A 230,686-nucleotide genomic window follows, 5' to 3' on the forward strand; every position below is an offset into this window, starting at 1 on the left:
CGGCCTTGTTCTTGGCGAACGCGCGCTCGTCGATGACCGCGCCCAGGAAGTGGCTCAGGTCGGTGGGATCGCCCATCGACAGGCCGTCGACGGTGGCCAGGAAGTCGTCCTTGAAGCCGCTCTCCCAGATCGAGCGCGGGATGTAGGCGCGCGAGGCGGCGGAGCACTTCTGGCCCTGGTACTCGAACGCGCCGCGCACCAGCGCGGTCCGCAGCACGTCGTGGTCGGCGCTGGGGTGCGCGACCACGAAGTCCTTGCCGCCGGTCTCGCCGACGATCCGCGGGTAGGTGCGGTAGCCGGCGATGTTCTCGCCCACCGTGCGCCACAGGTGCTGGAAGGTGGCGGTGGAGCCGGTGAAGTGGATGCCCGCGAGCGCGGGGTGCTCGAGCGCGACCTCGGAGACCGCGATCCCGTCGCCGGTGACCAGGTTGATCACGCCGGCCGGAAGTCCGGCCTCTTCGAGCAGGCGCATCAGCAGTACGGCCGAGAAGGTCTGGGTGGGCGAGGGCTTCCAGACCACCACGTTGCCCATCAGCGCCGGCGCGGTGGGCAGGTTGCCCGCGATGGCGGTGAAGTTGAACGGGGTGATCGCGTAGACGAAGCCTTCCAGCGGACGGTGGTCCGTCCGGTTCCACACGCCCGGGCTGCTGATCGGCTGCTCGGCCAGCACCCGGCGGGCGAAGTGCACGTTGAAGCGCCAGAAGTCGATCAGCTCGCACGAGGAGTCGATCTCGGCCTGCTGCGCGTTCTTGCCCTGGCCCAGCATGGTCGCGGCGGCGATCGTCTCGCGCCACGGCCCGGCGAGCAGGTCGGCGGCCTTGAGGAAGATCGCCGCGCGGTCGTCGAAGGACAGGTCGCCCCAGGCGGGCGCGGCGGCCAGGGCCGCGTCGATCGCATCTCGCGCGTCCTGGGTGCCGGCGTGCGCGAAGGTACCCAGACGGGCGCCGTGGTTGTGCGGCTGGACCACGTGGCCGCGCTCGCCGGAGCCCATCCGGCGCTCGCCGCCGATGGTCATCGGGAGGTCGATCGGGGCCGCGGCCAGTTCCTTGAGCTTCGCTTCGAGGCGGGCCCGCGCGGGCGTGCCGGGGGCGTAGTCGTGTACCGGCTCGTTGACCGGGGCGGGGACCTGGGTCACAGCGTCCAAAACGGCGCTCCTGTTCGATGATCCGGATGTCCGGTGATCCGGACGTCCGGCGGTGCGGCGGTCCGGATGCGCGGCAGTCCGGCGGTCGGGGGGTTCGGCGGGACAGACGTTCGGCGGTACGGGCGTTCGGCGGGCGACGTGTTCGGCGGACGAGGTACGCGCTGCCGAATGCCTGATCCACGACGAAATCGGGCACGGCTCCCGCATTCAAAGGTAGGCCGGGCACGGTCTCCGGTGTTTATCCGATCAGCTAAACTCGAAACTCTGCGCTTGGCTCATCGGCCAACATCCACGAAGGGTTCGAACGTGCCCGAAAGCGGTGTCCCGCTCCGCGAACTGCTGGCCGCTCTCGGCGGCCCGGTCGGCGACGGCCCGGTCCGGGTGGCCGCGGCCGTCGGCGGCCTGGAGGGCCTGGTCCGGCACGTGTCGATCCTCGACCCCGAGGAGGAGCCGCACGCGATGCCGGGCGACCTGCTCCTCGCGGTGGGCCTGCGTGGTCGGGCGGCGGCGGGCACGGTCCGGGCGGCGGGCGCGGCCGGCGCGGTGGCGGTCGCGGTCAAGGGCGAACACGCGGCGCTGCGCGAAGTGGCCGACGCGGCGGGCGTGGTGCTGCTCTCGGTGCGCCCGGAGGCCCGCTGGGAGCAGGTCGCCGCACTCGCCCACGCCGCGTTGGACGAGCAGCCGGACGCCGAGCCCCCGGACGGCGGCGATCTGTTCTCGCTCGCCCAGACCACCGCGATGCTCACCGGCGGCGGGGTGAGCATCGAGGACAGCGCCAACCGGGTGCTCGCCTACTCGCGCGCGACCGGACCGGACGAGGCGGACGAGCTGCGCCGGTTGTCCATCCTGGGCTGGCAGGGGCCGGAGGAGTACATGGCCCGGCTGCGCGACTGGGGCGTCTTCCACCGGCTGCGCACCACGACCGAGGTGGTCGCCGTCGAGGAGCGCCCGGACCTGGGCATCCGCCGCCGGCTCGCGGTCGGCGTGCACGCGGGTGGGCGCTGGCTGGGCACGATCTGGGTGCAGGAGGGCCGGCAGCCGCTCGCCGCGCGGGCCGAGGAGGTGCTGCTCGGCGCGGCACGGGTGGCCACGCTGCACCTGGTCCGGCGGCGTACCCGGCTGCCCGCCGAGGCCGGCGTGACCCGGGAGAGCGTCGCGGGCCTGCTCACCGGCGCGGTCGCGGCCCGGACCGCCGCCGCGCAGTTGGGCCTGGACCCGGTGCGGCCGGTGCTGGTCCTCGGCTTCGCGGTACGAGCGAGCACGCCGGACGAGTCGTCCCAGGAACTGGCTCGGACCGAGCTGGCCAACCTGGTGTCGGTGTACGCGGCGGCCCGACACAGCCACGCGCAGGTCGCGCCGCTGGGCCCGCGGCTGTACGTACTGCTGTCCGCGCCGCCGGCCGAATCGGTGGCGCTGGGTTGGGCGCACGAGATCGCCGAGGCCGCGCACGGCCACCTGGACCTGGCGGTGCGCGGCGCGGTGGGCGATCCGGCGCCGAGCCTGGCCCGCACGGTGGCGGCCCGGGAATCGGCCGACCGGGTCCTGGACGCGATGGCGGCCGGCGAAGTGTCGGCCGAGGTGGCGGCGCTGTCCCAGGTGCGCCCGGAGGTGCTGTACGGCGAGGTCTCCGCGCTGCTGACCGACCAACGGCACATCCGCGACCCGCGGTTGATCGCGCTGCGGGCGCACGACGCCGAGCACGACACCGAGTACGCGGACTCGGTGCTGGCCTGGCTGGACGCGCTGGGCGACATGCGCGCCGCGGCGACGGGACTGCACATCCACCCCAACACCCTGCGCTACCGAATCCGCCGGGCCGGCGAACTCACCGGCCTGGACTGGACCGACCCCAAGACCCGCCTGCTCGCCGCGTTGTTGCTGCGGCTGCCGGAGTGAGGGTGGGTCGGTGGACGTGCGGTCGGCCGCGGCCGGCCCCGCGGCGGAAGGCTCAGACCCTGATGCCCAGTTCGGCCAGCAGGTCCAGGCTCACGTACTCGCCCCCGGTCCGCGACGCCGGGCCGTCGCACAGTTCGAGGGTGGCGGAGACCATCTGGTCCATGGTCTCGATCTGATCGGGCCGCAACTGTCCGCCGACCAATTCCTCCGCGCCCTCACTGAGCACCGCGGCTCGCGGCTCGATGGTGTTCACCCGGATCCCGGTCCCGTACAGCTCCGCGGCCAGCGCGTTGGTGATCCGGTTCAACGCGGCCTTGGACGCCCCGTACACCGCGGTCTTGGTGCCCAGCACACCCAATTCGAACGGCGGTCCGGCCCACGGTCGCGCGGTGCCGCTGGTCACGTTCACGATCCAGCCCTCGCCGCGACCGGCCATCGCGGGCACCACGGCCTGACACAACTCCATCGGGGCGAGCACGTTCACCTCGAAGTGCAGTCGGGCGCGCCGCTGCGGATACACCCGCAACGACGCGTAGGAGGCCATCGCCGCGTTGTTGACCAGGATGTCGATCGGCCCGCCGAGCCCCTCCTCGGCGGCGGGTACGATCCGGGCCCGCTGCGCCTCGTCGGACAGGTCGGCCACCACCACCGCGCTGCGCCGACCGTGCCGGGCGATCAGCGTCTCGGTCCGCTCCAACGACCCGGCCAGGTTCCCCTGCCGCAATGTCCGTGCGGTCACCGCCACATCGGCTCCCTCGGCCGCGAGCCGCACCGCCAACGCCGCCCCGATTCCCCTGCTGGCCCCGGTGATCAATGCCCTACGTCCCTCGAACCGCTTGGCCACGGCGTCCCTCCCTGGTTCCGGACAATTGCCTGCCGACACCATCCTCACAATAGTGGACTAGGTCAACCATTGGGGCCGGGAATCCCACCACCCGGGATCCGCGTTCCGGGGGCTACGCCCGATCGCATCCCGAGCCAACAGGAAAGTTTCTTTCCTGATTCGCCTGCCCGCATCGGCGCGTACTCGGCACGGCCGCGGTACGGGCCGGGGCGACGCCTCCGACGTCACACAGGGAGCCGGCCGTCCGTGGACGCGGCGCGGTCCGCTCCTATGCTCCGACGCATGAGCGAATCCCCGGTGTTGTACATCGTCGCGGGCGCGGCGCCGCCCGTCCTCGACATCGCCACGCTCCTCGCCGAGGTGCGCGAGCGTGGCTGGGACCCCTGCCTGATCCTCACGCCGACGGCGGCGGGTTGGCTGGCGCCCGAGCTCGACACCGTCACCGCCGCAGCCGGCCGCCGCCCCCGCACCCGCGACCGCCTACCGGGCGAGGAACGACCCTTCCCGGCGCCCGACGCCCTCCTCGCGTGCCCGCTGACCTTCAACTCGCTCAACAAATGGGCGTTGGGCATCTGCGACAACGTCGCCCTGGGCACCCTCGCGGAGTGGTTGAGCACGCGCCTCCCTGCCGTCGCCGTCCCGTGGTTCAACGACACCCTCGCCGCACACCCGGCCTACGCCGGCAGCATCGAAACGTTGTCCTCGCACGGTGTCGCGATCCACCTGGACCCGACCGGTCGCCCGCACAGCGGCGACGCCCCCGTGGACTGGGCCGCAATCGCCGACCGACTGCCGCGGGACTCGAACTGAGCCCACCGCCGGCCGCCGAGCGAAGACCACGAGGAACGGAAGCAACCTCCCCGCCCGCTCGGGCGCAAGCGCCGGACCGGTCGGATGCCGCTCGTCCGGCGCTTGCCGAGCGGAGCTAGCGAGGCAGCCCCAACTCGCGTGCGATCAGCATGCGCTGGACCTCGCTTGTGCCCTCGCCGATTTCCAGGATCTTGGCGTCGCGCCAGAAGCGGGCCACCGGGTATTCGTTCATGAAGCCGTAGCCGCCGTGGATCTGGGTGGCGTCGCGGGCGTTGTCCACGGCGCTTTCCGAGCTGTACAGCTTGGCCAGGGCGGCTTCCTTCTTGAACCGCTCGCCGTGTACCAGCAGCGACGCCGCGTGCCGCCAGGCCAACCGGGAGTTGTGCGCGCGCATTTCCATGTCGGCGAGCTTGAAGGCGATCGCCTGGTTGGCGCCGATCGGCCGACCGAATGCCTCGCGTTCACCGGAGTAGCGCACCGATTCGTCCACACAACCCTGGGCCAGTCCGGTGGCCAGCGCCGCGATGGCCACCCGGCCCTCGTCCAGGATGGACAGGAACTGGGCGTAGCCCCGACCACGTTCGCCGAGCAGGTTCTCCGCCGGGACGCGCACGTCGGTGAAGGACAGCTCGCGGGTGTCCGAGCAGTTCCAGCCGACCTTGGAGTACGGCGACGCGACGGTGAAGCCCTTGGTGCCGGCGGGCACGATGATCGTGCTGATCTCCTTGCCGCCGTCGCCCTTGGTGCCGGTGACCGCGGTGACCGTGACGAAGCCGGTGATGTCGGTGCCGGAGTTGGTGATGAAGCACTTGCCGCCGTTGATCACCCACTCCCCCGTCGCCTCGTCCAGGCGCGCGGTGGTGCGCGTGGCGCCCGCGTCCGAGCCGCCGCCGGGCTCGGTCAGACCGAAGGCGCCGAGCATTTCACCGCTGGTCAGTTTGGGCAGCCAGGTTTCCTTCTGCTCCTTGGTGCCGAACCGGTGGATCGGCATCGCGCCCAGCGAGACGGCCGCCTCCAGGGTGATCGCGACCGAGGAGTCGACCCGGGCCAATTCCTCGAGCACCAGGCCGAGCGCGAGGTAGTCGCCGCCCATGCCGCCGTACTCCTCCGGGAACGGCAGCCCGAACAGGCCCATCCGCCCCATCTCGCGCACGATCGCGTACGGGAATTCGTGCTTCTCGTACAGCTCGCCGATCGCGGGCGCGATCACGTCCTTGGCGAACTCGGCCACGGTGCGCCGTAGTTGCTCGTACTCGTCGTCGAGGCGGTGGTCCAACATGGGGCAGGCTCCCGGATTCGGTGGCGGGGCGGGTCGGCGCGCTCGTGGCGGCACCGGTCCGTGGGGGGGGTGTGTCGGTCGGCTGCGGATGGGCAGCCGTCAGGAGTTCGGGGCGGTCGGTACCAGGCCACGAGCGTCCACTCGCTTGCCGGCCAGCGCCTGGACCGCGCGTGAGGGGCTGGGGCGGCCGAGCAGTTCGGCCATCCACACACTCGTGGCGACCAGCGCGCCCAGGTCGACGCCGGTCTCGATGCCCAGGCCGTGCAGCATCCAGACCAGGTCCTCGGTGGCCAGGTTGCCGGTCGCGCTGTCCGCGTACGGGCAACCGCCCAGGCCGCCGGCCGAGGCGTCCACGGTGGTCACACCGAAGCGCAGCGCCGCGAGCGTGTTGGCCAGAGCCTGGCCGTAGCTGTCGTGGAAGTGCACCGCGATCTTCTCCGCCGGGACGCCGGCCTCGGCGAAGGCGGTCAGCAGCGCGGTGACGTGTCCGGGGGTGGCGACGCCGATCGTGTCGCCCAGGCTGAGCTGCGAACAGCCCATCTCGACCAGGGCCTTGCCCACCCGGACCACCTGGTCGAGCGGTACCGGGCCCTCCCACGGGTCGCCCCAGCACATGGACAGGTAGCCGCGGGTGTCGATGCCGGCGGCACCGGCCCGCTCGACCACCGGGCGGAACATGTCCAGCGATTCGGCCACCGTGCGGTTGAGGTTGCGCCGGGCGAACGTCTCGGTGGCGCTGCCGAACACCGCGATCCGGCTCGCGCCCAGTTCCAACGCACGATCGAAGCCGCGCTCGTTGGGTACCAGGACGGGCAGCCGGCGGTCCGCCGCAGCGATCTCGGCGTCCGCCCGTACGGCCGCGAACACCTCTGCGGCGTCCGCGAGTTGGGGCACCCACTTGGGCGGTACGAAACTGGTCACCTCGATCGTGCCCAGACCCGCGCGGGCCAGCCGGCGGATGAACTCGACCTTGGCTTGCGTGGGCACCACACCCGACTCGTTCTGCAGTCCGTCGCGGGCGCCCACCTCGTGGATGAACACCCGCTCCGGCAGTCCGGGTTCACGGTGGGTGTCCGGCAGTTGTCGCGTCATCAGGCCCTCGCCTCCCGGTCGAGCGATCCACCGAGCGGCGCGTCGGGTGACTCGACGAGCTTTCCGTCGAGCGGCGCGTCGGGAGACCCGTCGAGCGGCCGGTCCGCTGCCGCAGCGGCCGACCCGTCCGCCACCGACCCGTCCGCCGATGCGACCGGCGGCTCCTGCGGCGTCACCACCGCCAGCGTCTGATCCATCGCCACCGACGCACCGGCCGGCGCGCCGATCTCGGTGACCACGCCGTCGAAGGGCGCGGTCAGCGCGTGTTCCATCTTCATCGCCTCCACCACGACCACCGTCTGGCCACGGGTGACCCGATCGCCGACGGCGGCCTTGACCACGGTCACCGTGCCCGGCATCGGCGAGGTCAGCGCGCCACTGGCCGCCGCGCCGCCGGCCGCCTCGGCCCGGACGGTGTCCACCTCGCCGACCCGCCAGGTGTCCGGGCCGTACGCGAGCCAGCGCACCCCGGACGTCTCGGCCACATAGTCGAAGCGCTTGGTCAAGCCGTCGTGCTCGACCGCGAGCCCACCGGGCACGACCTGCACCGACGCCGACACCGGCGGGCCGCCGTCCACGGAGACCTCCCCGTCGCGCACCCGCACCTCGATCGGCTCGCCCGGCCCGATCCGCAACACGTGCGTGTCCCAGGCCGGCCCGCCGACCCGCCACCCGGTCTGCGCCGAGAACGGATCCACCCAGCCGGTGCCGGTGTTGCGCTCGGCGCGCGCCGCGAGCGCCGCGGCGACGGCGACCTCCGGCGGCGCCGGGTGCCCGGTCAACTCGTCCGTCCTGGCCTCGACCAACCCGGTGTCCAGGTCGCCCGCGAGCACCGCCGGGTCGCCCAACAGGCGGTACAGGAAGCCGAGGTTGGTGGTCACGCCCAGCACCCGGGTCTGCGCGAGGGCCGCGCGCAGTCGGGTGATCGCCGTCGCGCGATCCTCGCCGTACGCGATCACCTTCGCCAGCATCGGGTCGTAGGAGCTGCCGATCTCACCGCCCTCGCGCAGCCCGGAGTCCACCCGGACGCCCTCCATGTCCGGCTCACACACCGTCAACACCCGGCCACCGGTGGGCAGGAAGCCGCGGTCGGGATCCTCGGCGTAGATCCGGGCCTCGACCGCGTGGCCGTGCATGGACACGTCGGACTTGCCGATCGCGGCGCCGGCGGCGATCCGCAGTTGGCTCTCCACCAGGTCCACCCGGGTGACCAGTTCGGTCACCGGGTGCTCGACCTGAAGGCGGGTGTTCATCTCCATGAAGTAGAACGAGCCGGGATCCTCGGCCGGCACGATGAACTCGATGGTGCCCGCGCCCACGTAGCCGCAGGCCCGCGCGGCGCGCACGGCGGCGGCGCCCATCTCGGCCCGGGTGTCCGCGTCCAGCAGGGCGGACGGGGCCTCCTCGATGATCTTCTGGTGTCGGCGCTGCAGGCTGCACTCGCGTTCACCCAGGTGTACGACCGTGCCGTGGGTGTCCGCGAGCACCTGGATCTCGATGTGCCGGGGCCGGTCGATCCAGCGCTCGATCAGCAACGTGTCGTCGCCGAACGCACCCTTGGCCTGCCGGCGGGCCGCCGCGATCTCGTCCGCGAGCAGCGCGCCGTCGTGCACCAGACGCATGCCCTTGCCACCGCCGCCCGCGGACGGCTTGATCAGCACCGGGAAGCCGATCTCGCGGGCGATGTCCGCGAGTTCGCCGTCGCTCATGCCGGCCGCGCCGCCGCCCGGAACCACCGGTACGCCGAAGGCCGCGACCGTCTCCTTGGCCCGGATCTTGTCGCCCATCAGCTCGATGACGCCCGCCGGCGGTCCGACGAAGACCAGCCCGGCCCGCGCCACGGCGGCGGCGAACGCGGCGTTCTCGGAAAGGAATCCGTATCCCGGGTGAATCGCCCGAGCACCGGATCGCACCGCCGCGGCGACCACCGCGTCGACGTCCAGATAGCTGGGCACCGCGACGGCCACGTCCGCCTCGCGCACGTGCCGCGCGTCGGCGTCGCCCGGCCCGTACACGGTGATCGCACGCACACCGAGCCGGCGCAGCGTGCGGATCACCCGGACCGCGATCTCGCCTCGGTTGGCGACCAGTACAGCCTCGAACACGTCGTGACCCCTCACATCCGGAACAGACCGAATTGCGGCTGCGCCAGCGGCGCGTTTCCGCACGCCGTCAGCGCGAGCCCCAGCACGGTGCGGGTGTCGAGCGGGTCGATGATCCCGTCGTCCCACAGCCGCGCGGTCGCGTAGTAGGCGTTGCCCTGCCGCTCGTACTGGTCGCGGATCGGCTGCTTGAACTCTTCCTCGCCGGTCCAGTTCCCGCCGCTCGCCTCGATCTGGTCGCGCTTGACCGTGGCGAGCACGGTCGCGGCCTGCTCGCCGCCCATCACCGAGATCTTGGCGGTGGGCCACATCCACAAAAAGCGCGGACTGTACGCGCGGCCACACATCGAGTAGTTGCCCGCGCCGTGCGAGCCGCCGATCACCACGGTCAGCTTGGGCACGCGCGTGGTGGCCACGGCGGTGACCATCTTGGCGCCGTGCTTGGCGATGCCGCCGTGCTCGTAGTCCTTGCCGACCATGAAGCCGGTGATGTTCTGCAGGAACACCAGCGGCACTCCGCGCTGGTCGCACAGCTCGATGAAGTGCGCGCCCTTGACCGCGGATTCGGCGAACAGGATGCCGTTGTTGGCGACGATGCCCACCGGGTGGCCGTGGATCCGGGCGAAGCCGGTGACCAGGGTGGTGCCGTACTCGCCCTTGAACTCGTGGAAGCGCGAGCCGTCCACGATCCGGGCGATCACCTCGCGCACGTCGTAGGGCGTGCGCGCGTCCGGCGGCACCACGCCGTAGAGCCCGGCCGGATCGACCGCCGGCGGCTCGATCCCGCGCACGTCCCAGGGCAGTGGAGGGCGGGCGCCGAGCGTGCCGACGATGTCGCGGACGATCCGCAGCGCGTCCTTGTCGTCGGCCGCGAGGTGGTCCACCACGCCGGAGATCCGGGCGTGCACGTCACCGCCGCCCAGCTCCTCGGCGCTGACCACCTCGCCGGTCGCGGCCTTCACCAGCGGCGGGCCGCCGAGGAAGATCGTGCCCTGGTTGCGCACGATCACCGTCTCGTCACTCATCGCCGGCACGTACGCGCCGCCGGCGGTGCACGAGCCGAGCACCGCGGAGATCTGCGGGATGCCCTTGGCGCTCATCTGCGCCTGATTGAAGAAGATCCGGCCGAAGTGGTCCCGATCCGGGAAGACCTCGTCCTGCATCGGCAGGAACGCGCCGCCGGAGTCGACCAGGTACAGGCACGGAAGCCGGTTCTCCAGTGCGATCTCCTGCGCCCGCAGGTGCTTCTTGACCGTCATCGGGTAGTACGTGCCGCCCTTGACGGTCGCGTCGTTGGCCGCGATCACGCATTCGCGGCCGGCCACCCGGCCGACGCCCGCGATGATCCCGGCGGCCGGCGCGTCGCCGCCGTACATCCCGTCGGCGGCCAGCGGCGCGACCTCCAGGAACGGCGTACCCGGGTCGAGCAACGCCTCCACCCGATCGCGCGGCAGCAGTTTGCCGCGCGCGGTGTGCCGCTCCCGGGCCCGTTCGCCGCCGCCCAGGGCGGTCGCCGCCAGCCGGTCGCGCAGCTCGCCGACCGCGCGTTCGTGTGCTTCCGCGTTGGCCCGGTACGTCTTCGCCCCCGGGTCGGCGGCTGTGCCGAGCACGCTCTCCATGACACCGCCTCAAGTTAACCTTCGTTCACCTGCCCCCGAGGTTAACCACGGTTAATCCGAGTGTCTAGCATGGACACATGACCGTGAGCCGTCGAGAGCAGATTCTGCAGGTGGCAGCCCGGCTGTTCGCCGAGCGCGGCTACCAGAGCGTGGGCATGGACGACATCGGCGCGGCGGTGGGCATCAGCGGCCCCGCGCTCTACAAGCATTTCCGGGGCAAGGAGGCGATGCTGACCGAGTTGCTGGTCGACATCAGCGAGAAACTCCTGGCCCGGGGCCTGGAGCGGGCGGCGATCGAGGAACCGGCGCAGGCGTTGGCGGCGCTGATCGAGGGCCAGGTCGAGTTCGCGCTGCGCCATCCGGACCTGATCACGCTGCACGACCACGCGCTCAACCAGGTGCCCACGGCCGAGCGACACCGGATCCGCCGGGTGCAGCGCGCCTACGTGGAGATCTGGGTCGAGGTCGCCCTCAAGGCCCACCCGGGCCGACTCGACGACCGCGAGGCACGCGCGGCGGTGCATGCCGCCTTCGGCCTGATCAACTCGACTCCGCACACCCTGCGCACCCCGCAGCGCATCCTGGCGCCGATGCTGCGCCGGATGGCCCTGGGCGCGCTCTCGGCGGCGGCAGCGCGATAGCCGCGGGCCGCCTGGGCGCGGACCCGGGCGGACGCGGCGGAGCCTAGCCGGCTTCGTACGGGATGTTCACCGCGTCGGTGCGGCCGGACCAGGACAGGTCCAGGTGCCAGCAACCGGGCGCGGGCAGGTCGATGTCGGATGGGCCGGGGCCGTTCACCACCTCTCGGATGACGACGTCGCCGCCGCCGACCAGGGTCGCCTCGATCCGCAACACCCGACTCGGCCGGTCGGCGCCCGCCGGCCCGGGGCGGGCCGCCCACAGGATCCTGCTCGGTCGACCGGGCCGGGCCGGGGCCGAGTACGGATAGCCGAGCAGAATCGCGACCATCTCGCCGCGCGCGCCGAACACGTGCGGAGCGGACGCTCCCGGGGCAAGGCCCGCGCGCGCCCACTCGGGTAACTCCCCGCGGGCGACCACGGACGCGCACGGCCCGGCGCCGGCCGCCGGCGACGCGGAGACCACCGCCCGATACCCGGCCGGCCCGCTGCACGCCACCAGGACCGAGGCACTCAAGGCGATGAGCGGACCGACCCGGCGGCGTTGCGATGACATGACGCTCCCAACGGCCCGCGCGGCCGGCCCGTGCCGGCCGCGACGACGCCTCGTGGTGGACCCGGGACCCCGAGGAATCCGATGGGTAATCGACCGACTCCGTTCGGTGACTCGTACGAGAGTTCCCTTCCCGGGCGCGATCCGTCAACCCCGTCCCACGCTCGGAGACCACGGAGTTCGGGCACGACTCCCTCGCGCGCCGGGCCCGCTCCCGGGACGGGTCGTGCGGGTCCGTCCCGGGGCGGTCGCGACCGACTCCGGTCGCGCGCGGGTCATCGGGCGGGTCGACCCGACGCCCGGATGGTGATGTTGAGCCGACCGGTGGTCAGGCCGGTGGCCGAATCCCCGGTACCCGGACGGATTTTGGGCACTCCGTGGTAGGCGAGCCGGGACGGGCCGCCGAATACCACCAGATCGCCGCCGCGCAGTTCCACGTCCGTCCACGGACGGGTGCGGGTCTCGGTGTTGCCGAAACGGAACACGCATGCGTCACCGATGCTCAGCGACACCACCGGGGCCGGCGAGTCCTCGTCCGCGTCCCGATGCAGGCCCATTTTCGCGTCCGCGTCGTAGAAGTTGACCAGGCCGATGTCGTACGGGTCGGTCGGGATCGACCCGTACACGTCGGCCACCGCCCGCCGGGCCAACCCGCCCAGCAGCGGCGGAAACGGCTTCACCCGCTCACCGGTGGGCAGTTGCTCGGTGTAGCGGTACGGCTCCCAGTGCAGTCCCAGACTCACGCTGCGCACGCTCATCACGCCGCCCGAGGGCATCACCACGCGTCGCATGCCGGCCGGTGGCGCGGCCCACGTCCGGGCCGCCACCACCAGTTCCCGCTGCTCGTCGAGCGAGAGCCAGTCCGGTACGTGCCAGGCCCCGGGCGCGAGTTCGGCCCGCTCCCGGGGCAGCGGAAACAGTTCGCCACTCACACTCGGCACCGAATCACACGCGGCGAGTCGCCGGGGGGCACGACGCACCGCCCGTCGGCCGACGGCCGACTCGCCGCACGCCGCCCACGAGTGGCCGCACATCGTCCACCGCTCACCCGGTGACCCATTTCGGCGCGCGCTTCTCCCGGAAGGCCGCCATGCCCTCGGTCGCGTCCGCGGAGGCGAACAGCTCGGCGGAGCGCTGCGCGAGGGCTCGGCCGTCCCGGTCGAAGCCGGCCCGTACCGCGCCGGTGGTGAGCTTCTTCGACTCGATCAGCCCCTGCCGCGAGCACAGTCGGAACGAGGCGACCAGCGCCGCGACCGCGTCGTCCGCGCCGCCGGCGCCGTCGACCGCCCGGGTCAGCAGCCCGATCCGCTCGGCCTCCACACCGTCGAACACGTCCCCGGTGAGGAAGTACCGCGACACCGAGCGCGGGTCCATCCGCGGCGCCGTGGTCAACGAGATGACCGCCGGGCTGAGCCCGAGGCGCGCCTCGGTGAAGGCGAAAGTGGCCTGCGCGGGCGCGATCGCCAGGTCGGCGGCACCGACCAGACCGATGCCGCCCGCCCGCGCGTTGCCGCGCAGGTGTGCGACCACGGGCACCGGCACCTCCACCACCAGGCGCAGCAGCGCGAGCAGTTGCTCCGCACCCTGTGCCATACCGCCCGCGGCCGCCTCGCGCAGGTCCATGCCCGAACAGAAGGTCGGTCCGGTGTGGGTGAGCACCACCGCGCGTACCCGCTCGTCCACACCGGCCTCGGCCAAGTGGTGACGCAGTCGGGCAACCAGGCGTGCGGAGAGCGCGTTGCGGTTGGCGGGTGAATCCAGCGTGATGGTCGCGATGCCGTCGTCCAGGCTCAGGTGCACCGGGTCGTCGGTCGGGGTCGGGTGTCCCGGCTCGGCGTTCGGGTTGATGCGTACCGGCTCGGCGTCCACGGTTCTCCTCCGGGTTCGGGGCGGTCGGCGCGACGACCGGGGGTGGCCCGTGCCGCGCGGGCCCGGCACCGTGACCGGCAGTGGTTGCCCGTCGCGATACTGGTGCCGTGGCCCTGGGGCCTGTCTCGGATCCCGCGCCGAGTACCACGACGCCCGGCACCGGACGCCGCGGAGCCCGACGCGGGACCGAAGACACGCCCTAGATCCTCACATGAGCGGGTCACCTGCGATCGAACCGCGTCGCTTTCATGTTCCTTTCATGTCGAGCGCGCACATTGAGACGACACGCTTTTGTGCCGAATCCACACGGAGGGTGTCCGCGTGCGACCGTGGGGCCACCCGCAGTAACGGTCCCCCGAGTCCGCCGAATGAAGGAGTCGCCATGACGCCCGCCGCCGACACCGGAACGCCGCCGCACATCCTCGTCGTCGACGACGAACCCGCCGTACGCGAGGCGCTCGAAACCAGCCTGCGCTTCGAGGGCTACCGGGTCACCCTCGCCGACGAGGGCGTGGCCGCGCTCACCGCGATCGCCGGGGGCGAGCCGGATCTGGTCCTGTTGGACGTGCTGATGCCGCGGATGGACGGCCTCACCGCGTGCCGGCGACTACGCGCCCGCGGCGACACGCTTCCGGTGCTGATGCTCACCGCCCGGGACGCGGTCGGCGACCGGGTGACCGGGCTCGACGCGGGCGCGGACGACTATCTCGTGAAGCCGTTCGAACTGGACGAACTGCTGGCCCGGGTGCGGGCACTGCTGCGACGCAGCGCGATGTCCGGCGCCGGCGAGGCGGCGGACGACGCGCTCACGTTCGCCGACCTGCGGATGGACACCGCCTCGCGCGAGGTCACCCGGGCCGGCCGGGCGATCGACTTGACCCGAACGGAGTACACCCTGTTGGAGCTGTTGCTCACCCACCCGCGCCAGGTGCTGACCCGGGAACAGATCCTGCGCAACGTCTGGGGGTTCGACTTCGAACCCGCGTCCAACTCGCTCGACGTCTACGTGATGTACCTGCGCCGCAAGACCGAGGCGGGCGGGCTGCCCCGACTGGTACACACCGTGCGCGGCGTCGGCTACGTACTGCGTGCGGTGGAGACGCCGGCCTGATGCATCGTCACCTGCCGCTGCGCGCCCGCCTGGCGCTGCTCACCGCGCTCGCCGTCGCACTCGCCGTCGCGGCGGCCGCGGTGACGTGCTGGGTATTGACGCGCAACCAGCTGCGCGAGCAGATGGACCGGACCCTGGCCACCACCGGGACGCCGTTCCTGAACCCGCGCGGCGGGCCCAGCGCGACCATCGCCGACATCTGCGGCCGACCCGCACCGCCGTTCCAGCGCGGCCTGTTGACCTACCAGGTGATCAGGGCCGACGGGTGGTCGTGCACGCAGTTGGGCACCACGACCGACCCGGTCTCCCCGGTGCCGGTGAGCACGGCGGACAAGGTGATCGCGGCGGCGAACGCGGTGGACGACACGAAGGTGGTCTTCCACGACGCGACGACCAAGGACGGCAGGCACGTCCGGGTGATGACGCAACACGTGAGCCGGGACACGGCGGTGTCGGTTTCCCGACCGCTCGGCGAGATCGAGAGTTCGCTGGACAGCCTCGCCCTGTGGCTGGCGGTGGTCAGCGCGATCGGCATCGTGGGCGCCGCGACGCTGGGCCTGTTGGTGGCGCGGGCCGCGCTCCGGCCGGTCGATCGGCTCACCGAGGCAGCCGAGCACGTGGCCCGTACCGAGGATCTGGACACCGTGATCCCGATCGCGGGCAAGGACGAGATCGCGCGCCTGGGCCGCTCGTTCAACGCGATGACCGCCTCGCTCCAGGCGTCCCGGCTGCGCCAGCAACGGTTGATCGCCGACGCGGGACACGAACTGCGCACACCGCTGACGTCGTTGCGCACCAATACCGACCTGTTGTTGCGCAGCGAGCAGACCGGGCGGCCGATCCCGCCTGCCGACAAGGAGCGCCTGCTGCGCAACGTCAAGGCGCAGCTGGTCGAACTCTCCGACCTGGTGGGCGACCTGCTCTTGCTTGCGCGCCCGGAGCAGGCGCCCAGCACCCCGCCGAGCACGAGCGCCGGGCTGCACACCGCGATCGAACGCGCGGTGCGGCGCGCCGAGTTGCGTGCGCCGGACGCGCGGATCCAGGTGGAGCTCGAACCCTGGTACGTGCGTGGCGAACCCGCGGCGTTGGAGCGGGCGGTGGTCAACCTGCTGGACAACGCACTCAAGTTCGGCGGTTCCGGCGCCGAGGCGACAGTCCGGGTGCGGCTCCACGACGGCGAACTCACCGTGCGCGACCACGGGCCCGGCATCGCCGCCGACGACGTCCCGTACGTCTTCGAACGCTTCTGGCGCGCGCCCGCCGCCCGCGGCCTCCCCGGCTCCGGCCTCGGCCTGGCCATCGTGGCCCGCACGGTCGCCGACGCGGGCGGCACGGTGGCCCTGGAACCGGCCGCCGACGGGCCCGGCACGATCGCCAGGATCCGGCTGCCGGGAACGACGGGGTAGGCGCGCATCGGCCGCAGGCCGCGCCCGGCCACGGTCGGCGGGCAACCGGGGCAGGCCGGGCGCACCACGCCGACCGCCGTCGCCGAGCGCTCCGGCCCACCGCGTGCCGCCGCTAACGAACCACCCGGATGCGGGCGGTCGCGGTCGCCACGGCGACGAGCGTGCCGTCGGGTCGGACGAGTTCCCCGGCCAGGAAACACACCTCCCTGCCCCGCTGCACGACCCGCCCCCGCCCCAGCAGCCGGCCAGGACGCGCGGGCCGCAGGAACTGCACATGCAGATCCAGCGTCGGCGCGAACCGGTCCGCCGGCAACGTGGCCACCAGCGCCGGCCCCAGGGTGTCGTCGAGCATCGCGGCCAGGAACCCGCCCTGAATCACCCCGACGGGATTGACGAACCGCTCGTCGGCCGCGAACGCCACCTCGATGGTGCCCCGCTCCGGATCGACGTCGATCAGCTCCCACCCGAGCAACAACGCGGCAGGCGGCGGCGCGATCCGCCCCTCCACCACATCCCAGAACGGCCCCTGCCTGCGCTGCCCGTCGGTGTCCATGTCCGAAGTGAACGCCACGCCGCCGACACCCCCGGCCCGGAATCGGTCGTGATCGGCGACAGGTACGCCTCAGAGGCTGCGGGCGGTGATGTCCCCGTAGGCGGTGGTCGCGTGGATGTTCAGGCCGGCGGCGGCGCCCTCGGTGTTCGCGAGCGCGTTGTGGATCCGGCCGTAGGTGGTGCCGGCGTCCAGGGAGGCGGAGACCCCGCGGGCGGCGCCGACCGAGACCTCGCCGGCCTCGGTGCGCAGCACGACCGTGCCGCGCACGGCCTCGGCGATGTGGATGTCGCCCTTTTGCACACTGATTTCCGCGGGGCCGCCCAGACGGTCGACCGAGACGTCGCCGGCGAGAACGGTGAGGCGGGCGCTCGCGACCTCGTCGATCTTGACCGAGCCCTGCGCGCCCTCGAAGGTGACGTCGCCGAACCGTCCGACGCCCCGAAACTCGGCGGCGGCCGCCTTCGCTTCGATGCGGGAGCCGGCGGGCAGTTGCACGGTCACCTCGACGGATCCGAAGCCGCCGAGGATCCGGCTCTGCGCCGGTGGGGCCGCGATCCGCAGGACGCCGTCGCCGTATTCGACCGTGGTCTGCTCCGCCGCCTTCACGTCGCGGCCCTTCGAGGCGTCCGCGGGCAGGACCTCGACCGTGGTGTCGGCCCGGTCGGCGGCGATGAACAGGACGCGTCCCGCGGGGACGTCGAGGACGGCCGAAACCGGGGTGGGGGTGTCGAACTTCTGCATCGTGCGCTCCTTTGACGACCTGCCGTTTACAACGACGCAAACGCTACGTTGCGTTTATGGATCTGGCAACGCACATGTTGCACACACCATACATACACGCAGGTCAATGCCTGGATATCGTTGCTATGGCTCTGGCTTTAATGCAACGATCTCGCCGAACTCATTCATAGCAATGGACCGGAGGTTCGGGCGCGTTGAAGGCACCACGGACCACGCGGGAGACCGCGATCCCGGGCGGCGGACGCACCCGACGGAAACGTCGGCGGATCACGGGTCACAGCCGGAGGCGCCCGCTCGCCGGGCCGCGCCGGCGGGCGGGCACACCCTCGGCGGAGCGCGCGTCACTCCTGTGCGAAGGCCGCCAAGTGCTCCAGCAGCAGGGCGGTCAAGGCTTCCGCGCCGTTCTCCGGAACCCAGTGGTCGACGCCGGCGAGTACCTCGAAGCGGTACGGGCCGGTGACCGAGGCACCGGTTGCCTCGGCGGCGGCGCGACCGAAGGCCGCGTCCCGGTCGCTCCAGACGTACAGGGTCGGGACGTCGATGTCGCCGATGTCGCGCAACACCTTCGGGTCGATCGCCCGGTACCAGTTCAACGCCCCGGTGAGCGCGCCCGGTTCGCGCAGAACTCCGAGGTAGCGTTCGGTGACCTCGGCCGGCAGCGTGGCGAACGCCGAGCGCAGGTAGGCCGCGTCGTCCGCCAAGAGCTGCTCCTCGGCCACCCCGCGGGTGCGGAACAGCCGGATGTACGAGGACTGTTCGCGCTGGCCGGTGGCGTCGTCACGAACCGCCGAGGTGAGCGCGACCGGGTGCGGCGTGGACACCACGGTCAGTGTGCGCAACCGCTCCGGGCGCAGGCCCGCGAGCTGCCATGCGAGCGCGCCACCCCAGTCGTGTCCGACCAGGTCCACTCGGGTCAGGCCGAGGGCATCCAGTACGGCGATCACATCGCCCACCAACTCGTCACGCCCGTACGCCGATTCCTGGGGCGGCCGGGCACCCGGCGAGTAGCCGCGCTGGTCGAACGCGATCGCCCGGTAGCCGGCCCGGGCCAGGCCCAGGAGTTGCGCCGTCCAGGACGCGGACATCTGCGGAAACCCGTGCAGGAACAACACCGGGCGGCCGGCCGTCGGACCGGCCACTCGGGCGTTGAAGACCCATCCGCCGGCCGCGATCTCGAGGGCCTCCACGAACGGTTGCGCGGAGTCCGCGCCCACTGACCTACCCGCCGAGGTGTTCATCCGACCTCCGGATCGCTGTGTCCCGCTGTGCCGGTCTTGCGATCGGCGGCACAGGCGTCTCGAAACGCGAGATTCGCATCCCACGACCGTCTCGCGCCAGCCCCCACTCGGCCACATGCCGGCGGCACCCCGGTTTCCGGCCGCCACGACGATTCTCATCCCACCTTAAGAAACACCTCAGACGGCTCCCAGGCCCTCTCGACAACGTCACGGCATGAGCCTGACGACACCGATTCGCACGCGGATCGTGGACGTGGTGGTGCCCGTGTACAACGAGGCGCACGTCCTGGCCGCGAGCGTGCGCCGCCTGCACGCCTATCTGCTCGGCGGATTCCCGTACGCCTTCCGCATCGTCATCGCGGACAACGCCAGCACCGACGCGACTTGGCAGGTGGCCCGCGAGCTTGCGCGCGAACTGCCGCACGTACGCGCGGTGCACCTGGACCGCAAGGGTCGCGGCCGGGCGCTGCGCAAGGTGTGGACCGAGTCCGACGCGGACGTGGTCGCATACATGGACGTCGACCTGTCCACCGACCTGGACGCCTTCCTGCCACTGGTCGCGCCGCTGGTCAGCGGCCACAGCGATCTCGCCATCGGCACCCGGCTGGCCCGTTCGTCGGCGGTGGTCCGCGGGCCGCGCCGCGAGGTTGTGTCGCGGTCCTACAACCTGCTGCTGCGTGGGTTCTTCGCGGCGCACTTCTCGGACGCGCAATGCGGCTTCAAAGCCGCCCGCACGGTGGTCGCCCAGGCGCTGCTGCCGCACGTCCACGACGAGGAGTGGTTCTTCGACACCGAACTGCTGTTGCTCGCCGAGCGCAACGGGCTGCGCATCCACGAGGTCCCGGTGGACTGGGTCGACGATCCGGACAGCCGGGTCGACGTGCTGCACACCGCGTTGGATGATCTGCGCGGGATGGCGCGGGTGGCCCGACGGATCGCGGCGGGCACGTTCCGGGTCTCGGTCCCGCCTCGGGTGCGCGAGGCGCGGTTGCCGCCGGCGATGCGGGCGCAACTCCCGCGCTTCGCGTTGATCGGGCTGGTGAGCACGCTGGCCCACCTGCTGCTGTACGTCCTGCTGCGCGGCGACATGGGCGCGTTGGCGGCGAACGCGCTGGCCCTGACGATGACCACGATCGCGAACACCGCGGCCAACCGACGGTTCACCTTCGGGGTACGCGGGCGCGCCGGGGTGTGGCGCCATCAGGCCCAGGGCGGCCTGGCCTTCGTCGTCGGCCTCGCGTTGAGCAGCGCGACGCTGGCCGGCCTGCACGCCGTCGTCGCGCATCCCTCGCGCGCGGTCGAACTGGGCGCGCTGGTCGGCGCGGGGACGGTGGCCACGATCGTGCGGTTCCTGCTGCTGCGGGTGTGGGTCTTTCGCGCGGCGGGAGCCGCGCACTCGGGGTATTCGACCAGTCGGCGTGATCCGGCCGCTCGGAACAATTCGGCGAAACCCGCGGATCCGGGTGGTCGGCCGGATTCCGCGATCGCGACAGGCCCGGGTGATCGGATCGCTTCGGTGACTTCGATCACGTCCGACGCAGCGAGGAGATCGGCCGCTTCGGCGATGCCGGTCGCCTCCATCGACGTGCCCCATTCAACCGACTCGGCCGGTTCTTCCGGTCCGGCAGGTGAGGACGTATGACCGCCGTAGTGGCTCCACTGCCCATGCCGATTCCCGAGAGCGGCGCCGGGATCGAAAAACCCTGGTTCGCCCGCCTGGTTCGCGGCCGTGAGGCGGACGCGCCCTGGGTGCGGCCCGCGTTGCTCGTGCTGCTGGTCGGGACCGCCCTGTTGTACATCTGGGGCCTGGGCGCCTCGGGGTGGGCCAACTCGTTCTACTCGGCCGCCGTTCAGGCCGGGACGGAGAGTTGGAAGGCGTTCTTCTTCGGGTCCTCGGACGCGGGCAACTCGATCACTGTCGACAAGACCCCGGCGTCGTTGTGGGTGATGGGCCTGTCGGCCCGCGTTTTCGGCGTCAACGCGTGGAGCATCCTGGTCCCGCAGGCCCTGGAGGGCGTCGCCACGGTCGGTGTGCTCTACCTGGCCGTGCGGCGCCGATTCCCGGCCTGGGCCGCGCTGTCGGCCGGCGCGATACTGGCCCTGACCCCGGTCGCGGCGCTGATGTTCCGGTTCAACAATCCGGACGCGCTGCTGGTACTGCTGCTCACCGTCGCCGCGTACGCGGTACTGCGGGCCCAGGAGAGCGCGAGCACCCGGTGGTTGGTGCTGGCCGGTGCGTGCGTGGGCTTCGGGTTCCTGGCCAAGATGCTCCAGGCGTTCCTGATCGTGCCCGCCTTCGCGCTGGTGTACCTGGTGTGCGCGCCGGTCGGCTTCTGGCGGCGGGTGCGGCAACTGCTCTGGTCCGGGCTGGCCTTGCTGATCGCCGGCGGCTGGTGGATCGCGATCGTCGAATTGTGGCCGGAATCCTCCCGCCCCTACATCGGCGGCTCGCAGCACAACTCGATCCTCGAACTGACGCTGGGTTACAACGGACTCGGCCGGCTGAACGGCAACGAGACCGGCAGCGTGGGCGGCGGGGGCGGCGGCCCGCGCGGTGGTGGCGGCAACTGGGGCGCCACCGGGTGGGATCGGCTCTTCAACGCCGAGATGGGCGGCCAGATCTCCTGGTTGTTGCCCGCCGCGCTGATCCTGCTCGCGGTGGGCCTGTGGCTGACCCGACGCGCGCCGCGGACCGATCCCGCCCGGGCGGCGATCGTGCTGTGGGGCGGCTGGCTGCTCACCACGGGGCTGGTCTTCAGTTACATGGCGGGCATCTTCCACGCTTACTACAACGTCGCGTTGGCGCCGGCGATCGCCGCGGTGGTGGCAATGGGTGCCGCGCTGCTGTGGGAACGGCGCCGGGTACCACGTGCGGCGGCGGTCGCGGCACTGACGATCGCGGCCGGCGCGTGGTGGTCGTACCACCTGCTCGACCGGACGCCGGACTGGCATCCGTGGCTGCGCCACGTCGTACTCGTCGGCGGAATCGTGGGCGCCCTGGCCGTGTTCGGCGCCGCCTTCGTCGCGCTGCGCGGGCTCGCGCCGGTGGCTGCCGCGGTCTCGGCGGCCGCGCTGCTGGCCGGGCCGGCCGCGTACACGTGGGACACCGTCGCCACCGCGAAGGGCGGCTCGATCCCGAGCGCGGGGCCGGCGGGCATGGGCTTCGGGCGTGGCGGGCCGGGCGGACCCGGGGGCTTCGCGGGCGGGCCGCGCGGGTTCCAGGGAGTTCCGCCGGGACAGATTCCGGGCGGCCGACCGGGCCAGGGGACGCAGGGGTTCCCCGGGACTCCGGGGCAGAACGGGCAGGCTCCCGACGGCACCGGCAACCCACCCGGGCGGCGGACCGCCCCGGGCAACGGCGCGGTGCCGCCGGGGACGACGCCACGCCAGGGTGGCGGCGGGGCGGGCGGAATGGGCGGACTGCTCAACGGCAGTACGCCCGGCAAGGAGGTGGTCGCCGCGCTGAAGCAGGACAGCGACTCCTATACCTGGGTGGCCGCCTCGGTCGGCTCCAACAGCGCTTCGGGCTACCAACTCGCCACCGGAAAACCGGTCATGCCGATCGGCGGCTTCAACGGCAGCGACCCCTCGCCGACCCTGGCCGAGTTCCAAAAGTTGGTCAGGGATGGTCGCATCCACTACTTCATCGGCGGCGGGACCGGCGGCGGCATGGGCGGCGGCGGAATGCGCAGCATGGGCGGCAGCAACGCGTCGCAGGCCATCGCGACCTGGGTCGAGCGGACGTTCACCACGAGCACGGTGGGCGGGGTGACCCTGTACGACCTGACCAAACCGACGGGGAATGTTTCCGACGAATCGTCACCAACCGTCTGACGGGCTGTCAATCCACCTACGGCGTGCGGCAAACGGCGGGCCGATTTGATCCGTAGGATCCTCCCCCGTGACGATCAAGATGCGAAAGGTCGGGGCCGGCTTGATCGGCCTGCTGACGACCTTGGCTGTCGTGGGCGGTTCCGCACCGTCCGCGATGGCCGACGAGACGAATCCGACCGGGCCACCGCCGAAAGTCGAGCTGGTCCTCGACGTGAGCGGTTCGATGAAGGCCAACGACGCCGGCGGAATGACCCGCATGGACGCCGCGAAGAAGGCCTTCAACGAGGTCGTGGACAGCGTTCCGGAACCGGCCGACTTCGGCGTCCGGGTGCTGGGTGCCACCTACCCGGGCAACGACAAGGCCAAGGGTTGCGTGGACACCCAGCAACTGGCCCCGGTCGGCAGGCCCAACAAGGTCGTGATCAAGAACGAGATCGCCAAGTTGGCGCCGACCGGCTGGACTCCGATCGCACTGTCGTTGCGCGAGGCCGCCAAGGACCTCGGCACGGGAGCCGGGAGCCGCCGGATCGTGCTGATCACCGACGGCGAGGAGACCTGTGCGCCGCCCGACCCGTGCGACGTGGCACGCGAGTTGGCCGCGTCCGGGCTCAACCTGATCGTGGACACGCTGGGCCTGGTCCCGGACGAGAACACCCGTCGTCAGCTCTCCTGCATCGCCGAGGCCACCGGCGGCACGTACACCTCGGTGCTGAACGCGGACGAGCTGTCGCAGAAGGTCCAGCAGATCGTCAAGCGCGCGGTGCGCGAGGCGGACGAGACACCCGCGGCCGTCAAGGGCAGCCCGAACGGCTGCCAGGACGCCCCGTTGCTCGCGCCCGGCGTGTACAGCGACCGCGAGGAGTTCGGCCAGCACCTCTGGTACAAGGTCCCGCTCAAGCCGAACCAGGAGCTGCGGGCCACCGCGACGGTCGGCTCGGACCGCAAGGTGGCGCGCGATTACGACGTGACGGTCACCGCGTTCAGCGAGGACGGCCGCGAACTGGTCGGCAACGCGGGCGCCGGCAACGGCCGTACCGACGTGCAGTCCGCCGGTCTGCGCTACCCGTACAAGACCGACAGCGACCACGCGAAGACCAGGACGATCTGTCTGGTCGTCACCAACGCGTTCGCCGCGCAGCCGAACGTGGCCACCAAGCCGGGTCTGCCGCTGGAGTTGACGGTGGACCTGGTCAAGGCCACCGACAGCAAGGCCGCGAACGTGCACGGGCTGGGTCGGGGTTGGGTGTTCCTGGGGGTACTCGCCGGATTCGGCCTGATTGCCGGTCTGTTGGCCGGCTGGCTGCGCCGCGCGTTCAAGGCTCTCGGAAAGGCGATGTCATGACGAACGCGATCGGTGGAATCAAGCGGGCGTTGGCGGCGGTCGCCGCGGCGTTCGTGGGCGTGACGCTGTTCGCGGCGCCGGCGATGGCCGAGCAGGACGCGGCGCCGGGCACCTCGTTCCTGGGCGCGGGCACGCTCGAGTTGGGCAAGGAGGCGCGCTGGTCGGCGTCCCAGGGCGAGTATCTGTACTGGCAGTTCCCGGCCAAGGCGGGCAAGGAGATCCACGCCAAGGTGGATCTGGAGCTGGCCTCCGGCAACGCGCGCACCGGCCCGGTGACCTACCGGATCGAGATCTACGACGGCCTGCGCCGGCGTCAGCCGTGCGTCGAGGGCAAGCAGGTCGCCACGGCGCAGAAGAGCGACACCAGGATCGGCCTGACCTGCACGCCGCGCACCGTTCGCGACTGGGCCGAGCCGTGGTCCACCGACCCGCTGCCCGGGATGTACTTCGTCCGGATCGCCGCGATAAACGTGCCCGACCTGGACGCGGGCGCCGCGACCAAGGTCACCGTACGGGTGGACACCAAGGACGGCGACGACCAGGTGCCGACCTCGGACCGCAAACTGGCCGACCCGCTGGTGCCGATCACCAAGGCCGGCTCGGTGCTCAAGAGCGGGCAGACCGCGGACACCCGGTCGGTGGCCTGGGACCAGGAAGAGGACCACTGGTACCAGTGGGACTGGATGGACGGGCCGAACGCACGGTGGTTCTGGACCGCGATGGCGACCTTCGTCGCGGTGGTGTTCGGCATCCTGGGCTACCAGATCACCCGTAAGAAGCGGCACTGGTTCAGCTGACGCCGATCGGCCGACGCTCGTCGTCGGCGTGGCGAACCGCCCCGGCGCACTCCGCGCCGGGGCGGTTCGCCATGATCCTCGTGTCGCCTTGACCCGATCCGAGGAAGCACGGAGCCTGCCATGATCATCGAACACGCGGACATCACCGTCACGCAGGGCCGCGAGGCCGAATTCGAGGCCGCGTTCCTGCGCGGCCGCGAGGTCGTCGCCAAGTCCGCCGGCTTCCGCTGGGCGCGCCTGATCCGTCAGATCGAGTCGCCCACGTCGTACCTGCTGCTGATCGGCTGGGAGACCCTGGAGGCCCACACGGTCGGCTTCCGCGAATCCGACCTGTTCCCCCAGTGGCGAGCCATCGTCGGCGAGTTCTTCGCGGTCCCCCCGACGATCGTCCACTACGAAGGCGATCTGACCCCCACCGACGAGACCTGAGCGCGAGCCCGCCGACGCCCCGGCCCCGCGCGGAACCGGGGCGTCGGCGTATCCGCACCCGGCGAGCGGCGGCAACGCACGCCGCCGGCGACCACGCACGGCTCACCCGCGCCCGGCGCCGCCGCTCACCACCTCGCGATGCGGGCCTCACTCCTCCCACAGTCCCGCCACGGTCAGGCCCGGGTCGATGTCGGCCAGGGCCCGAGTGGGGTCCAGGGTGGGGAGCACGCGGTGGGTCGCCGCTGCGTGGGCGTAGACCAAAAGCAGGTCCTCGGCGGTCCAGCGGACCGAGGGCCAGACGGCGTCGCGGCCCGGGCACAGTCGGGTCAGGCGGGTGTGGAACTCGTCGAGTTCGGCCGGATTCGTGAAGGTCCGGGCCGCCTCGATCGCGTCGTGGTCGGTGCGCAGCAGCGCGTACGCGGGCACCACGGGCACGCGCATGACCGCGTCCGGGTCGGTGTCCGCCATGCCCATGCCGCGCGCGACCCGGTACAGGGCCGATGCCATCAGCAGCGCGACGAGCAGTCCGCTGTCCTCCCGCACACCGCCGGACGGGAAGAACCTCGCGTCCCAGAAGTGCTGTTCGGTGTTCAGGTGCTCGCGCACGAGCATGCAGCCGACTCCCACGCAGCTCTGCGGCAGGGTTCCGGCAGCCATACGGCTACGTTACGGCTCCGGTGGCGCGCCGTGGCGCGGTTCCGTTCATTTACGACATCGGCTCACTTCACCCCAGTTGGATGGACCGCTTGGAGAGTCCGAACCAGAAGCCGTCGATGACCTGGTTCAGCCGGTCCAAATCCTCGTGACCCGCGCCGAGCGAGACGAACAGCGGCGCCAGGTGCTCGGTCCGGGGGTGCGCCAGGCGCGCGGCGGGCGCCTTGTGGGTGAAGTCGAGCAGCGTGTCCACGTCACCGCCGCGGAACGCCTCGTCGCCCCAGTGGTCGAACTCGCGCGACCACCCCGGCACCGGCGCATCCGCCCGGGGGTCGAGTCCGCGCAGGTTGTGGGTGAAGAACCCGCTGCCCACGATCAGCACGCCCTCGTCGCGCAGCGGCGCGAGCCGTTGGCCGACCTGGTAGAGCCGGACCGGGTCGAGCGTGGGCAGCGACATCTGCAGCACCGGCACGTCGGCGTCCGGATACATCTCGACCAGCGGTACGTACGCGCCGTGGTCCAGGCCGCGCTCCGGCGCGTCGCGCACGTCCGGCCCGAGCAGCGCCCGGACCCGCGCCGCCAGCTCGGGAGCACCGGGTGCCGGATAGGTGACCCGGTAGTAGTGCTCGGGAAAGCCGCCGAAGTCGTACACCAGCGGGATCGTGCGGGTCGCGCCGAGTGCGATCGGGGCGTCCTCCCAGTGCGCGGACACCATCAGGATCGCGGTGGGCCCGGGCAGGTCGGCGGACCACGCGGCCAGCTGGCCGGTCCACAACGCGTCGTCCGCGAGCGGCGGCGCGCCGTGGCCGAGGTAGACGACGGGCATGCGCTGCGCGCCGGGCGAGGGCGAGGTGGTGTCCATGGACCCAGGATAGCAAGTAGTTCTACGTTCAACAATTGACATGACAGGATGATTCGAGGGGCGGCACGGCACGAGGACCAGGACCCGTGAGCGCCACGACACGAGGACTCGGCGCGTGACGCGACAGGAGGATTCGGCGCCGGGATCGCCATCGGGAGTAATCCACTGGCCTGCGCCCCGGGGGTGCCACTTATCCTGGACCGCGTAATGGGAACGCCAGTAGCCACATCTCAGCTCGCCGACCTCCAGGCGCGCCTGCCCCACCTGATGCTTCGGGATCAGGACCGTCTGCGCCGTCGCCTCGACCGGACCCGCAAGAACCGCAAGGGCCCGCAGCAGGTCGCCGAGACCGAGAGCCTGATCGCCGCGTTCGACGCCGCCGAGACGCGGGTCGCGAACCGGCGCGCCGCCGTGCCCACGATCGGCTATCCCGAGGCGCTGCCGGTCGCTCAAAAGAAGGACGACATCCTGGCCGCGATCCGCGACCACCAGGTCGTCATCGTCGCGGGCGAGACCGGCTCCGGGAAGACCACTCAGATCCCCAAGATCTGCCTCGAACTCGGTCGCGGTGTCCAGGGCCTGATCGGGCACACCCAGCCGCGTCGGATCGCCGCGCGCACGGTCGGTGACCGGATCGCCGAGGAGTTGGGCGGACAACTCGGTGACGTGGTCGGCTACAAGGTTCGCTTCAACGACCAGTCCAGTGACAACACGCTGGTCAAGTTGATGACCGACGGCATCCTGCTCGCCGAGGTGCAACACGATCGGCTGTTGCGGCAGTACGACACGCTGATCATCGACGAGGCGCACGAGCGCAGCCTCAACATCGACTTCCTGCTCGGCTACCTCAAGCAGTTGCTGCCGCGTCGCCCCGACCTCAAGGTGATCATCACCTCGGCCACGATCGACCCGGAGCGCTTCTCGCAACACTTCGACGACGCGCCGATCATCGAGGTGTCCGGCCGTACCTATCCGGTCGAGGTGCGTTATCGCCCACTCGTCGCGGAGGTCGACGAGGACGAGGACGACGACGGGGCGGGAGCCAAGCGCCGACCCGACGATCGTGACCAGGTGCAGGCGATCAGCGACGCGGTGGACGAACTGCTCGGCGAGGCGTCCGGCGACATCCTGGTCTTCCTCAGCGGCGAGCGGGAGATCCGGGACACCGCCGAGGCACTGAACAAACGTCGGTTGCGCAACACCGAGGTACTGCCGCTGTACGCGCGCCTGTCCTCCGCGGAGCAGCACCGGGTCTTCCAGCAGCACACCGGACGACGGATCGTGCTCGCGACCAACGTCGCGGAGACGTCGCTGACCGTGCCGGGCATCAAGTACGTGATCGACCCGGGCACCGCGCGCATTTCCCGGTACAGCCTGCGCACGAAGGTGCAGCGGCTGCCGATCGAGGCCGTTTCGCAGGCATCCGCCAATCAGCGCAAGGGCCGCAGCGGGCGCACCTCGGACGGCATCTGCATCCGGCTGTACTCCCAGGAGGACTTCGAGTCGCGGCCCGAGTTCACCGACCCGGAGATCCTGCGCACCAACCTGGCCTCGGTCATCCTGCAGATGACCGCGCTGGGCCTGGGCGACATCGCCGCGTTCCCGTTCGTGGAGCCGCCGGATCGGCGCAACATCAAGGACGGCGTACAGCTCCTGGAGGAACTGGGCGCACTGGACCCGGACGAGCCGGACGTACGCAAGCGCCTGACCCCGATCGGCCGCAAGCTGTCCCAGCTCCCGGTGGACCCGCGACTGGCCCGGATGATCCTGGAGGCGGACCGCAACGGCGTGGTCCGCGAGGTGCTGATCATCGCGTCCGCGCTGTCCATCCAGGACCCGCGCGAGCGACCCGTCGAACACCAGCAGCACGCCGACCAGTTGCACGCGCGGTTCGCGGACAAGGAGTCCGACTTCCTCGCGTACCTCAACCTGTGGAACTACATCAAGGAGCAGCGCGACGAGCTGTCCTCCAGCCGGTTCCGCAAGTTGTGCAAGAGCGAGTTCCTGCACTACCTGCGCATACGCGAATGGCAGGACCTGCACAGCCAGTTGCGCTCGGCCGCCAAGTCGCTCGGGATCGAGGCGACCGGCGAGCCGCAGGAGCCGAACACGCAGCACATCCACACCGCGATCCTGTCCGGTCTGCTCTCGCACATCGGCCTGATGGACCCGGCCAAGCGCGAGTACGGCGGCGCGCGCGGCACCAGGTTCTCGGTCTTCCCCGGCTCGGCGCTGTTCAAGAAACCGCCGCGGTGGGTGATGGCGGCCGAACTCGTCGAGACGTCCCGCCTGTGGGCGCGGATCGCCGGGCGGATCGAGCCCGAGTGGATCGAGCCGCTGGCCGGGCACCTGATCAAGCGCACCTACAGCGAGCCGCACTGGGAACAGAAGATGGCCGCGGTGATGGCCTACGAGAAGGTCACGCTGTACGGGGTGCCGATCGTGGCCGCGCGCAAGGTCGGCTACGGCAAGGTCGATCCGGAGCTGTCCCGCGAACTGTTCATCCGGCACGCGCTGGTGGAGGGCGACTGGCGTACGCACCACAAGTTCTTCGCGGCCAACCGGCGACTGCTCGCCGACGTCGAGGAGCTCGAACACCGGGCCCGACGCCGGGACATCATGGTCGACGACGAGACCCTGTTCGACTTCTACGACGAGCGCATCCCCGCCGACGTGGTCTCCGGACGGCATTTCGACGCGTGGTGGAAGAAGGCCCATCGGAGCGAACCGGACCTGCTGAGCTTCGAGAAGTCCATGCTGATCAACGCCAAGGCCGGCGGGATCACCGAGGAGGACTACCCGAACACGTGGGTCGAGGAGGGTCTGGAGCTCAAGCTGACCTACCAGTTCGAGCCCGGCTCGAATGCGGACGGGGTCACCGCGCACATCCCGGTCGCGGTGCTCAACCAGCTCACCGGCGACGGCTTCGACTGGCAGATCCCGGGCCTGCGCGAGGAGTTGGTGACCTCGTACATCCGCGCGCTGCCCAAGGGCATCCGCCGCGGCTTCGTGCCGGCGCCGGACTACGCGCGGTCGATCCTGGCCCGGATCCCGGCCCGCCGAGGGTCGTTGGTGGACGTGCTGGAGCGCGAGCTGAGCCGGATGGCGGGCATGCCGGTCAAGCGCGAGACGTGGGATCTGGCGAAGGTGCCCGAACACCTGCGGATGACGTTCCGGGTGCTCGACGACGACCGGCGCACGCTGGCCGAGGGCAAGGACCTGGCGGCGCTCAAACTCACGTTGCGCGACCGGATGCGGGCCGCGGTGTCCGAGGCGGCGAGCACGCTGGACATCGAGCGCACGGGCGTGACCTCCTGGACCATCGGCGAACTGCCGCGCGTGGTCGAGCAGCGGCGCGGGCCGCTGGTGGTCAAGGCGTATCCGGCGCTGGTCGACGAGGGCGCGTCGGCGGCGGTCCGGCTGTTCGACAGCGAGCCGGAGCAGTCGCGCGCGATGCGGCTCGGGACGCGGCGCCTGGTGCTGCTGAACGTGCAGTCGCCGGTCAAGCAGATCCAGGGGCGGCTGCCCAACATGGCCAAGCTGACGCTGAGTCACAACCCGCACGGGGGCATCGACGCGCTCTTCGAGGACATCCTCGCGTGCGCGGCGGACATGCTGATCCAGGACGCGGGCGGTCCGGTGTGGGACGAGGCGGGCTTCGTCCGGCTGCGCGATCGGGTCAAGGCGGGACTGCCTCGGCTGACCGAGGACACGGTGGTCAAGGTCGAGCGCATCCTGGGCGCGTCGCACAACGTCGCCGGGCGGCTGAAGACGACCCGGAGCCCGGCCCTGGCGCCCGCGCTGGCCGACCTGAAGGCGCAGTACACGGCGCTGGTGCACAAGGGCTTCGTGGCCGAGGCGGGTTGGCGGCGGTTGCCGGACGTGCACCGCTATCTCCAGGCGATGGAGCGCCGCTTGCAGCGCCTGGAGGCGGACCCGGTGCGGGACCGCGAGCGCATGCTGAAGGTCCACCAGATCCAGGCTGCGTACCGGGATTTGATGGACCGTCAGGCCAAGGGTGCGCCGACTCCGGCCGAGGTGGCGGCGGTGCGGTGGCAGATCGAGGAGCTGCGGGTGAGCTACTTCGCCCAGTCCCTGGGCACGCCGCAGCCGGTGTCGGACAAGCGGATCTTGAAGACGATCGAGGAATTGGGGTCGTAGACGGGTCGGTTCGGATCCGGGTCGGGACCCGACTCGGATCCCGGCCTCCGGTTTGCAATCCGGGTCAGACCAGGTCGTTCTTGAACAGGTCGTGGTCGGTCAGCAGCTTCTCCAGGCGCGCCTGGTCGACCCGGCTGACCACGGCCTCGCTTTCCTGGCGGTCCCGGACGACCTTGGCGACGGTGATGCTGGACGTCACGACGTACAGCACGCCGAGACCGAGGAAGGCCCGGATCCAGCGGTCCACCGGGAGGTAGACGATGCCGACCAGAACCGCGCTCACGGACACGCCGAAGGACAGCGCGGCCTGGACGAAGAAGCCATGGGTGTTGTTGGTGCGCAGCGGCGATGTCATGGCAACAGTGTTGGGCCGGACGGGTGTTGCGCACATGAGTACGTGTACTCAAGAAGACCGCCTATCGGCGGACGCGCAAAGGCCGTAGGTCGCGAATCGTTCTCGATCAGGCCGCGCGATCGGGCTTCGCCGCCGACCGGGTCTGCCGCTCCGGGTCGAAAGATGCCGCGCGAGCCGCCGGGTGGGCGGCTCGCGCGGCAGGGGGTGGGCGGCGTGGGGTCAGGCGGCCACGGCGTGCTTGGCGTTGGCCGGCTCCAGGGCCAGTTCCAGCACCTCGCGCACGTCGGCCACCGCGTGCACGGTGAGCCGGCTCAGGATCTCCTCGGGCACGTCGTCCAGGTCGGCCTCGTTGCGCTTGGGGATCAGCACCGTGGTGACGCCGGCCCGCTCCGCGGCGAGCAGCTTCTGCTTGACGCCGCCGATCGGGAGTACCCGACCGGTGAGCGAGACCTCACCGGTCATCGCCACGTCCGAGCGGACCGGCCGCCCGGTCAGCAGCGACACCAGCGCGGTCGTCATCGTGACACCGGCGCTCGGGCCGTCCTTGGGGACCGCTCCGGCCGGGACGTGGATGTGCACGCCGCGGTCCTTGAGGTCGCCCACCGGCACCTCCAGCTCCGCCCCGCGCGAGCGCAGGTAGGACAGCGCGATCTGCGCCGACTCCTTCATCACGTCGCCGAGTTGACCGGTCAGGGTCAGTCCCGTACCGCCCGTCTCCGCGTCCGCCAGCGACGCCTCGATGTAGAGCACGTCGCCGCCCGCGCCGGTGACCGCGAGTCCGGTGGCGACTCCCGGCACCGCCGTGCGCTGCTCGGCCTTGCTCAGCAGCGACTCCGGGGTGTGCCGGGGCCGGCCGAGGTAGTCGCGCAGGTCGCCGGCGTCCACCGCGATCGGCAGCGGGTGCGCCTCGGCGTCCAGTGCCTGCCTGGCCGCGACCTTGCGCAGCACACGGGCGATCGAACGCTCCAGGGTGCGCACGCCCGCCTCGCGGGTGTACTCGCCCGCCAGCAGCCGCAGCGCCTCCTCGGTGAAGGACACCTCGGTGTCGTCCAGACCCGCCTTGTCCAACTGACGCTTGATCAGGTGGTCCCGGGCGATGACGACCTTCTCGTCCTCGGTGTAGCCGTCCAGGCGAACCAGTTCCATCCGGTCCAGCAGCGGCTCGGGAATGGTCTCGAGCACGTTGGCCGTGGCCAGGAACACCACGTCGGACAGGTCGAGTTCGACCTCCAGGTAGTGGTCGCGGAAGGTGTGGTTCTGCGCCGGGTCGAGCACCTCGAGCAGGGCGGCGGTCGGGTCGCCCCGGTAGTCCGAGCCGACCTTGTCGATCTCGTCGAGCAGGACGACGGGGTTCATGCTGCCCGCCTCCTTGATCGCCCGGACGATCCGGCCGGGCAGCGCGCCGACGTAGGTGCGCCGGTGACCGCGGATCTCGGCCTCGTCACGCACGCCGCCGAGCGCGACCCGGACGAACGAGCGACCCATCGCGCGGGCCACCGACTCGCCGAGCGAGGTCTTGCCGACGCCGGGCGGGCCGACCAGGGCCAGCACCGCGCCGGAGCGGCGACCGCCGACCACACCCAGCCCGCGCTCCTCACGGCGCTTGCGAACCGCCAGGTACTCGACGATGCGCTCCTTGACGTCCACCAGGCCGGAGTGGTCCGCGTCCAGGATCGCGCGCGCCTCGGCGATGTCGTACGCGTCCTCGCTGCGCTCGTTCCACGGCATTTCCAGGACGGTGTCCAGCCAGGTACGGATCCACCCGCCCTCGGGCGACGCGTCGGAGGCGTGCTCCAGCTTGTCGACCTCCTTGAGCGCGGCGGCCAGCACCTTCTCCGGCAGGTTCGCCGCCTCGACCCGGGCGCGGTAGTCCTCCTCCTCGCTGTCCGGGGTGCCGTTGAGCTCGTTGAGCTCCTTGCGCACCGCGGCCAGCTGCTGCTTGAGCAGGAACTCGCGCTGTTGCTTGTCCATCCCCTCCTGGACGTCCTTGCGGATCGTCTCGGCGACGTCCAACTCGGCGAGGTGGTCCCGGGTCCAGCCGACGACCTTGGTCAGCCGCTCCCGGACGTCGACGGTCTGGAGCACGTCGATCTTCTGCTGGAGCGTCAGGTACGGGGCGTAGCCGGAGTTGTCCGCCAGGTCACTGGGGTCCTCCAGGGCCTGGACGTGGTCGACCACCTGCCACGCGCCGCGCTTGCCCAGCACGGTGGTGACCAGGGCCTTGTACTCGCGGGCCAGTTCGTGGGTCTGCTCGTCCGCCTCGACGTCCGCCACGCGGGTCGCCTCGACCCACAGCGCCGCGCCGGGGCCGGTGGTACCGCTGCCGATCCGCACCCGGCCCTCGCCGCGCACCACCACGACCGACTCACCCCCGGGCAGCCGCCCGACCTGCTCGATCACGCCGAGCGTACCCACCGCCGGGTACTGCCCGTCGTCGCGCGGAACAAGCAGCACCCGCGCCTTGCTCTCACTACGGATGCCGGGTCCACCGGACCGCCCCGCGGCGGCCCGCGCGGCATCCACGGCGGCACGGGTCTCCGCGTCATCGAGTTCGAGCGGGACCACCATGCCGGGGAGGACGACCACGTCGTCCAGCGGAAGAACCGGCAGGGTCAGGGTCCCGATGGTCTCGCTCATGTAATGCCCCTCAGGTAGCCACGGTCGAAAAAGTTGCGCTGCACTGACTCAAGAAACAAGAGCCCCTCTTTGTTCCCCCACCCTCCCGATCCCTGTTCGCCCTGGGCGAAGTCGCTCCGCAGCCCCGACCGACCGGCATGCGCACGGATCGACGTGACCATGTGTCATCGACTTTCGACCGCAAGTGACCTTTCGCGGCTTGCGGGGCGAACGCGCGGAGGCTTAATCCGCTTTTCATCTGGGAGGCGGGCCGAGTCTCTCGACTAGGCCACGGGTCACTACGCGGCCCTGGCCGTCTTTCTCCAGTCAGCGGCCGGCGCCGGCGACGCCGTACTCATCCGGCTGTCCCGACTCGTCCCATCCGGCCGCGCGCCCCCGGTGTGGCCTGGGGATTGGGCGCAGTGGGTGAATTCGGCGCGTGGGACTTACGTCGTGGCCGGGTGGGACGGAAGAATCGTTCGACTTGATACGAGGGGGCGAATCCTGTCAGTGAGCGACGTCTTTCCCGAACGTGACCTGCATGCGGGCCCGATCACACTCCGGCCGTTCACCGCCGACGATGTCGAAGACACCCGAACCGCCTGCGCGGACGAGGTGATCCAACGATGGATACCGCTGCCCCGCCCGTACACCCTTGAGACGTCCGTCGATTGGTGTACGAAAACGGCGCACACCCTGCGCGAGTCCGGCGACGGCATCCACTTCGCGATCTCCGACCCGGCCGACGGGCGGCTGCTCGGCGCCGTCGGGCTCAAGCGGACCGACTGGCAGGAACTGGTCAGCGAGGTGGGCTATTGGATCGCCCCCTGGGCGCGCGGACGCGGAATCGCCGCTCGGGCCACCCATGCGCTCGGCCGCTGGCTGCTGACCGAGCAGGGCTTCGAACGCCTCGAACTCAAGGCCGCCGTCGGGAACATCCCCTCGCGCAAGACGGCGATCAAGGCCGGCCTCCACCGAGAGGGCATCCTGCGCAACGCCGGCCGCCTGCACACCGGCCGGGTCGACGTCGTGCTGTACTCGCTGACCCCATCCGACCTGTAGGGCCGGCCGCCACGGTGGCCGCCGATCGGTTTTGACCCCGCTGCGCCCGCGGGGCCGATCGGCGGCCATGGCGATGGTCGGCAACTCGGCGACGGTGCGGGCCTGTTGTCGTGGAGGCGGTCGTACGAGCCGCCGCCCTGCGGAGGTCGGCGGCCCGCGCATGGGGCTTCTCGCACGTCGCCTGCGCCGGGCGGGGTGACGCGTACGAGGCGAGGCCCGAAGCGGGCCGGGGCGAGGGTGTGGCGGAAGGGTTGACGGCGGGATACCGCCAGACCCGATGGGGTGCCGGTGGTTGTACTGGGACACCCCGCTGTCGGGGTCTCACCCACATCGCCGAAAGGGACGTCATGTCCGTCACCACCGGATCCGACGAGCACACGACCGGTCGGACCGACCCGTCTGCACAGGAGCAGGAGCAGGCAGAGGAATCCCGGCAGTATTGGCCGGCCGTCGTGTGTCTGTCGCTGGGGATCTTCGCGATCGTGACCACCGAGATCCTGCCGATCGGGTTGTTGACGCCGATCGGGAGCGACTTCGGTGTCTCGGACGGAACGGCGGGGTGGCTGATGACCGTGCCGGGCTTCCTGGCGGCGATCTGTGCGCCGTTGGTGACCGTGTCCACCGGGCGGCTGGATCGACGGACCATGTCGGTCGCGCTGGTCGTGCTCCTGGCGGTGGCGAACTTCCTTGCGGCGGCGTCCCCGGCGTTCTGGGTGGTGCTGGTGGCGCGGTCGCTGGTCGGGGTCACCATCGGCGGATTCTGGTCGATCGGGGCGGGGTTGGCGCCTCGGTTGGTGCGTGCGAAGGCGGTGGGTACGGCGACCGCCGTGGTCTTCGCGGCCGTGCCGGCCGGTTCGGTGTTGGGCTTGCCGGCCGGTACCCAACTGGGCGAACACATCGGCTGGCGCGCCTCGTTCGCGGTCATGGGCGTGCTCGCGCTGGGCGTGTCCGTCGCGCTGTTCGTACTGCTGCCGCCGCTGCCGGCGCTCCAGGTGACCCGTGCCGCGGTGTTGCGTGAGCTGCTGCGCGGCGCCGACGTGCGGATCGGGCTCGCCGCGACCTGTCTGATCGTGATCGCGCACTTCGGCGCCTACACGTACGTGACCCCCTTCCTGGAGCAGATCACCCACGTCGACCGAGGGCTGATCGGCGCCTACCTGCTGACCTTCGGCGTGGCCGGCATCGTCGGCAACTTCGTCGCGGGCGCGACCATGGCGCGCGGCCTGCGCGCGACGTTCCTCACATGTGCGGTGTTGATCGCCGCGGCCACGCTGCTGTTCCCCCTTCTGGGTCGGTGGGATGCGGGGGCGATCGGCCTGCTCGTGGTGTGGGGTCTGGCCTACGGGGCCGTGCCCGCATGCTCCCAGACCTGGTTCGTCCGCTCCGCCCCGCAGGCTCAGGAGGCGGCCATGGTCGTCTTCACGTCGTCCTTCCAACTCACCCTCGCCACCGGCGCGCTCCTGGGCGGAGCCGTCGTGGACGCCACGTCGTCGTCGACGGTCATGCTGTGCGCCGGCGCGGTCGCCCTCACCATGGTCATCACCCTCACCGCTCTCGGCGGCCCCACCGAAGCGGCTCGGCACGCTCGCTGATCCACCCGACAACCGAAGCGCTCGCGCGAAGACGGGCACCCGGGGCGGACGGGCTCGATCCGGGTGGGGCGACGACTGGGCTTGACCTCAAGTCGACTTCAACTTCTAACGTCTTCACCAGGCACTCGAAGGAAGCACTTCCGGGGCCGCACCGCACAGTTCGCGCTTCTCTTCCTGGGGGAATCCATGAGCACCGCCACGCACACGAGCATCGACGCGAACACCGACACGAACACCGGCGCCTTCCGGCTGGCCGTCATCGTCGGCAGCACCCGCGAAGGGCGCTTCGCCCCCGTCGTGTCCAACTGGTTCGCCGCCGCGGCCGAGCGGCACGGGGACTTCGAGGTGGACATCATCGACCTGGCGCACGACCGGCTGCCCGATGTGTGGGCTCCGATGGGCAGCGAACCCGCCGCCGTGGTCGCCGCGGTGGGCGCTCGGCTGGCCGCCGCGGACGCGTTCGTGGTGGTCACGCCCGAGTACAACCACAGCTTCCCGGCCGGGCTGAAGAACATGATCGACCTGTTCCGCGGCGAGTGGCAGGGCAAGCCGGTCGGCTTCGTGTCCTACGGCGGTATCTCCGGTGGCCTGCGCGCGGTCGAGCAACTGCGCCTGGTCTTCGCCGAGCAGCACATGGTCACCACCCGGGACGGGCTCGCCTTCCCGATGGCCTGGGAGAAATTCGATGCCGAGGGGCAGCCGGTCGACGTCGCGGGCACCGAGGCCGCCGCCAAGGTGATGCTCGATCAGCTCGCCTGGTGGAGCGAGGCCACCCGGTCGACGCGCGTGCGCCGGCCGTACGGCGTCTGAACGCCGGCTTCCGAAGCAGCCGCAGCCATTCCCCCGCCGAACGCCAGGAGCCCGTGATGGCATCGATTGCCGCCTCGGCCGCGAGCACTCCCGCGGCCACCGCCCCCGCCCCTTCCCGCGGCGTCGCGATGATCGCCGTCGTGGTCGTCCTCGGCTCGGTGATGTCCGTACTCGACGTCACCGTCGTCAACGTCGCGCTCAACCACCTCGCGCAGGACTTCGACGCACCGCTGGCCACCATCCAATGGGTCGCGACGGGCTACACGTTGGCCCTGGCCACCGTCATCCCGGTGGCCGCGTGGGCAATGGGCCGGTTCGGCACCAAGCGCCTGTACATGTTCTCGATCGGCACCTTCGCGGCCGGCTCCGTTGCGGCCGGGCTTGCCTGGTCGGCCGAGTCGCTGATCGTCTTCCGGGTCCTACAGGGGCTCGGCGGCGGGCTGATCATGCCGGTCGGGATGACCATCCTGGCCCGCGCGTCCGATCCGAGCCGGATGGGCCGCACGATGGCCGTCCTGGGCATTCCGATCCTGATCGGCCCGCTGGTCGGCCCGATCCTGGGCGGGTGGCTGGTGGACGACGTCTCGTGGCGCTGGATCTTCTTCATCAACGTGCCGATCGGCGCCGTCGCACTGGCCCTGGCCGCCAGGGTCTTCCCGCGCGATGCCCCGCAGCCGGCCGAGCCGCTGGACGTGCCCGGGCTGCTGATGCTCTCCCCCGGTCTGGCGCTGCTGATCTACGGCCTGGCCACCGGCGGGGAGAAGGGCGACTTCGGCTCCCCCGGGGCGGTGGTCCCGGCCGCACTGGGCGCGCTGTTGGTGATCGGCTTCGTGGTCCGGGCGTTGCGGGTCGAGCACGCGCTGATCGACCTGCGGTTGTTCCGCAGCCGCCCGTTCGTGGCCGCCGCGGGCACCACGGTGCTGTTCGTCTGCGCGTACTTCGGCTCGATGATGTTGGCCCCGTTGTACTACCAACTGGTACGCGGCGAGAGCGCCACCGCCTCCGGCATGTTGGGCGCGCCGCAGGCCCTGTTCACCGCGGTGTCCATGCAGATCGCGAGCCGGCTCAGCGACCGGATCGCGCCGGGACGGATCGTGCGGGTCGGGATCGTGGTCGCCGTCTCCGGCTTCCTCGCCTTCACCACGCAGGTCGCCGCAGACACGCCGTACTGGGTGCTGATGTCCTGCATGTCGGTGACGGGCATCGGGGTCGGCATGACGCTGATGCCGACCACCGCCTCGGCGCTGCGCACCATGTCGCACGAGCAGGTCGCGGTCGCCGGAACCGCCTTGACCATCATCCAGCAGGTCGCGGCTGCGATCGGCGGGGCGCTGATGTCGGTGCTGTTGGCCGGTGCGATGCGGGACGGCCTGCCGGCCGGGCAGGGGGCGGGTGGGCTCGGTGAGCTGCACACGATGTCGCCGGCGGCGGTGGGGGAGATCGGGCCTCGGTTGGCTGATGCGTTCCAGGGGACGTACTGGTGGGCGGTGGGCTTCATGGCCCTGGCGTTCCTGCCGGCGCTGTTGATGAGCCGAACTCGTGCGGGTGTCGAGGCGAGGTAGACCCGCGATCTCGGGGGCTGTCGGCGCGAGATCGGCCACTGCCGGAGCGGGCGTCCTCGAACGCCGGACGGGCTGCTTGTCCTCACGCGCCGGACGGGCCGAGTGTCCTCGAACGCCGGACGGGCTGTTCATCGCCCGCCCGGTGTTCGGCGTTGAAAGGCGTGCGGCGTCGAAGGGGTGTTCGTTCGTCGATCAGGGCGACCGCTCGGCCCGGACGTCGCCGTTCGCGATCTATCGCTCGTCGTCCCCGGGCTTGGTCATCGTGTCCGGGCCCTTGAAGGTGCCTTCCCTGGTGGGTTCTTGTTGCGCCTTCCACTCGGTCGTGGAGGTCGTGTCGTGGGGGGCTTCATCCGGGACCTCGGCCTCGCGGACCATGCCGACGATGCGACGGCCCGTCAGGCCCAGGCTGACCAGGCTGAGTCCGTCGAAGAGCAGGGCCAGCGAGATGAACGTGCCGATCGCGTAGCGGCTGTTGCTGGGCCACTCGGCCAGCACCAACAGGCCCAGGACCAAGTCGATCACGCCGACCACGATCGTCCAGATCATCTTGGCGGACATGCTCGCGACGCCGCCCACGACGCGGAACATGCCCGCGCCGAGCAGCAACAGGGCCACGAACAGGGTGAGTGCCTCGGCCGCCACCTCGGGCCGGCGCAGCAGCACCACACCCGCCGCGATGTTGAGCGCGGAGACCGCGACCACGAGCCAGAAGGCGTTCTCCTTGCGCGCCTGGACGGCCTGTACGAGGCCGACCACGCCGCCGATCAGCAACAGCCAGCCGAACAGCACCATCGTGGTCAGCGTGGCGACGCCCGTGTAGACCAGGCCGACGACCCCGCCGAGCGCCAGGACCGTGCCGAGCACGACCAGCAATCCGAAACCGAATCCCCTACCGCTGCGCCGATGCCGCCCCGCGCCGGATTCGGCGGTCGGTCCCGTGACGCCCTTCGTGCTGTCCATGGGTGCCGCTCCTCGGATCTGCCCACGCCCGCAGAATCGCGTGCGTGGTACGCCTTCCCCTTGGAAAGCGACATATCCGCATGATCAGCTATCCGCCTCGTCGGCCGTGCGCGCGCCCGATCGGCCATCCGCACGATCGACGGCCGGCACCCGAGGAGCGCACCGATCCCGCGCCCCGGTCAGCGTCGCGTCCCCGGCGGCAACGACGGTGGCAGCGCGGACCGCACCGGGGACAGTGCCAGAGCCGGCGCCGACCGCGTCGAAGGCATCGGGGGCGGCACCGGCACACCCCGCACCACCGGGCCCGGACGATCCGTCAGGCCCAGGAAGTGCCGGCGCAGCCGATACTTCTCCACCCGCCCGTTCGGCGTGCGAGGCATCCGCGCGACGATCCGCACGTGCGCCGGCCGCATGTACGCGGGCAGCGACTGCGCGCACCACGCGCGTAGTTCGTCGGGGTCGAGCGGGTGGCCCGGCTCGGGCTCGGCGTACAGGACCACCTCGTCCTCGTCCTCCCGGTCGGCGGGCACCCCGAAGACCGCGCCGACCGCGATGTCGGGATGCTGGTTGACCAGGTCCTCGATGTGGTAGGCCGACACGTTCTCGCCGCGGATCCGGATCCGGTCCACGACCCGATCGACGAAGTGCAGCAGCCCGTCCTCTTCGTCGAACACCGCCGCGTCGCCGGTGTGGAACCACAGGTTGCGGGTGGCTTCCGCGGTGCTCACCGGGTCGTCCACGTACTCCTGCGCCAACAGCCCCGGCAGGTGCGGTCGGATCGCCAGGTGCCCGACCACGCCGCGCGGCACCGGCCGGTCGTGCTCGTCCAGGATCGCCACCCGGGCGAACGGCAACGGCGCGCCCAGACAGCCCTTGCGCACGATCCGGGCCCCGTCGAGCACCGGCACGCCCAATCGGGCACACGCCTTCGCGACCGCCGCCGGCGCCAGACCGCGGCGCAGCGCCGGCGGTGTGGCCTCGCTCGGGTCCAGGCCGACCAGGACGGCCGCGATCGGCAGGCCGGTCTCGACCTGCCCGTAGCCGGCGACCACGGTGTCGATCCCGTACCGGCGCGCGAACGCGCGATGGGTCGGCGGCAGCGGTTGCATGAGCACCGTGCTCAGCGGGTTCTCGCGCTCGCCTCGCGACTCGGGCGCGCCGGAGAGCCAGCCCACCATCGTCTCGGTGAGCACCGCGCCGGTGGCTCCCGCCGACACCACGCGGCGCCAGAAGTCGACCGGGTGGAACCGGTCCCACAACGACACCCCGGCGCCCGCCCAGGCGGCTCGGACCACCCCCGCGAACGCGCCCTGGACCGAGTGCAGCGGCAGGTCCACGTGCACCACGTCGTCGGGCGTGGTGAGCCGGCGCAGCAGCAGCGTGTACGAGGCCAGCCAACGGTGCGGCAACACGGCGGCCTTGGGCCGGCCGGTCACCCCGGCGGTGTGCACGATCATCCCGACGTCGCCCGGATCGATCGCCACGGCCGGCGGCACCGCGCGGGCAAGGAAGTTGGCGTAGGCGATCTCCGGGTAGCCGTGCGGCGGCCGGGGCCCGACCGCGTCGTGCACAGTCAGCCGCGGCAGCCGGTTCAGGTACGGCCGGACCGCCTCCAACGCGTGCACCAGCGCGCGTTCGGTGACCACGAGTACCGGTTGGCCGGCCTCGAGTTGTTCGACCAGCACATCGCCGATCGCGTCCGGGTCCACCGGGCAGTACACCGCGCCGGCCTTCCAGATGCCGAACATCCACAGCGCCGCGGCATACGCGCTGCGGCAGTGCACCGCGACCCGGTCGCCGCGCCGGATGCCCGCCCGGGCCAGGTTGCCGGCGATCGTGTCGGTGGCCCGCTTGGCCTCGGCGTAACTCAGGTCCAAGCCGTGCTCGCCGTAGTGGATGAAGACCCGCATCGGGGTTCGCACCGACCAGGTGTCCAGTGCTTCGGTGACCGACTCCCCGTCCGCGGCGAGTTCGGCGGCGAGACCCGCCTCGAGTTCTTCGGCGGTCATGGCTGTACAGCACCCCCTGCGACGCGCGGAAACCCGGAAGGTCCCGGCTTGGAGTCCGTGCGTGTACTCGCTCACACGGGAGATGAACATATCGCCTGGGGGCACCGGTTGGGGGCCCGGGCACGGGCTTCCTACCGGTGAGTTCAGCACTTAGCATCCAGGTGGCCCGGTTGTCGACAGTTGGTCGAGGTCGATGAACAGGGCGTCACGACGGAGGACGGAGGCACCTCTTGTGCGAGAGCGGGGCGACGTGAGCGATACCGACAGCGGGCCCACCGGCGAGCCGACCGACCGACCCACCCGCGAGCCGGTCCGCGACCTTGCCGACGGGTCGGGTGCGGAGGCGATCGACGCGGCGGAGATCCGGCGCCGGGTGGCGGAACTGGTCGCGGCGCACGATCCGACCACGATGTCCTCGGTCGAGTTCCTGGGGCACCGGTTCGACGCGGGCCTGGCCTGGGTGCACTTCCCGGTCGGGTGCGGCGGTCTGGGCGCCTCGCGGGCGTTGCAGCAGGTGATCGAGAGCGCGTTGATCGCGGCCGGCGCGAAGGCGGCCGGTGGGTACCGCAATCCGATCGGCCTGGGGATGGGCGCGCCCACCATCGCCGCGCACGGCAGTGCACAACTGCGGGCCGAGTTGTTGCGCCCGCTGTGGACCGGCGAGGAGATCTGGTGTCAGCTCTTCAGCGAGCCCGGCGCGGGGTCGGACCTGGCGGGCCTGGCCACCCGCGCGGTACGCGAGGGTGACGGCGACTGGATCGTCAACGGCCAGAAGGTGTGGACCTCGCTCGCACACAAGGCGCGCTGGGCGATGCTGCTCGCCCGCACCGACCCGGACCTGCCCAAGCACCAGGGGCTGACCTACTTCTTCCTGGACATGACCTCACCCGGCGTCGAGGTGCGGCCGCTGCGCCAGGCCACCGGGCAGGCGGAGTTCAACGAGGTGTTCCTGACCGACGTGCGGATCCCGGACACGCACCGCGTGGGCGAGGTGGGCCAGGGCTGGGCGGTGTCGAACACGACGCTGATGAACGAGCGGGTCGCCATCGGCGGCGCGGCGACCGCACGCGAGGCGGACGCGATCGGCGCGGTGGCGCGGATGTGGCGCGACCGGCCGGAGCTGCGCACCCCCGGGCTGCACGACCGGCTGCTGCGGGCCTGGGTGGAGTGCGAGGTGGCCCGGTTGGGCAACGAGCGCATCCGCCAGCAGCTCGCCGCCGGTACGCCGGGCCCGGAGGGGTCGGCGGCCAAGATCGCCTATGCCCGGCTCAACCAGGACGTCACCCGGTTGTGGCTGGAGCTGGCCGGCGAGGAGGGGCTCGGCTACGACGAATGGGCGATGCGCCGCAGCGAGTTGGGGCAGGCCGCGCTCGGCGCGCGGGTGCCGGGTTACTACTACCTGCGGGCCAAGGGCAATTCGATCGAGGGCGGCACGTCCGAGGTGCTGCGCAACGTGATCGCGGACCGGGTGCTGGATTTGCCGCGCGAGCCGCGTACCGACACCAAGGTGCCGTGGAAGGAGATGCCCCGGTGAGCGAACCCGGTATCCCCTCGCTGCTGTACGGCGAGGTCGAGGAGGACCTGCGCGCGACGCTGCGCGAGCTGCTGCGGGATCGGTGCGCGTGGCACGAGGTGCTGGCGCGAATCGACACCGAGGAGGCGTACGACGAGGGTCTGTGGAAGGCGGTCGCGGCCGAGCTGGGCCTGGCCGGGCTGTTGATCCCGGAGGAGTTCGGTGGGGCCGGGGCCGGGCCGCGGGAGGTCGCGGTGGCGCTGGAGGAGTTGGGCCGCGCGGTGGCGCCGGTGCCGTTCCTGGCCAGCGCGGTGCTGGCCACGTCGGCGCTGCTGGCCTGCCCGGCGGGCGAGGCGCGCGACGCGGCGCTGCGCGCACTCGCGGACGGCACCCGGACCGCGACCCTGGCGGTGACCGCGAGCACGTGGCCGGGGGCGAGCTTCCCGCTGTCGGTGACGGGTGCCCGGGACGCGGACGACCTGGTGCTGACCGGCGCGGTGACCGGGGTATTGGCCGCGGATCGGGCCGAGTTGCTGGTGGTTCCGGTGGTCGTGGCCGGCGAGCCGCAGCTGGCCCTGGTGGCGGGCGACGCGGCGAATCTGTCCCGGCGCGCGGTGACCTCGTTGGACGCGACCCGCCCGGTGGGCGAGTTGACGCTGGATCAGGTCCGCGGCCGGGTGCTGGCCGGGCCGGAGCACGCGGAGGCCGCCCTGGGGCACGCGCTGCGCCAGGGTGCGGCGCTGTCGGCCTCGGAGCAGCTGGGCGTGGCCGAGCAGGCGTTGGCGGAGGCGGTGGCGTACCTGAAGGTCCGGCACCAGTTCGGCCGGCCGATCGGGTCCTTCCAGGCGCTGCGGCATCGCGCGGCCGACCTGTGGTCGGACATCGCCGCGGCCCGGGCGGCGGCACGCTACGCGGCGGCGTGTCTGGCCGAGGACTCGGCGGACGCGCCGGTGGCCACCGCGCTGGCGAAGGCGTACTGCGGCGACGTGGCGGTGCGCGCGGCGGAGGAGTGTGTGCAGATGCACGGCGGGATCGGCTTCACGTGGGAGCACCCGGCGCACCTGTACCTCAAGCGGGCGATGGCGTCGGCGCTGCTGCTGGGCACCTCGGATCGGCACCGGGCCACGCTGGGCACGCTGGTGGACCTGCCGCCGGCGATCTGAGCGACCCCGACACGGGTGTGGCCGGCCTCCGCACGGAGGCCGGCCACACTCACGTCACTCGCGCACGCGACCGGAAACGGCTTTCCGAGCACGGCACTAGCTGCGCAACATCAAAATGATCATCACCACCGCGACCGCCATGAGCACGGCCCACACCGCCGTGACGAGACGAAGGCGCTTTCCGTCCCGGACGACGGGGTTGTCGGTCGGACCGGGGTCCGCCGGTCGCGGGTTGTCGCTCATGTCGTCGCTGCCCTCCACGGGTGCTGCACGCGGCGTCCGTCCCGTTCAGGATGACACCGCGCGCGGCCCGTTGAGGAGTCCTCGTTCCGGAATGTGTCTCAGTGCCCCGCCGGGGTGGTGGGCAACACCGCCGTGGCGTCCGTGCCCGGCCCCGCGACCGCCGGGGCGGCCTGCGGTGTCTGCTGGGCGGCGATCAGCCGGGCCAGCCAGAACCGCATGAACGTGGACAGCGAGTAGCGGATGAAGAGGGCGAACCCGAGCAGCGAGACCGGGATCGCCGACAGACCCAACGTGATCGCGTCGTTCTGGGTCAGGATCAGCGTCGTGCCGTGCGACATGAAGTAGGCGCCGATGCCCATGACGATCCCGACCAGCATCAGCCCCACGCCCAGCCACATCAGCTGGGTGTCGAGCATGCTCTTGGGCGCACGCAGTTTCAGGGCACCGACGTCGGCGGTGAACTGCCGGGTCCGATCCTGAGTGGCCGCCGGGATCGCCGCATGGCGCGGGGCGAACGACGGTGGTGGCCCGGCCGTCGGCACCCCCTGCGGAACCGTCGGCGGCTCGCCGGCGGGCCTCGCGGGTGCGGGCTGCCCGTCGGCGTTCACGCTGTTCATACTCATCAAGTGGTCACCTCGTGGGTCGCCGTGAGGTTGGTACGTACCCAACGGCCATGTCCGATCAGCCGCCCAGGTACGCGCTGTGCAGGTCGCCGGCGATCTCGTCCGGAGTGCCGACCTGAAGGATCCGGCCACCGCTCATGACCGCGGCGAGGTCGGCGACGGCCAGGGCCGTGCGCGCGAACTGCTCGACCAGGAGCACGGTGACACCGGTCTCGGCGATCTTGCCGACCACGTCGTACAGCTGGTCGACGACGAGGGGCGCGAGGCCCATCGACAGCTCGTCGAGCAGGATGATGGCCGGGTTGGTGGCGATCGCCCGGGCGACGGCCAGCATCTGCTGTTCGCCGCCCGACATCGTGCCCGCGGCCTGGGTCCGGCGTTCCTTGAGGCGGGGGAAGATCGGGAAGACCTTCTCCTCGATCTCCTTGCGGGAGACTCCTCGGTAGGTGGCCATCCACAGGTTTTCGGACACGGTGAGATTGGGGAAGACCCCTCGGCCTTCCGGGATGCTGCACAGGCCGATCCGGGCCAGGTCCACGGGCGCGGCCCCGGTGACGCACCGCCCGGCGAGGAAGATGTCCCCGCCGGTGGGCTCGTGCAGCCCGGTGATCACCTTGAGCATCGTGGTCTTGCCGGCTCCGTTGGGGCCCAGGACCGCCATGACCTTGCCGGTGGGCACCGCGAGGTCCACCTTGTGCAGCACCTCGACCTGCTCGTACGCGGCGCTGATGCCGCGCAGTTCGAGCAGCGGCGGGGCGCCGGCCGGCCCGGCCGGTCGCGCGTCGGCCACATTCAGCGTCATACGGTCTCCTGCAGGACTTCGTCGGCCTCCGCGGCGTCGGCGGTACCGAGGTACGCCGCCTGCACGGCGGCGTTGGTGCGGATCTCGTCGCACGTACCGTTGGCGATTTTTTTGCCGAAGTCAAGCACGTGCAGTTCGTCGCAGGTACTCATCACCAGATCCATGTCGTGCTCGACCAGCAGCACCGCGACCCCGTCGGCGGCGATCTCGCGCAACAACTGGCCGAAGCCGCGCGTCTCCTCATCGTCCTGGCCGGAGGCGGGCTCGTCCAGGAGCAGGATTTTGGGTCGGGACGCCAGCGATCGCGCCAGCTCGACCACGCGGCCCTGCCCGGTGGGCAGTTGGTCGGCGCGCACGTGCGCGATCGAGGTCAGGTTGAGTCGGTGCAACAGGCGCGCGGAGGTGTCCTGCGCCGTTTCCCTGGTACCGCGGTGCAGCCGTCGGTACTGCGCGGCGGCGACCTGGATGTTCTCCCGGACCGTCAACGAGCCGAACAGCTCCAGGCGTTGGAAGGTGCGGGCCATGCCCAGGCGGGCCCGACGGTAGGGCGCGAGTTTGCTGACGTCGCGTCCGTCCATCCGGACCCGGCCCGAGGACGGCGGCTGGAGGCCGGTGATCACGTTGAAGATCGTGGTCTTGCCCGCGCCGTTGGGCCCGATCAGGCCGGTGACCTTGCCCTCGTGGGCCCAGATGTTGACGTTGTTCAGGGCGGTGTGGCCGCCGAAGCGGACCGTGACGCCCTCGACCTCAAGCCCCATGACGCGCTCCAGGCAGGGTGGGTGACGGTGTTTCGGCCATCGCGACCGTCGGCAGCGAGGGCATCGCGATCAGCTTGTCCAGGCCCTCGATGTCGGCGGGCTTGAACCGGTGTCCGTTCAGGCCCAGTCCTTCGGGCTGCTCGGACAGGCCCGGCGGCAGCTCCTGTTCGGTCCGCGGCGCCTTGAGCATCAGCTCGCCCTTGACCGCGGCCGGGATGCCGATCACCGCGAGCAGGATGCCGATGACGAAGGCCCAGTTGCCGATCACGTCGGTGAACCGCAGGACGACCAGCACCAGTTGGGCCGCCGCACTGCCCGCCAGGATGAACGGCCGCTGCAGGGCGGGCTCCCATTCCGGACGGATCTTGGCGGCGATGAACCCGTTCGGGTTCTTGCCCAGCGCGATGCCGTTGAGGCCGATCAGGATCGTGGTGAGCTGGGCGTAGTCGGGGAAGAGGTTGGTGATCAGCGGCGTACCCAGGAAGATGCCGGCGAACAGTGCGGCGCCCGGCGAGGTCAGGCCGGCGATCACCATCAGCATCAGCACCGAGAGTCCGGCGGTGAAGTCGAAGTTGACCGGCGACAGGGTGCCCAGCGCGCCGCCCAGGATGCCGCCGCCGACGCCCGCCATCGCGGCGGAGAGGCCGAAGACGGTGAGCGTGGTCAGCTTGTGGTTCATCCCGATCGTCGCGCACGCCGCCGGGCTGTCCTTCATGGCCAGCAGCCTGCGGCCGAACTCGCCGCGCCGGATCCACACCACCACGAGCGAGGACAGCGCGAAGAAGACCGCGCCGAAGATGAAGTAGGCCCGGTCGGAGGAGATGTCGATGCCCGGCCAGTCGAACCGCTCGAAGTTGAGCGTGCCGCTGTTGAACAGGTCGATCCTGGTGTCGCCCCAGGTGAACGCGGGCAGTTGGAAGATCCAGCGGTCCAGCATGACCGCGAAGGCGGCGGTGGCCAGGGCCAGGTAGATCCCGGACAGACGCAGCGCCGGCAGCGCGACCAGCACGCCGATGCCCGCGCAGATCAGCGCGGCCCACAGCAGGCCCAGCGGGTTGCCGCCGGAGCCCAGGTGCGACACGCAGATCGCGCCGATGCCCGCGAAGCCCAACTGGGCCAGCGACATCTTCCCGGCGTAGCCCACCAGCGGGATCACCGACAGGGCGATGATCGCGAAGCCCCACATCTTGGTGCTGGCGAACAGGTCGGCGGCGCCCAGGGTGTTGGCCGCGACCACCGCGCCCGCGATCACCAGGGCGGCGAAGACGAGCGAGCCGGTCCAGGTCGGGCGGTGGGCGATCTCCCGGGTGCGGGAGGAGGCGTGGCCGCGCAGCCGGGACGTGGGCAGCAGCATGATCGCCAGGAACAGCACCAGCACCGGCATCGAGTCGGTGAGGCCGGACAGGTAGGGGCCCGCGGTGGGGAACCTGGTCTCGGTGAGGTAGCCCTTGCCGTACTCGGTGACCAAACCGATGATCATCGCGCCGACGAAGGTCCACGGCAGGCTCTTGAGCCGGCCGATCACCGCCGCGGCGTAGGCGTTGACGATCAGCAGGGTCAGCGGCAGTGCGGCGAAGGAGAGCTTGGGCGCGATCAGGATGCCCGCGACGGCGGCCAGCATGGTGCCGGTCGCCCAGGCCAGCATGCCGGGCACCTCGGGACGCGAGCCGTTGAGCACCGCGAGGTTGCGGTCGTCGACGGTGGCGCGCATGGCCACACCGGCGCGGGTGGAGCGCAACAGCACCCACAGGCCGATCGCGACGATCAGCGCCACGGCCAGGGTGATCAGGTCGTGGTAGGACACCCGCGTGCCGGCCATGTCCACGGACTCGCCGGGGAAGAAGTTGACCACGTTGCGCGGAGTCTGCGGATCCCAGACCCACATCACCGTGGCGAGCAGGCTCAGCAGCACCGCGACGGTCACCATCAGGCGCGTCGTCTCCGACGTGCCCTCCAGGCGTCGCATGATGGCGAAGTGCAGGAACACCCCGAATGCCGGGGCCAGGATGCCGAGCACCACGATGATGGACAGCCAGACCGGCCAGCCCCAGTCGAAGTGCAGTTGCCAGTACGTGAACGCGGCGAGCGCGCCGGTGACGCCGTGGGCGAAGTTGAAGATGCCCGTGGTGGTGTAGGTCAGGGTCAGGCCGCCGGCGGTGATGGCATAGATGCCGCCGGTGACCAGGCCGCTGATGGTGAGGATGATGAACTCGTGCACGCGCCCTCCGTTCGGGCCGGGCCGTGTCGCGGGGCGATCGGTCTCGGAGACTGGTGCGGCACGGCTCCTGACAGGTCGTCAGGGCCGCTGGAGCCGTCCCCCCGCCCGGTGCGGGGCGGGAGGACGACGGGTGTCGCCTGGTCGGGCCGAGCGGGTCGGCGGCCGACGGATTCGGCGGTGATGCGGTGCAGCTCGGCGCTGCGGTTCACTGCTTCGGTGTCACAAGGTGGTGCGGTGGTGCGGTGGTGCGGTGTCGCTCCGGTGTGCGAGCGGCTCAGCTGCCCTCCTCCGGCGGCAGGGCCGGCGGCGGCTCGCCTCCGTCGGCGGGCGGCGGGGTGCTCGACTCGGGCGCGCCGGCCGGTGGCGGTGTGTCGGCGGGCGGATTGGCCGGCGGCGCCGAGGTCTGCGCGCTGGGCGCACCGGGCGCGACGGCGACCACGTTGCCCGGGTCGCAGTTGAAGAACTCGGCCTTGTTCGGCTTGGTCAGCGCCGCGTCGTACTCGAAGCCCTTGGCGGTCGCCTTGACCATGGTGAAGCAGTCCGAGGCGCGCACGTCCTTGGTCTCCACGATCGGTCCGGGGGCGAACAGGCCGCCCGCGTCCCAGTTGGCGCGCTTGCCCTTGGCCAGCACGCACTCCGTGGTGACCTCCGTACCGCACTCCTTGACCGCGCTCGCCCACAGCAGCCAGGAGTTGATCCCGGACATGTGGAAGAACTCGAGGTCCTTGTTCGGTTCCGCGAGGTGCAGGATCTCCAGCGCCTTCTGCACGGCGGGGTTCTTGTCGCCGAGCGACTGCGGCACGAACGTCGGGTAGATGTAGGTGTCGGGGATCTTCGAGTTCTTGGCGGCGGCGAGCGTGTAGCGGTTGTACGCCGACGCGTCGCTGACGATGACCTTGGGGTGCCAGTTCATCGCGTCCATCTCGCGGAACATCGACGCCGAGTCCACCGCGAGCCACGTGGTGATCAGCATCTCGACGCCGGCGGTCTTCATCTTCTCCAGCGTCGTGCGCCCGGGCGGCGGCATGACCGGGACGTCTTCCTTGTAGACGACCGTGCCGCCGGCCGCCTCGACGCCGGCCTTGTAGCGGATCATCGAGGGCCGCAGCGAGGCCATGTTCTGGCCCAGCAGGCCGACCTTGGCCTTGACCTCGGGGTGCGCGGCGAAGACCGCCTTGTACGCGCCCACGACCGTGGTGGAGACCGGCAGGCCGACCGCGAGGTCCTGGAGGTCGGCCTTGGCCGATTCCTCGCCGACCACGTAGGCCGGGAAGGCGCCGAGCTTGCACCCGGTGCGGGCCTTGACCCCGTCGTTGTCGAACGGGTTGCCGCCACCGACGACCATGAAGTCGCTCTGGCAGGCCGCCGTCATGACCGTGCCGACGTTGCTGAGCGCGGCGTCGCGCTGGGTCAGCTTGATCGTGCGGCCGTTGATCCCACCGAGGCCGTTGCACCACTTGGTGAAGCCGTCGGCCATCTCGAAGAACTCTTTGCCCAGACCCGGTTGCGCGGGAGCGCCGGGGTCGCCGGTCACGCTGACCGTGATCTGCTTCTCCGTGACGCCGCGATCGGCCTTCTTGGTGAGCGGTTTGCCGTCGCCCTTGCCGCAGACGTCCTTGAGTGTGCCGAAGTCACCGGCCGCACCGGTGGGCACCTTGTCGTTCTTGACCGGGTTGGTTCCGGAAGGGTTCCCGACCTGCGGACCCTTGGCCACCGCGTCGTCACCCGAGCGACTACAGCCGACCGCCAACAGGAGCGGCACGACCAGCAAGCCGGCCGCCGCTCGGCGGCGCGTCCCACGCCGCCCGGCGGAAGTTGATGCCATCAGCCCTCCCGACACTTCGTTTCCGCGGGCCGGGCCGATGTGCCCGGTGCGCTCTCACGTACTTCTCCTGCGCTGTGCTCGCGTCGTTCTCGTCTTGTGCTCGCCCTGCCCCGGGCTCCGCCTGCGAGGCGTCCCTGCGACTGGATCTGACATGCCATCAGTCAATGGGCCATGAAGCAATGGCCGGGACCTTAACGGGGTGTTCCACAGGGTGCAAGAGTCACCGAACCGGCGAAAACCGCTGGCCGGCAGGCCGAGAACAGTCCCTTGCGCGCCGGGGCGCGTGACTACACACGTGTCACTGTTCGGCCTCTCGGGATCGCAATTCCTCGGCTTCGTGATGGCACTGTTATGAGGTGCCGGCGATCCGTCTCGCGTGGTCCGCGAAGTGCCCGCGAAGCCAAAAGCCGACACAGTGACAACCGTTCTCCATAAAGCGACAAGGAGTCAGTGAACCGATGTACACGATCGATTCGACCACCGACGCACACGAGATCGAACGCGTCCCGGCGGCGGACGGCGAACTCGTCCTGCGGCGTGCGGGCGAGCACTACGAGATCATCAGCAACGGCTGCTTCCTGATGGACACGCGCGCGGGCGCCTCGGAGCGGCTCTTGGTGCGCACCGCGCTCGACGCGCTCGGCGACACCCCGAATCCGCGGATCCTGGTCGGCGGTCTGGGCGTCGGCTTCACCCTGCGCGAGGCACTGACCGACGCCCGGGTCGCCCAGGTGACCGTGATCGAACGCGAACCCGCCGTCGTGCGGTGGGGTGCGGGGCCGCTCGCGCCGTTCTCCGGACACGCCTTGACCGACCCGCGCGTGAGGGTGGTCACATCCGACCTGGTGGCCTGGGTGCGCTCCCGGGTCGCCGAGCCGACTGCGGGGCCGGGCGTCGGACCCGTCGCCGAGCAGTCGCACGAGCGCTTCCACGCGTTGTGCCTGGACATCGACAACGGGCCGGACTGGACGGTGACCGACGGCAACGCCTCGCTCTACGACGACGCGGGACTTGCCGCGCTGCGGGCCCGTTTGTTGCCGGGTGGCGTGCTGACCGTGTGGAGCGCGACCGCGAGTCCGGAGTTCGCCGACCGGCTGCGGCGGCGGTTCGCGCACGTGAGCGTGCATCGAGTGCCGGTCCCGCGGGGGGAACCGGACGTGGTGTTCGTCGCAAGCGAGCGCTAGCGGGTCTGCGGCGGCGAGGCGGTCCGGATCGTATGGGGAGAGCCTGCCGGCCGGCGGTGTGGCGGCGGCGCGTCGTGCGCGAGAGCCGGCCGGCCGGCGCCGCGCGCCGGCGCGCGCGTCGTGCGGGAGATGTAACTGACGCGACGTCAGAGAAACTTGCGTGTGTCATCCAACTGCTGCCAGCATGCGATCAACGGTTGGTGAAAGGGTGGACATGCACGACTACGAGGCGGATTCGCCCGCTCTGCACAATCCGGGCGAACTGCGCGACCGCAGCGAGCTCCGGGATGTGGTGCAGATCTACGCCCACGGCGCGGACCGCCGCAAGCCCGACCTCGTCGCCTCGATGTTCACGCCCGAGGGCCGCCTGGTGGTCCACCGCGACCCCGGATCCACCGAACCGCCCGCGGTGCGCGCCGGCCGCGCCGAGATCGCCAAGGCGCTGACGAGCCTGGACCGTTACCTGGCCACCACCCATCTGATCGCCAATCAGCTCGTCGCCTTCGAACCGGGCGGCGATCGTGCGAACGCCGAGACGTACTGCACGGCGCACCACATCTACGAATCGTGCGGGGTGCGCCGCGACCGGGTGATGTCGATCCGCTACCTCGACACGTTCGTGCGCACCGGCGAGGGCTGGCGCATCGAGACCCGCACCCTGCACTGTGACTGGGTCGAGGACCGGCCGCTGACGGCATGAGCACCGGCACGAAGGGGGCCGCGCGCACACCGACCAAGCGCCACGGCCCGACGATGATCCTGGTCGCCCTGTCCTTCGCCGCGACCACGATGGCGGTCATGCAGACCGTGGTCTCGCCGATCCTGCCGCAACTGCAGAACCGTCTCGGCGTCTCCAGTTCGGCCATCGCGTGGGTGCTCACCGGCAACCTGCTCGCCTCGGCGGTGGCCACCCCGCTGCTCGGCCGGCTCGGCGACCTGCGCGGACGCAAACGATTCCTGCTGTACGCCCTGGCGGCCGTCGCACTGGGCTCGGTCCTGGCCGCGTGCACCACCTCCTACGTGATGCTGATCACCGGCCGGGTGCTCCAAGGCATGGGCGGCGGCGTGGTCCCGCTCGCGCTCAGTGTGGTCCGCGACGAATTCCCCAAGGAGCGCTCGGCGGGCAGCATCGCCACCATCGGCGCCACGATCAGCGTCGGCGCCACCTTCGGCTCGGTGATGACGGGACTGATCGCCGACCGCTGGGACTACCACCTGCTGTTCTGGCTCTCCGCGCTGGTCGCACTGCTTTCCATGCTGATGGTGTGGCGCGTGGTGCCGGATACCGCCGAGCGGCGTTCGGGCCATGTGGACCTGGTCGGCGCGCTGACCCTGTCCGGCTGGCTGGCCGCGCTGCTCGCCGCGGTGAGCATGGGCAGCCGCTCCGGGTGGGGCGCGCCGCTGGTGCTCGGCGGGCTGATCACCGCCGCGGTGATGTTCGCCGCCTGGATCGGCTGGGCGCTGCACCACCCCGAACCCCTGGTGGACCTGCGCGTGATGGCCCGCCGGCCGGTGCTGCTGGCCAACCTGTCCGGGCTGTTCACCGGCATGGCGATGTACGGCTCCTCACTGCTGTTCCCGCCCTTCATCCAGGCACCGTCGGCGCTCGGGTACGGGTTCGGCAAATCCGTGCTGATCGCCGGCCTGATCATGCTGCCGGGCACGATCGGCAACCTGGCGGCGGCACCGGTCGCGGCCCGGATGACCAACCGGTACGGCCCCAAGCCCGCACTGGTGCTCGGACCGCTGCTCAGCGGCACGGCCTTCGCGCTGTTGCTGCCGCTGCACGGGCACTGGTGGGCGTTCTCGATGGTCGGCGTGTTGTTCGGCTTCGGCCTGGGACTCGCGTTCTCCGCGATGCCCGCGCTGATCAACGACCACGTGCCGGCCGACATGACCGGCGTGGCCAACGGAATGAACGCGGTGTTGCGCACGGTGGGCGGGGCGACCGGTACGGCCGTGCTGGGCGCGATCCTGAGCGCGTCCCTGGTCGACACGGGCACCGCACGGGCCGCGGGCGTCGCGCAGGCGCCGGAGCTGATGGGCTACCTGATCTGCTTCGGCATGCTGGGCATCGGCTGCCTGCTCGCGGCGCTGCTCGCGTGGTCGATCCCGAGCGCGCGCCGAACGGCGCAACCTGTGCGGGTGGCGGCCGAACCCGACCGTGTGCAGGCGACCCGATAGGGAAGACTGCCCGGATGATCGGGAACGAACGAGACACCGCCCTGGCCGAGGCGATCGCGCTGCGCGAGGCGGGCCGGCCCGAGGAGGCACGGGAGCGGCTGGTGCCGCTGGTCGAGCGGTACCCGGGCGACGCGCAGATCGCCTATCAGGCGGCATGGGCACACGACGTGCTCGGCTTGGAGCGGGAGGCCGTGCCGTTCTACGAATGGGCCCTGATCGGGGACGGCCTGACCGCCGAGGATCGACTGGGCGCGTTCCTGGGCCTGGGCAGCACGTACCGTGCGTTCGGCGCACACGACAAGGCGGTGGCGATCCTGCGCCGCGGCCTCGGCGAATTCCCGGACGACGCGGGCCTGACCACGTTCCTGGCGATGGCCCTGTACAACGCCGGTGACGCCAAGACCGCAGTGGAATCCCTCCTCCGGGTCATCGCCCGAACCAGCACCGACCCCCGGGTGACCCCCTACCGCAAAGCCATCGAACTCTACGCAACGGACCTGGATGCGCAGGCATAGTGGCCCGAGTCGGGGGCGGCCCTCCGGGGGCCTCTCACGGCCCGCCCGAGCAGCCCGCTCGACCAACCCGTCCGTACAACCCCCCGGCCCAACCGAAACCCCCAAGCCCAATTGGGCGCCCACAGTCCGACCGGGCGCTCACAGCCCTTCCGAACGCCCTCGGCCCGTCCGGCGTTCGAGGACACCCCAAGCCCGCCCCACCACCCGCACGGCCGCGATCCCAACCCACCCAACCCACCCGGTGTTTGAGGACGAACGGACCAAGCCACCCAGCCCATCCGGCGTTTGAGGACGAATGGACCGGGCGACACTCGGCGAGTCCGCAGGACCCTGCGCCCCCTCAGGCAGCCTGGAGACAAGGTCGAGGCGTCAACCGGGGGAAAGCGCCCGCAACGTCGCCGCCCCAGCCGGATCCCCCGCGGTAGCCGCAGGCACAAGCACGACCTCGTCCACCCCCACTCCCCGATACGCCGCGATTCGCTCCCGGCCGTGCGCCACCGCCCCCACGACCCCCACCACCACCGCAACCGCCGAAGCCGGAATCGCGGCCGGCAACTCCCGTGGACGCGGCCGCGTGCGCGCATAGGCGACCAGCTCCGCAAAACCCGCGCGGGCGAACATCTCCGCGTACCCGGGCGCGGCCAGATACCCCACCAACCCGCACCGCAGTTGCTCCGTCCCCTCCGTCACGCCGGCCTCCGCACCCGTCTCCGCACCCACCGCCGCACACACCCACACGGCGACCCGAGGCCGAGGCCGCCGGGCCTCCTTCGCGGCCCGCTCAAGCACACCGATCAACTCCCCGCCGTCTCGACCGACACCGGGTTCAGCACCAGCCGATCCGCGTACCGCGCCGCCGTCCGGATCGCCGCAGGTCCGAACGCGGCGACGGTCAGACCCGATCCGCCCGGCGCCGGCAACCGCAGCCGGTAACCGCGCGAGCGGACCATCGACCCATGCCCATCCGACCGCGCGCCATCCAGCAACTCCCGTGTCTGTCGGGCGGATTCCGCAAACGCCACACCCGCCCTGGCCCGCGAGCGCCCGTGCCACTCCTCGACCACCACCGTCGAGGACGTCCCCAGCGCGACCGTCACCCGCCGCCCGGTCAGCGCCCGGACCGAGGCCGCGCCCATCGCGATGGTCGCCGGATCGCGTACGGTCACCGCCAACGGCCCCACCGTCAACGGGATCCGCTCGGTGCCCCCGGCCACCGCGGTGGCCGGCGCGAACACGTCGTAGGTCGCCATCTCGCCGAGCCACAGTTCGTCGTAGCCGAGTTCGTCGGCCAGCCGGGCCGTCGCGAGCGCCTCCCGCGCCGGCCGGTCCTGCCACAGGCCGAGCGAGACCGACAGGCCCGATCCGGTGGATTCCTCGTCCTCGCTCACGTCGCCCTCTCCAACATCACATCCGACCCCGACCCCGCCGCTCCACTCACCGCCGCCGTCCCGAACCGCCCGCCCGATCCCACGAGTTCCCCCGCACACGCACCGGCCGGGATCGCACCGGTGGCGCCGAACGCGTGTCCCATCGCGATCGTGCCGCCGTTCACGATTGAACCGGTCGTCCCCTTCGGCTGCGGCGCGTGCGGGGCGATCGGGGTGAGCGCGCGGGACACCGCCGCGGTGCGCGATCCCGCGGTACCGGCCGCGGCCACCAACCCGAGGCGGCGCTACCACCGCTCGGCCGCCGCGACCGGCGAGCACTCCCCGATCGCCGCCGGCGGCCGTACTGGCCGATCGCACCTGCACCGCGATCCTGGCCGCCGCGTTCCTGGGCGTGCACCGCTTCGGCGACTTCCAACGGCTGATCCACGACACCGCCCCGCACACCCTGAACACCCGCCTGGGCCTGCTCACCGACGAGGGCATCCTGACCCGGGTCCCGCTCCGGGAAGGCGCCCGCCGTACCGGCTACCGACTGACCCCCAAGGGACACGACTTCTTCCCGACCTTCGCCTTCTTGATCGCCTGGTCCGAACAACGCTTCACCGCCGACGGCCTCGCCGGCGTCCGCATCTCCCACGTCACCTGCGGCAACCCCCTGGCCCCGCGCTGAACCTGCAACGCCTGCAACGCCGAACTCACCGCCGAATCGGTCGATATCGGCTACCTATGCTGAACGCACACATAACTTGACGCCGGGTGGAGACCGCACGGTACGAACTCACCCGGCAGGACCGGCATCGCGCCACCGGGCGCTGGATCTGCCGGTCTGTGCAACGGCCGTCCATCACGACCTCGTCGTGCTGCACGTCGACAACGACTTCGCGACAGTGGCGGCCGTGTGCAAGGAGCCGCATCAGCGCGACATCAGGACGGCCGGAGCAGATTGCTCGCAAGCCCTCCGACACTCCGCCCGGCCCGGTTGTCGGGTGAGGTGGTTGAGGGACTCCCCTTGATTGGCGGCGATTCGGTTGCCGAGGCGAATCGAGGGCGGTCATGGTTCAGCGGTGCCGTCGAGCGGATGACACGGCACGAAAGGGGCATCGTCATGACCTGTCGCATCGGGTCGATCGGCGGACGCGCACCGTCCGGGGTGATCGTGGCCGTGTCGGCCGTCCTCCTCCTGGTCGGAGGCTGCAACGGGGACGGCAAGAACACCGCGCACGTCTCCACCACACCCACAAGTACGACTTCCGCGTCCGATTCGGTGTTCGCACCGCGCACCTCGACGGCGACGACACCCGTCTCGACCAGGACCCGGGCCACCGAATCGCCGTCGGCCACGAGCCGGGCGACCCGGACCGCCGAGTCCTCCGCGACCCCCGAGAGCACCAAGACCGCGTACGACAAGGGCGAATGCCTCAGCGGCCGGATCAACACGGGCGGCAGCCAGGAGCAGTTGCTCTCGGTCCGGTGCTCCGACCCCAAGGCCAACTTCAAGGTCCTGCGCGTGTTCCCGTACATGACGGCCGGCCGGCCGTGCGACAACGTGAGCGGCGCGGACTACACGTACTCCAGCTACTGGACGCGCAACGGAATCCCGACCTACGGAAGCACGTACTGCCTCTCCGAAATCGGCTGAGCGGCGGGCGCGGTTCGCACCCGGGGGGGCGGGGCCGTCGGGTGGGCGGGGCCCGGTCGGCCCCGGCCGGGCGAAGTCGGTCGGCCCGATCCGCCCGCGCGGCAGGTGCCGTCGAACGGCGGCCCGCATCGGCCCACCGCACGCCCGAGAGTACGCGCCGACCGGCTCGCGAACGCCGACCAAAGTCGATGGTGGCGTCGACTCCCGGTCACTGCCGGATCCGGGGGAGCACTGCCTAGGCTGCGGATGTGTTCAAGATCCGCGCCCACCCGGACGATCCGGCCTCGGAGCCGGCCACCCCCACGCGCCGGGCAACCCACCCGACCCGGACCCGCCGCGAATGGGCCGCCGACCTCGGCTACGCGCTGGCCGCCTTCGTGCTCGGCTCGATGATCCTCGCGACCGCGCTCCAGGAAGACGACAAGGCGCCGAACGTGTGGGTCGAGGCGGTTCTCGGCGGCATCATGTTCGCGGCCATGCTGCTGTTCCGCCGCAGTCGACCAACCGCGCTCGCCGTGGCCTGGGCAGTCGTCGGATTCTTCTCGGCCGCCGTCACCGGCTCGGGCCCGGTCGCCCTGCTCAACCTGGCGATCCACCGGCCGTGGCGGATCAGCGTGTCCGTCGCCGGGTGCCAAATCGCGGTGATCGCGGGCACGTTCTGGGTCGGCGCCGACTCCCCGCGCACCTACTGGGAGTCCGTCCTGGCGATGTTCCTGCTGATCACCACCTCCGTGGTCACCGGCATGCTCATCCGATCCCAGCGGCAGCTCACCGCATCGTGGCGCGAACGCGCCCGGCAGGCCGAGGAGGGCCAGCGGCTGCGTGTGGAAGAGGCCCGACACCTCGAACGCGAGCGGCTCGCCCGGGAGATGCACGACGTGCTCGCACACCGGATCTCACTGCTCGCGATCCACGCGGGCGCACTGGAATACCGCGCCGGCGCGTCACCCGAGGAGGCACGCGCCGCCGAGATCATCCGCCAGTGCGCGTTCGAGGCGTTGGAAGACCTGCGCGAGGTCATCGGCGTATTGCGTGCGCACCCCGACGAGACCGAGGGCGAGGAGCCCGAGCGCCCGCAACCGGTGCTCAGCGACCTGCCCGCGCTGGTCGAGGAGTCCCGACAGGCCGGCGCGACCGTGCACCTCGACCTGGCCGAGCTCCCGTCGGTGTCCGGGCGCACCGGCCGGCACGCCTACCGGATCGTCCAGGAGGGTTTGACCAACGCCCGCAAACACGCCCCCGGTGCACACGTGCGCGTGCTGGTCGCACCGGCCCCCGAGGACGGCCTGGCCATCGAAGTGGTGAACCGGCTGCCGGGTGGCCAAACGAGCGGCATCCCCGGTGCCGGCGCCGGACTGATCGGGCTGCGCGAGCGAGTGGCGCTGATCGGCGGCCGGCTGGAGCACGGGCACACCGGCGACGGTGACTTCCGACTCCGGGTCTGGCTACCGTTGGCCAAATGACTACCACCGACGGCTGTGTCCGGGTCCTTGTCGTCGACGACGACGCGCTCGTGCGCGCCGGACTCTCGATGATGCTTTCCGGTCTGCCCGACGTGCGCGTGGTGGCGGAGGTGGCCGACGGCGCCGACGTGCTCGGCGCGGTCGACGCACATCTACCCGACGTGGTGCTGATGGACATCCGGATGCCCCGGATGGACGGACTGGCCGCCACCGCCGCGCTGCGGGCCAGGCCCGAGGCGCCGGAGGTGATCGTGATGACCACCTTCGACACCGACGACCACATCCTCAAGGCGATGCGCGCGGGCGCGAGCGGGTTCCTGCTCAAGCACACCCCGCCGCCGGACATCATCGAGGCGATCCGCCGCGTCGCCGGTGGTGAACCGATGCTCTCCCCCGACGTGATGCGCCGCATGATGTCCTACGTGGCCGCGGCCGGCGTGGACCCGCGCCGAGCTCGCGCCCGGGCGGCACTCGACCGTCTCAGCGAAGGCGAACGCGCCGTGGCCGCACTCGTCGGCAAGGGCCGTACCAACGCCGAGATCGGCAAGGAACTGTCGATCAGCATCGCGACCGTCAAGGCGTACGTATCCCGCCTGTTGGCCAAGCTCGATCTCAACAACCGCGTGCAGATCGCCCTCCTCGTGCACGACGCCTCCGACGGCTGAGCTGCCGGCGCCGGCGACGCGGCTCGGGACCGGCCGCGACTGCGGTCCCGGCCCCGCACCAGGCCGACTTTCGCGGGTCGGCACGCACCCGCATCGGCCCGGGAATCCGGGTCACGTCGATCCGCGCTCCGCCGCGCCCTACTCCCGGTCCCGCTCGCGCAGTCCTTGGTCGCGGTGGGTGTAGACCAACGCCTCGGATCGTGGCCCCTCGGCCGCTGTGGATCACCACCCGGCGCGGCCACGCTGAAGACATGATCACAGTCGAGCACCTGACCAAGCGCTATGGGGAACACGTCGCCGTCGACGACGTCTCGTTTCGTTGCGAACCCGGCACGGTGACCGGATTCCTGGGACCCAACGGAGCGGGCAAGTCCACCACGATGCGGATGATCTGCGGCCTCACCCCACCCACCCGAGGCGGCGCGAGCATCCTGGGTGTGCCGTATCGGCGACTGGCCAACCCCGGTCGACACGTCGGCGTCCTGCTCGACGCGGCCGCCCAGCACGCGGGCCGCAGTGGGCGCGAGACGCTGTCGCTGTGTGCCCGCCTGCTGGATGTGGATCGGGCCCGCGTCGAGGAACTGCTCACCCTCGTCGGCCTGTCCGGCCCGGCGGCCCGGCGGCGCGTGGGCGGCTATTCGTTCGGGATGCGCCAGCGCCTGGGCGTCGCACAGGCGCTGCTCGGCGACCCTGCCGTGCTCATTCTGGACGAACCCACCAGCGGCCTGGACCCCGAAGGGGTCTATCAAATGCGCACGCTCCTGCGGGGCTTCGCCGACCGGGGCGGCACCGTTCTGCTCTCGTCGCACCAGTTGCGCGAGATAGAGGCGGTGGCCGACCGGATCGTGATGATCGCCAAGGGCCGAGTCGTCGCCGACGGCGCGAAGGACGATCTGCTCACCACGCGCCACGGCACCCGGGTGGCCGGCCCCGACCCGGTCGCGCTGCGCACCGCACTGATCGCGGCCGGCCTGACGCACCGCCCGGCCGAGGCGGCCGGGGCATTCCTGGTCGACGCACCGCCGGAGGCGGTCGGGCGCGCCGCCGCACACGCGGGGGTGGCCCTGTCGGAGCTGCGACCGCCCGAGCACGAAGGACTCGAAGAGATGTTCCTGAGCCTGATCGGTTCCGTCCCCCAGGAGATCGCGTCATGACGGTCGCCGCGCCCACCCTCGGTCGGCTGACCGAGGTCGAACTGCGCAAGATGACCGACACCCGCGCCGGTCGATGGCTGTTGGGCGTGGTCGCTCTCGCCGCCGTGGCCCTGGTGATCGTGACCCTGACCGCCGCGCCACTCGAGGACCGCACCTGGCGGCACTTTCTCAACTCCTCCCAGGCCGGCGTCGCCGTGCTGTTCCCGGTGATCGGGATCCTGGCGGTGACCGCCGAATGGTCCCAGCGCACGGCCCTGACCACGTTCACGCTGGTGCCGGACCGCCGCCGGGTGCTCGGCGCGAAGCTGGCGGCAGGAGGTGTGCTGAGTGCGATCGGACTCGTGATGGGCCTGGTGTGCGCGAGCCTCGGCCGGCTCACCGCCACGATCACCCATCGGGGCGCGGGCGCCTGGTCCATACCGCTCTCGGTGATCGCGTCGATGCTCCTTGCCGCGGTCCTGAGCATCACCATCGGTATGGCGTTCGGGATGGCGTTGTTGAACGCACCGCCGGCGATCGTGGCCTACTTCATGATTCCGAGCCTGCTGGCGATCCTTGCCAACCTCGTCTCCGCCATGGAGACCACCAATCGTTGGATCAATCCGGGTACGACCCTCGACCCCCTCTACGACACCGGCGTCACCGGTGTCGAATGGGCCAGGCTCGGCACCGCGATGGCCATCTGGCTACTGGGTCCGCTGCTGGCCGGCACGATGCGCGTCATCCGCACGGAGGTGCACTGATTGCCCCGGCAGGTGTGCCGGGTCGGCCCGGCACACCTGCTCGACCATGCTCGACACGACCGGGTGCTCGGAGTCGGCATGTCCGGGTGGACCGGGTGTTGGGCATTTCTCGTCGGGCCCGTTATCCGAACCTCCCGGTCCGGTGTCGGCCGAGCGGCCGGCTATCCGACGACGCCCCGCCTGCGCCACACATCGGCCGCCGGCCCGCTAACCGGCTCCGGGGAACAGCGACACGAACGCGTCCGAAGCCGCCGTCATGCCCTGACCGAACGGCGCGTCCAGGTCCCAGATCAGGAACAGCAGGAACGCGATCAGCGCGCTGAACAGCCCGGCCACGATCAACTCCGGTGCGGATCTGCGGATCTGCAGCGTGAAGATCATGCCCACGGTGACCACGGCGCCGACGATCAGGCCGAACCACACCAGTCCCGGCATCGACGAGCCGGCCTGGCCCCCACGCGCCTGACGCGCGTCGTCCGCGATCGCGATCTGGTCCAGGATCGGCTGGTACATCTGGGATTCCTGGTCGCCCTGCGGCACGTAGTCGGTGGCACCGTGTCGCACCGCGTCGAACAACTGCGTGCCGCGGTCGGACAGTTCGCCGTGGTCGGCCATATAGCCCCACTCCTTCTTGACCACGTACCGCACGTAGGCGTCGATGTCCGCCCGGATCCGGTCGCGCACCGGCGGCGGATAGACCCGGACCCGCTCGCTGACCTCGTGCAGCGCCTGCGCCTCGTGCCGCACCTCGTCCTCGGCCGCGCCCCGCCCCTCCCACACGCCCGCGATCGCCAGACCGAGCACGATCGCGTAGACCACGCCGATCATCATCGTCATGTATTCGAGTACGTCCGGGGTTGCCGACGGATCGTCGTCGTCCGGCAACCGGCGCGACTTGAGCACGACGACCGACAGGACGACCGCGCACACCGCGGCCATCGCAAGCGCCAGTACAACCCAATGGGACATGGGTGACCTCCGGATCGAGGATTGCGATGGAGCCGAGCTTGTAAACGGACTCGAAGGACCGGAGTCCTCAGCGCCCGAATGGAGACCGGACAGCGGCCCGCATCCGACGACTCGGTCGGGAGGAACCGGACTGAACGCGGCGGGAGTTCGGGTTGCCGGCCCTCAGCGCGACCCGCCGCCCGAACCGCGTGCGCCCGCTCGCCCACGCGGCTTGAGCGCGGCCCCGGCCAGGATCGCCGGCGCGGTGATCAGCAGCGTCGTCGTGACGATCGACGTCCCACGCACCGGCGGTGCCACCGCGGGCGGGCGAGCCACCGGACGCCGGACCGCGATCGGTTGCAGCGGCGGCGGAGTCACGATCGGCGGGCTGGTCGGCGGCGGTGTACTCGGCGGCTTCGGGGTCGGCCTCGCCGGCGGCGTCGACGCGGGCACCACGACCGCGATCGGTGTGGACCGGACCACGGGCGGCGTGGGTTTCGGTGTGGGCTTCGGCGGCGGTGAGGGTGGTGGCGTCGGCTTGGGTTTGGTCGGTGTCGGCGACGGCTTGGGCGTGGGCCGACACGAGCCGTCCCGCACCAGTCGGAAATCGACCTTCAACCCGATCCCGCCGGTCGGCGGACCGGTGGCCGGAATCACGTCCACCCGGACGCTCGCTCCGGGCGAACTGCCGATCGAAACGCACACATCCACACTCGTGCCCGGCGCGTGGCTGCCGCCGGCACCCGACCCCGCCCACGCCACACCGGCCGGAGCAGCCAACAAGGCGCCCACCCCGACCACGCACCCCCACCGGCGCGCCCGACCCCATGCGCTCATGAGAACGATCATCCGGCAGAATTGATGCCTTTAGCCCAAATCCCTGCCGGATTCACTCGAAGGGGTAGAGTCGCCGTCAAATACGCACATCCACAACGGAATTGCCCAACACCTGCTAACAACTTGGTGCGCGATTGCCCGGAGCAACGCGTTCGGGCGGAGTGGCACTACCGGGCGTGCCGGGTAAGGCCGAACAGAGCACCGGTGGGATCGCGCAAGACCACGTCTCCGTGGGAGCCCGGCGAACTTCGGTCGCACCGAGCTGTCGGGCCTGCTTGGCGTCGGCATCGGGTCTGTCGCCGGCGAAACCGACCAGCCAGAGTGATCGCTGCGCGGTTGGTTCGCCTGGCGGCGGGCTGGCGGCGGCGACGGAGTTGTCCGGCGCTGCGTCGAGCACGCCAACGCTGAACACAAGCAGTGGCGAACCCTCCAGCGCCACCTCGGACGCCGCGAGTACTTCGACGAGACCTACGCGGCAGTCGCCGCCCTGGTCTCCGACCGCGCCGCCGAGAGGTGAGCACCAATCAGACAACCCACCAGGCCAACACGCCCCGACCTCATTCGTACACAAGGCGGTAAGGAGGCGCGAGGCGCCTCCCAAGCATCGGCACCCGGCCACGCGGCCCGTAGCCCATGCATCGTCGGCGTGCCGGTCAATGTGTGCGCGTCCCCGCCAACCACGTCCCCTCGACCACGATCCGCCGCAGCTCCATCGCATCCACCACCCGCGGATCCGCGCTCAGCCAGACCAGATCGGCCGCGCTGCCCACCTCCAGCACCCGCCGATCGTCCGCGAACGCCTGATACGCGACGCCGCCCGTGTACGCGTCCAGGGCCTGATCCACCGTCAACCGCTCGTGCGGCATCCATCCGTCGACCGGCACGCCCTCGAACGTGCGTCGGGTAACCGCGACCTGGATGCCCTCCAACGGCTGATGCGAACTCACCGGCCAGTCGCTCCCGAACGACACCGGAGCACCCGAGTCGACCAGCGTGCGCATCGGATACTGCCGATCGGCCCGCTCGGCCCCGACGCGCGGGATGGACAACTCGGTCTGCAGCGGGTCGAGTTGGGCCCACAACGGCTCGAAGTTGGCGATCACTCCGAGCCGCGCGAAGCGGTCCAGGTCGGCCGGGTCGACGAGTTGCACGTGTGCGATCACGGGCCGCCGATCCCGCGCGGGGTTGGTCGAGACGGCGGCCTCGATGGCGTCCAGTGCGGTCCGTACACCCGCGTCGCCGATCGCGTGGATGTGCACCCGAAACCCGTCCGCGTCGAACGCGGCGACCGCCTCGGCGAGCGCGGCGGGCGGCCAGACCGGCATCCCGCAGCTGTGCGGGGCGTCGCAGTACGGCGCCAACATCGCCGCCGTCCCACCCTCGATCACGCCGTCCGCGAAGAACTTCACCGTCCGCGCGGACAACAACGGCCCACCCTCGGCGGCCACTCGCGCCCGCGCCGTGACGAACTCGGCACGCTGATCGCGCCACCGGTCCGGATCGGCGCGAAACGCGAGATCGGCCCGGAACAACAACGCCCCGCGCCGGGCCGCCTCGACATAGGCCGGCACCATCTCCGGTTCCACCCAGGCGTCCTGAACCCACGTCAGCCCCGCGCTCGCGTACGCCGAACCGGCCACCCGCAACGCGTCGACCAGTTCGTCCACCGGCCGCCCAGGCACCCGATCGAGCACCAGATCACACGCGTGCCACTCGCGCAGCGTGCCCAGCGCCGAGCCGTCGGGCCGACGTACGATCCAACCGAGCCGAGGCTGCGGCGTCTCGGCGGTGACCCCGGCCCGGCGCAGCGCCTCGGTATTGCACCACACCGTGTGGTAGTCGTACGCCCGCAGCACCACCGGCCGATCGGCCACCGCCCCGTCCAGCCAACGCGCGTCGAACTCGCCGTCCGGAACCAGCGTCGGGTCGTAACTGGCGCCGACGATCCACTCCTCGTCCGGGTGTTCGGCCGCCCATCGGCCGACCTCGGCGACGATCTCCGCGACCGTGGTCAGCCCCTTGACCTGCGGCCCGAAGTGTTCGAGACCGCCGAATAGGGGATGGGCGTGTCCGTCGCCGAACGCCGGCAGCAGCAGGCCGCCGCCCAGTTCGACGACCTCGTCCGCGTCGAGCCCGAGTGCGGCCGTCCCGAGCGCGAGGACCCGGCCGTCCCGGACGGCCAGCGTGTGGGTGTCGCCCGCGCCGGTGCGGATGACGCCCCGGAACAGGGTGGTGGTCATGGCGCTCACTCCGTAGATCAAGGTGGTTCGACGAGGATGCCGGTTCCGTCGGTCCACGGGAAGGTGACCGGGCCGGGATCGCAAGCCGCGGCGCAGTCGTTCGGCGACCCTGGGTGAACCCGGCCCCCCGGCGGGGACGGACAAATTAGGCCAGCCTAGCCTTCTCCAGTGAATGTCCTCCCGACGCGAGGTCGCCCGAGCCGGCGCCGAGTCCTCTACCTGGTCTCGGCCCTGTTCGTGCTCGCCGCCGCGTGTCTGCTCAGCCTCGCCGTGGGCAGCCGAGCCATCGCACCCAGCGTCGTCCTGGACGCGCTCGTGCACGGCGGCGACTCCACCGACGCGATCGTGGTCGACTCGATGCGTCTGCCGCGCACTGCCGTCGCGCTGCTGGTCGGCGCGTCGCTCGGCATCGCCGGCGCCTGTATGCAGGGCCTGACCCGCAATCCGATCGCCGAGCCCGGCATCCTGGGCATCAGCAACGGCGCCGCCACCGGCGTGGTGACCGCGATCGCGGTGTTCGGCGTGAGCAGCCTGACCGGATACGTGTGGTTCGGCTTCGCCGGCGCGCTGTGCACGGGCGTGCTGGTGTACGCGGTCGCGGCGCGCGGGCGCGGCGGCGCCACACCGGTCAAGCTCGCGCTGTCCGGGCAGGCCCTGGCGGCCACGCTCGGTGCGGTGATCACCCTGGTGCTGACCACCGATCAGGGCACGCTGGACCAGTACCGGTTCTGGCTGGTCGGCTCGCTGTCCGGTCGCACCGACGAAGTGGCCTGGCAGATGGTGCCGTTCGTCGTCGTGGGCACGGCCTTGGTGGTCTCCGTCGCACGCGGCCTGGACGCACTCGCGCTGGGTGACGACGTGGCCAAGGGCCTGGGCCACAAGGTGAACCGGATCCGGGTGATCGGCGGCCTGGGGGCGACCGTGCTGACCGGCGTCGCGGTCGCCGCGACCGGTCCGATCTCCTTCGTCGGCCTGGCCGTCCCGCACGCCGCGCGCGCCCTGGTGGGCACCGATCACCGCTGGGTGCTGGCCATGTCGGCACTGCTCGCGCCGATCCTGCTGTTGGTCGCCGACGTCCTGGGCCGGATCATCTTCCCGCCCGCCGAGGTCGAGGTGGGCGCGATGACCGCGCTGATCGGGGTGCCGATCCTGGTGCTGCTGGTGCGCCGCAAGCCGGTGGTGTCCGGATGAGCCACCGCCCGTACGGTCATGTCCTGATCCGCCGCCCGCGCTTCTCGTTCCTCGTGCACCGCCGCTCCGCGGTGGTCGCGAGCGTGCTGGCCGTCCTGCTCGCGGCCGTCTTCCTGCTCGGCCTGTGCGTGGGCGTACGGTTCATCCCGCCCGGAGACGTGCTCAGGGTGCTGTTCGGCGCCGACGAGAGCATCGTGGTCGAGACGCTGCGGCTGCCGCGCACAACCGTCGGACTGCTGGTCGGGTTGGCCTTCGGCATCGCCGGCGCGCTGATCCAGACCGTCGCCCGCAACCCGCTGGCCAGCCCGGACGTGATCGGCGTCTCGCACGGCGCCGCGGCGGCCGTGGTGTTCGGCCTGGTCTTCGGCTTCGGCGGACCCACCGCCACGCCGCTCACCGCGATCGCGGGCGGCAGCGTCGCGGCCTTCCTGGTGTACGTGCTGGCCTGGCGCCGCGGCCTGAACGCGCAGCGGTTCGTGCTGATCGGCGTCGGCATCTCGGTGGCCCTGGCCGCGGTCACCAACCTGCTCCTGACCAAGGCCGACATCACCCTCGCCCAGCAGGCCAAGGTGTGGATGTCGGGCAGCCTGAACGGACGCGGCTGGTCCCAGGGCGAGCCGCTGACCTGGGTGCTGCTCGCGCTCGTCCCGGCCATCGTGTGGGCGGCGCGGGCGGCCCGCTCGGCCGGCTTCGACGACGACACCGCGATCGCCCTCGGGGTGCGGCTCGGCCGGATCCGGCTCGGCCTGGTCGTGGTCGGCGTGCTGCTCGCGTCGGTGGCGACGGGGGCCGCCGGGCCGGTGGACTTCGTCGCCCTGGTGGCGCCGCAGGTGGCCCGCCGGCTGGCCCGAACCCCGCAGGTGCCGCTGGTGTGTTCGGCCCTGCTCGGCGCGCTGATCGTGGTGTCGGCGGACATCGGCGCACGCATGCTGATCTCGAACGCCGAGCTGCCGGTGGGCGTGCTCACCGCGGCCGTCGGCGGCCCGTACCTGCTGTGGATGTTGACCCGTTCCCGTGCCGGAGGCGCCTCGTGACCACCCATCGGCTCGCCGCTCGCGACCTGACGCTCGGCTACGAGGACCGGATCGTGGTGCGCGATCTGGATCTGGAGGTGCCCGCCGGCCGGGTCACCGTCGTGGTCGGCCCGAACGCGTGCGGCAAGTCCACCCTGTTGCGCTCGCTGGGTCGGTTGCTCAAGCCGGTCTCCGGCAGCGTCTTGCTCGACGGCGCGGCGCTGCGCGATCTGCCCACGCGCGAGATCGCCCGGCGGATCGGCGTGCTGCCGCAAAGCCCGGTACCGCCCGAGGGGATCACCGTCGCCGACCTGGTGGCGCGCGGCCGGCAGCCGTACCAGCGCTGGTGGCAACAGTGGTCCGACGAGGACGAGGACGTGGTCGCCGACGCGATGCGGCGCACCGACGTGGTCGAACTCGCCGACCGCTACGTGGACGAGCTTTCCGGCGGCCAGCGGCAGCGGGTGTGGATCGCGATGGCGCTCGCGCAGGGCACCGGCATCCTGCTCCTGGACGAGCCGACCACCTTCCTGGACATCGCGCACCAGGTCGAGGTACTCGACCTGGTGCGCGAGCTGAACGTCACCCGCGAACGCACCGTGGTCGCCGTGCTGCACGACCTCAACCAGGCGTGCCGCTACGCAGACCACCTGATCGCGATGCGCGACGGTTCGATCGTCGCGCAGGGCGCTCCCGCCGAGATCGTCACAGCCGACCTGGTACGCGACGTCTTCGGACTGGCGTGTGTGGTCATCCCGTGTCCGGTCACCGGTGCGCCGATGGTCGTTCCGGGACAACCCCGCGAGGCCGGGTAGGCATCGGCCTCGTCGGGTCGGCTCTCGGCCCGGAAGGTGACCTTTCGAAGCGGGCCTGACCGGCGCGTTCGGCGGCGGGCTGAAGCGCCTTGCCCGCCGGCGCGGCCCGGTCCGAGCCCGCGGGCACGCACATCACCTTCCGCCGGCCGGCGCCGGTCGATACGCCCGGGGAGGTTTCGCGGGCCTGCCCATGCGACAAACATCCAGAATGCCCTTGCGCCCACCGGGTCGGGTTCGGCCACGCGTGAGGGCGGTTCCGACCGCGACGGACGGGGGCGCACGTGTCGGAGGTCGACGACGGGCGCGCCGGGGGGCCGGCCGGCCCCCCGGACGCGAGCCACAACGAACTCGGCGGCACGGTATACGGCCCGAGTGTGCAGGCCGGGACCGTGCACGGCGGCATTCACTTCTCGGTGCGGCGCCCGGACACCGCGGTCGTGCCCTGGCAACTGCCGCCCGCACCGCCGATGGTCGATCGGCGCCGCGAACTGGCCGAACTGCAAAGCCTGCTGCGCACGGATGGCGGCCCGATCGTGCTGCTCAGCGGCATGCCCGGAGTGGGTAAGACGACGCTCGCCCTCGCGTGGCTGCGCGACTTGGGCGAGCAGTTCCCCGACGGCCGGTTGTACGCCGATCTGCGCGGGCACGGCGGCGACGCACCCGCCCTGTGGACCGAGATCATCGGCGGCTTCCTGCGTGGACTCGGCGTGCCGGCGGGCGAGGTGCCGCGGGATCCGGCGGAACAGTTGGGCCTGTACCGGTCGTTGACCGCGCAGCGCCGGTTGGGCGTACTGCTGGACGACGCGACCACCGCGGCGCAGGTCAGACCGCTGTTGCCGGCCGGCTCCAATGTGACGGTGGTGACCAGCCGCAGCAGGCTGTCCGGGCTGCTGGTCAACGGGGGCGTGCCGATCCACCTCGAACCGCTCGATCGGCAGGCCGCGGTGGATCTCCTCGCGGCCACGATGAACGACCATCGGGTCCGCGAGGAGCCGTTGCAGGCAGGTGAGTTGGTCGATCTGTGCGCCCGCCTTCCGCTTGCCGTCCAGGTGGCCGCGGCGCGGCTGGCCGCACGGCCCAACCGGGCGATCACCACGATGGTGCGGGCGCTGGCCGACGAGCGGGGTCGGTTGGACGCACTCGCGTTGGAGGGCGACCACACCGTTCGGGCCGCGCTGGATGTCTCCTATCGCGATCTGCCCGACGCCGCGGCCGCGCTCTATCGCGGCCTCAGTGTGCATCCGGGGCCCGACTTCGGGCCGGTCGCCGCCGCCGCCGTGCTCGGCACCGGCGAGGGCGGCGACCTTGATGCCGCGCAACTCGTCCTGGACGCCCTCGTCGATCGCAACCTGCTCACCGAGGCCGCCGACGGACGCTACCGGTTCCACGATCTGATCCGGCTGCACGCGGTGGCCAAGATGTGCGATCGCCCGGCCCTCGAGCGCGCCGACGCGCTGCGCGCGACACTCGACCACTACCTCGCCACCGCAACCGGCGCCGAGGTCCTGCTCGAACCCCAGCACGCCTCGCTGTCCCGCGACTATGCCCACGCCGAGGTGCCGCGGGTGTACTTCGCCGACCAGAGCGCCGCATTGGCCTGGCTGGAGCAGCATCGGGTCACCCTGCTGGCCGCGATCCACAGCGCCGCGGCGGCCCACCTGCCGGAAATGACGTGGCAGTTGACCGACGCGCTGTGGCCGCTGTTCCTGCGCGGGAAGTACTTCGACGAGGCCCGCACGGCGCACGAGATGGGCCTGCGCGCGGCGCGCGAGTGCGCCGATCCGGCGGCCGAGTCGCGGATGTCGACCTCGGGCGGACTGAGCGAGCTGAGCGCCGGCAACCATGACGCCGCGCTGCGGATGTTCACCGAGGCGAGCCGGGTGTGTGTGGAATCCGGGGACGCGGTCGGGGCCGCTCGCACGCGTAACTACACCGGCTTGGCGCTGCTTCGCCTGGGTCGACTGGACGAGGCGGGCGAGGCGTTCCGCGAGGCCGAGGCCCGGTGTCTGGCGTTGGGCGACGACCGCCCGGCCGCACTGGCCCGGTTCAATCGGGCGGACGTCGCGTTGCGCTCGGGACTGCCGGACCGGGCCGTCGAGTACGCACAGGCGGCCCGAGTCGAACTGGTCCGGGTGGGCGACGAGTACAACGCCGCTCGCGCTCAGGCCCTGATCGGCCGCGCGCTGTCGGCGTCGGCCCGGCACGACGAGGCGGACGCACAACTGACCGCCGCCCTGGAGGTGCTTCGCAGACACCGGGCGCACACCGAGGCGGCCCACGCGCTGTCCGCACTCGCCGAATCGGCCGAGCGGCGCCGGCGCCCCGACCGGGCGCGGGAGCTGTACGCCCAGGCCCTGGAGTCGTACGGCGAGGTCCGCACCCCGGCGGCCGAGGTCGCCCGCGCGCGGCTGCGCGAGCTCGGTCCGCCGGGGTGATCCGCGACTCAGCGCGGGGCGACCTCCCATACCGTCAACGCGTGCAGGATCGAGGCGTAGACCGGCCATAGTGCGGCGGTGTTCGTGCGGCGCGCCATACCCGGCGCCGAGGAGCCGAGCCGAACCAGGGCCAGGTCCGGCCCGCAGGCAATCACCGTGACCAGCGCACCGGGATGCGCCGAGGCCAACTCGCGGTCGCGATCGACCAGCCGCTCCCAGGACGGCACACCCTCCTCGGCGGAGATCACCACGTCCGCCAAGGCAACCCCGCCGCCCGGAAGTTCGGTCCGGGTGTGCTCGTCCACGGCGACCCGACCGTCGTTCGAACGGATCAGCACGGTGACCGAGAGCACCTCACGCCGGGTCGACCCCGCCACCTGTCGGCGTCCGGCTTCCTTTGCGTCTCCCGCCTGCCCCGGGCATCCCGCGGACCCCGTCATCGCGGCGGTCCCGGCAGGTCGGCGACGCGGGCGAAGGGTCGACTCGAAGGCGCCTTCAGCTTGAGGTGGCGGTACATCAGGCCGCGCGTGTTCCGCGCGAAGGCGCCCGGCTGGGAGGTGATCCGGGCGGCCACCCGGGCGTAGTCCGCGCGGCGGAAGTCCTCCGGGATCCGGGACACTTGCGCGAGCATCGACCGGCGATGCCCGATCCGCGGCGCGAATTCCGCCAACTCGCCCAGAGGCGAAGCCGGATCGATGTCCGCCTCCGGGTAGGTCGCCAGCGCCACCGGCGCCCCGGTGGCTGTTCCGTACAGGCTCAGCGAGCCGTGATCGCCGACCACGCAGTCCGCGGAGACCAGCACGCCCCGCCAGTCGTCCTCCGGCGGAATCAGCGTCAGGCCCTCGCGCAACGACTCGGCGAGCCAGGAACGCACCTGCCAGGCACCGTGCCCGCTCCACACGTTCGGATGCATCAGCGCCGTCACCCGATAGGCGTCGCGCGGCAGATCCTTGGTCATCCGATGCAGCAGTTCGGGAGTGCGGCCGAGCAGCGAGTTGCCACCCCAGGTCGAGGTGACCACGATGTGCCGCTGCCGGGCCCCGATCCGCAGCGCGTCGCGATAGCGCGCCCGATCCGGACGACTCGCCTCCAGACAGTCGTAGTTGGGATCGCCGACGACCGCGGCCGCGGCCACCGCCTCCGGGCAGGTGGCACCGAGCCGGATCAACTCCTCGGTGTGCGCGAGCAGGATGCCGGTCGGCACCAACTGCCCGTCCCGGATCAGCCATTGCGCGGACAGTCCGTACGTCCCGCGGGCGGCGACCGCACGCCCACCGCGCGGGGCGGAGACCAGCTTGTTGTGCCCCGCGCCGTGGGCCATCACCACCACCGGCGCGTCGAGTTCGTGCAATCCTCCGTGCCCGGCGGCCAACGCGAGGTCGAACCGCATGTCCACCGCGCGCTGCCACGGCAACGTGGTGGCCCCGAGCCGGTCCAGGAATTCCGCGACGCCCGAGGAGAAGACCGTGGGCGCCATGGTGAAGAACACCTCCACCCGCAAATCCCCTTCCAGGAGCCGAACGGCTTCGATCAGGCGCTGACCCGACGTGACGTTGTGCACCACGACGAGCACCCCTCGCACCGCTGATCGGGTCGTCCACCGTGCCGCGTCCGGTCGGACGGGTACGGGTCTCCTATCGCCTGCCATGATCGTCATCCATGCCTCCATGAGCGTCGTCACCACCGGACGGGCCCCGTTCCCCCGCGGCCGGGCGGTCTGTTCAGTCGATTCGGTCGATCCCGTCGATACGGCGAATCACCGTCGACAACAGGGACATCCCCGACTCACCGGATGAATTCCTTGCAGGTCGCCTGCAATGGACCTGCAATGGGTTCGCACAGGCACGGCAACCGGAATGAGTCGTCACGCATAGGCGATTTCCGGTCGGATTGCGGGCGTCACTTCTGGTGGCGCTGTGGCAGGACGTGCCACAGTGGTTGGACGACACCTCGGCACCGGGCGCGTCGGCCAGGAGACCTGGGGTGGGGGGATGACGCGGTGCTATCGATCCATGTGTTGGGCCCGATGGAGCTGTGGGTGGACGGCGCACAGCACTCCTTGGGATCGGTCAAGGAGCGGTGTGTGCTGGCCGTCCTGTTGGGCGCCGAGGGCGCCGCGGTCTCCACGGACTCGATGATCAGTCGGGTATGGGACGACGAGCCGCCGATCACCTCGGTCGAGACCCTGCGCAGCTACGTCTCACGATTACGCAACCGACTGCGCGTCGCGGGCGACGGCGTGCGGTTGTCCTCGGATTCGCGGACCTATCGGCTGCTGGTGGACGCCGACGCGGTCGACTTCCGCCGCTTTCGCCGGTTACACGAACAGGCCGGCGCCACCGCGGATCCGGAGTCTGCCGCCGACCTGCTGCGCACGGCCGAACAGCTGTGGCGCGGGCAGCCGTTCGCCGGCCTGCCGGGCCTGTGGGTGGAGTCCATGCGGGACAAGCTCAAGGAGCAGCGCAGACAGATCCGCGAGCGGCGCATCCACCTCGAACTCGGACTCGGCCGTCATGCCGAAGTGGTCGGCGAGTTACGGGACCTGGCGGCGCGGCACCCCGTGGCCGAACCGGTGGTGGCCGATTTGATGCTCGCTTTGTATCGGTGCGGGCGCTACAGCGAGGCACTGGAGACCTATCGGCGCACCCGGGCTCGGCTGAGCACCGAGTTGGGCGCGGATCCGGGGCCGGATCTGGAGCGGCTGCACACCCGATTACTGCACCGGGACCCGGCGTTGTCGGCACCCGCCCGGTCGCGTGAGGAACCACGGATCCGGGCGCTGCCGCCGGCACCGCCCGCGACGGCGCCCGACACGTTGCTGCGCGACACCCGGCACTTCATCGGGCGTACCGTCGAACTGGCCCGCCTGCTGCGCGAGGACGACATCGGCACCGCGCTGCCGATCACGGTGATCTCGGGTCTGGCCGGGGTGGGCAAGACCTGCCTGGCGATCCACGCCTCGCACCTGATGCGGGCGAGCTATCCCGACGGCCGCTTGTATCTGAACCTGCACGCACACGACCCGCACGAGTCGCCGATCGAACCGACCGAGGCGCTCGGGTCGCTGTTGATCTCGATGGGCATGCCCGCGCAGCACCTGGCGCGCACCCCGGACCTGCGGGCGGCGCAGTGGCGGCGGGAAATGGCCGATCGACGGGCGTTGATCGTGCTCGACGACGTCCGGGACGCCGCGCAGGTACGGCTGCTGCTCCCGGGCAGCCCCAGTTGCCGGGTCCTGGTGACCAGCCGGCGCCGACTCACCGACCTCGAAGGCGCGGGCTCGCTGTCCCTGGACGTGCCCGACACCGCGGACGCGGCGGCACTGTTCACCCGGATCGCGGAGGAGTCGCGCCGGCTGGACGACGCGGACCGTGCGATGGTCGACGAAATCGTGAACCGGTGCGGAAATCACCCTCTCGCGGTGCAACTCACTGCGAATCGGTTCCGCCATCGTGCCTGGCGAGTACGCGATCTGGCCGCCCGCCTGGCCGAGGCGACCCGACGCCTGGACGTGATCGACGCGCCGCCCGGTATCTCGATGGCGTTCGACCTGTCCTACGCGGAGTTGGGACCGGTCGCGCGGTCGGTGTTCCGCCGACTGGCCCTGCATCCCGGGCCGGCCCCGTCCTGGCCGGCGGCGGTGGCGGTGTGTGGCCTGGGGGCGGACGAAACCCGGCGCGGCATGGACGAGTTGGTGGAGGCCCACCTCGTCGACGAGCCCGCCCACGATCGCTACCGTTTCCACGATCTGGTGCACGACTTCGCGATCCACACGGCGCACCGCGAGGAGTCGGATCGCGAACGCGCCGACGCGGTGGGGCGCGTGCTCGACCTGTACCTCGACTTGGCGGAGCGGGCGGACCGGCTCGCCTATCCGCACGGGCGCCGCTCGGGCCTGATACCGGTGCCCGCCCAGCGGGCGGAGGCGCCATTCGCCACGGCCGAGGAGGCGGAGGAGTGGCTCGGCCGCGAACGGTCGAACCTGGTGGCCGCCACACGATTGGCCGGCGCCGATTCGATTGGGCATATTCGGTTCCTGCCCGAGGTGTTGACCCGGTCGCTGTTGAAATGGGGCTCGTGGGAGATCGCCCGCGACCTGTTCACCGCCTCGCTGGCGGCGTGGCGCCGGGTCGGTACCCGCGAGCCCAGGGCGGAGACGCATCTGCTGATCGAGCGCGCGTCGATCCAGTGGCGGCTGGGCGCGCACGAAGCCGCCTTCGCGGACGCGGCCGAGGCTCTCGCGCTGGCCGAGGACGCGAAGGATCCGCGCGGCCGGGCCGAGGCGCTCGCCGAACTCGGCGCCACGCACGTGCGCGCGGGCCGCTTCACGGCCGCGCTGCATCACCTGGATCGTGCGCTCGCGGTGCACCGCGAGATCGACAATCCACACGGTCGGGCCGGCGTTCTGCTGCATCTCGCGGTGGCGCTCGGTCACCTGCGGAGATACCAGCAGGCCACCAGCCGGTTGTTCACCGCGCGCGATATCTACGAATCGCTGGGCGAGCGGCGCGAACTGGCGAAAATCCTCAACAATATCGGCGAGCTGTATTTCATGCAGAACGACTTCGACAACGCGGAGCGGTACTACCTGGAATCGCTCGAAGTGGCCCGGCGCAGCAACAGCCGCGCCGAATTCGCGATACTCACGAATAATCTCGGCCAGGTTCTACTGGCGCGCGGGGATCCGGTGGGCGCCCTGGAGCGCTACGCACAGGCGCTGGACATCTACCGAGAAATCAGCGATCTGCGCTGCGAGGCCGACACGCGGATCAACGTCGGCCTGGCCCGTCTGGCGATGGGCACACCGGGCGAGGCGCTCACGCACTTCGCCCAGGGGCGGGCGATCGCCGAGCGCATCGGCGACGTCCTGCACCGGCAACGGGCCGCCGCCGGCTTCGCCCGGGCCCACTTCGACCTGGACGATCCGGCCGGCGCTCGGGCCGAGTACCGCACGAGCGCCGAACTCGCCCGCGAGATGGGCACCGAGTTGGAGGAAGCCCACGCGCTCGCCGGCCTGGCCCGGACGACCGAGACCCTCGACGGCGCACTCGCCGCCCGCCCGTTCTGGTCGTCGGCACTGGCCCTATACGAACGACTGGGCGCCGCCGAGGCCGATGAGGCGCGAAACGCGCTCGGCGACCCCGACGACCCCGCACGGTGACTTACACGAGGCCGGGGAAGAACCAAGGACCCACGGCCGCCCAGAAGTCACCAACACCCATCATGAAGGTGGCCGGGATGGCTTCCGGGCGGCCGAAGAGCTCAACCAACTGCTGTCCGAACATGGGAGTGCCTTTCGCAAATGCTTGCAGAATCCGCAAGAACTTTCGAATACGGCAGCACGCTATACCCGGAAGGTGATCTCCCGCATCCCGTCCGGCACCCTCGGTGAACAGCAGCTTCGACACGTGTAGCACGCACCTGTCAGCGCGCCCGATTCATCCGATTGACTCGACTTCCCGGCGCGGCACGCGGCAGGCGCAGGCGCACCATCTCCACCCTTTCGGCCTTTTCCGGAATACCGGCGGAAGGGGTTGGTTCGGCCGATTCGGCCAATTCGGCCAATACCTCGGGCGCTCCGCTCATCCCCCGCATGCCGGGGAAGGCGTTGACGTCGATGATCGACGGGACGCCGTCCACCTCCAGGATGTCCACCCCGTAGACGTCCAGACCGAAGGCGACGCCGACCCTGCGCGCGAGGGCGGACCAGCCGGTGGGGAGATCCTCCGGCGCGATCGGCTTGGTTTCCGCGGGGCCGTCGAGCGCGGTGCGGCGCAGGCCGGCGAAGACGTGACCGTCGACCACCCACAGCTTGTGGTCCCAGCCGCCGTTGTCGACGAACTCCTGGGCCACGATCGGCTCGTCCGGCCAGTCCCGGGCCATCGTGCGCAGTGCGTCGAGATCGTCGACCCGGGCGACCAGGTCGTGCCGGCGGCTGTGTCGGCTCTTGACCATCAGCGGGAACACCGGGTCGGTCGCGAGCAACCGGGCGGGCGAGGCGAAGGCCGTGGTGGCCGGGAACGGCAGCCGGGCCGCCCAGGCGAGTTCGGCCATGCGTACCCGGTCCTGGCAGGCCCGGGTGGCCGCCGCCGAATTGAGCACCCGGGCGCCGTGTCGCTCGGCCCGCTCGGCGAAGGCCAGCGCCTTGGCCGTGCGCGCCTTGAGCAGGTAGACGTCGGCGTCGATCGGGTGTCGGTCGGTGACGGTGTCGGGATCGAGCGCGACCACCTCGTGACGGAGCGTCAACAAGGCGCGCGCGTCGGCCAGGAGCGGGTGGTCGGGACGATCGGTGACGAGGCAGATCCGCACGTGTGCACGCGCCCCGTCAGCCGGCGTACGCGGGCGACGCGGCGTCGACGATCGCACCCGTACCGGCGTGGGCGGGCGCGGCGGCCTCAGCCCTGGAGCGCAGCGACGTGCGAGCGGCGGCGGTCTGGATCGTGGCCACGTTCTTGGCCACGGCCGCACCGACTCCCCCGGCGGCCGCGAGGTCGAGCACCGCGCGGGCCACCCGGGCCACGCCGTCGGGCACACAGCGAAAACTCGGGAAGTCGTTGATGTCCACCACCATCGGTCCGTCCGGCCCCTCGATGATGTCCACGCCGAACAGGTCGAGCCCGAATGCCTCGCCGATCCGGTGCATCAGCGCGGCCGTTCCGCTCGGCAGCGGCACCCGGCTCTCCCGGACCGAGTACTCGGGATGCAGCGGCGAGCGCCTCACGGTCGCGTGCAATTCGCCCGAGACGCTGTATACCTTCAGGTCACGGCCCGCATTCGGGACATATACCTGGGCCAACAGCGGCCCCTCGTTCACGAGTTCCGCGCCCAATCGGGCCAGTTCCTCGGGTGTGGACACCAGATGCACGGCCCGCCCGGAGCTGCCGTCGGCCGGCTTGACCACGAGCGGATAGGCGTCGGCGGGAATCGAGGAGAGCAACTCCGGCACCGCGGCGAAGTAGGTGACCGGCATCGGCAGCCCGTGGGCGCGCGCGATCACCGCGGCAACCGCCTTGTCCCGGACCGATCGAATCGCCCGCGCGTCGTTGATCGTGGTGAGTCCGAGCGCCGCCGCGGCCTCCAGCATGCTCAGCCCCGGACCGCCGGAGACCGTCTTGAGCACCCACGCATCGTGCGAACCGGCCCGGATCAGGTCGGACAGCTCGATCAACGAGCTGCCGGGCCGCACGATGTCGACGTGGTGCCCCCAGGCGTCGAGTTGCCGGACCACGTCGAGCGGCATGCCATCGTGGCGGTAATGCTCCTCTACGAGGAACGCAAGGGCCATTTTCATCCGATATCCCCCCGGGACGGCCGCCGTTCCCCCATCCGGCAGAACATTGACGGCACAGCATGCCACGCGTGCCGTGGACGACCGGCACACACCCCACCAAACTCCACGGGTGACCACCATCATGGGCCATTTGGGGGGTGATTCGTCATCAGGTCAAGAGTAGAGAGGAATCGGGTGCTCCGCTCGGGCGCCCGGCATAGAGCAGGTCAAGGCATACGCGGGCCCCGGGCGAGCCGAGGCCGGGGTGAGCCGGCCCGGGTGGGGCGGACCGGTCGAGGCGCGGACGGGACCGGATCGGGGCGGGCAGGCGGCGGGAAGCGCGTTGCGGGCAGGGCTGCGGCGGTGCGTGGCGGGTCCGACGTTGGGCGGTGGCCGGGCACACCGCGTGGGGTGGCCGGGTCGGGGCGTGGGGGACGGTGGGGCGCCTCGCGTGCGGCGGACGGATCACGCCGTGCGCGGGTCCGGGAACAGGCCCGGAATCGGTTCGGCGCAGCCGCCGGAGACGCCGGTGATCCCGTCCAGGAGCCAGGTGATCGCGTCGGTGGGCGCACGGTCGCCCGGCGCCCCGACGTCGAACACCTCGGCGGCGTCGATCGCCGCGAGCGAGGCGCCGAGGGTGCCGATGTGCGCGCCCGCCGCGACCACCGCGGCCAGTTCGGGCAGTACCTGCACCTCCTCCACTCGCAGATGCGCGTCGACCGTCTCCGCCACCGACTCGACCGCGGCGGCCACCATCCACGCACGCTCCGAGTCCCCCGCCAGGCTGCCGATCATCGCGGTGACCACGGTCAGGTCGTGGTCGATCCGGTGGTGATCGGCCTCCAGTCGGTTGAGCAGCAACCGCAGTTCCGGCCGGGCCACCCGCAGCACCGGCCACAGGCACGCGTCCTCGTATTCGTGATGGGCCATCAGGATCCGGGCCAGCAGCCGCCACTGGGCCGACACATCGGCAACGGCCGGCCCCCCGTCGGCCTGCACGGCACGAATCCGCCCCGACATCGGCGCGAGGTCGCGGCGCAGCGCGGTGTGCACGAGCCGGATCCCGGTGAAGCGCAGGAGCGGGGAGAGGGCGGCGTTGGGCACGGCGGGCATGGGGCGGTTCCTTTTGCGGACGGTGCCGGCGCGAGCGTCCGGCCGGCACGTGAGGTGCGGCCGAGGCCGCGTGGACGCGCCAGTGTTACGCGCGTCGATCAACGTCCGATGCCCATTCGATCAACGTCGGCTCGCACGGGGTGGGAGGCGCGGGAAGCGCGGAGGGCACACGAGGTACGGGGGTAGTCGCCAAAACGAGGTCGTGTGCCCACGCGGCGAGGCTCGCGCATCCGGGCATCAAGGCGGCAGCATGCGAACCGCCGACCGCAGCGCACGGCCCGGCGGTCCACGCCATGTCTCCATCGACGTCAATAGGGCAGCGGGCGCCCGGACGGTGTGCGCAAATCCGCCGGCGGCTGCGGCCGCGGGGAAACGGGGCGTTTGACGATCCTGATCCGCGTCATGGCCACGTCCTCCTGGTCGTCCCGGTGTCCGGCGCAGTGGCCGTGGTGCGCGCGACGCGCACTATCTGCTCCTTCGATACCCATCCGGAGCGCTCGAACCCTCACCCGAAGACGAACAACCCCTACTTTCCCCTTCTCACACCCCCGATTTACCCCACCTATCACCCGAATCGACCCCGGACGACGAGAAATCGAACGCATCGGCGACCCCGGAAGGCACCGAAACCTCGTCCCGGCATTTTCCGACAGCACCAACTCGGTTACGGACGACCGCACTTCCCATGTGCCGCCCCTCCGTCGTCCACCGGCTCCGGGGCTTCGCCGGCATCACCACCTCCCCAGCGCGGCGGCGACCCGGGCAAAGGGGTACCGCCGCCGGCAGACTCGACGCCGGTGTCGGTCGACGCAGTCGTGGAGGCAACGATGAACGAGGTACAGGCCCGCTGGGCCATCCAACGTTGGCAGGACACCGTCGGCGACCACGTGGACGTCCGCCTGATCCCGGCCGTGGCCGACCCCTCCGCTCCCGACGGCGAGTGGCGCATCCACCTCCCGGGCGACCCCGCGACCCGTACGGACGTCACGGAAGAGGTCCTCAGGGCGATCACGCCCGACTGAGGGCCGGGCGCGGCCGGAGGCCGGGACAGCCGGAGCCGGGCCCCGGGAGGCGAGGACATGGCGCACGCAGGGTCGGCCCGTACCAAGTCGACGATCGGCCGTTCCTGCCGGCGACCGCGGTCGAGCACGCCGGCCGAGGCACCTGGCCGGGTCATCGACCACGGCGCGGTCCGTCGGGACAACTCCCGTGACCTGGGCCCGAGTTCATATGCATCAGCCCGCCGATCCGATCGAGCGAGTCCCGCTCGGCCGAGCCGACCCCGCCCTCCGTCGCGGCGATCGGCGTTGCCCGGGTGAGCAGCGGTTCCCGTCCGTACGGCTGGAGTTGCCCGCCGAGCGACACCGGCCCGGGAGGCAACTCGAAGCCGGCACCCGCGAGATCCGCAGCCGCCCGCGCCACCGAGTGGTCCGTCACCCCGGCCTCGACAGCCGCGGCGGCGGCCACCGTGCGCGCCGCCGTGGACGGCTAACCGAAACCCGCGGCACGCTCACCGCGAGCGCCCGCATCCCCTGTCCCGACAGCTCGGAGATCCGCGCACTCGTCGCACCTGCGACACCATGCCGCCGCGGTCAGTCCTGCGTCCCGAAAGCCCGCATACCCTTGGCCCGGGCGACTTCCGACGCTGTGTCGGAGCCGAGGATGTCGAGGACTTCGCGGGCGCGGTGTGGCGCGTTCGAAGAAGCCAGTACCGCACCGCCGAATGTCGAGCTGATCGCGGTCTCGCCGGGCAGCGGGCCGATGACGACCACGCCTGGCAGGTCCATCAGTTCGCTGTGCTGTTGAAGCGCCAGGTCGGCTTCACCGGACGCGAGGAGGCTGCCGACGGGTACTCCCGGCGGGGCTTGGACAAGCCGGCCCCGGAGCGTGTCGGCGAGCTGTAGCCGGGTGATCAGTTCGATCAGGGCCGTACCGCTGGGGCCGGTGGAGTAGGCGATGCGCCCGGCGGCCAGGAGGGCGGCTCGCAGATCGGACTCCGAGCCGAAGGCCGGAACCGGTGACCCGGCCGGCACCGCGGCGACGACTTGGGACGTCCAAAGCGGGCGGACCGTGCCGCCGAGGAGATGTCCTTCGCTCGCCAGCTCGGCCAGTGCGTCGTCGGCGAGCACGAGCACGTCGGCCTCGGTGCCTTCGCGTACCCGGCGCGCGATCTCGACCCCTCCGGCGGAATCGAAGCGCACCGGCATCCCGTGCACGACTCGGATGTCCTCGGCCAGCTCGGCCAGAATCAGCCGCGTCGCCATCGAGGACAGCCCACGGATCCGTCCGTCCACATCGCCTCCTTGCGTCGGCCCGATGGTAGGGCGCGCATCAGGGCCGCTCAACGCCGGTCTGCGAGACTGACGAGGTGAGCACACCCCGGAGCACCGCGGCTGGAAAGGTCCTCAGAGTCCTCTCGGTATTCGACCGCGAGCACCAGGCCCACACGCTGTCGGAGATCGCTCAGCGCGCGGGCCTGCCGTTGAGCACCACGCACCGGGTGGTCGCGGAACTGGCGGGGTGGGGTGCGATCGAGCGCGGGGAGAACGGGTCGTGGCATGTCGGGCTGCGGTTGTGGGAGATCGCCTCGGGTTGCCCCCGCACCCAGATCCTGCGCGATGTGGCGCTGCCGTTCATGCAGGACCTCTACGAGGCGACGCACGAGAACATCCAGCTCGCGGTGCGCGAAGGCACCGAGCTGGTCTTCGTCGAGCGGATCGCCGGGCATCGCTCGGTGGAACTGCTGACGACGGTCGGGACGCGGTTTCCCATCGGCTCAACCGGGATGGGCCGCGTGCTGTTGGCGCACGCGACCCGGGACATCCAGGAGGCGGTCCTCGAATCGCCGCTCCAGGCGTGGACCCCGCACACGGTCACCGATCCGGACATGCTGCGGGCACAGTTGGAGCGCATCCGCCGCGAGCAGGTCTTCGTCAGCGACCGGCAGCTCTCGGAAACCACGGTCGCGGTGGCCGCGCCGGTGCGAGTCGGCCGGACCGGGCCGGTGAGCGCCGCGTTGGGGATCATCGTCGCCGCACGTGGTGCAGGCCGTGCGCGCGGGCTGCGCGAGCCGGTCCTGCGGGCCGCCTTCGGTATCTCGGCGGAGCTCGGCAGACGGGCCCGCACGACTGGCTGACCGGACTTCCGCCTGACGGAAACACTGCTGACCGAGGACGGTCCCGCCTGCCAGCGTTCGGGGTGCTTGCAACGTTCGCAGTCCCCGGGAGATGCCATGGCCGATGCCACCGTCGACACCGTCACGACGGTTCCAGTAGCCATCGTCGGGGCCGGTCCGGCCGGTTTGATGCTGGCGCACCGTCTCGGGCGGGCGGGGGTCGAGACGATCGCGCTCGACACACGCACCCGGCACGAGATCGAGACCACGCAGCGGGCCGGCATCCTCGAAGCCGATGTCGCCCGGGACCTGGTCGAGACCGGCGTATCCGACCGAATCCTGCGCGACGGCCATGAGCACGAGGGCGTCGAACTCCGGTTCGGCGGCCGGGCGCACCGCATCGACTTCAAGGACCTGGTGGGCGAGTCGGTGTGGCTCTACCCGCAGACCGACGTGTTCGTCGACCTGGCCGATGCGCGGGAGCGCGACGGGGGCACGGTCCATTTCGGCATCAAGGACACCGAGGTCCTCGACATCACCACGGGCAGCCCCCGGGTCCGCTACACCGCGCCCGACGGGACCCGCCACGAGATCCGGGCGCGGTACGTGGTCGGCGCTGACGGGTCACGCAGCATGTGCCGCGGCCTGGTGCCCGAGGACCGGCGGGTGCGCTTCACCAAGGAGTATCCGTTCGCCTGGTTCGGCATCCTCACCGAGGCGCCGATGAGCGCGCCCGAACTGATCTACGCCCACTCCGAGCACGGCTTCGCGTTGATCAGCCGGCGCAGCGAGACCGTGCAGCGGATGTACTTCCAGTGCGACCCGGACGAGTCCGTCGACGCGTGGCCGGACGACCGCGTCTGGGAGACGTTCCAGGCCCGGGTGGCCGGCGAGGACGGCTTCCGACTCCGGGAGGGGCCGATCATCGAGAAGACCGTGCTGAAGTTCCGCTCGTTCGTGCAGGAGCCGATGCGCTGGGGCTCGATGGCCCTCGCCGGCGATGCCGCGCACACCGTGCCGCCGACCGGTGCCCGCGGACTCAACCTCGCGCTGCACGACGTGAAGGTGCTGGCCGAGGTCCTGGCGCGGGCTCTCGGCAGCGACGGCGACGCCGCGTTGGACGACTACCAGCCGCGCGCCCTGCGGCGGGTGTGGCGGGCCCAGAACTTCTCGTACTGGATCACCCAACTGCTCCACACCGCGCCGGGCAGCGAGCCGTTCGACCTGCAGCGCCAACTCGGGGAGCTCGACAACGTGGTGGGCACGCGGGCCGGCCGCACCTACCTCGCCGAGCAGTACACCGGCTGGCCGACCCGCGCCCGAGCCTGACGCCCGCCGACCACCAGGAGACAACGCATGATCATCGACTGCCACGGGCACTTCACCACCGCGCCGCCGCAGCTGGCCGAATGGCGGGAGCGGCAGGTGGCGGCGGTCGGCGACCCGCGCAACGCGCCCGACCCCGACGACTTGGTCATCACCGACGACGACCTGCGCCAGGCGGTCGAGACCAACCAGCTGCGGCTCATGGACGAGCGCGGCAGCGACCTGACGATCTTCTCGCCGCGGGCCAGCTTCATGGCGCACCACATCGGCGACTTCGAGGTGTCCTCGGTCTGGGCGCGGATCTGCAACGACCTGGTCCACCGCGTGAGCACCCTGTACCCCGACCGGTTCGCGACGGGCGTGATGCTGCCGCAGTCGCCGGGCGTCGATCCCGCGACGTGCCTGCCCGAGCTGCGCCGGGCGGTCGAGGAACTCGGCGCGGTGACGGTCAACATCAACCCCGACCCGTCCGGCGGCAAGTGGACCGCTCCGCCGCTGACCGACCGCGGCTGGTATCCGCTCTACGAGGCGATGGCCGAGTACGACATCCCCGCGATGATCCACGTGAGCACGTCGTGCAACCCGGCGTTCCACACCACCGGCGCCCACTACCTCAACGCCGACACCACGGCGTTCATGCAGCTGATCCAGGGCGACCTGTTCGCGGACTTCCCCACGCTGCGGTTCGTGATCCCGCACGGCGGCGGCGCGGTGCCCTACCACTGGGGCCGGTTTCGCGGCCTGGCGATGGCACTGGGCAGGCCGGACCCCGAGACGCTGCTGGACAACGTCTTCTTCGACACCTGCGTCTACCACCAGCCGGGCATCGACCTGCTCACCAGGGTGATCCCCGGCCGGTCGGTGCTCTTCGCCAGCGAAATGATCGGCGCTGTCCGCGACATCGACCCGGACACCGGCCACCACTTCGACGACACGAAGCGGTACGTCGAGGCCACCCCCAACCTCACCGACGAGGAGCGGTCCGCCGTCTACTCCGGCAACGCCCTGCGCGTCTACCCCCGCCTCGCCGCCCGCCTCGCCGCGGCCGGCCGCTGATCCCAGGAGAAGAACACATGCAGCACACCGAGATCGGCGTCGTGCACACGGCGATCACCCGCGCCGACCCCGAGGCCGTCGCCGCGCTGTCGGCGTTCGGCGTGGCGACGATCCACGAGGCCATGGGCCGGGTGGGGTTGATGCGCCCCTACCTGCGCGGGGTCTACCCGAAGGCCCGCCTGTGCGGAACCGCGGTGACCGTGCTGCTGCAGCCCGGCGACAACTGGATGCTGCACGTCGCCGCCGAGCAGATCCGCGAGGGCGACGTCGTGGTGGCGGCGTGCACGACCGAGAGCGAGGACGGCTTCTTCGGTGAGCTGCTCGCCACCTCGTTCCGCGCCCGGGGAGCCGCGGGCCTGGTCATCGACGGCGGTGTGCGTGACGTGGCCGACCTGGAGGACATGGACTTCCCGGTCTTCTCGCGCGCGGTCAACGCCAAGGGCACCGTCAAGGCCACGCTCGGTTCGGTCAACGTGCCGGTGGTCTGCGCCAACGCGCTGGTCCGGCCCGGCGACGTCGTCGTGGCGGACATCGACGGTGTCGTCGTGGTGCCGCGCGAGCGCGCCGCCGAGGTCGCGCAGGCGTCGGCCAGGCGCGAGGCCAACGAGGAGGACAAGCGCGCGCGGTTCCGCGCGGGCGAACTCGGCCTGGACATGTACGACATGCGCGGCCCGCTGGCCGAGCTCGGCCTGCGCTACGAGGACTGACCATGACGAAGACCTTCGAGAAGACCCCCGGCTGGCTGGACTGGTACGCCGGTCCCGGTCGGCCGCGGTACCGGCTGCCCGAGGGCGCCGTCGACGCGCACTGCCACGTCTTCGGCCCGGGAGCGGAGTTCCCGTACGCTCCCGAACGCAAGTACACCCCCTGCGACGCCTCCAAGAAGCAGCTCTTCGCGCTGCGCGACCATCTGGGCTTCACCCGCAACGTCGTGGTCCAGGCCACCTGCCACGGCCTCGACAACAGCGCGATGGTCGACGCGTTGCGGGCGTCGGGGGGCCTGGCCCGGGGCGTCGCGACGGTGCGGCCCGGGGTCTCGGATGCGGAGCTGCGGGAGCTGCACGGGGCCGGCGTCCGCGGCGTGCGGTTCAACTTCGTCAAGCGGCTGGTCGACGCGGCACCGCGGCAGGACCTGTGGGACGTCGTCGAGCGGATCCAGCCGTACGGCTGGCACGTCGTCATCTATTTCGAGGCGGCGGACCTGGCCGACCTGCGCGACTTCTTCCTCGAGATCCCGGTGCCGCTGGTCATCGACCACATGGGCCGGCCCGACGTCACCAAGGACCCGCACGGCCCGGAGTTCGAGGCGTTCTTGGACTTCATCCGGGCGAGGCCCGACATCTGGTGCAAGGTCACCTGCCCGGAGCGGCTGTCGGTGAGCGGGCCCCCGGCCCTCGACGGGGAGCAAAACGCCTACCGCGACGTCGTCCCGTTCGCCCGGCGCGTGGTGGAGGAGTTCCCCGACCGGGTGTTGTGGGGCACCGACTGGCCGCACCCGAACCTCACCGGCCACATGCCCGACGACGGCCTGCTGGTCGACTTCATCCCGCATGTCGCGGCGACGCCGGAGCTCCGGCACAAGCTCCTCGTCGCCAATCCGATGCGCCTGTATTGGCCGGACGCCGAGTGACCCGAACGGACGACAGGAACCCGACGATGTCGCTGGACAAGACCTACAAGCTGGTCCCGGGGACCACCATCTTCGACGCGGAGCAGTCCGCCAAGGGCTATCACCTCAACCAGTTCTGCATGTCGCTGATGAAGTCGGAGAACCGCGCTCGATTCCTCGCCGACGAGCGCGGTTACCTCGACGAGTGGCCGCTGCGGGAGGAGCAGAAGCAGGCGCTGCTCGGCCGCGACCTCAACGCCGCGATACGCGAGGGCGGGAACATCTACTTCCTCGCCAAGTGGGGCGCGGCGCTGGGGCTGTCGTTCCAGCAGATGGCCGGCTCGATGACCGGCATGACCGAGGAGCAATACCGCGACATGATGGTCGGCGGCGGGCGCTCGGTCGAGGGCAATCGGCTCGACCACGCCGTCCTCGAAGCCGCGCACGCCGATCCGGCATCGCCGACCGAACACGCGAGGATCACCAGCGCGGTCTTCACCTCACACGTGCCGGCGATCGGCGCGGCGTGGGACCATCTCAAGACCGACGAGCCCTACTGGCAACCGGTCTTCGAGGGCTACGAGTTCGCCAAGCAGTGGGAGCGGGAGAACGTCCCCGACGTGGTCTTCCTGGTCTACAACGACCACGCCACCGCGTTCGACGCGTCGATCATCCCGACCTTCGTGCTCGGCACCGGTGCGGCCTACCCCACCGCCGACGAGGGCTACGGGCCCCGGCCGGTTCCGGGCATCGAAGGCGACCCCGACCTGGCCGCACACATCGCGCATTCGCTCATCACGGACGACTTCGACCTCACCCTCGTCAACGAGATGGTCGTCGACCACGGCCTGACCGTCCCGCTGTCGCTGATGTTCGGGAACGTCGAGAAGTGGCCGTGCAAGGTGATCCCCTTCCACGTCAACGTCGTGCAGTACCCGGTGCCTTCGGGCGCCCGGTGCTTCCGGCTCGGCCAGTCGCTGCGCAAGGCGATCGAGTCCTACGACAAGCCGTTGAACGTCCAGGTCTGGGGTACCGGTGGCATGAGCCACCAGCTCCAGGGCTCCCGCGCCGGCCTGATCAACCGCGAGTGGGACAACGCCTTTCTCGACCGGCTGATCGAGAACCCGGCCGCCCTGGCGCAGGTGCCGCACCTGGAGTACGTCCAGGAGGCGGGCTCGGAAGGCATCGAGCTGATCATGTGGCTGATCGCCCGCGGGGCGATGAGCGACGTCGACGGCTCAGGAGAGGTCGAGGTCAAGCACCGCTTCTACCATGTGCCGGCGTCCAACACCGCCGTCGGCCACCTCATCCTCGAGAACCACAGCCTCGAGAACCACAGCCTTGAGAACCACAGCCTCGAGAACCACCCGCGGGCCGAGGCGCCTGCGGCGAAGGAGTGACATGACCGACGACCAAACCGTCCGGATCGCCCTGGTCGGGGGCGGCGCCTTCGGTGCCAAGCACGCGGCCGCCCTCAAGCGGATCAAGGGCGTCGAGGTGGCCGCCGTCGCGAGCAGCAGCCTCGCAAGCGCCCGAACGTTCGCCGCGGAGCAGGGCGTGGGCCGCGGCGTCGCCGGCCTGGACGAGGTGCTGGCGATGGACGACGTCGACGCCGTCATCCTCGCCACCCCCACGCAGATGCACGCCGAGCAGACGATCGCCTGCCTGGAGGCGGGCAAGCACGTCCAGGTCGAGATCCCGTTGGCCGACTCGCTCGCCGACGCCGAGGCGTGCCTGGCGGCGCAGGAGCGCACCGGACTCGTCGCCATGGTCGGGCACACGCGGCGCTTCAACCCCAGCCACCAGTGGGTGCGGCAGCGGATCCGGGCCGGCGAGTACAACATCCAGCAGATGGACGTGCAGACCTACTTCTTCCGCCGCGAGAACCTCAACGCGCTGGGCCGGCCGCGGTCCTGGACCGACCACCTGCTGTGGCACCACGCCGCGCACACCGTCGACCTGTTCGCGTACCAAACCGGGTCGCCGATCGTGCGGGCCAACGCCATCCAGGGGCCGATCCACCCCGAGCTCGGCATCGCGATGGACATGTCGATCCAGCTGCGCGCGCAAAGCGGCGCGATCTGCACCCTGTCGCTGTCCTTCAACAACGACGGTCCGCTCGGCACGTTCTTCCGCTACATCGGCGACACCGGCACCTACCTCGCGCGGTACGACGACCTGGTCGACGGCAAGGACGAGCCGATCGACGTGAGCGCGGTCGACGTGTCGATGGACGGCATCGAGCTACAGGACCGCGAGTTCGTCGCCGCGATCCGCGAGGGCCGCGAGCCGAACTCGTCCATCGCCCAGGTCATGCCCTGCTACCGAACCCTGGCCGCCCTCGAAGAGCAGCTTGCCGCTGCCTCGAAGTCGTGACCGCAACACCCGCCGCGGGCCTCGGCCGCGCACCCCGCCGGATCGGTCCGTTCGAGGTCCCGGCGATCGGCCTGGGCTGCATGAACGTCAGCCACGCCTATGGCGTCCCCCCGACCCCGGCGAACGCCGAGCGCCTGCTGCGCACGGCGGTGGAGCGGGAGGGCGTCACGCTCTTCGACACGGCCGCCCTCTACGGCTTCGGCACCAACGAGGAGTTGGTCGGTCGGGCACTCGCCGGCCACCGGGACCGGATCGTACTGGCAAGCAAGTGCGGCATGACCGGTGTCGACGGCCGGCGCGTCATCGACGGCCGCCCTCGGACCATCCGGCGCACCGCCGACGAAGCGCTGACCCGGCTCAAGACCGACGTCATCGACCTGTACTACCTGCACCGCCTCGACCCGGGGGTTCCGATCGAGGACAGTGTCGGGGCGATGGCCGAGCTCGTCGAGTCCGGGAAGGTGCGCACGATCGGGCTGTCCGAGGTCTCGGCCGCGACGCTGCGCCGGGCGCACCGCGTACACCCGATCGCGGCGCTGCAGAACGAGTACAGCCTGTGGTCCCGCAACCCCGAGCAGGGGACGCTCGCCGCAACGGCGGAGCTCGGCGTCGCCCTCGTGGCCTTCAGTCCGCTGGCCCGCGGCTTCCTCACCAACGACGCGCCGGACCCCGCGACGCTGGTGGAGCAGGACATCCGGCGGAACATGCCGCGCTTCCACGAGGCGAACTATCCCGCGAACCTGCGTCTGCGCACTCGGCTCGAAAAGATCGCCCGTGACGCCGGCTGCACGCAGGCCCAACTCGCGCTTGCGTGGGTGCTGTCGCGTGGCGAGCACGTAATCGCCATCCCGGGCACTCGGTCCGTCGACCACCTGCACGAGAACATGTCGGTCCTCGACCTCGACCTGCCCGGCCAGGCCCTGCGTGCGGCAGGAGAGGTACTGAACGCCGCGACCGTACACGGCGCCCGCTACAACGAGGCCACCCTGCGGGAGATCGACACCGAACGATGCGGCAGCGCGGGCTGACTCGCGATCCGTCTTCGTCGCTCTGCGTCGAGCCCTCGTCGGCGACCGACTCATGCCGGTCCCGGGTGCCGGGTGCGGTCATCACCGCCGCGTGGCAGGCGTGGCCGTAGGCACCGACGCCGGCTCGTGCGCAGCCCGGCCGGGCACGCGGAGCCGGTGTCGGCGGCGCGCTCGTGGCCGACGGCGACGAAATCACAAACGGTGATGGCCGAAACTCGACCATCACCGTCTGCGGGTGTACCGCTTGTGTCCGAGGGGAGTTGACCCATACCCCCAACCACTCCACCTGAACGGATCCTTTGACGTCAGAACAGGCCGGGCACCACCCCGTCCGGCGTGCCGACGAGGGCGATCCGGTCGAGGAAGGCGTTGTTCGTCTCGCAACTGGTCTCGGGAAGCAGGACGCAGGCGTGGCAGGCCGCGAGGTTGAGGCTGTCGGCGCCGCTCGCCGCTGTCTCGGAGCAGAGGGGGTCGTTGGAGCACCACGAGGCGCGGAGCAGCGCGGACTCCAGCGAGGAGGCGAGGCGCTCAGGTTCACCCTGGGCGACGATGCCACCGAGACTTCCTGCGGAGTCGCTGGTCGCCGTATAGATGAGGAAGCCGGCCATCTCGTCGCCGATGTACAGGCGCTCGCGCAGGGACGCGGTCGGGTAGCCGCCGTCGAGGCTCCACTCGTTGATGAGCAGGTGCGCGAGCGTGTGCACCGCCAGGTGGCGGGGGGAGACCGGGGACGGCGGGACGGGCCGGTCGGAGTTGGCGTAGCGCTCCCGGAGTAGCGCCTCGTGGTTGAGTCGAACGCGCTCCGCGCGCTCCTGCGGCTGGGGTCGCCGCTCCCAGGCGGCGAGACGTTCCGGGTCGAGGCGGACGAAGACGCCCTCCCCGCTGACCTCGATGGCGGGCAGCCAGTCCGGCTTCCGGAGGGCGAGCGCGGCCCGGCGGGAACTGCTCGCGGGATCGCCGACGGCCGGCTCCTCGACCCGGGTGAAGGAGTGCAACGCGCGGATCTCACGGACCCGCTTGACCAGCATGACCTGTCCGATGCCGTCCGGCGTCCGGTCACCGCCGGGCCGCTCGCAGACGAAGTCCTGGAGCTCGTCCCGCCGGCCCTCCGGACGCTCACGTTGGAGGGTCCGGTACTCCTCCCGGTAGAGGAGATCGCGCGGCGACAGCGTGGCGTGCTCCTCGGTCGGCTGCTCCGCCTCCGCTTCACGGACCCGCAGTACGGCGGCGACCGCGTCGTCGACGGTCAGCCCCCGGTTCTTCTCCTCGAACTTCACCATCCTCAGGTAGGTGCGGATGTCGGCCTCGGCCCCGTCCTGGATGTTGCTCCAGTGGGGGCCGAGGGCCTTGAGCACGCCGTCGCTCCACGGTGGGATGGACAGGGCGGAGTGGACCACCGGGTACCACACGGTGAAGGAACCGCGCTGGAGGGTGCGTGGCGGCTCGCCGCACTGCTGGACGGGGGCGTCCTTGAGCCAGGGGCGACGTCCGGTGCACCGGATGCCGAGGTCGCGGAGCGCCTGGCTGCGGAAGGCTCCCTCCATGGACACCTCCTTGGTGCCGCAGGTACAGCCGATGACGACACCGCGGAGGGAGGCCGTGGAGCCTTCGGCGCGCAGGCGCAGCTTGCCGCCGCACCGGCCCCCCGAGCCGGCCTCGCCCGGCTCGTAGGAGGAGGAACGGTGGACCCACTTCCAGTACGGGAAGTCGTCGAGGTGGCCGTTGACGCAGGCCATCACGAATCGGGACGGGACGAGGTCCCGTTCACAGGCGCCGCAGACCGCCTTGTCCTTCGGCGCGTTGAATTTCGCGTAGTACTGCAGCTCCCGGCACTCCGGGCACGAGTACAACTGCGGGAACCGGACGGCCCGCACCCCGTCACGGGCGTCCTCCGGGTCGCCGGCGGGCGGCAGTTTGAACTCGTGGACACCCGTCACCCTGGTGAGGCGGGGCTCCCAGAGGCTCCGGGTCCGGCTGACGTCCCAGGTGTCGAGCCCGGCGATCACGAAGGACTCGTTGTCGACCGCGATCAGGGAGCCGACGCCGTAGGTGGTGACGGCCTGGGCGCGGCGGATCTCGCCGAGCTTGCGCAGGCGTGTGATCGGCGCGCCGAGTCGGACGGTTCCTCGCTTGCGAGGGGACGGCGGGGTCATCGCTTCTCCAGGAAGAAGCTCGAGGAGGCGTCCACGTCGCGCAGGCTCCACAGCGTGGGCCAGCCCGTGCGACCCTCCGGGAGGTCGTTGTCGAAGGTACTGAGGAGAGCGGTCCTGCCACTCCTGGCGTGGGCCTCGTAGAGCAGGTTCGGATCGACGGCTGCGGCCTCGCGCCACCAGTCGACGAACTCGTCGAAGGCGGCGGCGGTGGCCTCGTGTTCCTGGGGCGCAACGCTCCCGACCCGCTCCAGCAGCGCGGCGCGAACGGCGCCGTTGACCTCGTCGACGTAGTCCTCGATCCGGGCCGCCGCCGCATTGTCGCGCGCACCCGGGACCATCAACCGCGCCAGGGCCACGATCACGGCGTGCAGGCCGCGGTCGCGGGCACGCGCCGAGAAGGGCGTGACGCTGGTGGACTCGACCTCTCGGTAGAGGGCGGAGTGGAAGTGCTGGAAGCTCTCGTAGTGCGAACGGTCCCGGGAACGAGTCGAGTTGAGCATGACTGCAACCAGGCCCGGATGGCGTCGGCCGACCCGGCTGGTCGCCTGGATGTACTCGGCGGTGGTCTGCGGCTGGCCCATGACCGCCATCAGGCCGAGGCGGTCGACGTCGACTCCGACGGAGATCATGTTCGTGGCGAGCAGGACGTCGGTGGTGTCCGGGGACGGGAACCTGCGCTCGATGTCCTTGAGGCGCCTGGGGATGTCGCTCGCGCTGGCCCTGCTGCTCAGCTCCGTCACCGCCTCGGGGTGGCGGGGCTTTTCGATGCCGTCGCGGGCGGCGAGTTGCTCCATCCGATCCTGCACGTCATCGAAGACCTGGAGTTCGGCGGCGGACAACAGCCGCAGGCTGTTGAAGTAGCCGACGAGGGTCCAGTAGGCGTCCTTGACCTCGTCGTCGGCGTCGCCGAGCTGGACCTGGTGCAGCAGGGCGGCGTAGGTACGGATCAGCAGGGTGGACTGGCTGGTGCTGGAGGTCAACAAGCCGATGTACCGGCGGGTGGCCTTGTCCTCGCGGGAGGCCTCGACCGCGAACCAGGAGTCACGGGAGTCGAGTCCGGCCGGCGGGAACTGGCAGACCTCGCGGTTGAAGAGGTGCAGGCCCTGCTCGTCGGCGCGCCGGATGGTCGCCGTGGACGCGATCACCTTGGGCCGATTCGCCAGGATGTCCACCGCAGTCTCGTAGAGCCCGGTCAGGGTGCCGAGCGGGCCGGAAATGAGGTGGAGTTCGTCCTGAACGATCAGCTCCGGCGGCCTGGTCTCCTCCAGATCGCGGTTGAACAGCGCGGCCGTCCGATCCCGCCACGGCATGGAGGCGAACTTGTCGACGGTGGCGATGATCAGCGTCGGGTGTGCGGCATAGACGGAGTCGTCGACCAGGTGCACTGGGAGTCCGTCGCCGCGGTGGAACGCGCAGTCCGCGTCCGGGCAGTGGATGTACATGCGGTCGCGTTCCGGCGCGGCCTCGTAGTTAGAGGCGTCGAGGCGGCTGCCGCACCAGGGGCATGCCTGGAGCTGGACCGGGTTCTCCTTGTCGAGCGAACGTCCGCCGGTGCGTAAGGCATCCAGCTTCTCGCCGGCCGTCACCAGGTCATTCGGGGTCGCCGACTTCCCCACCCACATGCCGATGGAGATGCCCTCCCGTCCCAGCTCGTCCTCATTGCGGGAGCGGATCAGCTCCATGGCGCAGATCAGTGCGGTGGCGCGCTCGAACTGCTGGAGCGTCAGCAGTCGCAAGGTGTACCGCATCAGCACGGTGACACCGCCGCCGTGCACGGGGTCCTTGAGACGGCGCAGGAACGTGGTGAAGGCGATCAGGCCGAGGTATGCCTCGGTCTTGCCACCACCGGTGGGGAACCAGAGCAGGTCGGCGACATCGCGATCGGGATGATCGTCCTCGACGATGCCCTGCAGGCAGAGCAGCAGGAAGCAGATCTGGAAGGGTCGCCAGTACTCCTTGCCTTCATCCGGTCCGGCGGCGGGCTTGCCCGCCTTAACCCAGGACGTGCGGGCGCGCTGCTCGGCCATGGCGCGGGTGGCCAGCTGGAACGCCCGCATCGCGTGGGCGTGCGCGGGCTCGGAGAGCAGCGTGACGCCCACGCTCATGCGGGTGAGCGCCGTCTCGCACGCCTCGATCCGCTCCTGCGCGGCGGCCTCGTACTCGGTGCCGGCCAGGGTCTCCGCCTCGGCCTTGCGTTCGCCGATCCAGGCCCGGTAGCCGTCGAGGAGCGTGCCGAGCGCGTCCACCACCACCTTCGGGTCGGCGTCGCCGAGACTTCGCATGGAGAGCGCATCGACGGCGATGCCTCGGTTCGAGTCGGTCAGCAGCACCTCGTGAGTTGGCACGAACTCGGTTCGGACCTCTGCGACGGCGGCGCGCCCGGTGGTCGTGGCACCGATCGGCGGAGGCGTCCAGTCCCAGGCTGCCGCGCAACCGTGGCCGGTGGCGAAACCGGGGGCGTGCCGGTGGAGCAACCGGCTGAGCATCAACTCCCGGTCGTGGCTGCCGGAGGAGGCACGACGCTCGACGAAGGGCTCGGCGCCGGTCGTGAGTGCCCGGACCCGGAGGATGGACTGGTAGTAGCAGGCGGCGTCCTTCAGCGCCCGGGCGCCGAGCGTGCGGGTGTTGATCAGCGTGGCGGTGACGGTCACGGCGCCGTGCTCGCCTCTGGGACGTACCAGGACCCGGAGTTCCAGTCCCTCTGCGAGGGGCTGTCGGACCGTGGCCGGCGTCGTCACGTCCACCTCGACGTCGGCCAGGTCGAGCGGGATCCGGCGCCAGCGCTCGCGCTGTTCCCGGGTGCTGCGGGCCTCGACGCGCAAGGCCGCGACGGGGTTGCCCTCGGCGTCCTCGGGACGGTAGACGGCGGCCGTGGTCTGTAGCACGATCCGCTCCGCCACCGTGGGGTCCACGGCGAAGGTGAGCCCCATGGAGGAGGGCCGCCGAATGTTGGCGAGCGAGACGCCGCGCTCGACGGCGTCCTCCTCGCCGTCGCCGCCGCGGACGAGGGTGGGAGAGTCGTCTCCGTCGGCCTCGTGGCCGTCTCGGTTGCCGCGGGCAACCTCGGGCGTCTCCTGAGGGAAAAGCACGCCGACCGGATACATCGTCACCGGCGCGTCGTCCTTGAGGATCTCCTCCTCACCACCGACGGGACCGAGGAGGTCCAGACGGAGGGCGGCACCGAGCCGATCGCGCAGGGCGTAGTAGTCGTGGATGGAGGGGCTCATGAGGGAAGTCGCTCCGTGTTGGAGTCGTCGAACGGGTCGGTCCAGTCGAAGCGGCCAAGGCCGCTGAGGCGGGGCGCGAGCCAGACTCCCGAGCTGCCGAGACCGGCACGCTCGGTCGCGACATCGCTGCCCGCGACGGTTTCGACGCAGTCGATGTGAAGACCGGTGATCCGGCCGGGGACGTTGTACTCGGACCGACTGCCGTCGCGGCTGAGCATCAGGTGCAGGGCGCGACGGAATGTCTCCGACACCTCGCCGACGGGGCGATCGTCATGGAGGACCGCATACGGCGGCGTCTGGTCCTCGCCCTCGGGCAGGCGGTGGAGCAGGGACAGCTCGACGGCATCGCCGGAGTGGACCCCGTGGGCGAGGTGTTGCTGAATCTCGACGGGGTCGGCTGCGATACTTCGCACGCCCGGCGGGTGCGCGCGGCAGACGTCGGGGCCGAGTGCCTCGATGCCGTTGCGGGCCCACGATCGGCTGCCTCCGATGTACCAACGGTCCAGACGCCTGTCCTTGCGGACCAGCCAGGTGTTGGGCCGGTCGAGTCGGTAGAGGTCGTCGCGAGGCCGGGTCATGGCGACGTAGAGGAGGCAGGCTTCCGCAGCCGGGTCGTAGTCGGCCTTCTTCTTGGCCACGTCCTTCGGACGTCTCAGCTCCACCGGCTCCACGACCAGGACGCGATCGAACTCCAGGCCCTTGGCACGGTGCACCGACGAGACGACCAGCGACGCCCGTTCGGTAGCCGTGAGCTCGTCGGGGAGCCGTCCCTCCGCCACAGCCAGGCGCAGCGCAGCGGGCTCGACCCGGCCACGCCGCTTGCCGGTGACCCGCCGTACCGCTCGCGCGAGCATGGACGGATCCAGATCCGGCCGGGGGTCGAGGTCGGCGACCAGTTCGGCGAAGCGTTCCTCGGAGAGGTCCGCCGCATCGGTGGCGGCGAGTAGGCCGGCGATCCACGCGGGAGCGGGACGATCTCGGACGGAGCGCTGGAGCCGGTGGTCCACGCGGGCCGCGTGCAGGGTCTGGCTGACGGAGAGCGCCTGACCGTTGTCCCGGCACAGGATCGCGGTCGATCCGTCGAAGTACCGGAGCGAGTCCAGGACGAAGGCATCGTCCAGCGTGCCGAAGTGGGGAGCCTCGTCGAGCAGGAGTCGCAGCTCCCGGTAAATCTGCTCGGCCTGCGCCTCGGTCGGCTCCCACTCGGTGGCCGGCCGCTGCAACCGAGGGCCGTAAGGAAGGGCGACCCGGGCCTGCTCGGTGCGGGCTCGAAAGTTGTCGCCGAGGTGGATCTCGACCAGGTCCTCGGCGAACGAGCCACGGATCCAGTCGAAGAAGTAGTTCGTCTCCTGCGCCCGCTGGTCGGAGTCCGTGACCTGGAAGCCGTAGACGGCTTGGGCGCCGTCCCCGACCACGGTGAAGCCGCTCTGTTCCTGAAAGCGGTCGAGGAGCGCCTCGACCATCTCACGCCGCACCCCGACAAGGTCCTGGACCTCGTCGATCAGTACGTGGGCCGGGGCGCCGAACTCGCCCGCCTCGACCGCGCCCCTCTCGATGCCCTCGGTGGCGGCCCTGATGCGCTGGTCGAAGGTGGTCCCCGACCAGTCGCGGTCCGGATACGCCCGACGCAGCAGGGTGGCCGCCCATGAGTCGAAGGTCTGGGCGCGCACCCGACGGGCCGCGTCGGCTCGGCTCTCGACCTGCTCGCGCAGCTCGCGCACCGCGGCCCGGGAGAAGCTGAGGACGAGGATCTCGTGCGCCTCCAACTCCTCCCGTTCGACCAGCGCTTTCAGCCGGCAGACCAGGGTGTGCGTCTTGCCGGCGCCGGCGCCCGCCGTGACCAGGGTGCGGGTGTTCCACGGCTGGTCGACGACGGACCGCTGCGCCGGGGTGAGTGTGTGCTGCGGCTCGGTCACCTTTCCTCGTTCCACAGGTGGTCGAACCTGGTGAAGGCCAGCTCGCCCTGGTAGTTGATCACGTTGTCACGAACGTTGAGGATCAGGCAGGTCGACGTGCCATTGTTCTTCGGTCCTCGCAGACCGCGGCCGATCATCTGCTGATAGATGTTCGGACTGTAAGTGGGACGGGCGACGACGACCGCACGGGTGGCGGGGGCGTCGAAGCCCTGAGCGAGGACTCCGTAGTTGGTGAGCACCTTGATACGGCCCTTGCGGAAGTCCTCGATGCGCTTGCGGCGCTCGGGCACAGGCGTTGCCGAGTCGATGGCTGCAGCGCGGATCTGCCGGTCGTTCAGTTTGGCGGCCAGGAACTTGGCGTGTGCAACCGAGGTGGCGAAGACGAGGATCGGCCAGTCCGTCGGCAGGTTCTCGATCTCGTCGATGATGCGCAGGTTGCGGTCCTGGTCCTCGGCGAGGCGCTGCTCGGCACGCTTGGGCAGCACGCCGAACTTCTCCGAGCTGGAGACCTCGTCGGAACTCAGCCGAATCTCGGCCCCCAGGAGCTCGCGGTGCTTGACACGGGCCAGGACGCCGAGGTCTTGGAGTAGTCGGATGGCCTCGTTCTGGTCGCCGGCGAAGACGTCGAGGTCGAGGCGAGTGCCGAAGCGGCGCACCAAACGCAGGGTCAGGTCCTCGTTGTTGCGGTAGGGGGTGGCCGTCAGGCCTACCAGGTGGCGACGCGTCATCGGCGGGTTGACGCCAAGGTGCTCGAAGATTTCGCTGTAACGGGGGGAGGTGGCCCGGTGCGCCTCGTCGACGATGACCAGTGCGGCGTTCCGCAACCAGGCGTAGTCCTCGTGGCCGAGCACGCTCTGCAGTTTCGCGTCCGTGGCAACGACCAGGTGCGGCTCACCCGTCACCGGGGCGGCCTCGTTCGAGGACCAGAGGCGGCTGATGACCAGCGGCATCTCTGCCCCCACCTTGGACCAGACGAACCGCCAGCTCTGCACGGCCTGCTCGCACAGTTCCTCGCTCTCCGCGATCCACAGCACCGGCCCGGGAAGCTCGCCACGGTTTCGGATCCACCGAATCACGGCCTCGGAGGTGACGCGCGTCTTGCCGGCGCCGGTCGGGATGGACAGCATCCCGCGCTGCGGCACCGGGTTGTCCAGCAGCCGCTGGAGTGCCTGTGCCAGCTGTTCCTGGTATTCGTGCAGGGCGGGGAACTCGGATGGGCCCTCCACCTGGATGCGCGCCTCCAGCGGCGGCACCCGGGAGCCGGCGAACGAGTCGGGGAGCCCGAGGTCGGTGACGAACTTCAGTGCCTTGGCATCGCCGGTGAAGCTGCTCGGCGCGTTGCCGGGGAACGCGAGAGCCAGGTCCCGGCTGTGGATGCGGAGAATCTCCTCACCGTGGGAATTGAAGGCCAGTTCGGCGATTCGCCGGGCATCCGGCTGCTCACCGTCACGCTCGGCGACCTCACTGTCCAGAAGGCCCGGGGGCAGCTCGCTGCGCAGTTCCTCCTCGCCGATCAACAGGGCGATCTTGTCGATGACGCTCTCGGCCTCGGCGATCTGCCGTAGTCGAGCGCGGGTCTTCCGGTCCTGCTCCTGACGTGCCTGGAGGTCCAGCACGCTTTTGCAGCCCTGGGGGCCGAGTTGCCAACCGAACTCCCGGTCGGCGGCCGTCAGGACGTCGAATGGGGAGAGCGTGTCGAGCACCAGCAGGGTCGACCCGTTGCGGGCCGAGGACAGCGGCTTCAGCTCCACGCCACGCGGCGTGCGGATTTCCTGCTCCAGCTCACCGCAGCGCTGGACCTTCCGGTTCTCCACCGACTTGCCAAGGCGCTGACGCAGCGGAGAGAACTCGTCGACAAGCAGTGTCGGTCGGGTCGTCCCGGCCTTGCGGATCTGCTTGCTGATAACGTCCTCGACCTTGAGCATCCCCCACTGTTCGATCATCTGGGCCGCGGCCGCGGCATCGGCCCTGTCCGTGACCAGGAGGGCCGGGAGCTGCTCGCGGACGAGTTCGCCGAAGGCTGCCGCGGATGTTGCCACGACGATCTCCGTGTCGGGACGGACGCCCCAGGACTCACCCACGCGGCAGCGAGTCAGGATGCCCTCGGGGAACTCCATGCCGACACGCAGCATCAGGGCGTAGGCGTGACCGATGAAGGCGTCGTCCTCGCTGACCAGCACCCGGCTCAGCAGAGCGTGCCAACGCTTCGCCGGCACTTCCTCCGGGGTGGCCGGCATGCGCAGCTTTCGGGCCTTCGACTCGGAGATGTCGATGACGACGGGGAGCACCTGCGCGTACGCCTTGAGCTGCGGGCCGACCGCCTCGCGCACGGAGGTCAGACCCAGCGAGGTGCGCACCAGGCCGTGCCTGCCGAGCATCCAGCGCAGCGGGGAGGCCACTTCGGTACGGCCGTTGGCGGAGGCGCTGTAGGCACGGGTCCAGCTCTCGACCACACCGACGTCCGGGATCGCGGCGACGAACGCGGCGCGGCCCTCCTCTGAGAGGCGCGGCAGCAGGTCCAAGGGGCCGGCCGGTGGGGCCCCTCCAGGACGAGCCGGCTGATGTTCGTCCGCGGGGCGTCCGGGGCGAGCAGGCGCAGGTAGTGGTTGTGCACCGCCTGCCGGTACTCCTCGAACCAGGACTGCTGCTTCGGGTCGTGAGCGACGACGGGCCGGTCGACCAGGCCGAGATCGCGGAACATCGCGGTGTCCGCGCCGTGGAAGTCCATGTCCACGGCGATCGAGGCGTCCCTACTGCGGTCCCCGGGCACGACGACTCCCGGCAGCAGGCACGAGGCCATGGGTCGGAAGCGTCCGTCGACCGTGCGGACGTGAAGCACGGCACGAGCGTCCGGGTAGCGGCTGCGGATGCGGTCTACCTGGGCGTTGCCGCCCGCGCTGCGCAGCAGCATCCAGAACTGGGTCCACAGTTGCGGGGTGTAGCCTCCGAAACCCTGGTCGAGCACGCCCTGGAAGCGGCCGTGGGCATCGGCGATCCGGATGCCGACGGTGTGCAGGTGGCGCTGCATCTCCATCCGTTCGGAGATGGCCGTGTGCACGTAGACCATGTCGTCGCGGAGCTCGTCGGCACCGGTGCGGTGGAAGACCTTGCCTGCGACCGGGGCCACCATTCCGTGGGCGTCGGTCAGCACGATGCGGGCGCTGCGCGCGGCCTCCAGCGTCTCCTGATCGCCGTTGCGCTCCACCATCGCTGCGAGGATGCGGATCGCGTGAGCGGACGACTCGGCGGTGCCGTCCGAGACCAGTGCCTCCAGCCAGGTGCGGACGCCTTCCGGCGACTTCCTGGCCGCCGACAGGATGTGCTCCATCTTGCCGTGGCGCAGCGGGTTGGCATCGACCGAGGGGTGCACCCAGTCGCGCGGGCGACCAGGGTACTCGGCCCAGATGCGCAGCCATTCCGGCTGCAGCTTCTCGGGGTGGATGTGCAGGTCCCGGGGGACGCGGAGCACGCCGTCCTGGTCGGGCAGGGACGGCAGCTGCGCGGCGGCCTCCCAGACGTGGCGGATGAAGTACTCCTCCGCCCAGTTCACGGCTTCCCTGGAGCGGCCGGGCAGGAGCGGCAGGCAGGCGGCGGGATCCTCCTTGCGGGACAACCGGGGCAGGGAGGAGACCACCACACGGGCCGCGACCCGGAGCAGTTCACGGTTGAAGGCGCTGCCGTCGAGGAGGTTCTGCCGGTCCTCGTTGGTCTTCCACGCCGCGTTCAAATAACCCGTCACGGAGACCGGGTACTTGGTGGGGAAGTAGGACCAGAACTGGCCGCGCCCAAGGGGCACCGTCAGCAACCCGTCCTTCTCGACGTAGGCGGGAACCGCCCATGAGACATTGATGACGCTGCGGTCGTGCAGTTCGCCGGCGCTACCACGGGCCTCAGTGGTGGGCTCGTGGGCAACCGTGAAGACGTTCCACTCGCTCACCGTCTCCTTGATCCCCGTGCCGACCTCACGGATGACCCGCCGCTCACCGGAGACCTGCACCGTCAGCTTGCGGCGCTGGATGGGGAGCCGACGCCGGTCCTCCAGCAGCACTTCGCCGACGTGTGAGGAAAAGATCTGGAAGCCGGAAGGGAAGGCGTCGGTCTGGTGACCGTCGCTGTGCTTGAAGCCGGTGATGTCGTGCCCCAAGCGCTCGGCAGCCCCCGGCAGCAGGGGGAGTTTGACCACGGTGGTCGCCCAGGCCAGGAGCTCCCGCAGGACGTTGTCCTTGTCGAGCTCCTCCTCTCGGTCGAGGGGACGGGCCATCCGGAGCACCGGGGTGTCCATGTCGAGGGGCTGCTGGAGTCCAAGAGCCTCGGCGATCCGGTCCGTGGACCAGGCCCGGTCGAAGCCGAAGCATCCGCCGGCGCTGAAGAACTGGGGCGCGTCGGTCACCGACAGCACTGACTTCACGCCGACGCCGAAGCGGCCGATCTGGCCGCCGCGCTTGCGGGAGACACTCATACGCAGGATCGTGTCGGCGCCTTCCGGGGTGACCGGAGTGCCCTGGTTGGCGCAGTAGAGCGTGTCGTCGGTCAGCACCACGGCCAGGCGGCCGCCGGGTTCATTGGCGATCTCATCGGCGCCGTTTTGAACGAGTTCGAACAACTGACGCTCGCCGTATCCGCCCTGCGTGATCCGCAGCTCGCCGTTGGCGTGCTCCTGCACGAGGCCGGGATCCACGCGATAGGTCTCCAGGGTGCGGGTCGATTGCTCCAGTACCGTTTGAATCACCAAGGCATCCGAACCCCGCGACAACATCTGATCGCTCAAGATCCAACTGCTTCCTGCCCGGCATGACCCCGGGCCGAGTATCAAGATGAACATTGACGGAAAACAGAAGAGCTGCACACTTACCGGAGATGTGGAGCGTCGATCCCTCAAGGTCACCCGTGTCGACAACAGCCGGAGCCGGCCCTACTTTTCGGACGGCATGATGACAATCCTAACGAGGGGAGTATCGGGACGCCCCCATAACCCAAGCCCACGACCGTCGTTGGAACTGCGTCGTCCCGGACCGGTGGCGGCGAACCTCGCCGCGAAGGAGCGGATCCGTAGCGCCCGAACGCGAACTGCCTTACGCTCGGAGCCGACTCGTGACCGTCGTGCCCCGACGTCGAACTTCCTTCCGCCTGCGACGTATTGATCGAGTATCGCTGCCCGCGGGCAGCACTCCGCCGCCGTTCGCAAGCTGCAACATCGCCCTTCAGCCCTCACGCGTGATCCCGATTGCGCCGAGGAACGCTGAACGCGGATACGGGTCCATGGAGTTGCAGTCCTCTGGATTGACGACAGGATGTCGTCGTCGCCGGCGGCAAGCAGGGGCACGGCAGCCCCTACGGCACGGCGAAGTCGAACAACATCCATGGAACAGGGAAGAGAAGGTGCGCTGGTCTCGCGGCGAGGCTCATCCGCGTTGGGTGGCGCTCAGTCCAGTGCGCAGCCGAACAGGACACCCGATTTATGCAATTGCCGCACAAGGGTGCGCCGAAGGGAGCCCACAAATACCTCAACCGGCCTGCTGCCCACGAGATCCAACGGCAAGTCAGCCATACCGCTGGACGGCGAGGTCGACACCACCGGGGGCATGGTCTCTGCGCGTGCGCGTCGCCGTCCCGCAGCAGGACGACCCTTGGCGCCTCTCGTCGATCGCCTGCTTCGGCTCCGCGCCCGTCGCCTCGGACAGTCTCCCCGACGGCCCCGGCGACGGCACCGTCCCCACCGCGTCCGTCGACACCGTCACCCACCTCTTCGAGGACATCGACGCGGACCTGCGTCGGCTCCGCGATCGAGGTCGCGCGTCCGTGCCGATCGGGTGACACCGAACCATCCTCGCCGCGCGCCCACCGCGGCGCACGCCGGTGCCCCCTCCTTCCGAAGGAACCCGAGGGATTCGCACTCCTCAGCGAACCGGTCATCGAGAGGACCGACTCGTCGCGCTCCCCGTCAGCCTCCCGACCGAAGCAGGAATCCCGGCGGGACACATTCTTGCTACGCGGCGAGGCGGAAGCCTTGCTCGTAAGTCGAGCACGCCGTCGTGCGCCGGGTCGACTCATACAACGAGGCACGGCTGCTCTCCGCCGTTGGACAACACCTCAACATCGGGGTCGCACTCCGACGCCCGATGCGCGCACGCGTCGGCCACCATGTGGCCACCGCCGTGATCCTCAGGATCGCCAACCTGGCGATCCAGGACACCTGGCGGACAGAACGCCGGCGAACGCCCGCCCGACACCGACGACACGGACCGGACCTTCGTCGAGGCAGACGACCCAAGCACCCTCGAAGCCGGTCACACCTCCGACCATCGCCGGACGCCCGCCAGTAAGCGGCCGAACGGCCGGCCCCACATACGGACCGAGGGCCCCGGCCGCCCCAGGCCACGGGGCCCTTCGGCATGCCCATCTCACAAGGGCACACACCGCCAAACCCACCGGCCACCCGCCGACCCCACGCACCAGCACGAATACGCCCGGAGAAGCCGAAATCCCGCCCGACCTCAACGGTCGAAACGGGATCTCGTCAATTCAACTCGGGCCATCTCAAGAACGGCCCGTTTGTGTCCGAGGGGGGACTTGAACCCCCAAGCCCTTTCGGGCACTAGCACCTCAAGCTAGCGCGTCTGCCAATTCCGCCACCCGGACGAGTGGGCGCAGGGGTGGGGCCCTGCGTGCACGGCAAGGATAGCAAGGTTCGGGAGAGCTTTGCGACACGGTTACCCGTTGGTTGGTTTGGCTGAATCTCGTGGGTGTTTTGTCGGGATCAGGTGGTGGGTGTGGGTGGGCGTGTGGCGGGTGAACATCCTGGGAGGAGTCGATTCGGGAGGGGTGTCCCATGCAGCTCGGCAGGCCGGTGGCGACGGGTGTGGTCGTGGAGCGGGCGGCGCGGATCGAGGAGGAGCGGGGGCGTGAGATGGCGGCTCCCGAGGCGAAGCAGGATCGAGGGGGCGAGCCGCGGGCCTCGGGGGCGACTGAGGTGGAGGTGCCGTCGGGGGTCGCCGGGCGATGATCGGCCGGCGGCGGCTGCCCGAGGAGCGGCCGGACGTCGCGCCCGTGGGGTACAAGGTCGCGTCGCTGTTGTTGTCGGTGGACGGTGATCGGGCGAGCTTCGCCGGCGTGTCGATCGGACGCGGCCGGGCGTACGACGTCGAGGCCGAGGCTCGCTGTGCGTACGGGCGCCGGCATCGGCCGCCCGCGGCCCGCTGCGATTGCGGGTTCTACTGCCTGACGGCCGAGGCGGATGCGCGCGGGCTGCTGTGCGTCACCGAGTATCGGCACGCGGCGCTGCTCCGGGTGGACGTGCTGGGCAGCTATATCCGCTTCGAGCGCGGCTTCCGGTACAGCAGGCAGCGGGTCACCTCGGTGTGGGTCGGGGCCTGCGGGTGTGGCAATCCGGCCGAGTTGCTGGTCGACGCGGGGACGGGGATCGTGGGCCGGCGCGGCCTGGTCGGCAGTTGTACCGGGTGTGCGGCCGGGCGGGTGGGTCTGTCGTTCGGGTCGTACGCGCGCCTGGCCGGGGTGCCGGTCGCCGCCGACGCCAATCCCTACGTACGCGGCGAGTACGAGCTCGTGCCGCAGCTCATCGCCGAGGTCACCCTGCTCCAGGCCCGGCTCGACCGCTGTCAGGAGCAGCTCGGCCGGCTCCTCGGGTCGGATTCCTGACGGGGGGCCGCTCGGCGTGCGGCAGTGGCTCGGTCCGGTCACCGTCGCCGGTCGACTGATCGGGATCTCGATCGTGGTCGACCCCACGGGCCGATCGGGAAGCATCTCCCGCTCCCACCTGTTCTCGCCCGTGTGAGCGAGATGGTGAGTACCAGGGCGACATCGACCGGGTCCGCGACCGCGGGGGCTCCCCCGCGCACCGAGCGCCGCGCCGGCCCCGCACCGCGATCCGCCTCGGCGCGACCCACCGACTCCCCGACGCACGGGGGCGTCCTGGACGTCGTGGTGATCGGCGCCGGCCAGGCGGGCCTGTCCGCGGCCTACCACCTGCGCCGCTCCGGCCAGTCCTTCGTCGTGTTGGACGCCGACGAGGCGCCGGGCGGGGCCTGGCGGCACCGGTGGCCCACGCTCCTGATGGAGGCCGTGCACGGGATCCACGAACTGCCGGGCCTGCCGGTTCCGGAAATCGACCCGGCGCGGCCCGCGTTCGAGGCGCTGCCCGAGTACTTCGCGACGTACGAGCGCGCCTTCGGCCTGGACATCGTGCGCCCGGTCACGGTGACGGCCGTGCGCTCGACATCGGCCGCTCCGACGGCTCGGAGCGCTCCGGCGCCCCGCACCGGCACCGCCGGCTCCCCTGCCGGCCGGTCGCCGGAGACCGACGCCGGCCCAGCACCCGATTCGACCGGGCCTGATTCGACCGCGCCCGATTCGAGCGCGCCCGCTCCGGCCGCACCCGAAAGCTCCCCCGCCGATCTGCTGGTCGTCGAGACCGACCGGGGCGCCTGGACCGCCCGCGCGCTGATCAACGCGACCGGGACGTGGCGCCACCCGTTCATCCCCTTCTATCCGGGCGCCGCCGAGTTCCGCGGCCGGCAGTTGCACACCGCGGACTACCGCGGGCCGGCCGAGTTCGCGGGGCAGCACGTGGTCGTGGTGGGCGGCGGTACGTCCGCCATCCATGCGCTCGCCGAGATCGCCGAGGTCGGCACCACGACCTGGGTGACCCGTCGACCGCCGGTGTTTCGCGACGGCGAGTTCAGTGCCGAGGTCGGGCGGTCCGCGGTGGCCCGGGTGGAGGAGCGGGTCCGGGCCGGGCTGCCGCCGGAGAGCGTGGTGGCGGTGACCGGGCTGCCGCCGACGGCTGCGGTGCGCGCCGCGCGAGAGCACGGGGTGCTGACGCGACTGCCGATCTTCGATCGCATCACCGCTCTCGGTGTCGCGTGGAACGACGGTTCCTCGGTACCCGCCGACGCCATCCTGTGGGCGACCGGATTCCGCGCGGCGCTGCGCCACTTGGCACCGCTGGACCTGCGCGAGCCTGGCGGCGGAATTCGGATGGAGGGTACACACACCGCGCGCGACCCGCGCATCCACCTTGTGGGGTACGGTCCTTCGGCGAGCACGATCGGCGCCAATCGGGCCGGCCGGGCCGCCGTGCACGATCTGAAAGCACTGCTCTCCACCAGGAGCACCGCTCACATCGCGGCCTGACCCGGGCCGTCCGCAAGCCGTGCACACAGCACCGCACGGCCCGCACACGCACCACCGCAAACGCCCGCACACGATTCACCGCACGTCCCCATAAAAACGCATCACCGTACGTGTCGAAGCGCCCGTCGACGTCACTCTCCGCACACGCAAAGGATCTTGCGCCGGCGACGCCGATGCGGCATAACAATGATCACGCAACGGGTGGGAGACCAGGTGCCGCAGGATGTGCTGTTCTCGATTCCGTTCGAGGCTCCGATCAGTCCGTATCTGGACCAGGCCCGGAGCCGCCACCTCGACTGGGTCCGCGCCCGCGGCCTGATCCGCACCGACGCGGGCCTGCGCGAATACACCTCCTGGGACCTGCCGGAGGCGGTCGGCCGCACCTACCCGCACGCGTCGGCCGACGACCAGTACCTGCTGATGAACTGGTTCTCGCTGGCCTTCCTCTTCGACGACGACTGCGACGCCGACCCGGACGCCGACGCCCGCACCAGAGCCGACACCGGCACCGACACCTCCCCCGACAGCACCGCCGACGCCCTCCCCCGCACACCCGAACGCCCGGACCGCGTCGCGGAGATCGCCCGCGAACTGATCACCATCCCGTTCCGCGAACCCGGCACCCCGCCCGATCTGGTTTCCCCGATCACCGTGGCCTGGTCCGAGGTCTGGACCTCGATGTCCGACGGCACCTCGGTGACCTGGCAGAACCGCTTCGCGGCCAACTGGGCCCGGTTCCTCGCCTCGCACGCCTCGGAACTGCGGATGAGCGCCTCACGCGCCGTCCCGGACCTGGACAGCTACCGCGTGATGCGCCGCAACACCGCGGGCATCCCGCACTCCCTCGATGCGATCGAACGCAGCCGCAGGTTCGAAGTGCCCGCCCAGATCCAGGCGCACCCGCTGATGCGCCGACTGCGCGAGGCCGCCACCGACACCATCGCCTACATCAACGACATCCAGTCGCCGGGCCGCCGGGGCCGCCGGGTCGCCTCGCACAACCTGGTCGTGGTCCTGCGCGACCGCCTCGGCTGCTCGTACGACACCGCGCTGCGCGAGGCGACCAGGATGACGTACGAGCAACTCGACACGTTCATGACCCTCCAGGCGTACATGCCGCAGATCTGCGGCGAACTCGGCCTGGGCACAACCGAACGCACCGCCGTGGAGATGAGCGTCGAGGGCATGCGCAACTGGATCCGCGGCTACTACGACTGGGGTCTGCGCTCCGGTCCCTACACCGTGCCGGACGTGATCTCGGACGAGTCCGTACACGGCTACGCCGAGGACGCGCAGCATCCGGCCGCCGCACACCTGCGCACCCGTTCGGCCTGACCCGACGTCACCAAAGCGGCCCACACGGCCATTTCCGCCCCGACCGGAACGCCGACCCGATGCCACCCGACGGGTCGCTGCCCCGCCTTGACACCGAACTCACTGCGGCGGACCGGGATCCGCCTGTGCGGCCCGGGCCATCCACCCCTGAGTCTCGATCGAGATGACGTTCTCGCACCGCTCGACGAACCGCGCCTCCTCGGCCGGGTCCAGCGGCATCCGCGCCATCCGGTCGTCGCGCAGCCGGCGCAACTGCTCGGCGGTGCGGGCGAACGAGATCAGGTTCTCCTGGTACCGCACGCCGTATCCATAGAGCATCACCGACGCCGAGACCGTGGTGACCACCGGCACCCACGCGCCGAACCGGGCACCGTCCCCCGTACCGGCCACCACCGCGAGCGCCATGCCGGTGAGCGCCAACACGAACTCGGCGAGCCGGATCCTGGTCAGGCCCCGCCGCATCCGCGCCACCCGATCGCGGTAGTAGCCGTCCGCCTGCGCGTCGACCCGCTCCCGCACGTAGCTGTCCACATCGTTCACGGTCGGCGGCGTCACATCCGCCGTCGGATGCAGCTGCGGTAGCTCGGCCGACAGTTCACTCGCGTCGTCCTCGAAGGAGGCACGCCGCGCGAACAGTGCCGCCCGCCGCTCGGCCTCGGCCCCCGCGTACGGATCGCTCGACGTCAGGTAGAGGTACACCTCGCTCTTGAGGCCCTCGCTGACCGAGCGCAGCCGCGTCCACGCCTCGATCCGGGCCGGTTGCAGCCGCAGCGACGTCACCAGCGGCACCAGCCCCACACACAGCGCACCGATCAGGGACGACACCGTGCCCGGAGCACCGTGCACCTGCGTGCCCGCGGTGGCCAGTATCGCGCCGCTCACTCCGAATACGAGCCGGACCAACCGCCACCGCTGCACCGAAGCCTTGGCCGCGGAGGCCGCGAGCGACCATCGGCGCTGCGCGCGCCAGGTCTGGGTCAACACCGGGTCCGTACCGACGGTCACGCGGGCCTCCAGGGCGGGTTCGGTGGTTGTGGATGCCCGGCCAGTTGCATCGCCCGGCCGTGCGTACGCTTCAACTCCCCTTCACCGGCGGGCGTCAACGGCGCCAGTTCGGTCACCTCGACCGAACCGCACGCGCCGGCCCGGTCGGTGACGAACAGCAGTAGCAGGAGCGGGAAGGCCGCCCGCAGTTCGCGCACCAACGCCGCATCCGGCAGGTGCCGGATGACCACCACGATCGGCCCGGTCTCCTGCGCATGCGCCTCGATCACGTCCCGGAAACCGGCCTCGCCCTCCAACTCCGGGTCGTGATAGCCGTCGTAGTCCAGGTAGCCGGCCACCCGGTCCCGAATCGCGGCGATCAGACCCGCCGCCATCTCGGCCCCGGCCGGCACCGTGACCTCCAAGTGCGGCCACGGACGGGGGTGGCCGCTCGCCCGGAGCAGGTAGGCCCGTAGCGTGCCGCCCCGAGTCGCCGCGAGCACCGCGATCCGGCCGCTCTCGCGCAGACGCAACGCGCCCAGCTGCGCCGCGACGACCGTGGGCACCCGCGCGTACACGACGCTGAGGTCGGCCACCGTGCCCGCGGGTTCGGGCCGCAGCACCGGCAACAGCTCGCCCAACGCCCGTACCAGCGGATCGGGTTCATGGCGAGGCGCCGGGGCCCGCTCGATCAGCAGCGCCTCGCTGAGCCGTTCCCGCAGGACCTCGCGGTCGAGCCGCTCGCACACCCCGAGCAGATCCGCCGCGGCGCGCAGTCGGTCCTCGTACGCCTCGGCCAGCGCGTACGTCACGGCCTTGCGGGTGGGCGACGAGCGGTCCAGGTGCCACAGCCGGATCTGGGCCAGATCCGTTCGCAGCTTGTCCGGCAGCCGGTTGCCGACGATCTCGTCGTCGGCCCAGTCGCACATGTCCACCTCGCCGATGTGGATCGCCTTGAGCGCGCTCTCGGCCAGCTCCGCGCGTTGTACGTCCGGCAACTTCAGCGCGAGGAAACGGTATCGCGCGTCCGCGCGCCGCCTGCCGTCGGCGATGCTCGCCTCGTAGCCGACATTCGCCGAATCCAGCGCGTGCCGGGACAACAGCAGCACGGTGGCCTGGCTGCCGTGCAGTTCGATCGCGATCTCCTGCTGCCACGCGTCACCGCTGCGCAGGAAGTCCTTGTCGTACACGGCCTCGAAGCCCTCGGCCTCCAACTGCTGCACCAGCGCGTCGCGTGCGTCCAGGCAGCGGCAACAGACCTGTCCGGGCTTGGCCCGGGTGCTGTGGCTGATGAAGATCCGCGGGCGCGGCACCGGTGCGGCGCCGCGCGGCTCGGGGAGGTGATGGATCGTCACGGGTGGCTCGCGTAGAACTCGTCGGCCGTCAGCAGGCGGAACCAGCGGTATTCGTCGGGGGCGAGGGTGAGCATCGTCGGCGATTTCCCGCCGAGCGACAACACCGGGTGCGGTGTCGTGGAATCCAGGAGATCCACGAGACTGCCCGGCGGCAGGCTGGGCGTGGTCAGTGCAACGGAGCTTCGACGGGGCCCGAGGTTGGCCACGCACACCACGAACTCCTCTTCGTACCGCCGCAACAGCGCGATCACGTCCGAACCGGGAGAGCCCAACCGGGACACGGTGCCTCGGGTCAGCGCCCGCCGGCCGCCTCGCGCACGCAGCAGCGCGGCGACGGCCTCGCTCGCGGGCCCGCTCGGAAACTCGGCGACGGCCCGCAGGCCGGGTAGCGCGAGTGCGATCGAGGCCAGTGCGCAGACGCGGGCCGGATCCTCCTCCGGCCGGGCCGCGAGTGACACGGCCCAGTTCGGTGCCACGCGCTGATCGCCCGTCACGAAAGACGCCGCCTGCCGCCACGATCGAGCCTCCTGGGCAAGCACAAGGTGGCAATACGCGTCGCGGGCTCCGGACATCGAGTCGCCGCTCGCGCCGCGGTCGAGCACGAGCACCCGGCCCGGGTACTCGTCGACGAGCCGCCGGAGCGACCGCAGGAAATCCACCGACCGGTCCTCCCTACCCGTCGAGGGCTGCCCGCCCCAGCCCTCGGGCGATACCGACACACACACTCCCGCTGCTCCGGCCGCGAGCAACTCGGCGCAGCGGCGCAACAAACGCGGCGCCCGTTCGGGCCGTATCTCGTCCATCGCCGGCCCGATGGGCAGTTCGGCCAGCACCTTGATCCCGGCCGCACCGGCCGCCCGCAGGAACCCCGACGCCAGGTCCGACCCGGTTCGCACGGACTGCGTCTCGTGCATCGGGAAGGGCACACGTACGCAGTCGATCCCGGCCCGCCGCAGCGAATCCGGGTGGTCGCCGACCGCGGGCCCGGTGGGCATCGTGCAGACGAGCGTGTCCGGCAGCCATCCCGTATCCGGCTCGGGCCTTCGGGTCGGCGCCAGCAGCACGCTCCGGCCGTCCCGGTCCCGCAGTTCGATCGGGCCGCCCCGGCCGACCACGGTAAACGCCAACAGGCTCGCGGTCGAAACGCTCACCGCCCGAAACGGCAGTGGCACTTCGCGCACGCGACCCGACATGGTGGCGCCGTCCCAGCGCAGCAGCCGGCCCTCCCGGTCCACGCCCGCGGTTGTGGATCCGCCGCCGCCGCTGATCGCCAGGGACGCGATGTCCGAGGTCAGGCCACCGCCCCGGACGACGTGGGTCGAGTCGGGGGTCGGCATCAGCACCAACTGCGGCCCGGTTTGCGCGTACAGCAGCGGTCGGCCGCCGCGGCCACTGGTGATCGCCGTCACCGGCAACGCGTCGGCGGGTGTCTCGTAGCAGATCGAATCGCCGCTCGTCAGGTCGATGAACTGCGGCTCCGCGCTGCCGCTTACGATCACCAGCTCCGACAACTCGGCGTTGACCCAGATTCGCAGACCCGGTTCGGCCGCACGGGACAAAAACGTCGGCGGCTCGTCCGGCGCGTCCGGGCGCAGGACGCACACGCCGTGCTCGTTCGCCACGATCACCCACGGGGTGCGCGACGAGGGGTGTGGCGTGGCGACGACCGCGTCCCGAATGTGCCCCAGGCCACCGAAATATCGGGCTTCGTCCGCGTTGGTGCGAACGACCACCAACGCGTCCTCGGTTGCCAGCAGAACCGTCCCGGTGCGGTCGTCGGCGCGCAGCAGGCGGGGGGTTCCGCGGAGCCGCACCGTTTGGCGCACCGTGTCGTGCCGCAGCGTCAGTTCCGACCCGTATCGCGACCGTCGCAGCACCGCCCTGAGATACCCGTCCGCCAGCACGCCCGAGGCCCCGAACACCACCTCGGCCTTCATGAGTCGGCGGCCCGTCCGGGGGTCCTGATCGCCGGTGGTCGCGCGCAGTTCGGCGAACACCGCGACCGATACCCGCACCGTCTCGGCCGCCCCCACTTCAACCGGGTATCCATGTGTGCCGGCCTCACCCGGCCCCGCCAGCTCGACCCGTACCCGTTCCCCGCCCGGCACTTCGAGCACCCGCGAGCCCGGTTCCGGTGGCCGACTGAGGATCAGGCCGTCATCGTCGAGCCGTACGCCCAGTTCCGCGTGGCCACGCACCGCCGCCCGAGCGGCGGCGACGCCCGCCGGCCCGTGTCGGTCCAGCACCCACTCCGGCGGGTCGACGGCCAGCCGGGTCGCCGCCGAGATCAGCAGCGTGCGGGCGAGAGCACCGACCGCGAGCACTCGGGGCAGCCTGGGCAGGAAGTGCACCAGCCAGCGGGCCAGATCCTCGGCCGAGTCGTCATCGGGCGCGCCGGCCGCGATCGCGCCGGCGAATGCGGCCAGTTCCGCCTCCGGATCGGCGTCCGGCACACCGGCATCGGCCAGCGCCAACCGGGTGTAGCGGCGCACCAACCCCGGTGCGTCGGCCTGCATTTCCTCGGTCAACGTGCGCACCGCGCGCCATCGTGCGCGATCACGCACCAGTTCGTGCCGCAACCCGGCCGCGTACCGCGGGTCGAGCACCACCGCCCGCGCGTCCGCGGACTCGACCAGGGAAGAGAACCACAGGTCCGCCTCCAGCCCGGCAGCACTGGCCGGAACGAACTCCAGCCGGGCCCGCCGAACGAACGCCGCAGTGGCATAGGGGGCCAAACACAGGGCCTGGGCGAGCGTATACAGGGGTGGATCGGCCGCGGCCAACTCGCGCAGGTGGGCAAGTTCCGCCGACCCTTCGACATCGCCGTACTCGGCCCGCCCGTCGGCAACCGCGCGCCGGCCGATCACCGGGACCGGATCCGTCACCGTGGCACCCCCTCCCGCACCCGCCGGCTCTCCCGCCATGCCGCTCGAATCGAGGTGCGTCGATCCAGCGGAATCAGCGCCACCCGCCGCCGGAGTGTCCACGGATGCGCCCGCGCCGGGTACGGCGTCAGACACACCACCGGACATTCGGCCCGGCGTACCGCGTCGAGCCAGTCCCGCCATTCGGCCGCCCCGGCCGCCGAGGCGCCGCTGAACGGCAATCGGCGCAGGCCCAGATCCGACACCACAACCACGGGCGTACCCGCGGCCGGTACCCGATAGGCCACCCGCCCGCACCGCCCCACCGTCCGCACGCCGCGCCACGGCGTGCCCTGAAACCGCAGCACCTCTACCCGCCCCCGCCCGACCACGGCGTCCGCGAGTTCGCGCAACCAACGCTGGTCGGCCCGAAAGGGCAGCATGGACTCGCCGCCGTCCAGCACGAGTTGGATACCCAGTCGGGTGGTCGGCCGGGTCCGGAGGGGCAACCTGCGCACCGGCGAACGATCGGCCACGGCACGAACCAGCGTGCGATCGTCCAGGATTCGACCGAATACGTCCGTCGAGGCCGCCGCGAACATCACCCCCGGCGCCCAGCGCACCGCCCACGGCGGCTCGGGCGGCCCGTCGCCCACGCCGGGGTCGAGCAACCGCCGTAGCCCCACCGGATCCGACTCGGCCCCGCGGCTCGCGCCGGATGTGCCACCCGGACCGCCCGCGCCGGACGCGCCGGACTCCGTGCCCTGCGTCGGCCCGCGCAGCGTGAGCACCGAGCAGCCGCCGTCCGCCTCGTGCGGTGGCATCAGCGCGGATTCCGGCGCCGTCGGGACCGGTTCGGCCCAGGCGGCAGGCTCCGGGTCGTCATCGCCCGCCCCCGTCGACGGCTCCGCCGCGATATCCGTCCTCGTCTCCGGGTCCCCCGCACCGCCCAGGTCCAGCATCCGGGCGATCCGCGCCGCCGTCGCGATGTCGGTGACCTCCAGCGCGACGATCGCCCGGACCAGATCGCCGAGGTGGACCCGCCCCCGTCCCGCGCTCACCCGTGCGGCCTCGCACTCCCTCGGCCCTTGCTCAGCGCGACCTCCACGACCAGGTCCCAGGTATGGCTGCCGGCGGTGACGCCCAGCTCGTGGCATGCCCGCAGGGTGTCGAGGAATTCGGCTGTGCTCGGACCGGCGAACGACGCGGACTCGTTCGCGATCGCGAGCAGGTGGGCCGCCACCTGCTCGGCCATCGATTCGTCGTAGTCGGCCCCGAGGTGGCTGCGCGCGACCTTCAACAGGTGTGGCCGGTCCGGGGCTTCGAGGGACAACAGGATGCAGCGCCGGACGAACGGCGCGGGCAGCTCCCGCTCGTTGTTGCTGGTGATCACGACGAGCGGTTCTGCGCCCGGTCGTGCCCGCACCTCCTCGCCGTCCGGCCCGGTGAAGCGCAGCGTGTCGAGCGGCACCAGCAGGCTGTTCGGCAGATCCGGATCGGCCTTGTCGATCTCGTCGATCAGCACCACCGACTGCGGCGCGGGCCCGGTGTGCCGGCCGTATGCCGGTTCGTCAGGCGGTTCCCCCGCGTGCCCGGGCACGGTCCGATACGGATCGAACGCCTTCCACAACACGCCGGGCGCGCAGTAGGCGCCGATCGTCGGCGCGACTTCGCGCACCTGCGCGTCGTTGAGCCGGCGGAGCGCGTCGAAGCGCCAGAGCAGGTCCTCGGGTTCGGTGCGCGCGGTGATCACCTCGGTGTGGCAGACCCGCCCCAGATGCCGCGCGACGTTCGGCGCGAGAGTGGACTTGCCCGATCCGGGCGGCCCGAACACCAGTAGCGGTCGGCGGGTCGCCAGCGCGACGTTCACCGCGAGCACGATCCGCTCGTCGTCGAACACGTATACGCCGTCATCCGCCACCGCCGCATCGTCCGCCAATTGCGCTGCGGAGGAGCTCGGAAGCGGCTGGAACGGGTCGAACGCCATGGCTTTGGGCACGGTTCCAGTGTGCCGTCCGGCCGGGCGGCCCGGTACGGATTCCGGCGCAAACGCACCCGCTTCGAGTGCGAATCGATCACCGCGGCGCGCGGATTCGGTGCCAAGCCGGTCGGCACCGCACCCCGATGCGATCCCGATCCGGTCACCGGCGCGGATGGATTCGCGTCGACGCTCCGGATCGACCCGGTGTCCGCGCACCGCCCGGTCGCCACCGAGTCGACGCCCCGCCGGTGCCGCGCCAGTGCCGCACCGGTGCCGCGCCGACCTCCCGTCTGGCAGGATCCGATGCCGTGCGGATATCTCCGATCCATCTCGACGAGGACACCGCGGGCGTGCTGCGCCGCGACCTGCCGCTGATCGCGGGCGCGTTCGTGCTCACCGGTGGCGCGCTGGTCTGGCGGATCGGCCTCCAGGCGGTCCTGCCCGCCTTCCTCGTCTTCGCGTTGCTCGCCTCGGCGCTGGTGGTGTGCGATGCGCGCTTGATGCGGCTGCCCGATCCGCTGACCCTGCCCGGATATCCGCTGCTCGCCGCGCTGTTGCTGATCCCACTCGACCGGGACTCCTACGTAAATGCGCTTGTCGCCATGGCCGCGGCGTACGCCCTGCACCTCGTGCTCGCGCTGTGCGGCCTCGGCATCGGTCTGGGCGATGCCAAGACCGCCGGTCTGGTCGGCCTGGTCCTCGGCTGGTTGTCCTGGGCCGCACTCGTGCAGGCGCTGGTGCTGGCGTACGTCTGCGTGGGTCTGTATGCGATCGGGCTCGCCGTGAGCAGGCGCGCCGGCCGCGGCAGCGTGGTGCCGTTCGGGCCCTTCCTGCTCGGCGGTGCGGTGCTCGTCGTCCTCGTGCGCGGTGCGTGATCGGGTCCGGCCGACTCCGCGTGCCGCGCCCTCGAACCGGCGGGCGGACCGGCGACTCGCGCCGGTCCGCCCACCGCCCGCTCAGTCGTCCAGCAGGTCGCGCAGCAACTCGACGGTGAGTGGCTCGGGTTCCGCGCCCAGGCCGGCGAGCAAGCCGTCCAACCGGTCCACGTAGTAGTCCAACTCCGCGCGATCGCCCGTTATATGCGTGGCCCGGAACATCGTGCGATAGAGCATCTGCGACTCGGGGCACACCACCAGACCGACCGAGCAGGCCCGCTTGGCGGACTGCGGGTCGTGGTTGTCCAGGTGGTAGTCGGCCAGTCGGGCGGCGACGTCGACGATCTCGGCGATCATCTGCTGGCGGAACGGCTCGGCCCAGACGTAGCGGCGCGGACCCACCCCGTCGAACGGCGCGTCGCGCACTATGTCCAACGCCCTCGCATAGTCCATCGCCACCTCGTGGCTCCCGTACAGGCCGGGCGCCACCAATTGGCGGAAACGGAACCAGTCGCACGCGAAGCCCGGCCCGAACGCGTAGCCTCCGCCGCCGACCGCGGCCGGCAGGTGGCTCGTACCGTCCTGCCCGGTGCCCACCCACCGGCGCAGCTGGCTGATCGCCGAGTTGCGCGCGGTGGCGGTGACACCCAGCGGCCAGACGGCGGCGTCGAGTTCACTCAGCGGGCGACCCGGGTGCAGCGCGATCCAGGCGGCGAGTTCGGTCAGCCGGGCGCGGCGGCCGTGCTCGACCTCCTCGCCGACGCCGATCAAATCGACCTGACCCAGTATCCGAATCTCCGGATAGGTCGGCGCGAAGCCTTCCGACGGTTGCCCGGACGCGGCCGGGGCCTCGGCGGGCAACGCGGCGACCGGCGGCGCGACGTCCCAGGTCGAACCCACCTCCTGGGCTTCCGGCACGGCCGCCTCGGGATCCGGCGCAACGACCAGGAACATCCCGGAGTCCTCGGCGGTGAGGCCCTCCTGCACCTGGCCCGGCGCGCCCCAGTACTCGGCGGACGGCATCTCGACGCCGCCCGCCGCGCTCTCCGCCCGCTTCGGCAGCGCGGAGCCCGACTCGGTCGTCGCCGGTGCGGTCCGCTCGCGCTCCCGGCCCTGCATCAGGTCGACTTCGTCGTCCGGACCCAATACGTGGACCCCTGGAGCGCCGAACACGTCGGCGCGCACGCCTCCGTGCCCGTTGGCCGCGTGTGCCGGGTAGGCCGCGTAGCCGCCCTCCGGCGCGTCCTCGACATCCCGCGGCGGGGCTTGTTCTCCGGTATTGGTCCGGGCGTCGATCGGCACTGCTGTTCCCTCGTCCGGGGCCTCTGCGGCCGCCGCCGGATCCGCCGGGCGCCCGGCTTCCTCGACGGATGCGTAAGGGTGGTCCTCGGGATCGTCCACCCCTTCGAGTCCTATTTCGTCGTGCCCGTCGTCCGACACCGACCGCTCGTCGACCAACGGGCCGCGCACGGCCGCCTGTTCGACATCGACGGGCGCTCCGAACGCCGGTTCGCCGAGGGTCGAGTCCGCCGGGTCCGCCGCATCGGGCACCGCTGTTCCGGGCGCCGCCGCCCCGAACGCCGCGTCCTCGGCCTTTACTTCCCGGTGACTCGGTGCGACGACGACGGCTTCCCGAGCGTCCGGCTCGGCGTACACCGCCCCGGTACGGACCGACCCGTCGACGGTCGGCTCCTCGAAGGATGACGGCACCGGCGCTTCACCGCCATATGGCGGATGCGGGTACGGCGGTTCCGCATACGGCGGTTCGGCATATGACTGCTCCGGGTACGCGGGCTCCGCGCCGGTCTCGGCAGCGGGTCGCCCGCCGATCGCCGGCTCCGCCGTAGCCGTGGACTCGGAGTACGTCCGCTGCCCCGCGAGGTCCGTTCCGTCCGAGCCGATCGTCGAGGACTGGAACAGCCGGGGCTCGTGGACATGTTCGGCCGGCTCGGCCTGGTCCGCGTCGTAGTCGTGCGGGTCGTCGGGCAACCAGGGCAGCGGCAGCGAGCCGGTGTCCTCCGGCGATCCCACGCGCCGCTCGATCCGCTCCGGCGGCGCCAACGGGCGTCCGGTGACCGGATACACCGCGGCTCCCCAGGAGCCCGAGCCGACCCGGCCGCCCGTATTCGGCGCCGGCGCCGCGAACGCCCGTTCGTCCGGCTCGGGATCGGTGGGGTCGGGCTGGTAGTAGCCGGGGGGCGCGTCGACGTCCACGTCGGTCGCGGTGCCGCCGCCCATTCGGGCGGGGCGCTCCATCCCGCCGACCGCGGACCATGCGGCCGAGGAGATGCTGCCGCCGGCCGCTCCGGCACCCACCTGTACCGGTTCCGGCTCGTGGTCGGGTCGCTGACCCGGGATCAGCACCTCGTCGGCGGGCACCCCGTCCAGATCCTTGGAGACGGTGAACATGCTCACCAGCGCCTGATACTGGGGGTCTTCGAGGCGCTGCACGTGCACGTCGGTGTTGATCCGACTCGGCGTCACCACACCCGGCACGGTGGGCAGTCGGGTCACGCCCAGTCCGCTGAGCCACGGCTCGGAGTGGATCGGCGCGATGATCGCGGCGGCTGCGCGCGGGTAGGTGTTGGTCAACCGCTGGATGTGCGGCACGTGTGCCTCGGTCAACGGCTCCAGGGACAACACGATCTCCGGCGGCCACGTGTCCGGCAGGATGCCCTTGGTACGAGCCTGGCGCGGCGAGGTCAACTTGGCGTCGTCGAGCAGCCCGACCACCTCGTCGGACCAGGTCGCCAGTCGGCCGAGGGCCTCGTCCAGCGAGTAGGCGTAGCGCAGTTGTTGGCGGCCCTCGCGTTCGACGTCGCGCAGTTCGCGGCCGAAGCCGACCACCGTCACGCACAGATCGTCGCTCCACACGTTGGACAGCAGCTCGACCGCCAGCGCGCGCAGCACCGCGAGGTTGTCCTCGCCGGAGCCATCGGTGAGACCGACCACGCCGAGCGACTCGAGATCGATCAACAGCTGTCGGCCGTCGTCGGTTTCGCCCAGTACCGCGAGTGCGGGATAGGGCGCCGGCACGTTGGCCGCCGCGCTGGTGTGCAGCAACTCGGCGTCCGCCGGGCAGGTCCAGTGCATGTGGTCGCCGTGCACCGCCTCGAAGGGATACAGCGGCGGAGACGGCGCGGCCAGATGCAGTTCGAGCCGACGGTCGGTCAGCTGCACCGAATCGATCAACGGCAGGGTTCGCCCGGTGTCCGACATCCGGGCGCACAGCGTCCGGAGCGTGCGGTCGAACAGGTCCAGCGCGTCCGGCGTCTCGGTCGCGCGCAGCTGTTGTTCGAGGTCGGCGGCCGCCGGCGCGGGCATCGCGATCCGGCGGCCGTCCCGGCGTACCGACTGCTGGAGCCGGCGGCGCACCAGCAGTGCGCCCAGCACCGCTGCCGCGCCCACCGCTCCCAGCGCGATGGCACCGATCGGCACCGAACGCTCGTCGCCGCCCGTGCTCGGCGCCTCGGCTCGGCTGCCGGTGGGATTGGTGTTCTCGGTCTTCTGCTTCGGCGCCTCGCTCGACTCGGCGGGGGCGCTCGGCGCGGTGATCGGGTCCTGCTTGGCGATCTGCGGCGGGGTCTCGACGAACGGCTTGGGCTGCTGGGCGGGCGGTTGTTGCTGCGGTGTCTGCGGCTGCTGTGGCGCCTGCTGCCCAGCGGGGTCCTGTTGCGGAAGCCGGGGCGGTTGCTGCTGCGGCTGCTGTTGGGTCTCGGCGCCGCCGGCTCCCGGGATGGACAACGTCCAGCCGGGTTCGATCGCATTCGGGTCGGTCAGGGTCGAACCGCTCGGCTGCGGCTTGTCCTTGTTGGCGGCGAAGATCTCCGGGTAGCGGTCGCCGTCGCCGAGCAGTTCCTCGGCGATGTCCGACAGGGTGTCGCCGGGCTTGACCGTGACCGTCTGCGGCAACGCCTTCTTGTCGTCGCGCTGGTCCCCCGGCCCGGTCTCGGGCGCGTGAGCGGCCTTGACCTCGGCGGGTGGCGCCGCATTCGCGGGCAGTGCGAGCACCCAGCCCACCTCGACGTAATCCGCCGAATCGAACGGCTGGCCGTTCGCCATCACCTTGCCGTCGTTGAGCTTGGCGATCTCCGTCCACCGCTTGCCGTCGCCCAGCCGCTCCTCGGCGATCGTCCACAACGAATCACCACGCTGGACCGTATGCGTGGGCCCGGCAGCGGGCCCGGGATCCTGCACCCGGACCGGGATTTCCTGCTCCACGACCCGGCTGGGCGCACTTGCGACGCTGTCCGCCAACTGCGGAGCGGCCTGTGCCTGTCCCGCCGCCAACGCGGTACCGGTGGGCAACAGCAGCATGATGCCGCCAATCAGCGCGCCGGCCGCCTTCTGGCTCCAGCCCAGACCGCGAATCCGCGGTGCGGACAACCCCCGCACCTGGGCGGGGATTTCCACCACGACGGAGATGGCGAAGCACAACCACGCGATCCACGCGATGATCGCGAGTGCCGCGATGAACCCGCTCCCGTCGTCGGGCGCGGTCAAGATCTTGGTGACCTCGTCCAGTGCGGGTAGTCGATGCGGCAACAGGGTCGTGGTGGCCACGACGAGCAGCGCCGGCAGGCCGATCAGCAGGGCGAGCAGCACGGCGAGGCTGAGCAGGCCGCGCACGAGGTCGAAGAGGAAGCGGCCGAGTCCGCGGCGCCTGCCCCGGTCGTCACGGCTGCGAGCGTGCGCCCCGGGACCGGAACCGGCGCCGGGACGAGGGCCTTGGGTAACGGTCACGGTGCGTCCTCCGGGGCTTGGATCCCATGGACGAGCCCGGCACGGGCATGGCCTTTGACGGTGACGGTGGAAACGCCGAAGAAGGCGGCCACCTTGGTGTTGTACTTGAGGGTCACGGAGACTTCGATGCTGCGGCCGTCGGGGGCGACGCTGACTTGTGGTAGGGGTTCCACCGCCGTTCCGGCGAGGTAGTCGAGCGCTGCCTTCTCGGCCCGTTCCTTGGGCACCACGATCGCCGTCCCCGGAATGGCCTTGGTGGGGTCGATCGCCTGCCCGGCGGCGCGGGCGGCCTCCTGTGCGAAGGCATCGGCCTTGGAGTCCGTACGCAATTTGCCGCCGCCGTCGATCACCAACCCGACGAGCAGAATGATCACCGCCATCATGATCGCGAGCATGATGGCGAGCGATCCCCGGTCCCGGGGGTCGGCGACGAGGCCCTTGTCCTGCGCGGGCGTTCGCCCCACGGTCGTCACCCCGGCGACCTCTCCCGGTAGGTGTCGATCACGGAGGTGAAGGTGCCCTGCATCGTCTTCGAGCCGGGAATACCCGGGAAGGCGACATCGGAGAGCGACACCTTGCACGTGACCGTCACGGTGACGGTGGCCGCCGTGCCGACATCGGCCTCGAAGCCCCTGGCATCGACGGTGGTCTGCGGATCACAACCGATCCCGTCCTGGTCCAGGGACCGCTTCACGGCCGCATCGGCTGCTCCCCTGGCGCTGGTCGCATCACGCGCGATCGACGCCTCCCGTGCCCCCGCCTTCGCCGCCGCATCGACCCCGTTGCCGGCCAGTGTGGTTCGCCCGAACGCGATGATCAGACACAGGAAAGCGATCAACACGGGCGCGAGTACCGCTGCCTCCAGGGCGAACGACCCCTCGTCCGCCTGCGGCCTCCCCCTGTCCACCCTCGTCCCCCAGATCCTCATCGGCCCGCTGTCGTCCACCGCTCGACGACGCCGTCCGCGTGCTGCGTGATGGTCAGACTCCCGATGCCGGGCACGATCGACAACGATGTGCCCTGGACGGTCACCTTGAGCCGCCTGTCGTCGCGCTCCGGAATCACCTTCAGGTCTTTGAGCATTCCCCCACTGAGGTCCTTCGCCACATCCCGGCTGCGCTGTTCCGCGGCTCGGACGTTGCCGTCCTTCCGCCGCCCCTCCTCGACGCCCTCCTTGGCCGCCTGCATCGCGACTTCGCGGGCGTACCACCACAGGCAGCCCTGGATCACCGCGAGCAGCACGAGGATGAACACCGGGAAGATGATCGCCATGGTGATGGACATGCCACCGCGATCCGGGCCGCCTGCCTTGCGCAGGCGGCGCCGGATCGCGTCGACGAGAGTGTCGAGTGGCACCTTGTTCACGAGAACGGGTCCGAATCCTGGGGCGTCGAATCTCTAGGCGTTCGGCGCGGGCGCCTTGTAGTCCTTGTCGGAGTCCTTCAGGTTCTTCTGGTACTTCTGGTACATGGCGTAGATGACCGCCGCGATGCTGACCGCGGCGACGATGAGCACCGCGACGATGATCGCCGTCTCGATGCTGACCGCGCCGTGGTCGCGCTCCTTGCGCAACCGCCGGTAGCGGTCGACCACACCGCCCGTGACGATCAGCACGAAGGCGATCGGGGCCGGGGCCAGCCTGTGTACGGCGGTTTCCACGCGATCGAGCACCGCGGGGGACGAGGAACCGGTTTGCATTGCCTGTACTCCTTCCGGAGAACGGCTCGGGGTCCGAAGGTCGTTCATACCGAGAAAATCCGGGATATTGCCGGGAATCCGAGGAGGATTCCCATGATCACCACGAGCATCGTCCCCGGAACGGTGAGCCGTTCCGAGTCCGCGTTCGCCTGTTCGTGTTCGTTTGCGAGCAGTTCGATGCGCAGGGACTGTGATCGCGCCCGCAATGTGCCGTATACGGCAGCGCCTTCGGTGCCCGCCATCTCGATGATGTCCGCCACATCCGCGAGTTCCGGCAGGTCCAGGTCCTTGGCCAGGTCGCGCAGGCCGTCCCAGGGGTCCGCGCCGCTCACCCGGGCCCGCGCCAACGCGTCCTGGATCCGCACGAACGCCCAACCGTCCCCCACGGCCGCGGCCCGTTCCAGCGCCTCCGCCGGCCCCGCGTCGCCGGCGCGGCCGAGCGCGACCAGGTCCAGGTAGGCGGCGGCCGCGTGCTGGAACTCGGTCCGGGCCGCCTTGGCCTGGTCGCGCAGCGCGAAGTCGGGGATGACCCACATCCCGGCCGCCACCGCCAGGGACAGGAACAGCGGTACGTAGAAGGCCACGCCGATTCCGGTGGCCACCAGGACCGCGGAGAGCATCGCCGGCAACAGCAGGCCGAGCAGGGCCAACAACGCCTTGGTGCGCACGAATTGCGCGACCGTCTCACCGACCAGGTCCAGTTCGCGGTGCGGGACCCGAAAGCCCGGGATGCGGCGGGCCAGCGTGACGAGTTGGTCGTCGTACTTGCTGCCGGTCTGCTCGATGCGCCGCTTGGGCGTGCCGGAGAGCCGGTGCAGCGCGTTGCCCAGGTCCGGCGGCGCCGGCCACAACTCGCGCACGAGCAGCGCGACGCCGGCGCCCAGGACACAGCCGCTGACGATCATCTCGGGTGGGATCACGACCACTCACCCCGCAACACGGGAGCGCTGTGCACGCCTTCCGCCTGTTGTGCGTCCACCGCTTTCGCCGCCTTGACGACACTGCGCGCGTCGGCGACCAGGAACCGCGGCTTGACGCGGTCCGTGGCCAGCGATCGCATCCACATCAGCGTGCCGACATAGGCCATCGCCAGGAGCAGCAGGACCAGTTGCCCGGCCACGGTCCCGTACGGTTCCGCGTAGCTGCGGTTGATCACCACGACCAGGGCGGTCACGCCGAGTGTGATGTAGGTGATCCAGCGCACGGCGATCCGGGCGCCGGCCCGGTCCGCCTCGATCGCGCGACGCTGGCGCACCTCTTCGCGCACCGTGCCGGCCAGGTCCTTGAGCGCCATCGCCAGGCCGGGTCCGCGGTCCGCGGAGCGCAGGATGAGCGCCGCCGCGATCTTGTCCGCCGTGGCATCGCCCAGGTCGGCGGCGAATGCCCGTAACGCCTCGTCCGGACGCCATCGCGACTGCAACCGGCTGACCAGGTCGCCGACTTCCTCGACGATCGGCTCCGGGCAGGTCGCGCGTGAGGTGAGGATCGCGTTCTCCAGACCGGCGCCCAGCTCGATCAGGTCGGCGATCCGCCGGGTCCACTCGGCGAGCGCGTCCAGCCGGTTGATGACGGTGCGGTCGCTCTTGGTCGGCGCGAGCAGCCAGGGCAGGCCGGTGAAGGCGACGATCACCAGGAGACCGGCCATCAGAAAGCCGGTGAACAACCAGACCAGGGCGGCCACCACGAGCCCGATGCCCAGGCGCACCCGCCGCGCGGTGCGTTGCCGGGCGCTCACCGGACCCGACCGCATCCGCCGCACGGCCAACTCCAGCCGTCCGGGCGGCTTGGGCGTGGGATCGTCGTACGTGCCGACGAGTCCGACGACCAAGCCGATCAGGCCGCCCACCAACAGGCACCCGCACACCGCGACCAACAGCGCGTCACCCATGTGCGTCACCCGGCCTGATGCAGTTTCAGCTGCAACGGCCGCCAGCCGTGCGGCTCGTCGAGCAGATGCGGACTGAAGCCGGCCCGAATCAGGTCCGGCATGTCCGAGGGGTACATCCGGGCCATCCCCCGCGGATCGTCGCCGGTCGGCGCGAAGATCGTGTTCACGGCCGGGCGGCGGTGCTCGCCCATCCCGGTCACCTCCAGCACGTGCGACACGAAACGATGCCGCTTCCCGCCGATCGCCGTCTCGTCGATCATCCGCACGAAGACCACGTAGTCGACCGCGTTGGAAGCGAGCCGGTAGGCCAGCTCCGGGCTCATGTGCGCGCCGTACTCCAGGCAGAGTTCGGCTATCCGGTCGAAGATCATGTCCGGCTCGCGCACGTGCAGCGTGCACATCGAGCCGCCCTCGCCGTTCGTCATCACCCGCAACATCGGCACGATCTCGCTGGAACGCACCTCGCCGACGATCATCCGGGACAGCGACATCCGCAGCGCGGAGGGGATCAACTCGCCGATGGTCAACTCACCCGCCGACTTGCCGTCGATGCCCCGCTCGCCGTTGCCTTCCCGGGCCTCGATCGCCACGACCTGGCGCAGGTGCCCCAACTCGTGCAGGAAGAGTTCGAGTTCGGTCTCGAAGGTGCCGATCCGCTCGTCCCGGGGGATCTCATGGGACAGCGCGCGCAGCAGCGACGTCTTGCCCACGCCCTGGGTACCGCAGATGATCAGGTTCTTCTTGGCCCGGACCAGCGAGCCCAGGAAGGCGGCCAGGGTCCGGTCCAGTGTGCCCAGTCCGATCAGATCGGCGAGCCGCACGTCTCGCACCCGGTGTCGACGGATCGTCACGTAGGTGTGCGGGGTGACCTCGGTGATCGCCTGGAGTCGCGAGCCGTCCGGCAACCGCAGGGCCAGCGTGGGCTGCGCGGTGGACAGGGTGCGTTCGCCGCTGCCGTGCCGTCGGGCCAGATCGCGGAGCAACTCGCGTAGTTCCTCGTCGGAGGCGGTCAGCGGCGGCACCTGGACGCGGGGACGGTCGGCGTAGTCGACCCAGACCGTGTCGTAGCCGTTGACCAGGATGTTCTCCACGGCGGGGTCGGTCAGGTACGGCTCCAACGGGCCGGCCCGGAACAGCCAGTCCCACACCGCCCGGGCCATCGCCCGGTCCTCGGCGGGGGTGGTGGAGATGCCCCGCTCGCGCGCGGTGATGTCGGCCCATTCGGCGACGACCTGGGCAACGATCGCCCGGCCGCGCTGCTCGCGGTCCTCGTGGGTCAGACCGGGCGACATCTTGTCGAACTCGTGTAGTTGTTCGGCCGCGCGGTCCTTCAGTATCCGCACCACGGCCGGATCCACGACCGGTTCGCCGGAGGGGTTTCGGGGCGGCTTGGTGGTGGTGGTCGTGACGGGCGCCTGTCCGGCCGGCGAGGGTCGCCGGCTGACCGTGCCGACGCCGTTCGCGCTCACGCTCGCCGTCGGCGGCACGGTGAACATGCCGTCCCGGCTGCCCGCGTGCCGGCTCGCGCCGTTCAGCAGCCCGTTCGCGTGTGCCGCGGCCGGCGGAACCGGCGAGCCGTTGGCGGGCGTCGGCGGCGGCGTGTGCCCCACGGCCGGGGTGAGCGATCCCGCGCCCGCCGACCAGGCCCCGGAGGCCGCGTCGGGTCCGGCCGGGGCGCTGCGCTGGAACCCCTCGGGCCACGTGCGCAGCGGGGGCGCCGGCGGCGCGTACAGCACGTCCTCCGCCTCCGGGAGGCCCGGCACGACGTGCATGTGCGGGCGGTAGCCGGTCTCGGCGGGCGGCTCGGGTTCCGGCTTGTTGTGCGGATCCGGGTGCAGGGGCCGCGCGTTATCGAACATGACCCGCCTCCTCGCCGGCCGGCCGGTGCGCCGGTTCGGCCTCGGGTCGGGATTCCGACTCCGCCGGACGGCGGATGTAGGCGGCGGCCTGGGCCCAACCGTCGCCCGGCATGGGCGCGTCGGGTCCGGAGGGCAACTCGCCGCCGGGTGCCGGGCGCGGCGCCAACCGCATCCGGCGTTGGTTGGCCAGGGCCAGTGCGGCCTCCGCGGTGGTCCGCGCGGCACGCATGAACTTCGAACGCAGGAACCTTCTCCCAGTGTCCCCTTCACCGTGGGACAACACCCGAGCGCGTTCGGGATCGAACGGCAGCAGGCCCAACACGGGCGCGTCCAGGTGTTTGCCGATCTCCTGCCGTGCGTACCGCCCCTCCTCGATCACCACGAGCGCGATCGAGTCCGAGCCGGTCCCGTGCGTGTCGAGGTCGCCGCGCAACGAGGCCAGCCGGGGCTGCGCCTGGGCCAACGAGGGCAACGTCCCGCGCACGACCGGCAGTACCAGATCTGCCCTGCGCGCGGCGATCGCCGACGCTCCGGTGGTGCCGCGCCGGCCGAGGTCGATGATCACGTCGTGCGGGATCTGCTGATTGCCCAGACCGGCGGCGAGTTGCGAGATCGGATCCCACGTGTAGGCCAGTCCGGACGACTGGGTGGGGTCCACCAGGCCGGGCAGCAGCAGCCGTTCGCGCCGGCCGTCGGACAGGTCGACCAATTGCCGGAAGAACGCGTCCACCAGGTTTCCCTGACGGTGCGCCACACCCAGCTGGTGCAGGCCGTACTCGGCCGAAACCCGACCCTGCAGCGCACCGGCCAGGATCGAACCCCCATCCGGGTCGGCCTCGATCAGGATCACCCGGCGGCCGGCCGGCAGCGGCCACGTGAGCAGGAGCGCGAGCGCGGTCGAGGTGGCGCCGGGCGCGCCGGTGCCACCGGTGACCGCGACGACGGTCATGGGGCTCCTCCGGTCCTGGCCGGTGCCGCGTCCGCGTTGCCCGTGTTCAGCACGACGATGGAGAATTTGCCCTCGGCGACCTGGAGAGCCAGTACCGGACCGTCCTTGGCGGGTACCGCGACGTCCAGGACGGACTTGCCGGAGTTCGAAGTGGAGTCCGCGGCGCCGGAGCGGATCACCGTGGCCGCGGTGGTGATCGGTTGCGTGGGTGCGGCGTTGGCGTTGCCGCCGGCCACGGGCACCGCCGTCACGACCAGGATCCGGGTGCCGGGCGTGACCCGCTGCACCGGCATCTTGGTCCCGTCCACGGCGATCGGGACGAGCGTCTCACCCGGCTGGATCGCGATCCGCTCGGTGACCTGATCCGAGGTCAACAAGGTGCCCGCGCGCAGCTCGACGGCCGCGCGTTTGCCCACGATGACGGCCTTGGAGCCGGATCCGATCGGGCGCAGTCCCGGGGCGTCGTTGATCTCCACGACCCGCAGGTCCTCGGCGGCGATCGTCTGGCCGTAGGGCACCGTGCGCGCGACCGCGAGCACGGACACGCGCTCGTCGCCCATTTGATAGAACGCCGCCGAGCCGAGTCCGCCGGCCGCGATCAGCGCGACCGAGAGCGCGATGAGCGCCGGCCGCCGGCGTCTGGCACCGAGGCTGCGCGTAGGCGTGACCGGCATCGCGCCGGCGGCGGCGCCCTGCGGCACGACGCCGTTGCCCGATGGCCGTTCCGTAGCTGCCTTCACCACCGGCTCCGCCCCCTTGCTCTACCGGGTCCACCCAGGTTCCGCGCGGACCGTGATCCACTTCGGAGCTACCGCTCGTATCTTCCACCACACACACTGTCAGGTGAATGGTGAACGGCCCGAAAACAGCCGCCGAAGTTGATCATTCGAAGCTTTCCGAAACGATTTCCCACCACGCCAACCAGCACGATCGCGGACGCCGTATGACGAACCCGACCCCACCAAAGATCACGGGCAAGCATCTCGTTCCGGACACCGAACGGGCCCCACGATGGTCCCGAAACGAGGCGCTCCGCAAGCACTTTCGGGCAATTGTTGGCCGGCCGAGTTCTGCGCGCACCGTGATCGCCCGAACGTGATAACGCACTGCCGACCCGACGCTGCGAACCGTACTCGACACGCTGCGTGGGCGCGGGCGGGGCCCCACCGGCCAATCCGGCGAAGGGGTGGAAGTGTCGTCAAATCGCTTAGGGGCTTGTGGGGGTGGGGTATTGGGGGATCGGTGGCGTATCGGCGGCTGGGACGGGGCGGGGTTCGGCCGGGTCGGGGGCCGGGGTTCGGCCGGGGTTTTGGGCGGGGCCCGGGCGCGGTTCGGGGCGGTGTCCCGCGCCGGGGCGACCGGAGTCGTTGCCGGGCGCGGGCGACCTCAGGTCCTTCGGCGGACGGCCGTCACCGGGAGGTGCCCCGGACGGGGAAGCGCGCTCGTCCTCGGGCGGGACGGCTTGCCAGGCGCGGGGAGCAGCTGCCACCGGGCCGACACGGTCGCGACGGTGGTCACGATCTGGGCCAGGAACAGGTGCTCGCCGATGCAGCGATGCACGCCCGCGCCGAACGGCATGTACACGCCGCGCACATGCCCGCGATAGCCCGGCTCGGCCCATCGATCCGGGTCGAAGCGCTCGGGCTCCGGAAACAGCCCGGGATCCCGGTGCAGCGCATGGTGGCTGTACAACACGTCGCCGCCGCTCGGAATGTGATGACCCATCACGTCCACGTCGCGATTGGCCCGGCGAACCACCAGCCAGGGCGCGTACAACCGAAGCGTCTCGTCGACAACGCACCTTGTATATACGAGATCGCCGATGTTCTCGGCGGTCACCGGTCCGCCGGCCAACACCTCGTCCAGTTCGGCGTGCAGGCGTTTGCGCACGCTCTCATGCCGACCGATCTCGTGAAATACCCACGAAAGGGTGGCGTTCGTGTTGTCGTTGCCGGCGATCAACATCGACACCACCTCGTCGCGTACCAGTTCGGGTGACATGTCCATGCGCGCGAACTCGCCGAGCAGACCCGTACCCGCGCCGGCGTCCACGGCCGAAGCGATCGCCGCCCGCAACCGGCGGCCCGTCTCGGCGAAGCGCCGGTTGCCGGGTGTGGGCAACTGCCTGGCCCATTCGGGCAACGCGGTGCGAGTGAACACCTCCTGGATGAACACCGGCAGCGAACGCCGCACCTCGGCCACGGCCGCGTCGGCCGCCGGATTCTCCCCGAAGATCAACCGGCCGAGCGTGTCGAGCCCGAGTTCGCTCATCTCCCGATCGAGCGCGAGCGCGGAACCCGGCAGCCATTGTGCGCTCGCCTGTTCGGCCCGGCGGCGAATCAGTTCCACGTATCCGCCGATCCGCGACCGCTGGAACGCGGGCTGCAGGATCCGCCGTTGGCTGCGATGCAGGGGCCCGTCGGATGCGGCGAGGCCGTCCCCGATGTGCAACCGGGCCTGCTTGAAGAAGCCGTCGCGCTCGATGCTGTCCGCGTGTTCGACCAGGACGCACCGAACGAGGGCGGGGTCGTTGAGGACGTACAACTCCTTCGGCCCGACCCGGATCCGCACGATCGGCCCATGGGCACGCAGCGACGACACGAAGTCCCAGCGGCCGCGCAGCAGCGCCGGGGTGTGGCCGAGCAGCGGAACTGCGCCCGGGGCGATCGGAACCACGTGGCGACTCCTTGGGGTGAACGGTGTGCCGGACGGCGTGCCGAGCGTATTGGACGCGCGTTCGGAGACGGGAGCGGCGGCCGAAACCGGGGCGTATCGGGTTCGGGACGTGCGGCGTGGACCGGGACTCCGGGCGTGCGGCGGGTCTTTCAGGGCTTCGCCGGCTCGGCCGGGTCGCGGGTCCGCGCCGGGAGGCCGGGCTCCTTCGGCGCGTCGTCGGTCGTCGCGCGCGCGGCCCACGACGCTCCTGCCTGGTCCGCCTTCGGGCGCTCCGGGCCGAGGTGCCGGTTCGGCCGCTCACCGCCCGGCGCGGTCGGGTCGATGCCCCTGTCCACGTACGGCTTGCCCGGCGTGACCACGCCGGCCCGGCCGGGCGCGGGCACCCGGACCTTCCGCGGCGCAACCGGCCCGAGGTTGTCCACGGTTGGCCGGCCCCGACCCGCGGTCGGCATCGGATCGGTATCGCCGGTCTCGACCGAGGTCAGCGAGGCGGGCGACGGCTTCGGTTCGTCCGCATCGGAGGCGGGGGCAATGCCCATCCAGGCGCCCAGCGCGATGCCGACAGTCGCGAGTACGGCCCAGACCGGCCCGGCCCGGCGCATGTTCCGGCCGGGTGCCCGGTCTTGACGGTTCATCACGTATGTACTCCTTCGCTTTCACCGCTGTCGGGCCGCGAGCGAACCCGGACGTCACAGAAGAGACATACGTCCGCCGATGGAGCCGCGTTGCACCCCGCGCCCGCCTCGGAGACGTGCGGAAGATCTCCGAGGCTCGATGCAACCCGGGGCCGCCGAACCACGTATCCCCTGGGTGACAGGCCCCTCGAAATGCAGGCAAACAGGCGACCGACACCAGCCGTTGCGTCCCTGTGTCCACGGCACGGGGCAGGTGAGGAGGAGATCACGGTGCGCGACCCCCGCGACCACCCCCTGGCAACCCCGCTGCCGAGCGCGTGAGAGAGGCCGCCCGTGAACGGGAGTTCCGCGAGTACGCCGAGGCCCGGCAGGCCCAGCTGCGCCGCTCGGCCTATCTGCTGTGTGGCGACTGGCACGAGGCGCAGGACCTCACCCAGACCACGCTGATGAAGATGTACACGGCCTGGGGCCGACTGCGTCGGGACGGCAACGTGGACGCATACGCCCGAGTGGTGATGACCCGCACCTACATCGACCAGCAACGCAAGGGCCGTTGGCGGGAGGAGCCGGTCGACGAACTCCCACAGCGGCCGGACGACGAGTCCTCGTCGCCCGACCTGCGGCTGACCCTGCGGACGGCGCTGTTGCGGCTGCCACCGCGCTACCGGGCCGTGCTCGTACTGCGATTCTGGGAGGACTGGAGCGTCGAACAGACGGCGGAGGCCCTGCGAATCAGCACGGGAACGGTCAAGAGCCAGAGTTCGCGCGGCCTGAACCGGCTGCGCGAACTCGTCGGCGAGCACATGTGGGAGCTGTCCGAACGGTGAGGCCGGCCATGAACGATCACGACCTGTTCCAACTGATCCTGGATCAACCCGAGCCCGACTTCCCGAGCGTGGTGGACGCGGCCGTCGCGGGCGGCCGCCGGGCCCGCCGACGCCGCCGTGTGGCGACGCTGGGCGCCGGCGCGGCCGTACTGGCGATCGCCGGCGCTGGCCTGTTCCTGGCCCCGTCGAATCCGGAACGCGTGGGCCCCGCGGCCCCCGTCCCGCCCGCCACGACCGCGGTGACCAGCCGGCCGACGCCGGATTCCGTGGCGCCCAGCCTCGCCACGACACCTTCCGTCGAGGCCCGGCCGGCGAAGGAGGAGGACGATACGCGCGCCGATGCGCCCACCCTGCCCGAGCGAACGCCGACGACGGCCGGGCCGGTCGACCCGCCGCTGGTGCCGACCCAGGACTCCGCCGAGGACTCCCGGATGGTCAGGTGCCAGGCCACCAGGACGGGCAAATGCCCATCATCCACCCGAAATTGACGGATTGTCACATGCGGATCGCACCGATCGTCACCCGCCGATCAGCGCCGCAACCGCACGCCCGGCCCCTAATCTGATCCCGGATCATTTCGTCCGTAGGGAAGAGAGGCCCGGCGTGAACAGCACGGACCCGTGGACCGTGGATCGCATCGCGCATGCGCTCCCGCACCCCGAAGCCCGCCACGAATTCCTGCGACTGGTGCACCTGACGCCGATCGGCGATCTGCCCGGCCTGCTGGCCCGCTACACGCAAGCCGCGGAAGAGCTGATCGCCAATCTGCCGCACGCGCGCGCCCTCGCGGCACAGGTACGGGCCACCGGCAAGGATCCGGACCTCGACGAGGTGGACGAGGAAATCGTCCGCAAGTGGATCGCACGCGGCCGAGCGCAAAGCAGTGCCGCGTGACGTGGCGCCCGCGGATCGGCATCGAGCATCAGGAAGTCATCGACCGCTTCCCCGAAACCACGCTGAACCACTGGGGACTGCTGCTGTACAAGCTGGTCTGTGACCCGTACACGGCCACCGTCCGCTACGGCGAGGACGACCGCATCGTCCGCACCGCAGCAGCGGGGCCCTTGATCGTGGTGGTACTACTCAACGAGGGGACGACGACAGTTACCGTGCTGCAGGTCGTGCACTTGGGTTGACCCGGTTCCGGTGCTTCCCGCCGCCCGGCACGCAGTAGTGGTCGGCCACTTCCCCCATCACGCCTTCGTGCCGCTGGCGGCGCACCGACGGTGCGCCGGCACGGCCGTCATGGTTGGCACGCTTGGCGTGCTTGGCCTCCGGGTCGAGTACCCGACAGACCTTGCGGACCTGCGGGTGCTGACCGGGAATCGCATAGGCGGAAGCCACTCCCGCGAACGCGAGGCCGAAACATGCCACAACCATGATCGCTGTCTTACGGATCCTGCTCATTCGGCAGAAGATAGCGGAGCCGGCGCCGGCACACTAACCACCTTCGCCAACCGATGACACCGAACGGGAAATGAACCCCCACCGCCACCGCCCACACGGCCGCACCGCCCCCGCACCCCAAGGGGCCGCCCACTCACCCGCCACTCACCCGCCACACACCGCCGCGCTACCACCCGTTCCTCCCGCGGCTCCCGCGGCTCCCGCGGCTCCCGCGGCTCCCGCGGCTCCCGCGACCAAGGGTCACATGGGGCGAGGATGGCGCGAGTCGGATGGGAAGGGCAGGCGGCTCGCGCGCGCACCCGAGGCCACGTGATCTCACTTCGCGCCCCGAGCAAAGCGGCCGCGCCCCACCGGAGCGCCCCGCCCTCCCCCACCGCGCCCGAGCCCGCAACGGCCCACCGCCTCGAAACGTGCCACCTGCTCGCAATCACCGATCGAACGAAGCAGCTGCGTTTCCCGCCGAAGCGGCCGACCTCCACCCAGACCGCCCGAGACCCCAACGCCCCACGCCCCACCGCCCCGAATCCACCAGCTGCTACCTGCTCCCCGCTCGGCACCCGCTGACATCGGCCCAGCCACCCCCGCACACTCGCCCCCCAATCCCCCCATCACCCACATGGCCCCGCACCAACCAACCGCCCGACAAGCACACCACCGGACACCAACACCCCCAAGGAGCAGCGAGATCCCCTCCCGGCAGAGCTCACCCGAGCCGCCCACCAACCCCCTCCACCATCCAGTCGGGTGGTTGACCGGCCGCCCCTCCGCCTAAGCTGCCGCCCGCTCCGCCGTCGGTAGCCACCGGAGGGATCCCGCATGCCCCGAACCCCCACCCACGCCAAACTCCGCGGCCGGGCCATAGTCCTGCTGGTCGTCGTCCCGGCTATCGCATTGCGCGACCTGTTCGAATTCCTCGGCATCACCGGCGTCGACGCATGGCTGGCCACCTCGGCCTCCCTGGCCCTCCTCTGCACAGTCGTACACCTCGCCGGCTCGACCCTCGACAACCGCGCCGATCACCCGGACGACCGCGACTTCGGACGCCGGATCGCCGACCTCTGCCGCCGCGACGGCCTCCTCGCCGTCCAGCTCGCCCCGGACGCCAACATCAAGGCATACCTCCCCAACGGCAGCCTCGTCCTGATTGGCTGCGGCCCCACCGACCACGAGGCCCACCCCCTGGACCTCCACGACTTCATCGGCACGGCGCACCACGACCACCAGGCCGACATCCCGGTATTCGTCACCCCCCACGGATTCACCCCAGAGGCCCGCGAGTTCGCCCGGTCCCACGGCATCGTCCTACTCGACAGACCACGCCTGGGCCAATGGCAAGAGGGCCACGGCCTGACCACCCTGGTCGGCACCACCCACTGACCCGGCGGCCCGGACCTGCACCTCCACCCACCACGTCCCACGATCACGCAGTACCCACCGTTTTGCCCCGCCGAGTGGCGCAATCCCCCTACGTGCAGTGATCTTCCGAAGACGCTTACGACACACCCGATCAAGTGCAATGATGCTTCGGATCACCGTTGAGCACCGAACTCCGAAGATCGCAACTGCGGGGGTGGCAGTTTTGGCCGGACCAAACAAGACCCAACTCCCGGCAACCCTCCTGGCAGCCCTAACCGCCGCCACCCTCCTGGCCGGCACCACAGCCTGCTCCACCGACAAAAATTCCAAAACCCCCAAAATCAACCAAGCCGCCCCCAAAACCGCCGCCGCTCCCCTCCCGGCACCCCAAACGGCATCGACAGCACCGACACCACCAATCAGCGAAGCCGAAGGAAAGGGCATCTCCCAGAGATACTTCGATCTCAGCAAACAAGCAACTTCATCTCACAGCATCAAAGCGCTGGAAGATATCGAAACCGGCGCCATGCTTGAAGTCTCCAAGGCACGACAAGAAAGGATTCTTAAGTACGGAGACAGCGTCCCGAGCAGCGAGGAGAAGGCAGCAAACGACGACATTCAGGTCGTCACCCCTCAAGGAGCACCCAACGGCAGCGATAGATGGCTTCTTGCCGTCGGTCGCCAATCTCTCAGTGGTAAATCACGGACTTCTGTGGGAGTTCTGCAGCAAGCACGAGGCTCAGGCCCATGGCGCATGTCTTTTCTGACTTATACAGGCATCGACCAAGAAATGCCGAAAGTCGCGCAAATAGCAACACTGAACGACGCTCCGGACATTACTGAAAACAACATCGACTACGGCGAAGACACCTGCAGGAGCTTCACCTCCTATATGAATGGCGAGTCGACCCCTGCCGTCAGCTGGGGACCCCGTACGAAATCTGCACGTCAGGTCGCGGAGCAGAACAAACAAGGAATGGTGCCACTGACTGCGGGCGGCGCGGTCGCAGCTAGAACCGAACCGCTACCCGACGGCCGAATCCCGGCTTGGAGGACCTCGGACGGTGACAAGCTGGTCATGTGCACGACGAAAACAACGTCTCACTTGACCCCAGGACCATCCGGCGTAATTACGGTCACTCGCAGCGAGGGCCTTCAGAACCTGAATGGCAGAACAACAAAATGGAAAACGCTTGATCTGACCACAGTCAATATGGTGGTTCTTAAGGTACCACCCCCCGGAAACTCAGCAGTGGACATAGTTGCCGACTCCTACCGCGCGCTATCCGGGGATGGAACTCCAGCTTGAGTAGTATAAGTAGGAATCGGTAGCTCATTCCCGGAAAATAAGTCACCCGAGGGGGCTTCATGAAAACGTCACGACTAACCACGGGAGCTATTCTGGGATGCTCTGTCGGCCTCACAACCGCTCTCGTCTCCCTTCCTTCGGCATCTGCTGGCGTTAACGAGTGCGAAGATCTTATCATTTGCATTGATATTACGACGCCGGGCGGGTCCGGGACTGGCGGCGGATCCGGCGGAGGTGGTAATACAGGGGGCGGGTCGGGATCGACAAATCCTTTCCCGGACTCGGGCGCCGGCGGCATTGCAGGAGCTACCACCGGAAACAATACGACAGGTGGTGGCGGCGGCCCAACGGCTGCCCAAGTAGCTGCCCAGGCACTCGCTCAACTTGAACTGCGCAAACCCAAGGTATTCATGACGCCCAGTGATGGAAATCTGGGCCTCGTTGGTCTTCCGGTCTGGCTGTGGATCGATACAACAGATCCACACAGGTGGTCTCCGGACGGAATTGACAAGACGCTCAAGGTAGGCAACGTCGAAGTTACCGTGACAGCCTACTCCCACAGCGTAACGTGGGATATGGGAGACGGGCACAGTCAGACGTGCTTCAATCCCGGGGTCGCATACCAGTCTTCGGATGGAAACAAAAACTCACCTGCCTGTGGTTACAAATATACAAAAACCTCCGCAGGGAAAGACGGAAGCAAATACACGGTCAGTGCGACGGTAAACTGGAAGGCCTATTATCGGGACGCCGAAGGAAGGCATGAACTTTCTGATATGACGGGCGCTTCCTCGACTACCGCGCGAGTCGGAGAACTGCAAATCATGAACTAGGGCTCACCCATTTCGCCTCCACTCGCTGCCACGCGTTCAGCCATCGCTCAATGGTTTGCGAACTCCGGCTCATTGGAACGGACAGTTACGCTTCTGCACGCCGGAGCCGTTCAGGCGCGCCTCAAAGTCCCCGAACAAAATCACGTTGAACACACCGTCCTTGGGTCGTGACGGTGAGAATTGATTTCGTGTGACGCCTGACGGTTCGTCGTTTGCTGCGTGTTGACCGTATATCGGCAGGGTGCGTGGCGGCCGAGGATTTAGTCCGCGTGGTGCCGTGGCAGCTTTCATCGAGCAGGGTGACCCCGGCCGATGGCCAGGCTCGTTTCCGCGGTGTGGTCGCGTGCGGGGTGGCGGAGGCGGCTGGACGGCGACCGAGCCCGCGAGTTGGTCTGTCTGGTCGCTGTGTGCGCTGTGCGGTCGTCGGCCGGGAGTTTGCACTGGTCCGGTAGGGCGGCGGCTTCCGGCTGTTCGACGGTGCCGTGCCGCCCGGATCGGGGCGTCGAGGCAAATGGATCCAGGTGGGTACTCGCCGGAATGTTCGGCGTGTCTTCCCGTCTGGCGTTGGCTGTGAGGCGTGGGGTGTTGTGGTCTGGGAGGGGTTGGGTCTCGTTCAGGGGTGATTGGGTGGATGCGCCTGGCCGTTGCGGGTGGGGTAGGGGGCCGGGTGCGTTTTCAGTGGACGTTCCAGCCCATCGTCGTGGCGAGCGTTGCGGCCTGTTCCAAGGTGATCGTCGCACCCTTGGACTCGACCGTCAGCGGGTCGAGCGAGGAGAGATCGCTGCCGCGCAGGTCGGCGCCGGTCAGCTTCGAGCCGTGCAGCATCGCGCCGGACAGGTCGCAATCGGTCAGGGTCGCCTGCTCCAGACGCGCGGCGGTCAGATCGGCCTCGCGCATCCGGACGCCGTCGAAGCCGGCCTGGCGCAGGTCGGCGCCGGGCAGCCCGACGAACGACCAGTCTCCGCCCGAGACCGCGAAGAGGGTGTAGGTGCACTGTTGGAACAGGCTGCCGACCAGCTTGCAATCGGTGAACCGGGTGTCGAAGAACGTGCAGCGCTTGAACGTGCAGTTCGTGAACGCCGCCCCGGTGTGCCGCGACGCGTTGAATGCGACCCCGGCGAAGGTGCATTCGTCGAAGACCGCGCCCTCGTCCACCACCTCGGTCCAGTCGGTGTCCAGGAACGAGTAGCGCGTGTACTTCGTGGTCTCCGTCAGCGACCTCGCGTACCAGTCCTCGTTCCGGATCACGAGCCCCTCGTCGGGAATCGACGGCTCGGACGAAACGGGATCGATGTTGGCGCGGGCGGGTCGAATGGCCATCGTTCCATTGAACATGCCGGCTCCGACATCCACCCGATCGCAGCCCCGCCCCGCCCGATGCACCACCCCGCCCCCGCCTAAGCTCCGTCCACCACGAAGCGAAAGCCCAACGCGTCGAGAAACGCCCGCAACAGTTCGTCCGGCGTGCCCTCCGCGCGCAGTGTGGTGTCCAGGGCGGCCTCGTCCGGTGTGAGCCCCGCCTCGCGAGCCCAGACGACGGCGCGCGGGACCACCCGTTCCGGGGGCGGGCCGAGCTCCGGGTCGAGCGCGTACGACCTGGCCACCCGCGGCGCCAGCGCGCAATGCCAGACCGCGCCCCCGCGCGGGCTCTGCGCGTCGATCATCGCGAAGTGGCCGGACACCACGTCGGCGGTCAACACCGGCGCGTCCGTGTCCGCCATCAACGTCGGACCCGGATCCAGCCCCGACGACAGCAGCAGAACCTGCCAGTCGCCGTCGTGAGCCGACCAGCGGGGTTCGCCTCCGGCCTGCTGTACGGCAGGCAGTTCCAACAGGGGCCACGCCGATCGAGCGACGACATATACACCGAAGCTACCCATCGCACCCCAGCATAGGACCCGTCGGGCGAACGTCCTATCCCTTTACCCCGAGCCGGCGACCACCTGTACCCCTCCGATCCCACGTGAGAGCGTGGGCGGATGGACATTGCCACTCACCTCGACATCCTGCGCGCCGACGGCGAGTTGCTCGCCGATACGGCCGAACACACCGGTCTGGACGCGCCTGTCCCGAGCTGCCCTGATTGGCGGATCCGGGACCTGCTCGCGCATCTGGGCGGCGTGCATCGTTGGGCCGCGTTCGTCGTGCGGTCGGGCAGCATCACGCGCCCGAGCCGAGAGGATACGACGGCACTCTTCCAGGCGCCGGGCGACGGCGAACTGCTCGACTGGTACCGCACCACGCACGCGGATCTGCTCAAGGCCCTCACCACGGCCGCCCCGGACACCCGGGCGTGGACCTTCTTCGAGGCTCCGTCCGCGATCGCCTTCTGGGCCCGGCGCCAAGCGCACGAGACCGCCGTACACCGCGTCGACGCCGAACTCGCGGCCGGCCGACCGTCCACCGTGCCCGCGGAGTTCGCCGCGGACGGGATCGACGAGTTGCTGACCGGCTTCCTGTCCCGGCCCGGGCGCAACCTCGTTGCCGACCCGCCGCTGAGCATCGCGATCGCCCCCGACGACGACTCCGCCGCCTGGACCATGCGGATCGCCACCGACGGGCGGCGGGTGGAGTCCGGTGCCGGCCCCGCCGATCTCACCGTCTCGGGCCCCGCCGAGAACCTGTATCTACTCCTGTGGAATCGGGCCGACACCACCGGCTGCCGACTCGCCGGGGACCCGGAAGTCATGGTCCGTTGGCACGAGTTGGCGACCGTGGATTGATTCGGCTCGAGGTAGGGATTTGGTAGGCCTCCGCGGGGCTAGCCTGCCCGCGGAGGCCCGCTGTGCCACCCGATCGGGCACGCCGGCACGTTTAAGGACCAGGGTCGTCTTGAAAGTCGTCGCGTTCTACCATTGAACTACCAGGCCACGAGCGGCCCGGGCTGGAGTCGAACCAGCAACCGACGACTGGAGCCCCGTCCGGTCGATCCGGCGATAGGTGGCGATGCTGAGTCTGGAGCAAGAGTCTGAGATTGATCGCGGGCTGCCTCTGCCGTATTGGGCCATCCCGGCTCGTGGTGCCGGGAGGAGGATTCGAACCTCCACCGTTACCCGCGTTCGTCACGACAAGCTTCAGTTTCAGCTTGCGCTCCTCGCGCACCCCTGACCCTCCGGTCGGGGGATTCTCGAATGCTACCCGTTGTGGCCGTTGCCGAGCAGGTAGCCGAAGACGGCGTCACCGACCAGACGATCCGTCACGTCCGCGCCGTTGGCCTCCTCGCGGGCGAACTTCACCGCGCGCTGCAACTTTTCCACCCGGTCGACGAGTTCGTTCACCCGGCGGGCAGGCAGCGCACCGGAGAACTTCACCGTCGTCCAGTAGCCGGCGGCGATGTCCTCGAAGTACATCTCCACCTGGGCCGGGTGGTGTTCGGTCGCCTCGGCCTTGACATGGTTGCGCGGCACCTTCTTGGTCCGCACCGTACGCACCGGCTCGGTCCGCCAGGAGTCCGTGGAGGGGTCCAGCGTCCAGGTCTCGGCGGCGTCCAGGACCGGCAGCTTGCGCACGAAGGTGTGCACGTCGACCAACTGCTTCTCCAGGAAGAGCAGGTACGACACCGGCACATCGCGCAGCAACGGCGTCCCGTCGACGACCACGTCGGCGCGGGCCTCGCAGTTGGCCCAGTCCTTGGTCGCGGTCACGTCGAAGAGACGGGTGAGCGTGCCGGTGACGGAGCGCAGCACCTCCTCGCCCTTGACCTGGACCCGGGTCGACTCGGGCGGCAGTTGCTCGCCCTCTTCGTCCTTGGGCTGATAGGTCCGCGAGATGCCGGACAGCAACGCGCCCTTCTGGACCCGCTGGTGAGCGTCCGTCAACTCCTGGAAGGACTTGGTCTTGACGCCCTTCTCCACCGCGATGATCTGGTTCAATTTCGCCACGCTGCGACGCTAGCAGGGGAACAGTCGTTCGGAACAAAGATTTTCCGCCGGGTGGGGTGAATCCGGGCTGTGCGCGGTGCGGAAAGGCCAGACCGGGCCGGACCGAGCCGACGCCGCGGCCGGGACCGGGTCGCGTCCTCAGCGCCTGATCGGCAGCGCGAAATCGTCGTCGGCGACGACCCGGTACGTGCTGTTGAGCTGCCACGGCCCCACCAGGTCCTTGATCCGCTCGGCGCGCCGCTGCTCGCTCGCCCCGATCCGGTCGATCCACTCGGGGATCAGCTCGGGGCTCGCGTCGATCAATGCGACCGTCATGAGCTGTTGCGGGTCGGCAAGATCGATCGCGCTGAGCACCCGCCTCGGATCGCCCGCGAACTGCTCGTCCGGAAGCCACGCATCGCGGAAGGTCGCGTAGTCCACACCGTCGTCGAGCCGCCGTACCATCGCCCCGATCAGCATGTTCCCCGTCTCCTTCGGCCGCTTGCCTTACGCCGTAAGTGTGGCGCGAGAACAGCTTGCCTTACGGTGTAAGGATGGTCAAGGCGTCACCCGGCCCACCGGCCGGCGCCTTCCCATGCGCCTTCCGATCCGCCGAATCGGTGACATACGTGTGGAACGGCTCCGTCGCGGCCATCTGTACGACGCGAGGTCGCACAGGACGCGACGGATCCCCGTTCCTCGATGCCCGATTTCCCGTTTCCAGATTTCGGAGGCCGACATGAGCGATCTCGATGCGTACGGCGGCGCGCCCGACAGCACGGACGTACTCGTCGTCACCACCAACGACGTACCGGGCTATCGGGTACAGCGGGTGATCGGCGAGGTGTTCGGCCTCACCGTGCGCTCCCGCAACATCGGCAGCCAACTCGGCGCGGGTCTCAAGTCGATGGTCGGCGGCGAGCTGCGCGGCCTGACCAAGACCCTGGTGCAAAGCCGTACGGAGGCCGCCGAACGACTCGTGGAACAGGCGCGCGGCCGGGGAGCCAACGCGATCCTGGCAATGCGGTACGACGTCACCGACGCGGGAAACGGAACGGAGATCTGCGCGTACGGCACGGCCGTGGTGCTGGTGCAGGCGTAGTTCGACCGGGCGCGGCGCAGTCCGGCCGGGTCCCGCGAGCCCGCCCCGGCCCGACGGGGCGGCCGGCCCGGGAAACGCCTACTCGACACCGGCCAGCAGCGCCGCGACCGCCAGCGCGAAACGTTCGTCGTGGTCGGCCTGCGTACCCAGGCCCGCCGCCAATGCCGCAGCCAGGCAGGGGAATTCGGCGACGTCCTGCGGAGTGGTCCGCGCCGGCGAGTCGGCCGGGTCCAGCTCCGCCAACGTGTGCCCGATCACGAACGTGGTCACCGCGTTGAGCAGTTGGCACGCGCGAAGTGGCGCGAAGCCCTCGGCCACCAGCGCCGCGGCGGCACGTTCGACGGCGGCCAGGGCATCCGGCGTGGCGACCGGGCGGGTGGCCACGAGGGGAACGACGGCCGGGTGGCGCAACAGTTCGGCGCGGAACGCATGGGCGAATCCGGCGAGCCACACCGTACGCGGCCCGACCGGTTCCGGCGACACACTCGCGACGATCCGCTCGACCAGGCCGTCCAGGACGGCGTCCTTGTTCGGCACGTAGTGGTACAGGGTCATCGCCTCGACGCCGAGCTCGGCGCCGATCCGACGCATCGACAGCTTTGCGATGCCGTCCCGATCGGCAAGCGCGAGCGCGGCGTCCAGGACCTGCGCGCGGGAGAGTCGTCCCATCGGGGTCAGTCCAGTCCGAGCAGGTCGGCATGCCGCTCGACCGCGTACTCGAAGAACCGGTCGGCGGGGTCGACGCTGCCCGCGAGTTGGCCGAACAACTCGAAGCCGACGATGCCGAACACGCCGGTCCAGGCGAACAGGGCGCGAGCCAGGGCCGGCGGTGGCACGTCCAACCCGTTCGCGTCCACCACCGTTTGGAGCTGCGCGGCGAGTGGGCCGGGGAGGGCGGACGCGCCGGAGGGCCCGGCGAGGTCCCGACCCGAGTCGCGCAGGATGCGCAGAAGCGCGAACGGGACGCGCGCGAACGGGGCCAAGGTCTGCTCCGGTGCCTGGTAGCCGGGAACCGGGGAGCCGTAGATGAGCGCGTACTCGTGCGGATGCTCGCGCGCCCAGCCGCGGACCGCCTGGCACAGTCCGCGCCAGGCGACGCGCGGGTGCTCGGCGGGGGCCGCGGCCTCGACGGCGTGCTCGACCCGCTCGCCCACCGCGTTGTACGCGTCGACGATCAGCGCGGTCAGGAGGTCGTCTCGGCTCGGGAAGTACCGATACAGCGCGGACGAGGCCATGCCGAGTTCGCGGGCCACGGCGCGCAGCGACAACTGCTGGGCACCCTGGGCGGCGAGGTGCCGGCGCGCGGCCGACTTGATCTCGTGGGCGAGTTCGGCTCTGGCACGATCGCGCGCCGTACGCGTGGCTCCGGTCATCCGGCCAGTGTGCCAGACCCCAGAGCACTGCACCCAAACGAGAGCACTGATCTCGCACGCTCCCTCGACCCCCGAGCCGAACCACGCCTACCCCCGTACCGCCCCCGCCCCTCCCCCGCCCTCGACCCCACCGCGACCCGCGCCGACCCCCACCCCGTGTCCCACCCCGTCGCGTGCCCGCGCGCACCCCCCGTTCACCCGCGCCCCCCCGCACGCCCCGTCGTGAGCTCGCGTGCCGAGCGGGCCAACCGGCCAACCGGTCCGATATGTCGACCATGGCCGGTCGATACCCCTAACCTTCAGATGCGTGGTGGTCCACCCAAATGAGCTCGGCCGGGGAGGCACACATGACCGAACGTGGTGGGCGGGTCATCCGGGTCCCGTCGGAGCGCGGGCAGTTGCTGCTTGTGGAGGGTGGTAGATCCGGGCGAGGGCGACGGTCGGACGGCGGGAGTAACCTGGTCGCGATGTCGGCCCTGACGCCTCATCAACTCTTTCCGGACGCGGCCGCCGACGTGGTCCAGTTGCCGGACGCGGTGCAGCCGCACGCGGTTCGGGCCTACCTTCAGGCCGCCGGCGCGGTGGACGGACCGGTGATCGTCTATCTGACCGGGCGCCTCCTGTTCGACCGTCGACGCCGCGAACTGCACCTCGGCCTGCGTGATTCGACGCCCGGCTCGGTGCGCTACGACGGGCTTCCGTGGTCCTGGGTGGTCGAGCTGTTGGGTCCTCGGCCGGCCGAGAACACCCTGGTGATCTGCGATCTGACGGCGGGGCGGGAATCCTGGGAGGCGGCCCGCGAACGGGCGCACGAGTTGTGCCAGGGCATCCCGCTGTGGGGCGTGTTGAACCCGCCGGACGTCAAGGGTCCGCCGCACCCGTTCACCCGCGCGCTGGTGGCCGCGCTCGCGCAGGGCTTTCCCGAACTCCCGGACCCGGTACCGGCCGAGGAGATCCACCCGCTGCTCGCCGAGCGGGCCCGACTGGCGCGGGACACCGTCGAGTTCGCGCCGTCCGCCGGCTCACTCGCACTGGCCAACTGCTCCCCGGAGGCCCGTCCGCCGACCCTGCGTACGGCCGTTCGCCGGCTCAAGGCGGTCACGCCGCGCGGCAACGGCGCCGCCGGTACCGGGATCTCGGCACTGTCCGCCGTGCCGCCCAACGGGATGACCCCGGCCCAGCGTTCCGGTCTGCGTGGCTCGGGCGTGGTCGGTGGCGGAGTCGATCCCGAGCCCGCCGAGCGACGGCCGGCGACCACCGACCCACGCGCCGAACCCGACGCGCACCAGGACACCCGCCCGCGCGACGAATCCGGCGTCGGCCGGCGCGCCTTGGGGCTGGTCCGTTCCGTACTCGCCGCCGGGCCGGACGACGAGCCCGAGGTGCCCGGTACCAGCCTGCGCGACGCGCTGCGAGCCGGTGTCGCCAGGCCGGGCAGCCGACCGCCGGCCCAGCCCGCCCGCAACGACGGCGCGCCGCCGCCGACCGGTCGTGGCGCCGCCGGCCAGGCCGCTCGTGGCAAGCCGCGCCCGCCCACCAAGTCCGCGCTGCTCGACCGCGAACCGGAGTTCCCCGGCCCGGCCGACCGCCGTACGAGCGGACCCGCGCACGACTCCGCGGCCGGCCCCGCCGACCGCTCCGCACGCGGCTCCGCGAACGGCCCCGCGAGCATCGCGAGTCGACTCGCACCCCGCACGACGACCGACGCCACACCGAACCGCCGTGCGACCGGCTCCGCGCCGCGCCCGCATCCCGAGCCGCCGCCCCCGCCACTACCGCCTCGGATAACCGTGCGAATCCAGGCGACCGACGCGAGTGCGCTGACCCCGACGCCCGCGCGTCGTCCGCCGACCACGAGTCCCACCCAATTACCCCCGGCGCTCGCGCCGAACCGAGGGTTCGGACCGGGCCGGCCGACGTCGATGCCGGTACGCGGCCGAGCCGTTGCGCCGTCCCCCGCCCGGCGGGCGCTGTCGCAGGGCGCATCGGCCGCGGGCGCGTTGATCCGACCGGCGGACGTACTGCCCACCTACTGGAACGAGTTGGCCGCCATCCGCCACGCGGCGGACACCGGGCGCGGCATGGAGGCGTGGCAGAAGGCCGCCGAACTCGGCATGCACATGGAGCGGTTGGTCGGCCCGACCCATCCCGGCACGCTGGACGCCCAGGCCATGCTGGCGTTCGTGAGCGCCGGACTGGGTCGGGTCGCGGACGCGGTATTGATCTATTGCCAGGTCGCCGAGCGCGGCGCGGAGGCGGTCGGCCCACAACACCCGAGTACAGTCGCCGCTGCGGACAACGCGCTCAAGGTGTGGCTGCGGGTGCCCGACGCCCAGGAGTCGGTACGGCTCGGGCCCGCCGTCGTGGCGATGCGCGAACGTGTTCCGGGCCCGGCGAACCGGGGCCTGGAGACCGCTCGGGCACACCTGACCCGGATGCGGTTCATCCTCGACCCGGCGGCGGCGGACCCCCGCCCACGGCCCGAACACCGGCCCGAGGCCCCGTCCGACCCACTCGACCCGGCCCACCCCGACGCCGATCCCGCCCGCAGGCCGACCCAGGTCCGAGGCGCCCCCGTACGCCGCCGACACGCGAAGACCTGAGCCGCCGCCCGACATTCACGCGGTCCCGTACCGGGCTCCCGTCGTCGCGCGCCCCGCGAAGCCGTGGGCGGCCTCCGTGCGCCCGACCGAAGAGCCCGCGCGCGGCCCGACCACCGGCTACCGGTCACGCTCGCCCCGCCCGCGCCCGACCCGCCGGCGCCCATCCCGACTCGCGTGCCGCCCCGCTCCCGCGCAACGTACCCTTCCCTTCGCAACCGCCGTCGTCGGCACGCGCGTTCGACCCGCCGTGTCCGCCCAGGTACGGCCGTTGCGCGCGGTCGAAATCGCAACCCGTTCCATTTCTTGGCGTTCGCTCTGGTAGCGGGCTACCGGCCGGTACTAAGGTCACTCCACGCGTTGGCCCGGGGGGCCGTCCCTTCCCCCTGGTCCGACGTATTCGCACGGCCGCGTTTCCCCTCACCACCCCCCTGTACCTCGATAGACCCACGCTCGTCGAGGAGCCGCATGTCTGCCACCACGTCCCCATCGGGCCCGTCTGCCGCGAGCGATCCCGACCCCGCACCGTCGTCACCTCCCGGCCCGCTGCCCGCACTGCTCCGCGGCCTGTGGCACCGCCGGTTGGATCGCTACCCGGCCAACGGCGCGCGGATCTTCTACCTGTCCATCGTGGTCATCGGCTCGGTGATCCTCTACTACGAGCTGTACATCCAGTACGCGGTCTCCACGCTGCTGATGCACGAGTACGGCATGACCTTCATGTACGCGACGATGATCTCGGTCGTCGGCAACGCGGTCGGCGCGTTCGCCTCGCTGCTGGCCGGCCTCGCCGACCGATGGGGTCGGGCCAACCTGGTCGTGTACGGCCTGGCGTCGACCGGTGTGCTCGTGCTGTTCGCGTTGCCCAACGCGCAGAGCAAGGGCTGGTTCATGTTCTTCATGGCCCTGGTGAACATCGTCGAGGGCATGGCCCTGGTCGCCACGCCGGCGCTGATCCGCGACTTCTCGCCGCAGGTGGGCCGAGCGGGCGCGATGGGCTTTTGGACGCTGGGCCCGATCATCGGCAGCCTGGTGGTCACCTCGGTCAGCAGCAACACGCTGGACACCAGCGGTTGGCAGGACGAGTTCCGGTACGCGGGCATCGCCGGCCTGGTCGTGTTCGTGATCGCGCTGTTCGGGCTGCGCGAGTTGTCCCCGGCGCTGCGCGATCAGCTCATGGTCTCGCTGCGCGACAAGGCGCTGATCGAGGCCAGGGCCCGCGGCCTGGACGTGGAGGCCGCGCAGAAGAACCACTGGCGGCAGATGATGCGGCTGGACATCCTCGCGCCCGCGCTGGGGATCAGCCTGCACCTGATGTTCTACTACACGGTCGTCGGCAACCTGGTCGTCTACTACTCGACCGTCTACGGGTACTCCGAGCAGCGGACCAACGCGCTGGCCAACTGGTACTGGGGCGCCAACGCGATCGCGCTCGTCGTGGTCGGCATCGCGTCCGACCTGACCCGGGTGCGCAAGCCGTTCATGATCGTGGGCGGCGTGGGCACGGTGGTGTTCACGTTCCTGTTCGCGCTGACCACGGACAAGCCGGACACGGGCTACTACACGTTCGCGTGGCTCCTGGTCGGCATCGGTGTGTGCAGCGGGCTGACCTACGCGCCGTGGATGGCCGGTTACACCGAGACCGTCGAGAAGCACAACCCGGCGGCCACCGCGACGGGGCTGGCGGTGTGGGGCTGGATCATCCGGATCGTGGTGTCGGTGTCGGCGGTGTTCACGCCGGTGATCGTCACGTCGGCGACGCCGCTGGTGAACCACGGCGAAGAGGTGGTCGCGGCGCAGGCGGACGCCGGTCCCGCGCTGGAGTTGGTGCAGAAGGATCCCGAGCTGTTCATCCAGCTGTCCAAGTTCCCCAACCGTGCGTCGATCCCGATCGAATTGCAGATCAAGGCGTTGCAGCTGGCCGGCGGCGACCTCGCCAAGCTGGATCTGGTCGAGCAGAAGCAGAAGTCGCTGGGGATCCTGATCGACCACGGCGAGGAAGTACAGAAGGCGAAGGACCGCGCGAGCGACGAGTGGATGCGCTGGTGGTGGCTGACCCTGGCGTGTCAGGCGCTGTTCATCCCGTGCGTGTTCGTGATGGCCGGCCGTTGGAGTCCGCGCAAGGCGCGGGAGGACGAGCAGGCACACGCACGTCGGGTCGAGGAGGAATTGGCGGCACTGGGTGTCGACGGTTCACCGGGCCTGGCGAAGACCGGCTGACCGGAAGCGGACTGCCCGGCGCGGACGCAACCCGTCCGCCCGGGCGGCCACCGTCCGAGGGGTCACCTTCCACACCGGAGAACCCGAGGAGACGTCAAGGAAAACGCCGAGGGCCGGCGCCGCACAAAAAGTGCGGCACCGGCCCTCGGTCGTGCTGATCGGTGAGGATCAGAGGCGGTTGATGTTCTCCGCCTGGAGGCCCTTCTGGCCCTGCACGACGTCGAATTCGACGGCTTCGCCCTCGACGAGCTCACGGTAGCCGTTGCCCTGAATCGCGGAGAAGTGGGCGAAGACGTCGTCGCCGCCACCGTCCTGCGCGATGAAGCCGAAGCCCTTTTCCGAGTTGAACCACTTCACGGTTCCGGTAGCCATATTTTTCTCCCTACATGTGGGCCGATGAACGAATCCACACTTCGTGAATCCGGGCGTCGCCGCGTTTTTCGCCCTCATTTCGGAAGCTACCGAAATGCAAAATGCACCTGTAGTGAACAGCTCTACAGGCGCACTCAGAAGATGATGCGAACCACAACTGCAACAGGTCTCAGACTAACACAGGATCCGGCCGAGATCGAGTCCTACCGCAAAACGGCAGGCTCCGACCGCTTCGCACCGCATCCTGCCCGCCCGATGTCCGGGTCGTGATCGGCGCAACATCGAGATGCCCGGGATGGGCGGCCCGCGCGCTCTACCCTCCCGTGGCGGATTCCAAACCGGCAAACCCGGAGACATCGCGTCGCACGGGGTGTCGCCCGGATCCCACCGAACCGGCCGCGTCCACCCGTGTCCGTACTCACCCCGCCCGCGCGCGCCCGCGCGGGACAGTCCGGTGGGATCCGGGTCCGCGTGGGCCCACCTTCGTTGTGTGTGAGGGGCAAGATGGGCGGCATGGCGAAGATAAGCAAGGGTGGGAACACTCCGGTACCGACCGCCGAGCTTCGGGCGGTCCTGACCTGGCGCGCGGCCGGCGCTCCCGACGTGGATGCCTCGGCGCTGCTGCTGAATGCCGCCGGGAAGGTGCGCGCGGAGGCGGATTTCGTCTTCTACAACCAGCCCTCGGACGCCGCCGGCGCGGTCCGGCACGAGGGGAAGCGGCCCGCCGCCGACGGCATCGTCACCGACACGATCCGGGTGGACCTGGCCGCGATGCCGCCGGATGTCGAGCGGGTGGTGATCGGCGCGTCCGCCGACGGTGGCACGTTCGGGCAGGTACCGGGCCTGGCGCTGCACGTGGTGTCCGCGCAGGGCGGTCCGATCGCCGAGTTCGACATCGACGAGGCATCCACCGAGACGGCGTTCCTGTTCGGCGAGTTCTACCTGCGAGGCGGGGTGTGGAAGTTCCGCGCGGTCGGCCAGGGGTACGCGTCCGGGCTGACCGGCCTGGCCACCGACTTCGGCATCGAGGTCGCCGCCGACGACGCCCCGAGCACGGCATCCGCGCCGAGCGCACCCCCGCCTGCTCCCGCCAGGCCGAGTACGCCGCCGCCCTCGGCCCCCGCGGTCAGCCTGAAGAAGCGGAACCTGGTCGATATGGAGAAGCGGCTCGCCCAGGAGGGCCACCCGCAACTGCTCAACCTGACCAAGCAGGCCGCCGTGAGCCTGGAGAAGCGCGGCCTCGGCGAGCACACCGCGCGGGTCGCCCTGTGCCTGGACATCTCGTACTCGATGCAGTCGCTGTTCAAGCGCGGCAAGGTGCAGGCGCTCGCGGAGCGGGTGCTCTCACTCGGCCTGCGCTTCGACGACAACGCGGCCGTGGACGTGTTCCTGTTCGGCTCCCGCGGCCACGCGGTCGGCCAACTCGGGCTGGGCGAGTACCACGGCTGGGCCGAGCGGATCCGCAAGAACCCCGGTCTGGAGGGCTCGACGGACTACGCCGGCGCCATGCGGCTGGTCCGCGAGCACTACTTCGGCGGCAGCGGGCCGCGTCACCAGCCGCTCGCGAACGACCTGCCCGTCTACGTCATGTTCATCACCGACGGCCAGACCACCTCGCGCGATGCGACCCGCGAGCAGATGACCTACTCCAGCTTCGAGCCGATCTTCTGGCAGTTCATGGGCCTCGGCCGACCGGGCGGCTTCTCGTTCCTGGAGGAATTGGACGACCTGACCGGCCGTTACGTCGACAACGCCGACTTCTTCTCGGTCCAGGATCCGGCGCTCGTCCCGGACGCACAGCTCTACGACATGATGACGAACGAGTACCCGGGCTGGCTCGCCCGCGCGAGGACCCAGGGGCTGCTGATCTGACCCACCGCCGACTCGACCCGGGCACGATCACCCGGCCCAGGGGCCACCGATCCGGCTCGCGGACTACCGATCCGCCCCGGGGATCACCGATCCGGCCGCCGCGGTCGGCCCACCCCCCTGCGGCCGGGCCGACTCGGCCGGCCGGGCCGTTCCTCGCACCCAGCGTGCGGGGAAGGCGGAGAGCACGTGCAGGGCCGCCTCCAGCGGCCCCTTGCGCAGCGTGTGCCGCCAGGTCCAGCACAGCAGCAGCGCGACGACGACGAACCCGATCAGCCGCTTCCAGGTCTGGCCGGCCGCGAGCGGGAACCAGCGGTCGATCGCGATCAGGTGGGCGGTGTACACGGTGAGCGCCATCGCGCCGACCGAGATCAGCGGGTCGAGCACGATCCGGCCGATCCAGGCGCGGCAGGCCAGCAGGGTCAGGCCGAGCAGGCTCAGGGCGACGCCGATCGCGCCGACGATCTCGAACGGCGTGCCGGTGTGACCCTCGGCGACGGTCAGCCAGGCCGGATCGGACACCGGGACCGAGCCGACCCGGCTGTGGATCAGCTCGGACACGCTGTACGGCTGCGCGTCGCGGGCGAGCCGATCGCCGGTGAGCAGCCTGACCACGAGCCAGGATCCGCCGTATCCGAGCACGGCCAGCCCGGTGCCGATCCCGACGAACGCGCGCTGTACCCGCAGGTCGCTCAGTCGTAGCCGGCCGACCGCCATCCCGGCGAAGACGAACGGCAGCCAGGTGATCGCCGGGTAGCTGCCGGTCAGGGACAGCGTCTCGAACAGGTCGCCCGGGCCGTGCCAGTCGCCGAAGCCGGGTGCGCCGTAGCGGATGTCGCCGGTGTCCGCGCTCGCGCGCAGCAGGTACGAGGCGATCGGCCCCAGCAGCGCCCAGCCCGCCGCGAGCAGCACGAGCGCGCGCGTGTCCAGCCACAGCGCGGGCCAGGCGAGCAGGAAGTAGAGGCCGTAGAAGGCCAGGATGACCAGCACGCCGGTGTCCAGGTCGGCCAGCCACAGGCCGAGCGGGATCAGCAGCACGGCCCTGATCAGCACCCGGATGACCGCGGCCCAGGTGTATCGATTCCAGCCGCGCAGCGGTGCCCGGCCGGACATCAGGACCAGCGAGACGCCGGCCAGGAAGGCGAACAGCGCGGAGGCGCGGCCGGACACGCCTTGCACGAGTGTGTCCACGCCGCCGGCGTAGGGGTCGGGACCGACGTGCGAGGCGAACATGCCCAGGATGGCCAGCGCACGGGCGACGTCCACGCCGACGATCCGTGCCCGCGTGGTCGCCGGCTGCCCCACGCGCTCCCCGCGCTCCCCCGCTTCGGCTCGCATGCGTCCAGATTAGGCGGCTCCTCGAACTCTCGTCGGACTCGCGGGGAGGCTCCCGCGGCCGCGTCGACGAGCGTCGGCCCCGCCTACTCGCCCGCCGCGTCCGACGTCTTGGGAGCCACGGGCGACTGCGGAGCGACCGACGACGGCGGAGCGGCCGACGACTGCGGCGTCACCGGCGCCTCCGCGCCGGCCGGCGCGGAATCCTCGCCGCGCCGCCGCACCGCGACCATGGCCAGCGCCAGCGAGACGCAGCCGACGAACACGCTGACCACGACCGGTGTGCTCAGGCCGCTTCGCACCGAGGCGCCCGCCGCGCACTGGACCAGCGTCATCGGCAACATGCCCAGTGCGGTGCCGAGCAGGAATTGGCCGGTGCGGATCCCGGTCGCCGCCGCGCCGTAGCTGACCACCGAGGACGGGATCACCGGGATCATCCGCAGGATCGTGATCGGCACCAGGCCGTTTCGGGAGAGCCGGCGATCGAGGACGGCCAGTGCCTCGCGCTTGTGCAGCCAGCCGCCGATCCGCTCCCGGCCCACCCGGCGGCCGAGATACAGGCTGATCAGCGCGCCCAGGGTGGCCCCGGCCAGGGTGACCACCGTGCCCCCGATCGCGCCGAACAGCGCTCCCGCGATCGGCGCGAACAGCGACTTGGGGACGAACGCGGTCACACTCAGCGCGCAGACCACGATGAAGATCGCCGCCGAGACCGGTAGCGGCCAATGGGTCCACGCGCCGTGGTCGAGAAAATCCCGCAACGAGTCGAGCAAGCCGCGCACGGTGTCCAACCTGCGTCCGCCCCTCGTACCCATGGTGTCTATGCGCCCAATGCGCCCGATCCCGGTGCGCCGGGCGATCCGCTCCGAATCGTCGGCCATGCCGTCGCGGCGGCACACGCCCTCGATCACGCCCGGCCCCCCGGCGCGCATTCGGCCCATTGTACGGAGCGTTCGCGCTCCCCGTGCGAGCCCATCACCTGCCGAAACGATCACGACGTGACGAAACGGAGCGCCGGGTCATCCGGTGCCGGCGCGGCCTCGGCCTTCGTCGGCGATGCCGTGAAGGGCGTGAGGCGCGGTCGCGATTTCACCGGCTCCGAAGATTTTGCCGGCGTTGCGGGGTCATTCCGTGTTAGAAAACCTACTGGCCACTAGGTTTTTACGGAGGACCCATGACCGAGACCACCGCGCGCACCCGGTTTCGCGCCGCGACCTGCCCCTACGAGGACGCGTCGCTGCCGATCGAGGAACGGGTCGCGGACCTGCTCGGCCGGATGACGGTCGAGGAGAAGGCCGGTCTGATGTTCCAGACCATCGCGGTCATGGGGCCCGAGGGCACGCTGTCGGAGGACGAGGGTTCCCGGCCGTTCGGCGTCACGGTGCGCGAGATGATCACCGAAAAGGGGATGAACCACTTCAACCTGCTTGGTGGGGGTCGGCCCGAGCACATCGCGCAGTGGCACAACCGGATTCAGGAGCTGGCGCTGAGGACCCGGCTGGGCATCCCGGTCACGCTCTCCACCGACCCCCGGCACCACTTCACCGACAACCCGGGCACCGCCGCGTACGCCGAGGGCTTCTCGCAGTATCCCGAGACGCTCGGCCTGGCCGCGATCGGCGACGAGGAACTGGTCCGCGAGTTCGCCGACCTGATGCGCCGCGAATATCTCGCGGTCGGCATCCGGCTCGCACTGCACCCGCAGATCGACCTCGCCACCGAACCGCGCTGGTCGCGGATCAACGGCACGTTCGGCGAGGACGCCGAGGCGACCGGCAAAATGGTCACCGCCTACATCCGCGGCGCGCAGGGCGAGACGCTGAACACCGAGTCGGTGGCCTGCATGACCAAGCACTTCCCCGGCGGCGGCCCGCAACTCGACGGCGAGGACCCGCACTTCCCGTACGGTCGCGAGCAGGTCTATCCGGGTGGCAACTTCGACTATCACCTGGAGCCGTTCAAGAAGGCGCTCGCGGCCGGGACGTCGCAGATGATGCCGTACTACGGCATGCCGATCGAGACCGAGCACGAGGCCGTCGCGTTCGGCTTCAACAAGGGCATCATCACCGGCCTGCTGCGCGAACGACTGGGCTTCGACGGCATCGTGTGCACCGACTGGGGCCTGATCTCCGACGCGAACATCATGGGCCAGACCATGCCCGCGCGGGCCTGGGGCGTCGAGGAGTTGTCCGTCCCGGATCGGGTGTTGCGGGTGATCGAGGCGGGTTGCGACCAGTTCGGCGGCGAGGACATCCCCGAGCAGATCGTCGCGCTGGTGGCGGCGGGCCGACTCACCGAGGAGCGGCTGGACCTGTCGGTGCGGCGGTTGCTGCGAGAGAAGTTCGTCCTGGGCCTGTTCGACCACCCGTTCGTCGACCCGGCCGCCGCTGCCGCGCTGGTGGGCACCGACGCCGGCATCGCGGCCGGGCTGCGCGCGCAGAGCAGGTCGATCACGGTGCTCAAGAACGAATCGGTGCTGCCACTGGCCGAAGGCACACGCGTGTACGTCCGAGGTGTCGACGCCGAGGTGGCCGCCGGCTACGGCACCGTCGTGGCCACTCCCGAGGAGGCGGATGTCGCGATCGTGCGGATCAAGACCCCGTTCGAGCCGCGCGAGGGCGGCTTCGAACAGTTCTTCCACGCGGGTTCGCTGGAGTTCACCGAGGCCGAGCTGACCCCGATCCTGGACCTGTGCGCGAGCGTGCCCACCGTGGTGGACATCCACCTGGAGCGCCCGGCGGTCATCCCGGAGATCGCCGAGCGGTCGTCCGCGCTGGTGGCGAACTACGGCTGCGCCGACGCACCGCTGCTGGACGCGCTGTTCGGTCGGGTGCGGCCCGAGGGCAGGCTGCCGTTCGAGTTGCCGCGCTCGATGGCCGATGTGCGCGCCCAGCGCTCGGACGTGCCCCGGGACGGCAAGGACCCGGTCTTCCCGTTCGGACACGGCCTGACGTACTGAGCACCCCCCGAGATCGAGCGCTCCCGAGCGAGCCGAGGCCCTTACCCCACCGGGGTATCCGCCTCGGTTCGCCGGCACCGCGGTGCACGAACGTGGTGGGCGCGCCGACACGCACCGGTTCACCATTGCCGTCCGCGCCTGCTTAGGGTGCTGCCATGGGTAGCGAGCAGTGGGAGGGCGCGGCTCTCTCCTTGCACGCGACGGCTCGGGCACTGCGGGTGTACCGGCTGCGTGCCGTCGTGGCGACGGTGATCGGTCTGGCCGGCACGGGGGCCTGGTTCGTGGTCTTGTCCACCGCCGAGGACGCGGGCAACGAGGCATGGGGCGGCTGGGGCACGGTCCCGCTCGTGGTCGGCCTCGTGGCTTTGGTGATCGGGATCGGCGCGCTGGTCTTGGGCCGCCGGATGCGCCGCACACTGGCCCGCCATCCGTGGGTGACCTGCTCGTGCCGCTTCCGCGATCCGGCCGACGGCGACGGCGCGTGGGGTCCGCCGCTGGTGATCGGCGAGCGCGCCGGCGACGGCACGCAGCACGCACTGACCGTGGTGTCCATGTCGCACCGCTGGTGGCACCTGCACAAGTGCGACGGTGGCGACGTGTGGTTCGCGGGCGATCCGGCGCGTGGCGGTGTGGTCTCACCGCCCGGCGGCGAACTCCTGCTCTGGAGCCGCCCGAGCCGACTCGGCCGCAGCAGTCGCCCCACCCACCGCGCCAACCCCGCCGGAGCGTGAGGGCGCCCGCCGGGCGCTCGGCCCACCCCGGCGCCGGCTCATTTGATCAGCCGCAGGCTGATCGGGTAGCGCATCACATCGCCGCCGGCCGCCCGGGCCCCGCCGAGGATGGCGAAGACCGCGATGGACGAGTACATGACGGCGATCATCAGGCCGCCGAAGTCGCCGAGCAGCGCCAGGATGGGCGTCAGGACGAACGAGATCAGACAGGTCAGCTGGAAGTTCAGCGCCGCCTTGGCGTTGTCCCGGACGAACTCCGAGCGGGCACCCACCGTTCCGCGGATCAGGTACGGGCCGACCACGGGCGCGCAGAAGCCGCTCCAGTGCGCGGCCGCACTCCATCCCCGCTCGCGGCCCGGGCGCATGCGCTCGTACGGCCCGGCGGGCCGGTTGAGCCACCACGGCGGCGGCATCGGCGGCCCGGGCATCACCCGGTGCATCGGCATCATCGGCGGCCCCGACATCGGCATCAGCAGGTCGTCGAGCAGCGCCTCCAGATCCGCCCGGGTGCGCCCGGCCAGCGCCGCGGCGACCCGCTCCTCGAACTCCTCGTCGTCCAGCCTGCCTTCGCCGTAGGCGTGCTTGAGGTGTTCGATCGTGCGTTCGCGATCCGCGTCGCCGACCCGCATGTGCGCGGGCATGCCGTACCAATGGGGTGGATGAGGACCGGAATTCGGGTGCATGCGCGGCTCCTCTCGCTGTGCACACGGCTTCGTACAGCATGCGCCGTCGACGGACCGTGGTCTATCAGGGATAACCCTTGGTCCGACCCCTGGACAACCGTCGCAGGTATGAGTGCGATCCGCCTCGCGACGAAGCGCCTGCGGATTTCGTCCGGTGCGACGCCGGGCCGGACCCGGTCAGAACAGCCGGCGCAGCAGCCGCAACGAGTGCGCCTCCAGGTGTACGGAGGTGCCCGCCTTGGCCGCGGGCCGGTCCCGATCCAGCACCACCGCCGCACTGTCCAGCACCGTCCCCCACGCCGCGCCGTACTCGGCGGGCGGCAGGGTGAAGTGCAGGTCCCCCTCGTGCGCGTTGATCAACAGGAAGAACGAGTCGTCGCGGATCGGTTCGCCGCGCGGGCCGGGTTCGCCGATCGCGTCGCCGTTGAAGAAGACCGAGATCGCCTTGTTGAAGCCGGCCTGCCAGTCCGCCACGGTCATCGGCCGCCCACCGGGTGCGAACCACTCGATGTCGGCCAGGCTCGCGTCGTCCGCCGGCACCCCGCGCAAAAAGCGCCGGCGGCGAAACACCGGATGCTCGCGGCGCAGCCGGATCAGCATCTGCACCCATTCGAGGAACACCCAGTGCTCCCGGCCGCGTTCCCAGTCGACCCAGGAGACCTCGTTGTCCTGGCAGTACGCGTTGTTGTTGCCGCCCTGGGTGCGGGCGATCTCGTCCCCGTGCAGCAGCATCGGCACGCCCTGGGACAGCAGCAGCGTCGCGGCCAGGTTGCGCTTGGTCTTCTCCCGCAGTGCGAGGATCTCGATGTCGGTGCTCTCGCCCTCCACTCCGCAGTTCCAGGACCGGTTGTGGCTCTCCCCGTCCCGGCCGTCCTCACCGTTGGCGTCGTTGCGCTTGTGCTCGTAGGAGACCAGGTCGTGCAGCGTGAAGCCGTCGTGGGCGGTGACGAAGTTGACCGACGCGGTCGGCCGCCGGCCGTCGTGGCGATACATGTCGCCGGATCCGGTGAACCGGGCGGCGAAGTCCGGGAGCATGCCCGGTTGTCCGCGCCACAGGTCGCGCACGGTGTCCCGATACCGGCCGTTCCACTCGGTCCACAGCGGCGGGAAGTTGCCCACCTGGTAGCCCTCGTCGCCGACGTCCCACGGCTCGGCGATCAGCTTGACCCGGCTGACCACCGGGTCCTGCTGGACCAGGTCGAAGAACGCGGAGAGCTTGTCCACCTCGTAGAACTGCCGGGCCAGTGCCGCCGCGAGGTCGAAGCGGAAGCCGTCGACGTGCATCTCGGTGACCCAGTAGCGCAGCGAGTCCATGATCATTTGGAGCACGTGCGGATGCGACATGCGCAGCGAGTTGCCGGTGCCGGTGGTGTCCCAGTAGTAGCGCGGGTCCTGTTCGGACAGCCGGTAGTAGGCGCCGTTGTCGATCCCGCGCAGGGACAGCGTCGGGCCCAGGTGGTTGCCCTCCGCGGTGTGGTTGTAGACCACGTCGAGAATCACCTCGATACCGGCCTGGTGCAGGCATTTCACCAGGTAGCGGAACTCCTGCACCTGTTGCCCCAGCGAGCCGGTCGAGGAGTAGGCGGCGTGCGGCGCGAAGAAGCCGATCGTGTTGTAGCCCCAGTGGTTGGCCAATCCCCGGGCGACCAGGTGTCCGTCGTCGACGAACTGGTGCACCGGCATCAACTCGACCGCGGTGACCCCCAGCGACCGGAAGTACTCGATCATCGTCGGGTGTGCCATGCCCGCGTAGGTGCCGCGGATCTCCGGCGGGATGTCCGGATGACGCATCGTCAACCCGCGGACGTGCGCCTCGTAGATCACCGTGTCGTGGTATTCGTGCCCGGGCCGGTGGTCGTCGCCCCAGTCGAAGTACGGGTTGACCACGACCGAGGTCATCATGTGCGGCGCCGAGTCGCTCTCGTCGATCCGCTCCGGCTCGCCGAACCGATACCCGAACACCGGTTGGCCCCAGCGGATGTCGCCGTCGAATGCCTTGCCGTACGGATCCAGGAGCAATTTGGCCGGATTGCAGCGGATCCCCCGGCGGGGCTCCCAAGGCCCGTGCACGCGGTAGCCGTAGCGCGCACCGGGTTGCAGGCCGGGCAGGTATCCGTGCCAGATGCCACCGTCCACCTCGCGCAGCGGCACCCGTTCCTCGTTGCGGGCATCGTCGACCAGGCACAGGTCGACGGCTTGGGCGACATCGCTGTACAGGGCGAAGTTGACGCCCGTTCCGTCGTAGGAGGCACCCAGCGGAAACGGGTGTCCGGGCCACAGCGTCATCGAGGTTCCCCCCTTCGCGGCCGGGTTCGGCCTGACCGCACACCTGCCCGGGTCCGGGCCCGGGAACCGTTCCCGCGCCCGATGCGTCGGACGGCCATGCGAATCCACGACCGTTCCACGCGCGGGGCCACTGCCCTGCCGATCCTCGTGCTGACGGCGGGACTCGTCGTCACCGGTTGCACCTCCTCCTCCGGCGACTCGAAGCCGGATCCGGTCCGCACGGCCGCCCTGTCCGGGGAGACGATGCGGCTCACCGCGTTCGACTCGTGCGGTGCGCTGGTCGACGACTTCCGTGCGGCGGCGCTGCGCACGATGTCCGAGAAGAAGTCCGTCGACAACGCGAAGCCCGGGACGAAGTCGGACGGCGAGGCGCCGGCCGGCGCACCCAGGGCGGCGGCACCGCAGGGCCTGGCCGCGGATGAGGCGGCGCCCGGCGCGCCGGAGCACTCGACCACCAATACCCAGGAGCAGGGCGTCGACGAGCCCGACCTGGTCAAGACCGACGGGCGTCGGGTGCTGACCGTGGCCGACGGCCGGCTCAGCGTGGTGGACGCCGCGACCCACCGGGTCACCGGCACGCTGGACGTGCCCGGCGCGCGGGCGAGCGATCTGCTGCTGTCCGGCGATCGAGCCCTGCTGATCATGAACGGCTCGACGAACCTGCCCAAGAACAAGGGTGGTTCGGGCAAGATGGCGCTGATCCCGGGCGATCCGGGCGGTTCGTCGAGCCCGGTCGTGGGTGGGCGGGCCCGCTTCGTACTGGTCGACCTGACCGCCGCGCCGCGGGTGATCGGCGACCTGTCGGTGGACGGGAGCTATGCGGACGGGCGGCAGATCGGCAGCACCGCGCGGATCGTGGTGCGCTCGCGGCCGCGACTGTCCACCTCCGCGAGCAGGTCGCCCGGCAAGGCCAAGGATCTGATCCAGCGCTCGACCGCCTCGGACTGGCTGCCGCAGTTCACCCTCGCCGCGAACGGTCGGACCGATTCCGGCGATCTGGTCGGCTGCGACCGGGTGAGCCGGCCGCAGGCCGAGCCCGGCGATCCCGGGCACACCGGCACCGCGACGCTGAGCGTGTTGTCCTTCGACCTGACTCGCGACCTGGACAAGGGCGATCCGGTGACGGTGGCCGCCGACGTGGACAACGTGTACGCGTCGGAGTCCAACCTCTACCTGGCGACCACGACCAACCGGCGCAGCGTGTCCGCGGACCCGAAGGTGATCGGCGGCGGACCGCCGAGCACGACGACCACGATCAACCAGCTCGACATCTCCGGCAAGGGCACGCCGAGGCTGGTCGGCACCGGCGTGGTCTCGGGCGCGATGGTCAACGAGTACGCGATGTCCGAGCACGCGGGCAACCTGCGGGTGGCCACCACGCTTTCACCCGGCGACCCGACCGTGCCCGGTACCGTGCCCAGCGACCTGCCGCGGAACAACACCACCCGCGGCGACTCCGCTCCGGGCAGCGCGGCGTCGGGCCAGGCCGTCCCGGGCAGCGCGCCGCGCGGCGCCATCGCCCCGAGCGACCCCACCGACGCCACGCCGAGCACGCCGCCGGACATGCCGCCGCCGATCGCACCCCGCTCCAGCACCGAGTCGGTGGTCACCGTGCTGGCCCGCAGCGGCGACAGGCTGACCCCGATCGGCCGGGTGGGCGGTCTGGGCCGGACCGAACGCATCATGGGCGTGCGCTTCGCGGGCCCGCTCGCGTACGTGGTGACCTTCCGGCAGACCGACCCGCTGTACACGCTCGACCTGAGCGACCCGCGCAATCCCAAGGCGGTCGGCGAGCTCAAGATCAACGGCTACTCGGCCTACCTGCACCCGATCGCCGACGGCCGGCTGATCGGCGTCGGCCAGGACGCCACCGACGGCGGCCGACGCCTGGGCACCCAGGTGTCGTTGTTCGACGTGAGCACCCTGGCCAACCCGACCCGGGTCGCGCAGTACGCCCTCCCGGGCGCGAACTCGCAGGCCGAGCAGAACGCGCACGCGTTCTTGTACTGGGCCAAGGACGGCACCGTGGTGGTGCCGGTGAACGACTCCTACAGCATCTCGGCGCAGCCGCAGTTCGCTCCGGGGGAGAAGTCCCCGAGCGGCGGCTCGTACGCGCTGGTGTTGCGGGTGGAGGGGAGTCGCATCGTCGAGGTGGGTCGGGTGACGCACCCGGACGCGAGTATTCAGCGCTCGCTGGTGATCGGTTCCGACCTGTGGACCGTCTCGACGGCCGGGATCTCGGTGGACCGGCTGGCCGACGTGCGTCAGGTGGCCTGGATCCCCACCGCCTGACCGTCCCGGACGGCGCCCGGGCGGGCCGGTCTGGTATACCCGGGAGAAGCTGATCTGACAGACCATCAGAAACGACCGGGAGCGCACATGGCGGCCACCGTCTTCACCGACCTCCAGCAGATCAAGGACTCGGTGGGCAAGCACCTCGGCCACAGCGAGTGGCTGGAGATCACCCAGGACCGGATCAACCTGTTCGCCGACGCGACCGGCGACCACCAGTGGATCCACGTGGACGTGGAGAAGGCGAAGAAGGGCCCGTTCGGCGCGCCGATCGCACACGGCTACCTGACCCTGGCGTTGTCCAACCTGTTCCTGCCGCAGATCGTCGAGGTGCGCAACATCTCGATGGGCGTGAACTACGGCGTGGACAAGGTGCGCTTCCCGGCGCCGGTCCCGGTCGGCTCCCGGGTGCGCGGCGGTGCGGAGATCGTGGCGGTCGCCGACATCGCCGGCGGCATCCAGGTGACCATCCGGATCACCGTCGAGATCGCCGACTCGGCCAAGCCGGCCTGCGTGATCGACTCGATCAGCCGCTACCTGGCCTGAGCGGGCACGACCGGCCCATGGGCCGGTCGTGCCCGCTCCACGACGCCGGACGGGCCCGCGATGGGCCCGTCCGGCGTTTCGCGAACCGGATCCGCGCGCGCTACGCGTTCGGCTCGATCACGACGCAGCGGGTGCGGCTGTAGATGGTCGGCATGCACTTGTTGCAGTGGATGCACAGCGACTTGGTGTCGCGTTCGGCCGCGATCCGGTTGATCAGGTCCGGCTCGCGCAGCACCGCCCGGCCCATCGCGACGAATTCGAAGCCCTCGGTCATCGCGAGGTCCATCGTGTCCCGGTCGGTGATCCCGCCGAGCAGGATCAGCGGCAGCTTCAACTCGGCCCGGAAGCGCCGAGCGGAGGAGAGCAGGTATGCCTCCTCGTACGGGTACGAGCGCAGGATGCGGTTGCCGATCAGCTTGACGCCCAGCCGCTGCGGCTGCGGGAAGGTCGCGGCGAACTCCGGCACCGGGGCGTCGCCGCGGAAGAGGTACATCGGGTTGAGCAGCGAGCTGCCGGCGGTCAGTTCCAATGCGTCCAGCGAGCCGTCCTCCTCCAGCCGGCGCGCGGTCCGGATGCTCTCCTCCAGGCGGATGCCGCCCGGGACGCCGTCCTCCATGTTGAGCTTGGCGATCACCGCGATCCGGTCGCCCACCGCGTCCCGCACCGCCCTACACACCCCGCGCGCGACCTTGGCCCGGTTGGCGAGCGAACCGCCGTAGGCGTCCTTGCGGTGGTTGAGCTTGGGGCTGAGAAAGGCGCTGGCGAAGTAGTTGTGACCGAGGTGGATCTCCACCGCGTCGAAGCCGGACTCGATCGCCAGCAGCGCGGCGTCGGCGTGCGCGCGGGTGATCCGGTCGATGTCCGCCTCGGTCGCGGCGTGCGTGGTGCGCATGCTGAGCGGATTGAACATGCGCCCGGCGGACAGCGCGGGCCGGCCGTTGGACTTGGCGTTGGCCACCGGACCGGCGTGGCCCAGTTGCGCCGAGACCGCCGCGCCCTCGGCGTGCACGGCGTCGGTGAGGCGGCGAAGGCCGGGCACCGCCTCGGGGCGCATCCAGATCTGGTGCCGGTCGGTACGGCCCTCGGGGGAGACCGCGCAGTAGGCCACGGTGGTCATCCCGATGCCGCCCGCCGCGGGACGCCGGTGGTACTCGATCAGGTCGTCGGTGACCAGCGCGTCCGGGGTGGCCCCCTCGAACGTCGCGGCCTTGATGATCCGGTTGCGCAGCGTGAGGGGGCCGAGTGTGGCGGGGGCGAAGACGTCGGGTATCACGAGGCACCTCGTTCTGTGCGGGCTGTCCGGGACGGACCGGGCGTGCACGGGTCGGCCGGCGACACGTCGGCGGGGCGTGGGGCGTCGAGGCCGGCGGTGACGAAGCCGACGACGGCCGCGGCGGCGGGCGGCGGGACGAACGCGTCCGCCACGGGTTGGCCGTAGAGCTGGAGCAACAGGTCGAAGGCGAGCCGCCAGCGATCCGAGACCTCCCGGGCACTGAGGTCCGGGCGCGCCGCGGCCAGCAGCCCGCGCCACGGTGCGTGCCGAAACCATGGGTCGTCCCATGGCAGTTCGTGCCCGGAGAGCACGGTACGGGCGAGCAGCTGAAGCAACATCGGCCCGTTGGGTTCGCGGGCCAACCGGTCGAACGGCTCGACGATGATCGTGACCACCTCGCCGATGGTGGGCGTCCAACCGGCCGCGCGGGCCCGCTCCAGGTCGGCCAGGGGCTCGGCCCACAACGGCCCGAGCCGCTGTTGCAGCAGTGCCACGACCAGGTCCCGCTTGGATCCGAAGTGGTAGTGCACGGCGGCCGGATTCATCCCGGCGGCCGCGTTCACCGCCCGGACGGAGACCCTGTCGTAGCCCTGGGCGAGGAAGAGCCGTTCGGCCTCGTCGAGCAGCCGGGCCCGCGATTGTGCTGTCACGGCAGGCACCAAACCACGAAGTGCCGGCATTTTCAATCACTGATTGAAGCACTGATCGCAACGGCGGCCGGGTCACGGCGCGCGCCGTATCGGACGCGGGTCTCCACCAGGCGCTCAATCCAGGGGGACCAGGAGCACCGGACAGTGGGCGTGTTCGATCGCGGCGGCCGCGACGTGGCCGACCCAGTGCCGCAGCGGGCCTCGGCGGTGTCGGACGCCGACCACCGCCAGCGCGCTGCCCGCCGACGCTTCCACGAGCGTCCCGGCCGCGTCGGCCATGACCGAGTCCGCGCGTACCTCGACGTCGGGAAACCGCGTCCGCGCCCAGCTCAGCGTGCCCTCCAGCGCCGTCGCATGCACCTCGGCGACCGCGCGCATGTCCGCCTCGCTGGGCCCGGCGAGCCCCGCGTAGCCCGGCCAACTCCACGCGTGCACCGCATGCACCGGCACACCCCACCCGCCGGCCGCCTCGAACGCGGCCCGCACCGCGCGATCGTCGCCGTCGCCCTGAACGCCGAGCAGCACGTCCGCGCCGGCCGGCCCGGCCGAAGCCGCGTGCTCGCCGCGCACGATCAGCAGCGGGCACGTGGTCCGTGCGGCCAAAAAGCGCGAGACCGAACCCAGGAGCAGGCCGACGAACCCGCCGCGCCCCCGTGATCCGGTGACCAGCAACCGGGCGCCCTCGGCCGCCGCGAGCAGCGCGTCCCCGGGCAGCCCGTAGCCGACCCGGGCCTGCACGATCAGGCCCGGATGGCGCCGCACCGCCGCCGCCGCGGCGTCCCGGACCAGCGCCTCGGCCGCCCGAACGGTGTCCTCGTCCGGCTCCACCGACTCGAAACCGGGAGTGGCCATCGGCATCCGGATCGCGTGCACGACGCGCAGCAGCGCGCCCTGCCGGACCGCCGCCTCGGCGGCATGGGCCACCGCCCGGTCGCCGTACTCCGAGCCGTCCGTGCCCACGACCACCAGGGGCGTGTCGACCTCGCCTGTGTGCGCCATGCCTGCTCTCCACTACCGGTGTCGAAACGGCGAAGAGCGGCCCGGCGGTCCTGCCGCCGAGCCGGCTCGGGTGACCGCCGCGATCAGAAGCTCAGGCTGCTCAGCAGGTTCGCGAGGCTTCGGCCGCTGCTGTGGATGCTCGGCGCGATCGAGGTACCGGCGAGATAGAACCCGAGCAGCGAGCACACGACGGCGTGCGGGATTCGCATGCCGCCCTTGCGGATCAGGATGAGCACGATGACGGCCAGCAGGACGACGGCGGAAATGGACAAGGCCATGGGGGTGACTCCTCGGGAGGCGCGCGCGGAAGCGCAGGGGACGGAACGGCCGCACCGATGTCGGGACAGCGCGAAGAGTGCCGGTGGGACGGCCGAACTTCTGTGCTTTTGTCACCGGTACAAAAACTAACAGAAAGTGTCTATAAGGTAGCAAAAGGTCACAACTTCGCTCGTCGGGTCGCCCCCGTGACGGCGTGTCTCGGCGTGTCCCACCCCGCGCCCGGCGGGTTCGAGTCACGGGGCGGCGCGAAAATCACCCGCCGTCGCCCCTCGATCGCTCTTCCCGACCCGCCTCAGCCGTGGAATTCTGGCCGCGCCCGCGCCCAGCCAGCACCACTGCCGGAAGGTCCGCCGTGCCCGAAACGATCGACAGCGCCGCCCCGAACACCGCCGCGTTCGACGTCTACAGCCCAGACAGCTACGCGGCGGGCATCCCGCACGCCACGTTCGCCCGGATGCGCCGCAGCGCTCCCGTCTACCGCCACGCGGACCCGGAGCGGCCGGACGGCTTCTGGGCCGTCACCCGGCACGCCGACGTGATCCGGGTGTCCCGGAACCCGGAGATCTTCTCCTCGCGCGAGCGGTTGTCCCTGCTCGTCGAGCCCGAGGAGGACGTGCTCGCCACCCAGCGGCTGATGATGCTCAACATGGACCCGCCGGAGCACTCGCGGCTGCGCAACATCGTCAACAAGGGCTTCACCCCGCGCACCACGCTGACCCTGGAGGACAAGGTCCGTGACGCCTGCGAGCGGATCGTGGCGAGCGCCCTGGACCGGGGCGAGGGCGACTTCGTGGCGATGTGCGCGGCCGAGTTGCCGCTGGTGGTGATCGCCGACCTGATGGGCGTACCGCAGATCGACCGGCATCGGCTGTTCGAGTGGTCGAACAAGCTGGTCGGCGACGCGGACCCGGACCTGCGCCAGGACGCGGGCGAGGCCGAGCAGGTGCAGATGGAGATGTTCGGGTACGCGGACGCGCTGGGCGCGGCCCGGCGCGAGTGTCCCGTGGACGACATCGTGTCCAAGCTGGTGTGCCCCGACCGCGACGGTCAGGAGCTGACCGCGATCGAGTTCGACCTGTTCTTCATGCTGCTGGCGGTGGCCGGCAACGAGACCACCCGCAACGCGATCTCCGGCGGCATGCTCGCGCTGATCGAGCACCCCGAACAGTGGGAGCGGCTGCGCGCCGACCCGGCCGGGCTGGCCGGGACCGCGGCCGACGAGATCGTGCGCTGGGTCAGCCCGGTCAACGCCTTCAAGCGCACCGCGGTCCGCGACACCGAGCTGAGCGGGCAGCCGATCGCCGCCGGCGACAAGGTGGTCGTCTACTACGCGTCCGCCAACCACGACGAGGACGTGTTCGACGACCCCTACCGCCTCGACATCGGGCGCGACCCGAACCCGATGCTCGGCTTCGGCGGCGGCGGACCGCACTTCTGCCTCGGCCGGCACCTGGCCAAGCTCGAACTGGAGATCATGTTCCGCACCCTGGCGGAGCGGGTCGAGCGGGTCGAACCGCTCGGCCCGGCACGGCGGATGCGGTCCAACTTCCTGAACGGCATCAAGGACATGCCGGTCCGGATCCACCGGGCCTGACCCGAGCGCGGACCCGACCGACCGCGGCCGGCCCGACGGGTGTCGGACCGGCCGCGGCTCACGCGGGAGCCGGCCGTCAGGCGGCGGGCACCTCGATGTCGGTCTCCAACCGGCGGCGTGCCCGCAACCCCTGGGTGATCGGGTGCTCGTCGCCCAGCTTGCGCCGACACGCCCGCTCGGTGCGGGTGAACCATTCGCGGGACTCGTCCCGCAGGCCGATCTCGCCCAGGCTCTGTACCCGGTTGCAGGCCGCGACCAGGGTGTGCGGGTGGTCCGCGCCCAGCAGCGCCTCGTACCGGTCGTAGGTCACCCGGTCCAGGTCGGCGCACTCGTTGGCCTGGCCCGCCTGGTAGAGGTTGTTCGCGTGGTTGAGCGCCGCCGCCAGGGTGTACGGGTGGTCCTCGCCCAGCAGTTCGCGCAGGCCCTCCAGGCTGCGCAGGCCGATGGCCATCGCCTCCTCGTCCCGGCCGACCGCCCGCAGGTAGATCGACAGGTTGCTGGCGCACCCGAAGGTGAACGGGTGCTGCGCGCCGAACTGCTCGCGGTAGCCCTGGTACGCCTCCTGAGCCAGGTCCAGCGCCGCCTCGTCGTTGCCCATCGCGTGGTTGTCGGCGGCGAGGTTGACCGTGCAGGAGAGCAGCACCGGATGGGTGGGGCCGAGGTAGGCCCGGTACTTCTCCAGGGTGTCGCTGTCCAGCGAGCGGGCGTAGCGGGCGTCGCCCGTCTGCCGGATCGTGACCGCGAGGTTCTTGGCGGTGCGCAGCGCGTCCCGGGTGCGACCCATCGCCTCCTCACGGGCCAGCGTCTGCTGGAGCACCGCCCGCGAGCCCGCGTAGTCACCCAGCTCGCGCAGGTCGTGGCCGACCTCGTTGGCCAGGAAGCAGGTCCTGGAATGGTCGTCGCCCTGAATCCGCCGGCGCCGGTCGAATGCCTCCTGGTGCACCTCGCGCGCCTCCTCCAGCAGGCCCATCAGGCGCAGTGAGACACCGAGGTTGTTCGCCGCGAGCAAGGTGTCGTTCGCGTCCTCGCCGAAGACCTCGCTGAAGCGCGTGTAGTTGTCCCGGTCGGATTCCAGCGCGGTGTGGAAGCGGCCGAGCGAACGCAGGTCGCCGCCGTAGCCGCGCCCGGTGATCAGCGTGTGCGGGTGGTCCGGACCCAGCGATTCGCGCTGCGCCTCCAACGTCGCCCGGTCCAGGTCGTACGCCTTGCGGTACTTGCCCTGGGAGCGGTAGACGTTCGCCAACTGGGTGCACATCCGCAAGGTCAGCGCGTCGTGCCTGCTGAACCGCGAGCGCCAGCGGTCCAGGGCGATCTCGGCGATGTACTGGCCGAACTCCCAGTCGTTGAATCGCCAGGCGAAGCGCACCTGTTCGACGATCCAGCGGCGCACCGACTCCGAGTCGCTCTCCAGCGCGCGCGAGGGCACCAGGTGCTTGTAGAGCTCCTCGTACGTCTCCTGGTTGGCCGGGTCGTCCACATCGCCGGGCGCGTTGGCGGCCAGGATCTCCAGCACCCGGGCGCGCCGGGCGGCGTTCTCCTCGGGCGGCATCTGGTCGCGCAACACCGCCTGGACCAGTCGGTGCACCTGGATGGTGTCCTCGCCGCGATCCACCCGGGCCAGCGCGTACCGGCCGAGCTGCTGGAAGATCCGGGACAGCAGGAGCGTGTCGCCGAGCGAGCTGTCCACCCGCACCAGTTCCTGGAGCACCTCGCGCGAGCGCAGCAGCCGCATCGAGATCGAGTCCGGCGACAGGTAGGCGCACAGTTCGAGCAGCCGCACCGCGGCGGGCTGCCGCTCCTTGAGCTCGTCGAGCGAGACGGTCCAGGTCGCGGCGGCGGTGGTCGGGTAGTCCGGCGGCTGGCCCTCGTCCAGGATCGCGGTGACGCGCGTGCTGACCCGCTCCAGATACTCCTCGACCTGCATCGCCGACTCGGCGAGCCAGGCACCGGCCTGCTCGACCGCCAGCGGCAGGTCGCCCAGCGCGGTGGCCACCTTTTGCGCGTCCGCCTCGGTCAGCGACGGCACCCGGCGCTGGAGCAACGCGACACTCTCGTCGCGGCGGAACACCGGGACCTCCAACGGACGCGCGCTGCGCGCCCAGAGGTCGTTGCGCGAGGTGACCAGGACGTGGCCGTTGACGCTGCCCTGGGGCATCAGGTGAGCCACCGACGCCGGTTCGTCCGCGTTGTCGTAGATCACCAGCCAGCGGTCGTAGGGCTCGCCCTGTTGCAGGGTCTGCAACACGCCGGCCGCCGCGTCCGTGACGTTCTCCCCGGAGGGCAGGTCTAGCCGATCGCCGAGTCGGGCGAGCTGGGCGGCGACACCCTGCGCCTGCTCCGCCGACACCCACCAGATGACGTCGTAGTCGGCGGCGAAGCGGTGCGCGTACTCGAGCGCGACCTGGGTCTTGCCGACGCCGCCGAGGCCGTGCAACGCCTGGGGCAGCACGGCGGTGGCGCCCTTGGCGAGTTGGTCGCGCAGCCGCTCCAGGATGTCGTCGCGTCCGGTGAACGCCGGGTGGCGCGGCAGCAGTTGGGAGACCTTGGGCTTGGTCCCGGGGAACCTGGGGCCGTCCGCGGGCACGGCGTCGGTGGGCGTACGACCGAACGCGGTCAGCAGCACCGTACGGCACTGGTCCTCGGACAGCGCGGTCAAGGTGACCGTCTCGCCCACACCCGGGTCGCTGTCGATCAGGTCGTCCACCCGCAGGGTCACCACGCTCGCCTGGTCGACCGCGGCCAGTCGGCGCAGCGCCGTGCGCATCGCGGTCCAGGATCGGCTGGGCAACGAGTGGGAGGACGAGACGACCACGACGCTGTCGACGTTCTGCAGGTCCTCGATGGAGGTGTCGCAACCACCGGTGCCGACCACCTGGGCTCCCGAGGCGGTCAGTTGGGCCCGCACCCAGTCCACCCACATCCGGTCGCGGGCGCTGTAGAGGATGCGCACGGTGACCGGGGCGGTGTAGCGGACGCGCTCGAAGCGGCGCAGTTCGCGCCGGCGGTCCACCTCGTCGATCGGGTCGAGCCGGATGATCGCGCCGTCGGTGAGCACGCCGGTCAGCCGCTCGTACGCGCTGAGCAGGCTGCCCTCCTGGAGCGGCCGGTCGCCGAGCGTGGCCAGGGTCTCCTCGTAGGCGTAGAACGCCTTGTAGGGGATCTCCACCTCGCCCCAGTACTTGGTCCGCTCGGCCTCGGAGCGGTCCGCGAGGAACTCGGCGAAACGCTCACGGGCGTGGTCGCGGCCGGCTTCGAGCTTGTCCTTCTCGTCGTCCTCCACGCGCATCGGCACGGGCAGGATGCGCAGCGGGCGATCGGCCTGGCGGGCGATCGAGCGGGCCACGTTGACGCCGCCGTCGATGGCCTGTTCGTTGAGCGTGAAGCCGTCCACCACGACGTCCGGCAACAGCGTGGTGCAGATGCCGGCGATGTCGTTGAGCCCGGTGCGGCTGTCGATCAGCGCGTAGTCGTAGGACGCGCGCATGTCCTCGCGCAGCGCGTCCAGGAAACCGATGCCGTGCGGGCTCTCGCAGAAGTCGGCCCAGTTGAAGCCGGCCAGCGTGGCCGCGTACTCGTGGTTCTGCCGGCCCGGGCCGAGGAAGCGGATCAGGCCGCCGTCGGCGAAGTCCCGGTCCACCTTGACCGCGCAGCCGTCCACCCGGCTCTCCGCGTCGCGGCTCGCCTCGATCATCGCGTCCGTGCTCGCCGGAGTACCGACCACCTTGGCGAACGCGCGGATCATGTCGAGCACGCCGCGCGTGTCCTCCAGCCGCTTGTCGATCAGGTACGGGTGGAAGTAGCGGTGCAGGCCCGGTGATTCGAGGTCCCAGTCCACGACGAGCACACGCTTGCCTCGGGAGGCCAGGATCCAGGCGACGTTGGCCAGGGCCATCGTGCGCCCGGTGCCACCCTTGTACGAGTAGAACGTGACGACGGTTCCCGGCGGGTTGTCGCTCATCGTTTCAGTGCTCCTCAACATCGCCACCGGGTCCCCACAGCAACGGGCGGCGGGGATTGTGTCGGGCCGTGATCCAGCGGGGTCGGGTGGGCAGGTCCGGCCCGGTGCGCGCGTGCATGGGCAGGACCCGGGCAACGGTCGCGACCGGCGCGGAGCCCGCGTACGGCATTCGGGCGGGGGTGGGACTCGCGGTGGTGCGCGCACCGAGGAGTTCGCGCGCCTCGGCCGGCGGCAGCGGGCGCAGCGGGACGCGGTTGACCTCGACCACCACGCGCGCCAACTCGGCGATCAGCCGCCGGTAGTCGGCGGAGTGGCCCTCCAGGCGCATCAGGTCGAACAGGCCCTGGCGGGCGTAGATCGGGCCGTAGTCGCCGTCGGCGCCCACGTCCGGGGTCGGCTGCTCGCCGGGGCGGGCGTCGGTGGCGCGCCAGCGCACGGTGGCCATCGCGTCGAGTTGTTCGCCGGTGCGCGCGCGGTGTCCGCGTACCCGTTCGGCCATCACCGCCCATTCACGCATGGCGTCGGGATCGGCGAGGTAGTCGGGCGAGGCCAGCACCACCGCGGCGGGAACCGAGCACGCGGCGAAGGTTTCGGGTGGGTCGCCCGGATCGCGGTCCGCGCACGACGACAGCAGGCCCCGTGCGCCGTCCCGGCCCGGCACTCGGGCGGAGACGGCTTGTTCGAGGTCGGCGTGGAAGCGCTCGACGTACACACGCTCGTCGCCGCACGACCGACTCGTGAAGAAGACCGGTGTCATCTCGACCTCTGCTGTCGGTGCTTCGTTTCGACGCGCGTGGGATTGCCCTCCCCGTCCGTCACTCGTTGTTCCCAGGCTACCCGAGTCCATCACTCGAAGTTACTCCTCGTGACATCAGGTAATCTCATGTTCTCTCTCGTTTCGTATCGTTGTGCCCATGCCCACAACCGGCCTACCCGAGTCCGCCCGGGCTTCTGCGCCGTTTCGCTCCGCCCAGGTCCGCCGCCCCGATCGCACCCGTTCGGCCGCGCGGCGCGCCGCGTCGGCGGGCACGTCCTCGCGCCACCACGGCTCGACGGTGTCCGCCATGCCCGCCACGACCCGCTCCCCGTCCGGCGTCAGTTCGCCACACCCGCGCAGCGTCGCGATCGCCTCCGCGACGTGCGCACGATGCACGGCGAACTCGGCCTGTGCCCGATCCTGCTCCTCCCCCGCGGCCGCATGCCGCCGAATCCGCCAGAAGTCCGCGATCCCCAGGTGCGCGTAGGCACCTTGCAGGAGCGCACCCACCGGTCGGGGGTCCAACCGCCAGGGCGCCCGATACCTGAGCGTCGAGCGTTCCGAGAGATTCGTGATGTCCTGTACCGCGCCGAGCTTGTTGTGCTGGAACTCGTGGATCAGCGTCACGGCCAGCGTGATCGGCCCCATCGCCGGCGTCAACGCGATGCTTCCGAACGCGTATCGGGACGACGAACTGAGGCTGACCCCCGGTTCCGCGACCACCGGGACCAGTGTGGACAGCGCCTGGCCCAGACCGGCCGCGTAGGCCCGGTGAGCCACCGCGAGCCGGCCCCACGCTTTCCCGAAGTTCCTTTGCAGCAAGGATACTTGGTGCATGGACAAGCGAGCCGTCGGCTCCCAGCGATGCACGTCGCGATAGGGGTCCACGTCCTCGATCGCCACGGTGGCGGACAGCCCGGCGGCCGAGGCGGAACATACCCGATTGGCCTCGCGTCGCGCGAGGGGACCGTCGACCCGCCAGTGCCGCCCGATCGGCGCGGTCCCACCGGTGTCCTCGCCCACGCGTACCCGGCCGAGCGTGGGCAGGTACACCCATCCGTCGACCGCGCGCACCCGGATCCGCTCCCCCGGGGCGCGCTCGGGATCGGCGCGCAGCGCGGCGGCGGCCGCGATCGAGCCGAGGTGGTCGAGCAGTCGATCCGCGTCCGGTGCCGCCGGGCGCGCCTCGGGTCGGCGCAGCCACAACAGGCAGCGCATCGCCCACGCGCCGGTGTACGGATGCATCAGCACCGTCCGGGCCGCCTGCGGCGCCGTGCGCTGGATCTGGGCGAGCAGGTCCAGCGCGTCGACCAGGTGCGCCGTGCGGGTGCTCGGCAGCCGCTCGCGGGCAGTGGCGACCACCGCGTACACCTGGAGCAGTCGGCGGCTCTCCTGGGCCCGCACGAGTGCGGCCACGGCCTCGGATCCGCCGTAGCCCGCGGCGAGTTCGGCGAATACCGCGGCGTCGAGGCGATGTGTGCCGATCATCGCCGACGCTCCGGGCCCACCAGGGCGCGCACGTCGGCGCGCACCCGAACCGCCACGTGCTCGATCAGTGCCCGCAGGTCGGCGCAGTACACCGAGGGATTGTCGAATCCGTTGGCCGGGTGGTAGCGATGCGCCCGCAGGCCGCCTCCGCAGGTGCGCAACACCGGACAGCGCCGGCAGGTGGGACTCGGCTCGGTCCCGGCGCCGGTGGTCGCGGCCAGTACGGTCGCCGGGTCGTGCCGGAAGACGTCGAGCCCGGTGGCCGCCGCCCCGTCGTAGGCGGCCTTGAGGGCGTCCTGCCGCTCGAAGGTGCCGTCCGTCTCGATCACCACCGATCCGGCCGGGCTCAGCCCGAGCGTCTCGCTGCGCACGCTCCGGCCCAGGGTCAGGTCGACCAGGTCCTCCAGGAGGCGCACCCGGGTTTCCCGCACGGGTGCGCCGTACCAGCGGTCGAAGACGGCGATCAGCCAGTCGGCATGGGCGGTTTCGTCGGTGCGCGCGCCGGGCGGCGGATACTCCCAGGTGGCGTGCGGGAGCAGCAGGTCGATCATCGGCGGCGCGTGCGCGAGCAGTTCCTCGTAGGTGGCGACCGGGTCGTTCGCCAGGTCGATCGTGGCGAGCAGACCGCCGTACAGGGGCCGGTAGCGGGGCCGGCGCAGCAGCTCGATGCCGCGCACCGTCTCGGCGTGGCTGCCTCGCCCGTCCGGGCCGCGCCGGTGCCGGTCGTGGGCCGACTCGTCGCCGTCGAGCGAGACGCCGACCCGGATCCGATGCGCGAGCAGCACCTCGGCGCAACGCTCGTCCAGGAGCACCCCGTTGGTCTGCAGCGTGAAGCGCGGCTGGGCCACGCCCGCCAGCGCGGCCCGCAGTTCGCTCGCGATGGTGTCGAGTCGATCCGGTCCCACGAGCAGCGGCTCGCCGCCGTGCAGCACGATGTCCAGCGTCCGCAGGCCGGTTCGCTCGGCATGCGCGCGCAGCCATCGACCCAGTGCGACCACCGTCTCGTCGGCGATCAGGCGGGGTCGGTTCCGCCAGCCCTGGTCCCGGAGTTCGTACACATAGCAGTAATCGCACGCCAGGTTGCAGCGCGCGGCGATCTTGACGATGAATTGCCGAAACGGTATCGCCTCGTTCATCGGCCCTCCCACGGTCAGTTCCGGATGCCGGTGCTCCCATCCGACCGGGATTCGTCAACACCCTCGTCCGCGTCGGCCGGCACCCAGATCTCGGCGAAGGCGGGTTCGACGGCACTGTCGAAGGTGGCGACCACCGCCTCCGAGGGCTCCTCGGACTCGCGGATCAACCGGCGCAGCGCACTGCCGAGCACGGAGGCCGGCAGGTCGTCCAGATCGTCGAGACAGAGCCCGTCGAGGTCCGGCAGGGCCGACTCCACGTCACCGCGCTCCCCTTGCATCCGCAGGTCCCCCGTTCTCCCGCGTCGCCCGGACGTTCGAGTCCGTGTCGGACGACCGGCGTGTGCCGTTCGCGCGTGCCGTCCGAGTGAAACCCGTACATTCGAGTGCGGAACGTATCGCCACGATTACACAAGCCTTCCTATACTAGCCGGGCCGGGTCGGCCTGCGCGATGCTCTGTGTGGGCAGAGTCGTACACACGAACGGCCGGCACGGGGGCGGCAGTTGCCTGACCCGCGGCCTCCGGCGCGTGGGTATCGCTCTTGCCGTCCTTGTACGGTGCTCGATCCCGGGGGTCGCTTGGTGGACTACGACTTCTTCACAAGTCACGTCGCCGACCGTGATCCCAAGTGGGCTGCCCGCTTTCACGACGACATCGAGGCGGAACTGCGGCGCGGGGGCGACGGGGTGCGGGCGGCGATCCGCTTGCAGCCCACCTTCGGGCCGATCCAGGTCCCGGACGGGGATCCGCCCGCGCAGGCGCGCGCGATGGTCGCGCTGTGCTCGGACGACTACTTCGAGGACCTCGACTGCGGGCGCGATTGGGCGGTGTTCACCGACCGGTTGCGTCGACACGAGTCGATCGTGGGCGTCTTGCCGCCGAACCTGATCGCGGTGCCGTGGACCACGATGGAGCAACCGATCCCGGCCGCCCTCGGCGCGATGGAGTGGCCGGCCGGGATCCCCGGGCCCGGCGGCGGCCCGAGCGTGTTCGACATGCTGCGGCTGGGCGGCATCCGCGACCTGGGGTACGTGCGCGCGGTGCGCACGGTCGCCGATCGGGTGGCCGCGGCGCTGCGTCATCGGCTCGCGCCGCTGAGTCCCGGCGAGGCGGCCGAGATCGAACCGCTGTTCGGCAGCCACGAGGCCGGCACCCGCACACTGCCCGAGACACCGCGCCGGCTCCCCATCCTGGAACCGGTCCCGCCGGCCCGCACCGATCTGGTGATCAGCTACGTGGGCAACGACCTCGCCTGGGCCGACTGGGTCAGCGAGGTGCTCACCTTCGAGGACTACCGGGTCTCGCTGAGCCGCTGGGACTGGAGCGCGGGGGTGAGCTTCGGCAAGGCGATGGCCCAGGCGCGCGGGTTGGGCGAGCACGTGATCGCGCTCTTCTCCGAGCACTACTTCGAGGCCAGACGGCTGGCCATGGACGAATGGGAGGAGGCCCTGGGCGATGCGGACTCCGCGGGCCGGTTGTTGCCGATCGTGATCGGTCGCACCCAGGTGCCGTCGATGTTCCGCGGCGTCCGGCCGGTCGACCTGACCGAGGCGGACGCGGTCGGCCAGCGCGACCTGCTCGTGGACGCGGTGCACCGGTTCGCGCCGTTGCCCGCGCGGAATCCGGGGTTCGCCTGACCGTGTCCGACCCGATACCCGCACCGCCGCGCCCACCGAGACCGGCCGGACCGCCCAGGATCCCGCCTCCACCGCCGCCGCGCTCACCCACGGACAATCCGCCGGTGTGGCACGTCCCGGGCACCAGAGGGCGCTTCTACGGGCGTGACAACACGCTCGCCGACCTGCGCACGCTGCTCCAGGTCGAGCACCGCGTCGTGCTGCGCCCGCAGGACGACCTGCCCGGCCTGGGCACCACCCACCTGGCCCGCGAGTACGCCTACCGACACCGGCATCTGTACGACGTGGTGTGGTGGTTCGACTGCGCCGCCCGTGCCACCGAGAGTGGCGTCGCCTTCGTGCACCGCGTGCTCGAACAACTGACCGACCTCGGCCATCGGGTCGATCAGCAGGTCGGCCCGAAGCACGAACTGGTCTCACGGGAGGGCTGGTTGCTGGTCTTCGACGAGGTCGACCGGCCGGGCCTGATCGGCGAGATGATTCCGGCCGGCCCCGGCCACGTGTTGATCACCAGCACCGATCCGCTCGCCCGCCATCTGGGCAGCACGGTCGATCTGCCGCCGCTGGACCGGGGTTCGTCGGTGCTGATGCTCTTCGACGCGCACCGCGAGTTCGAGTTGGAGATGGTCACGGCCGAGGCGATCGCCGCGTTCGTCGGCGACCGGCCCGCGGCGATCGCCCGGATCGCCGAACTCTTCGCGTCCGGCCTGGTGACCCCGGACGTGACGCTCGAACTGCTGCGCTTCGGAAACATGGCCAAGCTGTCCCGAACCATTCCGCAGAACCAGGTCGTCTACCTCGCCGACCTGTTCCTGGCCGTACGCGGGTTGCGGGCTCCGGACACCTGGTCGATCTGGCTGGATCTGTCCGAGGACTACCTGGAACACCAGTTGCTGCACCGGCACATGACGGACGCGCGATCGATGCTGCTGCACATGATCCGGACCCTGGTCAACGGCCCGGAACCGATCCACTCGCTGCAGTGTCTGTGCCGCGCCCTGCACGATGTGCTGCCCAACACCCAGGGCGTCGAGGAGGTCTGCCGGGCGATCGACAACCTGCCCGGATGAACGGGTGGCTCCGCTTCCGTATCGGGCGAAGGAGCCGAATCCGGCCGGCCGGTGCGCGATGCTGGTACGCATGGCGAACAACGGGGAGCACGGGGGCGACACGGTGCGCTACTTCATCAGCCACGCCGGTTCGGACACCGCCTGGGCGGAGTGGGTCGCCGGCCAACTCCTGCAGGCCGGTCTGGATGTCGAACTCGACGCGTGGGACTGGGCGACGGGCGAGAACCTGACCACCAAGGTCAGCCGCGCGCTGGACGGCGCGGGGCACATGATCGCGCTGTTCTCACCCGCGTACTTCGTACCGGAGCGCTGGACCACGGTCGAGTGGACCGCGATGTCGGACGCGCTGCGCGGTGGCGGCCGCCGGCTGATCCCGCTCGTGGTGCACGAGTTGGACCGCGAACAGATCCCGTCCGTGCTGCGGCCGTTGTTGCGCAAGACGCTCTACGGCAAGTCCGAGGAGGACGCGCACGACGCACTGATGGCGGCGATCCACGGACCGTCGCGGCCCACCGATCCGCCGGCCTTCCCGGGCCCGCGCACGGGGGTGGGCGCGGGCGTGGGCGCGGGCGCGGGCAGTCCCCCGGCCTCGGACGCGCCCGAACCCGGGTCGCCGGCCGCGCCCGAATCGCCGGTCTCCCCCGCGCTGCCGGCCGCGCCGGTGCTGCGCCGCACCATCACGCCCGGGCATACCCGCGAGTTGACCGACGCGATCCTGGCCGTGCCCCGGATCGCCCGGACCGACCTGTGGAACCTGTGGCTGGATCTGGCCGAGGGCTACTTCGAACGACCGCTGCCCCGCGAGCAGATCGCCGCGCCGCGGATCATGCTGCTGCGGCTGATCCACGACCTGTCCACGCTCGCCGAGCCGGACCCGGCGCGCGCCCTGGACGCGCTGGTGCGCGCGCTGGGCGATGTGCAGCCGACCGGGCCGGAGATCGAACACGTGCGTGCGGTGCTGGCCGAGTTGACCCGGCCGGCCGACGCGGCCGACCGGACGTGCTGAGCCGGCGTCAACTCCCGTACGCGGCCCGCCGACGCCGCTCGTAGGCTCGCCGCCAGCCGGCCCGCCACAACAGGGCCGCGCCGGGCGGGATCCAGCGCAACACCCGCCGCCGTTCGGCGTCGGTGGCGTGGTGCAGGTGGAAGGCGACGAACGCGGGCAGGTCGCGGCCCCAGACCCGCACGGTGCGGGTCGGCATCCGCCCGTCCGGCGTGCCGCGCACGTGCCGGCGCATCAACGGGAACAACTGGTGCTCCTCGGCCAGACTGTGCCGGGCCACCTGCTCGTACAGCCGCCCGATCGCGGGAGAACGGTCGCGCAGCGGCACGCTCGTGTCGGCCGCACGACGCATCGTGTCCTCCAGCGCCGAGTGGTCCACCTGGAACGCGGACACGGTGCGGGCGGCCCGCGGCGAACCGGCGCGCACCCACGGATACAGGACGGTGTGTTCCTCGCGGTGATGCGCGCGCAGGAAGCGCAGCACGAGCGCGAGATGCTCCTCGACCGCGCGCACGCGCAGGATGTCGACCGGGTCGAGGTGTCGGGTCACCTCGGCCAGTCGGGCCAATTCCTCGCGCAGACCTCGGTGCGCGACGTAGCCGGGAGTGAGGTCGAGAGCGGGGGTGGGAGTGGGCGTTACGGGTGAAACGGTGGTCGTCGACACGGGGGCCGCCTCGGGGGCATGGAAAGGGCGAGCCTCACACCGTAAGGGCATGCCGTAGGTCTTCCGCACCGATGCAAGGAGATTTCCGGCCATTCCCGATCGACGCCTGTTTCCGGTCCGATACCGGCCGAGCCGATACCGAACCGGAACGCTGGTTGTCGTTTTTCTTGCGCCCTGGTGTGCGCGCTACTTCTTGAGGTTGGGGATCGTCCAGTCGATCGCCTTGTGCCCCATGGCCGCCAGCGCGGCATCGATCTGCGAGAACGGCTTGCTGCCGTGGAAGAGCTTCGCGGACAGCGGCGAGGGGTGTGCGCCCTGCACGATGGTGTGCTTGGCGGTGTCGATCAGCGCCGCCTTCTTCTTGGCGTGCCCGCCCCACAGCACGAACACCACCGGCTTGTCCCGGTCGCTCACCGCCTTGATCACCGCGTCGGTGAACTTCTCCCAGCCGCGGCCCTTGTGCGACGCGGCCTCGTGCGCACGCACGGTGAGCACGGTGTTCATCAGCAGCACGCCCTGCTGCGCCCACGGCATCAGGTAACCGTTGTCGGGTATGGGCAGACCGATGTCCGCGTGCATCTCCTTGTAGATGTTGCGCAGCGACGGCGGGATCTTGACCTCGGGCCGCACCGAGAAGCACATGCCGTGCGCCTGGTTGTCGTCGTGGTACGGGTCCTGCCCGACGATGAACACCCGGACGTCGTCGTACGGCGTCGCCTCCAGGGCCGCGAACACCTCGTCCTCCGGCGGGAAGATCTGGTGTTCCTTGCGTTCCGCGTCCACGTACGCGGTCAGCTCGGCGTAGTAGGGCTTCGCCAACTCCTCCGCGAGCACGGGCTGCCAGGACTCGGGCAACGTCTGCACAGCAAGAACCTCCACACGAGGGCGCAACGCCCATGGATCAACGTGGGATCCAACGTAGCCGCTCGCCCGGACACCTCGGTCCGCACCGAGGAATCGGTGCGGACCGAGGCGGCCGAAGTGTCCCGTCTCGGCCGACTCGCCCGGCTCGCTCGTCACGCCCGGCTCGCGTGTCGAGGGCAGCGCCCTACTCGCGCGCCCGAGGTCTCGTACGACCTACGCCTCGATCGTCTCGTCCGGCTTCGGGTCCGGCTTGTAGCAGAGCTTCATCAGCAGTGCGGCGTTCGCGACGCCGACGCCGGCCGCGAACAGCGCCGGACGCAGGCCCGACTTCTTGCGACCGATCAGCGCGTCCACCGAATACCTGCCGTTGCCGAGCGCGGCGAGCGCGACCGCGGCGCCGCCGACCACGGCGGTGTACTCCCAGCCGCCCTTGAAGACGAAGAAGCCCTTGCCCTTGTGGTCGGTCGCCGCCGCGACGCTCATCAATCCCACCGTCGCCGCCGCGGGCAGCGGGTTGGCCACGCCGAGCGCGATGCCGACCCCGGCCGCCATCTCGGTGCCCGCCGCGAGGCGCGCGTGCACCTCGGCGGGCTTGAGGCCGAGCGACTCGAACCAGCCGGTGGTGCCGGCGAGGCCACCGGGGCCGGCGACCTTGTTGTAACCGTGCGCAAAAAGCATCGGACCGAGCGTCGCGCGCAGCACCAGTGCCGCCACATCGCGGCCTTCGGTCGCCGCCGCGGCCTTCTTCTTGCCGAACATCGCCCACCTCATCAACTGACGCATCGTCATATTTCTGTGGGCAACCTACCGGAGCGACACCGAAAGCACCGTGTCGCACGTCATCCGGATCAGCCCGGCCGGCGTTCGAGAACAACCGGCCGCGGGCCGTCCCGATTCAAGCCCGTCCGGCGTTCGAGGCCGAAGCGCCCGCCGCTCGCGGCACAACCACCGGGGTATCGTCCCCCGGCGCCCGCAGGATGTCCGCGTCCACGTCGTACAACGCCCGCACCAACGCCGCGTCCACGACGTCGCGGGGCGGCCCGGACGCGATCACCTCGCCCGAGCGCATCGCGACCAGCACATCCGCGTACCGAGCCGCCGACGCCAGGTCGTGCAGCACCATCACCACCGTGCGCCCGCCCGCGGCCACCCGCCGGACCAGACTCAGCACCTCGACCGCGTGCCCGAGGTCCAGCGCCGAGGTCGGCTCGTCGAGCAGCATCACCGGCGCCTCCTGCGCGATCACCATCGCGACCCAGCAGCGCTGCCGCTGCCCGCCGGAGAGCCGATCCAGGCGCCGATCGGCCAGGTCCGGCACGCCGGTCGCGGTCAACGCCTCCCGGCAGACCCGCTCGTCCGCGCGCGACCACTGGCGGAACAGCCCCTGATGCGGATGCCGGCCGTAGCGCACGAGTCCGGCCACGGTGACCGCCTCCGGCGCGGTCGGGTTCTGCGGCAACAGCCCTACCCGGTGCGCGGCCTGACGCGGCTTCAGTTGCCAGACGTCGTCGCCGCCGACGCTGATCCGACCCGAATCCGGCTTGTGCAGGCGGGCGATCGAGCGGAGCAGCGTGGACTTGCCGCAACCGTTGGGCCCGACGATCGCGACCACGCTGCCGGCGGCCACGGACAGATCCACGCCCGACACGGCCCGGTGCCCCGGGTATCCGGCGTGCAGATCTTCCACGAGCAGTTCCATGGGCGGACCCTCCCGGCCGTACACAGCAGATATAAGGCGAGGCTAACCTAAGTGGTCGCGTCGCCGGCACCGCCGGCACCGATCACCGGGCGCGGTACATCGCAGGCCCGGTCAGCGGGCGCCGATCTCGCGGAACCACTGGGCCCCGACCCGGCCGGTACGGTCCGCGAACAGCAGCGCGTCCCGTCCGTGCCAGGCGAGCGCGGTCACCGGCGCCGGAACGTGCCGTCGGGCCAGCGGGGTCGGCGCCCGACGGGCCGAGCCGGCGCGCACGTCCCACACCACGAGCATGCCGTCGCCGCCCGACGTGGCCATCAGGCCACCGCTGCCCGGCCGCCAACTCGGCGCGCACGCCTGCGGTTGGGCGGGCAGTCGGCGCGGGCGCGGGCGGACCCGGCCGCCGCGCGCGGCGAGGTCCCACACGGTCAGTCCGGCCCGGTCCTCCGCGGCCAACCAGTGCCCGCCCGAGTCCAGCGCGAGCCCGGCCACCGGCGCGGTGCCGGCCGCGCCGAGGTCCTCGTGCGTACCGCCGAAGCCGCGCACGTGCACGCCCGGCCCGTCGCCGGCCGCGCACAACCACGCGCCGTCCGGCGCGCTCGCGAGCACCCGTACCGGGATCGGACAGGTCCACACATTCGTCCGCCCGCGCGGTCCGTACATGTGCACCTCACCGCCGAGCGCGACGGCGAGCCCGCCGACCGAGTCGACCCAGACCACGTCGTCCACCCGGACCGGTCCGTCCACGGCCCGCCACGACTCGGTGCCGGTGTCGCCCGCGTAGACCCGCACCGCGCCGCCGAAGGACACCGCGCACCGGTTGCCCGCGGACCACGCGAAGCGCGCGGGAAGACCAGGCGTGCGCGTCAGCAGCGCGCCGTCGGTGACCCGCCACAGCGCGTACCCCGTGGGCCCCGCGAGCGCGACCACGCTGCCGTCGGGCGAGAACCCGGCGCGGTACACCCCGCCCGGCAACACGATCCTGGCCTGCAGTTGCCCGGTTGCCGCGTCGAGCAGCCGAACCCCGCCTGCGACCCCCGCGACCACACACAATCCGCCCGACAACGCGACGGCGGACGGTACATCGTCGATCCCGTGCTCCCAGCCCAGCCCCGTACGTGTCGCCATGACAGTCATCGCGGCTCCCTTGTTCGCGGGGCGATCCTTGCGCCTTCGTGTTTCGACCAGGAAAACTCTCAGGTCGACGCCGGTTTCCCTGGGTTCGAGGAGTCTGCTAATAAGACGACCGGACCTGTTCGCCGATGGATCGGATCACACCGTTGAGCACGCTCGAAGGTACGGCGCCGACCGTCGCGGACATCGCGGGCGCGAGCGGGAACGAACCCACGATCTTCGTCGCGGGCCTGATCCTGGTCGCCGCAGGCGCCCTGCTCGCACTCGCGGGCCGTCGGCGGTTCGCGGACGACCGGGACGGCACGGACGACGGGTACGACGAGAACCCGGCCGAGGCCGCCGAGTCCCCGGGTGTACCGCCGCCTCCCGCGGCCGTCGCGACGCCGGCAGCCGCGTTGGCGCCGAGCCGTACTTCGGCCGAACAACCGGCGGCAGGGCCGAAATCGGCGCTCCGACCGACGACACGGGCCGAGGCCGAGGCGAGTGTGTCGAAGCCGGGCGAGCCGGCCGACGAGCCGGCGAGCGCCACGAAGCCGGAGTCCGGGTCCACCGGTGCGGTGCCGGCGACGCCGGCTGCGGAGGAGGCTGCCGCAGGGGTGTCGGATGCCGGATCCACATCCGACGCGCAACCCGAACCCGAACCCGCCCGGCACCCGGGGCCCGAGGCCGGGTCGGCACCGGCACCGGCACCGGCACCGGCACCGGCACCGATGGACGTGCCCCCGGCCGATCCCGAGCCGGGGCCGGAAGCCGAATCCGAGGCCCAACCGACATCCGCGGCCCGGCTCGTGTGCGATCCGCCGAAGGCCGATCCGAAGTCCGCCCCGACGCCCGGGCCCCGCCCCGACGCCGAACCGAACTCGGCGACCAGGTCCGAGGCCCACCCGGGGCCCGGCCCCGTCGAGACCTCCGCCGACCCGGCGTCACCTCCCGAAGCCGGGGCGACGGCCGAGCCCGACGCGGCAGCAGCCGACGAGGCCGGACCCACTCCCGAGCCCGATGCCGAGCCCGATGCCGAACCCGGCCCGGACAAGGGCGCCTGACACCCCGTCACGCACCACACGGCCGCCCCGAGCCGCCGAGCCGGTCATCCGACCGCGGCCGCAGGCCGCCTCGCACGCCGATCCGCCTGCCCACGGCCCTGCCCGACGGCGGCCCCGCTCACCCGCGCGCGCCATGCCCCGTGTGCTCGGGGGCGAGTTCGTTCCTGGGCCATTCGCGGCCCTCCACGCCCTCGACCGACCGGTTGAACCGCGTCAACACGTCGAACAGTTCGCGTCGTTCGCCCTCGTCCCAGGACGCCAGGACACGTTCCAGACCGTGGCAGTGGGTCGAGCGCTCCGCCGCGAGCCGTTCCGCGCCGCCCGTGGTGATCCGCAGCTTGCGGGCGAGACCGCCGTCGGGGTCCGCGATCCGTTCCGCGTCGCCGGCCCGCAACAGCGCGGCCACCTGGCGGTTCACCGTCGAGGTGTCGAGCCGAAACGCTTCCGCGAGTTGCCCGATCGACATCGGCCCCTCGACCTCGAGCCGGGTCAGCAGCAGGTAGGCCGACCGCTCCATGCCGTCGCCGTGCCGCTTGCCCATGACGTGGTGCCGAGCGATCAGCATCAGCTCCCGCTCGATCCCTTCCAACACGTCCACTCCCGCCTTCACACCAATGCGCCTGCCCACGAATCTAGCGCCACACCCAGGCAGTGTGCACGATACACACCATGTGTATCGTGCACATTGGCCGACCGTAGCAATCATCCGGCGATCCTGGAGGCAGTCCGTGACCGGTCCGAGCGGCATACCCGAGCCGAGCCCGGCGGATACTCCCGCTCATCCGCCCGGGCCCGTGGACCGGGCCGGGACGGTGGTGGCGGTGCTGGCGTTCTGCGGCGTGGTCGTGGCGCTCATGCAGACCCTGGTCGTCCCGCTGCTGCCCAACCTGCCCAAGCTGCTGGACACCTCGCCCGCCAACGCGTCCTGGGTGGTCACCGCCACCCTGCTCTCCGGCGCGGTCTGCACCCCCGTGATGGGCCGACTCGGCGACATGTTCGGCAAACGCCGGATCCTGACCGTCAGCCTCGGGCTGATGGTCGCGGGCTCGGTGTTGTGTGCGCTCTCCGACACGCTGCTCCCGATGGTGCTCGGCCGATTCCTCCAGGGCGCGTCGTTCGGGGTGATCCCGCTGGGCATCAGCATCATGCGCGACGAACTCCCGCCCGCGAAGCTGGGTTCCTCGATCGCGCTGATGAGCGCGACGCTGGGCATCGGCGGCGCGATCGGGCTGCCGGTGGCCGCGCTGATCGCGCAGAACGCCGACTGGCACATGATGTTCTGGGCGTCCGGCGCGATCGGCGCGCTCGACGTGGTGCTCGTCCTGCTCCTGGTACCCGAGTCGCCGGTCCGGTTGCCGGGCCGCTTCGACTTCGCGGGGGCGGGCGGGCTGTCCGTCGGCTTGGTGGCCCTGCTGCTCGTGATCACCAAGGGCGCCGACTGGGGCTGGGGCAGCACGGTCACCCTCGTCCTGCTCGCCGTCGCGGCCGTCGTCCTGCTCGGCTGGGGATGGCTCGAACTGCGCACCGCACAACCGCTCGTGGACCTGCGCATCTCGGCGAAGCCGCAGGTGTTGTTCACCAACCTGGCCTCGGTCGTGGTCGGCTTCGCGATGTTCGCCCAGTCGCTGGTGTTCCCACAGGTGCTGATGAATCCGGAGAACACCGGCTACGGGCTGGGCAAGAGCATGGTCGTGGCGGGCCTGTGCATGGCACCGTCCGGCATCGTGATGATGCTGGTCTCGCCGCTGTCCGCGCGCCTGTCCGCCGCGCACGGTCCGAAGGTTTCGCTGCTGGTGGGTACCCTGGTGATCGCGATCGGCTACGCGCTCTCGGTGTTCATGCTCGACGCGGTGTGGAAGATCGTCGCGATGGCGGTGCTCTCGGCGGTCGGCGTCGCATTGGCGTACGCGGCGATGCCGTCGCTGATCATGCAGGCCGTGCCGATCGGCGAGACCGGTTCGGCGACCGGCCTGAACACGCTGATGCGCTCGATCGGCACCTCGACCTCCAGCGCGGTGATCGGCGTCGTGCTCGCGAACATGACGACGCGCGCGGGCGGCCGCGAGTTCCCCTCCCACGACGCCTTCGTGACCGCGCTGTGGTTGGGCTGCGGAGCGGCCGTGCTGGGCCTGCTGGTCGCGCTGTTCATCCCCGGGCGCAAACCGGTCGAAGCCACGCAGATCCCGGCACGAAACCGAAAGGACGACCCCACCGCGGTCCGGACGGCTACCTGACGGCGCATCAATTCCCGTGTCGCACATGGCCAAAACCTGCTCGGGTAGCCGATGCTCGTAAGTCTTACCCCGGCGCCGACCACACGATTGGGAGATCGCCACCCCCAGTTCCTCTCGACAGGGAGACACCATGAGCCTTCCCACCTTCCGCGGATCGCGCTCCCCCGCACCCGATCCGGCGCCCGCAGGAGCCCGGACCCCCGAGGCCGACTGGCAGCGGCAGGCGCTGCCGGTCGCGCTGCCCCAGGACTGGCCGGTCCTGGCCGGCGGCCTCGTGGTGGTCGCGGCGCACCCGGAGGACGCGCTGCTGGGCGTGGGCGGACTCATCTCCCGCGCGGTGGCCGGCGGGTCGCCGGTGCGGGTGGTCAGCGTCACCGACGGCGACGCGTCGCACCCGGGCAGCCGGTTACCGGGTTCGGTGCTGGCCGCCCGGCGGGTCCGCGAGTCGGACCGGGCGTTCGCCACGATCGTCGGCAATCCCGGCGGGGTGGCCCCGGTCGAGGTGATCCGGCTGCGGATCCCGGACCGCACGGTGAGCACCCACGAACGGGACGTGGTGGACCGACTGATCCCGCTCGTCGCGGGCTTCGCGGTGTGCGTGACCAATTGGCGCCGGGACGGCTTCGCCGATCACGAGAGCACCGGCCGCGCGGCGGCCTCGGCGTGCCGGGAGACCGGCGTGGGACTGCTGGAGTTCCCGCTGCGCATGTGGCAGTGGGCGCGGCCGCAGGACGATCGGGTGCCGTGGAGCCGGGCGCTGCGGGTGGACCTGACCGAGGTGCAACAGGCCCGCAAGGAGCGGGCGCTGTCGTGCCTGGCGTCGCAGATCGCGCCGCTGGTGCCGGGCCGTGACGACCGGGTGCCGCTCCCGCCGGAAAAGCTCGCGTACTTCCGCCGCCCCTTCGAGGTGCTCTTCCGCTGACCCGGCGGGGCGCTTCGCACCGAACGCCGAGGCGCGTTCCCCTGCCCGCTTCGGGCATACGCCCGGCGGCTTCGGCCGGCCGGCGCACAAGCCTTCGGCAACCGTCGGGCTGCTCGGAGGAGGGGAACGCGCGCGGTCGCGGCGCGGCGTGCGCGAGCGGTCAGCCCGGGATCATCAGCCGTTCGCGCAGCGACGCCAGAGTGCGGGCGAGAAGGCGGGACACGTGCATCTGCGAGATGCCGATCCGCTCACCGATCTGCGCCTGGGTCAGGTTTCCGTAGAACCGCATGACCAGGATGGCGCGCTCGCGCTGCGGCAGTTCGGCCAGCAGCGGGCGCAGCGCCTCGCGGTACTCGACCAGATCGAGCGCGTGGTCCTCGGAGCCGAGCCGGTCGCCGACCGTCTCCTGGCCGTCCGCGTCGCCGTAGGCGGTCTCGTCCAGCGAGGTCGCGGTGTACACCGTGCAGGCGTCCAGACCTTCGAGCACCTCCTCCTCGGTGATGCACAGCCGCTCGGCCAACTCGCGCGGTGAGGGCGTACGGCCGTGCAGCGCGGTCAGTTCGTCGGTGGCGCGCAGCAGTTCGGTGCGCAGTTCGCGCAGCCGGCGCGGAACCCGCACGGACCACGAGGTGTCCCGGAAGAAGCGCTTGATCTCACCGATGATGGTCGGCATGGCGTACGCCATGAAGCTGCTGCCGCGATCGGCCTCGTAGCGGTCGATCGCCTTGATCAGGCCGATCGTGCCGACCTGGACGATGTCCTCCACCGGCTCACCGCGCCGCCGATAGCGCCCGGCGGCGTGCCGGACCATCGGCAGGTTCAACTCGACCAGCAGCCCGCGCAGGTACGAGTGGTCCCCGGTGCCCGGTTCCAGCGTGGCGAGCCGGGCGAGCATCAGATCGCCCGCCGCCCGGGCCATCGGCGTGGGCAGTCGGGTGACCAGGTGCGGGTGCGCCAACAGGTCGTCGAGGTCGACGGTCGGTGGCGGTGGGGGTGCGGCGGCGCGGGGTTCCGCGGTCGTGTCGAGGGTGCTCAGGCGCACGGCCATGCAGGGTCTCCCAATCCGGATGGATGGACACCGATTACCCCGAGCGACATCGAGTCTGTGACCTGGAGCACAGGAAGATCAAGAGCCCTCCGGGGGTACGTCCTGACGTCAGGATCGCGACATGCGGCCCCACCTCGGGAAACGACGGACCGACGAAACGGAAAAAACGAACGAAAGCAGCCCATACGGACCAACGAAATCGGACATCAGGCAATCAAACGTCTGCCATACGTGTCCAGAAAAGCCACGAACCACCACCCGAATGCTCGGATGGTGGTTCGTGTAGTACGGGCCGATCGAGAAAACGATCAAGTTGGTGCGGGATTCGATCGACTTCGATCCTTCGATCGACTGCGATCCGGGCGCCCCGGATCGGCCGCTCAGCCCAGTTCGAGCAGCAGGTCACCGGCCTCGACCGAGGACACCGGGCCGATCGCCAACCGGGCCACCGTACCCGCGCTCTGCGCCGTGATCGACGCCTCCATCTTCATCGCCTCGATCGTCGCGACCGTGCCGCCGGCCTCGACCTCGTCGCCCACGGCCACCTGCAGGGTGACCACACCGCTGAACGGCGCGGCCACGTGCTTGGGGTTGTCCGGGTTCGCCCGCTCGCTCTCCGGACGGGCCGGCTTGACCGAGCGGTCGCGCACCGAGAGCACCCGAGGCTGGCCGTTCATCCGGCAGTACACGGTGCGGAAGCCGCGCTCGTCCGCGTCGCCGACCGCCTCGACCGCGAGGTAGAGCGAGACACCCGTGGACAACTTGATGGCCAGTTCCTCGCCCTGGACCAGGCCGTACAGGAACGGCACGGTCGGCACCGCGGAGACGTCGCCGTACAGCCGCTCGGCCTCGTCGTAGTCCTTGGCCGGGCCCGGGAACAGCAGCCGGTTGAGCGTGTCGCGCAGTTCGTCGCCGTCCAGGGCGGCGTCCTGCTCCGCGGTCAGTTCCACGGTGCGGGTCGAGCTCGCGGTACGACCCGCGAGCGCCCGGGTGCGGAACGGCTCGGGCCAGCCGCCGGGCGGGGTGCCCAGCTCGCCCTGGAGGAAGCCGATCACCGAGTCCGGCACGTCGAACGCGCCCGGGTCGGCCTCGAACTTGGCCGGGTCCGCGCCCACCGCGCTCAGGTGCAGGGCCAGGTCGCCGACCACCTTGCTGGACGGGGTGACCTTGACGATGTTGCCCAGGATCCGGTTCGAGGCGGCGTAGGCGTCCTCGATGTCCTCGAACTTGTGGCCCAGGCCCAGCGCGATCGCCTGCTGGCGCAGGTTGGAGAGCTGCCCGCCGGGGATCTCGTGCCGGTAGACCCGGCCGGTGGGCGCGGGCAGGCCGGACTCGAACGGCGCGTACGCCTCGCGTACGGCCGCCCAGTAGGGCTCCAGGGCGCACAGCGCGTCCAGGGACAGGCCGGTGGCGCGCTCGGTGTAGTCGGTCGCGGCCACGATCGCGGACAGCGGCGGCTGGCTGGTGGTGCCCGCCAGCGCGGCCGAGGCGCCGTCGATCGCGTCGACGCCGGCCTCGATGGCGGCGAGGTAGGTGGCCAGCTGACCACCCGCGGTGTCGTGCGTGTGCAGGTGCACCGGCAGGTCGAAGCGCTCGCGCAGCGCACCGACCAGGGTGCGGGCGGCGGGCGCCCGGAGCAGCCCGGCCATGTCCTTGACGCACAGCACGTGCACGCCGGCCTCGACCAACTGCTCGGCGAGCCGCAGGTAGTAGTCCAGCGTGTACAACTTCTCGGCCGGGTCGGACAGGTCGCCGGTGTAGCACAGCGTGCCCTCGGCGATCGCGTGCGTGCCCAGTGTGGCCTCGATCGCCGGACGCATCGCCTCGATGTCGTTGAGCGCGTCGAAGATCCGGAACACGTCGATGCCGGTGCGGGCGGCCTCCTCGACGAACTTCACGCACACCTTGTCCGGGTACGGCGTGTACCCGACGGTGTTGCGACCGCGCAGCAACATCTGAAGGTTGGTGTTGGGCATGCCCTCGCGCAGCGCCGCCAGGCGCTGCCACGGGTCCTCCTTGAGGAAGCGCAGCGCGACATCGTAGGTCGCCCCGCCCCATGCCTCGACGCTGAGCAGTTCGGGCGTCATCCGCGCGATGTAGGGGGCCGCGGCGGCGAGGTCGTAGGTGCGCACCCGGGTGGCCAGCAGCGACTGGTGAGCGTCGCGGAACGTGGTGTCGGTGACCGCCAGCGCGCTCTGCTCGCGCAGCGCCCGGGCGAAGCCGGTCGCGCCCAGTTCCAGCAGCCGGTCCCGGCCGCCCGCGGGCAGGTCGCCGGCGGGCAGGTCGGGAAGCTTGGTGCGCGGGACGGCGATGCTCGGGGTCGGGCCGTACGGGCGGTTGACCGTGACGTCGGCCAGGTAGGCGAGCAGGCGGGTGCCGCGGTCGGCGCCGGGGCGGGAGCGGACCAGCTCGGGGTGCTCGTCGATGAACGACGTGGTGATCCGGCCGTCGCGGAAGGCCGGGTCGTCGAGCACGGCCTGCAGGAAGGGGATGTTGGTCGCGACGCCGCGGATGCGGAACTCGGCCACCGCACGCCGGGCCCGGTTGACCGCGTCGCCGAAGGTCCGGCCCCGGCAGGTCAGCTTGACCAGCATCGAGTCGAAGTAGGGCAATACCTCGGCGCCGGTGTAGGTGCCGCCGTCCAGGCGCACACCCGCGCCGCCGGGCGAGCGGTAGGCGGACACCGTGCCGGTGTCGGGGCGGAAGTCGGCCGCGGGGTCCTCGGTGGTGATCCGGCACTGCAGGGCCGCGCCCTGGATCCGGATCTCGCTCTGCACCAGACCCAGGTCGGCCAGGCCGGCACCGGCGGCGACCCGCAGTTGGGCCTGGACCAGGTCGACGCCGGTGATCTCCTCGGTGACCGTGTGCTCGACCTGGATACGCGGGTTCATCTCGATGAACACGTACCGACCGCGCTCGTCGAGCAGGAACTCCACGGTGCCCGCGTTGCGATAGCCCACCGCCTCGGCGAAGCGCACCGCGTCGGCGCAGATCCGGTCCCGCAGCTCGGGGTCCAGGTTGGGCGCGGGAGCGATCTCGATGACCTTCTGATGCCGCCGCTGCATCGAGCAGTCCCGCTCGTACAGGTGCACCACACCGCCGTCGGCACCGGCGAGGATCTGCACCTCGATGTGACGCGGGCGGATCACCGCCTCCTCGAGGAAGACCGTCGGGTCGCCGAAGGCGGTCTGCGCCTCGCGCATCGCGGTCTCGATCGAGGAACGCAGGTCCTCGCGCCGATCCACCTTGCGCAACCCTCGGCCGCCACCGCCGGCGGCGGCCTTGACGAAGATCGGGAAGCCGATCGCGTCCGCGGCGGCCACCAGCGCGTCCACGTCGTCCTGCGGCGGCGCGGTCTGCAGGGTCGGCAGTCCGGCGCCCTTCGCGGCCTCCAGCGCGCGCACCTTGTTGCCCGCGAGCGAGAGCACATCGGCCGAGGGGCCGACGAAGGTGATCCCGTTGGCCTCGCACGCCTCGGCGAGCAGCGGGTTCTCGGAAAGGAAGCCGTAGCCGGGGTAGATCGCGTCGGCACCGCACGCGATCGCCGCTCCGACGATCGTGTCCACGTCGAGGTAGGCGCGCAGCGGGTGACCTCGCTCGCCGATCTCGTAGCTCTCGTCCGCTTTCTGGCGATGCAGGGAGTGCCGGTCCTCGTACGCGTAGACGGCGACCGTGGTGATGTCGAGCTCGGTGGCGGCGCGCAGGGCGCGCACGGCGATTTCGCCTCGGTTGGCCACCAACAGCTTACGGATCACGAGCTACGTACCTCCTTGCCCGGGGTGTCCGGGTGCGGGGGAAATCGGACGGGTGCCTCGGGACGACAGGTTGCCGTGCCCTTGGTGGGGCGACGGCATCGGGGTCGAACCTGCGTGACTTTAGGACACGTGTGCAGGTGCCCCGCAGACCCGGTCCACATGCCGGGCACATCGGGACGGGTCCGGATGTGGGTCTCACCTGCGAATTCCAGGCTCACCGGGAGTGGTGTGAGCTTGATCGCAGCCCGCATCGCGAGACGCGGCGGCATTGTCGCGCCGGGCGCGAACCGAGACGATCTGGGCAAGGCCGCACCGCGGGCCAAGAAATGTCGGATCATGCCGGGGCCGGGGAACGACCCGGAGCGGAACCGGGAAATGGGGACAACCGTGAGGGTTCGGATGGGCGTGGCGGTCGCGGTCGCGGCCGTCGTGCTGCCGATGGCCGCGTGCGACGACGGTGGCGGCGGGGGCACGAAGGCGGACGGCGACAAGAGCCCGAGCCCGACCGCGGGCGGCGGCGGCGCGGGCGGCGACCTGCGCGCGGTCGACGCGTGCGCGGTGCTCACCGCCGACCAGGTTTCGCAGGCGCTGGCGATGCCGGGGCTGCGGGCCGCGCAGAACCCGCTGGGCTGCGACTACGCGGCGGCCGACGGCACTCCGGTGATCAGCACGATCGCGACCCGGTCGAAGACCTCGGGCGGCGTGGACAAGGCGCTCGATGCCTACCTGGGCACGCTGGGCGACACCCGTACCGAGAAGGTCCCGGGTCTGGGCGACGCCGCGGTGTACGTCCAGCCCGACACGATCGGCGGCGTCCTGGTGGTCGCGGCTCGTCGAGGCGACGAGACGGCGGTGTTCTCGCTCAACGCGGGCGGCGGCGATCCACCGCCGAGCAAGGACCAGCTCGTCGCACTGGCCAAGCTGGCGGTGGCGAAGCTGTGACTCGCCCATGACCCGAGAATAGGGCGTCGCGCCGGCTTCGGGAACACCGGTGATCGGCATGGAGTGAACGGATTTTGACGCTCCGTCACCCAAGGCGGTCGAATATGGCCGGCCGGCGGTTCGGGTGGCCTGCGGAATCGGCATTCCCGGCAACGAAGGACCAATGGCCCGGCTGATTCCCGCGTCGGCGGGCACATTCCGGGCAGGGGAGTTTCACACCCCCGGCGCGGTGGGGACGAACAGGCGCCGACGGGTCCGTACCTTGCGTAGCGGGAGCGACGACTTGACTGATCTCCTGACCACCCCGGGCTTGCGGCAAGAGCGCTTCGAACGCGACGCCGTGCCGTTTCTGGACCCGCTCTACCCGGCCGCGCTGCGGATGACCCGCAACGCCTCGGACGCGGAGGATCTGGTCCAGGAGACGTTCACGAAGGCGTACGCGTCCTTCCACCAGTTCCGGGACGGAACCAATCTGAAAGCCTGGCTGTATCGGATCCTCACCAACACCTTCATCACCTCCTACCGCAGGAAGCAGCGGCAGCCGGTGGCGTCGGGCGTACAGGAGATCGATGACTGGCAGCTGTACCGGGCCGGGTCGCACGAATCGACCGGGCTGCGGTCGGCGGAGACCGAGGCATTGGAGCACCTGCCCGACACGCAGGTGGTGGCCGCGCTGCGCGCGCTGCCCGAGGAGTTTCGGATCGCGGTGTATCTCGCGGACGTGGAGGGCTATCCGTACAAGGAGATCGCCGCGTTCATGGACGTGCCGCTCGGCACGGTGATGTCGCGGCTGCACCGGGGCCGGCGGCGGCTGCGCGAGACGTTGGCGGACTACGCGCACGAGCGCGGCCTCGTCACCGCGGCCTAGGGCCACCGGCGCGCCCGGGGTGGTGGGTGTCGCCCGGGCGCGGCGGCGTTGCGTTGTCGCCGAGTCGGCTACAGGTACTTCTGCACTGCGGGCAGCAGGTCGTTGACCGTGTTGCCCTTGGCCGGTTGGCCGATCGCGGTGAGCACCCAGCCGTCGGCGCCGCGGGCCAGCTTGACCATGATCTGCGCGTTGTCGTGCGAGTCGGCGGTGGAGAGTTCGTAGCGCACGATTTCGCTCTCGTCGCTCTCGTCCACCAGTCGGCAGAACGCGTTGGCGACCCGGGAGAAGTCGTCGCTGGAGAACGCGCTGACCGTGAAGACCAGGGCCGTGATGCGCAGCGGCAGCGCGGCGAGGTCCACGATGATCGACTCGTCGTCGCCATCGCCGGCACCGGTGGTGTTGTCCCCGGTGTGGGTGACCGCGCCGTCCTTGGACACCAACTGCCTGGGCCACACGGTGTCCACAAGGCGGTGATCGGCGTCGAACAGCAGACACGACGCGTCCAGGTCGACGCCGGTGAGCGCTTGCAGACCCGGGCGCAGCCCCTCGTGCTTGATCGGGTCCCAGCCCAGTCCCATCCGTACCCGGGCGGCCGAACCGGCCGTGCCCTTGCCGATGGTGACGCGCTCCCCCTGTGCGAGAACGACCGTCATCGCAACTCCCCTCCGCGGTGGTTCCCCGATGTGCGCGCCCCGTCGACGGACGAGGCGCGTGGATGGAGAGCATCCTAAGGCGAGCCGATCACCGCGGGGCCCGGACCCAAGGGTCGGACCGATCCGGGTCGCGATCACCGGATGGCATGGGTCAGGCGGTGCTGCCGGGGCGGGGTGTGCTCGACGAGGTCGAGCGGTCGGGGATGTCGATCACCTCGGCGGCCGGCGGCGCGCTCACCTTGACCGGCACGTCGAAGTCGCCGTAGCTGACCGAGCCGCTGTTGGCGGTGTCCTTCGACACGATCAGGACCGGATACGGCTTGCCGCCCTGGGCCTCGATGTAGATCTTGCCCTCGTCGTCCCCGGGCGGGCCGGTGAGCGGGATCATCTTGCGGTTGTTGATCGTCTCGACGGGCAGCTTGACGCCGTCCTCGGGGAAGTTCTTCAGCGCCGCGCCCGGGTCGGCGACGGTGGTGACGTTGCGCACGCCGCGCAGCTTCTCGCTGTTCGCGTCGCCCTTGAGCCACTTCCCGGCGAGCAGCTTGGCGGCCATCTCGCCGTCCACGGTGCCGACCAGCGAGCGGTACGCCTGCTCGTCGCCGCGGACGTACATCGCCGACTGGACCCGGCGCACCTCCAGCTTGACGCCGTTTTGTTCGATGGTGCCCTGGAAGTCCTCGCTGCCCCGGTCCACCCGCAGGTCGAGCTTGACCACCTTGCCGTCGGAGACGACGTCCGCCACCACGTGCACGGTCTTGATCCGGGCGGCGGACTGCTTGGCCCGGCGCACCAGTTCGCCGACGTCGAGGTCCTCGTTGCGGACGTTCTCGTCCAGCCCGGACCCCGCGCTCGCGCTCACCGGAGCGGTCGGCGTCGTCTTCTCGATGGTGGACAACGGACTCTGCCCGTTGCCGCACGCGGTCAGCACACCGAGCGAAACGCACACCGCCGCCACGGCCGCGACCCTGCTCCCGTTCGCGCGATTTCGACGCACAACCACTCCTTGCTCACCCGAATGTCCTGCCCCTGGGACGACTCACCCCATCAACCGGTTCCCCACCCCAACGCCAAGGGCCCGCCACCCACTTGTCGCGGGGGAACCCCTCGGCCGAAGCAAAGGCCCGCGGTCGACATCGACATCGGCTCGGGTGACACGGCCGGGGCGCGGCGCCGACGGTGTCCGTGGGGTGTGGGGCGCAATAGCATCGGTGGGTCGGTTGTCGTGGCTGGAGGTCGGTTCGTGTCTGCTCTCGTCTCGCTTGACGGTCCCGTGCCGGATCGGCCCGACGCGGTCACGGTGGCCGGGGAGGCGATCTCGCGCGAGGCGTTGTTCGGGGCGGCGACGGCGCTGGCCGATCGGATCGCGGGTGCGCCGGCCGTCGCGGTGCGGGCGGACGCGAGCCTGACCACCGTGGTGGCCACGCTGGCCGGGCTGGTGGCGGCCGTACCGGTGGTCCCGGTGCCGCCGGATTCGGGTCCGCTGGAGCGCGCGCACATCCTGTCCGACTCGGGCGCCACGCTGTTGCTCGCGCCGGGGCCGTGGACGGACGCCGGCCTGCCCACCATGCCGATCGACCTCACCGCGCGCTCGACGAGCACGCATCCGGAGCCCGCCCCGGACACGACCGCGCTGATCCTGTACACCAGCGGCACCACGGGAGCGCCGAAGGGCGTGCTGATCCCGCACACGGCGATCGCGGCCGGGCTGGAAGGCGTCGCGGAGGCGTGGGCGTGGACGCCGGACGACGTCCTCGTGCACGGCCTGCCGTTGTTCCACGTACACGGCCTGGTGCTGGGCATACTCGGCGCACTGCGGATCGGCTCGCGCGTGGTGCACACCGGCCGCCCCCAGCCGGCGGCCTACGCGCAGGCCGGCGGCAGCCTGTACTTCGGCGTGCCCACGGTGTGGTCGCGGATCGCGCAGGACCCGGAGTCGGCGCGCGCGCTGTCGGGAGCGCGGTTGCTGGTGTCCGGGAGCGCACCGCTGCCCGTCCCGGTGTTCGAGCGACTGGCCGAACTCACCGAACACCGACCGATCGAGCGGTACGGCATGACCGAGACGCTGATCACGATCAGCACCCGGGCGGACGGCGAGCGCCGACCCGGCTTCGTCGGGCTGCCGATCACGGGCGTACGTACCCGGCTGGTCGGCGAGGACGGGTCGGCCTGTGCGCACGACGGCGAGACGGTGGGCGAGTTGCAGGTCGATTCGCCGACCCTGTTCCAGGGCTACCTGAACCGTCCCGACGCGACCGCCGAGACGCTGACCCCGGACGGCTGGTTCCGCACCGGCGACGTCGCGGTGATCGACGCCGACGGCCGGCACCGGATCGTCGGCCGGGCGAGCACGGACCTGATCAAGACCGGCGGCTACCGGGTCGGCGCGGGCGAGGTCGAAGGTGCCCTGCTGGCCCACCCGGCGGTGCGCGAGGCGGCGGTGATCGGCGTGGCGCACGCCGACCTGGGCCAGGAGATCGTCGCCTTCGTGGTCCCGGACGGCGAGGTGACGGAGCGTCAGCTCATCGACCACGTCGCCACGGGCCTGTCCGCACACAAACGACCCAGGCGCGTGCTCTTCGTCGCCGATCTGCCGCGTAACGCGATGGGCAAGGTCCAGAAGAAGCTGCTGACGGACTGAGCCGATCCTCGACGTCGGCCGGCCGCCGGTCGGTCGACTCGAACAAGGGCCGCTCCGGCCGAAGTTCGGGACGGTGCGGCGGCGGCCGGGGGTTCGGGACGGTCAGTCGCGACGGGCGATCAGGCTGGTTTCCGGGAGGCGGACCAGGGGGATTCGGCGGTCGGTGCGGGTCTGGTAGTTGTTGTAGTACTCGCGGTCGGCGGTGAGCGCGGCCCACGTCTTGGTGTACTCGTCGCCTTCGAGGATCTCGGCGGTGCTCCAGTACGTGGCGTGCTGCACCCGGACGAGCAGTTGCGGGTTGGCCGTGCGGTCGGACAGGTTCACGAACCAGGACGGGTGCTTTGCCGCGCCCGCGAAGGAGCCGACCACGACGCGGTGGCCGTTCTCGTCGGCCCAGAACGGGAGCGCGACCTTGTGCAGCTTGCCGCTTTTGCGGCCGACGGTGTGGACCAGCACGTGGTTCATGCCGGCCAGGAGCCAGACGTCGTCGCCGTCCGACTGCTCCATCTGCGAGACGTGCTCCTTGGTGAAGAGGACGATCTCCTCGGGCGAGGGCTCGATGAACTCGTCGTTCTTCTGTTCCACCATGATCGATCTCCAGGGAGCACGTGCGGCCGGTCGGTTGCGCGACTCTAGTCGGGCCCCCTCCAACCATCAATGGTCGTCCGCCGATCCGAACGTGGGCCGCGTCACGGCCGGCGAAGCGGCCCACGGATAGGCCGCCACGGCCCGCTCCGGATCGGGGCTCGGCACCTCCTCCAGCACCGCCACGACGACCGTGTCTCCCCCATGGGCCGGCTCCGGATCACCGTGTCAGCCGGTGACGTTCGCACACGTGCCCGTAATCACATCGTTGCGGGCCGAGCATGGTCGAGCCTCCTCGTAGGATCGCGTCACGTCGGCGGCGGTGGACGCGGAGAGGGCGACAATCGGTCATGGGCGCACGGCGTTTCGTTGTGGTCAGTGGAGGCGGCAGCGGGATCGGCCGGGCCGTCGCGCGCCGGTTCGCCGCGCAGGGCGACCAGGTGACCGTGCTGGGACGGCGGCCCGAACCGATCGCCGCCGTCGCCGAGGAGATCGGCGGCACCGCAGTCGCCGTCGACCTGACGGACCCTCATGCGGTCGAGCGGGCAAGCGCGTTGTTGCCCGCGCGGGTGGACGTCCTGGTCAACAACGCGGGCCGGCGGCTGCCCACGCCCAGCGAACCCGACCTGGCCGGGGTCGCCGACCATTGGCGGCGGATGTACGACCACATCGTGCTGCCCACCGTGCTGCTCACCGAGGCACTGCTCCCCCGCCTGGCGCGCCCCGGCGGCCGGATCGTGTCCATCGGCTCGACCGCGGGGCTGCGCGGCAACAACGCCTACGGCGCCGCCAAGGCCGCCGTGCACGCCTGGAACCACAGCCTGGCCGCCCGGGTCGGCCCCGACGGCATCACCGCCAACATCGTCGTCCCCGGCTACATCGCCGACACCGAATTCACTTTCGACATGGTCCAGGACGCCGCCGAGCACGCCCGCCGCGCGGAGGCGACCCTGGTCAAGCGGGTCGGCCGCCCCGAGGACATCGCCGCCGCCGTCACCTTCGTGGCCTCTCCCGAAGCCGGCTACATGACGGGGGAGTTCGTCAACGTCAGCGGCGGCCACGTGCTGGGCCGCTGACCGAAGCCGACGAACACGCCATCGGGCCGGGCCCGGTCGCACCCGTTTGCACGCGCCCCGGCCGGCCCGACCCGCGGGCCCCTCAGGGCCGGGTGAACGCCGGGCTGTTGCTGTCCGCCGGGACATCCGTCAGCGGCTCGGCGAGTTCCGCGTGCGTCGGTCCGACCTCGGCCGCGAGAGCGTCCAGGGCGGGCAGGTCGAACCCGTACAGCGTCGCCGCGTTCCCGGCCAGGATCGCCCGCAGCTCGGTCGGCGAGGCATCGTGGAAGGATCGGCGCAACGCCTCGCGCGTGTACGGATACGTGCCCTCGTCGTGCGGGTAGTCCGCACCCCACATGTACCGGTCCACCCCCAGCTCATGCCGCGCGGCGGCCTCGCTCGGCGACGGGAAGCTCGCGCCCACCCAGCAGTTCCGCGCGAAGTACACGCTCGGCGGCTCCGGCAGCCGATCGGCCTCGGTGTATTTGAGTTCACCGATGCGACCGGTCGCCATCTGCGCGTGGTAGCCGTCCAACTGTCGCAGCACCGGCGGGATCCAGGCCGCGCCCTGCTCGGTGATCGCGAACTTCAGCCGGGGGAACCGCGCGAACGCCCCGGACAGCAACATGTGGGTCAGCGGTCGGCGGGAGAACAGCGTCGCCTCGGCGATCCACAGGAAGGTCGACGCCGGGTAGGCGCCGTAGTCGGGGCTGCCGGATCCGCCGTGGTTGACCACCGCCAACTCCAGGTCCTGGCAGACCTCCCAGAGTCGGTCCCACTCCGGCGCGTACAGCGGCAGGATGCCGCTCACGTCCGGCGGCGTGGTCGGGATCAGGATGCCCGCCAAGCCGTGCTCCCCGGCCCAGATCGCCTCCGCGACCGCGTCCTCGATGTTGTTCAGGAACACCTGGGCCAGCCCGGCCCGGCGCACCGCGTTCGCCCCGCCGCACCATTGGGCCAGCCAGCGGTTGTGCGCCCGGATCCCGGCCAGCCGGCGGGCGTAGGAGCGCGCCGACGGCGGACGGGCGAGCAGTTGTCCGGTCGGGAAGAACGGCGGCACCGTATTGGGGAACACCACCTCCGCGACGATCCCGTCCGCGGCCAACTCGGCGATCCGCCGGTCGTCGTCCCAGTTGCGGGTGCGCCGATCCCCCTGGAGGTCGCGGAACGGATTGCGGTAGCGCTCTCGCCAGTCGTCGAACTCCGCACGCCAGGACGGGTCCAGGAACTCGCGATAGGTGTCCATCCCGGCACCGGCGTGCCCGTCCGCCGAGATGATGGTGTGGCGCTCCAGGGACACGGCGCTCACACCTCGCCCAGCTTGAACACCCGCATCGCGTTCTCGCGCAGGAACTTCGCCCGCACCTCGGGCTTGAACGGCACGTCCGGCAGCTCGCGGAAGATCCGCTCCAGGGACAGGCCCATCGGGTAGTAGCCCGCGTACATCACCTTGTCCGCGCCACGCGTGTTCGCGTAGTCGACGATCGCCTTGGGGTAGTACTTGGGCGCGAACGCCGACGTCATGTAGTACAGCCCGGGCCACTTGAGCATCAGCTTGACCGCGAGGTCCTCCCACGGCTCCGCGCCGTGCCGCATCACGATGCGCAACTCCGGGAAGTCGTAACAGACTTGATCGAAGTGCATGACGTCCTGACACGCGGACGGCACGCGCGGTCCGGCGATGCCGGCGTTGGAGACGATCGGCAGATCCAGGTCGACGCAGGTCTGGTAGATCGGGTAGTAGCGCCGATCGCTGACCGGCACCTGCGGATTGCAGCCGGCCGGGAACGTGGTCACCGCGACGATGTGGTGCTCCTCGTACGCCTGCCGGATCCGGCGGACCGTCGTGGTGATGTCGTTCGGGTCCACCTCCAGCGTGGGCCGAAAGCGCTTCGGGTGCTCGGCGATCGCGCGCAGCGCGGTCTCGCTCAGCCCGACCAGGCCCATCTCGACACCACAGGCGTCCATTCGACCGAGCGTCACCGCGACCGGATCGACACCCTCGTCCAGCCGATTCGGCACGCCCTTGAACATGTACTCGGCGGGGAACTCCATCTCGCCGCTCTCCGCGTCGCGCAGTTGCGGCTTCAGGAAGTCGTAGTGGCTCTTGGCCTGTGCGCTCGGGAAGCCGATCATCAAATCGATCGCCCCCGGCCCGGCCGTGGACCCGACAGCGGACATGGCAAACCCCCTGCATCAAGTTGATTGACTCCATCAACTTAACAGCAGCGGGAGGAACGAGCCATAGCCGAAGCGGCGCGCCGGCAGCCGAGCCCGTCGACAGCAGGCGCGGCGCGTCAGCGGTTGCTCATCGCCTGCTTGATCAGCGTCCGCCCGAAGTCCCACATCAGCCCGGTGCCCTTGTGCGCGTCGTCCATCACGTCCACGAAGCCAGCGACGAAGTGCGCCACGTCCTGCGGCCCGACCACATACGGCGGCAGCAGCTTGATCACGTCCATGTGGTCGCCCGCGACCTGGGTCAGCACCCGATGCCGCTGGAACATCGGCACCACCACCATCTGCGCGAACAGCCCGTGTCGGGCCGCCTGCAAGGCCGTCCACCCGGCGCGCAGCTTGAGCGAGCGCGGCTTGCCGAACTCCAGGCCGATCATCAGGCCCCGCCCGCGCACCTCGGCGAACAGCTCGTACTTGTCGATCAGCGGGGCCAGCCCGGCCACGAACGCGTCGCCCATCCGCGCGCTGTTGCCGATCAGGTCCTCGTCGTCGAGCACCGCCAAGGTGGCCAGACCCGCCGCCATCGCCTGGTTGTTGCCGCCGAACGTGCAGTCGTGCACGAGCACGCGGTCCATCGTCGAATAGACCTTCTTGAACACCCAGTCCCGGGTCAGCGTCGCGCCGATCGGCACGTATCCGCCCGACAGCGCCTTGGCGACCGTGACGATGTCCGGCTCGACGCCGTCCTCCCACTGGTACGCGAAGAATTTGCCGGTGCGGCCCATCCCGGTCTGCACCTCGTCGGCGATCAACAGCGCGCCGTGCTCGCGCAGCAACTTCTGCGCGGCGGCCAGCCAGCCGGGCGGCGGCGCGAGCACGCCCTTGCCCAGGATCGGCTCGATGATCAGCGCCGCGACGTCACCGCGCTTCAACTCCCGGGCCAGCGCGTCCAGATCGCCGAGCGCGATGCCCACGTCCGGCAGCAGCGGCTCGAAGCCCTTGCGGAACTCGGCCGCGCCGTTGACCGAGAGCGCGCCGGTGGTCAGGCCGTGGAAGGCGTGGTCGATATAGACGATCCGGCGCCGCCCGGTGGCGAAGCGGGCGAACTTCAGCGCGGCCTCGACCGCCTCGGTGCCGCTGTTGCAGAAGTACACCCGGTCCATCCCCGGCGCCCGGGCGAGCAGCCGCTCCGCCAACGCGGCGGCCAGCGGCGGGGTGTGGAAGTGCACGATGTCCGGCAGGTCGAGCGCGATCACGTCCTGCATCGCCTTGCGCACCACCGGGTGGTGCCGGCCCACCCCGTAGGTGCCGAACCCGGACAGGAAGTCCAGGTACCGATCGCCCTTGTCGTCGTACAGGTACGGCCCCTCGGCCCGGACGTAGTCGCGGTCCATGCCGATGGTCCGCAGCACGCGCGGGAGTTGCGGGTTGAGGTGCTTCGCGTGCAGCTCGAAGCCGCGGTCCGCGTACGCCTCGTACGTCTCACCCAGATCGAACGTCATCGCCCGCCGTACCTCCTGACTTGGTTCGCTCGTCGTTGGCCCAGTCAAGCAGGGCCGGGGTGGCGTGGCGCAACGTGCGGAACGCCTTGAACCCGTCCACCAGCAGGCGGGGCCGGAGCAGTTCCCGCTCCGGCGTGTCCGTGATCACCCGGACCACCCCGGCCGGCCGATCGCCCGCCGCCGCGAGCAGGTACGCCGACTCCATGTCGGCCGCCAGCACACCACGCTCGCGCAGCGCCTGCCGTCCCCGGCCCTTGACCAGCTTGTCCACGGTCTCGATCGGGCCGTGGTGCAGCCTCAGCTTGGGCGAGACCCGGTGCATCCACTCCAACAGCACGCCGGAGGTGGGCAGTTCGACCACGGTCCCATCCGCGCCACGCACCTCGGAGGCGATGACGACGTCACCCACCCCGACCCCCGCACCCACGCCTGCGGCAAAACCCGCGACCGCGAGCGAGCCGTACTCCCACCGCGGGAGCGCGGACAAGGCCCGCGCCCGAGCGCGAGCCTTGTCCGGTCCCATCCCCGCGCGCACCACACGTATGTCGAACGCGCCCATCAGCCCCGCCTCGACCGCGCGCATCTCGATCCGCAGCGGAGTGACCACCATCAGGGGCATCGTTCAGCCTGTCGTCCTGACGGCCGTCGCCTCGGCGGCCGTCGACCCGGCGTACCGACCGAGCGCCATCACGGGGAAGACCAGTCGGTACATGTGGTACTTGATGTAGAAGTCGCCGGGGAAGCCGGTGCCGGTGAACTGCGGCTCGTCCCACCCGCCCAGCGCGTTCTGATGGTCGGTCAGCCAGTCGATCCCGCGCTGCGCGACCTCGCCGAACTCGCCCGCCGCATGCAGCGCCAGCAGCGCCCACGCGGTCTGCGACGCGGTGGACTCGCCGCGCCCGGACCAGGTCCGGGGCTGATCGTAGCTGCGCAGATCCTCGCCCCAACCGCCGTCCGGGTTCTGCCGGATCTCCAGCCAGCGCACCGCGCGCCGGATCGCGGCATGCCGCGGATCCACGCCGGCGGTGACCAGGGCCGGCACCACCGCGCCGGTGCCGTAGATGTAGTTCGCGCCCCAGCGGCCGAACCAGGAGCCGTCGCTCTCCTGATGCTCCATCAGCCATTTGACGCCGTCCACGACATACGAGCTGTAGCGGGCACCACCGTCGGCGAGCATCTCCACGATGTGCGCGGTGACATCGGCCGAGGGCGGGTCGGTGACCGCGCCGAAATCACAGAACGGCAGCTTGAGCGGCAGGATGCTGACGTTGTCCGCGTCGAACGCCCCCCAACCGCCGTCCTTGCTGCGCATCCCCGCCGTCCACCGCTCGGCCCGGTCCAGCACCGCGTCCTTGCGCGCGCCGTCCGGGTGGTCGGTGTAGCGCAGGGCCATCACGATCTCGGCGGTGTCGTCGGTGTCCGGGTAGTAGTCGTTGGCGAACTCGAAGGCCCAGCCGCCCGGTTCCAGATCCGGCCGCTGCACCGCCCAGTCGCCGACCTCGCGGATCTCCTCGTCCATCAGCCACCCGGCGGCCTTGACCACGCGCGGGTCGGAGGCCGGAACTCCCGCATCCCGCAGGGCGACCAGCGTCAACCCGGTGTCCCACACCGGCGACTGGCACGCCTCGAACCGGCGGCGCAGCTCGCCGTCCTCGTCGGTGTCCACGATGGTGAACCCGTCCAGGCCCTTGATTCCCTGCGCCATCACCGGGTGGTTGAGCGGGTATCCCATCAGCCGCAACGCGATCAGCGAGTAGACCCACGGCGGCTGGATCCCGCCCCAGCCCCCGTCCGCCTCCTGACGCTGCACGATCCACTGCGCGGCCTTGCGCCGCGCCGCCTGCCGGAAGGGCTTGAACGGTGCCTTGTGGTACTGGTGCAGCACCGCGTCGAGTGCGCGGAAGACCTTGGACCAGGGGTCGTCGGCCGTCGGCCGGGCCTTGACCGCGCCGGTGGGGCGCAACTCGGCGAGGTCGAACGGCGCGGGCCGCACCGGGCGCATCGAGCTGACGATGGTCAGCGGCACGATCGTCTGCCGGGCCCAGCAGGCGAAGTCGTAGACGTTGAGCGGGAACCACTTGGGCAGGTGGATGATCTCCGGCGGGAGCACCGGCAGGTCGTCCCAGGACCACCAGCCGAAGAAGGCCAGCCAGAACCGGGTGAACACGCGGGTGTTGGCGAGGCCGCCGCCGTCGCGGATGAAGGCGGCCGCGGCGGCCATGTGCTTGGCGTCCGGGTCGTCACCGGCCAGCTTGAGCGCGACGTACGCCTCGACGGTCACCGACAGGTCGGCGGGACCGCCGAAGAAGGTCGCCCAGGTGCCGTCCGAGCGCTGGTTCGCGCGGATCCACCGCGCGCCGGCCGCCGTCTGCTCCTCGGTGCGGATGCCCAGGAACTCGCGGAAGAGCAGATCCTCCGCGTCCATCGTGACGTTGGTCTCCAACTCCCCCTTCCACCAGCCCGCATCGTCCTGAAGCTCCATCAGGTGGGCAACGGCCCTGTCGAGCGCACCCTTGACCCTGTCGTCGTCGACGTCGCCGATTCCCGGCTGGACGGTCACTGTCATCTCTTCACAACTCCCGAGTGGTGGTGAAGGCCGCGAGTGAGGTCAGGTCCGTGTAGGTACCTTGCGGAACGTCCAGGGAGTCCAGGCAGGCCATGGCCTGCTCCAGGCGCCGTGCCGCCTCGGTCTCGGTACGGGCACGTCCGCCCGCCTCCTCGACCAGGCGGGCGGTCAGGGCGAGTCCCTCCTCGTTGCGCGGTCCTTCGTCCGTGTAGATGCGCGCCAGCTCACGTCCGGCGGTCGTGTCGCTCGAGAGGGCGACGACGACCGGGACGGATTTCTTGCGCCGGCGCAGGTCGTTCCAGGCGGGTTTGCCGGTCACCTCGGGTCGCCCCCAGATGCCCAGCAGATCGTCCACCGCCTGGAAGGCGACGCCGAGGTGATGCCCGAAGCCGTACAGCGCCTGCACGGTGCGCTCGTCGGCGCCCGCGAGGGCCGCCCCGATCGCCGACGCGCAGGCCAGCAGGGCCCCGGTCTTGTTGCCCGCCATGATCAGGCACTCCTCGACGGTGACATCGAGTCGGGCCTCGAAGGACAGGTCCTGGGACTGTCCGTCGATCAACCGGGCGGTGGCCTCGGTGAGCAGGCGGGCGGCCCGATCGCCGTCCGCGTCGTCGGCGTCCATCAGGACCTGTTCGGCCAACACGAGCAGACCGTCGCCGGCCAGGACGGCGAGGCCCGGACCGAAGACCTTCCACGCGGTGGGCCGATGCCGGCGTTCCTCGTCGCCGTCCATGAGGTCGTCGTGGATCAGTGAGAAGTTGTGCACGAGTTCGACCGCGACGGCGCCGGGCACGCCGACCCGGGTGGGCGCGCCGACCGCCTCGGCGGAGAGCAGCGCGAGCGCGGGGCGCAGCGCCTTGCCACCGTTGCCGGGCAACTCGCGACCGGCCTCGTCGGCCCACCCCATGTGGTACGCCGCCACCCGGGCCAGCGGCGGTTCGAGTCGGGCCGTCGCGACCCGCAGCGCGGGGCGACTCGCCTCGCGCGCGCGATCGAGCACGGCGGGGGCGATCGATGCGTCGGCGAGCGTCATAGCGGCGTCGTCCTCTCCGGAATGGCACGGGTGCGGCCGAGATGCGGGAGGGCCTCGCGCGCGGCGGAAAGGCCGCTTCGAACGGCACCCTCCATCGTCGCGGGCCATCCGGTGGCGGTCCACGCCCCGGCCAGGGCGAGACCGGGGAGCGCGGTCCGAGGCCCGGGGCGAAGCCGGCCCGAACCGGGGGCGGGACGAAAGGTCGCGGCGCGTTCCTTGGTCACCACGAACCGCTCGACCCGGGCATCCCGGGCCGAGGGCAGCACACGGGCCAGCTCCGGGACGAACCTATCCCGCAGCTGCGCACTCGTCAGGTCGATTTCCCGACTCGCCGCGGACAGCGACACGGCCACGTAGCGGCCCGCGGCCAGACCGTGACCGGCGCTTCGGTCGAACATCCACTGCACCGGGCTGCCGATGCCCGCGGCGAGCGGGACGTCCAGCACCGGACGGTCGTAGACCACGTGCAGGTTCACGATCGGCGAGGTGCCCAGCCCGGCCAGCAGGGTCGGGTCGGCGGGCATGTCACCCAGGAGCAGGGCGTTCGCGGGCAACAACCTGGCCGCGTCGTAGTGCGGTACGGCCAGCACCACCGCGTCCGCCTCGATCCGCTCGCCGCCGGTGAGTATCGAGAAGCCGCCCGTGCCGAGGTCGAGCGTGTCCACCCGGGTGCGCAGGTGCACCCGCACGCCCGCACGCTCCAGCGCGCGGGTCGCGGCGTCGCCGTGCAGTTCCTGGAGCGGGACCAGGCTCCAGCCGATGTCGGCACCGTCGTTGCGGTCGAGCACGCCGGTGCGAAAGACCTTGACGGCCATCCCGAGCGAAGCCTCGGTCGCGGGCAGGTTGAGCGTGGCGATCCCGATCAGGTCCCACATCGCCTCGCGCTCGCGGGCGGTGACGCCGAAGCGGTCCAGCCACGCGGCGAAGGTGAGGTCGTCCAGGGCCGGGTCGGCCGGATCCAGCCGGCGCAGGGCGAGCGCGGCCCGGCCCACCCGGGCCCGGCCGGCCATGGTCAGCAGCGGGTAGCGGGCCAGCGCGGAGGACAGGTGCAGCGGGGCGGGCAGGGCGGAGCGGCGCAGCCGGGTGCGGGTGCCCCAGGGGGTGCGTACCGGGACGTCCATCCGGGGCTGGAGGAAGACCTTGTCGGCGCTGCCGATCCGCTCCAGGAAGGAGATGTACTCGGTACAGCAGCGCAGGAAGACGTGTTGCCCGTTGTCGAGCCACATGTCGTCGCGGCGCAGCGAGAACGTGGCGCCGCCCAGCCTGGGCCGGCCCTCCAAAAGGGTGACCTCGACGCCGGTGTCGGCGGCGGCCAACGCGGCGGTGATGCCCGCCAGGCCGCCCCCGATCACCACCATGCGTGCGCTCATGCCTTGCTCCGTACCCACGTGATCAATCCCTGTACCGACCCCTGCGGCCGGCTTGCCGCTCCGGTCCCGGGCGGTCATCGATCCAGCGCCGTGACCGGGCTCACCGCCTGCGCGCCAGCAGCGAGTGGGCACCGACCGGCAGGCCGGCGAGCGCGCGCGTGGCGATCTCGGCCTTCTCCCAGTTCGGGAGGGAAAGCCGACCTATCAGCACCTGGCCGGGCTCCTCCAGGATCCTGGTCAGCAGTCGGCGGTAGATACCCGCCATCGCGCCGGTGCTGGCGGCGCTGCGCCGGTCGAGCAGCGGGAGCAGGGTCAGTCCCCGCTCGAAGAGCTGCTCGGCGCGCGCGCCCTCGAACCGGACCAGGTCCTCGAACGCCGCGCTCCGGGTGAACCGCCCGTCCTTGTGCCACGCGTCCTCGAGGCCGAACTTGGCCAGGTCCTCGCGGGGCAGGTAGACCCGGCCGTTGTCCTTGTCCTCCTTGATGTCGCGGAGGATGTTGGTGATCTGCAACGCGATGCCGAGAGTGTCCGCGAGGTCGGGCGCGTGCAGCGAGTCGCGCGAGCCGAAGATGCCCAGCGAGAGTCGACCGACGGTGCCCGCGACGCAGCGGCAGTAGACGCGCAGCTCGTCGAAGGTCTCGTACTCGGTCTCGCGCACGTCCATCTCGACGCCGTCGATCAGTTCGTCGAGCGCGCCGAGCGGGATCGGGAACCGGGTCGCGGCATCGGCGAGCGCGACCGCGACGGGATCTCGATCCGCGCTCAGGTCCTTGAGCTGCTTGCGCATCCGGGCCAGCTCCGCGACCTTGCGATCCGCCGGCAGGTCGCCGTCGCCGATGTCGTCGATCTCTCGCGCGAAGGCGTATACGGCGCTGAGCGCGAGGCGCTTGGGCTCGGGCAGCAGCCTGATGCCGTAGTAGAAGTTGCGTGCCTGATTGCGGGTCAGGCGCTCGCAATACGCATACGAAGCGTCGACGTCCATGGTTCCCCTTTTACCTCTTTCGTACCAGTACGCCGGACAGCTCGCGCAGCAGGGTGGCCTTGCCGGGCTTCGCCCGGTGGGCCAGGACGTCGAAACCGGCGTCCTTGATCGCGGCAACGGCCGCTCGTCCACCGGCCACGAACCCGGCGATCGCGAGGTACTCGCGCCCTCGCAGTGTCCGCGCGAGCGGTGCGCCGGAGCGCAGCAACTGCGTCGCGCGGTGTGTTTCGTAGGCGATCAGTCGCCGCACCGCGGGTGCGGCGGCGGGCGCCGCCAGGTCCGCCTCGGTGACACCGAACCGGTCCATGTCCTGCTTGGGGAGGTAGATCCGGTCGCGTTCGAGGTCCTCGACCACGTCCTGGAGGTGCTCGACGATCTGGAGCGCGGTGCAGATCTCGTCCGAGCGCGCGATGCGTTCCTCGGTGGCACGGCCGAACACGTGCAGCACGAGCCGGCCGACCGGGTTCGCGGACAGCGCGCAGTAGGCGGCGAGGTCCTCGTACGTCGCGTAGCGGCGCACCACCTGGTCCTGTCGGTTGGCCTCGATCAGGCCCAGAAACGGTTCGATCGGCAGGTCCAGTTCGCGCACGCTCGGTTGCAACCGGCGCAGCACCTCCAGCTCGGGAGTGCCGGTGAACACCCGACGCAAATCACCTTCGAAGGCGTCGAGCTGGGCGACCCGGTCCCCCTCGGCCTCGTCGCCGATGTCGTCCACCAGGCGGGCGAACCCGTAGACGGCGAGCAGGTGGCGCCGGTGATCGGGGCGCAGGATCCCCATCGCCACGGGAAAGTTCTCGTGGCCGGCCTGACGCATGACCACGTCCGGGTCGATGACCGCGGCGTCGATGCCCGCCGTGTCGTCGCCGCTCGCGCCGGGCGCGCGCTCGAGACCGCGGGAATCACTCCCCATATCTCTCCCTGGACCCCCGAAAACATTCCCAACATTACAGTTGGCCAGGAATTCGTGCCGTCCCGGTCGGTCTGACGGTTCAGCTTGCCCGATCGAAGTCGGATCGATCAAGCACCGAGAACACGCGTGTCATAGCTCACCCGGACTTTTCCTTCGCGAAACACTTTTGTTATCACCACGAACCTCTCGCTTGCCTCCGACGATCCCCGTACCACTCAGGACGTCCGGTGTGCCCGGGTGGTTTCCGGGCACCTGAGGAGGTTTCGTCTCCCGATCCCCTCCCTGCGGAGTAGTGCGGAGTTCCGCCTTCCGCATGAGGAGTACGGCGATTATCCGTGCGCAATGGACCAAGTGGGGTCGATAAAGCGAGTGGCCGGCGAAATGTTGATCAACTTTCCGGATTTGCGGAATACCCGGAGGATAGCGGTGCGCGCCGACACGCCGCCGTACACCGAATCGATACCCGAATGCGTTGGGCCGGGTCGACCCCGCTCGTCCGATGGTCCGCGCATCCGGGACGGCTCGGGCGTCGGCCGGCGAATCCTGGTGGAGCCAGAGGTTCATCGAGGGTGGTGGCAGGCCACGTCGACCTCGCCGAGCGACTCGATCGGCGGGCGGTGACCGGCGCACACCTCGGTCGCGAACGGGCAGCGCGGGTGGTACGCACAGCCCGGCGGCGGCGCCGTGACCGAGGGCACCTCGCCGACGATGCCCGCGCCGAGTGCCGCCGCGCTCGCCCGGCCGGTCCGCTGCGGATCGGGCACCGGCACGCTCGCGAGCAACATCCGCGGATAGGGATGCCGCGGGTTCGACAACACCCGCTCGGCCGGGCCCGACTCGACGATCCGGCCCAGGTACATCACCGCCGCACGATCGGCGAGCCGCCGGGCGATGTCGATCTCGTGGGTGATCACCACGATCGCCAGGTCGAGCTCGGTGCGCAGCCGCAGCAGCAGGTTGACCACCGTCGCCTTGACGCTCGCGTCCAGACTCGCGGTCGGCTCGTCCAGGACCAGCACCCGCGGACGCACCAACAGGGCCCGCGCGAGCACCAGGCGGGCGAGTTCGCCGCCGCTGACCTCGCCGGGCAACCGGTCCAGGTGATCCGCGCTCAGCCCGACCCGCTCCACCATCGCGAGCACCAGCTCGTCCCGCTCGGCCCGGTCCGCACCCAGTCCGTGTACGCGCAGCGGCTGATGCAGCGCGTGCCGCAACGTGCGACGCCGGTTGAACGCGGCACGCGGATTTTGCGTGACGAGTTGGACCAGCCGTTGATCGGCGGGGGTGCGGTCGCCGGACAACACCCGGCCGGCCACCGTGACGGTGCCCGACGTCGCGGTGTCCAGACCCGCGAGCAGCCGCGCGACGGTGGTCTTGCCGGAGCCCGACTCGCCGACGACGGCAAGCACCTCGCCGGCCGCGACCGCGAACGAGACGTCCTCGGCGGCGGGCACGATCCGCGGCTCGGCCCGACGCCGGCCGAACGACCCGGGCAGGGCGAACCGGCGGGTCAGCCCGTCCACGCTCAGCAGCGCACTCACCGGCCGGCCTCCCGATCCACCCAGTGGCAGCGCACGTCGGCCGCGCCGTGCCGCACCGCGGCGGGCATGCGCTCGCGGCACACGTCCGCGACGTGCGGGCAGCGCGGCGCGAACGGGCAGCCGGGCAGCAGGTTCGCGCCCTCCGCGCTGCCCTCGACGGCGCGCAGCGGCCGGTCCGCCGGTGTCGTCGCGGGCATCGCGGCGATCAGCGCCCGGGTGTACGGGTGCCGCGGCGCGGCGAAGAGCTCGCGCACCGGCGCGGTCTCCACCAGCCGGCCGCCGTACATCACTCCGACCCGGTCGCAGATCGTGGACACCACCGCGAGGTCGTGCGAGACGTAGACCATGGCGAGCCCGAGCTTGTCCCGCAGGGTCAACAACAGGCGCAACACCTGCGCCTGCACGGTCGCGTCCAGGGTCGTGGTCGGCTCGTCGGCGAGCAGCAGCGCGGGCTCGTGCGCGAGCACCGCGATCGCGATCACCACCCGCTGGAGCTGACCGCCGGAGAAGCTGCCGGGCAGGTCGCGCGGCCGGTCCAGGACCGGGCCCAGGCCGATCCCGATCAGCGTCTCGCGCACCTCGACGTCGTCGAGGCGATCGCCCAAATACCAGCGCAGTTGGCGCAGCACGGGGGTGGTCGGCGCCAGCGAGGTCATCGGCTGTTGCGGTACCAGGGCCAGCCTGCGTCCGCGCACCCGGCGCAGGTCCCGCTCGCGCATCGCGGCCAGGTCCTCGCCCTGGAACTCGATGCCGCCCGTGCGCGTCGCGCCGTCCGGCAGCAGGCCCATCAGTGCGGTGCACACGCTGCTCTTGCCGCTGCCGGATTCGCCGACCAGGCCCAGGATCTCGCCGGGCGCCACGTCGAAGCAGACCCCGCGCACCGCGGGCACCGGCCCGAACGGCCCGCGATAGCCGACGTCGAGGTCGCGCACCCGCAGCAGCGGCTCCTCGGCCGTACTCGCGTTCGTCATCACACGAATCGCAGGTGTTGCGGGTCGAGCCGGCTGATCCGCAACATCGTCGGGTCGAGCGGGGACAGTTCGGTGCGCTGGGCCAGCGCGAGCTTGGGATACACCGGCGGGGTGATCACCGCGTCCTCGGCGAGCAGCCGGTCCACCCGGCCGAGCGCGGCCACCCGTTCGGCGTGGTCCGAGGTCTGCCAGATGGTGTCGATCAGCCGGTCCACCTCGGGGTTGGCGTAGCCGCAGGAGAGCACGTTGGCGGAGCCGGCCGGCGCGAGCGTCAGGTAGTTCGCCGGGCCCGAGGTGAAGCCGGACGAGAATGTGTTCATCAACATGTCGTAGTCGCGCGACAGCCACTTGTTCGACCACGGCCCACCCGCGAGTTGTTCGATGGTGACGTCGAGACCGACCTGCTTCCAGCCCGCCACCAGCACCTGGGCGATGTCGCGGATGCCCTGGTTGGTGCCGATGGTCACGGTGAACGAGCGCTTGCTCGTCTTCGCCCGGGCCAACAGCGCGCGGGCCTGGGCCGGGTCGGGTGCGGGCGGGAACGGCTTCAGCGTCGCGTCCCAGCCGAGTTCGGCGGGCCCGATCGGGCCCTGACCGATGGTGCCCTCGCCGCCGTACACCCGTTGCAGCACGCCCTGGCGGTCCATCGACAGCGCGACCGCCTTGCGGAAGTCGGGGTCGGCGAACGGCTCCTTCTTCATCATCACGTAGCTGAGCACGTCCAACGGCGCCTCGGTGAGCACGAGCGCGAGCGACTTGTCCTTGCGGATCGTGTCGAAGGTGGCGAAGGACGGCGCGGTGATCAGGTCGACCTTGCCCTGCCGCAGGCTCAGCACGCGCGTGTTGGCATCGGCGAAGACGGTGTACTCCATGCCGGCGAACGCGGGCTTCGCGCCGCCGGAGTACTGGCCGCCGTGGTAGCGGTCGAAGCGGGAGAGGGTGAAGCTCTGGCCGGCCACGAACTTGTCCAGCCGGTACGGCCCGGTGCCCATCATCGTGTCCTTGCGGGCCACGAAGTCGCGGTGGGTGATCGGCAGGTTGGTCAGGTGCGAGCGCAGCAGGCCGTACGGCTTGCTCAGCACGATCCGTACGGTGTGCGCGTCGACCTTCTCGAACCGGGAGAGGTAGCCGAGCATGTACGTGATCCACTCGCTGCCGGCGGCGAGGTCGAGCATGTGCGCCAGGGTGGCCACCACATCGTCGGCGGTGAACGCACTGCCGTCGTGCCACAGCACGCCCTGCCGCAGTCGGATCGTCCAGGCCAGCTTGTCCTCGCTGATCTGCGGTTCGCCGTCGGCGAGCAGCGGCACCGAGGCGAGCTTCGCGTCGTAGCCGTACAGGCTCTCCATGATCGGCTCGGCGATCCATCGGGTGATCTCCGAGCCGGAGTCGAGCGGGTTCAGGCTGCTCGGCGCGGACGCGACACCGATCCGCAGGATCCCGTCCCGATGCCGATCGGCCACCCGCTTGCTCCCGGAGGAACTCGAACACGCGGTGAGCACGCCCGTGCCGCCGGCCGCCGCGAGCGCCGCGAGGCCGAGGAAGCCTCGGCGGTTCAGGCCGACTGTGCGCACCGGGGTCACTGGGTCTCCTTCGGGGTCGGGATCTGGGTCGGGATCTGGGCCGGGATCTGCCTGGGGGTCTCTTCGGGGATCTCTTCGGGGGTCTGCTCGGGCGCGCGCCGGCGGACCGGGCCGGTGCCGACGGCGCGCGGCCGGCCGGCCCCGGCCGTTTCACCGAGCAGGTTGAAGCCCAGGATGCCGAGCACCAGCACCGTGCCGGGCAGCGTCGCATACCACCAGTCGCCGCCGATGATCTGGCCGCCGGCGTCGGCGATCAGGTTGCCCAGAGTGGCCTGGGGCGGGGCCACGCCCAGGCCGAGGAAGCTCAGGCCGCCCTCGGCGAAGACCGCGATGGCCATCGCCAGCAGCGCCTGCCCGAGCACCGGCGGCCAGACGTTGACCAGCACTTCGCGAAAGAGGATCTCCCGGGTGGGCACGCCCAGACCGCGCAGGTTGGTGACGTAGTCCTCGCGCATCTCCACCACCGTGGCGCCGCGGGCGACCCTGGCGAAGTAGGGCACGAAGCCCAGTCCGATGGCGAACGCGACGCGCGGCCCGTTGCCGACGGTGACCGGACCGAAGTGCATGTCCGCCGTGCCCATCAGCCCGATCAGGAACATCACGAAAACGAACTGCGGCAGCGCCTGGAGGGTCTCCACCGAGCGCATCAGCACACCGTCGAGACGACCGCCGTGCCGGTATCCGGCGAGCACCCCCAGCGGCATGCCCACCGCCACCGCGAAGCCGATCGAGGTCACACAGATCCACAGCGAGGTCCAGGCGCCCTCGGCGGTGCGGGCCAGCAGGTCGCGACCGAGATGGTCGGTGCCGAAGGGGTGCGCGAACGAGGGCGCCTCGGGGCCGGGGGTGACCAGCGCCACGGGGTCGCCGTGCAGCCGGCCGACGGTGGCGACCAGGAGGTAGAGCACGACGCAGGCCAGGCCGATCCAGCCGGCCACGCCCAGGCGCGGCAGGCGCGGGCGGGGCCTCACGCGGCCCGTCCGAGCTTGTCCCGGGTGACGCCGGCCGCGGTGCGCGGATCCACGAGCGGGTACAGCAGGTCGACCACCAGGTTCAACAGCAGGAAGATCGCCGAGGTCGCCACGCAGGCGCCGAGCGCGAGCGGATAGTCCTGGCGCTGGAACGCGGTGACCATCAGTTGGCCGATCCCCGGGATCTGGAACACGTTCTCGATCAACACGGTGCCCGACAGCAGCCCGCCGATCAGGACGCCGGCCACGGTCAGTGTCGGCACGAGCGCGCCGCGCAGCGCCACCCGACGCAACGTGAGCAGCCGTGAACCGCCCATCGCACGCGCGAACAGCACATGGTCGGAGGCCATCGCGTCGGCGAGCCCGCCGCGCAACGAGCGGGTGAGCATCGCGAACGTGGCCAGTGCGAGCACGATCGCGGGCAACACGAGCACCTTGAGGTTGGTCGCGGGATCCTCGGTGAAGGTGACGAAGCCACCCGCGTTCGGCAAAAGGTCCGGATGACTGTCACCGACCACCACGAGCGCGATCACGGCCAGCCAGTAGCCGGGCAGGGACATCGCCAACACACTCAGCACACGCGTGCCGTGGTCGACCACGCCGCCGCGGCGCAGCACCGACCACGCACCGAGCGCGGTGGCCGGGATCACCGCGAACACGGAAGCGAGCAGCCCGAGTTCCAGCGAGATGGGCAGCGCACGGCCGATCTGGTCGGCGACCGGGGAGCCGTCGTAGAGCGAGGTGCCGAAATCACCGCGCAGCGCGTCGCCGACATAGTCGAGGTACTGGGTCACCAACGGCCGGTCCAGACCCATCCGGTGTTCGACCGCGGCGCGGGCCACCGGATCGGCCGCGACCTGCGGCGCGAGTTGGTTGACCGGGCTCACCGGGGACGCGTGCAGCAGCAGGAACAGGCCGGTCACGACGGCAAACATCACCACGACGACGCCCAGGACGCGCCGCACCAGGTAGTTCGTCATCACTCTCCCGCCGATCCGATGCGCCATCCATTGTCGGACGGCGCATCGGACGGTGGGCCCCCGGGGCATGCTGTGCCGGCGGAAGCGGCGTTCCGCGCTGGATCAGGCGCTCTTGCGGAACCGCTCCAGGTCCCGACCGAGCTCGCGCAGTACGGCGCTGTTGATGTCGTACGCGAACAGCACCTCCTGGATCACCAGTTCCTGCTCCTCGGCGTCCCACGGCGCGTTGTTCATCGCCGCGCGGTAGGCGTCCTTCCACGCGGTCAGGTCGCCGAGTCCGTCGAACACGTAGAAGTCGCTGCCTTGGGTGCCCGGCAGGTCGTAGTGCTTGCGCATCTGCTTGGCGATGAACTGGCCACCGGACATGTCGCCGAGGTAGCGGGTGTAGTGGTGGGCCACGAAGCCGCCGGCCCAGTCGTAGCACTTGTCCCGCATCCGGTCGGTATAGCGCCGGGTGGCCTCGTTCGCGGGCCACTCCTGCTTCCAGTTCTCGCCGGCCAGGAAAAGCATGTCGGCTTCGAGCACGGCCCGGCGGTCCAGTCGCGCGTCGGCGAACGGGGCGCCGATCGGGTCGTTGCGCATCGTGTCCGCGGCGTCGTCGAGCACGAGATAGGCCCAGTAGTGCTGGGCCACCATCGCGGTGTAGGCGTCCCGGGTCAGTTCGCCCTTCATCAGCGCCTCCAGGAAGCCCGAGCCCTCGGCTTCCTGGTGAAAGGCCCACGAGCGCTTGCGCAGCGACTCGGCGAAGGTCGGGGTGGCACCGGCGGTTTCGGCGGTCTCGGTCGTGGTCATGAGGTTTCCCCTAGGTGCGACAAGATCTACCGAACACGCACGAATGGTGCGGACGGTGCGAACTGTGATGAGCCAGGCGGCTTCGCCCGTGCGGATTCGACACTTCGCCCAGGGCGCAGCGCCGGCAGCGATTCGGGTCGCCGCCCGTTTCCGCTGGTCCTCGCAGTCTGTGTGGCGCCAGGCGGTGCCGTCAATAAGTTACCGACAACTTGTCGGCACGTTGTCGGCGGGGCTCGGCCCGCCTCCGCTCGCCCGAGTCGGCGCCGCCGGCCGGCCGGAGCCCGCCCCGCGGCGCGAGCCGAGCGCTCGATCGCGGCCGTCTCCCGGGCAACCCCCGGCAGTTCCGCCGATTCGACCCGGTCTTAGGATAGCCTCACCTCCCATCATTCCGTACGCAGTCGTACGGTCGGCCCAGAGGAAACAACGTGAGCCCTGCCCGCACCGGACGCCTCGGCGGCGCCGTCGCCGCCGTCGCGACGCTCCTCCTCGCCTGGTCGCTCGGCGGCCCGGCGAGTCCCGCGCACGCGACCGGTACCCCGGCAGCGGGCAAAGCCACCCTGACCGCGGAGAAGACCACCGGACTGGACCCGGCGGGCGACGTGGTCAAGCTGGTCGGCAAGGGCTTCACGCCGGGCGTCCGGCTGTTCATCCTGCCGTGCGATCCCGCCCAGGGCGCGGGCCGCGCATGCGACATGGGCTCGTTCTCCGGTCCCACCGAGGCGGACGCGACCGGCTCGTTCGGCACGGACGTCAAGGTCGCCGCAAAGTTCGGCGCCGTCGACTGCCTCAAGACCCGATGCGCCATCGCCACGTCCAACTCGGCCAACGGCAAGGACCGCACGCAGGAGGTCTACCTGCCGATCGGCTTCCGGGGCGAGGACCCGGGCCTGCCGGCGAGCCCGCCGCCGGCCACCGCCGCGCCCCAGGCCGGGGCGCCCGGCGCCGGCGCGCCGAAGACGTCGGCCGCCCCGCCCGCAGCGGCGCCGAGCACCGCTCCCACGAAGTCCGCGGCCGAGGACGAGGACGACGGCAAGGGCGGCCTGATCATCGGGCTGATCGCCGCCGTCGTGGTGGTCCTGGTGGTCGTCGGCGTCGTCGTCAAGCGCCGTCGCCCGAGCGCCTGACCCGCGGCTCCTCGCCCTGTCGACCTCCCATCCAACGAGCCACCGAGCCGACCGGCTCGTCCTCAACCCCCGGAGACCGCACATGCGCACATCCCGTACCGCCGCCGCCGTTGCCGCCACCGCGATCGCCGGCCTCGGCGTACTCGCCGCCTCTCCCGCGTCGGCCGCGGACGCGCCGACGATCTCCCTGTCCAAGGCGACCGGCATCGCCGTCGGCGGCGAGGAGATCACCGTCACCGGCAAGAACTTCAAGCCGGGCAAGGGCGTGTACATCGCGCAGACCGTGGCCAAGCCGGCCGGCGGCGTGCCGACCCAGTACGGCAACGCCGGCTACGTCCCGCAGGTCGGTCCGGACGGCACCTTCTCGGTCAAGATCAAGCCCGCGCAGAGCTTCGAGGGCAAGGACAAGAAGAAGGTCGACTGCGCCGCCACCGCGTGCTTCGTGGCGACCTTCAACGACCACACCGACATCGCCAACCGCGATCAGGACGTGTGGGTCCCGGTGACCTTCGGCACCGCCGCGCCGGCCGCCGCCACACCGCAGACCGGTGCCACCACCGAGGCCGGCGACCCGAAGCTGCCCAAGACCGGCTCGTCGAGCACGCAGCTCGCCTACGTGGGTGCGGGCATGCTGGTGGTCGGCGTGGGCGCGGTGGCCGCGTCCCGTCGGCGCCGCGACTCCGCGCGCGCCTGACCACCCGGGCCATCCCACCCCTACCGCCGGAGGCGACCCGCATGAGCGAGGCGACCGTCAACCCGTTCGGAGCGGACGCGATCACCGCGGTCTGCAAGCACATGAACGACGACCACCCCGAGGACTGCCTGTTGATCTCGCGTGGTCTCGGCGGGCAGCCGGACGCCACCTCGGCCACCATGACCGGCCTGGACGGCGACGCGGCGTACTACTCGGCGATCGTGGCCGGGCAGCCGATCGCGGTACGGGTGCCGTGGAGCCGCTCGATCACCGAGCGTCGGGACGTGCGGATCGAGGTCGTCACGCAGTACAACGAGGCGTGCAAGGCACTGGGGCTGCCGGCCCGCGGCGAGGGCGAGCACTGAGCCGGGAAGACCGAGCCGGGACGACGGGCGGGAACCGACAGGCCGGCCGGCCCGACTGTCCGGCCGGCCCTCCATCTGTAACAAGCGTCACGCCGACGGCCCGGGAGGACTTCCTCCCGGGCCGTCGGCGTTGTTGCATCGGGTGAGAGAGGCGCTGAGGGGGCGCACCGGCGCCGGAAAAACCTGCCGGCTACACCTGTACAAAAAGATATAGTGAGCTTTGCTCAGCATAAGGCTCCGCCCACCCACTTCCCCAAAGCGAAGGCCCTCTGCCGTATGCCGCCCATATCCGCGTCCCGCCTCAGTCAGAAGGTCGTGGTCGGCGCCGTCTTCGTCGCCGCGATGTTCGTCAACATCCTCGACATCACCATCATCAACGTCGCGCTCCCCGCGATCGGCAAGGACCTCGGCGCGTCGCAGGCGAGCCTGGCCACGGTCGCGGTGGGCTACCTGGTCAGCCTCGCGGTGTTCATTCCCGCGTCCGGCTGGCTCGGCGACCGCTTCGGCACCAAGCGGATCTTCCTGATCGCACTGGCCCTGTTCACCGGCGCGTCCGCGCTGTGCGGACTGGCGCAGAACATCGACCAACTGGTGCTCTTCCGGATCCTGCAGGGCGCCGGCGGCGGCATGCTGACGCCGGTCGGCATGGCGATGATGTTCCGGGTCTTCCCGCCCGAGGAGCGGGTGCGCGCGTCCCGCATCCTGATGGTCCCCACCGCACTGGCCCCCGCCCTCGGTCCGGTGCTCGGCGGCCTGCTCGTGGACAAGGCGTCCTGGCACTGGGTCTTCTACATCAACCTGCCGGTCGGGGTGGCCGCGTTCGTGTTCGGCCTGGTCTTCCTGGAGGAGTACGAGAACCCCAAGGCGGGTCGCTTCGACCTGCCCGGTTTCGTCCTGTCCGGAGCCGGCTTCGCACTGCTGATGTACGCACTGAGCGAGGGCGCGACCAAGGGTTGGGGCTCGCCGATCATCCTGTCCACCGGAATCGCCGGACTGATCCTGTGCATCGCGATGGTCTTCGTCGAGCTGCGGGTCAAGGAGCCGATGCTGCACCTGCGGCTGCTCCGCGACCGGCTGTTCGTCAGCACCAACGTGGTGTCGATGGTCAACTCCGCCGCGTTCCTGGGCGTGCTGTACGTCTTCCCGCTGATGCAGCAGCAGGCATTCGGCAAGTCGGCCCTGGAGACCGGCCTGCTCACCTTCCCGGAGGCGTTCGGTGTGGTGATCGCCACCCAGTGGGTCTCGCGCCTGTACCCGGTGGTCGGACCGCGCCGGCTGATGGCGGGCGGCCTGCTCGGCATCGGCGCGTGCGCGGCGCTGCTCGCCCTGGTCGACGGCGATACCGCGCCCGCGCTGATCGTGGTGCTGATGTTCTGCACCGGCGCCTCGATGGCGCACGTGATGATCCCGATGCAGGCGGCCGCGTTCGCGCGGACCGCGCCTGCCGACAACGGCCGCGCCTCGACCATCTTCAACGTGCAGCGCCAGCTCGGCTCGGCCCTGGGCGTCGCGCTCCTGGCGAGCGTGCTCGCGGGGATCGGCACGATGACGACCCGCTCCGGCGGCGCCCCGAGCCCGAACCTGCACGCGTACCACGTGGCCTTCCTGGTCGCCGCCGGCCTCGCGGTCCTGGGCGCGATCGCCGCCCTGACCATCCGCGACGCGGACGCCGCCTCCACCCTCCGCAGGAAGACGGAGGTCGTCCCCGCCCCCGAGCCGGCCACGGAGAACGCCACGGTCTGAGGCCCCGCCCGTCTCGGTCCGCTAGGCCCGGAAGCGCCAGGCCACATGCGCGGAGCGCCTGCGCATCGTCTCGCGTCGCTCCGGCCCGGTGATCGAGCGCGTGCTCACCGCGAGGTGACCCCGTACCTCGTGCCGCGGGACCACCCGCGCCCGGACCGTGGGCTGTTCGCGCGGATCGAGCCAGCGGTGCGTGGCGAAGACCTCGGTACGGCCCTCGGTGTCCAGCCAGTTCGGCACACCGGGATCCAGCGCGCCGATCACGACCCGGATCAGACCGTCCGGATCGGCCTCCGCCTGCACGTGGTTGAGCGAGGTCTGCCGGTTGGCGAAGTCGAGCGACTCGAACCAACCGGGGCTGTACAGCTGGAGATCCCACTGCGCCGAGACGCGCGGATCGGTCTCCACGATCAGCACCTGATCATCCGTCAGCCGTACTCGCGCAAAGCCGTACACGACCTCCTTGACTCCGCCGGCCACCGTGGCCGGTGTGCTGAAGGTGTTCACCGGCTGCCGATCACCGGTGGTGCGCACCCAGTCGTTCCACACCTCGATCGAGTTCTCCACCGACGTCGCCGCGCCGTTCAGCATCCCCGCGACCCGCTCCGGGGTGACCCGCGTGGCCGGTTGCCCCTGGGTGTCCAGGCGTTCGAGGGCCAGCATGGCCGGTTGTTCCGGCTTCCAGTCGAAGTAGTAGTCGCGCACATGCAGGACCCGGGCGTCCGGGGTCAGGCGGACCCAGTTCCCGGGTTGCTCGTCGGCGCTGAGGATGATCTCGACGGTGTCGCCGGGGCCGACACCCAGTGCGGTCGAGGAGGTCTCCGCGACGATGTCGGTGCGCCCGGCGTGCATGTCCCCCGGCTTGACCTGGAGGACGAACTTCTCGCACGCGTTCATCGTCACGGTGAGCCGGTACACGCCGTCCCCGGCGATCGGCGCGCGGCGCGCGTTCTGGTCCACGTTCGGCCCGCCCCAGCGGTACGCGAGGTCGTTGTGGGTGAAGAACGCCGGGTTCTGCGGATCGGTCGCGGCGAGTTGGTAGGTCAGCCAGCAGGCGACCTGATTGGCCAGGTGCCGGATCCCCTCGGCCCGGTCGGCGTCGGTCGCACCGGGAAAGTCGGCCTCCAGGATGCGATCGCCGAGCGCGGCCATGCGCTCGCAATAGGCGCGCCACGCGGTGCCGTTGACCACCTCGCGCGCGCTCGGGTCGTTGCGCTGTGGGTCGTTGCGCTGTGGGTCGCGGCGGTGGGGGTCGTCGCGGTGCGGGTCGTTCGTGTGCCGCAGGCTCGGGTGCACGTCAGATCTCTTCCGTCGGGACCAGGAACCGCTTCTGATACTCCGTCAGCCGAGATCGTACGTCCTCCCGGTCCAGTCCGAGGTCCTCGAACGAGTAGTTGTGCCGACCGTGCCTGCCCTGCGGACGATCGGCCAGGTACGCGCGCATCGCGTCCTCGGCCTCGGCGGTGAGGTCGAGGCCGAATGTGGTGTACAAGTCGCGCACCACCGCGATCGGGTCGCGCATGAAGTCGGCGTAGGCCGAATCGTGCCAGTCGGCCTCGGCGATCCGGCCCGCGTCGTGAAACGCGGTGAGCCGGTCGTAGGCGCCGCACCACAGGTCGCTCTGGGTGCGGGCGACGTCGCGAATGTCGGACGCGTTGCCGTACGCGTGGTGAATCGTGGCGATCAGGCTGCTCAGCGACGCGAGCACGGTGAGCGGGTCGCGGTGGGTCACCGCCAGGCGCGCGTCCGGGTAGACGTCGACCAGCGCGTCCAGGGTGAGCAGGTGGGCGGGCGACTTGAGCACCCAGCGGGTCCGCCCCGGCGTGCGGCGCTGGAGGATTTGCAGCACGAGTCGGTGGTAGGCGTACGCGGGCCGCATGTCGCACTCGGCCAGCCACGCGGCGTAGGACGGAATCGCGAACTGCCCGGTGAAGTCCTCGGACCGGAACGCGAGCGCGTGTGCGCTGATGCACTCCTTGGGCAGCGTGCCGCTCTTCTCGTGGATCGCGTCCATGGCCGGCACCGCGCCGGTGATGAACCGGATCTCGCGCTCGGCGAGCCCGATCCGCGGGTCGGCGTCCCGGGTCGCGGGCTCCGGCGGCGGTACGGGTCGCAGGAACTCCCAGGTGGTCGGCACCCGGTTCGCCGGGTCCCGGGCCAGCAGCGCGTGCAGGATCGAGGTACCGGTCCGCGGGCCGCCGGTGACGAAGATCGGCCGGTGGATCGGCTCGTCCGACACGCCGGGGTCGTCCCTTACGTAGCGGGCGATCTGGAGCCGCACCTCCAGGAGGCGGGAGACCCACGTGTGCGCCCACCAGCGGCCGACCCGGTCGAGGTTCGCCTCGTGCTCGAGTGCGTACAGCAGCCGGTCCAGGCCCTCGCGAAAGCCCGGCTCGTCCTCGCCCGGGTCGCTCAGCCCGGTCCTGGCCCGCGCCTCGCCGAGCAGCGCGTCGGCGGCGAACGGCCGGTCGAGGTCGTCGGTGAGCGGCGGAATGTCGCCGGCGGCGAGGGTCCGGGTCCAGGCGGCGCGCTGCGGTGGTGTCCAGGGCATGGCTGGGTGTCTCCCTCACATTCGGAGTCGTGGGCGAGCGCCGAGCCGGCGTGACCCTGGCGCAGGTTAGCTCTTTGTGAAGGTAAATCTGAAGAGCCGTCAGATACTTGTCCCGGGCGGCGGGCCGGATCCGGGTCGCGGGGCGGCGCCCCGTACGGTACGAATCCTCGATATCAATGCGGATGGAGAGTCGTGAGCGAGCGCAACGTGGTCTGGCACGAGGGCGGAGTGACGCGCGAGCAGCGTCCGGCGCCCGGGGCGACGATCTGGTTCACCGGTCTGTCGGGCTCCGGCAAGTCGACGGTCGCGGTGATCGCCGAGCGGCTCCTGGTCGAGCGCGGGATCACCGCCTACCGGCTGGACGGCGACAACGTCCGGCTCGGCCTGAACGGCGACCTGGGCTTCGGCGCCGAGGACCGTACCGAGAACATCCGCCGGGTCGGCGAGGTGGCCCGCCTGTTCGCCGACGCGGGCGTGATCGCGATCGTCCCGGTGATCAGCCCGTACCGCGCCGACCGCGACCGGGTCCGCGCCCTGCACGCCCGGGACGGTCTGCCGTTCCTGGAGGTGTTCGTGGACACTCCGATCGAGGAGTGCGAACGCCGCGACCCGAAGGGCCTGTACGCCAAGGCCCGGCGCGGCGAGATCGGTGACTTCACCGGCATCTCGGCCCCGTACGAGGCCCCGGAGAAGCCGGAGTTGCGTCTCACCCCGGCGGACGGCGACCCGGAGCAGCAGGCGGAGCGGCTGCTCGCACTGCTGGAGACACTGGTCGCCGGATAGGGCGAGCGAAGCTCGGCGGGGTGTTGGTCGCGTCGCGGGGTCTCTCGCGTCGGGGCCCGCGGTGCGGCCGCTTCGGCCGGCCCCCACGTCGATCGGTTCGGTGACCTCGCGAGCCTGCGGGGTCGTCGGCCCGGTGGCCGGTGGCCGGTGGCCGGTGACCTGCCGTCAGGGCCCGGGTATCCCCCCTCGGATCCCCGAGCCCTGAGGCCCTGTCGGATGGCTCGTGTGCCGCGCGGCCGACCGCTTCGACGGTTGCCGACCCGCTTGGTTGCGGCCGGCCGCTCAGTGCAGCAGACCGCCCGTGGCGGGCTTGCGGCCGTGCTTCATCAACAGCGCGATCACGAGGGCCAGCACGCCGCACGCGATCAGGATCCAAAAGCCGGTGGTGAAGGCGTCCGTGGTGTAGGTGCAGCCACGCGGGTCACACGCGTCGACCGTGGCCGTGCCCTGACCGGTCGGCGACGGACCGGTGATCCGCAGGCGGTTGTCGGTGAAGATCGGGGAGAGCAGCGCGACGCCGACCGAGGCGCCGAACGACTGGGCGACGACCAGCATGCTGGACGAGATGCCCTGCTGCTCCTGCGGTACGGCCTCGATGATCAGGTTCGGCGCGGCGGCGTAGTACATCCCGAAGCCGATGCCGTAGACCACGCCGCAGATCAGCATGAGCTGCCACGAGTCGTGCAGGAACAGGTACATGAAGCCCGCGACGGCCAGCGTGGCGACACCGACGATCATCGGCATCCGCAGCCCGCGACGCTGCCCCCACAGCCCGGCCAGCGGGCCGGCGATCATGCTGGACATGGACTGCCAGATCAGTACGTGCAGGGCAAGCCCGAGCAGGGTGAAGCCGAGCGCGTAGTCGAGCGAGTCGTTGAAGGAGACGGTCGCCTTGACCTGGTCGGCGATACTCGCCCACATCGCCTCGGGCGCGCCCATCGCCTTGGCGCCCTGGACGGCGCCGTCGCCGTACTTGTCGAGCGTGCTCTGCTTGACGTTGTCCGGAGTCAGGCCCATGTAGCTGGTGAGGTAGTTCTGGATGCCGATGATCATGTTCGCCAGGAACGCGATCCCGAGTACGAGTGCCACGCGCGGGGCGGTCAGCAGCTTGAGGTCGATGATCGGGTTCTCCACCCGCTTCTCCCACAACACCCACAGGCCGATCACCACGATGCCGAGGATCGCGTATCCGAACGCGGACGGCTTGCTCCAGCCCCAGGTCTGACCCTGGCTGATGTAGAGCAGGATCAGCGCGAGTCCGACACCGAGGATGACGCCGCCGACGTAGTCCACCTTTTGCGGGACGCGCAGCTTGGACTCCGGCACCACGACCAGCAGCAGCGGGATCAGCACGAGCATGTAGACGACCAGGAACCAGAACAGCGAGCGCCACGAGTAGTGCTCGGTGAGCAGCCCGCCGACGACCGGCGCGAGCGCGGCGGACAGGCCGAGCCCGGTGGCCGAGATGCCGATCGCGACCGGGATGAACTTGCGCGGCATCAGGTCGCGGATGAGCCCGTATACGACGGCGGTCATGCCGAACGCGACCGCCTGGAGTGCGCGGCCGACCAGGAACAGCGGCCACGAGCTGGTGAGCGCACAGATCAGCGAGCCGAGCAGGAACGAGACGCTGGTCGCGAGCAGCAACCGCTTCTTGCCGTAGACGTCGGAGAGCTTGCCGATCAGCGGGCTGACCGCGCCGCCGACCAGGCCCAGGATCACCACCATCCACGTGATGCTCTCGCCGACGGACCGGAACGACGGGGCGATCTCCGGCACGGCCGAGGAGATCATCGCGTACTGGAGTGGCACGACCTCGGAGAACATGACCACGACGGCCAGGACGGCGAAAACTCGGCCCTTGGACACCCCCTCCAGTCGACCGGTGTCGACCGAGGACGGGTCGGATTCGGGCTCCGGCGGCTTCGCGGATACTTCAACGGTCGCAGACATACCGGTACTTTCCGTTCTGTGCAGGGGCGCGCGCCGGACACGTGTCACCACTGCGACACGTCCGGTTTTGTACGGAATCTTTGGGGGCAAAACGCCGCTCGGCCTCGATGGGGCGGGCGCGCATCTCGTGGACGCTGCCAACCGGACCGGTGCTCTCCAGCCGAACTGGTTGACAGTGTTTAGCACGCCGACGAGGCGCGGGGAAGAGCAACAACCGAGTCGGCGCACGTTTGGTCCCGATATACACCGAAAATTCCCTGACGACCCGTCAGCTAACTGTCGCGGTCGGGGTGGGGCACGCGGTGGGGGCGCGCGGTGGAACGCGGTCGGGGACGGCGCTGCCGCGGACGGGGCGTGGGCGCGAACGGGACGCGGACACGGACACGAACGGAGAGGCGGGCGTGGTTGGAGGGGAGGGCGTGTGGTCGCGGCGAAGCCGAGTCGGGTCTGGGGTCGCCGGTCGTCGTGGGGCTTGGGATTCCCGGCGAGATGGGGATGCCGGTCGGGCGGGAGGGGCGCCGGCGGCGGAGGGATGGGGCGGGCGTCCGGTTGGGTCTGCCGAGAGTGCGGTGCCCGAGTGGGCCCACGCATTCGGGCCGACGATGGGCCGGCAGGGTGACGGGGCGTCACGAAGCAGGGTGCCGTTGGGGTTTGCGGCTTCGTTGCGCTTGAAAAGCGCAGGTCGGGTCGAGCGCGGAGCGAGACGAGCACGTCGGGATCCGGGTTCCGGCTCCCCTGACGCGTCCCCCAGCCCTCGTCATCGGCCTCGAAGACCACAGATCTTCGTCCTCGAAGTAGGTGCGGAACCACGTCGTCATGACGCAACCCTCACCGCCCCCCTGACGAAGCCCCCGCCACCTGGGCCGAACACCTATGGGACCCGCCGTTGTCGGCACCTGTCCCGGCAAGGACGACCCGCATCTCGCCGGAGTCCGCAAGGCTCCTGACCGTCGGTGACTTGGGACCAGGACGATGGACACCGGCCTACGTCGACCGGTGGGCACAAAGCCACCCGCACCCGAACCCAACCGAAGCGCACCGCTTGCCGAGCGCACCGCTTGCCGCTTGCCGCGAACTGCCCTGCCGCCCGGGATGGTTCATCGGCGAGCCTCACCGGATCGCCCGCTCTCTCTGCGCCTTTGCCGGCGCCTTTCCTGCCTGGCAGGAACGACGCCTCGCCACAGGACCCCAGGCAACTGGCCGTCGGCGGCTCGGGATCGGGGTGGTCGGCACCGTCCTGTCTCGACCGGTGGGCACAAGCCGTCCTCGCCCGGTCCGACCGAAGTGCACGGCGTGCCGTGAACTGCCGACCCGGCCGGGAGGATCCCTCGGTAACGACTCGCACCTTGGCTTCGGGCTCCGGATCCGGCGATCTCCAACCGAAGCCATCCACGCCCGCGCCCGCCGAGGCGCAGCCGCGAAGTCCCCCGCCCGCCCCGTGATCTGCGCCCCCGATCCCTCAGCCCAGGTCGTGAAAGGCTGCGGCGACCTCCGTCCAGCGTTCGACCGCTTCGGTGTTCTCGCGCCAGGTGCTCACTGCCGAGTACGCGACGACGCGTGTGGCGACTCCGCGGTATCGGCTCATCAGTGCCTCCGCCAAGCCGTCCCACGGAGCACTCACCGTCAAGGTGTCCAGCACCTCGTCGTCGATCGCGGCGGCCATGCCGGCGCGGTCCTTGGCGCCGAAGAGGCGGTGCAGGCGGGGCTGGAGGTCGTCCCAGCCGTGTGTCTCGAAGACCTTGGCGTAGCCGGGCGTCGAGCCGTAGAAGGCCAGCCGCAAGCGCAACTTGGCGCGTTCGGCCTCGATCTCCTCCTCGGTGTCACCGGTCGCGGTCATCACCGGGCAGACCAGCGCGAAGTCCTCGGCCGCACCGCCGGCGGCGAGTTCGGGGCGGACCACGTCCCGGATGTAGCGGACACTGTGCAGCGGGTGGATGTGCAGGCCGTCGGCCACCTCCCCGATCATCCGCAACATCCACGGGTTGACCCCGGCCAGGTAGATCGGCGGGTCGGCGATCGAACCGCCCGGCGTCCACTCCGGCGTCATCAGCGTGAACTGATAGAAGTCGCCCTTGAAGCGCAGTCGTTCCTCGCCCCGGAAGGCCGCCCAGATCGCCCGCAACGCGCCGACGTACTCGCGCAGTCGCGGCCCCGGCCGGTCGAACTCCGCCGAGTAGCGCCGCTCGATGTGCGGTCGCACCTGGGTGCCCAGACCCAGCACGAATCGGCCGCCGGTGGCCTCGGACAGTTCCCAGGCCGCCGACGCGGTGACCATCGGACTGCGTGCGAACGCGACCGCGATGCCGGTGCCGACGGTCAGGCTCTCGGTCGCCAGCGCCGCGGCGGTCGCGGCGGTGTACGCGGTGCGGCCGCCTTCGGTGAGCCATAGCCCGTCGAAGCCGGCCCGCTCGGTGGCGGCTGCGGCGCGTTGCATGCCGCGCAGGGTGAGGCCGGCTGCCATGACATCGAGCTGAGGGGGCGTCACTTGTTCTCCTGTACAGAGGATTCCGCGGATTCCGCTTCGCGTACACGGTCCCATGCGCCGGTGACCGTGCCGGTCCAGCGCGGCGCACGCCGTTCCGACCACGCGCGCGGACCCTCGCGCGCGTCGTCGGTGCCCATCAGGATGCGGTGGTACGCGGTTTCCAGCCGTTCCACCTCGTCCGGGCCGGCATCCGCCCACAACAGGCGCTTGGTCAGCGCGGCCGATACCGGGTGGACGTTGGTGGCGATGTCGTGGGCGATCTCCAGCGCGGCGGGCAGTACCTCGGCCGCGGGCAGCGCGCGCGACGCGAGCCCCAGCGCGAGCGCCTCGCTGCCGCGGAACGTACGCCCGGTCAGCAGGATGTCGGCGGCCACCGCCCGCGAGGTGGCGGCCGGCACCGTCCAGTGCGACTGGGCGTCGGGCACCATGCCGCGCCGGACCTGGGGAATCGCCAACTTGGCGTCCTCGGCCACGATCCGGATGTCGCACTGCATCGCCAGGGTGAACCCGATGCCGATCGCGTGCCCGTTGATCGCCGCGATCACCGGCTTGCGCACCGCCCAGGCGGGCGGCTGTACGGGCGATGCGCTGAAGGCCCGCGCGCGGGGTTCCGACGCCGGTTCCGACGCCGGTTCAGGCCCGGGCCTCGATGCGGGCCCCGGCCCCGCGAACGTGTCCGCGGCCGGCGACATGTCGGCGCCCGCGCAGAACGCCCGCCCCGCACCGGTCAGCACCACCACCCGCACCGCATCGTCCGCATCGCACCGCGCATAGGCGTCCCCCAACGCGAGGCCCATTCCCCCGGAGAACACGTTGAGCCGGTCGGGTCGGTCGAGCGTGACGACGGCTACGCCGTCGTGGATGGCAAATCGGATCACTCTGGGACGGTAGGCCGACTCCTTGACAAGGTCAAGCGAAAGATTCGAGCGGACGACCCGACCCGACGATGCCTTCGATTTCCGACGCGGAGGTGGCGGCAGAGCAGATTGTTGACCAGATCAAGGAGCGATCCCTAGGGTCTGATCAACCACTGTCACGAGGGGGACTTCACCATGACCGACCCGTTCGGGTTCGAAGGCAAGCGCGTTGTCGTTACGGGGGGCTTCTCGGGTGTGGGGGCCGCCCTGGTCGAGGTGTTGGCCGAGCAGGGCGCCGAGCACATCACCGTGCTCGACCTCAAGGAGCCGACCGGTTCGGCGCAGACGTTCATCCGGACCGACCTGTCGGACCCCGCCTCGGTGGACGCCGCCGTCGCCGCGATCGAGGGCCCGGTGCACGCCCTGTTCAACAACGCGGGCGTGGCCGGCACGCTGCCCGCACCCACCGTGTTCGCGATCAACTACCTCTCGCTGCGCCGGTTGACCGAGGCGCTCGTGGCCGAGGACGCGCTGCCCGAGGGGGCAGCGATCGTGAACACCGCCTCGATCGCGGGCATTTCGTGGCCGGCTCACCTGGAGGCGATCAAGCAACTGATCGCGATCGAGGACTGGGACGCCGCGCAGGAATGGCTCGCGAGCAACGAACTCGGCAGTGACGCCTACAGCTACAGCAAGGAACTCGTCCAGGTTTACACGATGCACTACGCCCGCACGGCCTCCGCAAAGGGCCTGCGGATCAACAGCGTGTGCCCGTCGCCGATCGACACCCCGCTGCTGCCGGACTTCCGCAAGACGATCTCCGACAAGGTGATCGACTGGAACATCTCCCAGGGCAACGGCCGACTCGCCACCGGCCGCGACGTCGCACTCGCACTCGCATTCCTGGGCTCGGACGCGTCCGGCTTCCTCAACGGCGTCAACATCAACCTGGACGGCGGCTTCAACGCCGGCCTCACAGTCGGCAACCTCGACTTCTCCGGCCTCGCGTAACCCGCGAACGCCCCCCGACACGCGCCCGTCACCCACCGAATCCGGGTGACGGAGCGCCGCGTGTTCGGCAGAGAGTCAGTGCCGTGCGCTGTCCGGGAGGCCGCGGGGACAACGAGGTTGCCCGACACTCGGGTCCTTCGAGCCGCAGACCGCCCGCCGATCACAGTCCATGAACGCGCACCACGGTGATGGTGAGCACTCCGGCACTCACTATGTACTCGGCGATCACCGAGCCGCACGTCACGATGCGCCTGTCCTTGTGGTAGGTCTGCGAACTACCGCAGCCGTAGGGGTCTTTCGCTACGCGGGCCATGCCGATGTCCAAGTCCCTGCGCTGCGAACCGCCGAGACCCCTAACGGCCCTCTCGCACTCCGGACTGAAAGTCACCCTGTACGACATCAGGGTCCTCCCCCATGATGATGCGTGCTTCGGCGGCGAGGGCCAGGGCTTCCACCCTGTCCTGTTCCCTGCGGGTGGCCTCGTCGATTTCGGGCCGCAGGGTTCGTGCCCATTGATTCAGGACAAGGGGCAGATTCCGCGCAGGTGTGTCCTCAACGGTCTTGGTGAATTCGTCGCGTTGTTCGATCGGAAGGGCTTCCCGAATGCTCGCGATCGTGGCGGGCGTTTCGATCCACTCGTCACCCACCAGGGTTCTGAAAGTCCGCCCGTCCGGTTCCGACCCGCCCTCGTCTTGCTCGTCCATAGGCGTCCTTCTCGTGTCATGGCCCGACTACACACAGTATGCCCTCGAATGCACCTCGTGAAGCACCAGGCGACCCAACCGGCGGCGCACCCCAACGAGCCACCTGCTCCGCGCGGTTACCGCCGATGCGTCCAACGGAGCATGAGAGGCACGGTGACCTCACCCTCGTTCAAGCAAGAAACGCGCCCAGCTCACCCGATGCGCCACGCCCCCACCGGGTCCGCAGAGGGCCTGCGGATCAACAGCGTGCGCCGATCGCCGCCGAGTTGCGTCAGCCGCGCAACGACGCCGTGAGCGCACCCCAGGAGGCGGAAGGCACGACCAGGCACCCGACGCTCGGGTCCTTGCTGTCTCGGACGGGGACGATGCCGGGGAGGTCGTCGCTGACTTCGACGCACGCGCCTTGGTCAGGGTTGCTGTGGGTCGACTTACGCCACGTGACTGCGCTTATGTCGGGAGATGTGAACATGCTTCGTACTCCTTGATAGCCGCACAGATCATGGCCGCCGACTCCCTTGGGGCAAGGGCATAGGCGCATGCACGATCGTAGGCCAGCCTGCGCACTCGGATGATGTCCGGATCTTCCACGATCTGCCCGAACATGCCTCCCTCAACGTAGACGACAGTCACGTCTTCCAGCTCGATTACGATCTGGGTTACGTCACTGATTCCAAACTCGGCATAGCGGTAGGGCAGCACTCTGATCATTCCGTGCTCGTGATCCACGAGCGGCAGGAGTGATTCGAGCTGTGTGCGCATCACCTCGGCCCCGCCGATCCGCCGGTGCAGCACCGCCTGATCGATGATTGCCGTGAAGTAGGAGCATTCCTTGTCGAAGATGTGCCGTCTGCCCATTCGTGCGGCTACCCGCACGTCGAGCTCCTCGTCTGTGGCGCCCAAGTCCGCCTTTCGGAACAAGGCGCGAGCGTAGGCCGGCGTCTGAAGCAGACCGGGGACGTACAACCCTGCCCACTCGCCGAGACTCAGCGCATCGTTCTCCAGGCCCATGTACTCCAAGTAGCGATCCGGGAATCGTACGCCGCGTAGCATCTCGAACAGAGCGGTGAACAGTCCGTTCGTTCCGAACGCAGCGTCGAGCTTCGGGCACAGTTCTTCGGGAACCGGACTGTCGCAGGTCTCGAAGCGGCTCATCGACGCCTTGCTGTAGCCCACGACGTCCGCCAACTCCGTTACGGACATACCGGCTCGCGTTCGGTGCTCGCGAATCTGAGCGGCCACGCGTTGACGAGGTGATCCGTTTGTCGGATCGGTCGGACGCTCCCGGAATCGCACGCACGTACCCCTCTTTCGTTCCAATTGCATCCGCAACGGTGGGCTTCTTCAAAGGTTAGGCCGATTCGCCGATCCTGAATCACAGAGTGGCCGAATCGCCACCCACCGCAACCGAAAGGGTCACTCCGGCGCGCGATGAACTCCCGCGTGCGCCAAGGCTGAACCTGATCCCCTCCCCGACCGACCGCGCGGGGTACGGGAGTCGGGGCCGCCGTTCCGTGGTGGAACGGCGGCGCGACGAGAGATGGGAGGTAGGGGGCGAGTGAATGCCTGGACAGCGTCCCGCCCCCTACGTGCCCCAAACGAGAAAGGACACGACATCACGATGACAGATCGCATCGGATGGACCCAACGAAGCTCGGCACGCGCGTCTGTGGTGGATCGCGATCGGCAGGACGCACGGTTGTGGTCGCCGGCCCGGCAGTACACCGACGGGCCGCGCGTCGACGCTCCCTCGCTCGCCCCACGCCCGACGCTGCTTCGGCGCCTGCGTCCGCGTCGGTTGTGGCGGGCCTGGCGGTTGTCGGCGCGGTTTCGCGCGCTGCACTCGGGCGGGCGGGACGCGCGATGACCACTCGGGAGCGGCTTTCCGGGAGTACGCAGGAGGACCTCGACAAGGGCCGCGCGTTCTTCGAGCGCTACCGGCACGCGTGGTGTCGGGACGCGTACTCGGGTCGTGAGGGCGTACTCATGGACGTGCAGGGTCGGCAGGTCTATCTGCGCCTGCGGACCGGCATCGAATTCGTATGCCACGTCGGGGACTTGGTAATTCTCCGGCTCCCTCCTCCGGTCCTGCACGGGCGCGTTGCGTACGTCGGGGCGGAAGACGCGACGAAGCGGCCGGATGGCACGCTCATGGAGATGTGGGCCGTGGACAAGGGCACCTTGGCGATCGTCCAACCACCCAACGGTCCCGCGTGGTTCGCGCTGTTGGCGGACCTCGAACCGGTCGACTGCCCGTTGGGCCCCGTAGCGGAGTGGGCGAATCCCCCGTTTCCGAATGCAACGCCTTGAGGCGCCGGCCGACGGGCCGACCACGAGGTGGCGCCCGGAATCGACTCGCCGAGCAGGCGCCTCCGCGCCACAGCCCGCCACGCACGTTCGCCGCCGGAATCCGCGTGATCGAACTGCTGCCACCGGCGGTCCTGAAGCGTGAACGGGCCGCC

The 230,686-nt window shown here is 70.7% G+C and carries 196 protein-coding genes and 1 tRNA gene; 82 read left to right on the forward strand and 115 right to left on the reverse strand.

Features of this window, described 5'->3' with window-relative positions:
* Positions 1 to 1,144: aldehyde dehydrogenase family protein (locus A3IC_RS0137190; RefSeq protein WP_026219178.1), on the reverse strand; the 1,144-nt coding region annotated here is incomplete at its 3' end.
* Between the two features lie 306 nt (positions 1,145 to 1,450).
* Here A3IC_RS0137190 and A3IC_RS0137195 point away from each other — a divergent pair.
* Positions 1,451 to 3,040, forward strand: a complete 1,590-nt coding sequence (locus A3IC_RS0137195; protein WP_020555162.1) for a PucR family transcriptional regulator — start codon at positions 1,451 to 1,453, stop codon at positions 3,038 to 3,040.
* Between the two features lie 52 nt (positions 3,041 to 3,092).
* On the opposite strand, the gene A3IC_RS0137200 is transcribed toward A3IC_RS0137195, so the two are convergent.
* On the reverse strand, positions 3,093 to 3,884 hold the full coding sequence (locus A3IC_RS0137200) for an SDR family NAD(P)-dependent oxidoreductase (RefSeq protein WP_026219179.1): 792 nt from the start codon (positions 3,882 to 3,884) through the stop codon (positions 3,093 to 3,095).
* Between the two features lie 282 nt (positions 3,885 to 4,166).
* On the opposite strand from A3IC_RS0137200, the gene A3IC_RS58730 reads away from it, so the two are divergent.
* On the forward strand, positions 4,167 to 4,694 hold the full coding sequence (locus A3IC_RS58730; protein ID WP_020555164.1) for a flavoprotein: 528 nt from the start codon (positions 4,167 to 4,169) through the stop codon (positions 4,692 to 4,694).
* A 115-nt stretch (positions 4,695 to 4,809) separates the two neighbouring features.
* On the opposite strand, the gene A3IC_RS0137210 is transcribed toward A3IC_RS58730, so the two are convergent.
* The 4 genes from A3IC_RS0137210 to A3IC_RS0137225 all read right to left on the reverse strand — a co-directional run bounded on the left by A3IC_RS0137210 (position 4,810) and on the right by A3IC_RS0137225 (position 10,786).
* Positions 4,810 to 5,970, reverse strand: coding sequence for an acyl-CoA dehydrogenase family protein (locus A3IC_RS0137210; RefSeq protein ID WP_026219180.1), 1,161 nt, complete (start codon positions 5,968 to 5,970; stop codon positions 4,810 to 4,812).
* Between the two features lie 102 nt (positions 5,971 to 6,072).
* Positions 6,073 to 7,065: a hydroxymethylglutaryl-CoA lyase gene (locus A3IC_RS0137215; RefSeq protein WP_020555166.1), complete on the reverse strand. Its 993-nt coding sequence runs from the start codon at positions 7,063 to 7,065 to the stop codon at positions 6,073 to 6,075.
* Complete coding sequence (locus A3IC_RS0137220; protein WP_020555167.1) at positions 7,065 to 9,170, reverse strand: acetyl/propionyl/methylcrotonyl-CoA carboxylase subunit alpha; 2,106 nt, start codon at positions 9,168 to 9,170, stop codon at positions 7,065 to 7,067. Before A3IC_RS0137220 ends, A3IC_RS0137215 begins: the two co-directional genes overlap by 1 nt.
* A gap of 11 nt (positions 9,171 to 9,181) precedes the next feature.
* On the reverse strand, positions 9,182 to 10,786 hold the full coding sequence (locus A3IC_RS0137225; protein ID WP_020555168.1) for a carboxyl transferase domain-containing protein: 1,605 nt from the start codon (positions 10,784 to 10,786) through the stop codon (positions 9,182 to 9,184).
* Positions 10,787 to 10,863: 77 nt separating this feature from the next.
* On the opposite strand from A3IC_RS0137225, the gene A3IC_RS0137230 reads away from it, so the two are divergent.
* Positions 10,864 to 11,427 (forward strand): TetR/AcrR family transcriptional regulator, encoded by a 564-nt coding sequence (locus A3IC_RS0137230; RefSeq protein WP_020555169.1) that lies wholly within the window; start codon positions 10,864 to 10,866, stop codon positions 11,425 to 11,427.
* A 43-nt stretch (positions 11,428 to 11,470) separates the two neighbouring features.
* On the opposite strand, the gene A3IC_RS71680 is transcribed toward A3IC_RS0137230, so the two are convergent.
* The 3 genes from A3IC_RS71680 to A3IC_RS0137245 form a co-directional block, all read right to left on the reverse strand.
* Complete coding sequence (locus A3IC_RS71680; RefSeq protein ID WP_020555170.1) at positions 11,471 to 11,980, reverse strand: hypothetical protein; 510 nt, start codon at positions 11,978 to 11,980, stop codon at positions 11,471 to 11,473.
* 272 nt (positions 11,981 to 12,252) lie between these two features.
* A complete protein-coding gene (locus tag A3IC_RS0137240; RefSeq protein WP_020555171.1) occupies positions 12,253 to 12,909 on the reverse strand; it encodes an alpha-ketoglutarate-dependent dioxygenase AlkB family protein in 657 nt (218 codons plus the stop codon).
* Positions 12,910 to 13,021: 112 nt separating this feature from the next.
* Positions 13,022 to 13,846, reverse strand: a complete 825-nt coding sequence (locus tag A3IC_RS0137245) for an enoyl-CoA hydratase family protein (protein WP_020555172.1) — start codon at positions 13,844 to 13,846, stop codon at positions 13,022 to 13,024.
* A gap of 382 nt (positions 13,847 to 14,228) precedes the next feature.
* Here A3IC_RS0137245 and A3IC_RS0137250 point away from each other — a divergent pair, with 382 nt between their 5' ends.
* Positions 14,229 to 14,957 (forward strand): response regulator transcription factor, encoded by a 729-nt coding sequence (locus A3IC_RS0137250; RefSeq protein WP_020555173.1) that lies wholly within the window; start codon positions 14,229 to 14,231, stop codon positions 14,955 to 14,957.
* Entirely contained in the window at positions 14,957 to 16,363 is a 1,407-nt protein-coding gene (locus A3IC_RS0137255; RefSeq protein WP_020555174.1) for a sensor histidine kinase, read from the forward strand. Before A3IC_RS0137250 ends, A3IC_RS0137255 begins: the two co-directional genes overlap by 1 nt.
* Before the next feature lie 112 nt (positions 16,364 to 16,475).
* Here A3IC_RS0137255 and A3IC_RS0137260 read toward each other — a convergent pair whose 3' ends face one another.
* The 3 genes from A3IC_RS0137260 to A3IC_RS0137270 all read right to left on the reverse strand — a co-directional run bounded on the left by A3IC_RS0137260 (position 16,476) and on the right by A3IC_RS0137270 (position 18,871).
* Entirely contained in the window at positions 16,476 to 16,934 is a 459-nt protein-coding gene (locus A3IC_RS0137260) for a PaaI family thioesterase (protein WP_020555175.1), read from the reverse strand.
* Positions 16,935 to 16,985: 51 nt separating this feature from the next.
* On the reverse strand, positions 16,986 to 17,657 hold the full coding sequence (locus tag A3IC_RS0137265) for a DUF4097 family beta strand repeat-containing protein (RefSeq protein ID WP_020555176.1): 672 nt from the start codon (positions 17,655 to 17,657) through the stop codon (positions 16,986 to 16,988).
* Positions 17,658 to 17,998: 341 nt separating this feature from the next.
* Positions 17,999 to 18,871 (reverse strand): alpha/beta fold hydrolase, encoded by an 873-nt coding sequence (locus A3IC_RS0137270; protein ID WP_020555177.1) that lies wholly within the window; start codon positions 18,869 to 18,871, stop codon positions 17,999 to 18,001.
* 238 nt (positions 18,872 to 19,109) lie between these two features.
* On the opposite strand from A3IC_RS0137270, the gene A3IC_RS0137275 reads away from it, so the two are divergent.
* From A3IC_RS0137275 to A3IC_RS0137300, 5 genes are all read left to right on the forward strand, one after another.
* A complete protein-coding gene (locus A3IC_RS0137275) occupies positions 19,110 to 20,537 on the forward strand; it encodes a bifunctional glycosyltransferase family 2/GtrA family protein (protein ID WP_020555178.1) in 1,428 nt (475 codons plus the stop codon).
* Positions 20,534 to 22,729, forward strand: coding sequence for an ArnT family glycosyltransferase (locus A3IC_RS0137280; protein WP_106669121.1), 2,196 nt, complete (start codon positions 20,534 to 20,536; stop codon positions 22,727 to 22,729). Before A3IC_RS0137275 ends, A3IC_RS0137280 begins: the two co-directional genes overlap by 4 nt.
* A 67-nt stretch (positions 22,730 to 22,796) precedes the next feature.
* Positions 22,797 to 24,071 (forward strand): VWA domain-containing protein, encoded by a 1,275-nt coding sequence (locus A3IC_RS0137285; protein WP_020555180.1) that lies wholly within the window; start codon positions 22,797 to 22,799, stop codon positions 24,069 to 24,071.
* Positions 24,068 to 24,868 (forward strand): hypothetical protein, encoded by an 801-nt coding sequence (locus A3IC_RS0137290; protein ID WP_020555181.1) that lies wholly within the window; start codon positions 24,068 to 24,070, stop codon positions 24,866 to 24,868. Before A3IC_RS0137285 ends, A3IC_RS0137290 begins: the two co-directional genes overlap by 4 nt.
* Positions 24,869 to 24,988: 120 nt before the next feature.
* On the forward strand, positions 24,989 to 25,297 hold the full coding sequence (locus tag A3IC_RS0137300; RefSeq protein ID WP_020555182.1) for an antibiotic biosynthesis monooxygenase family protein: 309 nt from the start codon (positions 24,989 to 24,991) through the stop codon (positions 25,295 to 25,297).
* Between the two features lie 147 nt (positions 25,298 to 25,444).
* Here the strand turns inward: A3IC_RS0137300 and A3IC_RS0137305 are convergent, their stop codons facing one another.
* Together A3IC_RS0137305 and A3IC_RS0137310 are read right to left on the reverse strand one after the other, a co-directional pair.
* The gene (locus tag A3IC_RS0137305) at positions 25,445 to 25,954 is read right to left on the reverse strand and encodes a hypothetical protein (protein WP_158696239.1); all 510 of its coding nucleotides are present in this window, start codon (positions 25,952 to 25,954) and stop codon (positions 25,445 to 25,447) included.
* A 67-nt stretch (positions 25,955 to 26,021) separates the two neighbouring features.
* Positions 26,022 to 26,813 carry a dioxygenase family protein gene (locus tag A3IC_RS0137310; RefSeq protein ID WP_020555184.1) on the reverse strand — a complete coding sequence of 264 codons (792 nt, stop codon included), beginning with the start codon at positions 26,811 to 26,813 and terminating at the stop codon, positions 26,022 to 26,024.
* Positions 26,814 to 27,020: 207 nt separating this feature from the next.
* On the opposite strand from A3IC_RS0137310, the gene hrpA reads away from it, so the two are divergent.
* Positions 27,021 to 30,974, forward strand: a complete 3,954-nt coding sequence (gene hrpA, locus A3IC_RS0137315; protein WP_026219185.1) for an ATP-dependent RNA helicase HrpA — start codon at positions 27,021 to 27,023, stop codon at positions 30,972 to 30,974.
* Between the two features lie 64 nt (positions 30,975 to 31,038).
* On the opposite strand, the gene A3IC_RS0137320 is transcribed toward hrpA, so the two are convergent.
* Both A3IC_RS0137320 and lon read right to left on the reverse strand, forming a co-directional pair.
* Entirely contained in the window at positions 31,039 to 31,365 is a 327-nt protein-coding gene (locus tag A3IC_RS0137320; RefSeq protein WP_158696240.1) for a YiaA/YiaB family inner membrane protein, read from the reverse strand.
* Positions 31,366 to 31,548: 183 nt separating this feature from the next.
* Entirely contained in the window at positions 31,549 to 33,966 is a 2,418-nt protein-coding gene (lon, locus tag A3IC_RS0137325) for an endopeptidase La (protein WP_020555187.1), read from the reverse strand.
* Between the two features lie 489 nt (positions 33,967 to 34,455).
* Between lon and A3IC_RS0137335 the strand changes: the two genes are divergently transcribed.
* The 4 genes from A3IC_RS0137335 to A3IC_RS0137350 all read left to right on the forward strand — a co-directional run bounded on the left by A3IC_RS0137335 (position 34,456) and on the right by A3IC_RS0137350 (position 38,971).
* Positions 34,456 to 35,007 carry a GNAT family N-acetyltransferase gene (locus A3IC_RS0137335; protein ID WP_020555188.1) on the forward strand — a complete coding sequence of 184 codons (552 nt, stop codon included), beginning with the start codon at positions 34,456 to 34,458 and terminating at the stop codon, positions 35,005 to 35,007.
* A gap of 347 nt (positions 35,008 to 35,354) precedes the next feature.
* Entirely contained in the window at positions 35,355 to 36,599 is a 1,245-nt protein-coding gene (locus A3IC_RS0137340; protein ID WP_020555189.1) for an MFS transporter, read from the forward strand.
* A 186-nt stretch (positions 36,600 to 36,785) separates the two neighbouring features.
* Positions 36,786 to 37,409, forward strand: a complete 624-nt coding sequence (locus tag A3IC_RS0137345; protein WP_020555190.1) for an NADPH-dependent FMN reductase — start codon at positions 36,786 to 36,788, stop codon at positions 37,407 to 37,409.
* 56 nt (positions 37,410 to 37,465) lie between these two features.
* Positions 37,466 to 38,971, forward strand: coding sequence for a DHA2 family efflux MFS transporter permease subunit (locus tag A3IC_RS0137350; protein ID WP_040877804.1), 1,506 nt, complete (start codon positions 37,466 to 37,468; stop codon positions 38,969 to 38,971).
* Positions 38,972 to 39,202: 231 nt separating this feature from the next.
* Here A3IC_RS0137350 and A3IC_RS0137355 read toward each other — a convergent pair whose 3' ends face one another.
* Positions 39,203 to 39,931 (reverse strand): HdeD family acid-resistance protein, encoded by a 729-nt coding sequence (locus A3IC_RS0137355; RefSeq protein ID WP_020555192.1) that lies wholly within the window; start codon positions 39,929 to 39,931, stop codon positions 39,203 to 39,205.
* A 179-nt stretch (positions 39,932 to 40,110) separates the two neighbouring features.
* A complete protein-coding gene (locus A3IC_RS58740) occupies positions 40,111 to 41,940 on the reverse strand; it encodes an AMP-binding protein (protein ID WP_020555193.1) in 1,830 nt (609 codons plus the stop codon).
* Positions 41,941 to 42,172: 232 nt separating this feature from the next.
* Between A3IC_RS58740 and A3IC_RS0137365 the strand changes: the two genes are divergently transcribed.
* Both A3IC_RS0137365 and A3IC_RS0137370 read left to right on the forward strand, forming a co-directional pair.
* The gene (locus A3IC_RS0137365) at positions 42,173 to 43,474 is read left to right on the forward strand and encodes an acyl-CoA dehydrogenase family protein (protein ID WP_020555194.1); all 1,302 of its coding nucleotides are present in this window, start codon (positions 42,173 to 42,175) and stop codon (positions 43,472 to 43,474) included.
* The gene (locus tag A3IC_RS0137370; RefSeq protein WP_020555195.1) at positions 43,471 to 44,616 is read left to right on the forward strand and encodes an acyl-CoA dehydrogenase family protein; all 1,146 of its coding nucleotides are present in this window, start codon (positions 43,471 to 43,473) and stop codon (positions 44,614 to 44,616) included. Before A3IC_RS0137365 ends, A3IC_RS0137370 begins: the two co-directional genes overlap by 4 nt.
* Positions 44,617 to 44,712: 96 nt before the next feature.
* Here A3IC_RS0137370 and A3IC_RS69115 read toward each other — a convergent pair whose 3' ends face one another.
* The 6 genes from A3IC_RS69115 to A3IC_RS0137400 form a co-directional block, all read right to left on the reverse strand.
* On the reverse strand, positions 44,713 to 44,859 hold the full coding sequence (locus A3IC_RS69115) for a hypothetical protein (protein ID WP_158696241.1): 147 nt from the start codon (positions 44,857 to 44,859) through the stop codon (positions 44,713 to 44,715).
* 98 nt (positions 44,860 to 44,957) lie between these two features.
* Positions 44,958 to 45,482, reverse strand: coding sequence for a hypothetical protein (locus A3IC_RS63145; RefSeq protein ID WP_158696242.1), 525 nt, complete (start codon positions 45,480 to 45,482; stop codon positions 44,958 to 44,960).
* A gap of 58 nt (positions 45,483 to 45,540) precedes the next feature.
* Positions 45,541 to 46,284 carry an ABC transporter ATP-binding protein gene (locus A3IC_RS0137385; protein ID WP_020555198.1) on the reverse strand — a complete coding sequence of 248 codons (744 nt, stop codon included), beginning with the start codon at positions 46,282 to 46,284 and terminating at the stop codon, positions 45,541 to 45,543.
* Positions 46,281 to 47,042: an ABC transporter ATP-binding protein gene (locus A3IC_RS0137390; RefSeq protein WP_020555199.1), complete on the reverse strand. Its 762-nt coding sequence runs from the start codon at positions 47,040 to 47,042 to the stop codon at positions 46,281 to 46,283. The genes A3IC_RS0137385 and A3IC_RS0137390 overlap by 4 nt, the downstream gene beginning before the upstream one ends.
* Positions 47,032 to 49,260 (reverse strand): ABC transporter permease, encoded by a 2,229-nt coding sequence (locus A3IC_RS0137395; protein WP_020555200.1) that lies wholly within the window; start codon positions 49,258 to 49,260, stop codon positions 47,032 to 47,034. Before A3IC_RS0137395 ends, A3IC_RS0137390 begins: the two co-directional genes overlap by 11 nt.
* A 274-nt stretch (positions 49,261 to 49,534) precedes the next feature.
* Positions 49,535 to 51,085, reverse strand: a complete 1,551-nt coding sequence (locus tag A3IC_RS0137400; RefSeq protein ID WP_079026926.1) for an ABC transporter substrate-binding protein — start codon at positions 51,083 to 51,085, stop codon at positions 49,535 to 49,537.
* A gap of 458 nt (positions 51,086 to 51,543) precedes the next feature.
* Between A3IC_RS0137400 and A3IC_RS0137405 the strand changes: the two genes are divergently transcribed.
* The 4 genes from A3IC_RS0137405 (at position 51,544) to A3IC_RS0137420 (ending at position 54,968) form a co-directional block, all read left to right on the forward strand.
* A complete protein-coding gene (locus A3IC_RS0137405) occupies positions 51,544 to 52,269 on the forward strand; it encodes a spermidine synthase (RefSeq protein ID WP_020555202.1) in 726 nt (241 codons plus the stop codon).
* Between the two features lie 214 nt (positions 52,270 to 52,483).
* Positions 52,484 to 52,969, forward strand: a complete 486-nt coding sequence (locus A3IC_RS58750) for a nuclear transport factor 2 family protein (protein ID WP_020555203.1) — start codon at positions 52,484 to 52,486, stop codon at positions 52,967 to 52,969.
* A complete protein-coding gene (locus A3IC_RS58755) occupies positions 52,966 to 54,453 on the forward strand; it encodes an MFS transporter (RefSeq protein WP_020555204.1) in 1,488 nt (495 codons plus the stop codon). Before A3IC_RS58750 ends, A3IC_RS58755 begins: the two co-directional genes overlap by 4 nt.
* Before the next feature lie 14 nt (positions 54,454 to 54,467).
* Complete coding sequence (locus A3IC_RS0137420; protein WP_020555205.1) at positions 54,468 to 54,968, forward strand: tetratricopeptide repeat protein; 501 nt, start codon at positions 54,468 to 54,470, stop codon at positions 54,966 to 54,968.
* Between the two features lie 369 nt (positions 54,969 to 55,337).
* Here the strand turns inward: A3IC_RS0137420 and A3IC_RS70315 are convergent, their stop codons facing one another.
* From A3IC_RS70315 to A3IC_RS73170, 3 genes are all read right to left on the reverse strand, one after another.
* The gene (locus tag A3IC_RS70315) at positions 55,338 to 55,658 is read right to left on the reverse strand and encodes an LLM class oxidoreductase (RefSeq protein ID WP_205354226.1); all 321 of its coding nucleotides are present in this window, start codon (positions 55,656 to 55,658) and stop codon (positions 55,338 to 55,340) included.
* Positions 55,659 to 55,762: 104 nt separating this feature from the next.
* Entirely contained in the window at positions 55,763 to 56,356 is a 594-nt protein-coding gene (locus A3IC_RS70320; protein WP_205354227.1) for an LLM class F420-dependent oxidoreductase, read from the reverse strand.
* Positions 56,353 to 56,625 (reverse strand): hypothetical protein, encoded by a 273-nt coding sequence (locus A3IC_RS73170; protein ID WP_020555206.1) that lies wholly within the window; start codon positions 56,623 to 56,625, stop codon positions 56,353 to 56,355. Before A3IC_RS73170 ends, A3IC_RS70320 begins: the two co-directional genes overlap by 4 nt.
* A gap of 74 nt (positions 56,626 to 56,699) precedes the next feature.
* Between A3IC_RS73170 and A3IC_RS63150 the strand changes: the two genes are divergently transcribed.
* The 6 genes from A3IC_RS63150 to A3IC_RS0137460 all read left to right on the forward strand — a co-directional run bounded on the left by A3IC_RS63150 (position 56,700) and on the right by A3IC_RS0137460 (position 62,020).
* The gene (locus A3IC_RS63150; RefSeq protein ID WP_205354240.1) at positions 56,700 to 57,026 is read left to right on the forward strand and encodes a winged helix-turn-helix transcriptional regulator; all 327 of its coding nucleotides are present in this window, start codon (positions 56,700 to 56,702) and stop codon (positions 57,024 to 57,026) included.
* A 435-nt stretch (positions 57,027 to 57,461) separates the two neighbouring features.
* Complete coding sequence (locus A3IC_RS0137440; RefSeq protein WP_026219188.1) at positions 57,462 to 57,995, forward strand: LppU/SCO3897 family protein; 534 nt, start codon at positions 57,462 to 57,464, stop codon at positions 57,993 to 57,995.
* A 248-nt stretch (positions 57,996 to 58,243) separates the two neighbouring features.
* Positions 58,244 to 59,458, forward strand: a complete 1,215-nt coding sequence (locus A3IC_RS0137445) for a sensor histidine kinase (RefSeq protein ID WP_020555208.1) — start codon at positions 58,244 to 58,246, stop codon at positions 59,456 to 59,458.
* Positions 59,455 to 60,123 (forward strand): response regulator transcription factor, encoded by a 669-nt coding sequence (locus tag A3IC_RS0137450; protein WP_020555209.1) that lies wholly within the window; start codon positions 59,455 to 59,457, stop codon positions 60,121 to 60,123. Before A3IC_RS0137445 ends, A3IC_RS0137450 begins: the two co-directional genes overlap by 4 nt.
* A gap of 251 nt (positions 60,124 to 60,374) precedes the next feature.
* Positions 60,375 to 61,277 (forward strand): ABC transporter ATP-binding protein, encoded by a 903-nt coding sequence (locus A3IC_RS0137455; RefSeq protein ID WP_020555210.1) that lies wholly within the window; start codon positions 60,375 to 60,377, stop codon positions 61,275 to 61,277.
* Entirely contained in the window at positions 61,274 to 62,020 is a 747-nt protein-coding gene (locus tag A3IC_RS0137460) for an ABC transporter permease (protein ID WP_020555211.1), read from the forward strand. Before A3IC_RS0137455 ends, A3IC_RS0137460 begins: the two co-directional genes overlap by 4 nt.
* Positions 62,021 to 62,227: 207 nt before the next feature.
* Here the strand turns inward: A3IC_RS0137460 and A3IC_RS0137465 are convergent, their stop codons facing one another.
* Complete coding sequence (locus tag A3IC_RS0137465; protein WP_020555212.1) at positions 62,228 to 62,989, reverse strand: bestrophin-like domain; 762 nt, start codon at positions 62,987 to 62,989, stop codon at positions 62,228 to 62,230.
* Positions 62,990 to 63,200: 211 nt separating this feature from the next.
* On the opposite strand from A3IC_RS0137465, the gene A3IC_RS72735 reads away from it, so the two are divergent.
* Positions 63,201 to 63,830 carry a hypothetical protein gene (locus tag A3IC_RS72735; RefSeq protein WP_020555213.1) on the forward strand — a complete coding sequence of 210 codons (630 nt, stop codon included), beginning with the start codon at positions 63,201 to 63,203 and terminating at the stop codon, positions 63,828 to 63,830.
* Between the two features lie 628 nt (positions 63,831 to 64,458).
* Here A3IC_RS72735 and A3IC_RS0137475 read toward each other — a convergent pair.
* A complete protein-coding gene (locus A3IC_RS0137475) occupies positions 64,459 to 66,045 on the reverse strand; it encodes an amidohydrolase (RefSeq protein ID WP_020555214.1) in 1,587 nt (528 codons plus the stop codon).
* A 168-nt stretch (positions 66,046 to 66,213) separates the two neighbouring features.
* Here A3IC_RS0137475 and A3IC_RS0137480 point away from each other — a divergent pair, with 168 nt between their 5' ends.
* From A3IC_RS0137480 to A3IC_RS58775, 4 genes are all read left to right on the forward strand, one after another.
* On the forward strand, positions 66,214 to 67,236 hold the full coding sequence (locus A3IC_RS0137480) for a FecCD family ABC transporter permease (protein WP_020555215.1): 1,023 nt from the start codon (positions 66,214 to 66,216) through the stop codon (positions 67,234 to 67,236).
* Positions 67,233 to 68,270 carry a FecCD family ABC transporter permease gene (locus A3IC_RS0137485; RefSeq protein WP_020555216.1) on the forward strand — a complete coding sequence of 346 codons (1,038 nt, stop codon included), beginning with the start codon at positions 67,233 to 67,235 and terminating at the stop codon, positions 68,268 to 68,270. Before A3IC_RS0137480 ends, A3IC_RS0137485 begins: the two co-directional genes overlap by 4 nt.
* The gene (locus A3IC_RS0137490) at positions 68,267 to 69,064 is read left to right on the forward strand and encodes an ABC transporter ATP-binding protein (RefSeq protein WP_020555217.1); all 798 of its coding nucleotides are present in this window, start codon (positions 68,267 to 68,269) and stop codon (positions 69,062 to 69,064) included. The genes A3IC_RS0137485 and A3IC_RS0137490 overlap by 4 nt, the downstream gene beginning before the upstream one ends.
* 281 nt (positions 69,065 to 69,345) lie before the next feature.
* Positions 69,346 to 71,499, forward strand: coding sequence for an ATP-binding protein (locus tag A3IC_RS58775; protein ID WP_020555218.1), 2,154 nt, complete (start codon positions 69,346 to 69,348; stop codon positions 71,497 to 71,499).
* 8 nt (positions 71,500 to 71,507) lie between these two features.
* Here A3IC_RS58775 and A3IC_RS0137500 read toward each other — a convergent pair whose 3' ends face one another.
* Together A3IC_RS0137500 and A3IC_RS0137505 are read right to left on the reverse strand one after the other, a co-directional pair.
* Positions 71,508 to 71,876, reverse strand: a complete 369-nt coding sequence (locus tag A3IC_RS0137500) for a hypothetical protein (protein WP_026219189.1) — start codon at positions 71,874 to 71,876, stop codon at positions 71,508 to 71,510.
* Between the two features lie 59 nt (positions 71,877 to 71,935).
* Complete coding sequence (locus A3IC_RS0137505) at positions 71,936 to 73,072, reverse strand: hypothetical protein (protein ID WP_020555220.1); 1,137 nt, start codon at positions 73,070 to 73,072, stop codon at positions 71,936 to 71,938.
* Between the two features lie 465 nt (positions 73,073 to 73,537).
* Between A3IC_RS0137505 and A3IC_RS72740 the strand changes: the two genes are divergently transcribed.
* On the forward strand, positions 73,538 to 76,660 hold the full coding sequence (locus tag A3IC_RS72740; protein WP_191864147.1) for an AfsR/SARP family transcriptional regulator: 3,123 nt from the start codon (positions 73,538 to 73,540) through the stop codon (positions 76,658 to 76,660).
* Between the two features lies 1 nt (position 76,661).
* On the opposite strand, the gene A3IC_RS69120 is transcribed toward A3IC_RS72740, so the two are convergent.
* The 4 genes from A3IC_RS69120 to A3IC_RS63155 form a co-directional block, all read right to left on the reverse strand.
* Positions 76,662 to 76,907, reverse strand: coding sequence for a hypothetical protein (locus A3IC_RS69120; RefSeq protein ID WP_158696243.1), 246 nt, complete (start codon positions 76,905 to 76,907; stop codon positions 76,662 to 76,664).
* Between the two features lie 16 nt (positions 76,908 to 76,923).
* Positions 76,924 to 77,808: an ATP-grasp domain-containing protein gene (locus A3IC_RS0137520; protein ID WP_020555223.1), complete on the reverse strand. Its 885-nt coding sequence runs from the start codon at positions 77,806 to 77,808 to the stop codon at positions 76,924 to 76,926.
* Positions 77,809 to 77,824: 16 nt separating this feature from the next.
* Positions 77,825 to 78,784, reverse strand: a complete 960-nt coding sequence (locus A3IC_RS58785) for an ATP-grasp domain-containing protein (protein ID WP_079026930.1) — start codon at positions 78,782 to 78,784, stop codon at positions 77,825 to 77,827.
* A gap of 450 nt (positions 78,785 to 79,234) precedes the next feature.
* Positions 79,235 to 79,882, reverse strand: a complete 648-nt coding sequence (locus A3IC_RS63155; protein ID WP_020555225.1) for a hemerythrin domain-containing protein — start codon at positions 79,880 to 79,882, stop codon at positions 79,235 to 79,237.
* Positions 79,883 to 80,709: 827 nt separating this feature from the next.
* Here A3IC_RS63155 and A3IC_RS0137535 point away from each other — a divergent pair.
* Entirely contained in the window at positions 80,710 to 80,904 is a 195-nt protein-coding gene (locus A3IC_RS0137535; RefSeq protein ID WP_158696244.1) for a hypothetical protein, read from the forward strand.
* Between the two features lie 570 nt (positions 80,905 to 81,474).
* Here A3IC_RS0137535 and A3IC_RS0137545 read toward each other — a convergent pair.
* On the reverse strand, positions 81,475 to 82,176 hold the full coding sequence (locus A3IC_RS0137545; RefSeq protein ID WP_020555228.1) for a substrate-binding domain-containing protein: 702 nt from the start codon (positions 82,174 to 82,176) through the stop codon (positions 81,475 to 81,477).
* 74 nt (positions 82,177 to 82,250) lie between these two features.
* Between A3IC_RS0137545 and A3IC_RS0137550 the strand changes: the two genes are divergently transcribed.
* The 8 genes from A3IC_RS0137550 to A3IC_RS0137585 all read left to right on the forward strand — a co-directional run bounded on the left by A3IC_RS0137550 (position 82,251) and on the right by A3IC_RS0137585 (position 90,392).
* On the forward strand, positions 82,251 to 83,018 hold the full coding sequence (locus A3IC_RS0137550) for an IclR family transcriptional regulator (protein ID WP_020555229.1): 768 nt from the start codon (positions 82,251 to 82,253) through the stop codon (positions 83,016 to 83,018).
* 96 nt (positions 83,019 to 83,114) lie between these two features.
* Positions 83,115 to 84,326: a 4-hydroxybenzoate 3-monooxygenase gene (locus A3IC_RS0137555; protein ID WP_020555230.1), complete on the forward strand. Its 1,212-nt coding sequence runs from the start codon at positions 83,115 to 83,117 to the stop codon at positions 84,324 to 84,326.
* A 27-nt stretch (positions 84,327 to 84,353) separates the two neighbouring features.
* Entirely contained in the window at positions 84,354 to 85,379 is a 1,026-nt protein-coding gene (locus tag A3IC_RS0137560) for an amidohydrolase family protein (protein ID WP_020555231.1), read from the forward strand.
* 17 nt (positions 85,380 to 85,396) lie between these two features.
* Positions 85,397 to 86,086, forward strand: coding sequence for a 4-carboxy-4-hydroxy-2-oxoadipate aldolase/oxaloacetate decarboxylase (gene ligK, locus A3IC_RS0137565; protein WP_020555232.1), 690 nt, complete (start codon positions 85,397 to 85,399; stop codon positions 86,084 to 86,086).
* Positions 86,087 to 86,088: 2 nt separating this feature from the next.
* Complete coding sequence (locus tag A3IC_RS0137570) at positions 86,089 to 87,009, forward strand: amidohydrolase family protein (protein ID WP_020555233.1); 921 nt, start codon at positions 86,089 to 86,091, stop codon at positions 87,007 to 87,009.
* Positions 87,010 to 87,035: 26 nt separating this feature from the next.
* The gene (gene ligA / locus A3IC_RS63160; protein ID WP_052174000.1) at positions 87,036 to 88,388 is read left to right on the forward strand and encodes a protocatechuate 4,5-dioxygenase subunit alpha; all 1,353 of its coding nucleotides are present in this window, start codon (positions 87,036 to 87,038) and stop codon (positions 88,386 to 88,388) included.
* A 1-nt stretch (position 88,389) separates the two neighbouring features.
* Positions 88,390 to 89,364 carry a Gfo/Idh/MocA family oxidoreductase gene (locus tag A3IC_RS0137580; protein ID WP_020555235.1) on the forward strand — a complete coding sequence of 325 codons (975 nt, stop codon included), beginning with the start codon at positions 88,390 to 88,392 and terminating at the stop codon, positions 89,362 to 89,364.
* Positions 89,361 to 90,392: an aldo/keto reductase gene (locus A3IC_RS0137585; protein ID WP_020555236.1), complete on the forward strand. Its 1,032-nt coding sequence runs from the start codon at positions 89,361 to 89,363 to the stop codon at positions 90,390 to 90,392. Before A3IC_RS0137580 ends, A3IC_RS0137585 begins: the two co-directional genes overlap by 4 nt.
* A 305-nt stretch (positions 90,393 to 90,697) precedes the next feature.
* Here the strand turns inward: A3IC_RS0137585 and drmB are convergent, their stop codons facing one another.
* From drmB to A3IC_RS73185, 5 genes are read right to left on the reverse strand one after another with little or no spacing between them, the layout of a single operon-like run.
* Positions 90,698 to 92,545 (reverse strand): DUF1998 domain-containing protein, encoded by a 1,848-nt coding sequence (drmB, locus tag A3IC_RS0137590; RefSeq protein WP_020555237.1) that lies wholly within the window; start codon positions 92,543 to 92,545, stop codon positions 90,698 to 90,700.
* Complete coding sequence (locus A3IC_RS0137595; RefSeq protein WP_020555238.1) at positions 92,542 to 95,772, reverse strand: helicase-related protein; 3,231 nt, start codon at positions 95,770 to 95,772, stop codon at positions 92,542 to 92,544. The genes drmB and A3IC_RS0137595 overlap by 4 nt, the downstream gene beginning before the upstream one ends.
* Positions 95,769 to 97,688, reverse strand: coding sequence for a UvrD-helicase domain-containing protein (locus A3IC_RS0137600; RefSeq protein ID WP_020555239.1), 1,920 nt, complete (start codon positions 97,686 to 97,688; stop codon positions 95,769 to 95,771). The genes A3IC_RS0137595 and A3IC_RS0137600 overlap by 4 nt, the downstream gene beginning before the upstream one ends.
* A complete protein-coding gene (locus A3IC_RS73180; RefSeq protein WP_321184113.1) occupies positions 97,685 to 100,141 on the reverse strand; it encodes a DEAD/DEAH box helicase in 2,457 nt (818 codons plus the stop codon). Before A3IC_RS73180 ends, A3IC_RS0137600 begins: the two co-directional genes overlap by 4 nt.
* Positions 100,024 to 102,534, reverse strand: coding sequence for a sacsin N-terminal ATP-binding-like domain-containing protein (locus A3IC_RS73185; RefSeq protein ID WP_321184115.1), 2,511 nt, complete (start codon positions 102,532 to 102,534; stop codon positions 100,024 to 100,026). The genes A3IC_RS73180 and A3IC_RS73185 overlap by 118 nt, the downstream gene beginning before the upstream one ends.
* A 749-nt stretch (positions 102,535 to 103,283) precedes the next feature.
* On the opposite strand from A3IC_RS73185, the gene A3IC_RS0137610 reads away from it, so the two are divergent.
* A complete protein-coding gene (locus tag A3IC_RS0137610) occupies positions 103,284 to 103,502 on the forward strand; it encodes a hypothetical protein (RefSeq protein ID WP_020555240.1) in 219 nt (72 codons plus the stop codon).
* A 741-nt stretch (positions 103,503 to 104,243) separates the two neighbouring features.
* Here A3IC_RS0137610 and A3IC_RS0137615 read toward each other — a convergent pair.
* Positions 104,244 to 104,327, reverse strand: a tRNA-Leu gene (locus A3IC_RS0137615).
* Positions 104,328 to 104,517: 190 nt separating this feature from the next.
* Between A3IC_RS0137615 and A3IC_RS69125 the strand changes: the two genes are divergently transcribed.
* The 4 genes from A3IC_RS69125 (at position 104,518) to A3IC_RS0137640 (ending at position 108,173) form a co-directional block, all read left to right on the forward strand.
* Entirely contained in the window at positions 104,518 to 104,691 is a 174-nt protein-coding gene (locus tag A3IC_RS69125) for a hypothetical protein (RefSeq protein ID WP_020555241.1), read from the forward strand.
* Positions 104,688 to 105,344, forward strand: coding sequence for a hypothetical protein (locus A3IC_RS0137625; protein WP_020555242.1), 657 nt, complete (start codon positions 104,688 to 104,690; stop codon positions 105,342 to 105,344). The genes A3IC_RS69125 and A3IC_RS0137625 overlap by 4 nt, the downstream gene beginning before the upstream one ends.
* A gap of 132 nt (positions 105,345 to 105,476) precedes the next feature.
* The gene (locus A3IC_RS0137635) at positions 105,477 to 106,838 is read left to right on the forward strand and encodes an FAD-dependent oxidoreductase (protein ID WP_020555244.1); all 1,362 of its coding nucleotides are present in this window, start codon (positions 105,477 to 105,479) and stop codon (positions 106,836 to 106,838) included.
* A 201-nt stretch (positions 106,839 to 107,039) separates the two neighbouring features.
* Entirely contained in the window at positions 107,040 to 108,173 is a 1,134-nt protein-coding gene (locus tag A3IC_RS0137640; RefSeq protein ID WP_158696245.1) for a terpene synthase family protein, read from the forward strand.
* A gap of 99 nt (positions 108,174 to 108,272) precedes the next feature.
* Here the strand turns inward: A3IC_RS0137640 and A3IC_RS0137645 are convergent, their stop codons facing one another.
* Genes A3IC_RS0137645 through A3IC_RS0137665 form a run of 5 tightly spaced genes read right to left on the reverse strand, consistent with a single transcriptional unit; the run spans position 108,273 to position 115,375 of the window.
* Entirely contained in the window at positions 108,273 to 109,178 is a 906-nt protein-coding gene (locus tag A3IC_RS0137645; RefSeq protein ID WP_020555246.1) for a DUF4231 domain-containing protein, read from the reverse strand.
* The gene (locus tag A3IC_RS0137650; RefSeq protein WP_020555247.1) at positions 109,175 to 110,512 is read right to left on the reverse strand and encodes a toll/interleukin-1 receptor domain-containing protein; all 1,338 of its coding nucleotides are present in this window, start codon (positions 110,510 to 110,512) and stop codon (positions 109,175 to 109,177) included. Before A3IC_RS0137650 ends, A3IC_RS0137645 begins: the two co-directional genes overlap by 4 nt.
* The gene (locus tag A3IC_RS69130; protein WP_158696246.1) at positions 110,509 to 113,397 is read right to left on the reverse strand and encodes a hypothetical protein; all 2,889 of its coding nucleotides are present in this window, start codon (positions 113,395 to 113,397) and stop codon (positions 110,509 to 110,511) included. Before A3IC_RS69130 ends, A3IC_RS0137650 begins: the two co-directional genes overlap by 4 nt.
* Positions 113,394 to 114,437: a hypothetical protein gene (locus A3IC_RS67000; RefSeq protein WP_020555249.1), complete on the reverse strand. Its 1,044-nt coding sequence runs from the start codon at positions 114,435 to 114,437 to the stop codon at positions 113,394 to 113,396. Before A3IC_RS67000 ends, A3IC_RS69130 begins: the two co-directional genes overlap by 4 nt.
* Positions 114,434 to 115,375 carry an AAA family ATPase gene (locus A3IC_RS0137665; RefSeq protein ID WP_245599777.1) on the reverse strand — a complete coding sequence of 314 codons (942 nt, stop codon included), beginning with the start codon at positions 115,373 to 115,375 and terminating at the stop codon, positions 114,434 to 114,436. The genes A3IC_RS67000 and A3IC_RS0137665 overlap by 4 nt, the downstream gene beginning before the upstream one ends.
* Before the next feature lie 290 nt (positions 115,376 to 115,665).
* On the opposite strand from A3IC_RS0137665, the gene A3IC_RS65750 reads away from it, so the two are divergent.
* On the forward strand, positions 115,666 to 116,232 hold the full coding sequence (locus A3IC_RS65750) for a prepilin peptidase (RefSeq protein ID WP_158696247.1): 567 nt from the start codon (positions 115,666 to 115,668) through the stop codon (positions 116,230 to 116,232).
* 81 nt (positions 116,233 to 116,313) lie between these two features.
* Here the strand turns inward: A3IC_RS65750 and A3IC_RS63165 are convergent, their stop codons facing one another.
* From A3IC_RS63165 to A3IC_RS0137740, 12 genes are all read right to left on the reverse strand, one after another.
* Positions 116,314 to 120,975, reverse strand: a complete 4,662-nt coding sequence (locus tag A3IC_RS63165; RefSeq protein WP_158696248.1) for a LysM peptidoglycan-binding domain-containing protein — start codon at positions 120,973 to 120,975, stop codon at positions 116,314 to 116,316.
* A complete protein-coding gene (locus A3IC_RS0137690) occupies positions 120,972 to 121,448 on the reverse strand; it encodes a pilus assembly protein TadG-related protein (protein ID WP_020555254.1) in 477 nt (158 codons plus the stop codon). The genes A3IC_RS63165 and A3IC_RS0137690 overlap by 4 nt, the downstream gene beginning before the upstream one ends.
* Positions 121,445 to 121,882, reverse strand: a complete 438-nt coding sequence (locus A3IC_RS0137695) for a TadE family protein (protein ID WP_026219193.1) — start codon at positions 121,880 to 121,882, stop codon at positions 121,445 to 121,447. The genes A3IC_RS0137690 and A3IC_RS0137695 overlap by 4 nt, the downstream gene beginning before the upstream one ends.
* Positions 121,883 to 121,899: 17 nt before the next feature.
* Complete coding sequence (locus A3IC_RS0137700) at positions 121,900 to 122,331, reverse strand: TadE family protein (protein WP_158696249.1); 432 nt, start codon at positions 122,329 to 122,331, stop codon at positions 121,900 to 121,902.
* A 42-nt stretch (positions 122,332 to 122,373) separates the two neighbouring features.
* Positions 122,374 to 122,673 (reverse strand): hypothetical protein, encoded by a 300-nt coding sequence (locus A3IC_RS0137705; protein ID WP_020555257.1) that lies wholly within the window; start codon positions 122,671 to 122,673, stop codon positions 122,374 to 122,376.
* A 44-nt stretch (positions 122,674 to 122,717) separates the two neighbouring features.
* A complete protein-coding gene (locus A3IC_RS0137710) occupies positions 122,718 to 123,593 on the reverse strand; it encodes a type II secretion system F family protein (protein ID WP_106669126.1) in 876 nt (291 codons plus the stop codon).
* Complete coding sequence (locus tag A3IC_RS0137715) at positions 123,590 to 124,561, reverse strand: type II secretion system F family protein (RefSeq protein ID WP_020555259.1); 972 nt, start codon at positions 124,559 to 124,561, stop codon at positions 123,590 to 123,592. The genes A3IC_RS0137710 and A3IC_RS0137715 overlap by 4 nt, the downstream gene beginning before the upstream one ends.
* Before the next feature lie 5 nt (positions 124,562 to 124,566).
* Positions 124,567 to 126,420, reverse strand: coding sequence for a TadA family conjugal transfer-associated ATPase (locus tag A3IC_RS58815; protein ID WP_020555260.1), 1,854 nt, complete (start codon positions 126,418 to 126,420; stop codon positions 124,567 to 124,569).
* Positions 126,410 to 127,369 carry a CpaE/TadZ family protein gene (locus A3IC_RS58820; RefSeq protein ID WP_020555261.1) on the reverse strand — a complete coding sequence of 320 codons (960 nt, stop codon included), beginning with the start codon at positions 127,367 to 127,369 and terminating at the stop codon, positions 126,410 to 126,412. Before A3IC_RS58820 ends, A3IC_RS58815 begins: the two co-directional genes overlap by 11 nt.
* A complete protein-coding gene (locus A3IC_RS58825) occupies positions 127,366 to 128,109 on the reverse strand; it encodes an SAF domain-containing protein (RefSeq protein ID WP_158696250.1) in 744 nt (247 codons plus the stop codon). Before A3IC_RS58825 ends, A3IC_RS58820 begins: the two co-directional genes overlap by 4 nt.
* Positions 128,110 to 128,755: 646 nt before the next feature.
* Positions 128,756 to 130,045 (reverse strand): cytochrome P450, encoded by a 1,290-nt coding sequence (locus A3IC_RS0137735; RefSeq protein WP_020555263.1) that lies wholly within the window; start codon positions 130,043 to 130,045, stop codon positions 128,756 to 128,758.
* 149 nt (positions 130,046 to 130,194) lie between these two features.
* On the reverse strand, positions 130,195 to 130,680 hold the full coding sequence (locus A3IC_RS0137740; protein ID WP_026219196.1) for a hypothetical protein: 486 nt from the start codon (positions 130,678 to 130,680) through the stop codon (positions 130,195 to 130,197).
* Between the two features lie 317 nt (positions 130,681 to 130,997).
* On the opposite strand from A3IC_RS0137740, the gene A3IC_RS0137745 reads away from it, so the two are divergent.
* From A3IC_RS0137745 to A3IC_RS58840, 4 genes are all read left to right on the forward strand, one after another.
* Positions 130,998 to 131,507 (forward strand): SigE family RNA polymerase sigma factor, encoded by a 510-nt coding sequence (locus tag A3IC_RS0137745; RefSeq protein WP_020555265.1) that lies wholly within the window; start codon positions 130,998 to 131,000, stop codon positions 131,505 to 131,507.
* Between the two features lie 8 nt (positions 131,508 to 131,515).
* Complete coding sequence (locus tag A3IC_RS67005; protein WP_040877792.1) at positions 131,516 to 131,995, forward strand: hypothetical protein; 480 nt, start codon at positions 131,516 to 131,518, stop codon at positions 131,993 to 131,995.
* Positions 131,996 to 132,110: 115 nt separating this feature from the next.
* A complete protein-coding gene (locus A3IC_RS58835; protein ID WP_020555266.1) occupies positions 132,111 to 132,401 on the forward strand; it encodes a hypothetical protein in 291 nt (96 codons plus the stop codon).
* Positions 132,398 to 132,643, forward strand: coding sequence for a hypothetical protein (locus A3IC_RS58840; RefSeq protein WP_020555267.1), 246 nt, complete (start codon positions 132,398 to 132,400; stop codon positions 132,641 to 132,643). The genes A3IC_RS58835 and A3IC_RS58840 overlap by 4 nt, the downstream gene beginning before the upstream one ends.
* Here A3IC_RS58840 and A3IC_RS69135 read toward each other — a convergent pair.
* Positions 132,612 to 132,914, reverse strand: a complete 303-nt coding sequence (locus tag A3IC_RS69135) for a hypothetical protein (RefSeq protein ID WP_158696251.1) — start codon at positions 132,912 to 132,914, stop codon at positions 132,612 to 132,614. The genes A3IC_RS58840 and A3IC_RS69135 overlap by 32 nt on opposite strands.
* Before the next feature lie 816 nt (positions 132,915 to 133,730).
* Between A3IC_RS69135 and A3IC_RS63175 the strand changes: the two genes are divergently transcribed.
* From A3IC_RS63175 to A3IC_RS69145, 3 genes are all read left to right on the forward strand, one after another.
* Positions 133,731 to 134,291, forward strand: a complete 561-nt coding sequence (locus A3IC_RS63175) for a restriction endonuclease (protein WP_020555268.1) — start codon at positions 133,731 to 133,733, stop codon at positions 134,289 to 134,291.
* 142 nt (positions 134,292 to 134,433) lie between these two features.
* Positions 134,434 to 135,579 carry a DUF8094 domain-containing protein gene (locus tag A3IC_RS69140; protein ID WP_158696252.1) on the forward strand — a complete coding sequence of 382 codons (1,146 nt, stop codon included), beginning with the start codon at positions 134,434 to 134,436 and terminating at the stop codon, positions 135,577 to 135,579.
* 59 nt (positions 135,580 to 135,638) lie between these two features.
* Entirely contained in the window at positions 135,639 to 136,412 is a 774-nt protein-coding gene (locus A3IC_RS69145; RefSeq protein WP_158696253.1) for a hypothetical protein, read from the forward strand.
* 675 nt (positions 136,413 to 137,087) lie between these two features.
* Here A3IC_RS69145 and A3IC_RS0137770 read toward each other — a convergent pair.
* The gene (locus tag A3IC_RS0137770) at positions 137,088 to 137,732 is read right to left on the reverse strand and encodes a pentapeptide repeat-containing protein (protein ID WP_020555269.1); all 645 of its coding nucleotides are present in this window, start codon (positions 137,730 to 137,732) and stop codon (positions 137,088 to 137,090) included.
* A 77-nt stretch (positions 137,733 to 137,809) separates the two neighbouring features.
* The gene (locus A3IC_RS0137775; RefSeq protein ID WP_158696254.1) at positions 137,810 to 138,292 is read right to left on the reverse strand and encodes a hypothetical protein; all 483 of its coding nucleotides are present in this window, start codon (positions 138,290 to 138,292) and stop codon (positions 137,810 to 137,812) included.
* Positions 138,293 to 138,391: 99 nt separating this feature from the next.
* On the opposite strand from A3IC_RS0137775, the gene A3IC_RS58850 reads away from it, so the two are divergent.
* Positions 138,392 to 139,135: a maleylpyruvate isomerase family mycothiol-dependent enzyme gene (locus tag A3IC_RS58850; RefSeq protein WP_020555271.1), complete on the forward strand. Its 744-nt coding sequence runs from the start codon at positions 138,392 to 138,394 to the stop codon at positions 139,133 to 139,135.
* A 411-nt stretch (positions 139,136 to 139,546) separates the two neighbouring features.
* On the opposite strand, the gene A3IC_RS0137785 is transcribed toward A3IC_RS58850, so the two are convergent.
* Both A3IC_RS0137785 and A3IC_RS0137790 read right to left on the reverse strand, forming a co-directional pair.
* Positions 139,547 to 140,293, reverse strand: coding sequence for a DUF7873 family protein (locus A3IC_RS0137785; protein ID WP_020555272.1), 747 nt, complete (start codon positions 140,291 to 140,293; stop codon positions 139,547 to 139,549).
* 138 nt (positions 140,294 to 140,431) lie between these two features.
* Positions 140,432 to 140,752 (reverse strand): hypothetical protein, encoded by a 321-nt coding sequence (locus A3IC_RS0137790; protein ID WP_020555273.1) that lies wholly within the window; start codon positions 140,750 to 140,752, stop codon positions 140,432 to 140,434.
* 259 nt (positions 140,753 to 141,011) lie between these two features.
* Here A3IC_RS0137790 and A3IC_RS0137795 point away from each other — a divergent pair, with 259 nt between their 5' ends.
* Positions 141,012 to 141,374 carry a YbjQ family protein gene (locus A3IC_RS0137795; protein ID WP_020555274.1) on the forward strand — a complete coding sequence of 121 codons (363 nt, stop codon included), beginning with the start codon at positions 141,012 to 141,014 and terminating at the stop codon, positions 141,372 to 141,374.
* A 78-nt stretch (positions 141,375 to 141,452) separates the two neighbouring features.
* On the opposite strand, the gene A3IC_RS0137800 is transcribed toward A3IC_RS0137795, so the two are convergent.
* Both A3IC_RS0137800 and A3IC_RS0137805 read right to left on the reverse strand, forming a co-directional pair.
* On the reverse strand, positions 141,453 to 142,043 hold the full coding sequence (locus tag A3IC_RS0137800; protein WP_020555275.1) for a TetR/AcrR family transcriptional regulator C-terminal domain-containing protein: 591 nt from the start codon (positions 142,041 to 142,043) through the stop codon (positions 141,453 to 141,455).
* 5 nt (positions 142,044 to 142,048) lie between these two features.
* Positions 142,049 to 142,747 carry a TetR/AcrR family transcriptional regulator gene (locus tag A3IC_RS0137805; RefSeq protein WP_020555276.1) on the reverse strand — a complete coding sequence of 233 codons (699 nt, stop codon included), beginning with the start codon at positions 142,745 to 142,747 and terminating at the stop codon, positions 142,049 to 142,051.
* A gap of 467 nt (positions 142,748 to 143,214) precedes the next feature.
* On the opposite strand from A3IC_RS0137805, the gene A3IC_RS63180 reads away from it, so the two are divergent.
* A complete protein-coding gene (locus A3IC_RS63180; protein WP_052173987.1) occupies positions 143,215 to 145,350 on the forward strand; it encodes a hypothetical protein in 2,136 nt (711 codons plus the stop codon).
* 465 nt (positions 145,351 to 145,815) lie between these two features.
* Complete coding sequence (locus A3IC_RS0137815) at positions 145,816 to 147,567, forward strand: MFS transporter (RefSeq protein WP_026219198.1); 1,752 nt, start codon at positions 145,816 to 145,818, stop codon at positions 147,565 to 147,567.
* Between the two features lie 168 nt (positions 147,568 to 147,735).
* On the opposite strand, the gene A3IC_RS0137820 is transcribed toward A3IC_RS0137815, so the two are convergent.
* Positions 147,736 to 147,939 (reverse strand): cold-shock protein, encoded by a 204-nt coding sequence (locus A3IC_RS0137820; protein ID WP_020555278.1) that lies wholly within the window; start codon positions 147,937 to 147,939, stop codon positions 147,736 to 147,738.
* Positions 147,940 to 148,452: 513 nt separating this feature from the next.
* Here A3IC_RS0137820 and A3IC_RS0137825 point away from each other — a divergent pair.
* The gene (locus A3IC_RS0137825; protein ID WP_026219199.1) at positions 148,453 to 149,811 is read left to right on the forward strand and encodes a VWA domain-containing protein; all 1,359 of its coding nucleotides are present in this window, start codon (positions 148,453 to 148,455) and stop codon (positions 149,809 to 149,811) included.
* Between the two features lie 63 nt (positions 149,812 to 149,874).
* Here A3IC_RS0137825 and A3IC_RS58860 read toward each other — a convergent pair whose 3' ends face one another.
* Both A3IC_RS58860 and A3IC_RS63185 read right to left on the reverse strand, forming a co-directional pair.
* Positions 149,875 to 151,146, reverse strand: coding sequence for a DUF418 domain-containing protein (locus tag A3IC_RS58860; protein ID WP_020555280.1), 1,272 nt, complete (start codon positions 151,144 to 151,146; stop codon positions 149,875 to 149,877).
* A gap of 83 nt (positions 151,147 to 151,229) precedes the next feature.
* Entirely contained in the window at positions 151,230 to 152,075 is an 846-nt protein-coding gene (locus A3IC_RS63185) for a TVP38/TMEM64 family protein (RefSeq protein WP_158696255.1), read from the reverse strand.
* Positions 152,076 to 152,317: 242 nt separating this feature from the next.
* Here A3IC_RS63185 and A3IC_RS0137840 point away from each other — a divergent pair, with 242 nt between their 5' ends.
* Both A3IC_RS0137840 and A3IC_RS0137845 read left to right on the forward strand, forming a co-directional pair.
* Entirely contained in the window at positions 152,318 to 154,102 is a 1,785-nt protein-coding gene (locus A3IC_RS0137840) for a glycoside hydrolase family 3 protein (protein WP_020555282.1), read from the forward strand.
* Positions 154,103 to 154,257: 155 nt separating this feature from the next.
* Positions 154,258 to 154,833, forward strand: a complete 576-nt coding sequence (locus A3IC_RS0137845; protein ID WP_020555283.1) for a hypothetical protein — start codon at positions 154,258 to 154,260, stop codon at positions 154,831 to 154,833.
* Between the two features lie 38 nt (positions 154,834 to 154,871).
* Here the strand turns inward: A3IC_RS0137845 and A3IC_RS0137850 are convergent, their stop codons facing one another.
* Positions 154,872 to 155,516, reverse strand: a complete 645-nt coding sequence (locus A3IC_RS0137850) for a DUF1707 and DUF4870 domain-containing protein (RefSeq protein ID WP_079026938.1) — start codon at positions 155,514 to 155,516, stop codon at positions 154,872 to 154,874.
* 177 nt (positions 155,517 to 155,693) lie between these two features.
* Entirely contained in the window at positions 155,694 to 157,802 is a 2,109-nt protein-coding gene (glgX, locus tag A3IC_RS0137855) for a glycogen debranching protein GlgX (RefSeq protein ID WP_020555285.1), read from the reverse strand.
* 96 nt (positions 157,803 to 157,898) lie between these two features.
* On the opposite strand from glgX, the gene A3IC_RS63190 reads away from it, so the two are divergent.
* Together A3IC_RS63190 and A3IC_RS0137865 are read left to right on the forward strand one after the other, a co-directional pair.
* The gene (locus A3IC_RS63190) at positions 157,899 to 160,094 is read left to right on the forward strand and encodes a beta-propeller domain-containing protein (RefSeq protein ID WP_020555286.1); all 2,196 of its coding nucleotides are present in this window, start codon (positions 157,899 to 157,901) and stop codon (positions 160,092 to 160,094) included.
* 87 nt (positions 160,095 to 160,181) lie between these two features.
* On the forward strand, positions 160,182 to 160,640 hold the full coding sequence (locus tag A3IC_RS0137865; protein ID WP_020555287.1) for a MaoC family dehydratase: 459 nt from the start codon (positions 160,182 to 160,184) through the stop codon (positions 160,638 to 160,640).
* 100 nt (positions 160,641 to 160,740) lie between these two features.
* Here the strand turns inward: A3IC_RS0137865 and A3IC_RS0137870 are convergent, their stop codons facing one another.
* The 4 genes from A3IC_RS0137870 to A3IC_RS0137885 all read right to left on the reverse strand — a co-directional run bounded on the left by A3IC_RS0137870 (position 160,741) and on the right by A3IC_RS0137885 (position 163,840).
* Positions 160,741 to 161,913 carry an NADH:flavin oxidoreductase gene (locus A3IC_RS0137870; RefSeq protein ID WP_020555288.1) on the reverse strand — a complete coding sequence of 391 codons (1,173 nt, stop codon included), beginning with the start codon at positions 161,911 to 161,913 and terminating at the stop codon, positions 160,741 to 160,743.
* Positions 161,910 to 162,563, reverse strand: coding sequence for a TetR/AcrR family transcriptional regulator (locus A3IC_RS58875; protein WP_020555289.1), 654 nt, complete (start codon positions 162,561 to 162,563; stop codon positions 161,910 to 161,912). Before A3IC_RS58875 ends, A3IC_RS0137870 begins: the two co-directional genes overlap by 4 nt.
* Before the next feature lie 114 nt (positions 162,564 to 162,677).
* The gene (locus tag A3IC_RS0137880) at positions 162,678 to 163,562 is read right to left on the reverse strand and encodes a universal stress protein (RefSeq protein ID WP_020555290.1); all 885 of its coding nucleotides are present in this window, start codon (positions 163,560 to 163,562) and stop codon (positions 162,678 to 162,680) included.
* An 83-nt stretch (positions 163,563 to 163,645) separates the two neighbouring features.
* Positions 163,646 to 163,840, reverse strand: coding sequence for a hypothetical protein (locus A3IC_RS0137885; protein WP_020555291.1), 195 nt, complete (start codon positions 163,838 to 163,840; stop codon positions 163,646 to 163,648).
* Between the two features lie 353 nt (positions 163,841 to 164,193).
* Between A3IC_RS0137885 and A3IC_RS0137890 the strand changes: the two genes are divergently transcribed.
* Positions 164,194 to 165,435, forward strand: coding sequence for a cytochrome P450 (locus tag A3IC_RS0137890; protein ID WP_020555292.1), 1,242 nt, complete (start codon positions 164,194 to 164,196; stop codon positions 165,433 to 165,435).
* 76 nt (positions 165,436 to 165,511) lie between these two features.
* Here A3IC_RS0137890 and fxsT read toward each other — a convergent pair whose 3' ends face one another.
* The 5 genes from fxsT to fxsA all read right to left on the reverse strand — a co-directional run bounded on the left by fxsT (position 165,512) and on the right by fxsA (position 173,052).
* Positions 165,512 to 169,393: an FxSxx-COOH system tetratricopeptide repeat protein gene (gene fxsT / locus A3IC_RS0137895; RefSeq protein ID WP_020555293.1), complete on the reverse strand. Its 3,882-nt coding sequence runs from the start codon at positions 169,391 to 169,393 to the stop codon at positions 165,512 to 165,514.
* A 4-nt stretch (positions 169,394 to 169,397) separates the two neighbouring features.
* Positions 169,398 to 170,150, reverse strand: a complete 753-nt coding sequence (locus A3IC_RS0137900) for a hypothetical protein (RefSeq protein ID WP_020555294.1) — start codon at positions 170,148 to 170,150, stop codon at positions 169,398 to 169,400.
* A 114-nt stretch (positions 170,151 to 170,264) separates the two neighbouring features.
* Positions 170,265 to 171,638, reverse strand: a complete 1,374-nt coding sequence (locus A3IC_RS0137905; protein WP_020555295.1) for an HEXXH motif domain-containing protein — start codon at positions 171,636 to 171,638, stop codon at positions 170,265 to 170,267.
* Positions 171,635 to 172,774, reverse strand: a complete 1,140-nt coding sequence (locus A3IC_RS0137910) for an FxsB family cyclophane-forming radical SAM/SPASM peptide maturase (protein WP_020555296.1) — start codon at positions 172,772 to 172,774, stop codon at positions 171,635 to 171,637. The genes A3IC_RS0137905 and A3IC_RS0137910 overlap by 4 nt, the downstream gene beginning before the upstream one ends.
* Positions 172,775 to 172,788: 14 nt before the next feature.
* Complete coding sequence (gene fxsA, locus A3IC_RS0137915) at positions 172,789 to 173,052, reverse strand: FxSxx-COOH cyclophane-containing RiPP peptide (RefSeq protein WP_020555297.1); 264 nt, start codon at positions 173,050 to 173,052, stop codon at positions 172,789 to 172,791.
* 278 nt (positions 173,053 to 173,330) lie between these two features.
* Here fxsA and A3IC_RS0137920 point away from each other — a divergent pair, with 278 nt between their 5' ends.
* The 3 genes from A3IC_RS0137920 (at position 173,331) to A3IC_RS0137930 (ending at position 176,486) form a co-directional block, all read left to right on the forward strand.
* Positions 173,331 to 174,410 (forward strand): toll/interleukin-1 receptor domain-containing protein, encoded by a 1,080-nt coding sequence (locus tag A3IC_RS0137920; protein WP_158696256.1) that lies wholly within the window; start codon positions 173,331 to 173,333, stop codon positions 174,408 to 174,410.
* 104 nt (positions 174,411 to 174,514) lie between these two features.
* Complete coding sequence (locus A3IC_RS0137925; RefSeq protein ID WP_020555299.1) at positions 174,515 to 175,480, forward strand: effector-associated domain 2-containing protein; 966 nt, start codon at positions 174,515 to 174,517, stop codon at positions 175,478 to 175,480.
* A 70-nt stretch (positions 175,481 to 175,550) separates the two neighbouring features.
* Positions 175,551 to 176,486: a TIR domain-containing protein gene (locus A3IC_RS0137930; protein WP_158696257.1), complete on the forward strand. Its 936-nt coding sequence runs from the start codon at positions 175,551 to 175,553 to the stop codon at positions 176,484 to 176,486.
* Positions 176,487 to 176,493: 7 nt separating this feature from the next.
* On the opposite strand, the gene A3IC_RS0137935 is transcribed toward A3IC_RS0137930, so the two are convergent.
* The 5 genes from A3IC_RS0137935 to A3IC_RS69150 form a co-directional block, all read right to left on the reverse strand.
* The gene (locus A3IC_RS0137935) at positions 176,494 to 177,147 is read right to left on the reverse strand and encodes a hemerythrin domain-containing protein (protein ID WP_158696258.1); all 654 of its coding nucleotides are present in this window, start codon (positions 177,145 to 177,147) and stop codon (positions 176,494 to 176,496) included.
* Positions 177,148 to 177,333: 186 nt separating this feature from the next.
* The gene (locus tag A3IC_RS0137940) at positions 177,334 to 178,011 is read right to left on the reverse strand and encodes a uracil-DNA glycosylase (protein ID WP_020555302.1); all 678 of its coding nucleotides are present in this window, start codon (positions 178,009 to 178,011) and stop codon (positions 177,334 to 177,336) included.
* A gap of 213 nt (positions 178,012 to 178,224) precedes the next feature.
* Entirely contained in the window at positions 178,225 to 178,794 is a 570-nt protein-coding gene (locus A3IC_RS0137945; protein WP_245599778.1) for a DoxX family protein, read from the reverse strand.
* A gap of 112 nt (positions 178,795 to 178,906) precedes the next feature.
* Entirely contained in the window at positions 178,907 to 179,710 is an 804-nt protein-coding gene (locus tag A3IC_RS0137950; RefSeq protein ID WP_020555304.1) for an ABC transporter ATP-binding protein, read from the reverse strand.
* 111 nt (positions 179,711 to 179,821) lie between these two features.
* The gene (locus tag A3IC_RS69150; protein WP_158696259.1) at positions 179,822 to 180,844 is read right to left on the reverse strand and encodes a WD40 repeat domain-containing protein; all 1,023 of its coding nucleotides are present in this window, start codon (positions 180,842 to 180,844) and stop codon (positions 179,822 to 179,824) included.
* 143 nt (positions 180,845 to 180,987) lie between these two features.
* On the opposite strand from A3IC_RS69150, the gene A3IC_RS0137960 reads away from it, so the two are divergent.
* Positions 180,988 to 181,884: a hypothetical protein gene (locus tag A3IC_RS0137960; RefSeq protein WP_158696260.1), complete on the forward strand. Its 897-nt coding sequence runs from the start codon at positions 180,988 to 180,990 to the stop codon at positions 181,882 to 181,884.
* Between the two features lie 118 nt (positions 181,885 to 182,002).
* Here A3IC_RS0137960 and A3IC_RS0137965 read toward each other — a convergent pair whose 3' ends face one another.
* Positions 182,003 to 182,449 (reverse strand): MarR family transcriptional regulator, encoded by a 447-nt coding sequence (locus A3IC_RS0137965; protein ID WP_205354247.1) that lies wholly within the window; start codon positions 182,447 to 182,449, stop codon positions 182,003 to 182,005.
* Positions 182,450 to 182,738: 289 nt separating this feature from the next.
* On the opposite strand from A3IC_RS0137965, the gene A3IC_RS0137970 reads away from it, so the two are divergent.
* Together A3IC_RS0137970 and A3IC_RS0137975 are read left to right on the forward strand one after the other, a co-directional pair.
* Positions 182,739 to 184,118 carry an MFS transporter gene (locus A3IC_RS0137970; protein ID WP_205354248.1) on the forward strand — a complete coding sequence of 460 codons (1,380 nt, stop codon included), beginning with the start codon at positions 182,739 to 182,741 and terminating at the stop codon, positions 184,116 to 184,118.
* Positions 184,119 to 184,248: 130 nt separating this feature from the next.
* Complete coding sequence (locus A3IC_RS0137975) at positions 184,249 to 185,040, forward strand: PIG-L deacetylase family protein (RefSeq protein ID WP_020555308.1); 792 nt, start codon at positions 184,249 to 184,251, stop codon at positions 185,038 to 185,040.
* A gap of 160 nt (positions 185,041 to 185,200) precedes the next feature.
* On the opposite strand, the gene A3IC_RS0137980 is transcribed toward A3IC_RS0137975, so the two are convergent.
* A complete protein-coding gene (locus A3IC_RS0137980) occupies positions 185,201 to 186,088 on the reverse strand; it encodes an RNA polymerase sigma factor SigF (protein WP_020555309.1) in 888 nt (295 codons plus the stop codon).
* 380 nt (positions 186,089 to 186,468) lie between these two features.
* Positions 186,469 to 189,843 carry a pyruvate carboxylase gene (locus tag A3IC_RS0137985; RefSeq protein WP_020555310.1) on the reverse strand — a complete coding sequence of 1,125 codons (3,375 nt, stop codon included), beginning with the start codon at positions 189,841 to 189,843 and terminating at the stop codon, positions 186,469 to 186,471.
* Between the two features lie 387 nt (positions 189,844 to 190,230).
* Between A3IC_RS0137985 and A3IC_RS0137990 the strand changes: the two genes are divergently transcribed.
* Positions 190,231 to 190,785: a hypothetical protein gene (locus A3IC_RS0137990; protein ID WP_158696261.1), complete on the forward strand. Its 555-nt coding sequence runs from the start codon at positions 190,231 to 190,233 to the stop codon at positions 190,783 to 190,785.
* Positions 190,786 to 191,068: 283 nt separating this feature from the next.
* Entirely contained in the window at positions 191,069 to 191,653 is a 585-nt protein-coding gene (locus A3IC_RS0137995; protein ID WP_020555312.1) for a sigma-70 family RNA polymerase sigma factor, read from the forward strand.
* Between the two features lie 68 nt (positions 191,654 to 191,721).
* Here the strand turns inward: A3IC_RS0137995 and A3IC_RS0138000 are convergent, their stop codons facing one another.
* Both A3IC_RS0138000 and A3IC_RS0138005 read right to left on the reverse strand, forming a co-directional pair.
* The gene (locus A3IC_RS0138000; protein ID WP_020555313.1) at positions 191,722 to 192,306 is read right to left on the reverse strand and encodes a TerD family protein; all 585 of its coding nucleotides are present in this window, start codon (positions 192,304 to 192,306) and stop codon (positions 191,722 to 191,724) included.
* Between the two features lie 151 nt (positions 192,307 to 192,457).
* The gene (locus A3IC_RS0138005) at positions 192,458 to 193,300 is read right to left on the reverse strand and encodes a hypothetical protein (RefSeq protein ID WP_158696262.1); all 843 of its coding nucleotides are present in this window, start codon (positions 193,298 to 193,300) and stop codon (positions 192,458 to 192,460) included.
* Between the two features lie 246 nt (positions 193,301 to 193,546).
* Between A3IC_RS0138005 and A3IC_RS0138010 the strand changes: the two genes are divergently transcribed.
* Positions 193,547 to 194,944, forward strand: coding sequence for an acyl-CoA synthetase (locus A3IC_RS0138010; RefSeq protein ID WP_040877794.1), 1,398 nt, complete (start codon positions 193,547 to 193,549; stop codon positions 194,942 to 194,944).
* Between the two features lie 102 nt (positions 194,945 to 195,046).
* On the opposite strand, the gene A3IC_RS63195 is transcribed toward A3IC_RS0138010, so the two are convergent.
* On the reverse strand, positions 195,047 to 195,532 hold the full coding sequence (locus A3IC_RS63195; protein ID WP_020555316.1) for a nitroreductase/quinone reductase family protein: 486 nt from the start codon (positions 195,530 to 195,532) through the stop codon (positions 195,047 to 195,049).
* A 347-nt stretch (positions 195,533 to 195,879) separates the two neighbouring features.
* On the opposite strand from A3IC_RS63195, the gene A3IC_RS0138025 reads away from it, so the two are divergent.
* Complete coding sequence (locus tag A3IC_RS0138025; protein ID WP_026219209.1) at positions 195,880 to 196,605, forward strand: SDR family NAD(P)-dependent oxidoreductase; 726 nt, start codon at positions 195,880 to 195,882, stop codon at positions 196,603 to 196,605.
* 82 nt (positions 196,606 to 196,687) lie between these two features.
* On the opposite strand, the gene A3IC_RS0138030 is transcribed toward A3IC_RS0138025, so the two are convergent.
* From A3IC_RS0138030 to A3IC_RS0138100, 15 genes are all read right to left on the reverse strand, one after another.
* A complete protein-coding gene (locus tag A3IC_RS0138030) occupies positions 196,688 to 197,884 on the reverse strand; it encodes an amidohydrolase family protein (protein WP_040877836.1) in 1,197 nt (398 codons plus the stop codon).
* Positions 197,885 to 197,889: 5 nt separating this feature from the next.
* Entirely contained in the window at positions 197,890 to 198,765 is an 876-nt protein-coding gene (locus tag A3IC_RS0138035) for an amidohydrolase family protein (protein WP_052173990.1), read from the reverse strand.
* Between the two features lie 116 nt (positions 198,766 to 198,881).
* Positions 198,882 to 200,261: an aspartate aminotransferase family protein gene (locus tag A3IC_RS0138040; RefSeq protein WP_020555321.1), complete on the reverse strand. Its 1,380-nt coding sequence runs from the start codon at positions 200,259 to 200,261 to the stop codon at positions 198,882 to 198,884.
* Positions 200,242 to 200,871: a phosphorylase family protein gene (locus A3IC_RS58885; RefSeq protein ID WP_052173991.1), complete on the reverse strand. Its 630-nt coding sequence runs from the start codon at positions 200,869 to 200,871 to the stop codon at positions 200,242 to 200,244. Before A3IC_RS58885 ends, A3IC_RS0138040 begins: the two co-directional genes overlap by 20 nt.
* Before the next feature lie 12 nt (positions 200,872 to 200,883).
* Positions 200,884 to 202,827: a squalene--hopene cyclase gene (shc, locus tag A3IC_RS0138050; RefSeq protein WP_052173992.1), complete on the reverse strand. Its 1,944-nt coding sequence runs from the start codon at positions 202,825 to 202,827 to the stop codon at positions 200,884 to 200,886.
* Positions 202,828 to 202,831: 4 nt separating this feature from the next.
* Positions 202,832 to 203,860 carry a polyprenyl synthetase family protein gene (locus A3IC_RS0138055; RefSeq protein ID WP_020555324.1) on the reverse strand — a complete coding sequence of 343 codons (1,029 nt, stop codon included), beginning with the start codon at positions 203,858 to 203,860 and terminating at the stop codon, positions 202,832 to 202,834.
* On the reverse strand, positions 203,857 to 205,230 hold the full coding sequence (gene hpnE / locus A3IC_RS0138060; RefSeq protein WP_020555325.1) for a hydroxysqualene dehydroxylase HpnE: 1,374 nt from the start codon (positions 205,228 to 205,230) through the stop codon (positions 203,857 to 203,859). The genes A3IC_RS0138055 and hpnE overlap by 4 nt, the downstream gene beginning before the upstream one ends.
* A gap of 100 nt (positions 205,231 to 205,330) precedes the next feature.
* Complete coding sequence (hpnD, locus tag A3IC_RS0138065) at positions 205,331 to 206,212, reverse strand: presqualene diphosphate synthase HpnD (RefSeq protein ID WP_020555326.1); 882 nt, start codon at positions 206,210 to 206,212, stop codon at positions 205,331 to 205,333.
* Between the two features lie 10 nt (positions 206,213 to 206,222).
* Positions 206,223 to 207,122 carry a squalene synthase HpnC gene (gene hpnC, locus A3IC_RS0138070; protein ID WP_020555327.1) on the reverse strand — a complete coding sequence of 300 codons (900 nt, stop codon included), beginning with the start codon at positions 207,120 to 207,122 and terminating at the stop codon, positions 206,223 to 206,225.
* Between the two features lie 560 nt (positions 207,123 to 207,682).
* Positions 207,683 to 208,663 (reverse strand): oligopeptide/dipeptide ABC transporter ATP-binding protein, encoded by a 981-nt coding sequence (locus A3IC_RS0138075; protein WP_020555328.1) that lies wholly within the window; start codon positions 208,661 to 208,663, stop codon positions 207,683 to 207,685.
* Positions 208,660 to 209,634, reverse strand: coding sequence for an ABC transporter ATP-binding protein (locus A3IC_RS0138080; protein ID WP_020555329.1), 975 nt, complete (start codon positions 209,632 to 209,634; stop codon positions 208,660 to 208,662). The genes A3IC_RS0138075 and A3IC_RS0138080 overlap by 4 nt, the downstream gene beginning before the upstream one ends.
* Positions 209,634 to 211,217, reverse strand: a complete 1,584-nt coding sequence (locus A3IC_RS71700; protein ID WP_020555330.1) for an ABC transporter substrate-binding protein — start codon at positions 211,215 to 211,217, stop codon at positions 209,634 to 209,636. Before A3IC_RS71700 ends, A3IC_RS0138080 begins: the two co-directional genes overlap by 1 nt.
* On the reverse strand, positions 211,214 to 212,188 hold the full coding sequence (locus A3IC_RS58890; RefSeq protein ID WP_020555331.1) for an ABC transporter permease: 975 nt from the start codon (positions 212,186 to 212,188) through the stop codon (positions 211,214 to 211,216). Before A3IC_RS58890 ends, A3IC_RS71700 begins: the two co-directional genes overlap by 4 nt.
* Positions 212,185 to 213,168: an ABC transporter permease gene (locus A3IC_RS58895; protein ID WP_052173993.1), complete on the reverse strand. Its 984-nt coding sequence runs from the start codon at positions 213,166 to 213,168 to the stop codon at positions 212,185 to 212,187. Before A3IC_RS58895 ends, A3IC_RS58890 begins: the two co-directional genes overlap by 4 nt.
* A gap of 102 nt (positions 213,169 to 213,270) precedes the next feature.
* Entirely contained in the window at positions 213,271 to 213,960 is a 690-nt protein-coding gene (locus A3IC_RS0138100; protein ID WP_020555333.1) for a biliverdin-producing heme oxygenase, read from the reverse strand.
* 425 nt (positions 213,961 to 214,385) lie between these two features.
* Between A3IC_RS0138100 and A3IC_RS0138105 the strand changes: the two genes are divergently transcribed.
* The 4 genes from A3IC_RS0138105 to A3IC_RS0138120 all read left to right on the forward strand — a co-directional run bounded on the left by A3IC_RS0138105 (position 214,386) and on the right by A3IC_RS0138120 (position 217,886).
* Positions 214,386 to 215,084 (forward strand): neocarzinostatin apoprotein domain-containing protein, encoded by a 699-nt coding sequence (locus tag A3IC_RS0138105; RefSeq protein ID WP_026219213.1) that lies wholly within the window; start codon positions 214,386 to 214,388, stop codon positions 215,082 to 215,084.
* An 82-nt stretch (positions 215,085 to 215,166) separates the two neighbouring features.
* The gene (locus tag A3IC_RS0138110; RefSeq protein WP_026219214.1) at positions 215,167 to 215,778 is read left to right on the forward strand and encodes a neocarzinostatin apoprotein domain-containing protein; all 612 of its coding nucleotides are present in this window, start codon (positions 215,167 to 215,169) and stop codon (positions 215,776 to 215,778) included.
* 41 nt (positions 215,779 to 215,819) lie between these two features.
* On the forward strand, positions 215,820 to 216,143 hold the full coding sequence (locus tag A3IC_RS0138115; protein ID WP_020555334.1) for a DUF2470 domain-containing protein: 324 nt from the start codon (positions 215,820 to 215,822) through the stop codon (positions 216,141 to 216,143).
* Between the two features lie 276 nt (positions 216,144 to 216,419).
* Positions 216,420 to 217,886 (forward strand): MDR family MFS transporter, encoded by a 1,467-nt coding sequence (locus A3IC_RS0138120; protein ID WP_020555335.1) that lies wholly within the window; start codon positions 216,420 to 216,422, stop codon positions 217,884 to 217,886.
* Positions 217,887 to 217,907: 21 nt separating this feature from the next.
* Here the strand turns inward: A3IC_RS0138120 and A3IC_RS0138125 are convergent, their stop codons facing one another.
* Together A3IC_RS0138125 and A3IC_RS0138130 are read right to left on the reverse strand one after the other, a co-directional pair.
* The gene (locus A3IC_RS0138125; protein ID WP_020555336.1) at positions 217,908 to 219,179 is read right to left on the reverse strand and encodes a DUF1214 domain-containing protein; all 1,272 of its coding nucleotides are present in this window, start codon (positions 219,177 to 219,179) and stop codon (positions 217,908 to 217,910) included.
* 1 nt (position 219,180) lies between these two features.
* Positions 219,181 to 220,434, reverse strand: coding sequence for a sulfotransferase family protein (locus A3IC_RS0138130; protein ID WP_020555337.1), 1,254 nt, complete (start codon positions 220,432 to 220,434; stop codon positions 219,181 to 219,183).
* Between the two features lie 192 nt (positions 220,435 to 220,626).
* On the opposite strand from A3IC_RS0138130, the gene cysC reads away from it, so the two are divergent.
* Complete coding sequence (cysC, locus tag A3IC_RS0138135; protein ID WP_020555338.1) at positions 220,627 to 221,217, forward strand: adenylyl-sulfate kinase; 591 nt, start codon at positions 220,627 to 220,629, stop codon at positions 221,215 to 221,217.
* Between the two features lie 282 nt (positions 221,218 to 221,499).
* Here cysC and A3IC_RS0138140 read toward each other — a convergent pair whose 3' ends face one another.
* The 3 genes from A3IC_RS0138140 to A3IC_RS0138150 form a co-directional block, all read right to left on the reverse strand.
* A complete protein-coding gene (locus A3IC_RS0138140) occupies positions 221,500 to 223,170 on the reverse strand; it encodes an MFS transporter (RefSeq protein ID WP_020555339.1) in 1,671 nt (556 codons plus the stop codon).
* 1,459 nt (positions 223,171 to 224,629) lie between these two features.
* Positions 224,630 to 225,655 (reverse strand): TIGR03617 family F420-dependent LLM class oxidoreductase, encoded by a 1,026-nt coding sequence (locus A3IC_RS58900; RefSeq protein WP_158696264.1) that lies wholly within the window; start codon positions 225,653 to 225,655, stop codon positions 224,630 to 224,632.
* Positions 225,652 to 226,533, reverse strand: a complete 882-nt coding sequence (locus tag A3IC_RS0138150) for an enoyl-CoA hydratase/isomerase family protein (RefSeq protein ID WP_020555341.1) — start codon at positions 226,531 to 226,533, stop codon at positions 225,652 to 225,654. Before A3IC_RS0138150 ends, A3IC_RS58900 begins: the two co-directional genes overlap by 4 nt.
* A gap of 174 nt (positions 226,534 to 226,707) precedes the next feature.
* On the opposite strand from A3IC_RS0138150, the gene A3IC_RS0138155 reads away from it, so the two are divergent.
* On the forward strand, positions 226,708 to 227,523 hold the full coding sequence (locus tag A3IC_RS0138155; RefSeq protein WP_020555342.1) for a coniferyl-alcohol dehydrogenase: 816 nt from the start codon (positions 226,708 to 226,710) through the stop codon (positions 227,521 to 227,523).
* A 160-nt stretch (positions 227,524 to 227,683) separates the two neighbouring features.
* Here A3IC_RS0138155 and A3IC_RS69810 read toward each other — a convergent pair whose 3' ends face one another.
* From A3IC_RS69810 to A3IC_RS0138170, 4 genes are all read right to left on the reverse strand, one after another.
* Complete coding sequence (locus A3IC_RS69810) at positions 227,684 to 227,848, reverse strand: hypothetical protein (RefSeq protein ID WP_020555343.1); 165 nt, start codon at positions 227,846 to 227,848, stop codon at positions 227,684 to 227,686.
* Positions 227,849 to 227,876: 28 nt separating this feature from the next.
* On the reverse strand, positions 227,877 to 228,227 hold the full coding sequence (locus tag A3IC_RS58905; RefSeq protein WP_020555344.1) for a hypothetical protein: 351 nt from the start codon (positions 228,225 to 228,227) through the stop codon (positions 227,877 to 227,879).
* Between the two features lie 271 nt (positions 228,228 to 228,498).
* Complete coding sequence (locus A3IC_RS65770; RefSeq protein ID WP_321184118.1) at positions 228,499 to 228,765, reverse strand: DUF397 domain-containing protein; 267 nt, start codon at positions 228,763 to 228,765, stop codon at positions 228,499 to 228,501.
* On the reverse strand, positions 228,675 to 229,466 hold the full coding sequence (locus tag A3IC_RS0138170; protein WP_158696265.1) for a helix-turn-helix domain-containing protein: 792 nt from the start codon (positions 229,464 to 229,466) through the stop codon (positions 228,675 to 228,677). The genes A3IC_RS65770 and A3IC_RS0138170 overlap by 91 nt, the downstream gene beginning before the upstream one ends.
* Before the next feature lie 621 nt (positions 229,467 to 230,087).
* On the opposite strand from A3IC_RS0138170, the gene A3IC_RS0138180 reads away from it, so the two are divergent.
* The gene (locus A3IC_RS0138180; RefSeq protein WP_026219218.1) at positions 230,088 to 230,534 is read left to right on the forward strand and encodes a hypothetical protein; all 447 of its coding nucleotides are present in this window, start codon (positions 230,088 to 230,090) and stop codon (positions 230,532 to 230,534) included.
* The last annotated feature ends 152 nt before the right edge of the window (positions 230,535 to 230,686 follow it).

Source organism: Embleya scabrispora DSM 41855, assembly GCF_000372745.1.
Lineage (GTDB): Bacteria > Actinomycetota > Actinomycetes > Streptomycetales > Streptomycetaceae > Embleya > Embleya scabrispora.

What these genes read in the sequence shown, in the direction of transcription:
- A3IC_RS58730 (WP_020555164.1), top strand. Translation starts at nt 4,167, where the DNA reads ATGAGCGAATCCCCGGTGTTGTACATCGTCGCGGGCGCGGCGCCGCCC.
- A3IC_RS0137215 (WP_020555166.1), bottom strand. Translation starts at nt 7,065, where the DNA reads ATGACGCGACAACTGCCGGACACCCACCGTGAACCCGGACTGCCGGAG.
- A3IC_RS0137225 (WP_020555168.1), bottom strand. Translation starts at nt 10,786, where the DNA reads ATGGAGAGCGTGCTCGGCACAGCCGCCGACCCGGGGGCGAAGACGTAC.
- A3IC_RS0137230 (WP_020555169.1), top strand. Translation starts at nt 10,864, where the DNA reads ATGACCGTGAGCCGTCGAGAGCAGATTCTGCAGGTGGCAGCCCGGCTG.
- A3IC_RS71680 (WP_020555170.1), bottom strand. Translation starts at nt 11,980, where the DNA reads ATGTCATCGCAACGCCGCCGGGTCGGTCCGCTCATCGCCTTGAGTGCC.
- A3IC_RS0137250 (WP_020555173.1), top strand. Translation starts at nt 14,229, where the DNA reads ATGACGCCCGCCGCCGACACCGGAACGCCGCCGCACATCCTCGTCGTC.
- A3IC_RS0137255 (WP_020555174.1), top strand. Translation starts at nt 14,957, where the DNA reads ATGCATCGTCACCTGCCGCTGCGCGCCCGCCTGGCGCTGCTCACCGCG.
- A3IC_RS0137265 (WP_020555176.1), bottom strand. Translation starts at nt 17,657, where the DNA reads ATGCAGAAGTTCGACACCCCCACCCCGGTTTCGGCCGTCCTCGACGTC.
- A3IC_RS0137275 (WP_020555178.1), top strand. Translation starts at nt 19,110, where the DNA reads ATGAGCCTGACGACACCGATTCGCACGCGGATCGTGGACGTGGTGGTG.
- A3IC_RS0137280 (WP_106669121.1), top strand. Translation starts at nt 20,534, where the DNA reads ATGACCGCCGTAGTGGCTCCACTGCCCATGCCGATTCCCGAGAGCGGC.
- A3IC_RS0137290 (WP_020555181.1), top strand. Translation starts at nt 24,068, where the DNA reads ATGACGAACGCGATCGGTGGAATCAAGCGGGCGTTGGCGGCGGTCGCC.
- A3IC_RS0137300 (WP_020555182.1), top strand. Translation starts at nt 24,989, where the DNA reads ATGATCATCGAACACGCGGACATCACCGTCACGCAGGGCCGCGAGGCC.
- A3IC_RS0137305 (WP_158696239.1), bottom strand. Translation starts at nt 25,954, where the DNA reads ATGGCTGCCGGAACCCTGCCGCAGAGCTGCGTGGGAGTCGGCTGCATG.
- A3IC_RS0137310 (WP_020555184.1), bottom strand. Translation starts at nt 26,813, where the DNA reads ATGGACACCACCTCGCCCTCGCCCGGCGCGCAGCGCATGCCCGTCGTC.
- hrpA (WP_026219185.1), top strand. Translation starts at nt 27,021, where the DNA reads ATGGGAACGCCAGTAGCCACATCTCAGCTCGCCGACCTCCAGGCGCGC.
- A3IC_RS0137320 (WP_158696240.1), bottom strand. Translation starts at nt 31,365, where the DNA reads ATGTGCGCAACACCCGTCCGGCCCAACACTGTTGCCATGACATCGCCG.
- lon (WP_020555187.1), bottom strand. Translation starts at nt 33,966, where the DNA reads ATGAGCGAGACCATCGGGACCCTGACCCTGCCGGTTCTTCCGCTGGAC.
- A3IC_RS0137340 (WP_020555189.1), top strand. Translation starts at nt 35,355, where the DNA reads ATGTCCGTCACCACCGGATCCGACGAGCACACGACCGGTCGGACCGAC.
- A3IC_RS0137345 (WP_020555190.1), top strand. Translation starts at nt 36,786, where the DNA reads ATGAGCACCGCCACGCACACGAGCATCGACGCGAACACCGACACGAAC.
- A3IC_RS0137350 (WP_040877804.1), top strand. Translation starts at nt 37,466, where the DNA reads ATGGCATCGATTGCCGCCTCGGCCGCGAGCACTCCCGCGGCCACCGCC.
- A3IC_RS0137355 (WP_020555192.1), bottom strand. Translation starts at nt 39,931, where the DNA reads ATGGACAGCACGAAGGGCGTCACGGGACCGACCGCCGAATCCGGCGCG.
- A3IC_RS58740 (WP_020555193.1), bottom strand. Translation starts at nt 41,940, where the DNA reads ATGACCGCCGAAGAACTCGAGGCGGGTCTCGCCGCCGAACTCGCCGCG.
- A3IC_RS69115 (WP_158696241.1), bottom strand. Translation starts at nt 44,859, where the DNA reads ATGAGCGACAACCCGCGACCGGCGGACCCCGGTCCGACCGACAACCCC.
- A3IC_RS63145 (WP_158696242.1), bottom strand. Translation starts at nt 45,482, where the DNA reads ATGAGTATGAACAGCGTGAACGCCGACGGGCAGCCCGCACCCGCGAGG.
- A3IC_RS0137385 (WP_020555198.1), bottom strand. Translation starts at nt 46,284, where the DNA reads ATGACGCTGAATGTGGCCGACGCGCGACCGGCCGGGCCGGCCGGCGCC.
- A3IC_RS0137390 (WP_020555199.1), bottom strand. Translation starts at nt 47,042, where the DNA reads ATGGGGCTTGAGGTCGAGGGCGTCACGGTCCGCTTCGGCGGCCACACC.
- A3IC_RS0137400 (WP_079026926.1), bottom strand. Translation starts at nt 51,085, where the DNA reads ATGGCATCAACTTCCGCCGGGCGGCGTGGGACGCGCCGCCGAGCGGCG.
- A3IC_RS0137405 (WP_020555202.1), top strand. Translation starts at nt 51,544, where the DNA reads ATGTACACGATCGATTCGACCACCGACGCACACGAGATCGAACGCGTC.
- A3IC_RS58750 (WP_020555203.1), top strand. Translation starts at nt 52,484, where the DNA reads ATGCACGACTACGAGGCGGATTCGCCCGCTCTGCACAATCCGGGCGAA.
- A3IC_RS58755 (WP_020555204.1), top strand. Translation starts at nt 52,966, where the DNA reads ATGAGCACCGGCACGAAGGGGGCCGCGCGCACACCGACCAAGCGCCAC.
- A3IC_RS0137420 (WP_020555205.1), top strand. Translation starts at nt 54,468, where the DNA reads ATGATCGGGAACGAACGAGACACCGCCCTGGCCGAGGCGATCGCGCTG.
- A3IC_RS0137440 (WP_026219188.1), top strand. Translation starts at nt 57,462, where the DNA reads ATGACCTGTCGCATCGGGTCGATCGGCGGACGCGCACCGTCCGGGGTG.
- A3IC_RS0137450 (WP_020555209.1), top strand. Translation starts at nt 59,455, where the DNA reads ATGACTACCACCGACGGCTGTGTCCGGGTCCTTGTCGTCGACGACGAC.
- A3IC_RS0137455 (WP_020555210.1), top strand. Translation starts at nt 60,375, where the DNA reads ATGATCACAGTCGAGCACCTGACCAAGCGCTATGGGGAACACGTCGCC.
- A3IC_RS0137460 (WP_020555211.1), top strand. Translation starts at nt 61,274, where the DNA reads ATGACGGTCGCCGCGCCCACCCTCGGTCGGCTGACCGAGGTCGAACTG.
- A3IC_RS0137465 (WP_020555212.1), bottom strand. Translation starts at nt 62,989, where the DNA reads ATGTCCCATTGGGTTGTACTGGCGCTTGCGATGGCCGCGGTGTGCGCG.
- A3IC_RS0137475 (WP_020555214.1), bottom strand. Translation starts at nt 66,045, where the DNA reads ATGACCACCACCCTGTTCCGGGGCGTCATCCGCACCGGCGCGGGCGAC.
- A3IC_RS0137485 (WP_020555216.1), top strand. Translation starts at nt 67,233, where the DNA reads ATGAGCCACCGCCCGTACGGTCATGTCCTGATCCGCCGCCCGCGCTTC.
- A3IC_RS58785 (WP_079026930.1), bottom strand. Translation starts at nt 78,784, where the DNA reads ATGGCCCTTGCGTTCCTCGTAGAGGAGCATTACCGCCACGATGGCATG.
- A3IC_RS63155 (WP_020555225.1), bottom strand. Translation starts at nt 79,882, where the DNA reads ATGCCCGCCGTGCCCAACGCCGCCCTCTCCCCGCTCCTGCGCTTCACC.
- A3IC_RS0137535 (WP_158696244.1), top strand. Translation starts at nt 80,710, where the DNA reads ATGAACGAGGTACAGGCCCGCTGGGCCATCCAACGTTGGCAGGACACC.
- A3IC_RS0137555 (WP_020555230.1), top strand. Translation starts at nt 83,115, where the DNA reads ATGGCCGATGCCACCGTCGACACCGTCACGACGGTTCCAGTAGCCATC.
- A3IC_RS0137560 (WP_020555231.1), top strand. Translation starts at nt 84,354, where the DNA reads ATGATCATCGACTGCCACGGGCACTTCACCACCGCGCCGCCGCAGCTG.
- ligK (WP_020555232.1), top strand. Translation starts at nt 85,397, where the DNA reads ATGCAGCACACCGAGATCGGCGTCGTGCACACGGCGATCACCCGCGCC.
- A3IC_RS0137570 (WP_020555233.1), top strand. Translation starts at nt 86,089, where the DNA reads ATGACGAAGACCTTCGAGAAGACCCCCGGCTGGCTGGACTGGTACGCC.
- ligA (WP_052174000.1), top strand. Translation starts at nt 87,036, where the DNA reads ATGTCGCTGGACAAGACCTACAAGCTGGTCCCGGGGACCACCATCTTC.
- A3IC_RS0137580 (WP_020555235.1), top strand. Translation starts at nt 88,390, where the DNA reads ATGACCGACGACCAAACCGTCCGGATCGCCCTGGTCGGGGGCGGCGCC.
- drmB (WP_020555237.1), bottom strand. Translation starts at nt 92,545, where the DNA reads ATGACCCCGCCGTCCCCTCGCAAGCGAGGAACCGTCCGACTCGGCGCG.
- A3IC_RS0137595 (WP_020555238.1), bottom strand. Translation starts at nt 95,772, where the DNA reads ATGAGCCCCTCCATCCACGACTACTACGCCCTGCGCGATCGGCTCGGT.
- A3IC_RS69125 (WP_020555241.1), top strand. Translation starts at nt 104,518, where the DNA reads ATGCAGCTCGGCAGGCCGGTGGCGACGGGTGTGGTCGTGGAGCGGGCG.
- A3IC_RS0137625 (WP_020555242.1), top strand. Translation starts at nt 104,688, where the DNA reads ATGATCGGCCGGCGGCGGCTGCCCGAGGAGCGGCCGGACGTCGCGCCC.
- A3IC_RS0137705 (WP_020555257.1), bottom strand. Translation starts at nt 122,673, where the DNA reads ATGCAAACCGGTTCCTCGTCCCCCGCGGTGCTCGATCGCGTGGAAACC.
- A3IC_RS0137715 (WP_020555259.1), bottom strand. Translation starts at nt 124,561, where the DNA reads ATGGGTGACGCGCTGTTGGTCGCGGTGTGCGGGTGCCTGTTGGTGGGC.
- A3IC_RS58815 (WP_020555260.1), bottom strand. Translation starts at nt 126,420, where the DNA reads ATGTTCGATAACGCGCGGCCCCTGCACCCGGATCCGCACAACAAGCCG.
- A3IC_RS58820 (WP_020555261.1), bottom strand. Translation starts at nt 127,369, where the DNA reads ATGACCGTCGTCGCGGTCACCGGTGGCACCGGCGCGCCCGGCGCCACC.
- A3IC_RS0137740 (WP_026219196.1), bottom strand. Translation starts at nt 130,680, where the DNA reads ATGAACCGTCAAGACCGGGCACCCGGCCGGAACATGCGCCGGGCCGGG.
- A3IC_RS67005 (WP_040877792.1), top strand. Translation starts at nt 131,516, where the DNA reads ATGAACGATCACGACCTGTTCCAACTGATCCTGGATCAACCCGAGCCC.
- A3IC_RS69135 (WP_158696251.1), bottom strand. Translation starts at nt 132,914, where the DNA reads ATGAGCAGGATCCGTAAGACAGCGATCATGGTTGTGGCATGTTTCGGC.
- A3IC_RS63175 (WP_020555268.1), top strand. Translation starts at nt 133,731, where the DNA reads ATGCCCCGAACCCCCACCCACGCCAAACTCCGCGGCCGGGCCATAGTC.
- A3IC_RS69140 (WP_158696252.1), top strand. Translation starts at nt 134,434, where the DNA reads ATGCTTCGGATCACCGTTGAGCACCGAACTCCGAAGATCGCAACTGCG.
- A3IC_RS69145 (WP_158696253.1), top strand. Translation starts at nt 135,639, where the DNA reads ATGAAAACGTCACGACTAACCACGGGAGCTATTCTGGGATGCTCTGTC.
- A3IC_RS0137770 (WP_020555269.1), bottom strand. Translation starts at nt 137,732, where the DNA reads ATGGCCATTCGACCCGCCCGCGCCAACATCGATCCCGTTTCGTCCGAG.
- A3IC_RS0137775 (WP_158696254.1), bottom strand. Translation starts at nt 138,292, where the DNA reads ATGGGTAGCTTCGGTGTATATGTCGTCGCTCGATCGGCGTGGCCCCTG.
- A3IC_RS58850 (WP_020555271.1), top strand. Translation starts at nt 138,392, where the DNA reads ATGGACATTGCCACTCACCTCGACATCCTGCGCGCCGACGGCGAGTTG.
- A3IC_RS0137790 (WP_020555273.1), bottom strand. Translation starts at nt 140,752, where the DNA reads ATGCTGATCGGGGCGATGGTACGGCGGCTCGACGACGGTGTGGACTAC.
- A3IC_RS0137795 (WP_020555274.1), top strand. Translation starts at nt 141,012, where the DNA reads ATGAGCGATCTCGATGCGTACGGCGGCGCGCCCGACAGCACGGACGTA.
- A3IC_RS0137800 (WP_020555275.1), bottom strand. Translation starts at nt 142,043, where the DNA reads ATGGGACGACTCTCCCGCGCGCAGGTCCTGGACGCCGCGCTCGCGCTT.
- A3IC_RS0137805 (WP_020555276.1), bottom strand. Translation starts at nt 142,747, where the DNA reads ATGACCGGAGCCACGCGTACGGCGCGCGATCGTGCCAGAGCCGAACTC.
- A3IC_RS63180 (WP_052173987.1), top strand. Translation starts at nt 143,215, where the DNA reads ATGTCGGCCCTGACGCCTCATCAACTCTTTCCGGACGCGGCCGCCGAC.
- A3IC_RS0137815 (WP_026219198.1), top strand. Translation starts at nt 145,816, where the DNA reads ATGTCTGCCACCACGTCCCCATCGGGCCCGTCTGCCGCGAGCGATCCC.
- A3IC_RS0137820 (WP_020555278.1), bottom strand. Translation starts at nt 147,939, where the DNA reads ATGGCTACCGGAACCGTGAAGTGGTTCAACTCGGAAAAGGGCTTCGGC.
- A3IC_RS0137825 (WP_026219199.1), top strand. Translation starts at nt 148,453, where the DNA reads ATGGCGAAGATAAGCAAGGGTGGGAACACTCCGGTACCGACCGCCGAG.
- A3IC_RS58860 (WP_020555280.1), bottom strand. Translation starts at nt 151,146, where the DNA reads ATGCGAGCCGAAGCGGGGGAGCGCGGGGAGCGCGTGGGGCAGCCGGCG.
- A3IC_RS63185 (WP_158696255.1), bottom strand. Translation starts at nt 152,075, where the DNA reads ATGCGCGCCGGGGGGCCGGGCGTGATCGAGGGCGTGTGCCGCCGCGAC.
- A3IC_RS0137840 (WP_020555282.1), top strand. Translation starts at nt 152,318, where the DNA reads ATGACCGAGACCACCGCGCGCACCCGGTTTCGCGCCGCGACCTGCCCC.
- A3IC_RS0137845 (WP_020555283.1), top strand. Translation starts at nt 154,258, where the DNA reads ATGGGTAGCGAGCAGTGGGAGGGCGCGGCTCTCTCCTTGCACGCGACG.
- A3IC_RS0137850 (WP_079026938.1), bottom strand. Translation starts at nt 155,516, where the DNA reads ATGCACCCGAATTCCGGTCCTCATCCACCCCATTGGTACGGCATGCCC.
- glgX (WP_020555285.1), bottom strand. Translation starts at nt 157,802, where the DNA reads ATGACGCTGTGGCCCGGACACCCGTTTCCGCTGGGTGCCTCCTACGAC.
- A3IC_RS63190 (WP_020555286.1), top strand. Translation starts at nt 157,899, where the DNA reads ATGCGAATCCACGACCGTTCCACGCGCGGGGCCACTGCCCTGCCGATC.
- A3IC_RS0137865 (WP_020555287.1), top strand. Translation starts at nt 160,182, where the DNA reads ATGGCGGCCACCGTCTTCACCGACCTCCAGCAGATCAAGGACTCGGTG.
- A3IC_RS0137880 (WP_020555290.1), bottom strand. Translation starts at nt 163,562, where the DNA reads ATGGCGCACACAGGCGAGGTCGACACGCCCCTGGTGGTCGTGGGCACG.
- A3IC_RS0137885 (WP_020555291.1), bottom strand. Translation starts at nt 163,840, where the DNA reads ATGGCCTTGTCCATTTCCGCCGTCGTCCTGCTGGCCGTCATCGTGCTC.
- fxsT (WP_020555293.1), bottom strand. Translation starts at nt 169,393, where the DNA reads ATGAGCGACAACCCGCCGGGAACCGTCGTCACGTTCTACTCGTACAAG.
- A3IC_RS0137900 (WP_020555294.1), bottom strand. Translation starts at nt 170,150, where the DNA reads ATGACACCGGTCTTCTTCACGAGTCGGTCGTGCGGCGACGAGCGTGTG.
- A3IC_RS0137905 (WP_020555295.1), bottom strand. Translation starts at nt 171,638, where the DNA reads ATGATCGGCACACATCGCCTCGACGCCGCGGTATTCGCCGAACTCGCC.
- A3IC_RS0137910 (WP_020555296.1), bottom strand. Translation starts at nt 172,774, where the DNA reads ATGAACGAGGCGATACCGTTTCGGCAATTCATCGTCAAGATCGCCGCG.
- fxsA (WP_020555297.1), bottom strand. Translation starts at nt 173,052, where the DNA reads ATGCAAGGGGAGCGCGGTGACGTGGAGTCGGCCCTGCCGGACCTCGAC.
- A3IC_RS0137930 (WP_158696257.1), top strand. Translation starts at nt 175,551, where the DNA reads ATGGCGAACAACGGGGAGCACGGGGGCGACACGGTGCGCTACTTCATC.
- A3IC_RS0137945 (WP_245599778.1), bottom strand. Translation starts at nt 178,794, where the DNA reads ATGCGTCAGTTGATGAGGTGGGCGATGTTCGGCAAGAAGAAGGCCGCG.
- A3IC_RS0137950 (WP_020555304.1), bottom strand. Translation starts at nt 179,710, where the DNA reads ATGGAACTGCTCGTGGAAGATCTGCACGCCGGATACCCGGGGCACCGG.
- A3IC_RS69150 (WP_158696259.1), bottom strand. Translation starts at nt 180,844, where the DNA reads ATGACTGTCATGGCGACACGTACGGGGCTGGGCTGGGAGCACGGGATC.
- A3IC_RS0137965 (WP_205354247.1), bottom strand. Translation starts at nt 182,449, where the DNA reads ATGCTGATCGCTCGGCACCACGTCATGGGCAAGCGGCACGGCGACGGC.
- A3IC_RS0137970 (WP_205354248.1), top strand. Translation starts at nt 182,739, where the DNA reads ATGCAGACCCTGGTCGTCCCGCTGCTGCCCAACCTGCCCAAGCTGCTG.
- A3IC_RS0137975 (WP_020555308.1), top strand. Translation starts at nt 184,249, where the DNA reads ATGAGCCTTCCCACCTTCCGCGGATCGCGCTCCCCCGCACCCGATCCG.
- A3IC_RS0137980 (WP_020555309.1), bottom strand. Translation starts at nt 186,088, where the DNA reads ATGGCCGTGCGCCTGAGCACCCTCGACACGACCGCGGAACCCCGCGCC.
- A3IC_RS0138000 (WP_020555313.1), bottom strand. Translation starts at nt 192,306, where the DNA reads ATGACGGTCGTTCTCGCACAGGGGGAGCGCGTCACCATCGGCAAGGGC.
- A3IC_RS63195 (WP_020555316.1), bottom strand. Translation starts at nt 195,532, where the DNA reads ATGGTGGAACAGAAGAACGACGAGTTCATCGAGCCCTCGCCCGAGGAG.
- A3IC_RS0138025 (WP_026219209.1), top strand. Translation starts at nt 195,880, where the DNA reads ATGGGCGCACGGCGTTTCGTTGTGGTCAGTGGAGGCGGCAGCGGGATC.
- A3IC_RS0138035 (WP_052173990.1), bottom strand. Translation starts at nt 198,765, where the DNA reads ATGTCCGCTGTCGGGTCCACGGCCGGGCCGGGGGCGATCGATTTGATG.
- A3IC_RS0138040 (WP_020555321.1), bottom strand. Translation starts at nt 200,261, where the DNA reads ATGACGTTCGATCTGGGTGAGACGTACGAGGCGTACGCGGACCGCGGC.
- A3IC_RS58885 (WP_052173991.1), bottom strand. Translation starts at nt 200,871, where the DNA reads ATGGTGGTCACTCCGCTGCGGATCGAGATGCGCGCGGTCGAGGCGGGG.
- shc (WP_052173992.1), bottom strand. Translation starts at nt 202,827, where the DNA reads ATGACAGTGACCGTCCAGCCGGGAATCGGCGACGTCGACGACGACAGG.
- A3IC_RS0138055 (WP_020555324.1), bottom strand. Translation starts at nt 203,860, where the DNA reads ATGACGCTCGCCGACGCATCGATCGCCCCCGCCGTGCTCGATCGCGCG.
- hpnE (WP_020555325.1), bottom strand. Translation starts at nt 205,230, where the DNA reads ATGAGCGCACGCATGGTGGTGATCGGGGGCGGCCTGGCGGGCATCACC.
- hpnD (WP_020555326.1), bottom strand. Translation starts at nt 206,212, where the DNA reads ATGGACGTCGACGCTTCGTATGCGTATTGCGAGCGCCTGACCCGCAAT.
- hpnC (WP_020555327.1), bottom strand. Translation starts at nt 207,122, where the DNA reads ATGGGGAGTGATTCCCGCGGTCTCGAGCGCGCGCCCGGCGCGAGCGGC.
- A3IC_RS0138080 (WP_020555329.1), bottom strand. Translation starts at nt 209,634, where the DNA reads ATGACGAACGCGAGTACGGCCGAGGAGCCGCTGCTGCGGGTGCGCGAC.
- A3IC_RS58895 (WP_052173993.1), bottom strand. Translation starts at nt 213,168, where the DNA reads ATGACGAACTACCTGGTGCGGCGCGTCCTGGGCGTCGTCGTGGTGATG.
- A3IC_RS0138100 (WP_020555333.1), bottom strand. Translation starts at nt 213,960, where the DNA reads ATGACCACGACCGAGACCGCCGAAACCGCCGGTGCCACCCCGACCTTC.
- A3IC_RS0138110 (WP_026219214.1), top strand. Translation starts at nt 215,167, where the DNA reads ATGCGCACATCCCGTACCGCCGCCGCCGTTGCCGCCACCGCGATCGCC.
- A3IC_RS0138115 (WP_020555334.1), top strand. Translation starts at nt 215,820, where the DNA reads ATGAGCGAGGCGACCGTCAACCCGTTCGGAGCGGACGCGATCACCGCG.
- A3IC_RS0138120 (WP_020555335.1), top strand. Translation starts at nt 216,420, where the DNA reads ATGCCGCCCATATCCGCGTCCCGCCTCAGTCAGAAGGTCGTGGTCGGC.
- A3IC_RS0138130 (WP_020555337.1), bottom strand. Translation starts at nt 220,434, where the DNA reads ATGCCCTGGACACCACCGCAGCGCGCCGCCTGGACCCGGACCCTCGCC.
- A3IC_RS0138140 (WP_020555339.1), bottom strand. Translation starts at nt 223,170, where the DNA reads ATGTCTGCGACCGTTGAAGTATCCGCGAAGCCGCCGGAGCCCGAATCC.
- A3IC_RS0138155 (WP_020555342.1), top strand. Translation starts at nt 226,708, where the DNA reads ATGACCGACCCGTTCGGGTTCGAAGGCAAGCGCGTTGTCGTTACGGGG.
- A3IC_RS58905 (WP_020555344.1), bottom strand. Translation starts at nt 228,227, where the DNA reads ATGGACGAGCAAGACGAGGGCGGGTCGGAACCGGACGGGCGGACTTTC.
- A3IC_RS65770 (WP_321184118.1), bottom strand. Translation starts at nt 228,765, where the DNA reads ATGCGCCTATGCCCTTGCCCCAAGGGAGTCGGCGGCCATGATCTGTGC.
- A3IC_RS0138180 (WP_026219218.1), top strand. Translation starts at nt 230,088, where the DNA reads ATGACCACTCGGGAGCGGCTTTCCGGGAGTACGCAGGAGGACCTCGAC.